This is a genomic window from Alicycliphilus sp. T452 (assembly GCF_054512775.1).
This window is the reverse complement of sequence record NZ_JBTNEH010000005.1, coordinates 1-223584: the sequence shown is the minus strand read 5'-3', so window position 1 is coordinate 223584 and position 223584 is coordinate 1. Positions and strand designations below refer to the sequence as shown.

The window sequence follows — 223584 nt, the reverse complement described above, 5'->3', positions numbered from 1 at the left end:
TGAGCAGCGGCCCCGTGCCGCGCGCCAGCGGGTAGACCACCGTGAGGTCGGCCTTGCGGTAGCCGCGCAGCAGCACCACGTAGTACAGCACGTGCAGCACGCCGCTGAGCGCCACGATGCCCCACTCGCGCGCGCCCCACAGCGGCACGGCGGACCGCCCCAGCCACCAGCCCAGCGGCGCCCACACCAGCATCATCAGCACCGCGGTGAAGAAGGCGAAGCGCGCGTCCCCGCCGGCCTTCTTGGCGGCGATGTTCCAGATGGCGTGGATGAGCCCCGCGACGATGATCAGGGCGAAGGCGTTGAGTGACATGAAGGACCCGCCACCGCAGCGCCTCGGCTGCGGCGTTCAGGGTGTGCGGTGGGGGTCAGGCCCTGCCGATGATGCTGGCGGTAGCCATCAATTCCTCGAGCAGCGCGAACGACACCTTGCCCGAGGTCATGTAAGGGTCGAACTCGGGCTTCTCGGAGTACTTGAGGACGATGGAATGGTTGAGCTTGGCCAGGTTCACGTGCCCCATGGTCCAGCCGCCGAAGCGGCGCTCGCAGATTTCCTCGAAGGCCAGCAGCTCCACGTCCTTGTGGCGCTCGTCGCGCTGGATGTGGCCGTAGAGCTCGCTCACGGCCGTGCGGCCGCCCTCTATGGCCTGCAGGAAGATGCCGCCGCCATAGCACAGCACGCCGGTGATGCCGCTGGCCGGGTTGTGCAGGCGCGATTGCGTGAGGATGGCCTCGATGGCCGCGGGCGATGTATCCACCGCGCGGCTGACGTAGAGCAGGCGAACCAGCATGGTCAGTTCCTCCCAGGGATGAGTGCCAGGAATTCGCGGCGCAGCGTGGAGTTGGTGAGGAACACGCCGCGCATCACGGAGTTGATCATCTTGCTGTCCATCTCGCGCACGCCGCGCCAGGACATGCAGAAGTGGCTGGCCTCCATGACGATGGCCAGGCCGTCGGGCTGGGTCTTCTCCATGATCAGGTCGGCGAGCTGCACCACGGCCTCCTCCTGGATCTGCGGCCGGCCCATGACCCAGTCCACCAGCCGCGCGTACTTGGACAGGCCGATGACGTTGGTGTGCTCGTTGGGCAGCACGCCGATCCAGATCTTGCCGATCACGGGGCAGAAATGGTGGCTGCAGGCGCTGCGCACGGTGATCGGGCCGACGATCATGAGCTCGTTCAGGTGCTCGGCGTTCGGAAACTCGGTGATCGTGGGCGGGTGCACGTAGCGGCCCTTGAACACCTCGTTCAGGTACATCTTGGCCACGCGGCGCGCGGTGTCCTGGGTGTTGTGGTCTCCGGCCGTGTCGATGACCATGCTGTCGAGCACGCCCTGCATCCTGGCCTCGACCTCGTCGAGCAGCAGCTCCAGCTCGCCCGGCTCTATGAACTCGGCGATGTTGTCGTTGGCATGGAAGCGCCGGCGCGCCGCGGTCAGCCGCTCGCGGATCTTGACGGAAACGGGCGTGCCCTCGTCCGGCTCGCCGGCATTGGTGGGTGCTACAGGTTCTGAAGACATGGCGGCATGGTAACAGCGAACGTCGATCCCGGCTTCATGCCTGTTTCATGGCCCTGGCGCTTATCCATCAAGCGCTGGCAGCTATGCAAACAATAGCTCAATAACGATTGCCGGTGACCCACAGCGCGGCGCGCATGACGGCGAAGGCGATGCGGTCGAGCACGCGCTCGCGCCAGGGACGCCCCGCGTATTCGTGCGGATCGAGCGGCCGCCCGCCGTTCTTCATGGCGCGCACCAGGCGCTGGCGCAGCTCCTGCGCGAAGGCGGCGTCGCGCACCACCACGTTGGCCTCGCGCGCCAGCAGCAGCGACAGCGGATCGAGGTTGCTCGACCCCACCGTAGCCCAGGCCCGCCGGCTCTGCGCGTCTATCACCGCCACCTTGGCATGCAGGAAGCTGGGCTCGTACTCGTAGATCTCCACGCCCGCGGCCAGCAGGGCGCCGTATACCGGCCGCGCGGCGTGGTATTGCATGAAGTACTCGTAGCGCCCCTGCAGCAAAAGGCGCACCCGCACCCCGCGGCGCGCCGCCAGCATGAGCGCCCGGCGCAGCTTGCCGCCGGGCACGAAATAGGCGTTGGCGATGATGATCTCGCGGCGCGCCTGGGCGATGGCGCGCAGGTAGGCGCGCTCTATGCGGGTGCGGTGGCGCAGGTTGTCGCGCAGCAGCAGGGCCGCGCGCATGCCCCGGCTGCCGGCGCCGGCCCAGCGCGCGCTCACGCGCGCGGCGCTGGCGGCGCGCAGGTCGGCCAGCGCCAGCGACAGGCGGCGGTGGCGCACGTCGCTCACGGCCCGCATGCGCCACCACAGCTGCTCCATGGTGTCGCTGGCCTGCTGCACCAGGCTGCCCACGGCCCGCACGGCGAAATCGAAGCGCGGCGCGGCCAGTTCGCCATGGTTGGGGTCATGGAAGTCGTCCAGCACGTTGATGCCGCCGCAGAACAGCACGCAGCCATCGATCACGCACAGCTTGCGGTGCAGCCGCCGCCAGCGCATGGGCAGCAGCAGCCCCAGGGGCCCCAGCGGCGAATACACGTGCAGGCGCACGCCGGACGCCATGAGGCGCGAGCGCCAGGGCTCGGGCAGGCGGCCCGTGCCCACGCCATCGACCACCAGGTGCACGCGCACGCCGCGCCCGGCCGCGCGCATCAGCGCCTCGGCCACCAGGCCGCCGGAGCCCGTGCAGTCGAAGATGTAGGTTTCGAACTGGATGTCGGACAGGGCCGCGTCCATGTCGGCGATCAGGGCCGGGAAGAACTCCTGCGTGCCCTGGAGCAGCTGGATATGGTGGTCTGTGGCTGTCCTGGTCTGGCGCGCCGGGGTTGCCATACGGGCGGTCAGAGCCTGAACTCGGCGATCAGCGGCAGGTGGTCCGACATGCGCCACCAGATGCGCCCGCGCGGCACCTGCAGGCCCAGCGGCGTGATCCCGCGCACGTACACGTGGTCCAGCTGCACCAGGGGCAGGCGCGCGGGGTAGGTGAAGGCCTGCGGCGCATCGTCGTACTCGTACAGGCCGAAGCCGGCGAGCATGCGCTTGATCTGCAGGCCCCAGTCGTTGAAGTCGCCGGCCACGACCAGCGGCGCGCCCGCGGGAACCTCGCGCGCGATGAAGCGCTGCAGCTGCTCCACCTGGCGTATGCGGCTGCCGGGAATGAGCCCCAGGTGCACGACGATGGCGTGCACGCACCGCCCCTGCACCTCCACCTCCACGTGCAGCAGGCCGCGCTGCTCGAAGCGGTGGTCGGAGATGTCCTCGTGCTGGTGGCCCACCACCGGCCAGCGCGTGAGCAGGGCGTTGCCGTGCTCGCCATGGCGCGTGTAGGCATTCGTGCGGTATACCGAGGCATAGCCCTCCGGCGCCAGGTACTCGGCCTGCGGCACGCGCGGCCAGCGCTTGAAGTACGCGGCCTCCTTGTGGTTCATCTTGCGCACTTCCTGCAGGCACACGATGTCGGCATCGAGCTGCTCCACGGCCAGGCCCAGGTTGTGGATCTCCAGCCGGCGCGCGGGCCCCAGCCCCTGCACACCCTTGTGGATGTTGTAGGTCGCAACGCGCAGGATGCCCGAATGCTCGGCGGGAAGTTCGATCTGTAAGGCAGTCATCGTCAAACGAATCGTGGCAGCCAGAGTATGGCCTCTGCATTGGAAGGTGAAAAGCAGCGGTCGGCCGCCTCGCGCCACTCCATCCAGGCATATGACGTGTGTTCGCGCGGATTCAAGGCCACAGGCGTGCCCGGCGGCACGGACAGGCCGAACACGCGCTCGGTGTTGAGGTATACACCCGGCGCGTAGCGATGTCGCCACTGGGGGTAAATGGCGTATACGTTTTCCAGCCCCCAGTCGCGCAGAACGCAGCCGGGGGCGGCGGCGTCGATGCCCGTCTCCTCGCGCACCTCGCGCGCGGCGGTGGCGGCGAAGTCTTCCGCCAGGCTGTCCTTGCTGCCGGTGACGGACTGCCAGAAATCCTCCGCCGCGTCGGCGCGGCGGATCAGCAGCACCTGCAGGTCCGGGGTGTGGATCACCACCAGCACCGACTCGGGGATCTTGTACATGCCGGAACTGTAGCCCGCCTCCCGGCAAACGAAAACGGCAGGTGCGTGGGGCCGCGCCCGCTCAGCCCGCCGTGGGCTGCAGGTTGCGCAGCCGGATGTGCAGCTCGCGCAGCTGCTTTTCGTCCACCGGCGAAGGCGCCTGGGTCAGCAGGTCCTGCGCGCGCTGGGTCTTGGGGAAGGCGATCACGTCGCGGATGGACTCGGCGCCGGTCATCAAGGTGATGAGGCGGTCCAGGCCGAAGGCCAGGCCGCCGTGCGGGGGCGCGCCGTACTGCAGGGCGTCGAGCAGGTAGCCGAACTTGGCGCGCTGGTCCTCGGGGCTGATGTGCAGGGCGGCAAACACCTTGGCCTGCACGTCGGCGCGGTGGATGCGCACCGAACCGCCGCCCAGCTCCCAGCCGTTGAGCACCATGTCGTAGGCCTTGGCGATGCACTTGCCAGGATCGGTGTCCATGAGGTCCTCGTGCCCGTCCTTCGGGGACGTGAAGGGGTGGTGCACGGCCACCCAGCGGTCCTCGTCCTCGTCGTGCTCGAACATGGGGAAGTCCACCACCCACAGCGGCGCCCAGCGGTTCTCGAACAGGCCGTTCTGCCTGCCGAACTCGCTGTGGCCGACCTTCAGGCGCAGCGCGCCGATGCTGTCGTTGACGATCTTTTCCTTGTCGGCGCCGAAGAAGACGAGGTCGCCGTCCTGCGCGCCGGTGCGCTTCAATATCTCGGCGATCGCCGCGTCGTGGATGTTCTTCACGATGGGCGACTGCAGGCCGTCGCGGCCCTTGGCGGCCTCGTTGACCTTGATCCAGGCCAGGCCCTTGGCGCCGTAGATCTTCACGAACTCGGTGTACTGGTCGATCTCGCCGCGGCTGATGGCCGCGCCGCCGGGCACGCGCAGCGCCACCACGCGGCCGCCCTTGGTGGTGGCGGGGGTGGAGAAGACCTTGAAGTCCACGTCGCGCATCACCTCGGTCAGCTCGGTGAATTCGAGCTTGACGCGCAGGTCGGGCTTGTCCGAGCCGAAGCGGTGCATGGCCTCGGCGTAGGCCATGGTGGGAAACTCGCCCAGGTCCACGCCCAGCTGGGTCTGGAACACCTCGCAGATCATGCGCTGGAAGATGGCGCGGATCTCTTCCTCGTTCAGGAACGAGGTCTCGCAGTCGATCTGCGTGAACTCGGGCTGGCGGTCGGCGCGCAGGTCCTCGTCGCGGAAGCACTTGGTGATCTGGTAGTAGCGGTCGTAGCCGGCCACCATCAGCATCTGCTTGTAGAGCTGGGGCGACTGCGGCAGCGCGAAGAACTGGCCGTCGTGCACGCGGCTGGGCACGAGGTAGTCGCGCGCGCCCTCGGGCGTGCTCTTGCCCAGCATGGGCGTCTCGATGTCGATGAAGCCTTCCTGGTCGAGGAAGTTGCGCACCTGGATCGCCGTCTTGTAGCGCAGCATCAGGTTGCGCTGCATGGCGGGGCGGCGCAGGTCCATCACGCGGTGCGTGAGGCGCGTGGTCTCCGACAGGTTGTCGTCGTCCATCTGGAACGGCGGGGTCACCGAGGGGTTGAGCACGGCGAGCTCATGGCACAGCACCTCGATCTGGCCGCTCTTGAGCTTGTCGTTGGTCGTGCCCGCGGGGCGCGCGCGCACCACGCCCTGGACGCGGACGCAGAACTCGTTGCGGATGTCCTCGGCCACCTTGAACATCTCGGGGCGGTCGGGGTCGCACACCACCTGCACGTAGCCTTCGCGGTCGCGCAGGTCGATGAAGATCACGCCGCCATGGTCGCGGCGGCGGTTCACCCAGCCGCACAGGGACACGGTTTCGCCCATCAGGGCTTCGGTCACGAGACCGCAATAGTGGGAGCGCATGGCCATTGGATCAGTCTTCCTGCGCTCCCGTGGAGCGCGACGATGAGGGTTTGTATTTTGCGTACGCCGCCGGCGACCACCAGGAGCGTGCAACGAAATGCCGGGTCATTTGCCTGGCTCGTGGGCCACGGGGTCGGGCGGCGCCACGACGCCCATGGACACAATGTACTTGAGGGCCGCGTCGATGCTCATGTCCAGCTCTATGCAGTCGCTCTTGCGCATGAGCACGAAGTACCCGCTCGTGGGGTTGGGCGTGGTGGGCACGTAGACGCTCACGAACTCGTCGCGCAGGTAGGCCGCCACCTCGCCGCTGGGCGCGCCGGTGATGAAGGCCACCGTCCACACGCCGTCGCGCGGCCACTGCACCAGCACCGCGGTGCGAAAGGCGTTGCCGCTCTCGGAGAACAGCGTGTCCGACACCTGCTTGACGCTCGAATAGATGGAGCGCACCACCGGAATGCGGCTGACCAGGGCATCGCCCCAGGACACCATCTTGCGCCCGGCGAAGTTGCTGGCGAACGCGCCGACGACGAGCAGGATGGCCAGCGTGAGCAGCACCCCGAAGCCTGGAATGTGAAAGCCGAGCAGCCTGTCCGGCTGCCAGGCCCCGGGCAGGATCTGCAGCGTCTGGTCCAGGGTGCTCACGATCCAGCTCAACACCCAGGCGGTGATGACGCCGGGCACGATGACCAGCAGGCCCGTGAACAGCCATTTGCGCAGTGCAGCCATGGAAATGATCGTTTTATGCGTCGGAACTGGATGCGGGACTTGCTGGGTCAGCGCTTGCAGCTTCTGTTTTAGGAGCATCCTGCGCCGCGGGCGCGGCCGCCGCGGTGCTGCCGGCGCCGCTTGCGCCGCCGCGGAAATCGGTCACGTACCAGCCCGAGCCCTTGAGCTGGAAGCCCGCGGCCGTCACCTGCTTGGCAAAGGCCTGCGCGCCGCAGGCCGGGCACACCGTCAAGGGCGCATCGGAAATCTTTTGCAGCACGTCTTTGGCATGGCCACAGGTGCCGCATCGGTAGGCGTAAATAGGCATTGCGAAGAAACGCGGAAAATGTGCAAAACCCGCGATTATAGGTATGCCTGCCCGCAAGAGGCGGGCGCCCTACTCGACCCCCACAACGCGGTGGTGGGGCGCGCGCGTGTTGCGCACCATCTGCGGCGCCAGCGAGCCGGCCACCATGCCGAACACGGCGGACAACAGGCCGGCGAGCTGCTGCGGAAAGGCCTCGTGCAGCGCGGGCGTGAGCATGAACACCAGCCACACACCGATGCCCAGCACCACGGCGCACACCGCGCCCTGGGTGTTGGCGCGCTTCCAGTACAGGCCGAACACCAGGGGCACGAAGGCCCCCACCAGCGGCACCTGGTAGGCGCTCGACACCAGCTCGTAGATGGGCGTGCCCTCCATCTTGATGGAGTAGAGCAGCACGCCGGCGGCGAAGACCAGCACGCTGATGCGCATGGCCAGCAGCTTTTCGCGGTCGCTGATGTACTCGGGGCGGAACTGGCGCCAGATGTTCTCGGTGAAGGTCACGCTGGGCGCCAGCAGCGTGGCCGAGGCGCAGGACTTGATGGCCGACAGCAGGGCGCCGAAGAACAGCACCTGCATGAGCAGCGGCATTCTCTCCATGACCAGCGTGGGCAGCACCTTCTGCGGATCCTCCCTGAGCAGCTGCGCCGCCTGCTCGGGCATGATGAGGAGGGCGCTCGCGACCAGGAACATGGGCACGAAGGCGAACAGGATGTAGGCCGAGCCGCCGATCACCGTGCCGTGCGTGGCCGCCCGCTCCGTGTTGGCCGACATGACGCGCTGGAACACGTCCTGCTGCGGGATCGAGCCCAGCATCATGGTGATGGCGGCGCCGAAGAAGAACAGCACCTCGTGCCAGGTCAGCTCGGGCCAGAAGCGCAGCATGTCGCGGCTGGTGACCAGGTCGATCACCTTGCCCGCGCCGCCCGCCATGTCGGCCGCGAACCAGGACAGGACCACCAGGCCCAGCACCAGGATGATCATCTGGATGAAGTCCGTGACGGCCACCGACCACATGCCGCCCCACAGCGTGTAGACCAGGATGGACAGCACGCCGATGGCCATGCCCCAGGGAATGCTCACCGTGCCGCCCGAGAGCAGGTTGAACACCAGCCCCAGCGCCGTGACCTGCGCCGACACCCAGCCCAGGTAGCTCAGCATGATGATCAGCGAGCAGATGACCTCCACGGCCCTGCCGTAGCGCTCGCGGTAGTAGTCGCTGATGGTCAGCAGCGTCATGCGGTACAGCTTGGCCGCGAAGAACAGGCCCACGAGGATCAGGCACATGCCGGCGCCGAACGGGTCCTCGACCACGGCGTTCAGCCCCCCCTGGATGAACTTGGCGGGCACGCCCAGCACGATCTCGGAGCCGAACCACGTGGCGAACGTGGTGGTGATGATCATGTACATGGGCAGGTGGCGCCCCGCGATCGCGAAATCGGCCGTGTTCTTCACCCGCTGGGCGGCCCACAGGCCTATCCCTATGGTGACGAACAGGTAGGCAATCACCATGGAGAGCAGCACGTTGGTTACTCCTGGGAGGATCGAGTGGAAGTGAGGGGGATCAGAAGACGCGGATGCGCACGAACAGCTGCATGGCCAGCAGCCCCAGCACGAAGCCCAGGCCGCCATAGATGAGGCTTTGCAGCAGGCGGTTGGTGCGCTTCTGCGCGGCGAGCAGCTCATGCAGGTCGGCCCGGCCGTCATGCGGGCGCTGGCGCAGGAAGTCGTGCAGCAGGCGCGGCAGATCGGGCAGCATCTTGGCGTAATGCGGCGCCTCGGCGCGCAGCTCGCGCCACAGGCGCTGGGGGCCGAGCTGCTCGAGCATCCATTTCTCCAGGAACGGCTTGGCCGTGCTCCACAGGTCCAGGTCGGGGTCGAGCTGGCGCCCCAGGCCCTCGATGTTGAGCAGGGTCTTCTGCAGCAGCACCAGCTGCGGCTGTATCTCCACCTGGAAGCGCCGCGAGGTCTGGAACAGCCGCAGCAGCACCATGCCCAGCGAGATTTCCTTGAGCGGGCGGTCGAAGTACGGCTCGCACACCGTGCGTATGGCCGCCTCCAGCTCGTTGACGCGCGTGCTCGCGGGCACCCAGCCGCTCTCGATGTGCAGCTCGGCCACGCGCTTGTAGTCGCGCCGGAAGAAGGCCGTGAAGTTCTGCGCCAGGTATTCCTTGTCGAACTCGGTCAGCGTGCCCACGATGCCGAAGTCCAGCGAGATGTAGCGCCCGAAGGTGGACGGGTCCAGGCTGACCTGGATGTTGCCCGGGTGCATGTCGGCGTGGAAGAAGCCGTCGCGGAACACCTGCGTGAAGAAGATCGTCACGCCATCGCGCGCGAGCTTCGGTATGTCCACGCCGGCCGCGCGCAGGCGCGCCACCTGGTTGATGGGCACGCCGTTCATGCGCTCCATCACCGCCACGTCGGCATGGCAGAAGTCCCAGAACACCTCGGGGATGAGCACCAGGTCCAGCCCCTCCATGTTGCGCCGCAGCTGCGCGGCGTTGGCGGCCTCGCGCACCAGGTCGAGCTCGTCGTGCAGGTAGTTGTCGAACTCCGCCACCACCTCGCGGGGCTTGAGGCGCTTGCCGTCGGCCGACAGGCCCTCGACCCAGCCGGCCATCATGCGCATGAGCGCCAGGTCCTTGTCGATCACGGGCAGCATGCCCGGGCGCAGCACCTTCACGGCCACGTCGCGCTCGCGCCCATCCCGGTCGCGGATCACCGCGAAATGCACCTGCGCGATGGAGGCGCTGGCCACGGGCTCGCGCTCGAACGACACGAAGATCTCGCCGATGGGGCGGCGGAACGACCGCTCTATGGTGGCGATGGCGATCCCGGGGTCGAACGGCGGCACGCGGTCCTGCAGCAGCGCCAGCTCGTCGGCGATGTCCGGCGGCATCAGGTCGCGCCGCGTGGACAGCACCTGGCCGAACTTCACGAAGATGGGGCCCAGGCGCTCGAGCGCCTCGCGCAGGCGCTGGCCGCGCGGCGCGTCCAGGTTGCGCCCTATGGTGATCACGCGCGTGAAGGCGCGCAGCCATGGCCGGTCGAAGCTCGACAGCACCAGCTCGTCGAGCCCGTAGCGCAACACCACCCAGACGATGGTCAGGCCCCGGAAGAAGCGGCTCATGGCGTCGGGCGGTCCGAAGTGCCGTCCAGGCCCGGCGGCGCCATGCGTCCGCCCGCGAAGCGGCGCAGCGCGTCCGCCACCCGCCCGGCCACAGTGGCCACGGCGCGCGCGGGCGCATCGCCGATCACGCGCGCCAGGTCTTCCTCGACGTCCCAGCGCACATGGTCCACGAGCCAGTTGATCTCGCCGGCCAGCTGCACGTCGCCCTCGATGCGGATGGCGGGCTTGTCGCCGCGCAGCGCGCCCTTGGCCAGGGACAGCGGCGAGGTCTCGGACACCTCCAGCCGCAGGTCGGGCGCCGCGCCCTGCGGCGCAAGGTCCAGCAGCCCCGCGGGCGTGACCTGCAGCGCCATGGAATAGACGCGCCACTGCACCCGGGCCACGCGGCCGCGCTGGCGTGCCAGGCGCTCCATGGCCTCCCTCTCCTGCATGAGCACATGGTTGAGGAACAGCACCAGGCGGTGCTGCAGCTCATGCACCAGCCATGCGGGCAGCTGCGGGCCGGCCGCGACGCGCTCGAAAAAACCGTCCAGGAAAGAAAAAGGGGACTGTGTTGCCATAGTCCCCGATTATCCGGTCATTCCCCGCGCCGGCCGCAGCGCGGCGGGGATTTCGGCCGCGCGCGGCCTCGCGGGCGCGCCGCCATGCCTATTGCAGGGCCTGCACGCCGGCCACCAGCCAGCCGACGGAGCCGTTCTTGGGCTTGGTCATGTTCCAGACCTCGCGGAACGGGCTCGGGCCGGCCGAGGGCTCCTCGCGGATCATGCCGGAGAACTCGACGCTGGCCATGTAGCCGTCGCCCAGGTCCTCGATGCCGAGCAGCTGCGCCTCCAGCATCACCACGTCGGTGTGGTTGGGCTGCTCGCCGCCGCGGTGCGACTCGCGCTCGCTCAGCTGGGCGCGGATCTCGTCGACCATGCCGTCGGTCATCATGGAGCGCAGCGTGGCGATGTCGGAGCGGTCCCAGGCGGCCTGCAGCGTGGTGAAGTTGCGCTTGGCGGCGGACAGGAAGCCCGCCACGTCGAAGTCAGCGGGCACGCCCCAGTTCTGCGACCCGGCCAGGGCCGATCCGATCATGGAGCCGCCGCCCTCGGCCGGCGCCTGGTAGGCCATGCCGGTGCTCTCCCAGGGGCGCGCCGAGGCATCGTTGCCCACCTTGTCGGGACTGTACTGGCGCGGCGCCTGCGCCTCGGCCGGCGTGGCGGCGCCCGCGCCCTGGAAGGCGAAGGGCGCGGCGCCCGCCTGGCCGGCCGCGGGCCTGCGCGAGCGCATGACCATGCCGACCACCACCATCACGGCCAGCGCCAGCAGCGCGATGAGCAGGAACTGGCCGAACTCGGCCCCCAGGCCCAGGGAATGGGCCAGCCACGCCAGGCCCAGGCCGGCGGCCAGGCCGCCGAGCATGGCGCCCCAGGGTTTCTTGGGCGCCGCCGCCGCGGCGTTGGGCGCTGCCGCGGGCTTGGCCGGGGCGCTGTTGGCCGCGTTCTGCACCGGAGCGGCAGGCGCGGCGGGAGGATTGCCCGCTTCGCGCTGCGTCACGTTGCTGGACTGCCTGCCCATGGATTTGCCGCCGCCCAGGCGGCGCGCATCCGCATCCAGATGCACGATCGCCAGCATGGCGACCAGGAGCACGGACCACAGTTTCATCATGTTCTCCCTGAAGTATTGATGGCGATCAACCGATTCTTTCAACACTTGATTCCAACATGCAAGGCCACGATGCCGCCAGTCATGTTGTGATAGTCCACATGCCCAAAGCCACTTTGCTGCATAAGGGATTTGAGCTCTTCCTGGCCCGGGTGCATGCGGATCGATTCGGCCAGGTAGCGGTAGCTGGAGTCGTCGCCCGCCACCATCTTGCCCAGGCGCGGCAGCACCTGGAAGGAATACCAGTCGTAGGCCTTCTCCAGGGGCCTGGCCACCTTGGAGAACTCCAGCACCAGCAGGCGCCCGCGCGGTTTGAGCACGCGGCACATCTCGCGCAGGGCGGCGTCCTTGTGCGTCATGTTGCGCAGGCCGAAGGCCACGCTGACCAGGTCGAAGTGGTTGTCGGGGAACGGCAGGTGCTCGGCGTCGCACACCAGCGTGGGCAGCATCACGCCTTTGTCGATGAGGCGGTCGCGCCCCACGCGCAGCATGGCCTCGTTGATGTCGGTGTGCACCACGCGACCCGTGGTGCCGACCTTCTTGGAGAACGCCAGCGACAGGTCGCCCGTGCCGCCCGCGATGTCCAGCACCTGGTCGCCCTCGCGCAGGTTGGCCACCATCACGGTGTAGGCCTTCCAGGCGCGGTGCAGCCCGGCCGACATCAGGTCGTTCATCAGGTCATATTTGGGCGCTACGGAATCGAACACGCCGCGCACGTGGCGCGCCTTGTCCTCCTCCTGAACCGACTGGAATCCGAAATGCGTGGTACTCATGGCCGCGATGCTACGCACCCGCCCGCCGCGCGTACAGCGGCAACCCCGTGCCGGCCTCGGGCATCTGTCGTTATTTGATCAATGGCCGCCGCAGCCGTGGCCGCCCCTGGCCTTGGGCGCCATGGGCGCATCGCGGTCCAGGCCGGCCTCGGCCAGGCGGTCGAGGTAGCCGGCCCACAGGGCCTGCGCGTCGCGGCCCAGCTCGTAGAGATAGTCCCAGGAGAAGATGCCGCTGTCGTGGCCGTCGGAGAAGCTGGGCTGGACCGCGTAGTTGCCCACCGGCGCGAGCGCCGTGAGGGTCACGTCGCGCTTGCCCGTCTGCAGCACCTGCTGGCCCGGGCCGTGGCCCTGCACCTCGGCCGAGGGCGAGTACACGCGCATCAGCTCGAAGGGGATGCGGAAATGCGCGCCGTCGGAGAACGCCACCTCCAGCACGCGCGACTGCTCGTGCACCGTGATGGATAGGGGGGTGGGCGCGCCAGCCGTCAGACCTGCCATGGATTCATCCTCATTTGTTGCCATTTCGCCAGAAAACGCCCGTCTGGCAAGCGCTGGCAGCTATCAATTCAGTAACATCATGCACCAGCCTGCGCGGCCCAGTGGTCCAGGCGCTCGCGCATCAGCCCATGCAGCGCCGGCAGGCACGCGGCCACCGCGGCCTCGTGCGTGCCGTCGCACGCGCGCTGCGGGGGGGCCCAGACGGGCGCGGGGAAGTGGCTGTCCCACTCGTAGCGCGCGATCACGTGCCAGTGCAGGTGCGGCACCACGTTGCCCAGCGTGGCGAGGTTGATCTTGGCGGGCGAGAGCTGCTCGCGCAGCGCCTGCTCGACGATCGCGACGGCCTCCATGCAGTGCCGGCGCTCGGCGGGGGTCAGGTCGGAGAACTCGGCCGCATGCGCGTTCCAGATGACGCGGTAGAAGGCGGGAAAGCCCGCCTCCTCGGCGCGGATCACGCGCAGGTGCGCGCCGCGCCAGATGAGGGCGCCGCCGTCGGCATCGCACAGGGGGCAGGCGGGCGCCGCCGTCATACCAGCACCCTCTCGATCCCGCCCGCGTTGGCGCGCTGCACGTATTCGGGCAGCCAGTTCTCGCCCAGGATCTGCCGGGCCATCTCGATGACGATGTAGTCGGCCTCGAGCAGGCCGGTCGTGAGGTCGTCCTGGTAGCGCGAGATGCCCTGCAGGCAGCTCGGGCAGCTGGTCAGGATCTTGATGTTGTCCGTCGCACCCACGGCGCCGCTTTGGCGCAGCTGGGCCTCGCCCTTGCGGATCTCCTCGGTCTTGCGGAAGCGCACCTGCGTGGACACGTCGGGGCGCGAGACGCCGAGCGTGCCCGACTCGCCGCAGCAGCGGTCGCTCTTCAGGACCTTGTCGCCCACCAGGGCGCGCACGGTCTTCATGGAGTCGCCCAGCTTCATGGGGTTGTGGCAGGGCTCGTGGTACAGGTAGCCGCCCTGGCCCGCGGGCAGGGTGATGCCTTTTTCGAGCAGGTATTCGTGGATGTCGATGATGCGGCTGCCGGGGAAGATCTTGTCGAACTCGTAGCCCTGCAGCTGGTCGTAGCAGGTGCCGCAGCTGACCACCACGGTCCTGATGTCCAGGTAGTTCAGCGTGTTGGCCACGCGGTGGAACAGCACGCGGTTGTCGGTGATCATCTTCTCGGCCTTGTCCTGCAGGCCGTTGCCGCGCTGGGGATAGCCGCAGCACAGGTAGCCGGGCGGCAGCACGGTCTGCACGCCGGCGTGCCACAGCATGGCCTGCGTGGCCAGGCCCACCTGGCTGAACAGGCGCTCGGAGCCGCAGCCGGGGAAATAGAACACCGCCTCCGAGTCCGCGCTCGTCTGCGGGTCGCGGATGATGGGCACGTAGTCCTTGTTCTCGATGTCCAGCAGCGCGCGCGCGGTCCTGGTCGGCAGGCCGCCGGGCAGCTTCTTGTTGACGAAGTGGATCACCTGCTCCTTGATGGGCGCCGTGCCCACGGTGGCGGGCGGGCGCGCGGTCTGCGGCCGGCTCACGCTGCGCAGCGCGTCGACGGCCAGGCGCTGGGCCTTGAAGCCGACGTTGACCATGCCCGCGCGCAGCAGGTTGATGGTGCGCGGGTCGGTGGCGTTGAGCATGGCCATGGCCAGCTTGTTGCCGGGGCGCCAGCTCTTCTTGTCCATCTTCACGAGCAGGCTGCGCATGGCCATGGTGACGTCGCCGAAATCGATCTTCACCGGGCAGGGGTTGTAGCAGCGGTGGCAGATGGTGCAGTGGTCGGCCACGTCCTCGAACTCCTGCCAGTGGTGGCTGGAGATGCCGCGCCGGGTCTGCTCCTCGTACAGGAAGGCCTCGGCCAGCAGCGAGGTGGCGAGGATCTTGTTGCGCGGCGAGTACAGCAGGTTGGCGCGCGGCACGTGGGTGGAGCACACGGGCTTGCACTTGCCGCAGCGCAGGCAGTCCTTGACGCTGGCGACGATCTGGCCGATGTCGCTCTGCTGCATGATGAGCGACTCGTAGCCCATCAGGCCGAAGCTCGGCGTGTAGGCGTTGGTCAGGTCGGCGAAGGGCAGCGAGCGGCGCGAGTTCTTTTGGGCCTGATTGGCCTCCAGCGCTTGCCTATCAAGCGCTTGCAGCTCCTGATTTCGCAGCAGCTTGCCCTGGTTGAAGTGCCCTTGCGGATCGACGCGGCGCTTGTAGTCGGCAAAGGGCGCGAGTTCCTCGTCGGAGAGGAATTCCAGCTTGGTGATGCCGATGCCGTGCTCGCCCGAGATCACGCCGTCCAGGCTGCGCGCCAAGGCCATGATGCGGCCCACCGCCTCGTGCGCGGTCTGCAGCATCTCGTAGTCGTCGCTGTTCACCGGAATGTTGGTGTGCACGTTGCCGTCGCCCGCGTGCATGTGCAGCGCCACCCACACGCGGCCCTTGAGCACCTGCTTGTGGATGGCGGCGGCCTCCTGCATCAGGGGCTCGAAGGCCGCGCCGACGAAGATCTCGGCCAGCGGCTGGCGCAGCTGCGTCTTCCAGCTGGCGCGCAGGGAATGGTCCTGCAGCTGCGGGAACAGGCGCGCCACGTCGTCCAGCCAGCCCTGCCACAGGGCCCGCACCTCGGCCACCAGCGCCTGCGCCTGCGCCACGCGGTCGCCCAGCAGCTCGGCGGCGGGAAGCGCATCGCCCTGTTTGCCCAGGGGCAGGTCGGGGCGCGCGAAGAAGTCCTGCAGCGCGTCGCACAGCTTGAGCTTGTTGCGCAAGCTCAGCTCGATGTTGATGCGCTCGATGCCGTCGGTGTACTCGGCCATGCGCGGCAGCGGGATCACCACGTCCTCGTTGATCTTGAAGGCGTTGGTGTGCCTGGAGATGGCTGCCGTGCGCTTGCGGTCCAGCCAGAACTGCTTGCGCGCCTCGCTGCTGACCGCGGTGAAGCCCTCGCCGCTGCGCGAATTGGCGATGCGCACCACCTCGGCCGTGGCGCGCGCCACGGCGTCGGCGTCGTCGCCCACCAGGTCGCCGATCAGCACCATCTTGGGCAGCCTGCCGCCGCCCTTCTTGCTCTTGGTCGCGTAGCCCACGGCCTTCAGGTACCGGTCGTCCAGGTGCTCCAGGCCCGCGAGCAGCACGCCGCTGCGCTTCTGCTCGGCGAACATGAAGTCTTTGATCTCGACGATGCTGGGCACGGCCTCCTTGGCCGAGCCGAAGAACTCCAGGCACACGGTGCGCGTGTGCGCGGGCATGCGGTGCACGATCCAGCGCGCGCTGGTGATGAGGCCATCCGTGCCCTCCTTCTGCACGCCGGGCAGGCCCGAGAGGAACTTGTCCGTCACGTCCTTGCCCAGGCCCTCCTTGCGGAAGGACTTGCCGGGGATGTCCAGGCGCTCGGTGCGCACCGGCGTCCTGCCGTCGGCCTCGAAGTACGCGAGCTCGAAGCTCGCCACCTCGGCGTCGTGGATCTTGCCCAGGTTGTGGCTGATGCGCGTGACCTCCAGCCACTGCGCCTGCGGCGTGACCATGCGCCAGCTCGCCAGGTTGTCGAGCGCCGTGCCCCACAGCACGGCCTTCTTGCCGCCCGCGTTCATGGCGATGTTGCCGCCGATGCACGAGGCCTCGATGGAGGTGGGATCGACGGCGAACACGAAGCCGCCGCGCTCGGCCGCGTCGGCCACGCGCTGGGTGACCACGCCGGCCTCGGTCCAGACGGTGGGCACGTCGTGCGCGAGGCCCGGCAGGCGCACCATCTCCACCTCGGTCATCGCCTCGAGCTTCTCGGTGTTGATGACGGCGCTGCGCCAGCTCAAGGGGATGGCGCCGCCGGTGTAGCCCGTGCCGCCGCCGCGCGGGATGATGGTGAGCCCGAGCTCGATGCACGCCTTGACCAGGGCGGCCATCTCGCCTTCCGTATCGGGCGTGAGCACGACGAAGGGGAACTCCACGCGCCAGTCGGTGGCGTCGGTCACGTGGCTCACGCGCGAGAGGCCGTCGAACTTGATGTTGTCCTTGGCGGTGTGGCGCGCCAGGCGCCTGGCCACCTGCTTGCGCATCCCGGCGACTTCGACCAGGGTGGCGTCGAACTCGGCGATGGCGCGGTTGGCCGCCTCGACGAGCTGGGCCACGCGGCGGTCGCGCTCGGGGTCTTCCTGCGGCGTGCGGCGCTTCTCGATCTCGCCCATGCGGTGGTGCATGGCGTCCACCAGCATCTTGCGCCGCTGCGGGTTGTGGATCAGGTCGTCCTGCAGGTAGGGGTTGCGCTGCACGGCCCAGATGTCGCCCAGCACCTCGTAGAGCATGCGCGCCGAGCGGCCCGTGCGGCGCTCGCGGCGCAGGTGGTCGAGCACGTCCCAGGCCTGGGCGCCGAGCAGGCGGATGACGATTTCCCGGTCGGAAAACGAAGTGTAGTTGTAAGGAATCTCGCGCAGGCGCACGGGCTCGCTGCCCTGCGCCTGCAGCGCAGCCAGCGCTATCGGTGCATTCATGGGGTCAACCTGGGTTGGGCGCGCTGCGCCCTGAGGCCTCGGGGGCAGAAATTCTATGCCACGGCCCCGGGACCCGCCGCACGCACGCAAGAGCCATTACGCCCCGTCGGGATCAGGGAGTCAGAACAGCACGCGGCTGCGTATGGTGCCGGGCACCTGGGCCAGCTTCTCCAGCGCCAGGTCGGAGGAGCGCGCGTCCAGGTCGATCACCACGTAGCCCACCGCCTCGTTGGTCTGCAGGTACTGGCCCGCGATGTTGATCTGGTTGTCCGACAGGATGCTGTTGATCTGCGACAGCACGCCCGGCACGTTGCGGTGGATGTGCAGCAGCCGGTGCTTGCCCGGATGGGCCGGCAGCGCCACCTCGGGGAAGTTGACCGACGAGGTGCTGGTGCCGTTGTCGCTGTAGCGGACGAGCTTTTCCGCCACCTCCAGGCCGATGTTGGCCTGCGCCTCCATCGTGGAGCCGCCGATGTGCGGCGTGAGGATCACGTTGTCCAGCCCGCGCAGGGGCGAGACGAACTCGTCCTTGTTGCTCTTGGGCTCGACCGGGAACACGTCCACGGCCGCACCCAGCAGCTTCTTGTCGCGGATCGCCCGGGCCAGCGGCTCGATCTCCACCACCGTGCCGCGCGAGGCGTTGATGAGGATGCCGCCCGGCTTCATGGCGGCGATCTGGTCCGCGCCGATCATCCACTGCGTGGAGGGCAGCTCGGGCACGTGCAGGCTCACGATGTCGCTCTGCGCCAGCAGCTCCTGCAGGCCGGGCGCCTGGCGCGCATTGCCCAGCGGCAGCTTGGCGACCACGTCGTGGAAGATCACCTGCATGCCCAGCGACTCCGCCAGCACCGACAGCTGGGTGCCGATGGAGCCGTAGCCCACGATGCCCAGCGTCTTGCCGCGGATCTCGTAGGCGTTCGTGGCGCTCTTGAGCCAGCCGCCGCGGTGCGCCGCCGCGTTCTTCTCGGGCACGCCGCGCAGCAGCAGGATGGCCTCGGCCAGCACCAGCTCGGCCACCGAGCGGGTGTTGGAGTACGGCGCGTTGAACACCGCGATGCCGCGCTCGCGCGCCGCATCCAGGTCCACCTGGTTCGTGCCGATGCAGAAGCACCCCACGGCCACGAGCTTGTGCGCATGCGCGAACACGTCGGCCGTGAGCTGGGTGCGCGAGCGTATGCCCAGGAAATGCACGTCGGCGATCTTGCGGCGCAGCTCCTCGCCCTCGAGCGCGCCGGGCAGCACCTCGACCTGCGTGTAGCCGGCGGCGCGCAGCACCTGCGCGGCGCTGGCGTGCACGCCTTCGAGCAACAGGAACTTGATCTTGCTTTTATCCAGGGACGTCTTGGGCATGGCGTGGCAATCCAGGGCAGGCGCCTGCGGCAGGGCATGACAAAAAAGAGTGCCGCAAAGGGAAACAATGGGCTCATTGTGCAGCGCACCATTGCCGGCGGCATGCCGGCGATGGCATATCCCTGTTTGCGACAGCGCCATAAATCGCGCCGAAACGCGCAGATTCGCACACAAAACGTCACAGTAATGTCACAATTTGGCCTTCCCGTCCCCTGGCGGGTTTCCCCGGTTGTTGCTGCTTTTTCAGCATGCGACAACGACACCGTGCTGTCATGAAGGGCCCGCACCATTGGAGCCTTCATGTCTTTCGTCCATCAACGAGGAGTACCCCATGCAATTGAAACAACTGGGATTGGCCGCATGCATGCTGGCAACCGGCCTGGCCGCACAGGCGCAGACCGAGATCCAGTGGTGGCATTCGATGAGCGGCCCGCTCGGCGAGTGGGTCGGCGATCTCGCCAAACAGTTCAACGAGAGCCAGAAGAGCTACAAGGTGGTCGCCACCTACAAAGGCCAGTACGACGAGTCGATGACGGCCGCGATCGCCGCCTTCCGCGCCGGCAATGCGCCGGACATCCTGCAGGTCTTCGAGGTCGGCACCGCGACCATGATGGCGTCCAAGGGCGCGATCAAGCCGGTGGGAGAGGTCATGACCGCGGGCGGGGCCAAGTTCGACCCCAGCGTCTACATCCCGGCCGTGGCTGGCTATTACACGGCACCCAGCGGCCAGATGCTGAGCTTTCCCTTCAACAGCTCGACGACCATCTTCTACTACAACAAGGACGCCTTCAAGGCAGCCGGCCTCGACCCCGAGAAGGCGCCCACCACCTGGCCCGAGGTGATGGCGGCGGCCGACAAGCTCAAGGCCAGCGGCCACAAATGCCCCTTCACCACCAGCTGGATCAGCTGGACGCAGCTGGAGAGCTTCTCGGCCTGGCACAACACGCTGTTCGCCACGCAGAACAACGGCTTCGGCGGCACCTCGGCACGCCTGGCCTTCAACTCGCCGCTGCACGTGCGGCACTTCGAGAACCTGGCCAAGATGGCCAAGGACGGCACCTTCGTCTACAAGGGCCGCAACAATACGCCCGACGCCGCCTTCCCATCGGGCGAGTGCGCCATGATGACGGGCTCCTCGGGCCTGTACGCGCGCGTGGCCAAGGACGCCAAGTTCAAGTACGGCATCTCCGCCCTGCCTTACTACCCCGACGTGAAGGGCGCGCCGCAGAACACCGTGATCGGCGGCGCTTCGCTGTGGGTGATGTCCGGCAAGTCCGCCGACCATTACAAGGGCGTGGCCAGCTTCTTCAACTTCCTGTCCGACACCAAGGTGCAGTCCGAAAGCCACAAGCGCACCGGCTACCTGCCCATCACCATGGCGGCGTACAAGCTGACCGAGGCATCGGGCTTCTATGAAAAGAACCCCGGAACCGACGTGGCCGTGACGCAGATGATCCGCAAGACCACCGACAAGTCGCGCGGCATCCGCCTGGGCAACTTCGTGCAGATCCGCACCATCGTCGACGAGGAGACCGAGCAGATCTGGAACGGCAAGAAGACCGTCAAGGAAGCCCTGGACACCGCCGTCAAGCGCGGTAACGAGCAACTGGAACGTTTCCAGAAAGCGAACAAAGGCTGACCGCCTGACCTCCCCCGCCGCAGGCGGGGGAGGGAATTCGCCGGAACAAGTGACGGCGCAATAAACTCGCTCGCCAGGCGGGTGTTTTCGTTTCCAGAGGCTTCATGGAAAAACGCGTTCTCTTCCGATCCGGCTGGCTGCCCTGGCTGCTGATCGCGCCGCAGATGGCGGTGATCCTGGTCTTCTTCTTCTGGCCGGCCAGCCAGGCGATCCTGCAGTCGGTGCAGGCCGAGGACGCCTTCGGCACCTCCACCACCTTCGTCGGCCTGGAGAATTTTGCGACCCTCTTCGAGGACCCGGCCTACGTCGACTCGTTCAAGGTCACGGCCATCTTCTCGCTGCTGGTCGCGGTGATCGGCATCGCGCTGTCGCTGGTGCTGGCCGTCTTCGCGGACCGCATCCTGCGCGGCGCCCTGGTCTACAAGACCTTCCTGATCATCCCCTACGCCGTGGCGCCGGCCATCGCGGGCGTGCTGTGGGTCTTCATGTTCTCGCCCAGCATCGGCGTGGTGAGCTACTGGCTGCACCAGGCGGGCTTCGACTGGAACCATCTGCTCAACTCCGGCCAGGCGCTCGCGCTGATCGTGGTGGCCGCCATATGGAAGCAGATTTCCTACAACTTCCTGTTCTTCCTGGCCGGCCTGCAGTCGATCCCGAAGGCGCTGATCGAAGCAGCCGCCATCGACGGTGCCGGCCCCCTGCGGCGCTTCTTCCACATCCAGTTCCCGCTGCTGTCGCCCACCACCTTCTTCCTGCTGGTGATGAACGTGGTGTACGCCTTCTTCGACACCTTCGCCATCGTGCACGCCACCACCGAGGGCGGCCCGGGCCGCGACACCGCGATCCTGGTCTACAAGGTCTGGCACGACGGATTCCGGGCGCTCGACCTCGGCGGCTCGGCGGCGCAGTCGGTGGTGCTGATGGCCATCGTCATCGCACTGACCGTCGTCCAGTTCCGCTACGTCGAGAAAAAGGTGCAGTACTGATGCCGCACACCGCCCCCACCCCTGCCCGGAGCCTGCGCCATGGTTGAACACCGCCCCGGCCTGACCTTCGTCTCGCATCTGGTGCTCATCCTGGGCATCATGCTGATCGCCTTCCCCATCTACCTGGCGTTCGTCGCCTCCACCCACACGCGCGACGCCATCCTGCAGGTGCCCATGCCTCTGGTGCCGGGCGCCCACATGGTCGAGAACTACACGGCCGCGCTGACCGGTGCCGACACCCAGGGCGCGCGCGTGGTGGTGGGCCGCATGATGTGGATCAGCTTCGTCACCGCCATGGTGATCGCCGTGGGCAAGATCGCCATCTCGCTGCTGTCGGCCTTCGCCATCGTCTACTTCCGCTTCCCGTTCAAGAAGATCGTGTTCTGGATGATCTTCGTGACGCTGATGCTGCCGGTGGAGGTGCGCATCCTGCCCACCTACAAGGTGCTGGCCGACCTGAACATGCTCAACACCTACGCGGGCCTGACGGTGCCGCTCATCGCCTCGGCCACCGCCACCTTCCTGTTCCGGCAGTTCTTCCTCTCGGTGCCCGACGAGCTGGTGGAGGCCGCGCGCATCGACGGCGCGGGCCCCATGCGCTTCTTCAAGGACGTGCTGGTGCCGCTGTCGCAGACCTCGATCGCGGCGCTGTTCGTCATCCAGTTCATCTACGGCTGGAACCAGTACCTGTGGCCGCTCCTGGCCACCACCAGCGAGGACATGTACCCGGTGGTGATCGGCATCAAGCGCATGATCGCCTCGGGCGACGCGGCGGTGGACTGGAACCTGGTGATGGCCACCGCCATCCTGGCGATGGTGCCGCCCGCGATCGTGGTGGTGCTGATGCAGCGCTGGTTCGTCAAGGGCCTGGTCGATACCGAGAAGTAAAACGAAAACGCGAGAACACCCCAACATGTCCGCCATCTCCTTTCGCAACGTCATCAAACGCTACGGCAAGGGCGCCAAGGCCAACCAGGTCATCCACGGCGTGAACGCCGAGATCAAGGACGGCGAATTCGTCGTCATCGTCGGCCCGTCGGGCTGCGGCAAATCCACGCTGCTGCGCATGGTCGCCGGGCTGGAGGAGATCAGCGGCGGCGAGATCGCCATCGGAGCGCGCGTGGTCAACGACCTGGAGCCCGCCCGGCGCGACATCGCCATGGTGTTCCAGAACTACGCGCTCTACCCGCACATGACGAACTTCGAGAACATGGCCTACGGCCTGAAGATCGCCAAGGTGCCCAAGGACGAGATCCGCCGCCGCGTGGACAAGGCCGCGAAGATCCTCGAACTCTCGCACCTGCTGGAGAGGAAGCCCCGCGAACTCTCGGGCGGCCAGCGCCAGCGCGTGGCCATGGGCCGCGCCATCGTGCGCCAGCCGCAGGTGTTCCTGTTCGACGAGCCGCTGTCCAACCTCGACGCCAAGCTGCGCGCGCAGACGCGCATCGAGATCCAGAAGCTGCACGCCGAGCTGGGCATCACCAGCCTGTTCGTCACCCACGACCAGGTCGAGGCCATGACGCTCGCGCAGCGCATGATCGTGATGAACGCGGGCAACATGGAGCAGTTCGGCACGCCCGAGGAGGTCTACCACCGGCCCGCCTCCACGTTCGTCGCGAGCTTCATCGGCTCGCCGCCCATGAACCTGCTCAAGAACGCGCCGGGCTCCCAGTCCGGCGCCATCCTCGGCATACGGCCCGAGCACCTCGACGTGACCCCCGGCAGCGGCTGGGCCATGCAGGTGGACACCGTGGAACTGCTGGGCGCCGAACGCCTGGTCTACGGCCGCGTGGGCGACGACGCGCTCATCGTGCGCATCGAGGAAGGCGCCCCGGCGCCCCGGCCGGGCGAGACCATCCACGTCACCCCGCGCGAAGGCCGCACCCACTTTTTCGACACCGCCACCGGCAAGCGCCTGCCATGACCGCCCCCTGGCCCTACCCGCGCTGGATCGCCCACCGCGGCGCCGGCAGGCTCGCGCCCGAGAACACCCTGGCGGCCTTCCGCCTGGGCGCGCAGCATGGCTACCGCATGTTCGAGTGCGACGCCAAGCTTTCCAGCGACGGCGTGGTGTTCCTGATGCACGACGCCACGCTGGAGCGCACCACCAGCGGCCACGGCGTCGCAGGCGAGCAGTCATGGCGCGACCTGGCCCAGCTCGACGCGGGCGGCTGGCATTCGCGCCAGTACGCGGGCGAGCCCCTGCCCACGCTGGCCAACGTGGCGCACTGGTGCATCGCCAACGGCTGCCACCTGAACATCGAGATCAAGCCCACGCCCGGCACCGAGCTGGAGACCGGCCGCGCCGTGGCGCAGCGCGCCGCGCGCCTGTGGCAGGGCCAGGCCGTGCCGCCGCTGCTGACCTCGTTCAAGCCCCAGGCCCTGGCCGCCGCGCGCGAGGCCGCGCCCGGTCTGCCGCGCGGCCTGCTGCTGGACCAGCTGCACCCGGGCTGGCTGGACGAGGCGCGCGCGCTGGGCTGCCTGGCCGTGGTCTGCAACCACGCGCTGTGGAGCGCCGCCACCGTGGCCGAGGTGCACGACGCCGGCCTGCGTGCCCTGAGCTACACCGTGAACGACGAATGGGCCGCCGAGCGCCTGATCGCGCTGCGCACCGACGGCATCATCACCGACCGCGTGGACCTGTTCCCGGCCGCATAAAGCGGCACCGTCCTTCAAGCGCCAGCCATGCGGCTCCCGGACAATGCGCGCATGCAACGCCACCGTTTCCTGCCCTGGCTGCTCCTGCTTTGCCTGGCCGCCAGCCTGAGCCTTTGGCCCGCCCAGGCCGAGAACCGCACGGCCGCCACGGCCGCCGCCGAGAAGTCCGCCGACGAACCGCCCCTGCCGCCCGTGGACGAGCTGCGCCGCCAGCTCGACGCCCTGCCCCAGAAGATCGGCGAACAGGACGACGGCCGCAAGCTCCTGGCCGAGGTGAACGCCATAGGCGCCGCGGCCGAGCGCCTGGCCGCGCGTCGCACGGCCGACCTGGCGGACGTGGACCTGCGCCTCTCGGGCCTGGGCCCCGCGCCCGAGAAGGGCTCGCCCGCCGACACGCCCGACGTGGCCGAGCAGCGCGCCGCGCTGAACAAGCAGCGCACGGCCATCGACGCGGAGCTCAAGCTCGCGCGCCTCGTCGCCGTCGATGCCGCGCAGCGCGGCACCGACCTGATCCGCCAGCGCCGCGCACAGTTCCAGGCGCAGCTCACCACGCGCACGGACTCGCCGCTGGGCATCTCCTTCTGGCGCAACCTTCGCAATTCCGCGCCCACCGACGGCGCGCGGCTGCGGGCGCTGGCGGGCGAGCTGCACGACGCCGCGGCCGCCGCCGCGCAGCCGCCGCACCGCGCCGCGTTCGCGGGCTACCTCGCGCTGGCGCTGCTGCTGGCGGTGGCGGGCACCTGGGCGGCCGAGCACGTCCTCATGCGCGTGCTGCCGCCGCGCCTGCCCGCCGCGCGGCTGCGGCGCTCGCTGCTCGCGGCGTCGGCCATCGCGGCCAACGTGCTCATCATCAGCGCGGCGCTGCAGTTCGTCTGGAGCGCGGTTGCGCTCGGCGGCCCGCTGCCCGAGAACCTGCGCGCGCTGCAGCAGGCCACGCTGCGCGCCGCCGCCTACGCGGCGTTCACCATCACGCTGGGGCACGCGCTGCTGTCGCCGCGGCGCAGCTCGTGGCGGCTGCTGCCGATATCCGACGGACTCGCGCGGCGCCTGGCGCGGTTCCCGTGGTGGGTGGGCCTGCTGTCGGCGCTGGGCGTGCTGGTGGCCGACGTGAACGACATCGTGGGCGCGAGCCTCGCGGCCGAGGTGCTGGTGCATGCCGCGTTCGCGCTGCTGGTGTCGGCCACCATGGCCATGGCGCTCGGGCGCATGCGCGTGGGCGAGGCGCAGCCGGACGCCCCGCCCCAGCCGCTGTGGGTGGGGCTGCTGCTGGCCGGCGCGGGCATCGCGGTGACTGCCGCCGTGCTGGCCGTGGCGCTGGGCTTCGTGGCGCTGGCGGGCACGCTCGCGCGGCAGATGGCGTGGAGCAGCGTGGTGTTCGCCAGCATCTACCTGCTGGCGCACCTGGCCGACGACCTGTGCGACGCGATCCTGTCCTCGCGCGGAGGCTTCGGCGCGCGCATCCACGCCACGCTGGGCATCGACGCGCCGCTGCTCGACCAGGCGGCGGTGCTCATATCGGGCGTGCTGCGCGTGGCGCTGTTCTTCTACATGCTCATCGCGCTCATGGCGCCGTTCGGCACCGGGCCCGACGAACTGTTCCGCCGCGGCACGAACGTGGACCACAGCCTCAGGATCGGCGACCTCGCGCTCGCGCCGCAGGCCCTGTTCACGGCGCTGGCCGTGGTCTGCGGCGGCTTCCTCGCGATCCGCATGAGCAAGCGGTGGCTGACCGAACGCTACTTCCCGCACACCACGCTGGAGCCCGGCATGCGCAGCTCCATCGTCACGTTGCTGGGCTACGTGGGCGGCGTGGTGGTGATCGCCGTGGCGCTGGCGGGCCTGGGCATCAGCGTGGAGCGCATCGCCTGGGTGGCGAGCGCCCTGTCGGTGGGCATCGGCTTCGGGCTGCAGGCCATCGTGCAGAACTTCATCTCGGGCCTGATCCTGCTGGCCGAGCGCCCGGTAAAGGTGGGCGACTGGGTGGTGCTGGGCGACACCGAGGGCGACGTGCGCCGCGTGAACGTGCGCGCCACCGAGATCCAGCTGGGCGACCGCTCCACCGTGATCGTGCCCAACTCCGAGTTCATCACCAAGACGGTGCGCAACGTGACCGCGGGCGGCGCGCAGGGCCGCGTGCTGCTGCGCCTGCCCGCGCCGCTCGATACCGACGCGCGGCGCATGCGCGCGCTGATCCTGCAGGCCTTCGAGGCGCACGAGGGCGTCCTGGACACCCCCGCCCCCTCGGTCACGCTGGAGGGCATACAAAGCGGCACGCTCACCTTTCTGGCCATCGGCTATGTGAGCAGCCCGCGCCAGATCGGCGGCGTGCGCAGCGACCTGCTGTTCGCCATCCTCGATGCGCTGCGCGAGGCGGGCCTGGCCTTGTCGCCGCCCGCCACCACGGCGGTGGCCCAACCCCTGGGCGGGCCGTTCCAGGACCTGCCGGCACCGGCGGAAAAGGCTTGATGCCTTGCCATTGATGGCCGCCGGCGCTTCCTGGACAGGCGCCTGCGGCTCTGTCCGGGGGGCTTCAACCGCGCCAGGCGCGCAGCAGCAGCCACTGGCTGGTGGCGCAGGCCAGCACCAGGGCGGCGTAGGTGAGCATCCTGCCGTCGCGGCCCAGCAGCGCCATGCCCACGACCAGCGCCGCGCAGCCGACTATGAAGTTGATAGCTATTGGCGCAATCCAGCCATGCGCTTTCGCCATTTTTCGCATAAAGACATGGCCGCACAGAACCAGCAGCACGGCCACCGCGAAGGCGGGGGCGGCGAAGTTCAGCAGGTGGTTGATGGCGGCGAGCGGGCTCATGCGTACATGATGCAAATCAAGACATTGGCGCAGCCGCCAAACCCGATTGCGCGTCCGATTTTATAATCGTGCCCCATGGCAGTCTGGGCCCTTGGCATCAATCACCACACCGCACCGCTCGATCTGCGCGGACGGTTCGCATTCGCCGTGGACCAGATCGCGCCCACGCTGCACGGCCTGCGCCAGTCGCTGGCCCAGGGTTCGGGCCGCCACCCGGACGTGGAAACGGCCATCATCTCCACCTGCAACCGCACCGAGATCTACTGCGCCGCCGAGGCCCCGGCCCTGGACCACACGCTGGACTGGCTGGCCGCCAGCGGCGGCGTGAGCCCCTCGCTGCTGCGCTCGCACTCCTACACGCTCGAAAGCGGCCTGGTCGCGCGCCACGCCTTCCGCGTGGCCAGCGGGCTCGATTCCATGGTGCTGGGCGAGGCCCAGATCCTCGGCCAGATGAAGGACGCCGTGCGCGCCGCCGAGGGCGCCGGCGTCCTGGGCACCACGCTCAACCAGTTGTTCCAGCGCAGCTTCGCCGTGGCCAAGGAGGTGCGCACCAGCACCGACATCGGCGCGCACAGCATCAGCATGGCCGCCGCGGCCGTGCGCCTGGCGGGCCAGCTGTTCGAGGACCTGTCGCAGATCCGCGTGCTGTTCGTGGGCGCGGGCGAGATGATCGAGCTGTGCGCCACGCACTTCGCGGCCCGCAATCCCAAGCAGATCGCGATCGCCAACCGCACGCTGGAGCGCGGCGAGAAGCTCGCCGCGCGCTTCGGCGGCGAGGTCATGCGCCTGGCGGACCTGCCCGACCAGTTGCACGAGTTCGACGCCATCATCAGCTGCACCGCGAGCAGCCTGCCCATCATCGGCCTGGGCGCCGTGGAGCGGGCCCTGAAGAAACGCCGCCACCGCCCCATCTTCATGGTCGACCTGGCCGTGCCGCGCGACATCGAACCCGAGGTCAAGCAGCTCGAGGACGTGTACCTCTACACCGTGGACGACCTGGCCGGCGTGGTGCAGACCGCCCAGGCGAACCGCCAGGCCGCCGTGGCCCAGGCCGAGGCCATCATCGACGCCGGCGTGCAGAGCTTCATGCACTGGATGGACCTGCGCAGCCCCGCCGGCCACGCGGGCGGCGTGGTGCCGCTGATCCGCCAGCTCAACAGCCAGGCCGACGAATGGCGCGCGCTGGAAATCGCGCGCGCCAAGCGGCTGCTGGCCAAGGGCGAGGACATCGACACGGTGCTCGAGGCCCTCTCGCGCGGCCTCACCCAGAAGATGCTGCACGGCACCATGGCCGAGCTGCGCGCCGGCGACGCCGACGCGCGCGCGCAGACGGCGCAGGCCGTCTCGCGCCTGTTCCTGCGCGCCTCCTCCAAGGGCTAGCGGCGCCAGCTGCAGCACTTCAAGCCAAATCGGCACAAAACGCTTGCCAGGCAAGCGCCAGAAGCTACTTTAAACGTAGCAAACACTGATCCCCTACCGATGAAACCCTTTCTCCGCAGCCAGTTGGAGCGCTACGCACAGCGCCTGCAAGAGCTCGATTTCCTGCTCTCGCGCGAAGACATCATGGCCGACATGCAGCAGTACCGCAGCATCTCGCGCGAGCACGCCGACGTGACCGCCGTGGCCGGGCGCTACGCCCGCTACCGCCAGCGCGAGGCCGACCTGGAAGGCGCGCGCGGGATGCTCGAAGACCCCGACATGGCCGAGATGGCGCAGGAGGAGATCGCCGCCGCCGAAGCCGAGCTCGCGCAGCTCGAGGACGAGCTGCAGCGCCTGCTGCTGCCCAAGGACCCTGACGGCGAACGCAACGCCTTCGTCGAGATCCGCGCCGGCACGGGGGGCGACGAGTCGGCCCTGTTCGCGGGCGACCTCGCGCGCATGTACACGCGCTACGCCGCCACGCAGGGCTGGAAGGTCGAGATCCTGAGCGCCAACGAGAGCGAGCTCGGCGGCTACAAGGAAGTGGTGCTGCGCATCGAGGGCGACCACGTGTACGGCGCGCTGCGCTTCGAATCCGGCGGCCACCGCGTGCAGCGCGTGCCCGCCACCGAGACGCAGGGCCGCATCCACACCAGCGCCTGCACCGTGGCCGTGATGCCCGAGCCCGATGAGGCCCAGGCCATCACGCTGAACCCCGCCGACCTGCGCATCGACACCTTCCGCGCCAGCGGCGCGGGCGGCCAGCACATCAACAAGACCGACTCCGCCGTGCGCGTGGTGCACCTCCCCACGGGCATCGTCGCCGAATGCCAGGACGGGCGCAGCCAGCACGCCAACAAGGCCAAGGCCCTGCAGGTGCTGCAGGCGCGCATCCAGGACAAGGAGCGCAGCGAGCGCGCCGCCAAGGAGGCGGCGCTGCGCAAGGGCCTGATCGGCAGCGGCGACCGCAGCGACCGCATCCGCACCTACAACTTCCCCCAGGGCCGGCTCACCGACCACCGCATCAACCTCACGCTGTACAAGCTGCTGGCCATCATGGAGGGCGACCTCGGCGAAGTGCTGCAGGCCCTGCAGCACGCGCGCGAGGCCGAGCTGCTGGCCGAGCTCGAAACCGCGGTTTGAAGAAAATCGGCCTCCAGCGCCCACCAGAAAAGCGTAAGCAGCTATGAATGAGATAGCAACCATCGCCCAGGCGCTCGCGCGGGCGCAGGCCCGCGGCCTGGCGCGCATCGACGCGCAGATGCTGCTGCTGCACGCGCTGGGCCGCCCCACCGGCGACCGCGCCTGGCTGCTCGCGCACGACACCGACCCGCTGGACGCGCCCGCCCTGGCCCGCTACCAGGCGCTGTGCGCGCGCCGCGCGGCCGGCGAGCCCGTGGCCTACCTCACAGGCAGCAAGGAGTTCTACGGCCTGCCCCTGCGGGTGGACGCCCGCGTGCTCGACCCGCGCCCCGACACCGAAACCCTCGTGGACTGGGCGCTGGAGCTGCTCGCCCCCCTGCCCGCCCCGCGCGTGGCCGACCTGGGCACCGGCAGCGGCGCCATCGCCCTGGCGCTGCAGCACGCGCGCCCCGATGCCCGGGTGCTGGCCGTGGACGCCAGCGCCGGCGCCCTGGCCGTGGCCCGCGCCAACGCCGAGCGGCTGGGCCTGCCCGTGCGGTTCGTGCAGGGCGACTGGCTCGCGGGCATCGCCGGGCCGTTCGACGCCATCGTCAGCAACCCGCCCTACATCCCCGCGCAGGACCCGCACCTGGCAGCGCTCGCGCACGAACCCCTCTCGGCCCTGGCCAGCGGCGCCGACGGGCTGGACGACATTCGCGCCATCGTCGCCCAGGCGCCGGCGCGGCTCGCGCCCGGCGGCTGGCTGCTGCTGGAGCACGGCTGGGACCAAGCCGGCGCCGTGCAGGCGCTGCTGCGCGCCGCGGGCTTCGCGCAGGTTCAGAGCCACGGCGACCTGGCCGGCATAGCCCGATGCACCGGCGGGTCAATGCCCGCGGCGGGCCGGCAGTGAAATAATCCCGGGTTACCGCCCTGCCCCAGGGCCCCTCTTCCAGGAGTACACACCCCATGAGCGACGTCCAGCAACGCATCGACCAACTGGTCAAATCCAACGACATCCTGCTGTTCATGAAAGGCAACGCCAGCTTTCCCATGTGCGGCTTCTCGGGCCGCGCCGTCCAGATCCTCAAGGCCTGCGGTGTCGATCCCAAGGACATCGCCGCCGTGAACGTGCTGGAGGACGACGAGATCCGCCAGGGCATCAAGGACTACAGCAACTGGCCCACGATCCCGCAGCTCTACGTGAAGGGCGAGTTCATCGGCGGCTCGGACATCATGATGGAGATGTACGAGTCGGGCGAGCTGCAGCAGGTGCTGGGCACCCAGCAGGCCGGCTGAACCCGCCGCCGCGCGCAGGAATCGACCGCTCTCCGGAGCGGTTTTTTCTGCCCGGCAAATGCGGGATTGTTCCGACAAACAGCCGGCGCGCGCCGTGCTTGAATCATTGCGTGTCTTGCTTCGGATCAGGAGACGTGCCATGACCGGTCACAGCCTCGTCCCCCACACCCCGGCCCTGTCGCTGCCGGTGGCGCAGATGCGCAGCGTGTTCCACCCCGGCGACGTCGAGCGCAGGCTTGCGCGCCTGCAGGAAGCGGGCAGCCAGCGCGAATACGAGAACCTGCGCGTCGTCTATGAACGCATGCTCGAACGCGGCCCCGAGCGCTTCCAGGTCAAGCCCTCGGGCGTGCCCGACATGGCGCCGCTCTACGAGCACCTGCCCAACTTCACCGAGGTGCTCGACGACGTGAAGCGCCACGTCGCCCTGGCGCAGGACAGCCGCGACGGGCTGGAGGTCACGCCCATGCTGCTGCTGGGCCCGCCCGGCATCGGCAAGACGCACTTCGCGCGCCAGCTCGCCGAGCTGCTGGGCACGGGCATGAACCTCGTGCCCATGAGCTCGATGACGGCGGGCTGGCTGCTCTCGGGCGCATCGTCGCAGTGGAAGGGCGCGCGCCCCGGCAAGGTGTTCGAGGCGCTGGTCGAGGGCGAGTACGCCAACCCCGTGATCGTCGTCGACGAGATCGACAAGGCCGCGGGCGACGCGCAGTACGACCCGCTGGGCGCTCTCTACGGCCTGCTGGAGCACGACACCGCGCAGAGCTTCACCGACGAGTTCGCCGAGGTCGCCATCGACGCGAGCCAGGTCATCTGGATCACCACGGCCAACGACGAACGCGGCATTCCCGAGCCCATCCTCAACCGCATGAACGTGTTCCAGGTGCAGGCGCCCACGCCGGGCCAGGCCCGCGCCATCGCGCTGAACCTGTACCAGGGCATACGCGCGGGCCACGACTGGGGGCGGCTGGTCGATCCCGAGCCGCAGCCGGCCGTGCTCGACCTGCTGGCGCAGATGCCGCCGCGCGAGATGCGCCGCGCGCTCATGACCGGCTTCGGCAACGCGCGGCTGGCGCGGCGCTCCACCGTCGAGGCGGACGACCTGCCGCGCGCGGCCGGCGCCAAGGGGCGCATCGGGTTCGTGCAATAGGCGCAGGGCCGGGGCTGCGCGCCGCTACACTCGGCGCCATCCCATGACCCTGACCGAAAGCCTCTTCATCATCGGCCTGCTGATCGCGGCCAGCGCGTTTTTCTCGGTGGCGGAGATCTCCCTGGCGGCCTCGCGGCGCCTGCGCCTGCGCCAGATGGCCGACGAGGGCAACGCCCGCGCCGCGCGCGTGCTGCACGTGCAGGAGCAGCCGGGCGACTACTTCACGGTGGTGCAGGTGGGGCTCAACGCCGTCGCCATCCTGGGCGGCATCGTCGGCGAGGGCACTTTGAGCCCCTACTTCGGCGCCCTCTTCGGCCTGTGGCTGCCCGAGGGCCGGGCGCAGGCGCTGGGCTTCCTGGCGTCGTTCCTGGCGGTCACGTCGCTCTTCATCCTGTTCGCCGACCTGTGCCCCAAGCGCCTGGGCATGGCCAATCCCGAGCGGCTCGCGGTGCGCGTGATCGGGCTCATGCAGCTGTGCATGGCGCTGTTCAAGCCCGTCATCTGGCTCTACAGCCGCACGGCCGACATGCTGCTGGCCCTGTCGGGCCTGCCCGTGCAGCGCGACGAGCGCGTCACCTCCGACGACATTCTGGCCATGATGGAGGCCGGCGCGCGCGCCGGCGTGCTGGCGGCGCAGGAGCAGCAGGTGATCGCCAACGTGTTCGAGCTCGACTCGCGCAGCGTGACCTCGGCCATGACGCTGCGCGAGCGCATCGCCTTCTTCCGGCGCGACGACCCCGACGAGCTGATCCGCGCGCGCATTGCCGCCGAACCCTTCTCCACCTACCCCGTGTGCGACGGCGACATCGACCACGTGGTGGGCTACGTGGACGCCAAGGACCTGTTCCAGCGCGCGCTCAAGAACCAGCCGATCTCGCTGGCCGAAGAAGGGCTGGTGCGCAAGGTGCTCATCGTGCCCGACCGCCTGTCCCTGGCCGAGGTGCTCGCGCATTTCCGCCAGGTGCACGAGGACTTCGCGGTCATCGTCAACGAATACAGCCGGGTGGTGGGCGTGGTCACCCTGAACGACGTGATGAGCACCGTGATGGGCGATCTGGTGGGCCCCGCGGACGAGGAGCAGATCGTGCGCCGCGACGAGAACTCCTGGCTCATCGACGGCACGACGCCCATCGAGGACGTGCTGCACGCGCTCGGCATCGACGAGCTGCCCCATGCCGGGGACTACGAGACGCTGGCAGGCTTCCTCATGGTGATGCTGCGCCGCGTGCCGCGCCGCACCGACAGCGTGAGCGTGGGCGGCTACCTGTTCGAGGTGCTGGACGTGGACAGCTACCGCATCGACCAGGTCATGGTCTCGCGGATCGACCGCGCTCAGCAAGCCGGCGCAGAAGTTCAGGCCTGCGCGGACCGGTCCTGAAACAGCCAGCGGCGCTGCGCCGCGAACACCGCGTTCGGATAGGGCGGCTTGCCGCGGCTGCCGTTGTAGCGGCCCAGCGCCATGTACAGGTCGCCGCGCTCGCGGTCCAGGTAGTGGCGCAGGATGACGCAGCCGAAGCGCAGGTTGGTCTGCATGTGGAACAGCTTGCCCGCGTCGCCATCGCCGATGGTGCGCGTCCAGAACGGCATCACCTGCATGTAGCCGCGCGCGCCCACGGGCGAGACGGCGAACTTGCGGAACGCGCTCTCCACCTGGATCAGGCCCAGGACCAGCGCGGCATCGAGCCCCGCGCGCTTGGACTCGTACCAGACGGTCTGCAGGAAATCGCGGCGCACCTCCCAGTCCGGCTTGCTGCGGCGCAGGCGGTCGCTCATGGTGCCCAGCCAGCGCAGGTAGACGAGCCGCGCCTCGGTGGTCGCGAACAGCGGCTCGGGCGGCGCGAGATCGGCCACGGCGGAGCTGAGGGCCGTGCGCACGGAATCGATGAGCGGCTCCTCGAGCTGCCCCCCCGCGTGCGCCGCGGCCGGCAGGCCCAGCCACGCGGCCGGGCCGCCGGCCAGGGCCGCCAGGCATGCGCGGCGCCGTACGCCGGCCGTCATGCCGCCACGCGCTCCTTCACGTAGGCCAGGATCTCCGCCACGCCCACCTTGGTGGCGCCGGCGTCGCGGCGGTGCAGATATTCCACCTGGCCTTCCTTGAGGCCCTTGTCGCCGATGGTGATGCGGTGCGGCACGCCGATCAGCTCCCAGTCGGCGAACATGGCGCCCGGGCGCTCGCCGCGGTCGTCCAGGATCACATCGACCCCGCTGGCCAGCAGCTCGCCGTGCAGCTTCTCGGCCACCGCCTTCACCTCTTCGCTGCGGTCCATGCCGATGGGGCAGATCGCCACGGTGAATGGCGCGATCGCGTCGGGCCAGATGATGCCGCGCTCGTCGTGGTTCTGCTCGATGGCCGCCGCCGGCAGGCGCGTGATGCCGATGCCGTAGCAGCCCATCTCGAAGAAGGCCGGCTTGCCGTCCTCGCCCAGGAAGGTGGCGTTCATGGCCTTGGAATACTTGGTGCCCAGGTAGAACACGTGGCCCACCTCGATGCCGCGCTCGATGGCCAGCGCGCCCTTGCCGTCGGGCGAGGGATCGCCCGCGACCACGTTGCGCAGGTCGGCCACGGCATCGGGCTCGGGCAGGTCGCGGCCCCAGTTCACGCCGGTGATGTGGAAGTCTTCCTCGTTGGCGCCGCAGATCCAGTCGGCCATCAGCGCCACCTCGCGGTCGGCGACGACCTGGACCGGCTTGCGCAGGCCGACGGGGCCGAGGTAGCCGGGCTTGGCGCCGAAATGCGCCTCGATCTCGGCCACGGTGGCGAAGCGGAAGCCCTTGTCCAGCCCCGGCACCTTGGAGACCTTGATCTCGTTCATGTCATGGTCGCCGCGCAGCAGCAGCAGCCAGACCTGGCTCTTGACGATCTCGCCGGCCTCGTTCGTCTCGTCGGTGGCCAGCACCAGCGACTTCACGGTGGTCTGGAGCGGCACGCCCAGCAGCCCGGCCACCTCGGCGCAGGTGGCCTTGCCCGGCGTCGGCGTCCTGGTCATGGGCGCGGCCGCGGCGGGGCGCGGGCCGGCGGGCGCCAGGGCCTCGGCCTTTTCCATGTTGGCCGCGTAGTCGCTCGCGGGGCAGTAGACGATGGCGTCCTCGCCCGTGGCGGCGATCACCTGGAACTCTTCGCTCAGGTCGCCGCCGATGGCGCCCGAATCGGCCGCCACTGCGCGGTAGGAGAGGCCGAAGCGGTCGAAGATGCGCCGGTAGGCCTGGGCCATCGCCTGGTAGCTGGCCTTGGCGCCCGCCTGGTCGCGGTCGAAGCTGTAGGCGTCCTTCATGATGAATTCGCGCCCGCGCATCAAGCCGAAGCGCGGACGGCGCTCGTCGCGGAACTTGGTCTGGATCTGGTAGAGGTTCTTGGGCAGCTGCTTGTAGCTGCGCAGCTCCTGGCGCGCGATGTCAGTGACCACTTCCTCACTCGTCGGCTGGACCACGAAGTCGCGGTCGTGGCGGTCCTTGATGCGCAGCAGCTCGGGGCCCATCTTCTCGAAGCGCCCCGTCTCCTGCCACAGCTCGGCGGGCTGCACCACGGGCATGGAGCATTCCACGGCGCCCGCGCGGTTCATCTCCTCGCGCACGATGGCCTCGACCTTGCGGATGACGCGAAGCCCCATGGGCATGTAGCTGTAAATGCCGGCCCCCAGCTTCTTGATGAGACCGGCCCGCATCATGAGCTTGTGGCTGACGACCTCGGCATCGGCCGGAGCCTCTTTCAGGGTGGAAATGAAGAATTGGGAAGCTTTCATCGAACTTTCATCGAACGCGCACGGCAACTGTGGGTGCTTCGCTTGCCGCGTACAGGGCAGCGTGCATAATGACCACAGTTTTAAAGAATCGGGGTTAGATTATGCTCGACCGGGACGGCTTCCGCCCAAACGTCGGCATCATCCTGCTCAACCAAAGAAACCAGGTATTCTGGGGCAAGCGCATACGCACCCACAGCTGGCAGTTCCCTCAAGGCGGCATAGACCGCGGAGAAAACCCGGAGCAGGCCATGTTCCGCGAACTGCACGAGGAGGTGGGTCTGCAGCCCAGCCAGGTACGTGTGGTTGCCCGCACCCGGGACTGGTTGCGCTACGAGGTGCCTGACCGGTACATCCGCCGCGACGCGCGCGGCCACTATCGTGGACAGAAACAGATCTGGTACCTGCTGCAGCTGCTGGGCCACGACTGGGACCTGAACCTGCGCGCCACCGACCACCCCGAGTTCGACGCCTGGCGCTGGAACGACTACTGGGTGCCGCTGGACGTGGTGGTGGAGTTCAAGCGCGGCGTCTACGAGATGGCGCTCACCGAGCTGGCGCGCTTCCTGCCGCGCTACGACCAGCGCAACCGCTACCTGCGCAGCGGCATGCGCACGCGCGACCCCGAGGGCGGGCAGGCGCCCATGCACCGCGCCGGCTCCCTGCTGGTCAAGCCCGGAATGGAGCTGCCACCCGGGGCCAGCTTCGACCCCGACCCGCAAAGCAGCATGCCGGCGCCGCTGGCGGACGCCCCGCACGGCACGCCGCGCAAGTAGCGGGCGGCAGGGCCAGGCGCGGGTCAGTTGCCGGACACCACCATGTTGTCCCGGTGCACCATCTCCGGCTCGGCCGCATAGCCCAGCAGGCGCTCGAATTCGGACGAAGGCCTGCGGCACAGCAGGCGTGCCTCGGCGCTCGCGTAATTGGCCAGGCCACGGGCGATCTCCGTGCCGCCCGCATCGCGCACGGCGATCACGTCGCCACGCACGAAATCCCCCTCGACCGCGACCATGCCGATGGGCAGCAGGCTCTTGCCTTCGTCGCGCAGCTTGGCGGCCGCGCCCGCATCCACGGTCACCGATCCGCGCAGCTGCAGGTGGTCCACCATCCACTGCTTGCGCGCCTGCTTCTTCTGCGTCTGCGCCACGAGCAGCGTGCCGATGGGCTCGCCCTGCGCCAGGCGCAGCAGCACGTCGGGCTCGCGCCCCCAGGCGATCACGGTGGAGGCGCCCGAGCCCGCCGCGCGCTTGGCCGCCACGATCTTCGTGATCATGCCTCCCTTGCCGATGCTCGAACCCGCGCCGCCGGCCATCACCTCCAGCGCCGGGTCTCCCGCCTGCGCCTCGTGCACGAACCGGGCCCCGGGGTCGCGGCGCGGGTCGGCCGTGTACAGCCCCTTCTGGTCGGTCAGGATGACGAGGGCGTCCGCCTCCACCAGGTTGGCCACCAGGGCGCCCAGGGTGTCGTTGTCGCCGAACTTGATCTCGTCCGTGACCACGGTGTCGTTTTCGTTGATCACCGGCACCACGCCCAGGCGTAGCAGGGTCAGCAGGGTGGAGCGGGCGTTGAGGTAGCGCTCGCGGTCGGCCAGGTCGGCGTGCGTGAGCAGCACCTGCGCGCTGCGCATGGCCTGCTCGCGCAGCTTGGTCTCGTACATCTGCGCCAGGCCCATCTGCCCCACGGCGGCGGCGGCCTGCAGCTCGTGGATCTCGCTGGGGCGGGCGGACCAGCCCAGCCGCTTCATGCCCTCGGCGATGGCGCCGCTGGAGACCATGATGACCTCGCGCGGCTCGCTGCCCTCGCCGCGCACCAGGGCCGCGAGCTGCCGGCTCCACTCCCCGATGGCGACCTCGTCCAGGCCCCGCCCCTCATTGGTGACGAGGCTGGACCCCACTTTGACCACGATGCGACGCGCGTCGCGCAAGACACTGGAAACCATATTTGAATGAAATTAGCCTCTAGCGCTTATGCATCAAGCGCCAGCAGCTCTTTTAACAATAGCATCAAGCTGGCGGATTGCCCTCCGCGAAGCGCGGATCCACTTCCGCTGGCGCCTGCGCCGCCTGCTGCTGGGCATGCACATGCTGGTAGATGGCCTTGACGAGCGGCTCGCAGCCCTCGCGCGTCAGCGCGGAGATCTCGAACACCGGCCCCTTCCACTTGAAGCGCTTCACGAAGTCCTTGACGCGCGCGGCCCGCTCCTCTGCGGGCACCATGTCCAGCTTGTTGAGCACCAGCCAGCGCGGCTTTTCGTACAGCTGGGCATCGTATTTCTTGAGCTCGGCCACGATGGCCTTGGCCTGCGCCACGGGATCGACGGATTCGTCGAACGGCGCCATGTCCACCACGTGCAGCAGCAGCCGCGTGCGCTGCAGGTGGCGCAGGAACTGGTGGCCCAGGCCCGCGCCCTCGGATGCACCCTCGATCAGGCCGGGGATGTCGGCCACCACGAAGCTCTGCTCCGGCCCCACGCGCACCACGCCCAGGTTGGGGTGCAGCGTGGTGAACGGATAGTCGGCAATTTTCGGGCGCGCGTTGGAGACTGCGGCGATGAAGGTGGACTTGCCGGCATTGGGCATGCCCAGCAGCCCCACGTCCGCCAGTACCTTGAGCTCCAGCTTCAGGCTCTTGCGCTCTCCGGGCCAGCCCGGCGTCTTCTGGCGCGGCGCACGGTTGATGGCGCTCTTGAAGCGCAGGTTGCCGAAGCCGCCATCCCCGCCCTTGGCGATCGTGATCACCTCGCCCGGCGTGAGCAGTTCGTACAGCAGCTCGCCGGTATCCGCGTCGCTGATGATGGTACCCACGGGCATCTTGAGCGTGATGTCGGCGCCAGCCGCGCCGAACATGTCGGAGCCCATGCCATGTTCGCCGCGCTTGGCCTCATGGCGGCGCGAATAGCGGAAGTCGACCAGGGTGTTGAGATTGGGGTCGGCCACGGCGAACACATGGCCGCCACGCCCGCCATCGCCGCCGTTGGGGCCTCCGAACTCCTTGTACTTCTCGTGCCTGAACGAGACACAGCCGTTGCCGCCGTCACCTGCGGCAACGTCGATAAAGGCTTCGTCGACAAACTTCATGGGTATCCAGTTTACAAAACCGCACTGCGGCGGATGCGGGCGCCGGGCGCAGGCCGCGCCCGTGCTGAAACAACAAAGCCCCGACGAGTCGGGGCTTTGCAGTCGCGTCAGTGATGGAGGGCCCTCAGGCCGGCGTCACGCTGACCGTATGCTTGGACAATGCGCCCTTCGTGCCGAAGGACACATGGCCATCCACCAGGGCGAACAGCGTGTGGTCCTTGCCCACGCCGACGTTCACGCCGGGGTGGATGCGCGTGCCGCGCTGGCGCACGATGATGGAGCCGGCGCTGATCAGCTCACCACCGTAAGCCTTCACGCCCAGCATCTTGGGCTTGGAATCGCGCCCGTTTCGCGTAGAGCCGCCGCCTTTTTTCTGTGCCATGATCAGCTCCCTGATTTAAGCGGCGATCGCCTGGATCTGCAGCTCGGTGAACTGCTGGCGATGGCCTTGACGTTTCTGATAATGCTTGCGACGACGCATCTTGAAGATGTGCACCTTGTCGTGCTTGCCGTGGGCCACGACCGTGGCCTTCACCGTTGCGCCGGACACCAGGGGCGTGCCGACCTTGAGTTCAGCGCCGTTGCCGACTGCCAGAACCTGGTCGATCACGATCTCCTGGCCTACTTCCGCAGCAATCTGTTCTACCTTGATTTTTTCGCCGGCGGCAACGCGATACTGCTTGCCACCGGTTTTTATGACCGCGTACATGTAAACCTCGAATCTGAAATTGGAGTTCTGCGGACGGATTTCCACAGAACCTGAGATTCTATCACAAGCACCCCAAATCCACCCAGGCAACCCAAGGCAGCGCCGGGCAGCCCTCCTGCGGCGCCGTATACACCCTGGGGCGCTTCCTATAATCGCCGTTTCACTTCACCACCATCGATCACCTTGGCCGCCAACTCCCCCAGCACCGCAGCCACCCTCGCCCTGATTGCCGACGACATGCGGGAGGTGGACAAGGTCATTGCAGCGCGGCTGCAATCGTCCGTCCCGCTTGTGGGCAGCGTGGCCCAGTACATCATCTCGGCGGGTGGCAAGCGCCTGCGCCCGGCGCTATTGCTGCTGACCTGCGGCGCGCTCGAATACAAGGGGGAGCAGCGATTCAACCTCGCTGCGGTAGTGGAATTCATCCATACGGCCACCCTGCTGCACGACGACGTGGTGGATGAATCCACCCTGCGCCGCGGCCGGCCCACCGCCAACGAAACCTTCGGCAACCCAGCGAGCGTGCTGGTGGGCGACTTCCTGCACACGCGCTCCTTCCAGATGATGGTGGAGGCAGGCAGCATGCGTATCCTGCAAGTGCTGGCCGACGCGACCAACGTGATCGCCGAGGGGGAAGTCCAGCAGCTCATGAACACCCATGACGCGTCCCTGGACGAGGCCGGATACCTCCACGTCATCCGCTCCAAGACCGCCAAGCTGTTCGAGGCCAGCGCCCGGCTCGCCGCCATCCTGGCCGGCAGCACGCCCGGCATCGAGCAGGCCTGCGCCGACTACGGCCAGGCGCTGGGCACGGCCTTCCAGGTCATCGACGACGTGCTGGACTACGATGGCGACGCGCAGGAGATGGGCAAGAACCTCGGCGACGACCTGCGCGAAGGCAAGGTCACGCTCCCCCTCATCATCGCCATGCAGCGCGGCAGCCAGGCGCAGCGCGAGCTGCTGCGCAACGTCATCGAAACGGGCAGCGCCGATGAACTCCAGCCCGTCATCACCATCATTCGCGAAACGGGCGCCCTGACCGCTACCCGTGACGCCGCCGCCACCCAGGCCCGGCTGGCGATGGATGCAGCCGCCCAGCTTCCTGCCAATCCGTACACCAAAGGTTTGCTACAATTAGCGGCTCAGCTACTTGAACGCCGGACTTGAGAGTTCCAGGCGGTTCGGGAATGCCATCGGGGTGTAGCTTAGCCTGGTAGAGCGCTACGTTCGGGACGTAGAGGCCGGAGGTTCGAATCCTCTCACCCCGACCAGGATTTCTTCAGCAAAATCAAGCACTTAGCCTAGTCTGCGCAACGCAGACCACCGCGCAAAACAGCGCAAACGGGCGAAATGCTCCAAATCTGCTCCAGAACGGTTACGTGAGTGGCTTCGCGCCGCTGCGCCAACCTGCGTCTCGATGCGCACCGCGAGGCTGGAAGCTTGCTTGCAAGCGGCCAGCACTCGGCCCTGAGCAATCAGCTGCCCGCGAACCTTAAAAGGGTCACGCAAGCGACCTAAAAAGGTCTAAAGGCAGCCCAAAAGGGCGGACTCCTACACGGGTCTCCATCAACCTTTTGGAGATTCGAAATGGCATCCATCATCAACCGTTCGCGCTACACCGTCACCGTTCCCAGCTGGAGCAGCCCGGCGGGGACGAAGCGCCCGGCAGGTTTCTCCGGCAGCCAGGCAAAAACCGTCAGTTCACGGGTCATGGCAGCCATCAGAAGTTGAGCTTCTCAAGCTCGCCCTTGCCCAGCGGCCGCACCCGCCGGGTGAGTTCGCGGGCGCTCAGTGCTTGCAGTGCCGGGTCGGTTTCCTGCAGGAGCGCCAGCAAGCTCACCCCCGGAGCAATCGCCTCGAGGTAACGCAGGATTTGCGCCTGCGTGCGGCTGAGGTCGCCTTTCTCGATAAGCACTGCCGTGGACCGCGCAAGGCCTGCACGGGCCGCCGCATCGACTTGGCGGAGATGGCGGGCCATGCGCAGCCGCGCCAGTTTTTCGCCCAGCTCGCGGGCTTCCTGCAGACGTGCGGGGGTCAACAAAGGGGATTCATCGCGCTTCATGTCCGCAATCCAAGTCTCAAAGCTTTTTAAGTCCGGTTTTACGGACATCATAGCCACTCTGACCAAACCGTCAAGTCCGCAATCACAGACGCAAACGAGCTAAAGACTGCGTTTGAGGACATGGTCGCCCACCACTGACAGCGGCGCCACAAGAACGTCGTTCACGCCAAGCCGAGACGGCGCTTGATGTCATCGCACTTGCCTTGTGAACTGGCCTCAGAGCGCACGCTGCTGGGCAGCGGCTCTGGACGGCGGGTCCCTGCCTTGCCTGACCGCACCCTGCCGGCCGGCACACCCGACGCGGCGGGGCTCGACTCGCTGCTGGATGAGGGCGCTGCGGTCGCAGCCGCAAGGTCTGCATAGAAGCGCTCTGGGTGCCAGTAGCGCCGTCCACCGATATGGACCGGCGCGGGCACAAGCCCCTGTTTTATCCACATCTCAAGGCATCGGACACTGACGCCATAGACATCACACACGTCTTGCTTGGTGAGCAGCCTGAAGCGGCCGGGGTACTCCGGTGCGGCCGGTTCCGGTAAGCCAGGGGCGAGGCTTGAGGTGGCAGCCGCCGCAGGGGTGTTGAGGGCGGCCATGGCAGCAGGGGATGGGAACTGCGGGATGGTCATGGTGTTCTCCGAGGTTGATGGAGAACCGTGTAGTCAGACGCCACCGCAACGCTAAAGTGGTAGTTTTAGTTGCCTCTCTTTTGAGAAGTAGCCCAAAGCCGACCCAAGCCTGTTTCCCAATCCACAGCAGGACAGCCAAGTTGAGCACCGTCACCGTACACGCTGAGTACACATTCGTGAGGCATAAACCGGTCGCTACACGATGTGCATGCACTACGGTTTCTGGAGCAGCTCTGCTCCAAATCTGCTCCAGAAGACCTGAGCGCATCTTCGCGAAACGGTGCGAATTCGAACGCAAACATGCGCTAAGATGTTGATTCTTCGTGAAGAAGAGGCCCGAAAAGGCGTCCAGGTGAAATTCGGGACGTAGAGGCCGGAGGTTCGAATCCTCTCACCCCGACCAGGACACGAGAGAAGAGCCAAATCAAGCATCCAGCTGGTTTGGCTCTTTTCATTGCAATGTCCCAGGCTTGGCATTCAGAGCGCAGGCCCCGCAGGCCGTTGCGCATGGCCCACAGGCGGTCAGGCCGGGCCGCAGCGGCCACTCCCGTCCTCCGCGCAACGCCCATGACAGGCAAATCTGTACACGCCCCGGGCAATCGGCGATGATCCGGGCGTTTCCTTTCTTCCCACAAGAATCGGTTGGTTACATGGCTTCCGTAGATACCGCACAGAAAGTGGCGCAACCCGTCGCGCTACCCGGTTTGGCGCGCGCACTGATGTCTGTGGGCAAGCTGGACCAGAAAACTGCCGAGGAAATCTACAAGAAGTCACAAGCAACGCGTACCAGCTTCATCGCAGAACTGACCGAATCCAACGCGATCACCTCCAGCGACCTTGCCCATACCGTGTCCTCCATCTTCGGGGCGCCGCTGGTGGACGTAGAAGCCATCGATCGCCAGCGTCTGCCGAAGGATTTGCTGGACTTCAAGCTGTGCCAAGCCTACCGGGTGGTTGCCCTGGGCAAGCGCAGCAATCGCTTGATCGTGGCAACGGCCGACCCGACCAATCAGGAGGCCGCTGAAAAAATCAAGTTCACCACGCAGATGGGCGTGGACTGGATCGTGGCCGAATACCACAAGCTGATCCAGTTGGTGGATGCGACCACGAAGAGCGGCAGCGAGACCCTTGACAGCATCGTCAACAGCGGCGACTTCGAATTCGGCGACATCTCCGTCGAAGAAGCCTCGGAGGAGGGTTCGGAGGCCGCCCCGAATGAAGTCGAGGACGCGCCCGTCGTCAGGTTTTTGCACAAGATGCTGCTGGATGCGTTCAACATGCGCGCATCCGACCTGCATTTCGAGCCATACGAGCACAACTACCGCGTGCGCTTCCGCATCGACGGCGAACTCAGGGAAATCGCGTCTCCGCCGATTGCCATCAAGGAGAAGCTGGCATCGCGCATCAAGGTGATCTCCCGCCTGGACATATCGGAAAAGCGCGTGCCGCAGGACGGCCGCATGAAGCTCAAGGTGGGGCCGGACCGCGTGATCGATTTCCGCGTGAGCACCCTGCCCACGCTCTTCGGCGAGAAGATCGTGATCCGTATCCTCGATCCGAGCAGCGCCAAAATGGGCATCGACGCGCTCGGCTACGAACCCGAGGAGAAGGAGCGCCTGCTCCAGGCCATCAGCCGGCCCTACGGCATGATCCTGGTGACGGGCCCCACGGGGTCGGGCAAGACGGTCTCGCTCTACACCTGCCTGAACCTGCTGAACAAGCCCGGAGTCAACATCGCCACGGCGGAGGACCCCTCGGAAATCAATCTGCCGGGCGTGAACCAGGTGAACGTGAACGAAAAGGCGGGGCTGACCTTCGCCACGGCCCTGAAGGCATTCCTGCGCCAGGATCCGGACATCATCATGGTGGGCGAAATCCGCGACCTGGAGACCGCCGACATCTCCATCAAGGCCGCCCAGACGGGCCACCTGGTGCTGTCCACGCTGCACACCAACGACGCGCCGACCACGCTCACGCGCATGCGCAACATGGGCATCGCGCCCTTCAACATCGCCTCCAGCGTGATCCTGATCACCGCGCAGCGGCTGGCGCGGCGCCTGTGCCCCCAATGCAAGGCGCCAGCCGACATACCGCATGAGACCCTGCTGGAGGCGGGCTACAAGGAAGAAGAGATCGATGGCTCCTGGGTCACCTACCGGCCCGTCGGCTGCTCTGCCTGCAACAACGGGTACAAGGGCCGCGTGGGCATCTACCAGGTGATGCCGGTGTCCGAGGAGATCCAGCGCATCATCCTGCGCGACGGCAGCGCCCTGGACATCGCCGAGCAGGCCCGCCGGGAGGGCGTGCGCAGCCTGCGCGCATCGGGGCTGCACAAGGCCAGGATGGGATTGACCTCCCTGGAAGAGGTCCTGGCCGTCACCAACGAATAAACATCTCAGCGAGAAGGCACCATGGCGACCATCGCATCAAGGGACATCAAGGACTTCGTCTTCGAGTGGGAGGGCAAGGACCGCAGCGGCAAGGTCGTGCGTGGCGAGGTCCGGGCCGCCGGCGAGAACCAGGTTAAGGCGACCCTGCGCCGCCAGGGCGTCCTGCCCACCAAGATCAAGAAGCGCCGGATGAGCGGGGGCAAGAAGATCAAGCCCAAGGACATCGCCCTGTTCACGCGCCAGATGGCCACGATGATGAAGGCCGGCGTGCCGCTGCTGCAGTCGTTCGACATCGTGGGGCGCGGCAATACCAACGCCAGCGTGACCAAGCTGCTCAACGACATACGCGCCGACGTGGAGACCGGCACCTCGCTCAACGCCGCGTTCCGCAAATACCCCATGTACTTCGACAGCCTGTACTGCAACCTGGTGGAGGCAGGCGAGGCGGCCGGTATCCTGGAGGCGCTGCTGGACCGCCTGGCCACCTACATGGAGAAGACCGAGGCCATCAAGTCCAAGATCCGCTCCGCCCTGATGTACCCGATTTCGGTGCTCGTCGTCGCATTCGTCGTGGTCACGGTGATCATGATCTTCGTGATCCCCGCGTTCAAGGAAGTGTTCACCTCCTTCGGCGCCGACCTGCCCGCGCCCACGCTGCTGGTGATGGCGATCAGCGAATTCTTCGTCGCCTACTGGTGGCTGATCTTCGGCGTCATCGGGGGGGGCTTTTATTTCTTCATGCAGGCCTGGAGGCGCAGCGAGAAGATGCAGCGCACCATGGACCGCTTCCTGCTGAAGATGCCCATCTTCGGCGCCCTGATCGAAAAGTCCTGCGTGGCGCGCTGGACGCGCACCCTGTCGACCATGTTCGCCGCCGGCGTGCCGCTGGTGGAGGCGCTCGACTCCGTGGGCGGCGCCTCGGGCAATTCGGTCTATGCCGTGGCCACCGACAGGATCCAGCAGGAGGTCTCCACCGGCACCAGCCTGACGGCGGCGATGGGCAATGCCAACGTGTTTCCGTCCATGGTGCTGCAGATGTGCGCCATCGGCGAGGAATCGGGCTCCATCGACCACATGCTGGGCAAGGCGGCCGACTTCTACGAGGCCGAGGTCGACGAGATGGTGGCCGGCCTGTCCAGCCTCATGGAGCCCATCATCATCGTGTTCCTGGGCACCCTCATCGGCGGCATCGTGGTGTCCATGTACCTGCCCATCTTCAAGCTGGGGCAAGTGGTCTGATGACGGGTTCCGCGTTTGCGGATGCCGTGCTCGTCGGCGTCCTGGGCCTGCTGATCGGCAGCTTTCTGAACGTGGTGATCCACCGCCTGCCCCGCATGATGGAACGGCAGTGGGCCGCGGAATGCGCGCAGTACGCCCAGGATGCCGGCCTGCCGGCACAGGGCGGCGCCGCGCCGGCGGAGCCCTTCAACCTGTTGACGCCGCGCTCGCGCTGCCCCTCCTGCGGGCACGAGGTGCGCTGGTACGAGAACATTCCCGTGCTCAGCTACCTGGCCCTGCGCGGCCGCTGCTCGGGCTGCGGCACGCGCATCGGCGTGCGCTACCCGCTGGTCGAACTGGCCACCGCCGCCCTGTTCTATGCCTGCGCCCTGCGCTGGGGCTGGTCCTTCACGACGCTGGCCTGGTGCGGCTTTTGCGCGGCCCTGGTGGCTGCAGCCCTGATCGACTGGGACACGACCCTGCTGCCCGACGACATCACCCTGCCTCTGCTGTGGGCCGGGCTGCTGGCCTCCGTGCTGCGCTGGACAGACGTGCAGCCGGTGGACGCGGTGATCGGCGCGGCCGCGGGCTATGTATCGCTGTGGCTCGTCTACTGGGGCTTCAAGCTCGCCACGGGCAAGGAGGGCATGGGCTATGGCGACTTCAAGCTGTTCGCGGCCCTGGGCGCATGGTTCGGCTGGCAGGCCCTGGTGCCCATCGTCCTCATGGCGTCGGTCATCGGTGCCCTCGTCGGCATCGCGATGAAGTTCGCCAGCAGCCTGCGCGAGGGCAAGTACGTGCCCTTCGGTCCGTTCCTGGCGGGAGGCGGCCTGGCCGCCATGCTGTGGGGGCCGGCGCGCATCATGCAGGCCATCTTCTCCACCCTGGGGCTGTAGATGGCAGGCGCACCCGGCACAGCTGCCCGCCCCCGGCCCGTACGGCTGGGCGTGACCGGCGGCATCGGCAGCGGCAAGAGCACCTTTGCCGCCATGCTGCAGGTCTGCGGCGCGGCGCTGATCGACGCGGACGGCATCGCCCGGTCGGTGACGCAGCCGGGGGGCGCGGCCATAGCCGCCATCCGCGCCCGCTTCGGCCCCGACTACATCGATGACCAGGGCGCGCTGGACCGCGCCCGCATGCGCGCGCTGGTCTTCGCGGACGCGAGCGCCAAGGAGCGGCTGGAAGCCATCGTCCATCCCCTGGTGGGCAGCGCGATCGCGCAGGCCGCGGCGGCGGCAGGCCAAGCAGGCCACCGCCTCATCGTCTTCGACATACCGCTGCTGACCGAGTCGGAGCGCTGGCCGCGCGAGCTCGATGCCGTGCTCGTGGTCGATTGCCGCGAGGGCACGCAGGTCGCCCGCGTGCAGGCGCGCAGCGGCCTGGCAGAGGATGCCGTCCGCGCCATCATGGCCACGCAAAGCAGCCGGGCCACGCGGCGCGCGGCGGCCGATTTCGTGGTCTACAACGACGGCCTGGCGCTGTCGGATCTGCAAACAATGGCACGCCGGGTCGCGGCCTCGTTCGGGCTATGATGCAGGCGCACTGGCGCGATGCGCAGCAGCCGCCCTGATACCTGACAGTGCGCACCCAGGAACCCCGTAGCGTGATCCTTTACGAATACCCCTTCAACGAGCGCCTGAGAACCTATCTGCGGCTTGAGCAGCTGTTTCAACGCCTGGGCGAGCTCATCGCGCGCACGCATCCGCTGGACCACCACTATGCGCTGGTGACGATGTTCGAGGTGATGGACGTGGCGGCGCGCGCGGACCTCAAGGCCGACGTGCTCAAGGACCTGGAGAAGCACAAGCACCAGCTCGACGCCTACCGCGGCAACCCGTCGATCTCCGAGACGGTGCTCGACGGCGTGATCGCCCAGCTCGACCAGTGCTTTGCCGCGCTCAACGCGCAAAATGGCAAGGCCGGGCATGCGCTGACCGAGAACGACTGGCTCATGAGCATACGCAGCCGCGTGGGCATTCCCGGCGGCACCTGCGGCTTCGACCTGCCCGCCTATTACGCTTGGCAGCACCACCCGCCGCAGGCGCGCCAGCACGACCTGCAGGACTGGGCCGCCACCCTGAGCCCGCTGGCGGAGTCCATCTATCTGCTGCTGCGCCTGCTGCGCGACTCGGGGTTGCCGCAGAAGGTCGCCGCCGAACGCGGCCAGTTCCAGCAGAACCTGCCCCAGGGCCGCACCTTCCAGTTGCTGCGCCTGCGCATCGACCCGGCGCTGAAACTCATCCCGGAAATCAGCGGCAACCGCCTCATCGTCTCGGTGCGGCTCATGCGCCAGGAGGAAGGAGGCAAGCTGGTGCCGAGCAACGAGGACGCGGCCTTCGAGCTGACGCTGTGCTCTTGACATGAACAGCCCGGCCCCTCAGCGCACCGTGCCCTGCCCCACCTGCGGCGGGCCCGGCCTCTACGGCCCGGCCAACCCGTTCCGGCCGTTCTGCAGCCAGCGCTGCAGGCAGATCGACCTGGGCGCCTGGGCGAACGAGGACTTCCGAGTGCCCGCCGAATCGCCGCCCGAGGATGCGGAGTACGGCGATCCCAAGCGCCTTCCGTGAATACGAACGAAATCAGCCTTCAGCGCTTATCTGTCAAGCGCTGGCAGCTATCTTTTCCATAGTCAACCGAGCGCGGACGGGTCGAACGTTTCGCCGCGCTCCTCGGCCAGCCACTGCAGCACGGGGTAGGCGCCGGGTAGCACGGGCCTGACTTGCACGGGCCACTGCTGCCAGCGCATCGTCTGGCCCTCGCGCATCTCGAACTCGCCGCTCCACTCGTGCACCTTGCACCAGTGCAGGCGCACCAGGGCGTGGGGGTAGTCGTGCTCGGTCACCTTCCAGATCTCGGCGGGGCCGATGGTCACGCCCAGTTCCTCGATGAGCTCGCGGCGCAGCGCCTGCTCCACGGTCTCGCCAGCCTCGATCTTGCCGCCCGGGAACTCCCAGTAGCCCGCGTAGGGCTTGCCCTCGGGCCGCGTGGACAGCAGCAGGGCGCCGTCCTGCCTCAGCAGGATACCGACGGCGACCTCGGTGTGCTTGCGGGTCATGCGCCCTGCCGCCCGGCGAAGTCGCGCGCGAACTGGTAGGCCACGCGGCCGCTGCGCGAGCCGCGCTCCAGCGCCCAGACCAGCGCCTGGGGACGCGCGGCCTCGATGTCCTGCGGCCCCACGCCGAACGAGGACAGCCACTGCGCGACGATGGCCAGGTATTCGTCCTGGCTGAACGGGTAGAAGCTCACCCACAGGCCGAAGCGCTCGGACAGGGAGATCTTCTCCTCGACCACCTCTCCGGGGTGGATCTCGCCGTCGGCCGCGGTGGTGTAGCTCAGGTTGTCCTTCATCTGCTCGGGCAGCAGGTGTCGGCGGTTGCTCGTGGCATAGACCAGCACGTTGGGCGTGCTTGCCGCCACCGAGCCGTCGAGGATGGACTTGAGCGCCTTGTAGCCGCCCTCGCCCTCCTCGAAGCTCAGGTCGTCGCAGTAGATGATGAATTTCTCGGGCCGGCCCGAGACCACTTCCACGATGTCGGGCAGGTCGGTCAGGTCGGCCTTGTCCACCTCGATCAGGCGCAGGCCCTGCGGCGCGTAGCTGTTCAGGCAGGCCTTGATGAGCGAGGACTTGCCCGTGCCGCGCGCGCCCGTCAGCAGCACGTTGTTGGCGGGCCTGCCATCCACGAACTGCTGCGTGTTGCGCTGGATCTTCTCCTTCTGCGCGTCGATCTCCTTGAGGTCGGACAGGCGCATGCCGGCCACGTGGCGCACGGGTTCGAGCACGCCATGGCCGCCGCTGCGGCGGCGGTAGCGCCAGGCGATGGCGGCGGACCAGTCGGGTGCCGACAGCGGCCGCGGCAGCACGGCCTCGATGCGGGAGATGAGCTGCTCGGCACGCGCGATCAGTTGGTCGAATCTATCAGTCATTTCGGGTTCTAGCGCTTATCCAGCAAGCGGTGGAAGCTATCAAAACAAAAGCAATCAGGAGCGATAGTCGGCGTTGATGGTCACGTAGTCGTGGCTCAGGTCGCAGGTCCACACGGTGTCCTGCGCGTCGCCGCGGCCCAGCACCACGCGCACGGTGATCTCCTGCTGCTTCATCACGCGCTGGCCGTCCTCCTCGCGGTACTGCGGGTTGCGCCCGCCCTGCACGGCCACGTGCACGTCGTCCAGGTACAGGTCGATCAGCGTCTGGTCCAGGTCTGCGATGCCCGCGTAGCCCACGGCGGCGAGGATGCGCCCCAGGTTCGGGTCGCTGGCGAAGAAGGCCGTCTTGACCAGCGGCGAATGGGCGATGGCGTAGGCCACCTGGCGGCATTCCCCGGCCGTCCTGCCGCCCTCCACGCGCACTGTGATGAACTTGGTCGCGCCCTCGCCGTCGCGCACGATGGCCTGGGCCAGTTGCTGCGCCACCTGCAGCAGCGCGGCCTTGAGCGCGCGGCCCTCGGGGCTATCGAGCGAGGTGATGGGCGCATGCCCTGCCTTGTGCGTGGCCATCAGCACGAACGAGTCGTTGGTGCTGGTGTCGCCGTCGATGGTGATGCGGTTGAAGGACTGTTCGGCCAGATCGCGCACCAGGTCGCGCACGAGCCCGGGCGCGATGCAGGCGTCCGTGGCCAGGAAGCCCAGCATGGTCGCCATGTTCGGGCGGATCATGCCCGCGCCCTTGGAAATGCCGGTGACGGACACCGTGGCGCCGCCGATCTGCACCTGCGTGCCGAACGCCTTGGGCACGGTGTCGGTGGTCATGATGCCCTCGGCGGCGCGCGCCCAGTGGGCGGGCTGCGCGTCGGCCAGCGCCGCGGGCAGGGCAGCAGTGATGCGCTCGACAGGCAGCGGCTCCATGATCACGCCGGTGGAAAACGGCAGCACCTGGCTGGCGGCCAGCCCCAGGTGGCCCGCCAGCGCCTCGCAGGTGGCGCGCGCGCGCGCCAGGCCGTCGGCGCCCGTGCCGGCGTTGGCGTTGCCCGTGTTGACCACCATGGCGCGGATGGCCTGTTCGCCGTCCAGGTGCTCGCGGCACACCTGCACCGGCGCGGCGCAGAAGCGGTTCTGCGTGAACACGCCGGCCACCGTCGTCCCCTCGTCGAGCAGGAACACGGTCAGGTCCTTGCGGCTGGCCTTGCGCACGCCGGCCTCGGCAACGCCGATGCGCACCCCGGCGACGGGATGCAGGTCCTGAGCGATGGGAGCTGAGAGATTCACGGGCATAGGTCGTCTTTCTTGAGAATGCAAAACACGGGTACAAGTCCATGCAACTGGCGCGACCCATGCCAGCGGACACCGCGCAAGGGCCGCCCCGCCGCGCCGGTGTCGTCCCCCTTCCCGGCGAAGCCGAGAGAAGGGGGAAGCGGCGCAGCCGCTCAGGGGGCTGTTCCTGATTCTCTCAGGCGAGCTTGCCGTGGCACTGCTTGTATTTTTTACCACTGCCGCAAGGGCAGGGGTCGTTGCGGCCCACGCGCACCCCGGGCACGGCCGCCTGCTGGGCCCTGGCGGTCTGGGCATCGACCAGGGTCTCGACCTCGCCGGTCTCGGTGGGCGAGGTGTAGGTCACGTTGCTGATGCCCTCGCCGCGCTCCTCCATGGCCTGCGTGGCCTCGTCGAGCTGGGCGTTGGACTGCACCTGCACGGTCATCATCAGGCGCGTGACCTCGTTCTTGACCTGGTCGATGAGCTGGCGGAACAGCTCGAAGGCCTCGCGCTTGTATTCCTGCTTGGGCTGCTTCTGCGCATAGCCGCGCAGGTGGATGCCCTGGCGCAGGTAGTCGAGCGCGGAGAGGTGGTCGCGCCAGTTGGTGTCGAAGCTCTGCAGCAGCACCATGCGCTCGAACTGGGTGAAGTTCTCGGTGCCCACCTGGGCCACCTTGGCCTCGAAGGCCTCGCGCGCGGCGCCCTGCACCTTCTCCAGGATCTCCTCGTCGGTGATGGCGTCCGAGCCCTGCACTTCCTGCTGCAGGGCCAGCTGGATCTGCCAGTCGCTGGCAAGGGCCTTCTCCAGGCTGGCCAGGTCCCACTGCTCCTCGACGGACTCGGCAGGCACGTACTGGCGCACCACGTCGGCCAGGCAGTCGTCGCGCATGGCGGCGATCAGGGCGGCGAGGTCGGGCGCGTCCAGGATCTCGTTGCGCTGCTGATAGATGACCTTGCGCTGGTCGTTGGCCACGTCGTCGTATTCGAGCAGCTGCTTGCGGATGTCGAAGTTGCGCGCCTCGACCTTGCGCTGGGCGCTCTCGATGCTGCGCGTGACGATGCCGGCCTCGATGGCCTCGCCGTCGGGCATCTTCAGGCGGTCCATGATGGCCTTGACGCGGTCACCCGCGAAGATGCGCATCAGCTGGTCGTCCAGGCTCAGGTAGAAGCGCGAGGAGCCCGGGTCACCCTGGCGGCCCGAGCGGCCGCGCAGCTGGTTGTCGATGCGGCGGGATTCATGGCGCTCGGTGGCGATGATGCGCAGGCCGCCCAGCGCCGTGACCTTCTCGTGGTCCTGCTTCCACTGGGCGCGCAGCTCCTCGATACGCACGGCGCGCTCGGCCTCGGAGAGCGACTCGTCGGCCTCCAGCGCGGCCACGGCCTTCTCCACGTTGCCGCCGAGCACGATGTCGGTGCCGCGGCCGGCCATGTTGGTGGCGATGGTGATCATGCCGGGGCGCCCCGCCTGGGCCACGATGTCGGCCTCACGCGCATGCTGCTTGGCGTTGAGCACCTGGTGCGGCAACCCGGCCTTGTTCAGCAGTTCGTCGATGATCTCGGAGTTCTCGATCGACGTGGTGCCCACCAGCACGGGCTGGCCGCGCTCGTGGCACTCGCGGATGTCGGCGATGGCCGCCTCGTACTTCTCGCGCGTGGTCTTGTACACGCGGTCGAGCTGGTCGTCGCGGCGGCTCGGGCGGTTGGGCGGGATCACCACGGTCTCCAGGCCGTAGATCTCCTGGAATTCATAAGCCTCGGTGTCGGCCGTGCCGGTCATGCCGGCGAGCTTGCCGTAGAGGCGGAAGTAGTTCTGGAACGTGATCGAGGCCAGCGTCTGGTTCTCGGCCTGGATCTGCACGCCCTCCTTGGCCTCCACGGCCTGGTGCAGGCCCTCGCTCCAGCGGCGGCCGGCCATCAGGCGGCCCGTGAACTCGTCCACGATCACGATCTCGCCGTTCTGCACCACGTAGTGCTGGTCGCGGTGGTACAGGTGGTTGGCGCGCAGCGCGGCGTACAGGTGGTGCACCAGCGTGATGTTGGCCGGGTCGTAGAGCGACGCGCCCTCGGGAATCAGCCCCTGGCTGGACAGGATGCGCTCGGCGTTCTCGTGGCCCTGCTCGGTCAGGAACACCTGGTGGGTCTTCTCGTCCACCGTGAAGTCGCCGGGCTTGATCACGCCCTCGCCCGTGCGCGGGTCGGCCTCGCCCTCCTGGCGCGTGAGCAGCGGCACCACCTTGTTCATCGACACGTACATGGCCGTGTGGTCCTCGGCCTGCCCGCTGATGATGAGCGGCGTGCGCGCCTCGTCGATCAGGATGGAGTCCACCTCGTCCACGATGGCGTAGTTGAGCCCGCGCTGCACGCGCTCGCGCGCGTCGTACACCATGTTGTCGCGCAGATAGTCGAAGCCGTACTCGTTGTTCGTGCCGTAGGTGATGTCGGACTGGTAGGCGGCCTGCTTTTCCTCGCGCGGCATCTGCGGCAGGTTGATGCCTACGGTGAGCCCCAGGAAGTTGTAGAGGCGCCCCATCCACTGCGCGTCGCGGCCGGCCAGGTAGTCGTTCACCGTGACCACGTGCACGCCCTGGCCCGACAGGGCGTTCAGGTACACGGGCAGCGTGGCCGTCAGCGTCTTGCCCTCGCCCGTGCGCATCTCGGCGATCTTGCCGTAGTGCAGCGCCATGCCGCCGATGAGCTGCACGTCGAAGTGGCGCATCTTCATCACGCGCTTGGAGCCCTCGCGCACCACGGCGAAGGCCTCGGGCAGGATGGCATCGAGCGATTCGCCCTTGGCGATGCGGTCCTTGAACTCCTGCGTCTTGCCGCGCAGCGCCTCGTCACTGAGCTTTTCGTACTCGGGCTCTATGGCATTGATGCGCGCAACCGTCTTGCGGTATTGCTTGAGCAGCCGGTCATTGCGGCTGCCGAACAGTTTGGTGAGGAAATTGGTGGCCATGCAAGCAGGACCGCGCTGCACGCAAGCGAGGCGGCAGAGCGACCGGAGTCCCTAAGATGAAGTGAATCCAGATGGGGCATTCGCCCAAAATTGCAAATGCTTGCAACCAGCGTGGCGAGCCCGAAAACGGGTAATTCTACCTTTGCGCCATGGCCTGCCACCATGGGCGCCACGCACCGGCCGGGCATCCGCAATAATCTCCAACCCTGCTTCCCGTCGCCGCTGGCGCTTGACCCGATTGCCATGAACCGCCGCCATTACGCCATCTCGCTGCACCAGGCCACGCAGGAATCGCCGACCCTGGCCCGGCTGACGGCATTGACGCGCGACTCCAGCGAACGCCTGAAGGCCATAGAGCCCCTGATTCCGCCCATGCTGCGCCCCGCCATCCAGGCAGGCCCGATCGAGGACGATTGCTGGTGCCTGCTGGTCAGCAGCAATGCCGCGGCGGCCAAGGTCCGGCAATTGCTGCCGGCATTTCAGGCGCATCTGCGCAGCCGGGGGTGGAAGGTAGCCTCCATACGCCTGAAGATTCAGAGATGAGCCACCGGAGGGCTGGTCGACTGGCCGAGGAAAAGCCAGGAAAGTGGTGCCGGTTGTCGGATTCGAACTGACGACCTACCGCTTACAAGGCGGGTGCTCTACCAACTGAGCTAAACCGGCGAAGGCAGCATTCTAGCCGCCCCGAATGGCGCAACTCCCCTCTTGCGCCTGTTCCGTCCCTACTTGATGCGCTTGAGCGACGGACGGCGGCCGCCCCCCGATGGCTGCGGCGGCGGATGCGGCGCATCCTTGTCCGCGCCCTCGCCTGCCGAGCCGTCGATGGACTGCAGTTGTACCGGGGCGCGCTCAGGGCCTCCAGGGGCGACGCTCACGACACCCGCGGGCCGGGGCGGTACAACGTCCGTCTTCTCGTCCCCCTCCTCTTCCAGGGGAAAGGCCATGCCCTGGCCGTTCTCGCGCGCGTAGATGGCGATGACCCTGTTCACCGGGATCAGGAGGTCGCAGGGCTTGCCGCCGAAGCGCGCCTTGAACTCGATGAAATCGTTGCCGAGCTGCAGCCCGCTGGTGGCCTCGTAGCTGACGTTGAGCACGATTTCGCCATTGTTGACGTACTCGCGCGGCACCTGTGCCGAGTCATTCACACGCACCACCAGATAGGGCGTGAAGCCGTTGTCCGTGCACCATTCGTACAGTGCACGAATCAGGTAAGGGCGCGTGGAGGGAAAGTCCTGAGCGTTCATCATGCGCGAAAGAGGATACCGCTTACTTGCGCATGACCTTTTCCGAGGGCGTCAGCGCCTCGATATAGGCCGGCCGGGAGAAGATACGCTCGGCGTACTTGAGCAGCGGTGCGGCGTTCTTGGAGAGTTCGATGCCATAGTAATCCAGGCGCCAGAGCAAGGGCGCGATGGCCACGTCGAGCATGGAGAAACCCTCTCCCAGCATGTACTTGTTCTTGAGGAACACCGGAGCGAGCTGGGTCAGGCGGTCGCGGATGTGGGCGCGGGCCTTCTCGAGCGCCTTCTCGTTGCCCTTGGTGGCGCGCGACTCCAGCGTGTTCACGTGGACGAACAGTTCCTTCTCGAAGTTGAGCAGGAACAGGCGCACGCGCGCGCGGTCCACCGGGTCGCCGGGCATCAGCTGCGGATGCGGGAAGCGTTCGTCGATGTATTCGTTGATGATGTTGGACTCATACAGGATCAGGTCGCGCTCCACGAGGATGGGGACCTGGCCATAGGGGTTCATCACGCTGATGTCTTCGGGCTTGTTGTACAGGTCCACATCGCGGATCTCGAAATCCATGCCCTTTTCGAACAGGACAAAACGGCAACGATGGGAGAAGGGGCAGGTCGTGCCCGAGTAAAGCACCATCATGGTGAGAAGCTCCTAAAAATCAAAAGAGTGGGTGCCATGGCACCCACTCTGTACAAGGCTGAGCGGAAGACGCGCTGCAAAGGCTCAAGTGCTTACTTGATGTCCTTCCAGTAGGCCGCATTCAGCCTCCAGGCGATGAAGGTGAAGCCGGCCAGGAACAGCAGCACCCACACGCCCACGCGAATACGCGTATTTTGCGCCGGCTCGCCCATCCACTGCAGGTAGTTCACGAGATCACCCACGGCCTGGTCGTATTGCAGATCGGTCATGGTGCCGGGCGAAACCTGCTCCCAGCCCTTGAACACATGCTCGGTCTGGCCATGGTTTTCGTGCTCCTCGAAGATCGCGCGGCGGTCGCCTTGCAGCTGCCACAGCACATGGGGCATGCCCACGCTCGGGAAGGCGAGGTTGTTCCAGCCCGTGGCCTTGGTGTCATCGCGGTAGAAGGTGCGCAGGAAGGTGTAGAGGTAGTCTGCACCGGTTCCGCCCGAGCCTGCACGCGAGCGCGCGATCACGGTGAGGTCGGGCGGGTTGGCGCCAAACCACGCAGAGGCCTGCTTGGGATCGATGGCCGCCTTCATGGTCTCACCGATCTTTTCGGTGGTGAACAGCAGGTTGTCCTTGATCTGCTGGTCGGTGAGGCCTATGTCCTTCAGGCGGTTGAAGCGCATGAAGGCCGCAGAGTGGCAGCTCAGGCAGTAATTGACGAACAGCTTGGCACCGTTTTGCAGCGATGCCGTGTCGGTGGTGTTCACGGGCGCCTTGTCCCAGGCCATCCCGCCTCCCGAGGCATGGGCACCCGCAACCAGACCCAGGGCTGCGACCAGCGTGAGAATGAATTTTTTCATTGTTGTCGTCTCCGGCTCAGTGGGGCTTGAAGGTCACGCGGTCAGGCACGGGCTTGGGTGTGCCAAGCCGCGTCCACCAGGGCATGAGCAAGAAGAATCCGAAATAGAACAGCGTTCCCACCTGCGACACGCGCTCGCCCACCGGCGAAGGCGCCTGCGTACCCAGGTAGGCCAGCACCACGAACCACACCACGAAAATGGCGTAGAGCCACTTGTGCCAGCCCGGACGGTAGCGGATCGAGCGCGCGGGGCTGCAGTCCAGCCAGGGCAGGAAGAACAGGATGATGACGGCGCCGCCCATCACCACCACGCCCCAGAACTTGGCGTCGATGGACAGCATGAGGGCGATGACCACGGCCGCGGCGACCGCGATGCCGCCCTTGATGATGCCGGGCAGCCTGGCCTTGAGGACCCCATAGCCGGCGCCCAGCACCACGCAGGCGATGAGTGCGTACATCATCTCGCTGGTAATGGCGCGCAGCATCGAATAGAACGGCGTGAAGTACCACACCGGGGCGATGTGGTTGGGCGTCTTCAGCGGGTCGGCGGGGATGAAGTTGTTGTACTCCAGGAAGTAGCCGCCGAACTCGGGCGCGAAGAAGATCACGGCCGAGAAGATGAACAGGAAGATGCCCACGCCGAAGATGTCGTGCACCGTGTAGTAGGGGTGGAAGGGCACGCCGTCCAGCGGATGGCCCTTGTCGTCCACCGGCTTGCCCGGGCCCTTGATCTCGATGCCGTCGGGGTTGTTCGAGCCCACGTCATGCAGCGCCAGCAGGTGCGCCACGACCAGGCCCAGCAGCACCAGCGGCACGGCGATCACGTGGAAGCTGAAGAAGCGGTTCAGCGTAGCGTCGCCCACCACGTAGTCGCCGCGGATCAGGAGCGCCAGGTCGGGGCCGACGAAGGGGATGGCGGAGAACAGGTTCACGATCACCTGCGCGCCCCAGTACGACATCTGGCCCCAGGGCAGCAGGTAGCCCATGAAGGCCTCGGCCATCAGCGCCAGGAAGATGGCGCAGCCGAAGATCCAGACCAGCTCGCGCGGCTTGCGGTACGAGCCGTACAGCAGGCCGCGGAACATGTGCAGGTAGACGACGATGAAGAAGGCCGAGGCACCCGTGGAGTGCATGTAGCGGATCAGCCAGCCCCAGGGCACGTCGCGCATGATGTACTCGACCGACTCGAACGCCTTGGCGGCGTCGGGCTTGTAGTTCATCACCAGGAAAATGCCGGTGACGATCTGGATCACCAGCACCAGCAGCGCCAGCGAGCCGAAGATGTACCAGAAGTTGAAGTTCTTCGGAGCGTAGTACTCCGACATGTGCACCTTGTAGGCGTCGAAGGCCGTCGGAAAACGGTTTTCCAGCCAGTTGGTGAGCTTGGCGCCCGCCGATGCATTGGGCGAGACTTCCTTGAATTCGCGGTAAGCAGCCATTTGTCAGTGCCCCCCTCAGGCTTTTTTATCTTCACCGATCAGGAGCTTGGTGTCCGACAGGTACATGTGCGGCGGCACCTCGAGATTGTCGGGCGCGGGCTTGTTCTTGAACACGCGGCCGGCCATGTCGAAGGTCGAGCCATGGCAGGGGCACAGGAAGCCGCCCTGCCAGTCGTTGGGCAGCGAGGGCTGCGGACCCGGCGTGAACTTGTCGGTGGGCGAGCAGCCCAGGTGGGTGCAGATGCCCACCACCACCAGGATCTCGGGCTTGATGGAGCGCCACTCGTTGCGCGCATAGGGCGGCGTGAACTCGTCCGGATGGCGCTTGGATTCGGGGTCGGCCAGCTGGCCGTCGAGCTTGGGCAGCTCGGCCAGCTGCTCCTTGGAGCGCCGGATGATCCACACGGGCTTGCCGCGCCACTCCACGGTGAGTTTTTCATCGGGCTTGAGGCCCGAGATATCCACCTCGACGGCGGCGCCTGCGGCCTTGGCCTTTTCGGAAGGCTGAAAGGCGCTCACAAAAGGAACGGCGGTTGCAACGCCGCCCACCGCGCCAGCGCAGCCGGAGGCAATCAGCCACGTCCGCTTGCTGGAGTCGACTGGAGTTTGACTCATGGGAATCCTTGGTATGCATCGCTATGGGGTCAACCACAAATTGTAGCGGAGTGAACATGGCTATTCCAAGGCCGCTCATGCGCTTAAGCTAGGAGCGTCTTTATCTACATCAAAGGAGTTTCAATATGAGCCTTGCAAAGGAATTCAGGGAATTTGCCGTCAAGGGCAACGTGATCGACCTGGCCGTGGGTGTGATCATCGGCGCCGCATTCGGCAAGATCGTCGATTCCGTCGTCGCCGATCTCATCATGCCGGTGGTCGGCCTGGTGTTCGGCAAGCTCGATTTTTCCAATCTCTTCGTCGTGCTGGGCAGCGTGCCCGAAGGCACGGCGCGCACCCTGGATGCCCTGAAGAAAGCCGGCGTGCCAGTCTTCGCCTATGGCAACTTCATCACCGTGGCGGTGAACTTCCTGATCCTCGCGTTCATCATCTTCATGATGATCAAGCAGTTCAACCGCCTCAAGCGCGAAGCGCCCGCCGAGCCGGCCCCCGAAGCCGCGACGCCCGAGGACATCGTGCTGCTGCGCGAGATCCGCGACAGCCTCAAGCGCTGATTACTGCCCCGAATCCGCACGTCCGTGGCACGGATGCCACGGACGTTTGCTTGCCTGACAGTTGTTCACCATGCCAGCCTGCGCGCCATGCGCACGGCCTCGATCAGGCTGGACGCGTCGGCCACCCCCTGCCCGGCGATGTCGAAGGCCGTGCCATGGTCCGGGCTGGTGCGCACCAGCGGCAGGCCCAGCGTGACATTCACGCCCTTGTCCACGCCCAGGTACTTCACGGGGATCAGCCCCTGGTCGTGGTACATCGCCACCACCACGTCGAACTCGCCCGCCCGCCCGGCCGTGGAGCGCGCGCGCATGAAGACGGTGTCCGGCGCGTAGGGGCCGCGCGCGTCGATGCCCTGGGCGCGCGCCTGCGCAATGGCCGGCGCGATGATCTCGCGCTCCTCGGTGCCGAACAGGCCGCCCTCGCCGGCATGGGGGTTGAGCCCCGCCACGGCGATACGCGGCGCGCGGCCCAGGCTGCGCGAGAGCGCGGCGTGCGTGATGCGCAGCGTCTGCAGCACGTTGTCCAGCGTCACGGCGGCAACGGCGTCGCGCAGGGACACATGGATGCTGACCAGCACCGTGCGCAGTTCGTCGCTGGCCAGCATCATGCGCACCGGCATCTGCGCGACGGGCACGCCGGCGTGGTGCGCGGCCTCGGCCTGCAGCAGCTCGGTGTGGCCGGGGTAGTGCACGCCCGCGGCGGCCAGCGCCTCCTTGTGCAGGGGCGCGGTCACCAGGCCCGCGATCTCGCCGCGCAGCGCCGCGCGCGCCGCCCAGACCACGCAGGCCGCGGCGGCGCGCCCGGCCTCGGCGCTCACCTGCCCCCACGGCGCAAGGCTGCCGGCCAGCCCGGGCAGCTGCCATACGGGCAGGCAGCGCGGCGGCACCTGCGCCCACGCGCCCGGGGAGTCCAGCAGCGCGACCGGCAGGCTGACCTGGCCCGGCCGTTCTATGCAGGCCGCGGCGCGGCGCAGCGTGGCCAGGTCGCCCACGACGAAGCAGCCGCGCAGGTCCTGCGGCGCATCGCGGAAGGCCTTGGCCACGATCTCGGGGCCTATGCCCGCGGGGTCGCCCTGGGTGATGGCCAGGGGAAGGGGTGCGTTCATGGGGGAATTCATGCAAAACAGGGCTCAAACGCCCGTCCTTCAAGCGCAAGTAGCTACGTTAAACATAGTACAACGCTCCATCAGGCGGGGTTGTCGATGTCGATGAACCGGTGTTCCAGCCCCAGCTGCCCGGCCACGTGGGCCGCGACGGCGGGCGCGCCGTAGCGTTCGGTGGCGTGGTGGCCGGCGGCGATGAAAGCCACGCCGGTCTCGCGCGCCAGATGGGTCTGGGGCTCGGAAATCTCGCCGGTGATGAAGGCGTCGGCCCCCGCGGCGATGGCGGATTCAAAGAAGCCCTGCGCGCCGCCCGTGCACCAGGCCACGCGCCGGATCGGGCGCTCGCCCTCGGGCGCCACCAGGGTCACGCCGCGCCCGAGCGCCGCCTGCACGTGCGCGGCCAGTTCGGCGGCGCCGGCAAAGGCCGCGGGGGCGGCGAAGCCCAGCTCCTGATCGCCAAAGCGCTGGTCCGCCCGCCAGCCGAGCACGCGGCCGAGCTGCGCGTTGTTGCCCAGCTCGGCATGTGCGTCCAGCGGCAGGTGGTAGGCGAACAGGTTGATGTCGTGCGCCAGCAGGCGCTGCAGGCGCTGTTTCATCCAGCCGGTGACGCGGCCATCCATGCCGCGCCAGAACAGGCCGTGGTGCACGAAGATCGCGTCGGCACGCGCCGCAATGGCAGCGTCGATCAGCGCGCGGCTGGCCGTGACGCCGCTGACGATGCGCGCAATCTCGCCTCTGCCCTCGACCTGCAGGCCGTTGGGGCCGTAGTCCTTGAAGCGCTCGGGCTGCAGCAGGGCGTCGAAACGGGCCAGAAGATCATGTCGCTGAATGCTCATGGCTCCGATTGTGCCAAGAGCGTGGTTACGATCTGCGCCCCGCAGACACGCGACAATGGGCACTTTCATTGCCGCGATCTTCCCACCACCATCCATCATGAAGCGCTATTGGTTGCTGTTTTCCCAGGCCGTGACGGTGCTCCTCGCCGCCTACTTCGTCGTCACCACGCTGCAGCCCGGCTGGCTGCAGCGCGGACCGGCCACGAACGGCGCGGGCATTTCGCTCATAGAGGCGCCCCCATCCACCGGCGCCCAGCCCGCGGCGGGCAGCTTCAGCGCGGCCGCGCGCAAGGCCGCGCCTGCCGTGGTGAGCATCAACACCAGCAAGGAGGTGCGCCACCCGCGCAGCAACGACCCGTGGTTCCAGTTCTTCTTCGGCGACCAGGGTCCGCAGGCGCAGACGGGCCTGGGCAGCGGCGTGATCATCAGCCCCGACGGCTACATCCTGACCAACAACCACGTGGTCGAGGGGGCCGACGAAATCGAGGTCACGCTCACCGACAGCCGGCGCGCGCGCGCCACCGTCATCGGCACGGACCCCGAGACGGACCTGGCCGTGCTCAAGGTGCAGCTGGACAAGCTGCCCGTCATCGTGCTGGGCGATTCCGACAGGCTCGCCGTGGGCGACCAGGTGCTGGCCATAGGCAACCCCTTCGGCGTGGGCCAGACGGTGACCAGCGGCATCGTCTCGGCGCTGGGGCGCACGCACCTGGGCATCAACACCTTCGAGAACTTCATCCAGACCGATGCGGCCATCAACCCGGGCAATTCCGGCGGCGCGCTGGTGGACGTGAACGGCAACCTCATGGGCGTCAATACCGCCATCTACTCGCGCTCCGGCGGCAGCATGGGCATAGGCTTTGCCATACCCGTGTCCACGGCCAGGCAGGTGCTCGAGGGCATCGTGCGCGACGGCCAGGTCACGCGCGGCTGGATCGGCGTGGAGCCCAACGAGCTGTCGCCCGAGCTGGCCCAGACCTTCGGCGTGAAGGCCACCGAGGGCGTGATCATCACCGGCGTGCTGCAGGGCGGCCCCGCCGCGCAGGCCGGCATACGCCCCGGCGACGTGATCCTGCAGGTGGCCGGCAAGCCCACCGACAACGTGTCGCAGCTGCTCACGGCCGTGGCCGCCCTGCAGCCGGGCCAGGCGGCGAGCTTCGAACTGCAGCGCGGCGATACGCAGATCAAGGTGTCGGTGGTGCCCGGAACGCGCCCGCGGGTGCAGCAGCGCCGCTAGGGATTCACTCTCAAAAAAATAGCTGCCAGCGCTTGGTACATGGGCGCTGGCAGCTGTTTTTTATCGAAAACCGTTCAGGAAGCGGATTCCTGCGTGTCCTCGGGCGCCTGGGTGTTGCGGATGAACAGCTGCGCCGCCCAGATGCCGATTTCATACAGCAGGCACATCGGGATGGCCAGCGCCAGCTGCGAGACCACATCCGGCGGCGTGACGATGGCGGCGACCACGAAGGCCGCCACGATGAAGTAGCCACGAAAGCTCTTGAGCTTGTCCACGCTCACCAGGCCCAGGCGCGCGAGCACCACCACGGCGATGGGCACCTCGAAGGCCAGGCCGAAGGCCAGGAACATGGTGAGCACGAAGCCCAGGTAGGCTTCGATGTCGGGCGCGGCCGTGATGCTCTTGGGCGCGAAGCCCTGGATGAAGCTGAACACCTGGCCGAACACGAAGAAATAGCAGAAGGCCACGCCGATGAAGAACAGCACCGTGCTGGAGATGACCAGCGGCAGCACCAGGCGCTTCTCGTGCGAATACAGGCCCGGCGCCACGAAGGCCCACACCTGCCACAGCACGAAGGGCAGCGCGATCAGGAAGGCCGTCATCAGCAGGATCTTCAACGGCACCATGAAGGGCGAGATCACCGAGGTGGCGATCATGGTCGCGCCCTGCGGCAGGTGGGCCACGAGCGGCGCGGCCAGCAGGTCGTAGAGCTGCCCCGGGCCGGGATAGAAGAACAGCACGGCCGCGACCACGCCGATCGCGATCATCGCCTTCACGAGGCGGTCGCGCAGCTCCATCAGGTGCTGCACGAAGGGCTGCTCGGTGCCGGCGAGCTCGTCTTCTTTGTTCTGCGTTTCGGACATGGTGGAAGTATCGCGGACATGGTGCCCGCTCCAGCTGCGCGCGCGGCGCAGCCAACGTCATGGGATCAATGGAATTTCTGGGGCCTGAACCGCGCCACGCGCGCCGCGCCCGACTGCGCCTTGGTGCGCACGCCGGCACGCGCCTTGTACCACTGCGGCACGGCGGCACGCTTGAGGCGCCAGTTCTTGCCCGGGTGCCTGTAGGCCGGAACCACCGTGGACAGCTCCGGCGACGAGCCGGTGGCGTCGGAAACGGTGCCGTAGCCGCCGTCCAGGCCCTGCTCCATGTCCTTCTGCAGGTCGCTGGCGCTGGTCTGGATGCTCTGCTCCACGTCGCGCGCGGCGCTTTCCACCGTGTCCTTCATCTTCTTGAGCTCGTCGAGCTCCATGGAACGGTTGACCTCCGCCTTCACGTCGGCCACATAGCGCTGCGCCTTGCCCAGCAAGGTGCCCACGGTGCGCGCCACGCGCGGCAGCTTTTCCGGGCCGACGACGATGAGTGCCACGGCGCCGATCAGCGCCATCTTGGACAGGCCGATGTCGATCATGAAGGATGCCCAGGCAAAGGGGTGTTCAGCTCTTTTGCTTGGCTTGCACGTCGATGGTGGTCTTGTCGGCGGCCTGGCCGTTGGTCACCTGACCGGCGGGTGCGCCGGCCGGCGGCTGGTCATCGCCGCTGGCGCCGTCCTTCATGCCGTCCTTGAAGCCCTTGACGGCACCGCCCAGGTCGGAGCCGATGTTCTTGAGCTTCTTGGTGCCGAACACCATGACGACGATGAGCAGCACGATGAGCCAGTGCCAAATGGAAAACGATCCCATGAAAATCTCCTAACGAATGCGGTCCATTCTAGACTCCGCCGAACCTGCCGGGCCCGGCATACCCCGCGTTAGATGCGGGGCGGCATGCCATGGTTCAACCCCTGAGCCAGGGACGCGGGCCGCCGATCACATGCATGTGCAGGTGGTGGACTTCCTGCCCGCCTTCCGTGCCGGTGTTGACCACGATGCGAAAGCCTCCGTCCGGATAAGGGTTGCAGCCCTGCTCCATGGCCAGCCTGGGGGCCAGCGCCATCATGTGGCCCAGCAGGCCCGCATGCTCGGGCGTGACGGCCGCCATGGAGTGCAGGTGCAGCCTGGGAACGATGAGAAAGTGCACGGGGGCCCAGGGGTGGATGTCGTGGAAGGCGAAGACATGTTCGTCCTCGTACACCTTCTTGGACGGAATCTGGCCGGCGATGATCTTGCAGAAGAGGCAATTGGGATCGTGCATGGAGAAAACGGGGGGAAACGGGGCTGAAGCGATCAGTCAATGATTGTCCGTCAAATGCAGGGTGTGCTGCACCCCCACGTCGCGGCGGTGGCGGTGCAGCCAGCGCTCCCCTTCGGTGCGGCCCAGCTGGAACAGCTGGCGCACGAAGCCCATGTCGGCGCGCGCCTTGCTGGCATCGCCAAACGGAGCCAGCACGCTGCCGCCGTCTATGCGGTGCATGCGCATGCTCTTGTAGTGCTGCGGGTCGAGCCGCCCTTCGGCGAGCAGGCGGCGCACGAAGTCGATGGCACGCAGTTCGCCCAGCAGGCTGGCGTTGAAGGTGACCTCGTTCATGCGCTCCATGATCTCCTGCGCGGTGTCGGGCAGGTCGCGGTGCTCTATGGGGTTGATCTGCACCAGCAGCACGTCGGCGCATTGCGTCTCGTAGATCAGAGGATACAGGGCGGGGTTGCCGGAAAAGCCCCCGTCCCAATAATGCTCGCCCCCGATCTGCACCGCCTTGAACAGCAGCGGCAGGCAGGCCGAGGCCATGACGGCGTCGGCCGACAGGCGCGCGCCCGAGAAGATTTCGCCCCTGCCCGTGCGCACGTTGGTGGCGCAGACGAAGACCTTGGGCACATGGGCATGGTGCGCATGGCACAGGGCGTCGAAGTCCACCACGCGCTCGAGCAGGCCGCGCAGCGGGTTGATGCCCAGCGGATTGGTCTGGTAGGGCGAGAGCCACTGGCTCATCATGCCCAGCAGCGGGTTGCCCTGCAGCGGCACGCCCCACAGCAGGCTGCCCATGGCGCCCACGCCCTCCCAGAGGCGCCTGAGCGACTCGCGCGCCAGCGCGCAGCCGGCCAGGTGCGCCTCGTGCGCGTCCTTGTGCTGCAGCGCCGCCTGGGCGAAGCCGTGGGCCAGGGCCACGGCGTTCATGGCGCCGGCGCTGGTGCCGCTGATGCCCTCCAGGGTAAAGCCGCCGTCTTCCAGCAGCGCATCGAGCACGCCCCAGGTGAACGCGCCGTGCGAGCCGCCGCCCTGCAGCGCCAGGTTCAGGTGCGGCGCGGGTGCTTGCTCAGCCATCGACGGCCTGTCCCTTGTTCATGGACACCATGCCGCGCACGATGCGGTACAGGAACCAGATGGAGATCAGGCCCCAGGCGATCCAGCCGGGGAAGAAGAACAGCAGCCAGAGCGGCGCCGTGACGACGTAAAGCACGCCGGCCCACAGCACGGTGCGTATGCGCCACGCGAAATGGCTGGCCTGCCAGGTGCCCTCGGCGTCGCTTTTCTTCACCAGGTCGATGACCAGCGCCACGATGAGCAGCGCCACGCCCGGCTGCGCGCCCGGCATCACGGCGCCCACGGCCACGATCAGGTGCAGGATGTAGCTGACCCAGCCGATGGCCTTGAGGCTTTCGGCACGCTCGTCGGGCTCCACGTCGATGATGTCGTTGCTCATGGCTCGCCTCCTTCCTCGCCGGCGCGGCCTGCGGCCTTGCGCAGCGCCTTTTCCTCGATGCCGCTCGTGCCCTCGCGGCGCTCCAGCTCTGCGATCACGTCGGCCGGCGCCAGGCCGTAATGGGCCAGCGCGACCATGGAATGGAACCACAGGTCGGCCACTTCGTAGACGAGCTTGGCCGCAGGGGCGCCATGGTCCACGTCCTTGGCCGCCATGACCACCTCGGTGGCCTCCTCGCCGATCTTCTTCAGGAAGGCGTCGGGCCCCTTGTGCAGCAGGCGCGCGACGTAGCTGGCCTGCGGGTCGCCGCCGTTGGCGGGCTTGCGGCTCTCGATCACGGCGGCCAGGCGCGCCAGGGAGTCGTTGCTTGGCATGGTCTTACCTGTAAATGGATTCGGGGTCTTTCAAGACCGGGTCGACGGGCTGCCACGCCCCGTCCTTGAGCACGCTGAAGAAACAGCTGTGGCGCCCCGTGTGGCAGGCGATGCCGGGCTCGTGGCCGAGCTGCGTCACTTTCAGCAGCACCACGTCGCTGTCGCAGTCGAGGCGGATCTCGTGCACGGTCTGCACGTGGCCCGACTCCTCGCCCTTGAACCAGAGCCTGGCGCGCGAGCGGCTGTAGTACACGGCGCGGCCCAGCTCGGCCGTTTTGGCCAGCGCCTCGCGGTCCATCCAGGCGAACATCAGCACGTCGCCCGTGGCGGCCTCCTGCGCGATGACGGGCACCAGGCCCTGCGCGTCCCATTTCACTTGATCGAGCCAGTTCATGGCGCCATTGTCGAATGTTTGCGGCAACGCAGCATCGCCTATTTATTTTGATAGCTGCCAGCGCTTTTCAGGCAAGCGCTGGAGCCCGATTTGACTCAAAAACCAGCTACAGCCGCACGGGAATGCCGCGTGCGCGCATGTGCTCCTTGGCCTGGCGCACGGTGAATTCGCCGTAGTGGAAGATACTGGCGGCCAGCACCGCGTCGGCGCCGCCCTGCTGCACGCCGTCGGCCAGGTGGTCCAGGTTGCCCACGCCGCCCGAGGCGATCACGGGCACGCCCACGGCGTCGCTCACGGCGCGCGTGAGCTGCAGGTCGAAGCCGCTCTTGGTGCCGTCGCGGTCCATGCTGGTGAGCAGGATCTCGCCCGCGCCGCGGCGCGCCATCTCCTCGGCCCAGCGCACGGCGTCCAGCCCCGTGTTCTTGCGCCCGCCGTGGCTGTACACGTCCCAGCCCTCGCCGCGCTCGGCCACCTCCTGGCCCTGGCGGCGCTTGGCGTCGATGGCCACCACGATGCACTGCGCGCCGTACTTGCCGGACGCCTGGTCGATCACGTCGGGGTTGGCGATGGCCGCGGAGTTGAAGCTGGTCTTGTCCGCGCCCGCGTTGAGCAGGCGGCGCACGTCGGCCACCGTGCGCACGCCGCCGCCCACGGTCAGCGGGATGAAGACCTGGCTGGCCACGGCCTCGATGATGGGCAGGATCAGGTCGCGCCCGTCGCTGGTGGCGGTGATGTCGAGGAAGGTGAGTTCGTCGGCGCCCTGCTCGTTGTAGCGCGCGGCGATCTCCACCGGGTCGCCCGCATCGCGCAGTTCGACGAAGTTGACGCCCTTGACGACGCGGCCACCGGTCACGTCCAGGCAGGGAATGATGCGTTTGGCAAGCATGGGAATCGTTCTACGGCTGGGGCGCGCAAGATACCACGGCTCACGGCTGCAGCGTGCGCGCCACGCCGTCCTGCCAGCGCCAGGCGTCCTGGCACATGGCCTGCACGTCGCGCGTGGCGCGCCAGCCCAGCAGCCGTTCGGCCAGGCCCGGGTCGGCCCAGCAGGCCGCCACGTCGCCCGGGCGGCGCTCGGCGAGCCTGTAGGGCACGGGGCGGCCGCTGGCCTGCTCGAAGCCGCGCACCATCTCCAGCACCGACACGGGCCGGCCCGTGCCCAGGTTCACCGTCAGCAGGCCCGGGTGCCCGCGCAGGTAGCGCAGCGCCGCCACGTGGCCATCGGCCAGGTCGCAGACATGGATGTAGTCGCGCAGCCCCGTGCCATCGGGCGTGGGATAGTCGCTGCCCCAGACGTTCAGGAACTCGCGCTGGCCGCAGGCCACCTGCGCCACGTAGGGCATGAGGTTGTTGGGCACGCCCTGCGGGTCCTCGCCGATCAGGCCGCTCTCGTGCGCGCCCACCGGATTGAAGTAGCGCAGCCGCGCGATGCGCCACTGGCCGGGCTCGCTCGCGTCCACGTCGGCCAGCACCTGCTCCATCATCAGCTTGCTCCAGCCGTAGGGGTTGGTGGCCGAGAGCGGGAAGTCCTCGCGTATCGGCAGGGAAGCCGGGTCGCCATACACCGTGGCGGACGACGAGAACACCAGCTGGCGCACGCCCGCCTGCCGCATGGCCTGCAGCAGCGTGACCGTGCCCGCGACGTTGTTGTCGTAGTACGCCAGGGGCTCGCGCACCGATTCACCCACGGCCTTGAGCGCGGCGAAGTGGATCACCGCCGTGAATTCGTGGCGTGCAAACAACTGCTGCAGCAGCGCCGCGTCGCGCACGTCGCCCCGCACGCATTCGGGCTCGCGCCCCGTGATGCGGCCGATGCGCTCCAGCACCGAGGGGCGGCTGTTGCCGAAGTTGTCCAGTACCAGGAACGGCTCGTTCGCCTGAGCCAGCGCCACACACATATGCGAGCCGATATAGCCCGCGCCTCCGGTCACCAAGATCACAGAGATCCCTCCTATATGCGTACAAGTCTGGTCGGGATTGTGGCAAACGCAGTGTTAACAAATGTGACAATCCGATGGATTGGGAAATCAATCGATACGATTCTGCGCCCCATACAATCCAAAGCTTAGGTGCGCAAGCCCTCCAAAATCCTATTGGCAGCCCCTTCCGGTCCCATGGCCTTCCGCTTCCTTTTGCAGCTATTGCAGTTGTGCACGCGCCTGGCATGGGGGCTGGCCTTGCTGCCGCTGGCCTGGAGCGCCCAGGCCGCCACGCCCGCGGTGGCGCTGTACTACGGCCATGAAATCCCCCTGGGCGAGTTCCGCGCCTTCGACCTGGTGGTGGTGGACCCCGACCACGCAGCGCACCAGGCCGGCGCGCTGGAGCCCGCCACCAAGGTGTACGCCTATGTCTCGGTGACCGAGGTGCAGCCCTCGCGCGGCTACCACGCGGACATCCCGGCGGACTGGAAGCTGGCGCGCAACCAGGACTGGCAGTCGGAGGTCATCGACCAGAGCGTGGCGGCATGGCCCGATTTCTTCGCCAGCCGCGTCGTCGCCCCCCTGTGGGAGCGGGGCTTTCGGGGGTTCTTCCTCGACACGCTGGACTCCTACCGCCTGGCGGGCACGTTCGACGAGCAGGCCCAGCAGCAGGGGCTTGTGCGGGTGATCGAGACGCTGCACCAGCGCTTCCCCGGCATCCGGCTCATCCTCAACCGGGGTTTTGACATCCTGCCGCGGGTGCGGGGCATGGTCGAGATGGTGGCCGCCGAATCGCTCTACCAGCGCTGGAATGCCAAGACCCGGCGCTACGAGGAAGTGCCCGAACAGGACCGGCAATGGCTCATGGACCAGTTGCGCACCGTCCGGCAACGCGACGGCCTGCCCGTGCTGGTGATCGACTACGTCTCGCCGCACGACCGGGCGCTCACGCGCGCCACCGCCCGGAGGATCCTGCAGGACGGCTTCATCCCCTGGGTCACCGACGCGCAGCTGGCGACCATCGGCATGGGCAGCATCGAGCCGGTGCCGCGGCGCGTGCTGGTGCTCTACAACGGCGGCGAATCGCCCGCGCTCAACTACGCCAACGCCCACCGCTTCCTGCAGATGCCGCTCAACCACATGGGCTACGTGACGGACTACGTGGACGTGCGCGACAGCCTGCCCGGCCTGGTGGCGCGCGACCGCTATGCCGGCGTGGTGAGCTGGTTCTCCGGCTACGTGCCTGCGGCGAAACGCGCCGGCCTGAGCCAATGGCTGCAGGCGCGCATCCACGAAGGCATGCCGCTGGCGGTGGTGGGCGACTGGGGCATGGCGCCCGACCGCGCCCTCACGCGCAGCCTGGGGCTGGCGCTTGACCGGGCCGAGCCCCAGGGCGCATTGCGCCAGGTGCAGCTCGCCCCCATGATGGGGCTGGAGAACCCGCTCCCCCTGCCCTCCCGGCAAACCGAGCTGGTGCAGCTGGCGCCCGACATGGCGCGCCAGGCCCGGCCCCTGGTGGAACTGCGCGACGGCCGCGGCCGCACCTTCGTGGGCGGCGCCATCACCCCCTGGGGCGGCTTCATCCTCGACCCCAACGTGCTGTTCGAGATCCCCGGAACGGAGGACGCGCGCTGGCTGGTCGATCCCTTCGCCTTCCTGCAGCAGGCCCTGCGCCTGCCCGCCATTCCGGTGCCCGACACGACCACGGAGAACGGCCGCCGCCTGTTGCTGGCCCATGTGGACGGCGACGGCTTCCCCTCGCTGGCGGAGTTCCCCGGCAGCCCGCTGGCCGCGCAGGTGCTGCTCAAGGAGATATTCGAGAAGTACCGCATCCCCCAGACCATGTCCGTCATCGAGGCCGAGGTGGCCCCCGACGGCCTGTACCCCGGCCTGAGCCCGCGCATGGAGGAAGTGGCGCGCACGATGTTCCGCCTGCCCCACATCGAGGTCGGCAGCCATACCTATAGCCACCCCTTCCTGTGGGACGCGAGCGTGCAGCACGGCATCTTCACGGAAAACCCGGAGGCGGCGCAGTCCCTGGTGGTTCCCGGCTACACCATGGACCTGGAGCGCGAGATCGTGGGCTCGAGCCGCTACATCAACGAACGCCTGGCGCCCAGCGGCAAGCCCGTCAAGGTCCTGCAATGGACGGGCGACACGGCGCCCAGCGCCCGTGCGCTGGAGATCACCCGCCGCGCCGGGCTGCTGAACATCAACGGCGGCGACACCTCCATCAGCCGCGCCAACCCCTCGCTCACGGCCGTGGGGGCGCTGGGCATCCGCAAGGGCGGGTTCCTGCAGGTCTACGCCCCCATCACCAACGAGAACATCTACACCAACCTGTGGACGGGGCCGTACTACGGTTTCGAGCGCGCCATAGAGACCTTCGAGATGACGGGCAGCCCCCGGCGCATCAAGCCCGTGGGCATCTACTACCACACCTACTCGGCCAGCAAGCCCGCCGCGCTCAAGGCGCTGAAGAAGGTCTACGACTGGGCCCTCGCGCAGCCCCTGCACCCCGTGCACGCCTCCGAGTTCGCCACCAAGGTGCAGGACTTCTACGACTACGCCATGGCCCGCGACGGCGATGGCTGGCGCCTGCGCAGCAGCAACGGCGCCCTGCGCACCGTGCGGCTGCCCCCGGCGCTGGGGCTGCCCCAGCCAGGCGCCAGCCAGGCCGTGGCGGGCTGGCGCCGGGACGGCGAAGGCCTGTACGTGCACCTGAGCGGACCGGCCGCCTTCCTGCAGACGGACGGCCGCGAGGCCGCCACCCCCTACCTGCACGACGCCAACGCCCGCCTGGTCGACTGGCAGGCCGAGGGCGATGGCCGGCGCGTGCAATTCACGCTTCAGGGCCATGTGCCGCTGGAGTTCGCCCTGGCCAACACCCAGGCCTGCCAGGTGCGCGCCGGCCAGCGCACCCTCACCGCCCTGCGCCCTGCCGCACAGGACCGCACCGCAGTGCAACAGTTCAAGCTGCCCGATGCCGCCGCCCAGATCCAGATCCTCTGCCCAGAGCGTTGAGCGGCCCATCCTCGCGCCCAACTGGCTCGTCGCGCTGCTCGCCGCCATGGCGTGCGGCGCGCTGTGGCTGCTGTACCCGCGCCAGGACCTGGAGCAGCGCCTGGCGACGAGCGGCGAGACCGAGCTGTCCACCGCCTACCTGAACAACCTGCTGCGCAGCGACCCCGACAACCCGCGCCTGCGCCTGCTGCTCGCGCAGCGCCAGATCGCCCATGGCGACACCGCCAGCGCGCGCACGACGCTGCAGCCCGCCCTGGACTCCGCCGACCCCGCATTGCGCAAGGAAGCGCTGTGGGCGCAATGGGACCTGCTCCACTCCGAGTACCGGCATGTCCCGGACCGCGAGCCCGACAGGCGGCTCGCGTTGCTCCATGGGCTGCGGCAGCACATACGCCAGCTGGCGCAGGAAAGCTGGCCCCCGGAGCGGCAAGAGCGGCTGGCGGCCCTGGCAAGCCAGTTCGGCGAGCAGGAGGTCGCCCAGGCACTCAACCGCCGGGAAGCCCCGCAGGACCCGCGCGAGGCCGCCCTGTATTACGAGCGCGCCGCCAGGGAGGCGCTGGCGCGCGGCGACTACGAGGGCTGCGCGCGGCTCTACCTGTCCGCGCGCGGCAGCACCCCCGACCCGGACCAGGCCAGGGCGTACTACGGCGCGGCTATTGCCGCGCTGCGCTCGGGCAACCGGACAGCGGACGCGCTGGATCTGGCCGAGCGCGAGCTGGGCCCCCTGGCCGACGACCCGCAAACCCTGTTCATGCTCACGCAGCTGGCACGCGCCGCGGGCCGCCCCGACGTGGCCGAGCACTACGTGCGCCGCCTGCTGCGCATGGCGCTCGAGCAACAGGCCACCCGATGGGCCAGCGCCGCGCCGGCAGGGCCGGTGTTCGACGATGGCGCCGGCCTGCTCGTGCACCCGGCCCTGCGCCTCGCGCTGCAGGTGGCGGACAGGACGCCCGCCCCGCCTTCGCCCGCCCTGCCCTTCGACGACAAGACCTACACCCTGGGCTACGAGGTGTTCCTGGAAAACCGCAAGCTCGAGGACGCCTGGGCCATCGCCAACGCCGCGGTGCGCCAGAGCCCCGCCGACATGCGCTGGCGCGAGCGCCTGGCACAGGTGTCGGAGTGGACGCAGCGCCCCGGCATCGCGCTGGAGAACTGGCTCGTCCTGGCGCGCCAGACGAACCAGGACGCCGCCTGGCAGGCCGTGCTGCGGCTGGCGCCGGGCCAGTTCGACGATGCCGCGCTGGTGCAGGCGCTGCGCCACCAGCTGCGCAGCCGCCCCGGCGACCCGCGCCTGATACGCGCCCTGGTCGACGCGCAGGAACGCCTGGGCGAACCCCAGCCCGCCATCGACTACCTGCGCCAGCATGCGCAGGGCCCCGAGGCCCTGGAACTGCTGGCGCAGCTGGCCGAACGCGCGGGCCAGCCCGATCTGGCCCTGCAGACCTGGCGGCAACTGCTGACCGACCCGGCGCAGATCACCCCCGAGCGCGCCATGCATGCCGCCGTGCTGGCCCTGCAGCACCGCCAGCCCGAACTGGGCCTGCAATGGCTGCAGGCCGTGCAGGACCGCCCCCCTGCGTCCGCCGAAGCGGCCGCCGAGCTGTGGCGCTTCACGGGCGACCTGGCCAGGAGCCGGGCGCGCGACCAGCTCGCCATTGCCGCCTACCGCAAGCTGGTGGACTCGCGCCATGCCGATGTCGCGGACTACGACGCACTCATCAACCTGCTGCAGCAGGACCAGCCCCTGGAGGCCGCCAGGGTGGCGCTGCTGGCCTGGCAGCAGCACGATGAGCCACGCCACCTGATCGAGGCCCTGACCCTGTATTCCAGCCGCAACCAGTGGAGCGAATTCGCGCGCGCCCTGGAACTGCTCGACCCCGCCCCCGATGCCGAGCGCCGCTCCCTGGCCCGGCTGCGCCGCTCGGGGCCATTTCTGCGCCTGGTGGGCGGCTACCACCACAACGCCGGACGGTTCGCACAGGCGCGGCAGTACTACGAGGAGGGGCTGGCCATCGACCCGGCGTCCTCCGACATGCGCCAGGCGCTGCTGTGGCTGCTCATCGACAGCAACGACGCGGCCTCCATCCGCCGGCTGCTGGCCGCGCACGAACAGGCCTGGAGCGCGGACGAGGAGCTGCACGAAGCGCTGGCGGCCGCCTACCAGGCCTTGTCGCTGCCCCAGGTGGCGCTGAACCGCTATCTCGGCCCCCACGTGGCCGAACGCGAAGGCGACTTCCTCTGGCTCATGAACTACGCCGATGCCCTGGAGCAGAACCAGGAGGCGGACCGCGCCTGGCGCCTGCGCCGCCACCTGCTGTCGCAGCAATGGCAGGCCTCGCGCCAGGGGCAGGACGGCCGGCGCCTCACACCCGCGCAGGCGCGCCAGCGCTGGCTCACCGAGGAAGGGCTGGATGCCACGCAGCGCGTGGCCCGCGCGCGCCTGATCCTGCTGCAAGGGCCCGGCGACCCGGCCCGGGAGGTATTGCGCGAGCTGCTGCGCCTGGACCGCGATGCCCAGGGCGGCTACTCCAACGCCGCGGCCGAAACCGCCATGGGCTGGCTGCAGGACGCCGGCGAATACACGGCCGAACGCGGCTTCCTGTGGCACCAGTACGCGCGCAGCCGCAGCCTGCGCACCAACCGCCCGCTGTGGGCCGAGATCACCGTGGCCCTGGCCGAGGACGACAAGGCCGCCGCGGGCCAGCTGCTGCAGGAATTCGACGAGCGCCTGCCGCGCTACGACCGCGTCAATGCCGCCGCCGCCGCGGGCGACATCCGCCTGGCGCAGAGCGCCGCCTTCGAGACGCAGGAGAGCCAGCCCGACGACGACCCGCTGCACCTGCAGCTCGCGGACAACCTGCTGGCCTTCAGCGACCACGCCGGCATGCTCTGGCGGCGCAGCGACCTGGGCGCCATCGACGAAGACCAGGCCGAGGCCCGGCTGCACCTGGCCATCAGCCCGCGCCTGTCGCTGGAGCTGGACGCGAACCGCATCCGCCGCCGCATCACGGCGCCCGACCAGCTGCGCGGCGCACCCGACGAGGACATCGCGGGCGCGCTGCTGCGCTGGGGCCATGCCGACGGCGAGACCCGGCTGCGCGCGGCCAGCCGCCGGGGGTACGCGGACACCACGCCCCTGTCCATCGAGCACGAGCAGCGCCTGGACAACCGCCTGTCCCTGCGCGGCGAACTGGGCTGGCACCTGCCCAGCGAGGAAAGCCTGGCGCTGCGCCTGGGCGGCATGAAGACGCGCGTGGCCGCCCACCTGCGCTACCAGGCCACGCGCCAGGACAGCCTGCTGCTGTCGCAGTGGAGCGAGCAATACCGCCTGCAGACGGGCGCCGAAGTGGGCCGCGGGCGCCACACCGCGATCGAATATTCGCACGCCTACCGCCAGGACGCGCCCACGTGGGAATGGGGCGCCTTCTGGTCCACCCACCGCTTCGAGCGCCGCCACCCCTTCTTCCTGGGCCAGCAGGGCCAGGACTTCCTGCAGCGCTTCGCGCCCGCGGGCCTCACGAGCCTGGGCCTGGACTACTTCCTGCCCGAGAGCTTCCAGTTCTACGGCGTGCGGCTGTCCACCAACATGCGCTTCGAGCAGGACTACACACGCGCGCTGCGGCCCTTCGCGAGCGTGAGCCTCACACGCCACAGCCAGCTGGGCGCGGGCTACGACCTGCGCCTGGGGCTGGCCGGCAACGTGCTGGGCCCGGACCATTTGCGCCTGAGCTTCGGCCTGGGCAAGTCAGGCGTGCAGTCCCTGGGGCTCACGCGCGTGCTGGAACTGTCGTACCGGCTTTATTTTTAAGAGGAGAACCCTTCATGCTCCACCGTCGCCCCTCTCTTGCACGCCAGCTGGGACTGCTGCTGGCCACGGGCGCGATCGCCCTGCTCGGCGCCTGCTCCACCCTGGACCAGGGCCATCCGCCACGGCTGGACCGCCAGGCGAGCTGGGTGGTGCTGCCCTTCGCCAACCACACCGAGACCCCGCTGGCGGGCCAGCGCGCCGAGGCCATTGCACAGGCGCTGCTGAGCGCGCAGGGCGTGGGCCAGGTGCGCCGCACTCCCGCCGCCACGCAGCAGGAGGCGCTGTTCGGCGCCGGCGACGCACAGCGCTCGGATGACGCGCTGGCCTGGGCGCGCGAGCAGAAGGTCCGCTATGCCCTCGCGGGCAGCGTGGAGGAATGGCGCTACAAGGTGGGCGTGGACGGCGAGCCCGCCGCAGGCGTCACCCTGCAGATCCTGGACGTGGCCACGGGCGACACCCTGTGGAGCGGCTCGGGCGGCCAGAGCGGCTGGAGCCGCGAGGCGCTGTCGGCGGTGGCGCAGAAGCTGATCCGCAAGCTGTTGCAATCCGGCCTGGCCGGCAGCCGCTGAACACCACATGCCAACGCCCCCCGACAGCCCCGGCGCACGCCGCCAGACGGCCGGCGAGAACGCCCGTCCACGGGCGCTCCCAGGCACGGGCCTGCCCAGGCACCTGCTGGGCAGGCTGGCCACCACGGCCACCCATCCCCTCATGGCGGTGGGCGAAACCCTGCTGCTGCCCCTGCTGGCCGCCGCCCTGGGCCTGGCCTGGGCGCCGCAGGACCCGCTGCAGACCCAGGCCGCGTTCCCATGGCCCTGGCTGGCGCCCGTGGTGCTGGCACTGCGCTACGGCCCCATGGCGGGCCTGGGCGGCGCCAGCGTGCTGCTGGCCTGCTGGCTGGGGCTCAACATAGGGCGCTGGGGCGACTTCCCCCAGCTGTACTTCCTGGGGGGCCTGATCCTGGTGATGCTGGTGGGCGAGTTCTCCAGCCTCTGGCAGGCGCGCACGCGCCGCGCCGAGACCCTGCAGCTGTACCTGGACCAGCGCCTGGAGCACCTGGTGCGCCAGCATTACCTGCTGCGCCTGTCGCACGACCGCCTGGAGCAGGAGCTCATCGCCCGCCCCATGTCCATGCGCGACGCGCTCGCGGCGCTGCGCCACGCCGGGAGCGAGGACGGCGGCGACGCCCTCGCCCCGCAGGCGCTGCTGCGGCTGCTGTCCCAGTACTGCCAGCTGGAGTGCGCGGCCATGCACGCCGTGTCCGACGGGCACATCGCTACCCAACCCAGCGCCAGCATAGGCGCCTATGACGGCCTGCACGCCGACGACCCGCTGGTGCGCCAGGCCCTGCAGACGGGCCAGCTGTGCCACGTGAGCCAGGCCGTGACGGCGCAGCAGGACACGCGCTACCTGGTCGCGGCGCCGCTGCTCGACCTGGCGGGCGAGATGTACGGCCTGCTGGTGGTGCGGGACATGCCCTTTTTCGCCCTGCAGGAGGAAAGCCTGCAGACCATGCAGCTGCTGCTGGGCTACTACACCGACGGCCTGTCCATGGGCCAGCTGGCCCGGCCCATCGTGCAGCGGTTCCCCGACTGCCCGCCGCTCTTCGCCTTCGAGCTCCAGCGCCTGGCCCATATCCACAGAAGCACCCAGGTGCCCAGCATCGTCGTGGCCCTGGAATTCCAGCAGCGCGCGCTGGAGCAGGACCTGCCCCCGCAGATCGAACGCCTCAAGCGGGAGCTCGACGAGGCCTGGCGGATCGAGGCGCCCGGACGCCAGGTGCTGGCCGTGCTCATGCCGCTGGGCAACGCCACCACGGCCGAGGGCTACATCCACCGCCTGGAAGGCTGGATGCAGCACAGGAGCCAGCAATCGCTGGCCCAGGCCGGCATCTTCCCGCACGTGGTGCAGCCCGACAGCGCGCAGCCCGTGCGCACCGTCGAGCGCCTGCACGCCATCGCCCATGCTTAACCTCAAGCTAGGCCTGTCGGCACTGGGGCTGGAGATCAGCGCCTGGAGCGGCGCATGGCTGCTGGCCGAGCGCTCGGACGCGGCCCTGGTCAGCTATCTGCTGCTGCACGCCGCAGCCAGCGTGCTGCTGTCGCTGTCGCTGCTGCCACTGCTGCCGCCGCGCCTGTCCAAGCCGCGCTGGGCGACCCTGCTGCTCATGACGGCCTGCAGCTACGCCGTGCCCGTGGCGGGGTTCCTGGGCGTGATGGCGGCCTTCGTCATCCTGCGCCTGTACCGCCGCAGGTCGCTCCCGGAAGACTTCGATGCGGTGCAGCTGCCCGAATTCGACCAGCACCAGCGCCGGCAGAGCCAGTTCCGCCACGCCGGCCTGCACTCGTTCCTGACCAACGCCCAGGTGCCGGTACAGGCGCGCATGCGCGCCATGGCCGCGCTGCAATACGCCTCGGGGCGCACGGCCTCGCCGCTCCTGCGCAGCGTGCTCGGCGATGCGAGCGAAGACCTGCGCCTGCTGGCCTACGGCATGCTCGACAACCTGGAGAAACGCATCAACCGCGCCATCGACAGCGAACTCGACGCCCTGCAGGCGGCGCTCCCGGACAGCAGCCAGCAGCTGCAAAGCGCGCATCGCCTGTCCGACCTGTACTGGGAGCTGGTGTACCAGGCGCTGGTGCAGGGCGACCTGCGCGCGCACGCCATCGAAGAGTCCCTGCGCTACTGCCAGCAGGTGCTGCAGCGGCAGGAAGGCAACGCCGCCATGCACCTGCGCCGCGGGCGCCTGCTGCATGCGCTGGGCCGCCCCCGGGAAGCGGAGCATGCCTACGACCAGGCCCGCGCCCTGGGCCTGCCCGCGACCCGGGTGCTGCCCTACCTGGCGCAGCTGGCCTTCGAGCGGCGCGACCACGCGCAGGCGCAGGCGCTGATGCGCGAGCTCAGGCAATGGGGGGCGCTGCCGCGCCTGCGCCCCGTGATCGACTACTGGAACCAGCCATGAACCTCCCCAAGGCACAGTCGGCCGACATCGCCCTGATGCTGGAGGGCACGTTCCCCTACGTGAGCGGCGGGGTATCGAGCTGGATCAACCAGATCATCCGCGCCTACCCCGAGTACCGCTTCGCCATCGTCTTCCTGGGCAGCCGGCGCGAGGACTACGGCGGCTTCAAGTACCCGCTGCCCGACAACGTGGTGCATTCCGAGGAGCATTTCCTGCACGAGCAGGCCCACTGGCACCCGCAGCCGGCCGCGCGCAGGGGCGACGCGCAGGGCCAGGCGCTGGTGCAGCGCCTGCTGGACGCCTTCGGCCAGGGCCCGGCGGATCCCCGGGCCATGGAGGCATTCCGCGAAGTGGCGCAGCAGATGCTGCCCGGCGGGTCCGTGCAGCTCGGGGATTTCCTCTACGGCAAGCGCTCCTGGGACATCATCTGCGGCATCTACCGCGCGCATTGCGCCGACCCCTCGTTCGTCGATTTCTTCTGGACCGTGCGCCTCATGCTGCAGCCGCTGTGGCTGCTGGCGCGCGTGGCGCGGCAGCTGATTCCCGTGCGCGCGGTGCACTGCGCCTCCACCGGCTACGCGGGCTTCGTGGGCGCGCTGCTGGCGCAGACGCGCGGGGTGCCGCTCATCCTGTCGGAGCACGGCATCTACACCAAGGAACGCAAGATCGACCTGTTCAAGAGCGAGTGGATACGCGACAACCGCAACATCTTCCAGCGCGACCCGACCGAGCTGTCGTACTTCCGCCAGATGTGGATCCACTTCTTCGAGTGGCTGGGGCGCTATTGCTACGCGCATGCCGACCCCATCCTGGCCCTGTACGAAGCCAACCGGCTGCGCCAGGTGCAGGACGGCGCCGCGCCCGAGCGCACCGCCAACATCCCCAACGGCATAAAGCTCGAACGCTTCGCCCCGCTGCGCGCGCAGCGGCCGCCCGAGCCGCCGCCGGTGCTGTGCCTGATAGGGCGCGTGGTGCCCATCAAGGACATCAAGACCTTCATCCGCGCCATGCGCCGCGTGGTCAACCAGCGCCCCGACGCCCAGGGCTGGATCGCCGGCCCCGCCGAGGAAGACCCGGCCTATGCCGAGGAATGCAGCAACCTGGTGCGCAGCCTGGGCCTGCAGGAGCATGTGCGCTTCCTCGGCATGCAGCGCGTGGAGGACCTGATGCCGCGCATCGGCCTGGTGGTGCTGTCCTCCATCAGCGAGGCACTGCCCCTGGTGCTGCTCGAAGGCTATGCGGCCGGCGTGCCCGCCGTCTCCACCGACGTGGGCTCGTGCCGCCAGCTCGTCGAAGGGCTCGACGAGGAAGACCGCGCGCTCGGGCCTTCGGGCGCGGTGGTGCCGATCGCCGAGCCGCAGCAGCTGGCCGACGCCGCCCTGCAGCTGCTGGGCGACACCGCCGCCTGGCAGGCCGCCAGCCGCGCGGCCATCGCCCGCGTGGAGCGCTACTACACCGACACCCTGATGTTCGACCGCTACCGCCAGGTCTACGAACGCGCCCTGGCACGCACCCCGGGAGCAGCCTGATGGCCGGCATTGGATTCGAACTGCGCCACATGCTGCGCAAGAACACCCTGCTGAGCCTGGTGCAGGCCTACGCCTACGCGGGCGTGATCGGCTCGGGGCCCTGGGTGCTGTCCATCGTCGGCATCCTGCTCGTCGGCATCTTCAGCGCCAGCGTGGTCGTGCCGGCCACTCTGGTGACGCAGTTCCAGACCTCGGTCACCTACCTGGTGGCCAGCAGCCTGATCTACACCAGCCTGGTGCAGCTCGCGTTCACCCGCTTCATCTCCGACCGCCTGTTCGAGAAGCACAAGCACCTGGTCATGCCCAACCTGCACGGCCTGATGGTGATCGTGCTGCTGGGGGCGGGGGCTCTGGCCACGCTGGCGCTGTTCATCGTGCTGCCGGGCCTGGGCCTGGCCTACCGGATGCTCATGCTGGCGGGCTTCATGCTGATGAGCGGCGTGTGGGTGCTCACGGTGCTGCTGTCGGGCATGAAGCGCTACAAGGCCATCGTCGGCCTGTTCGGCCTGGCCTACGGGCTGATCGTGGCCAGCGCCCTGCTGCTGCGCCCCTGGGGCCTGGAGGGGCTGCTGGGCGCCTTCGTGCTCGGCCACTTCGTGCTGCTGGCGGGCATGTGGCTGCTGGTGGTCAAGGAGTTCCATCCCGCGCGGCGGCTGATCTCCTTCGACTTCCTGCAGCCCGACAAGCTCTACCCGTCGCTGGTGGCGGTGGGCCTCCTCTACAACCTGGGCATCTGGGCGGACAAGTTCATGTTCTGGTTCTTCCCGCCCACCTCGCAGCCCATCATCGGCCACCTGCGCGCCTCGCTCATCTACGACCTGCCGGTGTTCCTGTCCTACCTGTCCATCATCCCCGGCATGGCGGTGTTCCTGGTGCGCATAGAGACCGACTTCGTCGAGTACTACGACAAGTTCTACGACGCGGTGCGCGGCGGCGGCTCGCTCGAATACATAGAGGCCATGCGCGACGAGATGGTCTACGCCATCCAGCAGGGCCTGGGCGAGATCGCCAAGATCCAGACCCTGGCCGTGCTCGTGACCTTCGTGGCCGGCCCCTGGCTGCTCGACACTCTGGGCATCTCGCGCCTGTACCTGCCGCTGCTGCACGTGCAGGTGGTCGGCGCCGGCCTGCAGGTGGGCCTGATGGCCGTGCTCAACGTGTTCTTCTACCTGGACCAGCGGCGCACCGTGCTGCTGCTGTGCGCCATGTTCGTGCTGCTCAACGTGGCGCTCACGGGCCTGACCCTGGCGTTCGGCGCCGCCCTGTATGGCTACGGCTTCGCCCTGGCCACCCTGCTGACCCTGGCCGCGGGCCTGCTGCTGCTGTCGCGGCGCCTGCATCGGCTGGAGTACCAGACTTTCATGCTGCAATAGAGCGATTCGGGAACCGGCGCCGTGGGCACAATCGCAGCCGCAGTCCCGCAAGTACCTCCCAGACCCCATGCATCTCCGTTCACGCCCCTCCCATCCCCTTGCCGCATCTCTGCTGACCCTGGCCGCGGCCTTGACCGGCTGCGGCGGCGGATCGGGCCAGGGAAGCGACTCCGGCTCTTCGCCCGCCGCATCCAGCACCGAGGTGGCCTTCACCGCCCCCGCCGAAGCCGACAACGTGCACACCGCCAACACTCCCGTGCCACTGCAGATGAGCGTCACGGTCGCCGGCGCGGCGGCACCCGACGGCACGGCCATCACCCTGAGCGGCCCGGCCGGCGCCAGCTTCACGCCCGTGCAGCCGCAGACCCGCGGCGGGGTGGCCGTGTCCAGCCTGACCGCCGCGCAGGCCGGCGAGCTGCAGTTGCAGGCCGTTCCGGCGGCCACGCCGGGCAAGGCCGGCGCCACGCGCACGCTCTATATCCGGCCGCAGCCCCAGCCGCTGGAGCTGCTGGTTCCGGCCTACTTCAGCCCCGGTCCAGGTTCGCATTGGGAAAAGCTGGCCAGCGGCGCGCAGAGCTATCCGGCAGTGCCCATCACGGCCATCCTGAACCCGAGCAACGGCATCTTCACGAAGGAAGACCCCCTGTTCACGGCCGCCATCGCCGCCTTCCGGCAAAGCGGCGGAAAGGTGCTGGGCTACGTCTACACCCGCTATGGCACGGGCGCGCGCCCGGTCGCCGACATCCGGCGCAACATCGACAACTACCGCAAGATCTACGGCGCGCAGGTCGATGGCTTCTTTCTCGACGAGATGGACGCGACCGGCAAGCAGCTGGGCTTCTACCGCGAGATCTACCAGTACATCAAGGGCCTGGATTCCCGGTTGCGCGTGGTAGGCAACCCCGGCACCTACCCGGTCGCCGATTCCACCAGCGTGGCCGATGCCCTGGTGAGCTTCGAAGGCCAGGCCGTCGATTACCGCAGCATCAACCCCCAGCCTGCGAACAAGTGGGTCTACGACCGGGCCAACGGCGCGCAGGCCGCGCTGGTGCATGACGCGGTGGATTGCGGCGCCATGCAGGAGGTGCTGCGGTCCGCCAACACGCCGAAGCGCAACACCGGCCTGGTCTACGCCACGGACCGGCACTACGACTACCCCACGAACACGGGCAACCCCTGGGCCACGCTTCCAACGTATTGGGAGCAGATGCTGGGCGCGGCGGACGCCATCAACAAAGGCCGCGCCCTGCCCGGCTGCTGAGCTTTCCTACGCGCCGGCCAGTTCGTCGGCGCGCGCCTGGGCCGCGGCGAAGTCCAGGTCGCCCGAGTAGATGGCGCGGCCGCAAATCACGCCCTCCACGCCCTCGCCCTCGACCTCGCACAGCTTCTCGATGTCGGCCATGCCGGCCAGGCCGCCCGAGGCGATCACGGGGATGGCGAGGGCCTGCGCGAGCTTCACCGTGGCCTCGACGTTGATGCCCGAGAGCATGCCGTCGCGGCCGATGTCGGTGTAGATGATGGACTCCACGCCCCAGTCCTCGAACTTCCTGGCCAGGTCCACCACCTCGTGGCCGGTGAGCTTGCTCCAGCCATCGGTGGCGACCTTGCCGTCCTTGGCATCGAGGCCCACGATGATGTGGCCGCCGAAGGCGCTGCAGGCGTCCTTCAGGAAGCCCGGGTTCTTCACCGCGGCGGTGCCGATGATGACGTAGGAGATGCCCGCGTCGATGTAGCGCTCGATGGTGTCCAGGTCGCGTATGCCACCGCCGAGCTGCACCGGGATGTCCGAGCCCACCTCGGCCAGGATGGCCTTTATGGCCGCCTTGTTCTTGGGCTGGCCGGCGAAGGCGCCGTTCAGGTCCACGAGGTGCAGGCGGCGCGCGCCGGCATCGACCCATTTGCGCGCCATGGCGGCGGGGTCTTCGCCGAAGGTGGTCGATTGGTCCATGTCACCTTGCTTGAGGCGTACGCAGTGGCCGTCCTTGAGGTCGATGGCGGGGATGAGCAGCATGATGGTGGGAAGGAAGTTGGGCGAGCGGGAAACGCTCGGCCCGGCCGGGTTGAAAAATCAGGGGTTCCAGTGCAAGAAATTACGGTACAGCGCCAAGCCATGCCCGGCGCTTTTCTCCGGGTGGAACTGCGTGGCGAAAATATTATCGCGTGCAATGGCCGCGGCAAAGGGCACGCCGTAGTCGGCCTCGCCCGCCACGTGCGCCGGGTCGGCCGGGCGCGCGTAGAAGCTGTGCACGAAGTAGAAGTAGCTGTCGTCGGGCACGCCGGCCCACATGGCATGGGCCACGCCGGCATGGCGCATCTGGCGCACGCGGTTCCAGCCCATCTGCGGCACCTTGTAGCGGCTGCCGTCGGGCTGGGTGCGGCCGGCCAAGTCGAACTTGAGCACCTCGCCGGGGATCAGGCCCAGGCCGGGGGTGTCGCCCTCGGCGCTGTGGTCCAGCAGCATCTGCATGCCCACGCACACGCCGAACAGCGGCTTGGAGGCCGCGGCCTCCAGCACGGGTTCGAGCAGGCCGGACTCGCGCAGCTCGCGCATGCAGTCGGGCATGGCGCCCTGGCCCGGCAGCACCACGCGCTGGGCGGCGCGCACCTGCTCGGGCCTGGCGCTGACGGCCACGCGCCAGCCGCTGCCCTCGGCCGCGGCCTGCACGGCCTGCGAGACGGAGCGCAGGTTGCCCATGCCGTAGTCCACGACGACGACGGTTTTTACTTCACTATTCATAGCTGCTTGCGCTTGTCTGGTAAGCGTTACAGGCCTTTTTTGCCTGAAATCTACAAGGACCCCTTGGTGGACGGGATCACGCCCGCCGCGCGCGGGTCGCGTTCCAGCGCCGCGCGCAACGCGCGCGCGAAGGCCTTGAACACCGTCTCGCACTGGTGGTGCGCGTTGATGCCCTTGAGGTTGTCGATGTGCAGCGTCACGCCCGCGTGGTTCACGAAGCCCTGGAAGAACTCGTAGGTGAGCTGGGTGTCGAAGCCGCCGATGCTGGCCGCCGTGAACGGGATATGCAGGTGCAGGCCCGGGCGGCCCGAGAAGTCGACCACCACGCGCGAAAGCGCCTCGTCGAGCGGCACGTAGGCATGGCCGTAGCGGCGTATGCCCTTCTTGTCGCCCACGGCGCGCGCGAAGGCCTGGCCCAGCGTGATGCCCACGTCCTCCACGGTGTGGTGGCCGTCGATGTGCAGGTCGCCGTCGCAGCGCACGTCCAGGTCGATCAGGCCGTGGCGCGCGATCTGGTCGAGCATGTGGTCGAAGAAGCCTATGCCCGTGTGCAGGCTGGCCTGGCCCGTGCCGTCGAGGTTCACGCGCACGCTGATGCGCGTCTCGGCGGTGTTGCGGCTGACCTCGGCCGTGCGGTCGGCGCAGGGGTCCGGGGAGGAAGTGACGAGTGCGGAGGAAGTCATAGGGATGCCTGGAGCGCCGCGAGCATCTGGGCGTTGTCGGCATGGCTGCCCACCGTCAGACGCAGGCAGTTGGCCAGCGATGGGTGCATTGTAGAAACGTTCTTGACGAGGACCTTGCGCGCCTTCATGCCCTCGTACGCCCTGGCGGAATCCGCCACGCGCACCAGCACCATGTTGGCCTGGCTGTCCCACACCTTCTCGACGCCCGGCATGGCGCGCAGCGCGGCCAGCAGGTCGGTGCGCGCGGCGCGCAGCTCGGCCGCCTGGGCCGCGAACACGCCGGCGTGCTCCAGCGCGAACAGCGCCGCCTCGCAATTGAGCACGCTCACGTTGTAGGGCGGGCGCAGCTTGTCAATCTCGTGCACCAGCGCGGCCGGGCCGATCATGTAGCCCAGGCGCACGCCGGCCAGGCCGAACTTGCTGAGCGTGCGCATCAGCAGCACGTGGCCGTTGCGCGCGGGCTCGGCGCGCATGCGGTCGATCCAGCTGCGGCTGGCGAAGGGCTGGTAGGCCTCGTCCATGACCACGATGCCGCCCACGGCGGCCGCGGCATCGGCGATGCGCTGCACCACAGCCTCGTCCCACAGCGTGGCCGTGGGGTTGTTGGGGTAGGCCAGGAAAGTCAGGGCCGGGCGGTGCTCGGCGATCGCATCCAGCATGGCCTGCTCGCGCAGCTGGAACTCGCCGTCCAGATCCACGCCCACGTACTGCAGGCCGTGCTGCTGCGCGCACATGGCGTACATCACGAAGCCCGGCGCGGGCGCCAGCACCTTGGCCGGGCCGCCGGCGTCGCGGCGCGCGCAGGCCAGCTGCACCAGGCCGATGAGCTCGTCCGAGCCGTTGCCCAGGATGAGCGCGCTGCCCTCGGGCGCGAGCGCATGGGCGGCCAGCGCGGCCTTCAGGTCGTTCTGGCGCGCGCCCGGGTAGCGGTTGAGCGCGAGCTGCCCCAGGCGCTGGCCCAGCGCGGCCTGCAACGCGGGCGGCAGGCCGAAGGGGTTCTCCATCGCGTCCATCTTCAGGTAGCCGGTGGCGTCGTGCACGGCATAGGCGTGCATGGCGCGCACGTCGTCCCGGATGCGCTGCAGGGCTTGGGGTTGGGGGGGGGCATCGGTCATGGGTCTTCCTTCGTTCACACCTTCTCAGGCGCTTTCTTGCGGCGCGGGGGCCGGCTGCCGCAGCGGGTGCAGCACGGTCACGCCGCCGAATTCCGCGCCGTGGGGCAGGTGCAGGCTCAGCATGTGGCTGCAGCCGCTGTGCTGGGCGCAGGCCACGGCCAGGCAGTCGCCGAAGTCGAGCTGGTGGCGCGCCTGCACGGCCCAGGCGGTCTCCAGCGTGGCGGCGTCGGTCTTCCAGGGCGCCCAGGTCTGGTAGCGGCGGATGGCGGCGCGCGCGTCGCCCTGCGGCATGGGCGTGGCCGCGGTGGTCACCTGGTCGTAGAACTCCACGAGCGCCTGGTTGCCGGTGCGGCCCGTGCGCGTGCGCCACAGCGCGTCCAGCCAGTCCAGCGTGGCGCGGTAGAGGTCGCCGCCGGCCACGTCTTCCGCCGCGATCAGCACGGAGGTGTCGACGAACACCGTCCCCATGGCGCTCATGCGGCGGCTCCGTTCCTTGGGCATTTTTGGCCTCCGGCGCGCTTCAGACTTGCGCTGCGCGCTTGCATTTCAGGAGCATCAGCCGCGGCCGGTCCCTGCCAGCCGCGCTCGTCCGTGCGCCAGGCGAGATAGGCGCGCTCGTAGGCGTCCTCGCGCTGCATCATCTCGGCCATGAAGTCGCCCACCATGCGCGAGACGCTGGTGCCGCGCCGGGCCGCCTCCACGCGCGCCCATTCGAGCACGCTGTCTTCGACGGTGATGGTGAGGTTCTTCACGGCGCCGATGGTACACGAAATTCGTGGAACACGAAATTCGTGTCGATTGCGCGGCCTTTGCGCGGGCACAAAAAAGCCATCCCGCGGGATGGCCCTTGCGCTGCGGCGGGGAAGCCCCCTACTACTTCAGCCGCATCTCCGCCGCGCGCGCATGCCCCTGCAGCCCCTCGCCGTGCGCCAGCACGCTGGCGATGCGGCCCAGCGCCTGGGCGCCCTGCTCGCTGACCTCGATGAGGCTGCTGCGCTTCTGGAAGTCGTACACGCCCAGGGGCGACGAGAAGCGCGCCGTGCCGCTCGTGGGCAGCACGTGGTTGGGGCCGGCGCAGTAGTCGCCCAGGCTTTCGCTGGTGTAGGCGCCGAGGAAGATGGCGCCCGCGTGCCTGAGCAGCGGCTCCCACTTGTGCGGGTCGCGGCTGGAGACTTCCAGGTGCTCGGGCGCGATGCGGTTGGAGATTTCGCAGGCTTCCTCCATGCTGCGCGTGTGGATCAGCGCGCCGCGGCCCGTGAGGCTCCTGGCGATGATCCCGGCGCGCGGCATCTGGGGCAGCAGGCGGTCGATCTCGCGCTGCACGGCGTCGATGTAGGCGGCGTCGGGGCACAGCAGGATGGACTGGGCGAGCTCGTCGTGCTCGGCCTGCGAGAACAGGTCCATGGCCACCCAGTCGGGCGGCGTGCTGCCGTCGGCCAGCACCAGGATCTCGCTCGGGCCCGCGATCATGTCGATGCCCACCTGGCCGAACACGCGCTTCTTGGCGCTGGCCACGTAGGCGTTGCCGGGGCCGGTGATCTTGTCCACCTTCGGCACGGTGGCCGTGCCGTGGGCCAGCGCGGCCACGGCCTGCGCGCCGCCGATGGTGAAGGCGCGCGTGACGCCGGCCACGCAGGCGGCGGCCAGCACCAGCGGGTTCTTCTCCCCTTTGGGCGTGGGCACGACCATGATGATTTCGGGCACGCCGGCCACATGGGCGGGGATGGCGTTCATGAGCACGCTGCTCGGGTAGGCCGCCTTGCCGCCGGGCACGTAGATACCCACGCGGTCCAGCGGCGTGACCTTCTGGCCCAGCAGCGTGCCGTCCTCGTCGCGGTAGCTCCAGCTCTCGCCGCAGGCCTTCTTCTGCGCCTCGTGGTAGCTGCGCACGCGCGCGGCGGCGGCGCTCAAGGCCTGGCGCTGCGCATCGGGCAGGCCGTCGTAGGCGGCCTTGAGTTCGGCCTGCGTGAGCTCCAGCGCGGCCACGCCGTCGGCCTGCAGGCCGTCGAAGCGCCGGGTGTAGTCGAGCACGGCCGCGTCGCCGCGCTGCTGCACGTCGGCCAGGATGGCGGCCACGCGTTCCTCGATGGCTGCGTCCTGGTCGGCCGACCAGTGCAGGCGGGCCGCGAAATCAGCCTCGAAAGTGGCTGAAACGGTTGACAGGCGGGCGGGAGCAGCTACGAATTGCATAGTATCAACCCTGGGGAACGGCGGAGGCGAACGCGTCGATGATGCGCTTGAGCGGCGCCTGCTTCAATTTCAGCGCCGCCTGGTTGACCACGAGGTGGGAGCTGATGTCCATGATCTGCTCCACCTCGACCAGGTTGTTGGCCTTGAGCGTGTTGCCGGTGGAGACCAGGTCCACGATGGCGTCGGCCAGGCCCGTGAGCGGCGCCAGTTCCATGCTGCCGTAGAGCTTGATCATGTCCACGTGCACGCCCTTGGCCGAGAAGAAGTCGCGCGCGATGCTGGTGTACTTGGTGGCCACCTTCAGGCGCGAGCCCTGGGTGACGGCGCCCTGATAGTCGAAGCCCGCGCGCACGGCCACGCTCACGCGGCACTTGGCGATCTTCAGGTCCAGCGGGCGGAACAGCCCCTGGCCGCCGTGCTCGATGAGCGAGTCCTTGCCCGCCACGCCCAGGTCGGCGCCGCCGTACTGCACGTAGGTGGGCACGTCGGTGGCGCGCACCAGCACCACGCGCACCTCGGGGCGGCTGGTGGGCAGGATGAGCTTGCGCGACTTCTCGGGGTCCTCCAGCACCTCGATGCCGGCGGCGGCCAGCAGCGGCAGGGTTTCCTCGAAGATGCGGCCCTTGGACAGGGCCAGGGTGATCTGCTGCGTCATTGGATTCTTTCGATGTCCGCGCCCAGGGCGCGCAGCTTGGTTTCCATGGCGTCGTAGCCGCGGTCCAGGTGGTAGATGCGGTCCACCAGGGTCTCGCCGCTGGCGATCAGGCCGGCGATCACCAGGCTGGCCGAGGCGCGCAGGTCGGTGGCCATGACGGCGGCGCCCGAGAGCCGCGCGCCGCCCGTCACCGTGGCCACGCGGCCGTCGATGGCGATCTGCGCGCCCAGGCGCGCCAGTTCGTTGACGTGCATGAAGCGGTTCTCGAAGATCGTCTCGGCCACCATGGCCGTGCCCTGCGCCACCACGTTCAGCGCCATGAACTGCGCCTGCATGTCGGTGGGAAAGCCCGGGTACTCGGTGGTGCGGAAGCTCTGCGCCTTGAGCTCGGCGCCGCCGGGGCTGGCGATGCGTATGCCGTCGCCCTCGGCCGCCACGCGCGCGCCGGCCTCCAGCAGCTTGTCGATGACCGCGTCCAGGTGGTCTGCGCGCGCATGGCGCAGGAAGGCCTCGCCGCCCGCGGCCGCCACGGCGCACAGGAAGGTGCCGGCCTCGATGCGGTCGGCCACCACCTGGTGCGTGCAGCCGGAGAGGCGCTCCACGCCCTGGATGCGGATGCGGCTCGTGCCATGGCCCTCGATGCGCGCGCCCATGGCGATGAGCATCTCGGCCAGGTCGGTCACCTCGGGCTCCTGCGCGGCGTTCTCCAGCACCGTCTCGCCCTCGGCCAGCGTGGCGGCCATGAGCAGGTTCTCGGTGCCGGTCACGGTGATCATGTCGGTGGTGATGCGCGCGCCGCGCAGGCGCCGCTGGCCTGCGGGCAGCTTGGCGATCATGTAGCCATGCTCGACCACGATGTGCGCGCCCATGGCCTGCAGGCCCTTGATGTGCTGGTCCACGGGGCGCGAGCCTATGGCGCAGCCGCCGGGCAGGGAGATCGTGGCCTCGCCGAAGCGCGCCAGCAGCGGGCCCAGGGCCAGCACCGAGGCGCGCATGGTCTTGACCAGCTCGTAGGGCGCCTCGGGGCTGAGCGCGTCGGGCGCGACGAAGCTCATGCCGCCGCGCTCGCCATGGGTCTCGGTCTTCACGCCCATGTTGTCGAGCAGGCGGCGCATGGTGCGCACGTCGTGCAGGCGCGGCACGTTGATCAGGTGCACGGGCTCGTCGGTGAGCAGGGCGGCGCACATCTCGGGCAGGGCCGCGTTCTTGGCGCCGGAGATGACGACCTCGCCGCGCAGGGTGCGGCCGCCGCGTACCAGTAGTTTGTCCATGGGCTTTTAATCAAATAGGGGCAAAACGCCCGTCCATAAAGCGCGAGCAGCTATCAAGCAAGGAGCATCAGGCCTGCTGCCGCGCCGCCGCCCACTCGGCCGGAGTGAAGGTCTTCATCGACAGCGCGTGCACCTCGTCGCGCTGCATCTTGTCGCCCAGCGTGGCGTAGACGCGCTGGTGGCGCTGTATCGGGCGCTTGCCCTCGAACTCGGCGGAGACGATGACGGCGTACCAGTGGCGGCCGTCGCCCTCGAGCGTGATGTAGTCGCAGGCCATGGCGGCGCTGATGATGTCTTTGATGTGGTCTGCAGTCATGGCGGGAAGGAATTCAGTTGCGGATCTTGTAGCCCGTGCGCAGCAGGCGCAGGGCCAGGAAGCTGACGGCAGCCCAAGCGCCGCCGACGATGGCCAGGCTGAGCCAGGGCGAGACGTCGCTCACGCCGAAGAAGCCATAGCGGAAGCCGTCGATCATGTAGAAGAACGGGTTGAAGCGGCTGGCATGCTGCCAGAAGGGGGGCAGCGAGTGGATGGAGTAGAACACGCCCGACAGGAACGTCATGGGCATGATGAGGAAGTTCTGGAACGAGGCCATCTGGTCGAACTTGTCGGCCCACAGGCCGGCGACCACGCCCAGCGTGGCCAGCAGCGCCGCACCCAGCAGGGCGAAGACGAAGACCCAGGGCAGCGCGCTGAACGCCGGCCGCGCGAAGGCCAGCGTGACGGCGAACACCCCCAGGCCGACGAGCAGCCCGCGCAGCACCGACGAGCCCACGTAGGCCGTGAACCAGGCCCAGTGCGACAGCGGGGTGAGCAGCACGAACACCAGGTTGCCCATGATCTTGCTCTGGATGAGGCTGGACGAGCTGTTGGCGAACGAGTTCTGCAGCATGCTCATCATCACCAGGCCCGGCACCAGGAAGGCGGTGTAGCTCAGCTGCCCGTAGACCTGCACGCGGTCCTCCAGCACGTGGCTGAAGATCAGCAGGTACAGCACGGCGGTGAGCACGGGCGCGGCCACGGTCTGGAAGGCCACCTTCCAGAAGCGCAGCACCTCCTTGTAGAACAGGGTCTGCCAGCCGGTCATGCCACGGCCTCCGCGGCTTCCGAACCCATCACCTTGATGAAAACGTCCTCCAGGTCGGCGCGGCGGATCTCCACGTCCTCGCTGGCCACGCCGGCCTCGCGCAGGGCCGCCAGGTGGTGCTCGATCTCGGCGGCGTCATGGGCGGGCAGCTGCACGATGCGCCCGGTCACGCGCGCGAGCCGCGCCAGCGCCGCGGGCAGCGGCGCATCGGTCTTGAACTGCAGCACGCTGGCGTTGGCGCTCTGCAGCAGCTCGGAGGTGCTGTCGAGCGCCACCACCCGGCCGTTCTTGAGCATGGCGATGCGCCCGCACAGCGCCTCGGCCTCCTCCAGGTAATGGGTGGTGAGCAGCACCGTATGGCCCTGCTTGTTGAGCCTGGCGATGAACTGCCACAGCGTCTGGCGCAGCTCCACGTCCACGCCGGCCGTGGGTTCGTCCAGCACGATGATGGGCGGCTTGTGCACCAGCGCCTGCGCCACCAGCACGCGCCGCTTCATGCCGCCCGAGAGCTGGCGCATGTTGGCCGTGGCCTTGTCGGCCAGGCCCAGGCTTTCGAGCAGTTCGTCGATCCAGGCATCGTTGTTCTTCACGCCGAAGTAGCCCGACTGCAGGCGCAGTGTCTCGCGCACGTTGAAGAACGGGTCGAACACCAGTTCCTGCGGCACCACGCCCAGGCACTGGCGTGCGCGCGCGAAGTCGGCCTGCACGTCGTGGCCCAGCACCGTCACGCGGCCCTGGGTGGCGCGCGACAGGCCGGCCAGGATGCTGATCAGTGTGGTCTTGCCCGCGCCGTTGGGCCCCAGCAGGCCGAAGAATTCGCCCTCCTCGATGTCCAGGCTGACGCCGTGCAGGGCCTGGAACGGCCCGCGGGGCGTGGGGAATGTCTTGGAAACGGATTGGAAGGATACGGCGGTCATGGGAACCGCGCATTCTAAGTCGCCGCCGCCGGACAGGCGCCTGCGGGGACATAGGCGGCGGGGGGCGGCCCACCCGGGGAGTCAACCTCCGGGCCAGGCGAAGATGCAGTCCCGGCCCTGCTGCTTGGCGCAGTAGAGCGCCCGGTCGGCGCGCGAGAACAGCGTGTCGAACGCCTGGTCGCCGCTCTCCAGGCTGGCGACGCCGAAGCTCGCGCTGATGCGCAGCTGCGGGCTCTGCCCGTCCACGCACAGGGAGCCAGCCGACACGCGGATGCGCTCGGCGATGCGCCGGGCGTCATCGAGGCCCGTGTCCGGCAGCAGGATGCAGAACTCCTCCCCGCCGGTGCGGGCGCACAGGTCTGCCTCGCGCAGCATGCTCTGGCAACAGGCTGCGAACGCGCACAGCACGCGGTCGCCCAGCGGGTGGCCGTAGCTGTCGTTGAAACGCTTGAAATGGTCGATGTCGATGGCGATCAGGGACAGCGGCGTGCCGTGCCTGCGGCTGCGCGCGAACTCGTGCCCGGCGCGTTCGCAGAAGCTGCGCCGGTTGGCCAGGCCCGTCAGGCCATCGGTGCTGGCCTGACGCCTGAGCTCCTCCTTGAGCTCGTGCAGCTCGGTGATGTCGGTGCTCAGGCCGATCACCGCCGGCGTGCCGTCGGGCGCGGGCAGGGGCACGACCACGCGCCAGTAGTGGCGCAGCCGCCCGCAGGCATCGACCACCGCCTCCTCGCTGCTCTGGCGCTGCCCCGATGCGAAGATCTTCTGGTCCATCGCCCAGAATCTGTCGGCCAGGTCGCGCGGCAGGAGGTCCGTGTCCAGGCTGCCGACGATGCGCTCGACCGGCAGGCCCAGGACGTCGGCCATATGCTGGTTGGCGTAGACGAAGCGCCGGTTGGCGTCCTTCATGTAGACCAGCGCGTCCACGTTGTCCAGGACGGTGTCGAGCAGCTCCTTCTGCTTGCGCACGCGGTCTTCCAGGCGCTTCTTCTCGGTGATGTCGTGCGAGATGCCCAGCATGCCGACGATGTTGCCCGCGGCGTCGCGCAGCGGCTTCTTCATGGACCAGTAGGTGCGCAGCTCGCCCGTGGCCTTGATGAGGTTGGTTTCCTCGCGCGCGATGGTCTCGCCACCGCGCAGCACGCGCGCATCGTTCTCACGAATGACTTGGTTGCTCTTCTCGCCGAAAAAGTGGCTGATGTCCTTGCCCAGCACGTAGTCCAGCGGATGCCCCAGCAGCTCCAGCACCAGGCGGTTGGCGTAGGTGTAGCACCCCTGCAAGTCGATGGTGTAGACGAAGGCCCCGACCTCGTCGAGCAGCTGGCGAAACGGATCGGGCGCCGGGCCGGAGGGTGCCGCACCGGGTTCGGGCTTGGACATGGTGGATTTTCGTGTTCAGCACGGCAAGTATCTCCCCGAAGGCCGGCACGCCGCCTTCGGGGTTCACCCCAACGAGGGCAGCAGCTCCTGCACGCCGTACAGGCCCGCCAGGCTGGCCAGCGCCGGCGGCAGGGCCTTGACCATGAAGCCCTTGCCCTCGGAAACGGCCACGCGGCGGCACTCCAGCAGCACGGCCAGGGCCGACGAGTCGAAGGTGGCCAGCGCCCCGGCATCGACCACCACCTGCTGCTCGCCCTGGGCCTTGAGCGCCTGCAGCAGCATGCGCAGGCTGACCGAGGCCTGGCGGTGCGTGAGTTCGGCAGGCAGTACCAGCATGCAGGCGCCCTCCGCGCTCACTTCGCGCCGGCGACGCCGGCGTTGGTGCCGGCATTGGCCTTGTTGCGCGCGGCCAGGGTCTCGATCAGGCCGTCCACGCCCTTGGCGTTGATCTCCTGGGCGAACTGGGGACGGTAGGTATCGACCAGCCACACGCCCAGCACGTTCAGGTTGTAGATCTTCCAGCCGCCGCCCTCGCCCGGGGTCTTTTCCAGGCGGTAGTCCAGCTGCACCGGATCGCCGCGGCCGCGGATCTCGGTGCGCACCAGCACGTCCGTATCCCCCGGCGCGGCGCGCAGCGGCTTGACGACGATGGTCTGGTCCGTGACCTGGCTCAGGGCGCCGGAGTAGGTGCGCACCAGCAGGGTCTTGAACTCGTCCTGCAGGCGCTTTTGCTGCTCGGGCGTGGCGCTGCGCCAGGCCGGCCCGACGGCGGCGGCCGTCATGCGGCGGAAGTTCACGTGCGGCAGGATGGCCTTGTTCACCAGCACCATGATCTTGTCCACGTCGCCGCTCTTGATGGACTTGTCATTGCGCACGGTCTCCAGCACGTCGGCCGACAGGCGCTTGATCAGCGCATCGGGCGCCTCGTCGGCGGCCAGCGCGGCCTGGTGCCAGGGCAGCCCGGCGGCCACCACCAGGGCGGCGGCCGATTGCATGAGGGTGCGACGGTTGGTCATGGGGAGATCCTTGCAGAGTTTTTGTTTTTTTGATTGTGGGGTGCGGGGCGCGCGCACATTGCGTCGCCCGCGTGCCGGGATGCAAGCAACTGCAACCATGCCCGCGGGGCGCCGCCGTCAATAGTCGTCGGGCAGCTTGCCGCCTTCCTCGTCGTCCGCGCCGGCTTTCGCCCCCCCACGCAGCTTGAGGTACACGTCGCGCGTGAAGCTGTAGGAGTCGAGCGCGGCCTCGTCGAGCACGCTGGTCGCGTGCAGCAGGCTGGCGCGCTTGTCCACGAAGCGAAGGCCAGAGAGCGAATTGCGCACCGGCACATCGTTTACATAACCCACCGGGTCGCCGACGAAGTAGTCCACGGGCAGGGCCGCCGTGTCGCGCACCGTGGACGGGCCCAGCAGCGGCAGCACCAGATAGGGGCCCGTGGGCACGCCCCAGCGCCCCAGCGTCAGGCCGAAGTCCTGCTTGTGGCGCTCTATGCCGGCCTCGCTCGCGATGTCCAGCAGCCCGCCCAGGCCGAAGACCGTGTTCGTGCTGAAGCGCACGAGGCTCTCGTAAGCCTCCAGGCCGCGCGCCTGCAGCAGGTTGTTGACGAACGACCAGGCGTCGCCCAGGTTGGCGAAGAAGTTACCCACGCCAGTGCGCACGGGCCTCGGCGTCACGTCGCGATACACGGTGGCCACGGGCTTGAGCACGGCCTTGTCCACGTTCTCGTTGAACCGGGTCATGCCGCGGTTGTAGGGCTCGAACGGGTCGGCCGGGTTGGCATTGGGGCCCGTGGCGCAGCCGGTGGCAAGGGCCGCGCCGAGCAGCAGCGCCGCCCAGCGCGCCGCCCGGGTTCTGGATCGTGAGTCAGTTGTCATTTTTTTCCACCTCCGCCCGCCGGAGCAGCGCCCTGCTCTGCCTTGCCGTAGAGGAACTGGCCGATCAGGTTTTCCAGCACCACGGCGGACTGCGTGTTCGTGACCATGCTGCCGTCGGCGAGGTTGTCCTCCTCCGCGCCGGGCTCGATTCCGATGTACTGGTCGCCCAGCAGGCCGCTGGTCAGGATCTTGAGCGAGCTGTCCTTGGGGAAAGCGTAGCGCTTTTCGATCTCCAGCGCCACGCGCGCCTGGTAGGTCTTGTCGTCGAAGCTGATCGACTGCACGCGCCCCACGACCACGCCGGCGCTGCGCACCGCCGCCTTGGGCTTGAGGCCGCCGATATTGTCGAAGCGCGCCGTGATCACGTAGCCGGAGCGGAAGTTGAGCTGGAGCAAGTTGGCCGACTGCAGGGCCAGGAAGACCAGCGCCGCGCCTCCGAGCAGGACGAACAGCCCGACCCAGATATCGTTCTTGGAATGCTGCATGGTGAATTTCCTCGGCGGCGGTGGCTGCCGCTCCTCAAATACTGAACATCAGTGCCGTGAGGACGAAGTCCAGCCCCAGCACGGTGAGCGATGCCATGACCACGGTGCGCGTGGTGGCGCGCGAAACGCCCTCGGGCGTGGGCTTGGCCATGTAGCCCTGCAGCACCGCGATGAAGGTGACGGCCACGCCGAACACGACGCTCTTGACAACGCCGTTGCCCACGTCCTTCCAGACGTCGACGCTGCTTTGCATCTGCCCCCAGAAGGCGCCGCCGTCCACGCCGATCAGCACCACGCCGACCAGCCAGCCGCCGATCACGCCCACGGCGCTGAACACCGCCGCCAGGAGCGGCATGGCGATCACGCCGCCCCAGAAGCGCGGCGCCAGGATGCGCTGCACCGGGTCCACGGCCATCATCTCCATGGCCGAGAGCTGCTCGCCCGCGCGCATGAGGCCGATCTCGGCCGTGAGCGAGGTGCCCGCGCGGCCGGCGAACAGCAGCGCCGTGACCACGGGTCCGAGCTCGCGCACCAGCCCCAGCGTGACCACCAGGCCCAGCGAGTTGGCCGAGCCGTAGAGCTGCAGCACGTTGTAGCCCTGCAGCGCCAGCACGAAGCCCACGAACAGGCCCGACATGGCGATGATGGACAGCGAATAGTTGCCCAGGAAGTGCACCTGGTCGCGCACCAGACCGAAGCGCCGCATGGCCGTGCCGAACAGGCCCACGAGGCGCACGAACAGGCGCGCGCCCATGCCGAGGTCCGCCAGCTTGCTGCGCACGGCATAGCCCACGTGCGACGGCCGCCACCAGCTCATGGCGTACCTCCGTCCTGGTGCTGCGCGCCGACGGGGCCGAAGTCCTGGGCCACGCTGGGGCCGGGGTAGTGGAACGGCACGGGCCCCGTGGGCAGCGCGTGCACGAACTGGTGCACCAGCGGGTCGGTGCTGGCGCGCACCTCCTCGGGCGTTCCCTGCGCAGCCACGGCGCCGGGGCCGAGGATGATGACGTGGTCCGCCAGGCGGAAGGTCTCCTCCAGGTCGTGCGAGACGACGATGGTGGTCAGGCCCATGGCGTCGCCCAGCTGGCGGATGAGCTGCGCGGCCGTGCCCAGCGAGATCGGGTCCAGCCCCGCGAAGGGCTCGTCGTACATGATGAGCTCGGGGTCGAGCGCGATGGCGCGCGCCAGCGCCACGCGCCGCGCCATGCCGCCGGAGATCTGGCTGGGCATCAGGTCGCGCGCGCCGCGCAGGCCCACGGCGTGCAGCTTCATAAGCACGATGTCGCGGATCAGCTCCTCGGGCAGGTCGGTGTGCTCGCGCAGCGCAAAGGCCACGTTGTCGAACACGCTCATGTCGGTGAACAGCGCGCCGAACTGGAACAGCATGCCCATGCGCCGGCGCGCGGCATAGAGCTGCTGCATGTCCATGCGGCCCACGTCCTGCCCGGCCACCAGCACCTCGCCCTGCTGCGCGCGCTGCTGCCCGCCGATCAGGCGCAGCACCGTGGTCTTGCCGCCGCCCGACGCGCCCATGAGCGCCGTGACCTTGCCGCGCGGCACGGTGAGCGACAGGTCGCGCAGGATCACGCGCTCGCCGTACCCGAAGGTGACGTTGCGCAGTTCCACGAAGGCGTCGCTGGATGCGGAGGATTGGGGTGGCATGGTGGACAACAATGGGACCGCCGGGGCCCAGGCCGCGCGGCGAACCTCGCATCATAGGGGAAACCCTTCGCCTTCCGCTGCGCACTCCATAGAACCTATGGTTTTAATGCAGTGAATAGCTATAATCATTGGTTCGAAAAAATGTCACGCCCCGGCTCCCGGCCAGGGCGGATTGCTGTCAGCGTTGCATGGGCGTATCGATGCGCACAACGGAACGAAGGCGCGGCAATGAGCCAGCGACATTCCTTTCCTTCCGTCACGCGCCTGCCGCCGCAGCAGCGTGCCGGCCGGTACCCGGCGGGGCACTTCCCCCGGCCGTGGTAGCGGTTTTTGCCACCTCCTCGCAAAAAGGGAAAAGGTTCCAGACCCATGAAAAACCTCCAGTCCGTCGTCCCCATACCTCCTGCAGCCACCCAGCGCAAGGCCTCCGGCCTGCACCTGATCGGCGACCTGTATGGCTGCCTGTGCGACAGCCGCCTGATGCTGGACGCCGCCCACCTGGAATCGTTCTGCAAGGAGCGCGTGGCCGCGGCCGGCCTGAGCACCGTGGGCACCCTGTTCCACAGCTTTGGCGAGGGCGGCGGCGTGACCGGCGTGGTGGTGCTGGCCGAGTCGCACCTGTCCATCCACACCTGGCCCGAGTCGGGCTACGTGACGCTGGACGTGTACGTGTGCAACTACACCGAGAACAACCGGCCCAAGGCCGAGCGGCTGTTCGGCGACCTGCTGGCCGCATTCAATCCGAACGATCCCCACCTGCACCGCGTCGACCGCGCCTGATGAGCGGTACTCCTGCCGCGCAGGCCACGCGCTACGTGGCCGAGCGCCTGAACGCCGATTTCGGCTTCTACCTGAGCTGCGGCCGCCTGCTTGCCGAGCGCCGGTCGGCCTGGCAGCACATCGAGGTCTTCGACAACGCCCAGTTCGGCCGCGTGATGCGCATCGACGGCTGCTTCATGACCAGCGAGCGCGACGAGTTCTTCTACCACGAGCCCATGGTGCACCTGCCCGCCATCGCCCATCCGGGCGTGCGCCGCGCGCTCGTCGTGGGCGGCGGCGACGGCGGCGCGGCCGAGGAACTGCTCAAGCTGCCGGACATGCAGCAGGTGGTGCTGGCCGAGCTCGACGCCGAGGTGGTCGCCATGGCGCGCGAGTGGCTGCCCTCCATCCACCGCGGCGCGTTCGGCGACCCGCGCCTGCAGCTGCGCCTGGGCGATGCGCGCGGCCTGCTCGCGGAGGACGGCGAGCGCTTCGACCAGATCGTGCTGGACCTGACCGACCCCTTCGGCCCCGCCGTGGAGCTGTACACCGTGGAGTTCTACGCGGCCTGCCGCCGCGCGCTGAACCCCGGCGGGGTGCTCTCGCTGCACCTGGGCTCGCCCATCCACCTGCCCGAGACCATGACGCGCATCGCCGCCTCGGTGCGCGCGGTGTTTCCCATCTTCCGCCCCTACCTGCAGTACGTGCCGCTGTACGGCACGCTGTGGTGCATGGCCATGGCGTCCAGCAGCACCGACCCGGCCCTGCTCGGCGCGGGCGAAGTGGACGCGCGCATCGCCGCGCGCGGCCTGCGGGACCTGCAGCTCTACAACGGCGCCATGCACCAGGCGCTGCTGGCCCAGCCCAACTTCGTGCGCGCGCTGCTGGCGCGGCCCGCGCGGCCGCTGCGCAGCGGGGACGTGCTGGACGAGGTGCGCGACCCGTCGGAGCTGCCGCCCGTCACGGTGACGACGGGTTGATCCTCGAAAAAGAGAGCTGCTCCCGCTTGCCCCTACTGATTTTCAGCATGGAAACATGTTGAAATCATTGAAGGACAAGCGGGAGCAGCTCTTCTTTTTGATCAATGCGCCTCGCCGAACATGCGGTGGTGCAGGCGCCGCAGCGACCACCACACGCTGGCCGCGACCAGCGGGATCGCCACGGCCGCCGTGCTCTCGGGCGAGAAGGGCCAGCCGATCTTCTGCGCGCCCTTGGCCAGGTAGCTCACCAGGCCGACGATGTAGTAGGTGATGGCCGCCACCGACAGCCCCTCCACCGTGGACTGGAGCTTGAGCTGCAGGTCGCCGCGCCGGTTCATCGCGGCCAGCAGGGCCTGGTTGTTCTGCTGCTGCTCGATCTCCACGCGCGTGCGCAGCAGGCTGCTCATGCGCGAGACGCGCTCCGACAGCGCGTTCTGCCGCCGCGCGGCCCAGGCGCAGGTGCTGCGCGCGGGGCTCAGGCGCCGCTCCATGAATTCGCCGATGGTCTGCAGGCCCGCGAGCCGCGATTCGGCGATGTCCTGGATGCGCCGGTCCACCAGTTCGAAATACGCGCTGCTGGCCGAAAAGCGCGAGTGCGTGGCCGCGTACTGCCCCTCGACCTGCCCCGCCAGCCGCGTGAGGCGGTCGAGCAGCGCGGGCTCGGCGTCGCGGCGCGAACTGCGTATGGCCTCGGCCAGCGCGGCCAGTTCGCGCTCGGCGCTGGCCAGGGCGGCGCCGGCCTCGCGCGCGGCGGGCAGGCCCAGCAGGGCCGCCATGCGGTAGGTCTCGATCTCCAGCAGCTGCTGCACCAGCCGGCCCAGGCGCTGGGGCGAGAGCGCCCCGGCCACGAGCAGCATGCGCGAGAAGCCGTCGGCATGGATGGCGAAGTCGGTGTAGACCTCGCCCTGCCCCTCGGCCACGGCCGAGGCGACGAGCGACTCCTCGCGCAGCCAGCCGCGCTGCGCCGGCGTGGCGGGCCAGCCGCTGCCCGCTGCCACCCACAGGTGCAGCGCGCACAGGCACTCGCCGGGCAGCAGCGCGAGCCAGTCGCGCGGCACGGCCTCCAGCGCCGCCGCGGGCGCGCGCCCCTCCCCGGCCTGGATGCCGCCCGCCGGCACGACCGTGAAGGTCCAGGTGACGAACTCGGTGTGCAGCTCCCAGCGGATGCGGAAGGCCCCCAGGTCCACGCGCAAATGGGTGGTGTGCGCGTCCGGCGGGGCCAGATGGTGGTTGCGCAGCAGCGCCGCCAGGTGGGCGCGGCTGGCGTCGCGGCCCGCCGCGTCGGCCAGCATCGCGATGTGCGAGATCGCCAGCGGCGCGGCCAGCGCCTCGGGGGGGCGGGCATGGACTTCGTTGTGCAGCAGCACGCGCTGTGCGTGCTGGGGAGGGAGCGGGGCGAGGTTCATGGACGTTTGAATGTCGATTCGGCCTACAGCATGTGTTCCAGGAACGCCCGCGCGCGCTCGTGCCCCGGGTCGGCGAAGAACTCCTGCGCAGGGCGCGCCGTGATCAGCTCGCCCTGGTCCATGAAGGCCACGCGGTGCGCCACCTCGCGCGCGAAGCCCATCTCGTGCGTGACCACCAGCATGGTCATGCGCTCGTCGGCCAGTTCGCGCATGGTACGCAGCACCTCGCCGGTGAGCTCTGGGTCGAGCGCCGAGGTGGGCTCGTCGAACAGCATGATGTCCGGCTGCATGGCGAGCGCCCGCGCGATGGCCACGCGCTGCTTCTGTCCGCCCGACAGGCGCGCGGGGTAGTTGCCGCGCTTGGGCAGAAGGCCCACCTTGTCCAGCAGCTTCTCGGCGCGGGCGACGGCCTCGGCGCGCGGCACGCCCTGCACGACCATGGGCGCCTCGATCAGGTTCTCCAGCACCGTGAGGTGCGGGAACAGGTTGAAGTGCTGGAACACCATGCCGGTCTTGGCGCAGATACGGCGCAGCTCGGCGTCGCTCGCGTAGGCGCAGCGGCCCTGCGCGTCGGTGGTGGCGAGCGTCTGGCCCTCGATGGCGACGTGGCCGCTGTCGATGGTCTCCAGGTGGTTCAGGCAGCGCAGGAAGGTGCTCTTGCCCGAGCCCGAGGGGCCGATGACCGCGACCACCTCGCCGCGCGCCACCCGCAGCGACACGCCGCGCAGCACCTCGTTGTGGCCGAAGCGCTTGCGCACGTCGCGCGCGTCGATCATCGGCGCCTCATTCATCGTATTTGGCATAGCGTTTCTCCAGCCGCTGGAAGCCCCAGGTCAGCACCAGCGTCATCAAGAGGTAGAAGGCCGCGGCCACGATGAAGGGCGTGGTGGTGAAGTCGCGCTGCACGATGCCGCGCGCGGCGCGCAGCAGGTCGTTGAGGGCGAGCACGTAGATGAGGGACGTGTCCTTGACCAGGGTGATGGTCTCGTTGCTCATGGGCGGCAGGATGGAGCGCACCATCTGCGGCAGCACGATGCGGCGCATGGTCTGGCCGTAGCTCATGCCCAGCACCTTGGCGGCCTCGTACTGGCCCCGGTCCACGGACTGGATGCCTGCGCGGAAGATCTCGGCGAAGTAGGCCGCGTAGTTCAGCGCAAAGGCAGTGACGGCCGCCGGAAAATCCGGCAGGCGCACGCCGACCACGGGCACGAAGGGCAGCGCGAAGTAGATGAACAGCATCTGCAGCATCAGCGGCGTGCCGCGCATGAGCCAGATGTAGCCGTTCACCGCGCCCGACAGGGGCGCGAAGCGCGACACGCGCGCCAGCGCCAGCGCCAGGCCGAGCGGCACGGCCAGCGCCAGCGTGATGACGAACAGCTTCAGGGTGACGGCGGCGCCCTGCGCCAGCGGTCCCAGAAGGGAGAAAACGTAGTCCATGCCCATCGCCCCATGAACGTAAAAACACCGGCAGGCCGATGGTTGGCACTGCCGGTGCGCTTGAACCCGAAGGCTGCGTTACTTGATGATGTTCTTGCCGAACCACTGCTCGGCGATCTTGGCCGCGGCGCCGTCGGCCTTCATGTCGGCCAGCGCCTTTTCGAGCTTGCCGTGCAGGTCGGTGTCGTCCTTGCGCAGGCCCACGCCGTATTCCTCGGTGCCGAAGTTGTCGCCCAGCACTTCGTACTGGCCGGGCTTCTTGGCCACGTAGTAGCGGCCCACCACCTCATCGACCACCACGGCCTCCAGTCGGCCGGTGGTCAGGTCCATCAGCGCGGTCACGTTGTCGCCGAAGGTCTTGAATTCCTTGAAGGACTTGAAGACCGCCTCTTCCTTCTTGATGGCATCGACGGCGCTGGAGCCTTCCTGCGCGCCGACCACCTTGCCGGCCAGGTCGGCCTTGGCCTTGATGGCGGAGCCGGCGGGCACCACGATGATCTGGTGGTTCTCCATGTAGGGCGCGGTGAACAGGATGTTCTGCTTGCGCTCCTCGGTGATGGTCAGGCCGTTCCACAGCGCATCGACGCGCTTGCCGGACAGCTCGGCCTCCTTGGCGCTCCAGTCGATGGGCTTGAACTCCACCGTGAGGCCCAGGCGCTTGGCGGCCTCCTTGGCCATGTCGATGTCGAAGCCCACCAGCTCGTTCTTCTCGTCGCGAAAGCCCATGGGCGGGAAGTTGTCGTCCAGGCCCACCACGATCTTGGTCACTGCGGCAACGGGGGCCGGTGCGGGCTCGGGCGCGGCGGCAGGGGCGCTCTCCTGCTTGGAGCAGGCGGCCAGCAGGACGCCCAGGGACAACAGGGCAACGGCGGCGATCTTCTTCATGGCGGTGCGGTTCTTGAAAAAAGTGGAGAAAGAGAACCGGGGATTTTCCCACCGATGCAGGCCATCCCCCGGTTTCAAGAAAAATTGGCCTGCAGCGCCCGCCCATGAAGCGCAAGCAGCTATGAAAAATACAGCACCACGGGATCGGCCGCTATTTCTGGCCGCAGCCCGGCAGCACGAAGCGCCCCTCGCGCAGCGCGCGCATCAGCAGGTCGGGCGTGGCGCGGATGTGCGCTTCCAGCGCCAGCGCGGCGCGCGCCTCGCGGCCCTCCATGGCGGCCTGGAAGATCTCGGCATGCTCCCCATGCACGTCGCGCACGCTGCCCGGCAAGGTCATCGCGCAGCAGCGGTAGCGTTCCATGTGGCGCGCGAGCAGGCGCAGCGTGCGCAGCGTCCAGGGCGAGGCGAAGCCCGCGAGCAGGGCTTCGTGGAAGCTCTGGTTCTGCACCTCCCACACCTGGCGCCGGTGTGCGGCCAGGGGCTGCTCCTGCGCCGCCACGGCCTCGAAGGCGGCCGCCAGCCCCTCGCGCCAGGCCGCGCCGCCCGCGCGGATGGACTGGCGCAGCGCCTCGGTCTCGATCTGCACGCGCAGCCGCGTGAGGTCCTCCAGCTCTTCGAGCGCGATGGGCGCCACGCGAAAGCCGCGCTGGCCCTCGACGGTCACCAGCGCGTCGCTGACCACCCGCGTGAGCGCCTCGCGCAGCGTGCCCGCGCTGACGCCGTAGCGCGCCTTGAGGTGTTCCACGCGCAGCTTTTCGCCGGGGACGAGCTGCCCGGTCACGATGTCGCCGCGCAGTTGCTCGTAGGCATGTTCGATCAGGGTGCGCGCCGACGGCGCGGGGGTATCGGTGGCGCACGGGGCGCTGCGTTTGGCCATTCAGGATTCCCGTATCTTGTTCAGGCGGTAGCTCAGTTGCGGCCGCGTCAGGCCCAGCAGGCGCGCCGCCGCCGCCAGGTTGCCGTGGCTGCGCTCCACGGCGGCTTCGATCAGGTCGGTCTCCAGGGCCTGCAGGTCGAGCCTGTCGGACAGCAGGCGCTCGATGAGCGTGGCGTCGCAGGCGCTGGAGTGGGCCTCGCCCAGGCGGCCCGAGGCCTGCAGGGTGTGGGCCGGCGCGGCCGGGGGGGCGCCGGCGCCGTCGGGGAACAGGTGCGCCGCGTCCACGGGCTGGCCCGGGTCGGCCAGGATCACGCCGCGCTCGATCAGGTTCTCCATCTCGCGCACGTTGCCCGGCCAGGCGTACTGGCGCAGCGCGTGCAGGGCGCGGTCGGTGAGGCCGCCGATGTGCTTGTCGTGCAGCGCGGCGAAGCGTTGCAGCAGGTGCCGGGCGAAGGGCTCGATGTCGTCCTGGCGCTCGCGCAGCGGCGGGATGCGGATGGGGTAGACGTTCAGGCGGTAGTACAGGTCCTGGCGGAAGCTCCCGGCGCGCACCGCGTCCAGCAGGTCCACATGCGTGGCGGCCACCAGGCGCACGTCCACCTGGCGCGGCTGGGTGGCGCCCAGGCGCTCCACCTGCCCGTCCTGCAGCACGCGCAGCAGCTTGGCCTGGGCGGACAGCGGCAGCTCGCCCAGCTCGTCCAGGAACAGCGTGCCGCCGTGCGCGCGCTCGAAGCGCCCGGCGCGCGCCGCATCGGCGCCGGTGTAGGCGCCCTTCTCGGTGCCGAAGAGCTCGGATTCGACCAGATTGCCCGGCAGCGCCGCGCAGTTCACCGCCACGAAAGGCTTGGCGGCGCGCGGGCTCAAAGCGTGCAGGGCGCGCGCGAAGCGCTCCTTGCCCACCCCGGTCTCGCCCGTGAGCAGCACCGTGACCTGCGTGCCCGCCGCCTTGCGCAGCAGCTGCGTGGCGGCGGTGAAGCCGGGCGAGCGCCCGATGAGCGGGCCCAGGGCATCGGCGGGCGGCTCGGGCAGGTCCTCGGCCCGTATGGCCGCGGGCCAGGCAGGCAGGGTGCGCGGCCCATCGGACGGCGCCTGCGCCTGCTCCAGGACTTCCGGGGCGTAATCGCCGGCCAGTTCCGCGCCGTCGGGCCAGTCCTGCACCGGGCGGCCCTCGATGCGGCAGTGCGCGTGGCCGCAGGCGGTGCACTGCACTTCCTTGTAGAGCACGGTGCGGCCCATGAAGCCGCTGGTGTAGCCCGAGGCATAGCCCAGCAGCGTCCAGCACACCGGGGCGCTCTGCGGGCCGAAGTCGCGCACGTGGGTCTCCACCTCCCATGAATGCTGCCAGCGGAAGATGCCGTGGAAGTGGCCGCTGGCCGCGTCCAGCTCCAGCAGCTCGGGCGTGACCTGCGCGGCCCCCTGCAGCATGTGCAGCTGCGGGCCGACGCTGAACATGGCGAACTGGTCGGCGCTGGGGCGCAGCTGCCGCGCCAGCGCCGCGTCGCGCTCGCCCGAGGCGTAGCCCACGCGCAGCAGCAGGCGGCGCGCGCCGGTGGGGCCGAGGGTATGCACCAGCTCGCGGCGCAGGGTGCCCAGCGAGGCCGCGTGCAGCAGCACCATGCGCTGGCCCGCCAGCCAGATGCGGCCGTCGGCCGCGGAGAACTGGATCTGGCGCCGCAGGTCGGCATCCGAGGGCAGTGCGGGGAGGGAGGGCATGCGCCAGATTATCGAGAAAAGTATTTCTGGCGCAAGATGGAGTTTCCTCCCGTATCTCATCAAATGGTGAATTGGGCCGGTAACGTGGTGTGCAAATCATCAAGTTGCATCGTGGCATGGGGTATTTGGCAGCCTGTGGCGCGGGTGGGCAGGGTATGTGAATCGGCTCGTTTCTTAGGGGTTTACCCGGAAATTATCGAGATTTCTGGGTTGATGCGCTCATCCTGGCACATGTCCTGCATAGACCCGGGCATGAGCACCACGCCAACCCCTTCCGACGACGCCTGGGATGTCCAGCGCCGCTTCATCCGCATCGTGCAGGAGCACGCCAGCGGCATGGTGGAGTTCGAGTTCGCCGTGGGCGAGCCGCAGCTCTACGTGGAGATGGTGATGCCGCGTCCGCAGTTCGAGGAGTTCTGCGCCATGCAGGCGGTGGTGCCCACGCGGGGCCGCCTGCCGGAGCACGGCGAGGGCAGCGCCGAGCACGAATGGGACTGGAACCTGCGCGATGCCCGCGAGCGGCATTTCCGCCAGGAGCCCTGACGTCCCGCCACCGCTTTCCATTCCGAAAACACCCTAGGAGACAAGCCCCATGCAAATCGACCTGCGCACCGTCAGCATCACGCCGCTGCGCCAGACCTACGACCACATCGCCCGGCGGCTGGGCGCGGACAAGCCGGCCTCGCGCTACATCGAGGCCACGATGGACGTGCAGCCCCAGGCCAACTTCCACTACCGCCCCACCTGGGACCCCGAGCACGAGCTGTTCGACGCCTCGCGCACCCGCATCGTGATGCAAGACTGGTACGCGCTCAAGGACCCGCGCCAGTTCTACTACGGCACCTACGCCCAGGCGCGCGCCCGCCTGCAGGAGACGGCGGAGGCGGACTTCGAGTTCGTCGAGTCGCGCGGCCTGGCCGACCGCTTCGACGACACGGCGCGCCGCACGGCGCTGGATTTCTATGTGCCGCTGCGCCACGTGGCCTGGGGCGCGAACATGAATGGCGCCTACCAGTGCGCCTATGGGCACGGCACCGCCATCACCCAGCCCTGCCTGTACGCCGGCATGGACCAGCTCGGCATCGCCCAGTACCTCACGCGCCTGGGCCTGCTGCTGGGCAACCAGGGCGAGCTGGAGGCGGGCAAGCAGGCCTGGCTGGAGGCACCCGCCTGGCAGGGCCTGCGCCGCCTGGTGGAGGACACCTGGGTGCTCAAGGACTGGTTCGAGCTGTACGTGGCGCAGAACGTGGCGCTGGACGGCATTCTGTTCGGCCTGGCCTACCGCGAGGTGGACGTCGTGCTGTCCGAGCAGGCCGGCCCCACGGTGTCCATGCTCACGCGCTTCCAGGCCGAGTGGTTCCAGGACGCGAACAAGTGGGTGGACGCCGTCATCAAGACCGCCGCCACCGAAAGCGCCGAGAACCAGGCCCTGCTGGGCCAGTGGTACGCCCACTGGCGCGCCCGCGTGCAGGAGGCGCTGGCGCCGGTGGCGCGCCTGGCGCTGGGCGACGCCGGCGATGCCGCTTTGGCGCGCGCCGTGGCCGCCGTCGATGCGCGCATGCACAAATCCGGCCTGGCCGTCTGAAGCCCCCGCAGGAGAGCACCCCATGTCCAATGTATTCATCGCCTTCCAGAAGAACGAGGAAACGCGCGCCATCGTCGACGCCATCGTCGCCGACAACCCGCAGGCCATCGTCAACCAGCAGCCCGCCATGGTGAAGATCGACGCCCCGGGCCGCCTGGTGATCCGCAAGAGCAGCATCGAGCAGGAGATCGGGCGCGAGTTCGACCTGCAGGAGATGCACGTGCACCTCATCACCCTGTCGGGAAACATCGACGAGACCGACGACGAGCTCAGCCTGACCTGGAATCAGTGAACCCGCGAACACAAGGAGACAGACCATGGATATGAAAGCCAGCAAGAAGCTGGGCCTGAAGGAGCGCTACAACCTCATGACGCGCGACCTGGCCTGGACGCCCACCTACCAGGCGTTGAAGGACGTGTTCCCGTACACGGAGTACGAGGGCATCAAGATCCACGACTGGGACAAGTTCGAGGACCCGTTCCGCATGACGATGGATTCGTACTGGAAGTACCAGGCCGAGAAGGAACGCAAGCTCTACGCCATCATCGATGCCTTCACGCAGAACAACGGCCACCTGGGCGTGACGGACGCGCGCTACATCAACGCGCTCAAGCTGTTCCTCACCGGCGTGAGCCCGCTGGAATACATGGCGCACCGGGGCTTCGCCCACGTGGGCCGCCAGTACCCCGGCGCCGGCCCGCGCGTGGCCTGCCTGATGCAGAGCCTGGACGAGATCCGCCACTCGCAGACGCAGATCCACTCGCTGTCCAACTACAACAAGCACTACAACGGCTTCGCCAACTGGCGCCACCAGCACGACCGCGTGTGGTACCTGTCGGTGCCCAAGAGCTTCTTCGACGACGCCGTGAGCGCCGGGCCGTTCGAGTTCATCGTGGCCATCGGCTTCGCGTTCGAATACGTGCTCACCAACCTGCTGTTCGTGCCCTTCATCAGCGGCGCGGCCTACAACGGCGACATGGGCGCCATGGCCTTCGGCTTCTCGGCGCAGTCCGACGAGTCGCGCCACATGACGCTGGGGCTGGAGATCATCAAGTTCATCCTGGAGCAGGACCCGGACAACCTGCCCATCGTGCAGGCCTGGCTGGACAAGTGGTTCTGGCGCGGCTACCGCGTGCTCACGCTGGTGGCCATGATGATGGACTACATGCTGCCCAAGCGCGTGATGAGCTGGAAGGAAGCCTGGGAGACCTACGCCGAGCAGAACGGCGGCGCCCTGTTCGCCGACCTGGCGCGCTACGGCATCAAGGTGCCGAAGGGCTGGGAACAGGCCTGCAAGGACAAGGACCACCTGAGCCACCAAGCCTGGAACGTGTTCTACAACTACGGCGCCGCGGCCCCTTTCCACACCTGGGCGCCGAGCGAGGCCGACATGAAGTGGCTCAGCGAGAAGTACCCCGACACCTTCGACAAGTACTACCGCCCGCTGTGGGAGCACTACGCGAAGGAGCAGGCCGAGGGCCGGCGCTTCTACAACAAGACGCTGCCCATGCTGTGCCAGACCTGCCAGATCCCGATGTTCTTCACCGAGCCGGACGACCCCACCAAGATCGCCTACCGCGAGAGCGACTGGCGTGGCCAGAAATACCACTTCTGCTCCGACGGCTGCAAGCACATCTTCGACAACGAGCCCGAGAAGTACGCCCAGAGCTGGCTGCCCGTGCACCAGATCTACCAGGGCAACTGCTTCCCCGAGGACGCCGACCCGTCCAAGCCCGATTTCGATCCGCTGATGGAGGTGCTGCGCTGGTACCGCATGGAGTTCGGGCGCGACAACCTGGACTACGCCGACTCCGAGGACAAGAAGAACTTCGAGGCCTGGCGCGCGCAATCCACCAGCAACTGATGCGCAAGGCGCAGCCCGGGCCCCGGGCTGCGCGGCGCACCCCACTACACGACACACGACAGGAGACAAGTCCATGGCCGTCACATCCGCCGCCCCCTACGACTTTCCGCAGCAGGACACCGCCGACAAGTTCCCCGCGCCGCTGCTGTACATCGGCTGGGAAGACCACAAGATGTTCTGCGCGCCGTTCTGCGTGCCCATGCCGCCCTCTACCCGGTTCGGCGACATGGTGCAGGGCGCGCTGCCCGGCATGTTCGGCGCGCACCCCGACTTCGCGCGCATCGACTGGAACCGGGCCGAATGGTTCGTCTCGGGCCAACCCTTCACGCCCGACATGGACAAGACCATGGCCGAGAACGGCCTGGGCCACAAGAGCGTGATCCGCTTGCGCACGCCCGGGCTGACCGGCCTGGGGGGGACCTGCTTCTGAGGCAAACCGGCCTCCAGCCCTCCCCTGACAAGCGCAAGCAGCTATTGAATTTGAAGTCTGTGAGTACGCCATGAGCCACCAGCTCACCATTGAACCGCTCGGCCAGGTGATCGAGGTCGAGGAAGGCCAGACCCTCCTCGACGCCGCCCTGCGCGCCGGCATCTACCTGCCCCACGCCTGCTGCCACGGGCTGTGCGGCACCTGCAAGGTCCAGGTCGCCGACGGCGACATCGAACACGGCGAGGCCAGCGGTTTCGCGCTCATGGACTACGAGCGCGACGAGGGCCTGTGCCTGGCCTGCTGCGCCACGCTGGAGTCCGACGCCGTGATCGAGGCCGAGATCGACGACGAGCCCGACGCACAGAACCTGCCCGTGCAGGACTTCGCGGGCGTGGTCTCGCGCATCGAGGATCTCACGCCCACCATCAAGGGCGTGTGGATCGAGCTGGACGCGCCCATCGTCTTCCAGGCCGGGCAGTACATCAACCTGCAGATCCCGGGCGAAAGCCAGCCGCGCGCCTTCTCCATCGCCAGCAGCCCGGCGCAGGCCAGCGAGATCGAACTCAACATCCGCCTGGTGCCCGGCGGCAAGGGCACGGGCTGGGTGCACCAGCAGCTGCGCCCGGGCGAGCGCGTGCGCCTGTCCGGCCCCTACGGGCGCTTCTTCGTGCGCGCCTCGGCGCACGGCAAGGAAGGTCTGGGCTACCTGTTCCTGGCCGGCGGCTCGGGCCTGTCGAGCCCGCGCTCCATGGTGCTGGACCTGCTGGCCGCCGGCGGCGACAAGCCCATCACCCTGGTCAACGGCGCGCGCGCGCAGGACGAGCTGTACCACCACGCCGAATTCCTGCAGCTGGCCGCCGAGCACCCGCGCTTCACCTACGTGGCGGCGCTCTCGGGCGAGCCCGAGGACAGCGGCTGGCAGGGCGCGCGCGGCTTCGTGCACGAGGCCGCCAAGGCGCACTTCGGCAACGACTTCCGCGGCCACAAGGCCTACCTGTGCGGCCCGCCCCTGATGATCGACGCCTGCATCACCACGCTGATGCAGGGCCGCCTGTTCGAGCGCGACATCTACACCGAGAAGTTCATCTCGGCCGCCGACGCGCAGCAGGTGCGCAGCCCGCTGTTCAAGAAGATCTGAGGCAGGCCATGGCGAGCTACACCGTCACCATTGCAGAGACCGGCGAAAGCTACCGCTGCCTCGACGAGCGCTCCGTGCTCGAAGGCATGGAGGCGCTGGGCCGCAAGGGCATACCCGTGGGCTGCCGCCAGGGCGGCTGCGGCGTGTGCAAGGTGCAGGTGCTCGAAGGCGCGTATTCCAAGCGCGTGATGAGCCGCGCCCACGTGAGCGCCGAGGAAGAAGCCGGCGGCTGCGTGCTCTCGTGCCGCATCAAGCCCAGCAGCGACCTGCGCGTGAGCGTGGTCGGCGCGATGAAGAAGAACGTATGCCGCCCGCAAGAGCGGGCGGCGCCCTCCCTTTCCACCCCCTGAAACAACGTAAAGGAGACACACCATGGCAATGACAGGCGTTTTGCGCCCCGGACACGCACAGCTGCGCGTGCTGGACCTGGAGGAATCGGTGAAGTGGTACACCGACGTCATGGGCCTCGTGCCCATGGGCCGCGACAAGCAGGGCCGCGCGTACTTCAAGACCCGCGCCGAGCGCGACCACAACAGCGTCATCCTGCGCCAGGCCGACCAGGCCGGGATCGACTTCTTCGCCTTCAAGGTGCTCGACAAGGCTACGCTGGAGGACTTCGACCGCAAGCTGCAGGCCTACGGCGTGAAGACCGAGCGCATCCCCGCCGGCGAACTGCTGGAGACCGGCGAGCGCGTGCGCTTCAAGATCCCCACGGGCCACACCATCGAGCTGTACGCCCGGAAGACCGCCGTGGGCAGCACCATCGGCTGCAGCGACCCCGAGGTGGACGTGGTCGACGGCCCCGGCATCCGTCCCATCCGCATGGACCACTGCCTGCTCTACGGCGGCGACATCGACGGCAACGTCAAGCTGTTCACCGAGGTGCTGGGCTTCACCCTGGTCGAGCGCGTCAAGCTGGAAGACGGCCAGACCGACCTGGCCGTGTGGCTCACCTGCAGCGCCAAGGCGCACGACATCGCCTTCGTGCGCCACGCCGAGGACGGCAAGCTGCACCACCTGTCGTTCCAGATGCCGAGCTGGGAGAGCGTGCTGCGCGCGGCCGACATCATGAGCATCAACCGCGTCTCGATCGACATCGGCCCCACGCGCCACGGCATCACGCAGGGCACGACGATCTACTTCTTCGACCCCAGCGGCAACCGCCTGGAGACCTTCTGCGGCGGCTACGACCACTACCCCGACATGCAGCACATCACCTGGAGCTGGGAGCATGTGGGGCGCGGCATCTTCTACCACGACCGCAAGCTCAACGACGCCTTCCTGAGCGTGGTGACCTGATGCGCCGCAGCGTCGAACAGCGCGCCATCACCGCCGAGGCCGCGCACGCGGCGGTGGCCGCCGCCGTGGCCAGGGCGGGCGAGTTGGGCATCCGCGTGAACGCGGCGGTGACCGACGCCTCGGGCGTGCTGGCCGCCTTCCTGCGCATGCCCGGCGCCTTCCTGCACTCGGTGGACATCGCCATCGACAAGGCCTACACGGCCGCGGGCTTCGGCTTCGCCACCGCGCAGTGGGCCTGCATCCTGCAGGGCGACGAGGCGCTGCGCCTGGGCATGCCCCAGCGCGCGCGCAACGTGGTCTTCGGCGGCGGCCTGCCGGTGCGCGAGGGCGGGGTGCTCATCGGCGGCATAGGCGTCTCGGGCGGCAGCGCCGAGCAGGACGAAATCTGCGCCCGTGCCGCGCTGGCGGCGCTGGGCCTCGAAGAAACATAAGGAACCCACAGCATGAAGACCACACACATCGCCGCAGCGGCCCTGGCCCTGCTGGCCGCCGCCGGCGCGCACGCCGACGGCCACTACGTGCCCGGCGTGGAGGGCATCCAGGCGGCCAGCGTGCCGCCCCCGGGCATGTACTACCTGGGCTACCTGGTGAACTACAGCATCGACGACTTCCGCGCGCCCGGCAGCAGCGACAACCTGCCGGGCCACAACCGGGGCACCGTCACGGCGCTGGCCAACCGCTTCGTCTGGGTCACCGGGCACAAGCTGCTCGGCGCCGACTACGGCGTGGAGGCCATCGTGCCGGTCATGCGCACCTCGCTCACCATCAACGCGGCCGGCATCTCCGACTCGCACTCGGGCGTGGGCGACGTGTACCTCGGCCCGCTGGTGCTGGGCTGGCACGGCCCGCAGTGGGACGCCGTGGCCGCCGCCGGCCTGTGGTTCGACAACGCCAGCACCAGCCACCCGGCCTCGCCCGGCAAGGGCTTCAAGAGCACCATGCTCACGGGCGGCCTGACCTACTACTTCGACGGCGCCAAGACCCTCTCGGGCGCGGCGCTCATGCGCTATGAGTTCAACGGCAGGAAAAGCGACGGCTTTCGCCCCGGCGACCAGCTGACGCTGGAATGGGGCTTGGGCAAGTCGTTCGGCGCCGTGTCGGCGGGCCTCGTGGGCTACAGCCAGTGGCAGACCACGAAAGACGGCGGCACCGGCGCCGGCAGCGACAAGGCCGCGCGCCATGCCGTGGGCGCCGAACTGGTCTACCCGGTGCCGGGCGCGGGCGTGTTCCTCAAGGGCGCGGTCTACAAGGAAGTCAGCGCCACGGCGGGCACGGGGCCGCAGGCCAAGGGGTCGCTGGTGCGGTTCACCCTGGTGAAGGCGTTCTGATCTGTATGTGCGCTGGTTTGGCTGCGTCGGTTGTTTGGATGTTGCTGACCGGGACTCGCCCCGGCCAGCGACATCCAACGCCAAACCCCACTCATAAAAAAAGAGCTTCCCACGCAGCCCCCACAAGCCATTTCACCCATTCCAACAACAGAGTGACACCATGAAAGAGTTTCTCAACTTCATCAACGGCGAGTACGTCAGGGGCACCAGCGGCAAGACGTTCGACGACATCAACCCGGTGGACGGCAGCGTCATCGGCCGCATCCACGAGGCCGGTCGGGACGAGGTGAACGCGGCGGTGGCCGCCGCCCAGGCCGCGCTCAAGGGCGACTGGGGGCGCCTGGCGGTGGTGGAGCGCTGCAAGCTGCTCGACGCCGTGGCGGGCGAGATCAACCGCCGTTTCGACGACTTCCTGCAGGCCGAGATCCTTGACACCGGCAAGCCGCACCACCTGGCCTCGCACGTCGACATTCCACGCGGCGCGGCCAACTTCCAGATCTTCATCGACACCATCAAGAGCACGGCCACCGAGTCGTTCAACATGCGCACGCCCGACGGCAAGACGGCACTCTCCTACGGCGTGCGCGTGCCGCGCGGCGTGATCGCCGTGGTCTGCCCGTGGAACCTGCCGCTCCTGCTCATGACCTGGAAGGTCGGCCCGGCGCTGGCCTGCGGCAACACCGTGGTCGTCAAGCCCAGCGAGGAGACGCCGGCCACCGCCACGCTGCTCGGCGAGGTGATGAACGCGGTGGGCATGCCCAAGGGCGTCTACAACGTGGTGCACGGCTTCGGCCCCGGCTCGGCGGGCGAATTCCTCACGCGCCACCCGGGCGTGAACGGCATCACCTTCACCGGCGAGACGCGCACCGGCAGCGCCATCATGAAGGCCGCCGCCGACGGCGTGCGCCCGGTGTCGCTGGAGATGGGCGGCAAGAACGCCGCCGTGGTGTTCGCCGACTGCGACTTCCAGGTGGCCGTGGACACGCTCACCCGCTCGTGCTTCGAGAACGCCGGCCAGGTCTGCCTGGGCACCGAGCGCGTGTATGTCGAGCGCCCGATCTTCGAGAAGCTCGTCGCCGCGCTGAAAGACCGTGCCGAGACCATGAAGCCCGGCCTGCCGTTCGACAAGGACACCAAGATCGGCCCGCTCATCAGCAAGAAGCACCAGGCCAAGGTGCTGGGCCTGTACCAGAAGGCCAGGGACGAGGGCGCGACCCTCGTCACCGGCGGCGGCATTCCCGACATGCCCGAGGCGCTGCGCGGCGGCTCGTGGGTGCAGCCCACCATCTGGACCGGTCTGCCCGAGACCGCCACCGTGGTGACGGAGGAAATCTTCGGCCCCTGCTGCCACATCAGCCCCTTCGATACCGAGGAGGAGGTGCTCGCCAAGGTGAACGCCAACCGCTACGGCCTGGCCACGGCCGTGTTCACGCAGGACATCGCGCGCGCCAACCGCCTCGCGCACCGGATCGAGGTCGGCCTGTGCTGGATCAACGCCTGGTTCCTGCGCGACCTGCGCACGCCCTTCGGCGGCTCCAAGCAGTCGGGCATCGGCCGCGAGGGCGGCGTGCACTCGCTGGAGTTCTATACCGAGCTGCGCAACGTGATGGTGAAGTTTTGAATGAAATTGGCCTCCAGCGCTTGCCCGTCAAGCGCTGGCAGCTACTTCAACGATAGCAAACATGACCGACACCGCACATAACCCGGAGCTGGCGCACACCATCGCCGCCGCGGGCATTCGCACCAACTACCACGACAGCGGCGGCAGCGGCGCGCCCGTGCTGCTCATCCACGGCTCGGGCCCGGGTGTGTCGGCCTGGGCCAACTGGCGCCTGGTGATGCCCGCGCTGGCCGAACGCGCGCGCGTCATCGCGCCGGACATGGCGGGCTTCGGCTACAGCGAGCGCCCGGCCGGTTTTGCCTACGGGCTGGACGCCTGGGTGCGCCAGGCCGTGGGGCTGCTGGACGCATTGGGCATCGCGCGCGCCGACCTCGTGGGCAATTCCTTCGGCGGCGGCCTGGCGCTGGCGCTGGCCATCCGCCACCCGCAGCGCGTGCGCCGCCTGGTGCTCATGGGCAGCGTGGGCGTGCCGTTCGCCATCACGCCGGGGCTGGATGCGGTGTGGGGCTACGAGCCGTCCTTCGAGGCCATGCGCGCGCTGCTGGACATCTTCGCCTTCGACCGCGCGCTGGTGAACGACGAACTCGCGCGCCTGCGCTACGAGGCCAGCATCCGCCCGGGCTTTCACGAATCGTTTGCCGCCATGTTCCCCGCGCCGCGCCAGCGCTGGGTGGATGCGCTGGCGAGCCGCGAGAACGACATCCGCCGCCTGCCGCACGAAACCCTCATCGTTCATGGCCGCGAGGACCGCGTGATACCGCTGGCCAATGCCTACACGCTGGCAGACTGGCTGCCGCGCGCGCAACTGCACGTCTATGGCCGCTGCGGCCACTGGACGCAGATCGAGCACGCGGCGCGCTTCGCCCGCCTGGTGGGCGACTTCCTGGCCGAAGCCGCCGCCGACGAACCCCTTCCCCTAGCCGCTTGAACCTATGAACACACCACTGCACGAACAGCTCGGCGAGGAGCTGTACCAAGCCCTGAAGCAGCGCCAGGTGCTGGAGCCCCTCTCCAACCGCCACCCCGGCCTCACCATCGAGGACGCCTACGCCATCCAGCAGCGCATGCTGGCGCGCCGCCTCGCGGCGGGCGAGAAGGTCGTCGGCAAGAAGATCGGCGTGACCAGCAAGGCCGTCATGGACATGCTCGGCGTGTACCAGCCCGACTTTGGCTGGCTCACCGACGCCATGGTCTACAACGAGGGCGAGGCCATTCCCGCGAATACGCTGATCCAGCCCAAGGCCGAGGGCGAGATCGCCTTCGTGCTCAAGAAAACGCTGCAGGGCCCGGGCGTGACGGCCGCCGACGTGCTCGCCGCCACCGAGGGCGTGATGGCCTGCTTCGAGATCGTCGATTCGCGCATCCGCGACTGGAAGATCAAGATCCAGGACACCGTGGCCGACAACGCGAGCTGCGGCGTGTTCGTGCTTGGTGACCGCCTGGTCGATCCGCGCGACGTCGATCTGGGCACCTGCGGCATGGTGCTGGAGAAGAACGGCGAGATCGTCGCCACCGGCGCGGGCGCCGCCGCGCTGGGCCACCCGGCCAACGCCGTGGCGTGGCTGGCCAACACGCTGGGCCGCCTGGGCATCGCGCTGGAGGCGGGCGAGGTCGTGCTCTCCGGCTCGCTCGCGGCCATGGTGCCCGTCAAGGCCGGCGACAACCTGCGCGTGACCATCGGCGGCATCGGCGGCTGCAGCGTTCGCTTCGTCTGAATTTGCAAGGAGATTTCCATGAGCCAGAAAATCAAATGCGCCCTGATCGGGCCGGGCAACATCGGCACCGACCTGCTCGCCAAGCTGCAGCGCAGCCCGGTGCTGGAGCCCGTCTGGATGGTGGGCATAGACCCCGAATCCGACGGCCTCAAGCGCGCCCGCGAGATGGGCATCAAGACCACCGCCGAGGGCGTGGACGGCCTGGTGCCGCACATGCAGGCTGACGGCGTGCAGATCGTCTTCGACGCCACCAGCGCCTACGTGCACGCCGAGAACTCGCGCAAGGTCAACGCGCAGGGCGCGCTGATGATCGACCTCACGCCCGCGGCCATCGGCCCGTACTGCGTGCCGCCCGTCAACCTCAAGGAGCACGTGGGCAAGGCCGAGATGAACGTCAACATGGTCACCTGCGGCGGGCAGGCCACCATCCCCATGGTGGCGGCGGTGAGCCGCGTGCAGCCCGTGGCCTACGGCGAGATCGTGGCCACCGTCTCCAGCCGCTCGGCCGGGCCGGGCACGCGCAAGAACATCGATGAATTCACGCGCACCACGGCCGGCGCCATCGAGCGCGTGGGCGGCGCCAGGAAGGGCAAGGCCATCATCGTCATCAACCCGGCCGACCCGCCGCTCATCATGCGCGACACCGTGCACTGCTTGGTCGACGGCGAGCCCGACAAAACGGCCATCACGCAAAGCATCCACGCCATGCTGGCCGAGGTGCAGAAGTACGTGCCCGGCTACAAGCTGGTCAACGGCCCGGTGTTCGACGGCAACCGCGTCTCGGTCTTCCTGGAGGTGGAAGGCCTGGGCGACTACCTGCCCAAGTACGCGGGCAACCTGGACATCATGACCGCCGCCGCCGCGCGCACCGCCGAGATGTTCGCCGAGGAAATGCTCGCCGGCCGCCTCACCCTGCAGGCCGCCTGAAGGAGAACCCCACCATGACCCAACAACACATCACCCTGCACGACATGACGCTGCGCGACGGCATGCACCCCAAGCGCCATTTGATGACGCTGGAGCAGATGAAGAGCGTGGCCCAGGGCCTGGACGCGGCCGGCGTGCCGCTGATCGAAGTCACCCACGGCGACGGCCTGGGCGGCGCCTCGGTCAACTACGGCTTCCCGGCGCACAGCGACGAGGAGTACCTGGGCACCGTGATCCCGCTCATGAAGCAGGCCAAGGTCTCGGCCCTGCTGATCCCCGGCATCGGCACCGTGGACCACCTGAAGATGGCGCACGGCCTGGGCGTGCACACCATCCGCGTGGCCACGCACTGCACCGAGGCCGACGTGAGCGAGCAGCACATCACCATGGCGCGCAAGCTCGACATGGACACCGTGGGCTTCCTGATGATGGCGCACATGAGCAGCCCCGAGGGGCTGGTGAAGCAGGCGAAGCTGATGGAAGGCTACGGCGCCAACTGCATCTACGTGACCGACTCCGCCGGCTACCTGCTGCCCGACCAGGTGAAGGAGCGCATAGCCGCCGTGCGCGCCGCGCTCAGGCCCGGGACCGAGCTGGGCTTCCACGGCCACCACAACCTGGCCATGGGCGTGGCCAACTCCATCGCCGCCATCGAGGCCGGCGCCAACCGCATCGACGCCGCGGCCGCCGGCCTGGGCGCGGGCGCGGGCAACACGCCGCTGGAGGTGCTGGTGGCCGTGCTCGACCGCATGGGCCTGCAGACCGGCGTGGACGTGTGGAAGATCCAGGACGTGGCCGAGGACCTGGTCGTGCCGCTGATGGACTTCCCCATCCGCATCGACCGCGACGCGCTCACGCTGGGCTACGCGGGCGTGTACGGCAGCTTCCTGCTGTTCGCCAAGCGCGCCGAGAAAAAGTACGGCATCCCCGCGCGCGACCTGCTCGTGGAGCTGGGCCGGCGCGGCATGGTGGGCGGCCAGGAGGACATGATCGAGGACACGGCCCTGACCATGGCGCGCGAGCGCGGCATCAAGGTCGCCGCCTGAGGCACGGGACAAAGGACTATCGCCATGGCATTGAACCAAGCCACCATCGCCCAGCTCGCCGAGCACCTGGAGAACTGCCAGCTGCAGGTGCGCGACACGCCCAAGATCACCGACGAGCACCCCGGCATGGACTGGGATGACGCCTACGCCATCCAGGACGCCATCCTCGCGCGCAAGCTGGCGCGCGGCGCGCGTGTGGTCGGCCTCAAGGCGGGGCTGACCTCGCACGCCAAGATGAAGCAGATGGGCGTGGAATCGCCGGTCTTCGGCTTCCTGGTGGACGACTACTGCGTGCCCGAGGGGGGCACCGTGCAGACCCGCGAGCTCATCCACCCCAAGGTGGAGCCCGAGATCGTGTTCGTGCTCAAGCACGCGCTCAAGGGGCCGGGCTGCCACATCGGCGCGGTGCTGGCGGCCACCGACTTCGTGCTGCCCGGCATCGAGGTCATCGACAGCCGCTACCGCGACTTCAAGTTCGACCTGAAGAGCGTGGTGGCGGACAACACCTCGGCGGCGCGCTTCGTCGTCGGCGGCCAGGCGCAGCGCCCCGGGAGCGTGGACCTGCGCACCTGCGGCATCGTGCTGGAGAAGAACGGCCAGCCCGTGGCCCTGGGCGCCGGGGCCGCGGTGCTGGGCCACCCGGCCGCGGCCATCGCCATGCTCGCCAACCACCTGGGCCGCCGAGGCCAGGAGCTGCCCGCGGGCAGCATGATCCTGTCGGGCGGCGTCACCGAGGCCGTGTCCGTGCAGGCCGGCGACAACGTCAGCCTGCGCGTGCAGGGCATGGGCAGCGTGTCGCTGCGCTTCGCCTGATTCCCGGCGCACCCCATACGACGACGCAAGGAGACAAGCAATGCAGCGAAGAGACTTCATGGCCGCCGCCGCGCTGGCGGGCCTGGCCCCGGCCTGGGCCCAGGCGGGTTACCCCGCACGGCCCGTGCGCATGATCGTGCCCTTCCCGCCCGGCGGGCCGACCGACGTGATGGGCCGCACGGCCGCCAAGGCCATGGGCGACAGGCTGGGCCAGCAGTTCGTGGTCGAGAACAAGGCCGGCGCGGGCGGCAACATCGGCACCGACGCGGTGGCCAAGGCCGCGCCCGACGGCTACACCATCGGCCTCACGGCCATCAGCAGCCTGGCCATCGCGCCGCACCTGTACGGCAGCGTGCCGTTCAACGTCGAGAAGGACTTCGTGCCCATCTCGCTCGTGGGCACGACGCCGTGCGCGCTCGTCATCAACCCGGCGGCGCCGTTTTCCGACCTCAAGGGCATGGTGGCCTATGCCAGGGCCAACCCCGGCAAGCTCAGCTATGCCACGTCCGGCATCGGCACCAGCAACCACCTTGCGGCCGAGCTGCTGCAGTCGGTGGCCGGCATCCAGCTCACCAACGTGCCGTACAAGGGGTCGAGCCAGATCGTGCCGGACCTGCTCTCGGGCACCGTCATGATGAGCATGGAAAGCTCGCTCGCCACCACCTTGCAGCACGTCCGGGCGGGCAAGCTCAAGGCCATCGCGGTCACGTCGCCGCAGCGCGCCAAGGCGCTGCCCGACGTGCCCACGGTGGCCGAGTCCGGCTACCCCGGCTTCGAGGTCGAGACCTGGTTCGGCCTGGTCGCGCCCGCGGGCACGCCGCAGGCCATCGTGAACAAACTGCACGACGCCTGGGCCGCCGGCTCGAATGCGCCCGAGGCGCAGACCGCCTTCGACAACATCTCCGGCAACCTGCGCGTGACCACGCCGCAGCAGTTCGCCGAGTTCATCCGCGCCGAGAACCGGCGCTGGGGCGGCCTGATCCGCAAGCTCGGCATCAAGGCCGATTGACCCATCCTCCAAGACTGCGAGACACCACCATGCCATTTGCACAGATTTACATGATCGAAGGCCGCACCGAGGAGCAGAAGAAGGCCGTCATCGAGAAGGTGACCCAGGCCCTCGTCGATGCCGTGGGCGCGCCGCCGGCCAACGTGCGTGTCTGGATCCACGACGTGCCCAAGGAGAACTGGGGCATCGCGGGCGTGAGCGCCAAGGAGCTGGGGCGCTGACCGCCCTGCACGCGGCCAGAGCGGCCAGAGCGCTCAGCGCGGCAGGTCGGAAGACCCCATGAGGAATTCGTCCACCGCGCGCGCGGCCTGCCGGCCCTCGCGGATGGCCCAGACCACCAGCGACTGGCCGCGGCGCATGTCGCCCGCGGCGAACACCTTGGGCACGCTGGTGGCGTAGCCGCCGATGAAGTCCGTGCTGGCGCGGGCGTTGCCGCGCGCGTCCTTGTCCACGCCGAAGGCGTCGAGCACGGCCGCGACGGGGCTCACGAAGCCCATGGCCAGCAGCACGAGGTCGGCGGGGTATTCCTTCTCGGTGCCGGGCACCTCGGAGAACCTGCCGTCCTTGAACTCGACCTGTACGGTCTTCAGGCCCGTGACCTTGCCCTTGTGCCCCATGAACTCCTTGGTGGAGATGGCGAACTCGCGCACGCAGCCCTCGTCGTGGCTGGAGCTGGTGCGCAGCTTGAGCGGCCAGTAGGGCCAGACGAGCGGCTTGTTCTCCTGCTCGGGCGGCATGGGCATGACCTCGAACTGCGTCACGCTCTTGGCGCCGTGGCGGTTGCTGGTGCCCACGCAGTCGCTGCCGGTGTCGCCGCCGCCGATGACGATGACGTGCTTGGCCGTGGCAAGGATCTGGCCCTTGAGCTTGTCGCCCGCGTTGACCTTATTCTGCTGTGGCAGGAACTCCATGGCGAAGTGGATGCCCGCGAGGTTCCGCCCCGGCACGGGCAGGTCGCGGCTCTGCTCGGCGCCGCCGGTGAGCAGCACGGCGTCGAATTCGGCCTGCAGCTGCGCGGGCGTGACGGTCTCGGTGGACCAGTTGGTGACCTTGCTGCCCTGCCCCAGGCCGTCCTTCTCGCTGCCCACGAACACGCCGGTGCGGATCTGCACGCCCTCGGCCACGAGCTGGCGCACGCGCTGGTCGATGTGGCCCTTGTCGAGCTTGAAGTCGGGGATGCCGTAGCGCAGCAGGCCGCCCACGCGGTCGTTCTTCTCGAACAGCGTCACGTCGTGCCCGGCGCGCGCGAGCTGCTGCGCCGCCGCGAGGCCCGCCGGGCCGGCACCGACGATGGCGACCTTCCTGCCCGTCTTGCGCCTGGGCAGCTGGGGCGGCAGCCAGCCCTCGGCCCAGGCGCGGTCGACGATGGCGTGCTCGATGCTCTTGATGCCCACCGCGTCGCTGTTGATGTTGAGCGTGCAGGCGGCCTCGCAGGGCGCGGGGCAGATGCGGCCGGTGAACTCGGGGAAGTTGTTGGTGCTGTGCAGCACCGTGCTCGCGCTCCTCCAGTCCTGGTGGTACACGAGGTCGTTGAAGTCCGGGATGATGTTGTTGACCGGGCAGCCGTTGTTGCAGAACGGCGTGCCGCAGTCCATGCAGCGCGCGGCCTGGACCTTGGCCTGCTCGCTGCTCAGGCCGATGACGAATTCCTTGTAGTGCTTCACGCGCTCGGCGGGCGCGGGGTAGCCCTCCTCGATACGCTCGTATTCCAGAAAGCCTGTCGTCTTTCCCATGATCGTGGTGTCCTTGTTCGTGTCGGTCTGAAAGGCGGGCTTACTTGGCGGCTACCGCTTCATTTTTGCTAGCTGCTTGCGCAGGCGTGGCCTGCTCTTCAAGCACTTTCCGCTCATACATCTCGACCAGGGCGCGCTTGTACTCGGTGGGGAAGACCTTGACGAAGCGGCTGCGCGCGGCGGCCCAGTTGTCCAGCAGGTCGCGCGCGCGGCGGCTGCCGGTGTAGCGGCTGTGGGCCTCCAGCAGCTTCTTGAGCTGCTCCTCGTCGGTCTGGCCGCGGTGCCAGTGGCCGGGGTCCACGCTGGCGACCTGCTCGTCGGCGGGCAGGATGCGCTCCAGCGCCACCATGGACAGGTTGCAGCGGCCGTCGAAGCGCCCGTCCTCGTCGTAGACGTAGGCCACGCCGCCGCTCATGCCCGCGGCGAAGTTGCGCCCCGTCCTGCCGAGCACCACCACGGTGCCGCCGGTCATGTATTCGCAGCCGTGGTCGCCCACGCCCTCGACCACCGCCGTGGCGCCCGACAGGCGCACGGCGAAGCGCTCGCCCGCCACGCCGGCGAAGAAAGCCTCGCCGCTGGTGGCGCCGAACATCACGGTGTTGCCGACGATGGTGTTGGCCGTCGATTCGCCGCGGAACTCGTGGCTCGGCCGCACGATGATGCGCCCGCCCGACAGGCCCTTGCCCGTGTAGTCGTTGGCCTCTCCGGTCAGGTTCAGCGTGATGCCCTTGCACAGGAAGGCGCCGAAGCTCTGCCCGCCCGTGCCCTCGAAGTGGATGCGGATGGTGTCGTCGGGCAGCCCCTCGGGGTGCGCCTTGGTCACCGCGCCCGAGAGCATGGCGCCGACCGAGCGGTTCACGTTGCGCGCCACCTCCATCAGGCGCACGCTCTCGCCGTGCTGTATGGCGGGCTGGCAGCGCTCGATGAGCTTCACGTCCAGCGCCCTCTCCAGGCCATGCTCCTGCGCCTCGACGTGGTGGCGCGCCACGTCGGAGGGCGCCTGCGGCTGCGCGAACAGGCGCGAGAAGTCCAGGCCCTGGGCCTTCCAGTGCGCGAGGCCCTTGCGCGTGTCGAGCAGGTCGGTGCGGCCGATGAGCTCGTCGAACGTGCGCACGCCCAGCTGCGCCATGATCTGGCGCGCCTCCTCGGCGACGAAGAAGAAGTAGTTCACCACGTGCTCCGGCTTGCCGGTGAACTTGGCGCGCAGCACCGGGTCCTGCGTGGCCACGCCCACGGGGCAGGTGTTGAGGTGGCACTTGCGCATCATGATGCAGCCCTCGACGACCAGCGGCGCGGTGGCGAAGCCGAATTCGTCGGCGCCCAGCAGCGCGCCGATGACCACGTCGCGCCCGGTCTTCATCTGGCCGTCGGCCTGCACGCGGATGCGCCCGCGCAGGCGGTTCAGGACCAGCGTCTGCTGCGTCTCGGCCAGGCCGATCTCCCACGGGCTGCCCGCGTGCTTGATGGACGACCAGGGCGAAGCGCCCGTGCCGCCGTCATGGCCTGCGATGACCACGTGGTCGCTCTTGCACTTGGCCACGCCCGCGGCGATGGTGCCCACGCCCACCTCGGACACGAGCTTGACCGAGACGCCGGCGTGCGGCGCCACGTTCTTCAGGTCGTGGATGAGCTGCGCGAGGTCCTCGATGGAGTAGATGTCGTGGTGCGGCGGCGGGCTGATCAGGCCCACGCCGGGCACGCTGTAGCGCAGCTGGCCGATGTACTCGGACACCTTGCCGCCGGGCAGCTGGCCGCCCTCGCCGGGCTTGGCGCCCTGGGCCATCTTGATCTGGATCTGGTCGGACGATGCCAGGTATTCGGCCGTGACGCCGAAGCGCCCCGAGGCCACCTGCTTGATCCGCGAGCGCAGGCTGTCGCCGTCCTGCAGCTCTATGTCGGCCGCGACCTTGTCGGCGCCGATGACGGACGCCAGCGTCTCGCCCTGCACGATGGGGATGCCCTTGAGCTCCTTGCGGTAGCGCGCCGGGTCCTCGCCGCCCTCGCCCGTGTTGCTCTTGCCGCCGATGCGGTTCATGGCCACGGCCAGCGTGGCGTGCGCCTCGGTGCTGATCGAGCCCAGCGACATGGCGCCCGTGGCGAAGCGCTTGACGATCTCCTTGGCGGACTCCACCTCGTCGATCGGGATGACCTTGGCCGGGTCGAACCTGAACTCGAACAGGCCGCGCAGCGTCATGTGGCGGCGGCTCTGGTCGTTGATGAGCTGCGCGTATTCCTTGTAGGTCGAGAAGTTGCCGCCGCGCGTGGCGTGCTGCAGCTTGGCGATGGCGTCGGGCGTCCACATGTGCTCCTCGCCGCGCGCGCGCCAGGCGTATTCGCCGCCGGTCTCCAGCATGGTCTCCAGCACCGGGTCGTCGCCGAAGGCCGCCAGGTGGGTGCGGATGGCCTCCTCGGCGATCTCGAACACGCCGATGCCCTCCACGCGGCTCGCGGTGCCGGTGAAGTACTTGGCCACGGTGTCGCTGTTCAGGCCCACGCACTCGAACAGCTGCGCGCCGCAGTAGCTCATGTAGGTGGACACGCCCATCTTGGACATGATCTTGGACAGGCCCTTGCCCACCGCCTTGATGTAGTTGTAGATGGCCTTGTCGGCGGACAGCGCGCCGGGCAGCTCCTGGTGCATGTCCGCCAGCGTCTCCAGCGCCAGGTAGGGGTGCACGGCCTCGGCGCCGTAGCCTGCGAGCACGGCGAAGTGGTGCACCTCGCGCGCCGTGCCGGTCTCCACCACCAGGCCGGTGGTGGTGCGCAGGCCGCCCCGCACCAGGTGCTGGTGGATGGCCGACAGGGCCAGCAGCGCGGGAATGGCCACCTGGCTGGCCGACAGGCCGCGGTCGCTGATGATGAGGATGTTGGCGCCGCCCCGGATTTCGTCGACGGCCTGCGCGCACAGCGAGGCCAGCTTGGCCTCCACGCCCTGCTTGCCCCAGGCCAGCGGGTAGGTGATGTCGATGGTCGCGCTCTTGAACTTGCCGTGCGTGTGCTTCTCGATGCCGCGCAATTTGGCCATGCCCTCGAAGTCCAGGATGGGCTGGTGCAGCTCCAGGCGCATGGGCGGGTTGACCTGGTTGATGTCCAGCAGGTTGGGCTTGGGGCCCACGAAGGACACCAGGCTCATCACGATGGCCTCGCGGATCGGGTCGATCGGCGGGTTGGTCACCTGCGCGAACATCTGGCGGAAATAGTTGTACAGCGGCTTGCTGCGCTCGGAGAGCACGGCCAGCGGGCTGTCGTTGCCCATGGAGCCGATGCCCTCCTCGCCGTTGGCGGCCATGGGGGCAAGCAGGAACTTGATGTCCTCCTGCGTGAAGCCGAAGGCCTGCTGGCGGTCGAGCAGCGGCAGCGCGGACGCCGCCGGGGCCTGGAAGTCGGCCGGCACCTGGACGCTGTCGAGCTTGATGCGCAGGTTCTCGATCCACTGCTTGTAGGGCTTGGTGTTGACGATGTTGGCCTTGAGCTCGTCGTCCTCGATCAGCCGGCCCTGCTCCAGGTCGATGAGCAGCATCTTGCCCGGCTGCAGGCGCCACTTGGCGCAAACGCGGCTGTCGGGCACGGGCAGCACGCCGGCCTCGGAGGCCAGAATCACGAGGTCGTCGTCCGTCACCACGTAGCGCGAGGGGCGCAGGCCGTTGCGGTCCAGCGTGGCGCCGATCTGGCGGCCGTCGGTGAACACGATGGAGGCCGGGCCGTCCCAGGGCTCGATCATCGCGGCGTGGTACTCGTAGAACGCGCGGCGGCGCTCGTCCATGGACTCGTGCTGCTCCCAGGGCTCGGGGATCATCATCATCACGGCCTGGCTGATCGGGTAGCCGGCCATGGTCAGCAGCTCCAGGCAGTTGTCGAACGTGGCGGTGTCGGACTGGCCCGCGAAGCTGATCGGGTAGAGCTTCTTCAGGTCCTCGCCCAGCACGGGCGAGGCCATCACGCCCTCGCGCGCCAGCATCCAGTTGTAGTTGCCGCGCACGGTGTTGATCTCGCCGTTGTGCGCCACGTAGCGGTAGGGGTGGGCGAGAGGCCACTCGGGGAAGGTGTTCGTCGAGAAGCGCTGGTGCACCAGGCCGATGGCCGAGACGCAGCGCTCGTCGGCCAGGTCCAGGTAGTACACGCCCACCTGGTTCGCCAGCAGCAGGCCCTTGTAGACCACGGTGCGGCTGCTCATGCTGGGCACGTAATACTCTTTGCTGTGCTTGAGCTTGAGGCTCTGGATGGCGGCGCTGGCGGTCTTGCGGATCACGTAGAGCTTGCGCTCGAGCGCGTCCTGCACGATCACGTCCGCCCCGCGGCCGATGAAGACCTGGCGCAGGATCGGCTCCTTCTCGCGCACGGTGGGCGACATGGGCATGTCGCGGTTCACCGGCACGTCGCGCCAGCCCAGCAGGCGCTGGCCCTCGGCCTTGATGGCGCGCTCGAGTTCCTGCTCGCAGGCCAGGCGCGAGGCATGCTCCTTGGGCAGGAAGACCATGCCCACGCCGTATTCGCCCGCCGGGGGCAACTCCACCCCCAGCCCGGCCATCTCCTCGCGGTAGAGCTGGTCGGGGATCTGGATCAGGATGCCCGCGCCGTCGCCCATGAGCTTGTCGGCCCCCACGGCGCCGCGGTGGTCGAGGTTCTCCAGGATCTTCAGCGCGCCGGTCACGATGTCGTGGCGCTTCACGCCCTTGATGTGGGCCACGAAGCCCAGGCCGCAGGCATCGTGTTCATTACTGGAGGCATACAGGCCATGCTGTTGCAGGTGCTGGATCTCGGCAGCCTTGGTCATCGCGCGCTTTCTCAAAATATCGCAGGGAGGCGCAGAGTAGCGCATGACTTCATGCATGGCAAGCATATTAATTAGGGTCAGATTCCAATTAATTCCTCAATCATAACTCCATTAATATATTGGGGACACATTGATTTTCATAGCTACCAATGCTTATCAGTCAACGGATAGAGCGGGCTCTGGCCCATTCCCCGGATGGCAGGCTCCGGCCTGCCAGGCCGTCCCTCGATGACGGGACGTGTGGTTTTTTGTTGCAATGCGGCAGTGAATCCGGGCGCGCCAAGCGCCCAGCCCGTGTGCACGGCGCGTCCAGGCCGGCCGAGCGCTTCGGGGGCAGGCCGGCGTTCACCCGCTCGGCATAAGTGGCCTGGCGCGCAAACGGGGGGCTGCCCAGTCCCCAGTACAAGGCAAGGCGTGCGGCGCCGGCGGGTCTTCGCACGACCCAGGTTCACGGCGACATGCGCCATGCAGGCCAGCAGATAGCGCGGTCGGCGCCAACGTTTCATCGGGGGCTGGTGCTTATTGACGTCAAAACCGGCCAAGGTAAAGTCGCGCCACAAACAACCCCGCCCACCCCCACATGCATTCCCAAGCTCACACCAGAACCCGCCCCGCTCGCCGGCTGTTGGCCGGCCTGCTGCTCGGCGCCGCCTTGGGCGCTGCCTGCGCGCAAACCCCCGCCCCCGCGGCGCCACAAGGCCAGATCAGCGGCAGTGCATGGGCGCACACCCCCGAATCGCTGGTGCAGCTGGTGCAGCAGGCCCAGGTGGCGATCCCGGCCCGCGCCACCGGCGGCGACGCGTTTTTCGGCCTGCTGAAGGACGCGCCCAGCAGCGCCAGCGGCCAGAAGGTGCCGGTGGTGGTGTTTCTGCACGGCTCGTCGGGCCTGGGCCTGGCGGCCATCGGGGACTATCAGCGCTGGCTGGCCACCCTGGGCGTGGCCAGCGTGGCGCCCAACTCGTTCGCGCTGCCCGACCATGTGACCTACAAGTCGCCGATCGCCAAGGCCGACTACGAGCGCATCCACGCGCTGCGCGAGTCCGAGGTCGCCCCCACGCTCAAGGCCGTGACCGCCCTGCCCTGGGCCGATGCCAGCCGCCTCATCCTGGCCGGCACCAGCGAAGGCTCCGTGCCCGTGGCCCGCTACGCCGGGCCTGGATTTGCCGCCCGCATGATCTACGCCTGGAGCTGCGAGCCCAACTATTTTGTCGACGCCCCGCGCAATGCCCTGCCGCAGCAGCAGCCGGTGCTCAATGTCATCAGCAGCACCGATCCGTTCTTTTCCAGGAGCAACTCCTGGCTGGGCAATGCCGAGGCCAAGGGCCATTGCGGCGCGGCGCTCAAGGGCAACCCCCAGGCCGCCGTACTGCTGGTGCCCGACGCGCCGCACACGCTGCTCACGCTGCCGGCCACCAAGGCGGCCACGGCGGGTTTCTTGCTGCCCATGCTGGGGCATTAATTGGGGTCGGATTCCCATTAAATGCGGCGCTGGGTTCCATTCCAATCAGGGGCGCATCAGATCCGACAGGGCCCTTCCCTTGTGCGGGAACAGCTTCAGGCAGGTTTGATGGTGTCTTCCGGCGCTGCGGCGGGCCGCCCGGGCCGGGCCTTGGTCGCACGGCGTGGCGATTTCTTTTGCAGTTCCGCTACAAAATCGGCGCCGCCCAGCGCCCAGCCGCGCAGCGTAGCGTCGGTCAGCGCGGCCTGCTCGGCGCTGGCAATGCCGGCCTGCACCAGCGCGGCATAGGCGGCCTCGCGCGCGAACGGCGTGTTGCCCAGCGCCCAGTACAGCGCATGCGGCGTGACCAGTTTGTCGCTGCGCTGGCCCAGGTAGTGGGCATGGCTGGACCAGGGCCAGGCCAACGGCTGCGCCACCATGCCGGCGCGCACCGGGTTGAGGTCGATGTAGACCATGCAGGCGAGCAGGTAGCGATCGGTCTCGATCAGCGTGGAGCGGTAGCGCCCCTCCCACAGCGTGCCGCTGCGGCCGTGGCGATCGTTGAAATAGCGCACGTAGCTGCGGCCCACGGCCTGCATCATCTGGGGCAGCGCCTCGGCCGTGGCGGGCGTGGCCAGCAGGTGGAAGTGGTTGTCCATGAGCACATAGGCATGGACGGCGACGCGGAATTTCTGCGCGTTCTCGGCCAGCAGCGCCAGCATGGCCTCGAAGTCCTGCCGGTCGGCAAAGATGGCCTGGCGGTTGTTGCCGCGCTGGATGACGTGATGCGGGTAACCCGCGAGGGTGAGGCGGGGCAGGCGGGCCATGGCGGTCTCCTGGGCAGGACGGGAGCGCGATTTTAATTGGAGTCTGACCCCAATTAATTCACCTGCTGCCAGCCGGGGGCATCCCCCGACAGGAAAGGCTGATTGCACTCGACGAGTTCGCGCAGGTAGTCCCACAGCGCGCGCACCCGCGCCAGTTCGCGCCGGTCCGCCGGCGCTGCGAGCCAGAAGGTGCGCAGCACATCGACCTCATGGGGGAGCACCGGCTCCAGCTCGGCGCATTGCGCGGCCATGAAGCAGGGCAGCACGGCCAGGCCACGCCCCTCGCGCACCGCGTTGTACTGGGCCACCACGCTGGTGCTGCGCAGGGACGCGGGCGCGTCGGGCATGATGGAGGTCAGGTAGCGAAGCTCCTGGCTGAACACCAGTTCCTCCACATAGCCGAAGAACCGGTGCGAGGCGAGGTCCCGCAGCCGCCGGATCGGCGGCTGGCCCCGCAGATAGCTCTTGCTGGCATACAGCCGCAGGCGGTAGTCGGTGAGCTTGCTGCACACCTGGCCGCCCCTTTGGGGACGCTCGACGTTGACCGCCAGGTCGGCCTCGCGCTGCGAGAGGTTGATGAAGCGCGGCACGATAAGCAGTTCCACCTGTATCCCCGGGTGGCGCTCGCAGAAGTGACTCAGGTGGGGCGCAAGGAAAAAGCTGCCGAAGCCCTCCGTCGCGCCCAGCCGCACATGGCCGGTGAGCATGTGGCTGTCGCCGCCTATGTCTTCCCCCGCCAGCACCATGGAGCTTTCCATGCGCTCCACATGCTCCAGCAGGCGCTGCCCCGCGGGCGTGAGCAGGTGCCCCGCCGGCGTGCGCTCGAACAACTGCGCCCCCAGTTCCTTTTCCAGGCGATGCAGGCGCCGCGTGATGGTCGAGTGGTCCACGTCCATGCGCCGGGCGGCCTCCTGCGCCGACTGCGCGCGCACCACGGCGAGGAACAGGCGCAGGTTGTCCCAGTTAATGCGGTCTATGGCCATGTCTGCAAGAGCGGTTGTGGTGCAAATTTGCAATGAGCATATGCCCAAATGCGCTACCTTCTTGCATAACTGTTGGCTTAGAGTGATCCGCGGCCTGGCACTGGACCATGGCTGAAACAGATCACCCAGGAGACACATTCATGCGACCCATACGACATTCCATCGCCCTGGCCGCCCTGGCCCTCTGCGCCAGCGCCCAGGCCCAGATCTCGGATGACGTGGTGAAGATCGGCATCCTCACCGACATGGCTGGCCCCTATTCCGGCATGGGCGGCGCGGGCTCGGTCGTGGCCGCGAAGATGGCCATCGACGATTGCCTGAAGGCCGAATGCAAGGGCATGAAGATCGAGGTGGTGAGCGCCGACCACCAGAACAAGGCCGACATCGCCGCCACCAAGGCGCGCGAATGGCTGGACCGCGACAAGGTCGATGCCCTGGCCGACCTGACCAACTCCGCCGGCGCGCTGGCGGTGCAGAAGCTGATCAAGGAAAAGGGCGGCATCGCCATGTACAGCGGCCCCGCCACCACGCGCCTGACCGACGAGGACTGCGCCGAGAACGGCTTCCACTGGATGTTCGACACCTACTCCTCCGCCTCGGGCGCGGCCGCGGCGCTGACCCGCAACGGCGACAAGAGCTGGTTCTTCGTGACCGTGGACTACGCCTTCGGCCATTCGCTGGAGAAGGACGCCTCCGACATGGTCAAGGCCAACGGCGGCACGGTGCTGGGCAGCGTGCGCCACCCGCTCAACGCGAGCGACTTCTCGTCCTTCATCCTGCAGGCGCAGAACTCCAAGGCGCAGGTGATCGGCCTGGCCAACGGCGCGCAGGACACGGTCAACGCCATCAAGGCCGCGCGCGAGTTCGGCATCGGCAGCGGCAAGGGCCAGAAGGTCGCCTCGCTGCTCATGTTCCTGACCGACGTGCACTCGCTGGGCCTCAAGCAGGCGCAGGGCCTGATGTTCTCCGAGGGCTTCTACTGGGACATGGACGACAAGACCCGCGCCTTCTCCACCCGCTTCGAGAAGCTGCACAAGGGCTTCAAGCCGACCATGGTGCAGGCGGGCGTGTACTCCAGCGTGCGGCACTACCTGAAGTCCGTGGCCGCCGCCAAGACCGACGACTGGAAGGTGGTGGCGCAGAAGATGCGCGAGCTGCCCATCGACGACCCGGTGATGCGCAACGCCAGCATCCGCCCCGACGGCCGCGTGATCCACGACATGTACCTGTTCCAGGTGAAGGCTCCCAGCGAGTCCAAGGGCCCGTGGGACTACTACAAGACCGTGAGCACCATCCCCGCGCCGATCGCCTTCAAGCCGCTGGCCCAGTCGGCCTGCCCGCTCGTGAAGAAATAAGCCCCAGGAGCCCGACATGAGCACACCGACCACCATCCACCACTTCATCGGTGGCAAGCCCTACCCGTCCAAGAGCAGCCAATGGCGCGACGTGACCAACCCCGCGACGCAGGAGGTCGTGGCGCGCGTGCCCTTCGCCACGCGCGAGGAGGTCGAGCTGGCCGTCGCCAACGCGCAGGAGGCCTTCCAGGCCTGGCGCAGCACCTCGCTGTCGGCGCGCATGCGCATCATGCTCAGGCTGCAGCACCTGATCCGCGAGCACACGGCCGAGCTGGCCCAGCTCATCACGCGCGAGCACGGCAAGACCCTGCCCGACGCCGAGGGCGAGGTCGGCCGCGGCCTGGAGGTGGTGGAGCACGCCTGCTCCATCACCACGCTGCAGCTCGGCGAGATCGCCGAGAACGCCGCCACGGGCGTGGACGTGTACAACCTGCTGCAGCCCCTGGGCGTGGGCGCGGGCATCACGGCGTTCAACTTCCCCGTGATGCTGCCGTGCTTCATGTTCCCCATGGCCATCGCCTGCGGCAACACCTTCGTGCTCAAGCCCTCCGAGCAGGACCCGAGCTCCACCATGCGCCTCGTCGAGCTGGCGCACGAGGCCGGCGTGCCGCCCGGCGTGCTCAACGTCATCCACGGCGGGCCCGAGGTGGCCGACATGCTCTGCGACCACCCGGACATCAAGGCGCTCTCGTTCATCGGCTCCACGCACGTGGGCACGCACATCTACCGCCGCGCCAGCGAGGCGGGCAAGCGCGTGCAGTCCATGATGGGCGCCAAGAACCACTGCGTGGTCATGCCCGACGCGCCCAAGGAGCACGCGCTGAACAACCTGCTGGGCTCGGCCTTCGGCGCCGCGGGCCAGCGATGCATGGCCAACTCGGTGGCCGTGTTCGTCGGCGCCGCGCGCGACTGGCTGCCCGAAGTGGTGGAAAAATCCAGGGCCATGAAGGTCGGCCCCGGCACCGACCGCGGCGCGGACCTGGGCCCGCTGGTCAACCCGCGCGCCAAGCAGCGCGTGCTGGGCCTGATCGACTCAGGCGTGGCCCAAGGCGCCAAGCTGCTGCTGGACGGCCGCGACTGCGTGGTGCCCGGCTACGAGAAGGGCAACTTCGTCGGCCCCACGGTCTTCGCGGACGTGACCGACAAGATGGACATCTACCAGCAGGAGATCTTCGGCCCCGTGCTCAACGTGGTGTGCGTGGACACGCTGGAGGATGCCATCGCCTTCATCAACCGCAACCCCAACGGCAACGGCACCTCCATCTTCACCAGCAGCGGCTGGGCCGCGCGCAAGTACCAGCACGACATCAACGTGGGCCAGGTGGGCATCAACGTGCCGATCCCGGTGCCCGTGGCCTACTTCAGCTTCACGGGCTCGCGCGCCTCCAAGCTTGGCGACCTGGGCCCGAACGGCAAGCAGGCCGTGCAGTTCTGGACGCAGACCAAGACCGTGACGGCGCGCTGGTACGAGGACCACGGCAGCAGCAGCGACGCGGTGAACACCACCATCACGATGAAGTAGGCTGCGCTACGCTTTGAATAGCTGTTCGCGCTTGCCATACCTTGATTTCAGAATGGAATCCATCTGAAATCAAGGTATGGCAAGCGCCGGCAGCTATTCTTTTCGCTCCAGCCCGAAGCGCCCCGCCAGCGCCTGCGCGAGCCCGAACTCCTCCAGGATCGCCGCCAGCCGCTCGCGCGCGCTGCGCTTGCTTTGCCCCGTGTAGCGCGCCAGGATCAGCTCGTTCTTCAGGCTGTGCTCCCAGCCCACCAGCTCCGTCACCGTGACCTGGTAGCCCGACGCCTCCAGGTGCAGGCAGCGCAGCACGTTGGTGATCTGGCTGCCCAGCTCGCGCGTGTGGATGGGGTGGCGCCACAGCTCGGCCAGCGGCGTGCGCGACAGGCTCAGGGCCTTCGTCTGGCGCAGGCAGGCCGCCACCTCGGCCTGGCAGCAGGGCACGAGGACCATGAAGCGCGCCTGCTTTTGCAGGCCGAAGGCGATCGCGTCGTCCGTGGCCGTGTCGCAGGCGTGCAGCGCGGTCACGATGTCGAAGCGCCCGGGCAGTTCCGCGGCTTCGGCGGCGTCGGCCACGGACATGTCGAGGAAGCGCATGCGCCCGAAGCCCAGCCGCGCGGCCAGTTCGCGCGAGCGCTGCACCAGCTCGGCGCGCCACTCGATGCCGTAGATCTCGCCACGCCCGAGCGGCTTGAAGAACAGGTCGTACAGGATGAAGCCCAGGTACGACTTGCCCGCGCCGTGGTCGGCCAGCAGCGGCGCGTGGCCGTCCTGCGCCAGCTCCTGCAGCAGCGGCTCGATGAACTGGTAGAGGTGGTAGACCTGCTTGAGCTTGCGCCGCGAGTCCTGGTTGAGCCGCCCCTCGCGCGTGAGGATGTGCAGTTCCTTGAGCAGTTCGACGGACTGGCTGGGGCGCAACTCGGCCAGCACGGCCGCCTGCGCCGCGTCGGCCCTGGACGGCGCGCGGCTCATGCGCCGCCCTTGCGGCCGTGGTCCACGGGGCAGCGCGGGCCCACGTCCAGCGCCTTCCAGCCCTCGGTACCCAGGCGCTCCAGCACCTCGATGTTGCGCTCGAAAATCTCCTCGGCCTCGGGGAAGGCCTCCACCGCGCGGTCGATGCTCTCCTCGCGCAGCAGGTGCAGCGTGGGGTACGGCGCGCGGTTCGTGCAGTTGCTCACGTCGTCGGCGAGCGTGCCCTCGAACTGGAAGCGCGGGTGGAACGACGCCACCTGCAGGATGCCCGCCAGGTCCATGGTCTCGACGAGTTCGTCGGCCAGCTCCAGGAAGTCGTTGAAATCCAGGAAGTCCGGCATGGCCAGCGGCGCCATGAGCAGCGTGGTGTCGCGCTTGTCGGGCGACGCCTCGGCCAGCGCCTCCAGCTCGCGCTGAAGGTCCTCCAGCAGGGCCCGCGCATCGGTCGCGTGGCTCACCACGTAGTGGATCTGGCCCTTGGTGTGCACGCTCTTGGCGAAGGGGCACAGGTTCAGGCCGATGACGGCGCGCTCCAGCCAGCGCACCGTGTCCTGCACCACCACGGCGTCGTCGCAGGCGGATGGGCTGGGCTGGTCGGGGGTGGGTGCGGTGGTCATGGTGCGGCTCGTTCCATCGAAGGGGCAGGCATTATCGTCCCAGCAGGCGCCGGCCCGTCAGCCGCTCGTGCTCGCGCAGCGCGAAGCGGTCCGTCATGCCGGCGATGAAGTCCGCCACCGTGCGGGCGCGCTGCTGCGCATCGCCCTCCAGCGCCGAGGCGGCCTGGGCGGGCGGCATCTCGCGCGGGTCGGCCTGGTAGATGGAGAACAGCTCGCGCACCACCTGGCGCGCGCGGTCGGTGGTCTGCACCACCTGGGGGTGGCGGTACAGCTCGCGGAAAAGAAAGCGCTTGAGCACCTGCGACTGCGCGCGCATGTCCGGCGAGAACGCCACCAGCGCGGGCAGGCCGCGCACGGCGTCCACGTCGGCCGGCGCATGCGCGGCCAGTGCGGCGCGCGTCGCGTCGATCACGTCGTAGACCTGGTCGCTGAGCATGCGGCGTATGGCCTCGGCCAGCAGCCGGCGCTGCCCCGCGGGCGCGGCCAGGTGCGGGTATTCGGCCTCGGCCCGGGCGCGGTAGCGGTCGAACAGCGGCACGTCGCGCAGCTGCGCCAGCGTGATCAGGCCCGAGCGCACGCCGTCGTCGATGTCGTGCGCGTTGTAGGCGATCTCATCGGCCAGGTTGCACAGCTGCGCCTCCAGGCTGGGCTGGCGCCCCAGCAGGAAGCGCCGGCCCACGCCGCCGGGCTCGCGCGCCTCCAGCAGTTCGGCGTTGCGCCGCGAGCAGTGCTTGAGGATGCCCTCGCGCGTCTCGAAGGTCAGGTTGATGCCGTCGTACTGCGGGTAGCGCTCTTCCAGCCGGTCCACCACGCGCAGACTCTGCAGGTTGTGCTCGAAGCCGCCGAAGTCTTGCATGCACTCGTTGAGCACGTCCTGCCCCGCATGGCCGAAGGGCGTGTGCCCCAGGTCGTGCGCCAGGCATACGGCCTCCACCAGGTCCTCGTTCAGCCGCAGCGAGCGCGCGATGGAGCGCCCGAGCTGCGCCACCTCCAGCGAATGCGTGAGCCGCGTGCGGAACAGGTCGCCCTCGTGGTTCAGGAACACCTGGGTCTTGTAGACCAGCCGCCGGAAGGCCGTGGAATGCACGATGCGGTCACGGTCGCGCTGGTACTCCGTGCGCGTGGGCGCGGGCGGCTCGAAGTGCCGGCGGCCGCGCGTGCGCGCCGGATCGCAGGCATAGGAGACCAGCGCCGCTTCATGCATGAAATAGGCCTCTGGCGCTTATCCAACAAGCGCAAGCAGCTATTGAATTCATATCACCCCGTGCAGCAGGCGTCGATCACCTCGCGCACCAGCGCATCGGGCGCCGCCCGCATGACGGCCTTGCCCGGGCCGTCGATCAGCACGAAGCGGATCTCGCCCGCCTCGGCCTTCTTGTCCACGCGCATCAGCTCCAGGTAGCGGCCCGCGTTGTCCCGTGCGTCCAGCACCGGCCCACGCGTAGGCAGGCCCGCGCGCGCGATCAGGCGCGCGAGGCGCTGGGTGAAGGCTTCATCGACCAGGCCCAGGCGCCGCGACAACTCCGCCGCCATCACCATGCCGGCCGCCACGCCCTCGCCATGCAGCCACACGCCGTAGCCCATGCCCGCCTCGATCGCATGGCCGAAGGTGTGGCCGAAGTTCAGGATGGCGCGCAGGCCCGCCTCGCGCTCGTCCGCGCCCACCACCGCCGCCTTGATCTCGCAGCTGCGCCGCACCGCATGCGCCAGCGCGGCACGATCGCGCGCCAGCAGCGCGTCCATGCTTTCCTCCAGCCAGCCGAACAGCTCCATGTCGGCGATCGGCCCGTACTTGATCACCTCCGCCAGCCCCGCCGCCAGCTCGCGCGCGGGCAGCGTGTCGAGCGTGGCCAGGTCGCACACCACCAGCCGCGGCTGGTAGAAGGCGCCGACCATGTTCTTGCCCAGCGGATGGTTGATGGCGGTCTTGCCGCCCACCGACGAATCCACCTGCGCCAGCAGCGTGGTCGGCACCTGCACGAACGGCACGCCGCGCATGTAGCAGGCGGCGGCAAAGCCCGTCATGTCGCCGATCACGCCGCCGCCCAGGGCGAACAGCACCACCTTGCGGTCGCAGCCCTGGCCTAGCAGTTCGTCGAAGATGCGCTGCAGGGTTTCCCAGTTCTTGTACTCCTCGCCGTCGGGCAGCACCACCGTGTGGACGGCCGGATAACGCCGCGCGAGCGTATCCGCCAAGGCTGCGCCATAGAGCGGCTGCACCGTGTCGTTGGTGACGATCAGGGCGGCCGTGCCCGAGGGCAGTGCCTTGTGAGCAGCCAGCCCGGCGAGCAGGGCAGAGCCGACGTCGATGCCATAGCTGCGGTCGCCCAGGGCGATGCGGACGCTTTCTGTTGGAGTGGACTGCTTCATCAAACCGATTTTCCGATTGGCAAAAAAAATCCCCAGACACGCTGGGGATGGCTTCTCAAGCCAGGGGCTAACCCTTGAGCGGCCCGAGGTGGCTATGGTACATCGGACCTGGGGATAGCGATCATGAGCACGACCCCGTCACCGTCAATGACACTTGACGCGTCACGTTCGTGACACCCTTCGTCGCCGTAACGAAGAAGGTGTATGTGCCGGTGTCGCCCGGATCAACAGGAGTGGCAGGGTCGGTAGGAGTGGCAGGTATGGAATTCGTGCATGCCCTGGGAGTCCCGGAGATGAAGCCGGTGACGCCCGTGGTTCCGCTCGTGAGCCAGCTTGGCAGACCAGCGAACGACCATGTCACGCCAGGAACAGAGGCCGTAAAGGCAAAGGCAAAGTTCTGCCCCCCTGGCACGCTACCCAGCGGGCAGACTTGATTCAGATTGCAATTGCCGATCGCGAAGTCCTCCGGCTTCACGGCGCCGACCAGCGTCAGCTTGATGGTGCCCGAGTCTGCGAGTTTGTTCTTGTCCCTCACCGTCACCGTCGCCTGGTATACGCGCTCAACGTCATCCGGCGTGCCACTGAGCACACCGGTGCCCGAATCGACGGACAGCCCCTTCGGCAGGCCAGTGGCCGACCAGGTGTAGGGCGGCAGGCCGCCCTGGGCCGTCAACAGGTGGGTGTAGGAGATGGTGTTGGTCACCTGGCCCAGGTCTTCATCGCTCACGGCCAGCGGGTCCGTGGTCGCTTCGATCGCCGCGATCTGGTCGATGATGGTGATCGGATCCTGGATGCCATTGCCAACGTTGTTGTCGTAACGGTCTGCCGTGAACTCGAGGAAGATGGGGCCCGTTTCTGCGCCGCTGATCAACGAGAACTGCGCCACGCCGCCAATCGAGGGCAATTGCAGCACACCACCGCTCAGGACACCCGCAACCAGCCGTGCGCCGACGGCCGCATCGGTCCCGGGGAGGATGCGCACCTGCACATTCGCACCGGAACTGCTGGACACCGGCTGGATGGCGTCGTCCTGGACGAATGCCTGCATGACAACGGTGCTGGGAATGCGGGTCGCATTTCCCTGCGTTCCAATGTAGCTCTGCTGCGATGGGACGAGCATGCTCACGCTCGCGGGTTTGCCGGTGGTGCCCCCGACCGTGATGTCCACGCTGGCAGAGTGCTCCTTCTTGTCCCGCGGGTCCGTCACCGTGCAGACGATGCGCGCGGTGCCCGCCTGATTCTTGGCATGGAAGTGGAAAGAATTGCCGCCCGAGTTGGAACCGAGCGTGATGCTGCGATAGGCATTGGGCACCTTGATCTTTCCGCCGTTGCCGTCATCGACTTCTTCCTCGTGCTCCGGGTCGCCATCGAGGTAATACAAGGAGCCGGAGTCGAGCCCTCCCGCCATGTTACAGCCGAAGATTTTCTCGCCCCCCGGAATGGGACGCCCGCCCTCCTTCGCCTCGACGTACAGCGTGGTGGAGAAAGGCGCATACACACCCTGACCTACGGGGTAGTTGCTGACGTTGAGAGGCAACTGCGTCTTGTCGGCACGCAGCGTGATGCTGTACGTGGAATGGGACTCCCCGCCGCTGCCGCCGCCGCCGCCGCAAGCGGTAAGCACTGCGGCAAACACCGCGGAAGTGATGATCGTCTTGGAAATTCTCATGGTTCTCTTACCTTCAAACATTCAACGTACGGGCCCGCGGTCGGTAATCACCTTGGGCGTGATGAAGACAAGCATTTCACGCTTGCTGGATTCCTTGGTCCGGCTCTTGAATAGATTTCCCATGATCGGCACGTCGCCCAGCAGGGGAATCTTGTTTTCCTGGTTGGTTTCTTCCATTTCGAAGATGCCGCCGATCACGACGGTACCGCCGTTTTCCACCAGCACCTGGGTCTTGATGTGCTTGGTGTCGATGGCCACGCCCTGGGTCGTGCTCTCGCCGCGGCTGTCCTTGTTAACGTCCAGGTCCAGGATGATGTTGCCTTCGGGCGTGATCTGCGGAACCACTTCAAGCTTGAGCACGGCCTTCTTGAACGCGATGGTCGTGGCGCCATTAGGCGCTGTGACGGAATAGGGGTACTCGGTACCCTGCTCGATCAGGGCCTTGGTCTGGTCGGCCGTGATCAGGCGCGGGCTGGAGACCACCTTGCCCTGGCCATCGGCCTCCATGGCGGACAGTTCCAGGGTAAGGAAGCGGTTCGCGGCGGAGTTGAAGATGGACAGGGCGAACGAGCCCACGCCCGTGACGTTGGACAGCGATGCGGGCAGGTTGACAAAATTCCCCCCCACGTTCACCGCATCGCCAAAGCCTGCGGAGTTGGTCGCGTTGCTGTAGTTGGTGCCCCAGGCAGCACGGTTGCCCCCGCCTATGCTGTAGCCACCATCGCCGCCCTTGTTGGCGCGCAAATCCCCGCCACCCAGGCGCACGCCCAGCGAGCGGCCGAAGGTGTCGCGCGCCTCGACGATGCGCGCCTCGATCATGACCTGGCGCACGGGTACGTCCAGCGTCAGCAGCAGCTTGCGCACCTCCTCCAGCTTGGCCGGGGTGTCCGTGACGAACAGCTGGTTGGTGCGCGGCTCGGCGATCGCGCTGCCGCGCTCGGACAGGAAGCGCGTGGTGTCACTGGTGCTGCTGCCCGACGAGGTATTGGTGGTCAGCTGCACCACCATGTCCGCGGCCTTGGCGTAGTTCAGCTGGTAGGCCTGCGTGCGCAGCGGTTCGAGCTTCTGGATGGCCATTGCGGCCTCGTAGTCCTTCTTCGTGCGCTCGTCGATCTCGTCCTTGGGCGCGATCCACAGCACCGTGCCGGACTTGCGCATGCCGAGGCCCTTGGCATCCATGATGATCTGCAAGGCTTGGTCCCAGGGCACGTCCTTCAGGCGCAGGGTCAGCGCGCCCGTCACCGTGTCGGAGGTGACGATGTTGAAGTTGGTGAAGTCGGCAATCACCTGCAGCAGCGACCGGACCTCGATGTTCTGAAAATTCAGCGACAGCTTCTCGCCCGTGTAGTTCGGGCCTTGCGTCAGCTTGCTCAGGTCCACCTTCTTGGGGCGTACTTCCACGACGAACTGGTTGTCGCTCTGGTAGGCGCTGTGTTCCCACTCGCCGACAGGCTCGATGGTCAGGCGCACGCGCTCGCCCTGCTGGGTTGCGGTGATGGTTTGCACCGGCGTGCCGAAGTCGGACACGTCCAGCCGCCTGCGCAGGCCCTCGGGCAGGGAGGAGCGCAGAAAGTCGACGACCAGCCCCTTGCCCTGCAACTGCAGGTCCACGCCCACCTGGTTGCTGGGCAGCCCGACGACGATGCGGCCCGCCCCGTCGGTGCCGCGGCGGAAGTCCAGATCCTTCAGGGCCAGCACGTCCGTGTTCTGGCTCTCGGCAAATGCCGTCGGCGATGCGCTGGGAATCCTGGCACCGCCGGTGACCGGATCCAGCAGCACCAGCACCGTCTTGCCGTGCAGTTCGGCGCGGTAGGAGGTGGGCTGCTTCAGGTTCAGGACGATGCGCGACCTCTCCCCCGCCTGCACGATGTTCGCCGACTTCACGTTGCCCTGATTGATTTCGACCAGCGAGCGACCGGAGGCATTGCCGGCTCCCGGGAAATCCAGAGCAATGCGTGCCGGACTCTGGATGGAAAAACCCGTTGGCAAATCGGTCTGGGGTTCGGAAAACTCGATGCGCAGGACCTCGGCCCCGCCTTGCAGAAAACCCGAAACGGATTCGATCGCTCCCCCCGCATGCGCCACGGTGGCCCCCAGTGCGGCCAGGATCGCAACGCCCGCCGCCCAGAGATGCCGCCGCAAACGCGTCTTCTGTTGCATCATTTCCTCACCTCATTTCCCTCTTGCAGGTCCAGTGTTGTCATGCGCTCCACCCAATCTCCCGTGGAGTCCTGGACGATCTCCCGTAAACGCATATTCGTCTCGGAAATACTGACGATCTTTCCGTAGTTCTGCCCCAGATAATTCCCCGCGCGCACCTGGTACAGCAGCTTGTCGACGCTGACCAGTGCCGTGGGCACCCCGGTCTTGTTCAGGCTGCCCACCATCTTCACGGCGTCCAGCGGGTAGGCCTCCAGCGGCTCCTTGCGCCTGGCCATCTCGGGCGCGATCAACGAGGCATTGGCCACCGTTTCCGACGATTCACGGCGCAATGCCTGGGTCAGCTTCGTCGGGCTGAACGGGTCCATTCCCTTGTCCCCGGCGTAATCCTGGGGCAGGAATTGCTTGGGCTCTTTCAGCGGCATCACCCGCGGCTTGGTGGTGGCGCGCAGCTCGGACATCCACTGGCGCAGTTCGTCCTCGTCACTGCCGCCGCAGCCCGAAAGAATCAACGCTCCCGCCAACACGATGAGCTGCCTGCAGCGAAAGCGCATCATTTCTGGGCTCCTTTCGCCGCCGCCTTTTGCGCCTGTATCTCCTCGGCGTCGAGATAGCGGAAGGTCCTGGCCGTCGCCTCCATGGTCAGATTGCCGCCGGCATCTTTCGTGGCCGGGTCGATCGACAGATTGTTCAAGGTCACGATGCGCGACAAATTGGCCACGTCGGAGGCAAAGGCGCCCACGTCATGGTATTTGCCCACCACGCGAATGGAGATGGGCAGCTCGGCGTAGTAATCCTTGACCACTACCTGGCCAGGCCGGAACAATTCGAATTGCAGGCTGCGCCCCAGGCCTGCCTGGTTGATGTCGGACAGCAGGGCCGACATTTCCGCCTTGCTGGGCAGCTGCTTTTCCAGCTGGATCACATATTGCTGGATTTGCTCACGCTGCTTCTTGAGCGCGTCCAGGCTGACGGCCTTGATCAGCTTCTTCTGGTAATCGTCGCGCAATGTCTGCTCGGTGCTGCGCTCGGCGGTCAGTTCGTCCTGGAATTCGCTGAGCTTGAAGAACCACAGAAAGGTCGCCACGCCTGCGGCGATCAGCAGGCACAGCAGCGTGCGCGGCAACGCCGGCCACAGCGACGGATCCTTGGGGTCCAGATTCTGGAACTGGCGCTGCAAATCGTCCAGCAGCTTGGCGGAATCCAACTTCGGCGCTTTCTTCTTTGCCATGCTCATTTCCCCACTGCCGCATCACTCGCAGCGTCCATGGCCTTTTGCGCCTCCGAGCTGCGCACCAGGCGGAAGCGCAGATTGAAGGCCGCGACGCGGCGCTGGTCCTTGGGAGTCAAGGCCACGTTGGCGGCGACGATTTCCACCAGTTCGGGCTTGGAAAACCAGGGCGTGTTGTTGGTGAGATTGCGCAACATCTCGGAGACCCGTTCATTGGACTGCGCCATGCCCTGCATGGTGACGACCTGGTCGACCTGCTTGAGGCTCGTCACGTACACGCCGTCGGGCAGTTGCTGGACCAGTTCGTTGAGCAGGTGGACCGGAAGGTTGCGGTCGGACTGCAGGTCCTCCACCGCCTTCTGGCGTGCCTGCAGCGCGGTGATCTCCTCTTCGATCGTGGCGATTTCCTTGATCTGCTGCTCCAGGACCTGGATCTCGCCGCGCAGGAAGTTGTTCCTGTCCTGCTGGTCGGTGATCATCACCTGGAACCACCAGTAAATGGCTGCCGCGATACCCAGGCCCGCCAGGGCCGAGGCCCCCATGATGGCCTGGAACGTCTCGCGCCGGCGCTTGCGGGCAGCCTCCCGGTGCGGAAGCAGGTTGATGAGAATCACTGCAGGAACCTCCGCATCGCCAGCCCACAGGACGTCAGGTACGACGGCGCCTCGCGCGCCATCTTCTTGAGGCGGACCGCCCTGCCCACATCCATCCCTTCGAAGGGATTGATGACGCTGCAGGCGAAACCGGTGTTCTGGGTAACGGTCTGGGTCAGGCCGGACAGCGGAGCGGAGCCGCCTGCCAGCATGATGTGGTCCACCCGGTTGTAGGGCGTGCTCGTGAAAAAGAACTGGAGCGCGCGCCCGATCTCCTGCGCGAGGCTGTCCACGAAGGGCTGCAGCACCGCCGATTGATAGTCTTCGGGCAGGTCGCCGTTGCGCTTCTTACCCTCCGCCTCTTCCTGCGAAAAGCCGTACTGGCGCACGATGAGCTGCGTCAGCTGCGCGCCGCCGAAGGCCTGGTCGCGCTCATAGAGCACGTCGTCGTTGCGGATGACCTGCATGCTGGTGGTGAGCGCCCCCACCTCGAACAGCGCAACCACGCTGTCCACGCCGCGATTGGGCAGGGCCTCGATGAGGCGCCCAGCAGCCAGGCGCGCAGCATGGGACTCGATGTCGACGATGACGGGCTTGAGGCCTGCCGCCTCGGCCAGGCCCTGGCGGTCCTGCACCTTTTCCTTGCGCGAGGCCGCGATCAGCACGTCCACGTCGCCGGGGGCGTTCTTGCTGGGGCCTACGACGCAGAAGTCCAGGCTCACCTCGTCGAGCGAGAACGGGATGTACTGGTTGGCCTCGGACTCCACCTGCACCTCGAGCTCCTGCTCGGTCATGCCGCCGGGCAGGGAGATGCGTTTGGTGATGACCGCCGACGGCGGCAGGGCAAGGGCCACATTCTTCGTCCTGGTGCCGCTCTTCCTGACCACGCGGCGCAGCGCCTCGGCCACTTCGTCGAACTTTTCGATGTTGCCATCGGTGATCCAGCCGCGCTCGAGCGGCTCGATCGCGCAGCATTCGAGCACCAGCGCCCCTCCCTTATCGCGCCCCAATTCGACCAGCTTGACACTGGAAGAACTGATGTCGACCCCTAGCAATGGGGCTGACTGACGACTGAACAACGACCCCATTGAGATCAAGGTGCCCCCTGTAAACCTAGCGAGACAAAGCAACAAAACTTAACACTTCACATGGATGCTATCAGCATGCTCCTACACCAGCAAAGAGTTTTACGCCCTTGATACGTCTCGGCCGTTGTCAAAAGCCGACGATTTTCCAAGGCTTCCAAGGGTATCCACCGACCCATTTCGCGCCCGGGCGCGCCCTGGTCCTCACACCTGCAAACATGGGGGGGCGCCCTGGATTTTTATAATGGCCGGTTGCTTGCCGATTGAGCCCTATGCCGCATTCACGAGACAAAGCCCCCGCACCGCCCCCGTCCCATGCGCCGCGCTGGATGCGCTGGCTTCTGCGCGGGCTTGCCTGGCTCGTCGGCCTTGGCGTGGCGGGCGCGCTGGCGGGCGTTCTCGTCGTGGGCGTGGGCCTGGCCATGGCCTACCCCAACCTGCCGGACGTCTCCGACCTGGCGGACTACCGCCCCAAGCTGCCGCTGCGCGTGTACTCCACCGAAGGCGCCCTGCTGGGCGAATTCGGCGAGGAGCGCCGCAACCTCACGCCCATAGAGGACATTCCGGCGGTGATGACCAACGCGGTCCTGGCCATCGAGGATGCCCGTTTCTTCCAGCATGGGGGCGTGGACTACAAGGGCGTGCTGCGGGCGGCGCTGGCCAACCTGGGGCGCGTGAAGAGCCAGGGCGCCTCCACCATCACCATGCAGGTGGCGCGCAACGTATATCTCTCGTCGGAAAAAACGCTGACGAGAAAGATATATGAAATATTGTTAACTTTTAAGCTCGAGCATTTGCTGACCAAAAACCAGATACTCGAGATTTACATGAACCAGATTTATCTGGGAAATCGCGCCTACGGGTTTGCCGCCGCGTCCGAGGCCTATTTTGGCAAGCCGCTGAAGTCTATTTCCATCGCCGAGGCCGCGATGCTGGCCGGCCTGCCCAAGGCACCCTCGGCCTACAACCCCATCAGCAACCCCAAGCGCGCCCGCATCCGCCAGCTCTACATCATCGACCGGATGCTGGAAAACGGCTTCATCACCGCCGAGCAGGCCGCCACCGCCAAGCAGGAAGACCTCAAGCTGCGCTCATCCACCAGCAGCACCCGCGTGCACGCCGAATATGTGGCCGAGATGGCGCGCCAGCTTGTGTTCTCCCAATATGGGGCCGAGGCCTATACGCGCGGCCTGAACGTCTACACCACCCTGAACGCAGGCGAGCAGGAAGCGGCCTACGCCGCCTTGCGCAAGGGCATCATGGATTACGAGCGGCGCCAGCACTACCGCGGCCCCGAGCGTTTCGTGAACCTGCCCGCATCCCCGGCCGAGGCCGAAGACGTGATCGATGACGCGCTCGCCAGCCACCCCGACAACGGCGACGTGCTGGCCGCCGTGGTGCTGGAGGCCGGCAGCAAGAAGATCGTGGCCGCGCGCGCCGACGGCGAGCAGATCGAAATCACCGGCGAGGGCCTCAAGCCCGCGCAGTCGGGCCTGAGCGACAAGGCCCCGCCCAATATCAAGCTGCGCCGCGGCGCCGTCATCCGCGTGGTGCAGACCCCGAAGAAGACCTGGGAGATCACCCAGCTGCCCGAGGTCGAGGGCGCCTTCGTGGCCATGGACCCCCGCACGGGCGCCATCCACGCCCTGGTCGGCGGCTTCGACTTCGACAAGAACAAGTTCAACCACGCCACCCAGGCGTGGCGGCAGCCGGGGTCGGCCTTCAAGCCCTTCATCTATTCCGCCGCCCTCGAAAAGGGCTTCACGCCGGCCACGGTCGTCAACGACGCTCCGCTGTTCTTCAGCGCCGGCGCGACGGGCGCCCAGCCCTGGGAGCCCAAGAACTACGACGGCAAGTACGACGGCCCCATGACGCTGCGCACCGGGCTGGCGCGCTCCAAGAACGTGGTCTCCATCCGCGTGCTGCAGGCCGTGGGCCCCAAGACCGCGCAGGACTGGGTGACGCGCTTCGGCTTCGACGCGGACAAGCACCCCGCCTACCTGACCATGGCGCTCGGCGCGGGCTCGGTCACGCCCATGCAGATGGCGACGGCCTATTCAGTGTTCGCCAACGGCGGCTACCGCGTCAACCCCTACCTGGTCACGCGCGTGACCGACCACAAGGGCCGCGTCCTGTCGAACGTGCAGCCGCCGGCCACCGCGGACAACCCGCGCGCCATCGATGCGCGCAACGCCTTCGTGATGGACAGCCTGCTGCAGGAGGTCACGCGCAGCGGCACGGCGGCGCGCGCGCAGGCCACGCTCAGGCGCCCCGACCTGTACGGCAAGACCGGCACCACCAACGATGCGGTGGATGCCTGGTTCGCGGGCTTCCAGCCCTCCCTGGTGGCCGTGACCTGGATTGGCTACGACACGCCGCGCAACCTGGGCAGCCGCGAGACCGGCGGCGGCCTGGCATTGCCGATCTGGATCAGCTTCATGGACAAGGCGCTCAAGGGCGTGCCCGTGGCCGAACCCACCGTGCCCCCCGGCGTGGTGAACGTGAGCGGCGAGTGGTTCTACGAGGAATACGCGCGCAACACGGGCGTGGCAAGCGTGGGTATGGACGCACCCGCCCCTGCGGCGCCCGCCGCGGCGCCGGCGCCCGAGGAGCGCAGCCGCATCCTGGACCTGTTCCGCAACTGAAGCTCAGGCCGTGAACGCCAGCGCCTGGCCTGCCTGCCGGCTGGCATCGCGGTTCAGCGCCGCGAAGAATTCACCATCTCCCTTGGTGTCCATCCAGCGCGCACCATCGAAGCGGTAGTGGTAGCCGCCGGACTGCGCGGCCATCCAGACTTCGTGCAGGGGCTTTTGCAGGTTGATGACGATCTGGCTGCGGTTGCGGAAGCTGATGGTGACCATGCCGCCCGTGCGCTGGCTGTCGAGGTCCGCGTCGGTCTCCTCGTTGATGCGGTCGCAGCCCTGCTCCACCGCCAGCAGCAGTTGCTCGGCGCGGTCCATGAATTCGAGGTCGGTCATTACAATTTGCGTATGTTGAGAGCTCGCCAAATTCTAGTCAGGACGATTGCCCTTGCTCTGAGCGCGGCAGCCCTGGGCTGCGGCCAGCGCGGCCCGCTGTACCTGCCGACCGAACCGGCGGCGGCGCAGCGCGCCACCCTGCCCGAGACGCTCAACCCTGCCGCCCCGCGCGCCACGGCGCCCGCTGCACCCTCCTCCGTCCCCGCACCATCGTCCCATCCATGATCCCTCCCGTCCTGCCCGGCCAGCCCCAGCTCCACTACCGCGACCACGCCCTCTACCTCGAAGACCGGCGCCTGTCGGACCTGGCACGCGAGCATGGCACGCCCCTGTACGTCTATTCCCAGGCCTCCATGCTGCAGGCCCTGGCGGCCTACCAGCGCGGCTTTGCCGGGCGCAGGGTGCAGATCTGCTACGCCATGAAGGCCAACTCGTCGCTGGCCGTGCTGCAGCTGTTCGCGCGGCATGGCTGCGGCTTCGACATCGTCTCGGGCGGCGAGCTCGAGCGCGTGATGGCCGCCGGCGGCGACCCGGCCAAGGTGATCTTCTCGGGCGTGGGCAAGACCCGCGCCGAGATGCGCCAGGCGCTCGAGGCCGGCATCGGCTGCTTCAACGTCGAGAGCGAGGCCGAGCTCGAGGTGCTGAGCGAGGTCGCCCAGTCGATGGGCCTGCGCGCGCCCATCAGCATCCGCGTGAACCCGAACGTGGATGCCAAGACCCACCCCTACATCTCCACGGGCCTCAAGGGCAACAAGTTCGGCATCGCCCATGAGCGTACGCTGGATACGTACCGCCGCGCCGCGCAGCTGCCCGGCCTGCGCGTGGTGGGCATCGACTGCCACATCGGCTCGCAGATCACCGAGGAGACGCCGTACCTCGACGCCATGGACCGCCTGCTGGACCTGGTGCAGGCCATCGAGGCAGCGGGCATCGCCATCCACCACATCGACTTCGGCGGCGGCCTGGGCATCGACTACAACGGCGATACGCCGCCCGCGGCCGATGCGCTGTGGTCCAGCCTGCTGGCCAAGCTGGACGCGCGCGGCTATGGCGACCGCCTGCTCATGATCGAGCCGGGCCGCTCCCTGGTGGGCAATGCCGGCGTGTGCCTGACGCAGGTGCTGTACCTGAAGCCGGGCGAGCAGAAGAACTTCTGCGTCGTCGACGCCGCGATGAACGACCTGCCGCGCCCCGCGATGTACCAGGCCTACCACGCCATCGTGCCGCTGGACGCGGCCGCGCAGGCGCCGGCGCAGGTGTACGACGTGGTCGGCCCGATCTGCGAGAGCGGCGACTGGCTGGGCAAGGACCGCAGCCTGGCCGTGGCCGCGGGCGACATGCTGGCCGTGCTCTCCACCGGGGCCTACTGCAGTTCCATGGGCAGCACCTACAACACCCGCGCGCGCCCCGCCGAGGTGCTCGTCGATGGCGCGGCGGCCCATGTGATCCGCGCGCGCGAAAGCGTCAGCGACATCTTTCGCTGCGAACGCCTGATTCCATCCAGATCTTGATGACCATCAAGCAATAACCACTTCGGCGCAACTACTATTGCGCTTTTTGCGGTGGACCTCTCTGTATGCCCCTGGAGCCCCTGGAACTTTATCGAGACCAGCACCATGCCTGCCTGATGTTTTCCGACCTCATCGAGGAGGACGGCCAGGCCGTGCAGTCCAACCAGTTCCTGATCGTGGACGGCGACACCGGCGCCATCATCGACCCGGGCGGCAACCTGGCCTTCAACGAGCTGTTCATGGGAATGTCCCGGCATTTCCCGCCGCACCGGCTGTCCTACCTGCTCGCGTCGCATGCCGACCCGGACATCATCGCCTCGCTGGACCGCTGGCTCAGCAGCACGAAGGCCACGCTGGTCATCTCGCGCGTGTGGGAGCGCTTCGCCCCGCACTTCGCCAAGCTCGGCAAGACCGAGAACCGCATCATCGGCGTGCCCGACGGCGGCGGCCGCCTGCCGCTGGGGCGCCACGAGCTGGTGCTGCTGCCCGCGCACTTCCTGCATTCCGAGGGCAACTTCCACTTCTACGACCCGGTCAGCCGCATCCTGTTCACGGGCGACCTGGGCGTGTCCATGACCTCGGGCACCGAGGCGCGCGTGCCCGTGACCGCGCTCGCGCCCCACATCGCGCGCATGGAGGCCTTCCACCGCCGCTACATGGTCTCGGGCAAGGTCCTGCGCCTGTGGACGCGCATGGCGCGCCAGCTCGACATCGCCATGCTGGTGCCCCAGCATGGCGCGCCCATCATGGGGCGGCAGGCCATCGCCGACTTCCTCGACTGGCTCGACGGCCTGGAATGCGGCACGGACCTGTTCGACGAGCGCGCCTACCAGATCCCTACGGCGCGCATCGATCCGGTGGCGCACTAGGCGCTGCAATCCATGGGAACCCAGTAATAGAATCGGGCTCTAACGCTCTCCCATGAAGCGTCAATAGCTATATAAAAAATAGCGATCATGATTCCAGGTTGCGGCCACGCCGAAGCCACGGCCGGGCCAGCAGCAGCGCCGCCAGGATGGCGGCGTAGACCGCCACCTCGGCGAAGTCGTTCTTGCCGGCGCGCATCCAGAAAAAATGCAGCAGCGCCAGGCCCGCGGCCAGGTACACGCTGCGGTGCATGCGCTGCCAGCGGCGCCCGCCGAGCCAGCGCATGGCGCGGTTGAACGAGGTGGCCGCCAGCACGAGCAGCAGCGCGAAGCCGCACATGCCCACGAGGATGAAGGGCCGCTTGGCCACGTCACGCGCGATCTCGCCGCCGTCCAGCCCCATGTCGAACCACGCGTAGCACAGCAGGTGCAGCGCGGCGTAGAAGAAGGTGTAGACGCCCAGCATGCGCCGAAAGCGCGCCAGCGCGGGCAGCCGCGCGGCCAGGCGCAGCGGGGTCACGGCCAGGGTCAGGCACAGCAGGCGCAGCGTCCAGTCGCCCATGGAGCGGATCAGCGCCTCGGCCGGGTTGGCGCCCAGGCGGTCGAACGCCGCCGCGTACACCAGCCAGGCCAGCGGCAGCAGGCACAGCGCGAACAGCAGCGGCTTGGCCGCCGGGTGCCGCAGCGCCCGGTCCGCCGCGGCCTGGCCGCCGGGGCGCGCCTGCCGCATCAATAGAACTTCTTCAGGTCCATGCCGGCGTAGAGCTGGCCCACCTGGGCCCCGTAGCCGTTGAACGGCAGGGTCTTGCGCTTCCTGGCGAACAGCCCGTCCTCGCCGATGCGCCGCTCCGTGGCCTGGCTCCAGCGCGGGTGGTCCACGTCGGGGTTCACGTTGGAGTAGAAGCCGTACTCGTTGCGCGCCGCCTTGTTCCAGGCCGTGGCGGGTTCCTTCTCGGTGAAGCGGATCCTGACGATGCTCTTGGCGCTCTTGAAGCCGTACTTCCAGGGCACGACGATGCGCACCGGCGCGCCGTTCTGGTTGGGCAGCACCTCGCCATACATGCCGAAGGCCAGCAGCGTGAGCGGGTGCATGGCTTCGTCCATGCGCAGCCCCTCGGTATAGGGCCAGTCCAGGATGCGCGAGCCCACGTAGGGCATGGTGGCCTTGTCGGCCAGGGTCACGAACTCCACGTACTTCGCGCTGCCCTGCGGCTCCACGCGGCGGATCAGCTCGGCCAGCGAGTAGCCCACCCAGGGGATCACCATGGACCAGCCCTCCACGCAGCGCAGGCGGTAGATGCGCTCCTCCATCGGCGAGAGCCTGAGCAGTTCGTCGATGTCGAAGCGCCTCGGCTTGTTGACCAAGCCGTCCACTTCCACCGTCCAGGGCCGGGTCTTGAGCGTGTGTGCGTTGCGCGCGGGGTCGGTCTTGTCGGTGCCGAACTCGTAGAAGTTGTTGTAGCCCGTGGCGTCCTTGTAGTCGGTGGGCTTTTCCATGGTCGCCGCGCCCGCCACGGCCGAGCGCGCCCCCGGCAGCGCCGCCAGCCGCCCCTGCGCCAGCGCCTGGCGCCCGGCCCAGGACGCGAGCACCGCCCCGGCCGCGCCGCCCGCCATCAGGCGCAGCAGCGCGCGGCGCTGCCCATAGGCCGCGCGCGGCGTGATCTCGCTGGCGCGGGGGTGGTCGAAACCGCTGTCGTGGGTATGGATGAGCATGGCGGGCCTCCATGGGCAGTTGCAGCGCGAGTCTGCCCCATGCCACGCGCCCCTGCACGGCGAAGGGGCTCGTCATTCCATCAAAACGATAGCTGCTTGCGCTTGCTGCCATTGGTTTTCAACATGAAAACCATCGCAAGCCCTTTCAATACGAGCGCTGGCAGCCCCTGTTTCTACAGCGTGCCGTAGCTGTGCAGCCCGGAGAGGAACATGTTCACGCCCAGGAAGGCGAAGGTGGTGACCACCAGCCCCACCAGCGCCCACCAGGCGGACATGGTGCCGCGCAGCCCCTTCATGAGGCGCATGTGCAGCCAGGCCGCGTAGTTGAGCCAGACGATCAGCGCCCAGGTTTCCTTCGGGTCCCAGCTCCAGTAGCCGCCCCAGGCCTCGGCCGCCCACAGCGCGCCCAGCACGGTGGCGATGGTGAAGAACGCGAAGCCCACGGCGATGGACTTGTACATCACGTCGTCCAGCACCTGCAGCGCCGGCAGCTGCTCGGCGATGCGCCGGCGCGCGAGCAGGATGCCGGCCACGATCAGCGCCGAGACGCCGAAGTACACCATCCAGTAGGCGCCGCCGCCCTCGGCGGCCCCCTGGCGGAACACGATGGGCTCGAAGCACAGCACCACGCCCAGCAGCCACAGAGGCGCGAGCTTGTACCAGCGCGTCTCGCTGGCCTGCTGCTTGATGAGGTAGGCGAACGCCACCATGGCCGACAGCGCGAAGGTGCCGTAGCCGATGAAGTTGGCCGGCACGTGCAGCTTCATCCACCAGCTCTTGAGCGCGGGCACCAGGGGCTGGATCTCGTGCGCCTCGCGCACCACCGTGTACCAGAGCAGGAAGCCCACGGCGGCGCTCACCACCAGCATCACGAAGCCGCCCAGCGCGCGCGTGGCGTACTGCTCCTCGTAGTACAGGTAGAACAGCGCCGTCATCCAGCAGAACATGACGAACACCTCGTAGAGGTTGCTCACCGGGATGTGGCCGATGTCGGCCCCGATCAGGTAGCTCTCGTACCAGCGCACCATGGTGCCGATGAGCGCCAGCGCCACCGCCACCCAGGCGATGCGCGAGCCGATGCGCATCAATGCCTGGCCCTGGCCGCGCGCGAACATGCCGACCCAGTAGAACGCCGTGCTCATGAAGAACAGCATGCTCATCCACAGGATGGCCGACTGGCTCGACAGGAAGTACTTGAGGCCGAACACCGTGTCGGCCCGCGCCAGGTCGCCCGCGCCGTCGTTCTGGTACAGGCCGATCGCCAGCAGCGCGCAGGCCGCCACGGCCAGCATCAGCGCGCGCAGCGGGCGCCAGAACCAGCCCAGCCAGATGGCGCCGGGCATGGAGGCGAGCAGGATGCCCTTTTCGTACACGTCCATGTAGGCCGCGTAGCGCTGCAGCGCGAACAGGCCGCCGGCCACCACGGCCAGGGCAAACAGCCAGTCCAGCCAGTTGCGGCGCGCGAAATAGCCTTCGTTCAAGGTCAGCGTCGTGGTGGCGGTGTTCATGGGGTTCCTCCGTGGGGGGGGGGTGCCGTTCCCAGCAGTTGGGTGCGCAGCTGTGCGAATTCGCGGTCCGTGTCCAGCGTCTTGCGGTTGGCCGACAGCGCCATCGTGGCGCGCGCGCCGTCGCCCTCGGGCGCCAGCCAGACCCACAGGCGGCGGTCGCGCACGTACAGCATCGCAAAAACGCCCAGGATCAGCAGCGCGCAGCCCAGATACACCACGTTCTTGCCAGGGGCACGCGCCACCTGGAACACGCTGGCCTGCACCTGCTTGAAGTCGCGCAGCTCGAACACCAGGGGCGCCGGATAGGCCTGGGCGTCGCTCAGGGACAGCACGGCCTGCGTCATGAAGGCCTGGGTCTTCTCGTCCTGCGGCAGCGGCGCCAGCCCGGCGTGCTCGCGCGTCGTCTGCGCCAGCTCGAACAGCGCGCCGTTGAGGATGCGCACCAGCACCTCGCCCGCGCGCGCGCGCTCGGCCTCGGGCACGTTGGCCTCCATGAAGTCGGAGATGGCCTGCAGGCCGCCGCGCGGGCGGCCCTTGCCGGCGCCGTCGTCGTCCGCCGCGCCACCGGTCGCGGCCGCGTCGCCGGCGAACAGCGCCAAGGCGCGTCCGGCGGACAGGGCCAGCTGCTCGGCCAGCTCGGGACGCGAGCCGTCCACCGCCGCGGCCGCATAGCGGCGCACCGCCTGCTCGCGCTGCCGCGGGTCGGCCAGCGCCAGGCGCATGCGCAGGAAACCGTCCATGCCGCCCTCGGCATCCACGGGCACGCGCAGGTAGCGCAGGGGCTCGGACGGCGTCTCGCGCACGCCCAGCAGGAACACGGGCTGGCCGTCGCCCGTGTCCACGGGCAGCATGAAGTTGTGGAATTCGCGCGCCTGGCCCGAGGCGTCGCGCAGCTTGTAGCTGATGCTCGGGCCCACGTTGCGCAGCTCGCGCTTGCCCACGGTCTTGTTGCCGGCGCCCAGGCGCGACTCTATGGACTCGCGCAGGTCCACCTTGCGCACGTCGGCGCCCGAGCCGGCGGCACCCGCATCGCCGAAATTCTCCACGTTGAGCACGCGCAGGCCGGTGAACTCCAGCGTCATGGCCTCGCCCGAGCCCGTGTGGGTCAGCCGCGTGGAGCCGCCGATCACGCCCTGCACGTCGAACGGCTGCGCGCCGGGCACCATGGGGCGCGCGTGCAGCTGCACCTCGGAGCCGCCGTCGTCGAAGCTCGACTGGTAGATCTCCACGCCCCGGTAGCTGACCGGGTGGTTCACCTCCACGCGCGCCGGCGTGGCCTGGCCCGTGGCCCGGTCGTGGATCACGATGTCGCTGGCGAACAGCTTGGGCATGCCCGTAGAGTAATGCTCCACGACGAATTTCTTGAGCTCGACGGAGAACGGCAGGTCCTGCAGCAGCACGCCGTCGGACTGCGCCAGGATGGCCGTGGCCGACTGCGTGCCCTCGGCCACCACCAGGTTGCCGCGGAACGTGGGGTTGCGCTCGGACAGGCGGTGCTCGGGCTTGACCTCGGCGATCAGGCCGCTGCCCGCATACGGCGTCTTGCCGCCGAACCACATCTGCGCGCGCACGATCAGGTCGCCGTCGAGCAGCCCTCCCAGGCACACCAGCACGATGGCGCTGTGCGCCGCGATGTAGCCCAGCTTGTTGGCCGCGCCGGCCTTGGCAGCCACCATCCAGCCATCGCCCGCGGGCGTGGGGCGCTGCTGCAGCCGCACCTTCCAGCCGCCCGAGACCAGCAGCCGGCCGATGCGCTGCGCGGCCGCCTGCGGCGCCTCGCCGGCCAGCGGGGCCATGGCCTTGTGGTGAAAGGCCTGCAGGCTCTTCTCGCGGATGTTTTCCTTGTAGTTGCGCAGGTCCGCGATGTACTTGGGCGCATGGCGGGCGATGCACAGCGAGGTGCTCACCACCAGGAACGCCAGGATCAGCAGGAACCACCAGGCGCTGTAGACCGCGTTGAGCTTGAGCGCCAGGAACAGGTCGGCCCAGAACGGCCCGAACTGGTTGACGTAGTTGGTGACCGGCTCATGCTGCTTGAGCACCGTGCCGATGACCGACGCGATGCAGATCACCGTCAGCAGCGCGATGGCAAACCGCATGGACGCCAGCAGCTCGGTCATGGAGCGCGTGGCGTGCGGGCGCCATGCATGGCCGTGGCCCAAAGAGGTGTCAGACATGAAGAATGCGGGGACCCGAATGAGAAAAGGGCGGACCATCCATTCAGATGGGCCCGCCCGTCTTGGGTGCGATTATCGGCGCAAGCTTCCTCGGGTGCATCCGAGCACCCCTATTCATTTGACGTGAATCAACGGAGGCCGGCGATGTAGTCGGCCACCGCCTTGATCTCGCGGTCGTTGAGCTTGGCCGCCACGTCGCGCATTTGCGCGTTGTTGCCGCGCTTGCCGTCACGGAAATCGGCCAGTTGCTTGATGGTGTAGTCGGAGTGCTGGCCCGACAGGCGCGGGTACTGCGCAGGTATGCCGGCGCCGTTGGGGCTGTGGCAGCCGGCGCAGGCGGCGATGCTGCGGTCCTGGATGCCACCGCGGTAGATGCGCTCGCCCATGGCCACGAGGTCCTTGTCCTTGGCGAAGCCCTCCTTGGCCTTCTGCGAGGCCAGCCATGCGGCGACGTTGCGCATGTCGTCGTCGCTCAGCATGGCCGCCATGCCCTGCATGACGGGGTCGGCGCGCTTGCCGGACTTGAATTCCTGCAGCTGCTTGACCAGGTACTCCGGGTGCTGCTGCGCCAGCGAGGGATTGACGGCGATGGTGGAGTTGCCGTCCGCCGCATGGCAGGCTGCGCACACAGCGCCGTAGCTGGCCGCACCCTTGGTCAGGTCGGGCTTGGCGGCCTTTTGCTGCGCCGGGGTTTCACCCGCTGCAAGGGTCGGAAAAGCGGGAACTGCCAGCGCGGCAGCCATGAGCAAGGAGGCGAGCAACTTCATAGTGGGTTCTTATGTCATGGGCGCAAAACTTCGTAATTCTACAATGCGCGCTGATTCGCTCCATCCCTTGAAAACCCGATCTATGTCAACCACACCGCATGTACCTGGGCCCGGCCTGCCCGACGCCAAGGTCGCCCTGGGATGGATGCACACCGCACGCTTTCTGACCACGGCCGCCCAGCTGCACCAGCTGCCCGCCATCACCGTGCCCGAAATCGCCTTCGTCGGCCGCTCCAACGCCGGCAAGTCCACCTGCATCAACACCCTCACGCAGCAGCGCCAGCTCGCCTTCGCCTCCAAGAAGCCGGGGCGCACCCAGCACATCAACCTGTTCGCCCTGGGCAAGCAGGGCGTGACCGACGCCGTCCTGGCCGACCTGCCCGGCTACGGCTACGCGGCCGTCTCGCGCTCGGACAAGCAGCGCTGGCAGCAGGTGATGGCCAACTACCTCGTCAGCCGCCAGGGGCTCACGGGCATCGTGCTGCTGTGCGACCCGCGCCTGGGCCTGACGGAGCTCGACGAGGCGCTGCTGGAGGTGGTGCGCCCGCGCGTGGAGCAGGGCCTCAAGTTCCTGGTGCTGCTCACCAAGGCCGACAAACTCACGCGCGCCGAGCAGACCAAGGCGCTGTCGATCGCGCGGCTGCAGGCCGGCGGCGGCGAGGTGCGCATGTTCTCCGCGCTCAAGCGCCAGGGCGTGGACGAGGTGGCGCAGCTGCTGTGGCAGTGGGCGCACCCCGCCGAGAACGCGCCGGCTTCAGAGAAAAATCAGCCGGAAACGCAGGCCCATCAAGCGCCGAACGCTTCTGAATAAATAGCGCCACACGGCCGCCTCCCGGGCGGCTCAATAAACGGACGCCTGCCCCTCGGGCCGCGTCTTGAAGCGCTTGTGCACCCAGTAGTACTGCGCGGGCATGGTGCGGATGGCGGCCTCCAGCTCGCGGTTCATGCGCGCCGTGTCGGCCACATGGTCGTCGGTGGGGAAGTTATCCCAGGCGGGCGTGAGCTCGGCCACGTAGCCCTCGGGCGTCATGCGGCTGTACAGCGCCACCACCTTGGCGCGGCCCAGGCGCGCGAAGCGCGAGAGCGAGGGAATGGTGGCGACGTCGGGCATGGCGAAGAAGGGCACGAAGACCGAGTCGTTCCTGCCGTAGTCCATGTCGGGCAGCAGGTACAGCAGCCCCCCCTTGCGCAGGCACGAGACGATGGGCTTGACCCCGTCGGCGCGGTTGAGCATGCGCACGTTGCCGAAGCGCTGGCGCCCGCCCATGAACCACGCGTCCAGCGCCGGGTCGGGGTTGGTGGCGAAGATCGAGGTGAATTCGCGCGCGGTGTTCAGCGGCAGCGCCAGCCCGCCCGCGTCCATGCTGTAGAAGTGCGGCGCGAAGACGATGGTGGGCGTGTCGCCTTCGAGCTCCTGCACCGCGCCGACGAGCTTCACGCGGCTGCGCACCAGCGCCTCGGAGCCCGACCAGAGCCAGCCCCGGTCGAGGAAGGTCTGGCAGAACGCCTCGAACGACTCGCGCGCCCAGGCGCGGCGCTGCTGCTCGGGCACATCGGGAAAGCACAGCTCCAGGTTGCGCAGCGCCACCTTGCGCCGCGGCGCGGCCAGCACGAACAGCAGGCGGCCGATCCACGCGCCCAGCGCGCGCAGCACGGGCAGCGGCAGGCGGCCGAGCAGGTTCAGCAGGGCAACGCCCGCACGCGACGCCAGCCGCGCCGTCACGCGACGCTCTCCGGCTGCTGCGCCTCGGCGCGCGGCTGCTTGTAGCGGGCATAGCCCCACAGGTATTGCCCGGGGCTTTGGCGAATCAGTTGTTCCATGGCTTGGTTGATCTGCAGCACGGCGGCGTCGAGTGTAGGCGCCAGCGGCTGCTCCAGCGCCTGCAGGTGCAGCACGTAGCCGCGCCCGCGTGGCAGGCGCTCGCAGCGCGCGAGGATGACGGCCGCGCCCGTCTGCTGCACCAGGCGCGCGGCCAGCGTCATGGTGTAGGCCGGCTGGCCGAAGAAGGGAGACCACAGGCCCTGCCCCTGGGGCGGCACCTGGTCCGGCAGCAGGCCCACGGCGCGGCCCGCGCGCAGCGCCTTGAGCATCTGGCGCACGCCCTGCAGCGTTGTCGGCACGGCCGCGATGCCCGGGCGGTTGCGCGCGGTCTGCATCACCCGCGCCAGCCAGGGCTGGCGCGCGGGGCGGTAGAGGATGGTGAAGGGCCCGTGCTGCGGCGACCAGCGCCGCGCCCCCTCCTGCACCGACATCTCGAAGCAGCCGATATGCGGCGTGAGGAACACGATGCCGCGCCCCTGCTCCCAGGCCCGCTGCACGCATTCGGCGTTGCGCACCTCGCAGGGGGGCGGCTCGGGCGCCAGCCACAGGCGCGGCGCCTCGGCCACCATGCGGCCCGCATGCGCCACGGCGGCGCGCACGTCGCGCAGCCGGTAGCCCGCGCGCGCCGCGTTGGCCAGGAAACGCCGGCGGTACGTGGGCGACGCGCAGAATGCCACCCACCCCAGCAGCGCGCCGACGGCATGCAACAACCACAACGGCAGCGCAGAAAAAAGGCGAAAAATCGATGGCATTACAATGGCGCGGTCGCCGAGTTAAATGAGCAACTTGCAGGGCGACGTTAAACACAACTGCTAAAGCGTTCGCCACAAGCTCCCGAGGCTATGGGCAACGCCCAAAAGTGCTGAACCACGGAGTTTATTCAAATGGCGAACGACTTCCTCTTCACGTCCGAATCGGTTTCTGAGGGCCACCCCGACAAGGTGGCGGACCAGATCTCGGACGCCATCCTGGACGCGATCTTCGAGCAGGACCCGCGCTCGCGCGTGGCCGCCGAGACGCTGACCAACACGGGCCTCGTGGTGCTGGCCGGCGAGATCACGACCAACGCGCACGTGGACTACATCCAGGTCGCGCGCGACACCATCAAGCGCATCGGCTACGACAACACCGAATACGGCATCGATCACAAGGGCTGTGCGGTGCTGGTGGCCTACGACAAGCAGAGCAACGACATCGCCCAGGGCGTGGACCACGCGAGCGACGACCACCTGAACACCGGCGCCGGCGACCAGGGCCTGATGTTCGGCTACGCCTGCAACGAAACGCCCGAACTCATGCCCGCGCCCATCTACTACGCGCACCGCCTGGTCGAGCGCCAGGCCCAGCTGAGGAAGGACGGCCGCCTGCCCTTCCTGCGCCCCGACGCCAAGAGCCAGGTGACCATGCGCTACGTGGACGGCAAGCCGCACTCGATCGACACCGTGGTGCTTTCCACCCAGCACAGCCCCGACCAGAGCGAGAGCGCCACGAAGATGAAGGCCAGCTTCACCGAGGCCATCATCGAGGAGATCATCAAGCCCGTGCTGCCCGCCGAGTGGCTCAGGGACACCAAGTACCTCATCAACCCCACGGGGCGCTTCGTCATCGGCGGCCCGCAGGGCGACTGCGGCCTCACGGGCCGCAAGATCATCGTGGACACCTACGGCGGCGCCTGCCCGCACGGCGGCGGCGCGTTCAGCGGCAAGGACCCGACCAAGGTGGACCGCAGCGCCGCCTACGCCGCGCGCTACGTCGCCAAGAACATCGTCGCCGCGGGCCTGGCGCGCCAGTGCCAGATCCAGGTGGCCTACGCCATCGGCGTGGCCCGGCCCATGAACATCACCGTGTACACCGAGGGCACGGGCGTGATCCCTGACGAACGCATCGCCCAGCTGGTGCACGAGTATTTCGACCTGCGCCCCAAGGGCATCATCCAGATGCTGGACCTGCTGCGGCCCATCTACGCCAAGACCGCCGCCTACGGCCACTTCGGCCGCGAGGAGCCCGAGTTCACCTGGGAACGCACGGACAAAGCCCAGGCGCTGCGCGCAGCGGCCGGGCTGTAAGCCCGGCGTTTGCACCAGCAAACCCTGGGCTTTGGGGCGTAGCTCATATCGCGCAGCGATGTGAGCAAAGACCACAAGGCCGCCGCACCCCCTCCGCCATTGACACGCCACCTCCCCATGTACGACGCCGCCGTCCTGATCGGACGCTTCCAGCCCGTGCACAACGGCCACTTGGCGCTGCTGCGCGAGGCCCTGGCCCGGGCGCGGCAGGCCGTCGTCGTCGTGGGCTCGGCCTTCCAGGCGCGCACGCCGAAGAACCCCTTCACCTGGCAGGAGCGCGCCCAGATGCTGCGCGCCGCCCTGCCCGAACCCGAGCGCGCGCGCCTGACCGTGCTGCCCGTGCGCGACTACTACGACGAGCCGCGCTGGGCCGAGGCCGTGCGGCAGGCCGTGGCCCAGGCCACCCCGGCCCGGGCGCGCCTGGCCCTGGTCGGCCACTTCAAGGACAGCAGCAGCGGCTACCTGCGGGCCTTTCCCGGCTGGGAGCTGATCCGCATGGAGCGCCAGGGCGCGATCGACGCGACCGCCATCCGCGACGCCTACCTCGGCGCCAGCGCCTCCACGCCGGAGGCGGCGCTGGCCCCATGGGCGCCCCACATCCCGGCGGCGACGCGCGCGTGGCTGGAGCAATTCGCGCACACGGCGCACTACCCCGCCCTGCAGGAAGAATGGCGCATGCTGCGCGCGTACCGCGACAGCTGGGCCGGCGCGCCCTACCCGCCGGTCTTCGTCACCGTGGACGCGCTGCTGCGCTGCCGGGGCCGGGTGCTGCTGATCCGCCGCGCCCACGCCCCCGGCAAGGGCCTGTGGGCCCTGCCCGGCGGCTTCGTCGAGCCGCGCGACACGCTGTGGCAGTCCTGCCTGCGCGAACTGGCCGAAGAAACCCACTGCCCCCTGCCCGAGGAACGCCTGCGCCAGGCGCTGCGCGCGGTGCGCGTGTTCGACCACCCCGAGCGCAGCCAGCGCGGGCGCGTCATCACCCACGCCTATTTCTTCGACCTGGGCGGCGACGCCCTGCCCGAGGTGCGCGGCGGCGACGATGCGGCGCATGCCCAGTGGGTGGCGCAGGAGGATCTGGCCGGCATGGAAGACCGGTTCCACGACGACCACTGGCACATCATCGGCCAGCTCCTGGCCCCGGGCCAGGCCGCATCCACGCCGGCCGCGGACGTGCGGCAGCGCCAAACCCCCTGACTTTCTGGGCCCAGGCCCTTGAAATGGGGAAAAACGGCTTTATTATTAGCACTCGTAAGTGTCGAGTGCTAACAACACCGCCCTACCCCTCAGGCAGCCCGTATGGGCTGCTGTCGTTACCACCCTTTGTTTGTGCATCGCAAGGAGATCCTATGAACCTGCGCCCTCTCGCCGATCGCGTGATCGTCAAGCGCCTGGAAAACGAAACCAAGACCGCCTCGGGCATCGTGATCCCCGACAACGCCGCCGAGAAGCCCGACCAGGGTGAGGTGGTGGCCGTCGGCCCCGGCAGGCTGGACGAGGACGGTGACCGCATTGCCATGAGCGTGAAGGTGGGCGACCGCGTGCTGTTCGGCAAGTACAGCGGCCAGACCGTGAAGATTCACGGCGACGAGCTGCTGGTCATGAAGGAAGACGATCTGTTTGCCGTGGTCGAGAAGTAATTCCCTTCCCATACCAGACCATCAATTTTCATAGCTGCTGACGCTTTATACACAAGCCTTGGCAGCCCGTTTGACCCAAAATCCGTAGGAGCCACACATGGCAGCAAAAGACGTAGTTTTCGGCGGCGAAGCCCGCGCCCGCATGGTTGAAGGCGTGAACATCCTGGCCAACGCGGTCAAGGTGACCCTGGGCCCCAAGGGCCGCAACGTGGTGCTCGAGCGCTCGTTCGGCGCCCCCACCGTGACCAAGGACGGCGTGTCCGTGGCCAAGGAGATCGAGCTCAAGGACAAGATCCAGAACATGGGCGCCCAGCTCGTGAAGGAAGTGGCCTCCAAGACCAGCGACAACGCCGGCGACGGCACCACCACCGCCACCGTGCTGGCCCAGGCCATCGTGCGCGAAGGCAGCAAGTACGTGGCCGCCGGCCTGAACCCCATGGACCTCAAGCGCGGCATCGACAAGGCCGTCACGGCCCTGGTGGAGGAGCTGAAGAAGGCCTCCAAGGCCACGACGACCTCCAAGGAAATCGCCCAGGTGGGTTCGATCTCCGCCAACTCCGACTCCAGCATCGGCGAAATCATCGCCAACGCCATGGACAAGGTGGGCAAGGAAGGCGTGATCACCGTCGAGGACGGCAAGAGCCTGAACAATGAGCTGGACGTCGTGGAAGGCATGCAGTTCGACCGCGGCTACCTCTCGCCCTACTTCATCAACAACCCCGAGAAGCAGGTCGCGCTGCTGGACAACCCCTTCGTGCTGCTGTTCGACAAGAAGATCAGCAACATCCGCGACCTCCTGCCCACGCTGGAAGCCGTGGCCAAGGCCGGCCGCCCGCTCCTGATCATCGCCGAGGAAGTCGAGGGCGAGGCCCTGGCGACCCTGGTGGTGAACACCATCCGCGGCATCCTGAAGGTCGTGGCCGTCAAGGCGCCTGGCTTCGGTGACCGCCGCAAGGCCATGCTGGAAGACATCGCCATCCTGACGGGCGGCAAGGTCATCGCCGAGGAAGTGGGCCTGTCGCTGGAGAAGGTGACGCTGGCCGATCTGGGCCAGGCCAAGACCATCGAGGTGGGCAAGGAAAACACCACCATCATCGACGGCGCCGGCAATGCCGACGACATCCAGGCCCGCGTCAAGCAGATCCGCATCCAGATCGAGGAAGCCACCAGCGACTACGACCGCGAGAAGCTCCAGGAGCGCGTGGCCAAGCTGGCCGGCGGCGTGGCCGTGATCAAGGTGGGCGCCGCCACCGAGGTCGAGATGAAGGAAAAGAAGGCCCGCGTGGAAGACGCCCTGCACGCCACGCGCGCTGCGGTGGAGGAAGGCATCGTGGCCGGTGGCGGCGTGGCCCTGCTGCGCGCACGCCAGGCCGTGGGCCAGCTCAAGGGTGACAACCCCGACCAGGACGCCGGCATCAAGCTGATCCTGAAGGCCATCGAGGCGCCCCTGCGCGAGATCGTGGCCAACGCCGGTGGCGAACCCTCGGTGGTGGTGAACGAAGTGCTGAACGGCAAGGGCAACTACGGCTTCAATGCCGCCAACGACACCTACGGCGACATGCTGGAAATGGGCATCCTGGACCCCACCAAGGTGACCCGCACGGCCCTGCAGAACGCCGCTTCCGTGGCCTCTCTGCTGCTGACGACCGAAGCCATGGTGGCCGAGGCCCCGAAGGACGACGCCCCCGCAGGCGGCATGCCCGACATGGGCGGCATGGGTGGCATGGGCGGCATGGGCATGTAATCGCCCCGGCCCGCTGGCGCCTGCCAAGGCGCCATGCGATCCCCTTCGAAAGCCCGCAGGCGCAATGCCTGCGGGCTTTTTTCATCTCGTCCCCGAAGAGGGGAAGAGCGTCCAAGATTCAGGCCATTGGCGCGAGGCGCCGCAGCAGCCCCGCGGTCGAGGCATCCAGCCCCTGGACGTCGCCCGTGGCCAGGCGCGGCTCCAGGTCCCTGGCGATCGTCTTGCCCAGCTCCACACCCCATTGGTCGAAGCTGTTGATGCCCCACAGCGCGCCGCTGGCGAACACGCGGTGCTCGTAGAGTGCGATGAGCGCGCCCAGCGACGCCGGGTCCAGGCGCTCGAGCAGCAGGAAGGTGCTGGGCCGGTTGCCCGTGAAGCGGCGGTGGCCGTCCTGCTCGTGCGGGCGGCCCATCATCAGCGCGCGCGCCTGGGCCAGGGCATTGGCCACCAGGCGCGGGTGCTGTCCCTTCAAGTCACGGCCGGGCTCGCGCAGCGCGATGAATTCCACGGGCACGGTGTCCGGCCCCTGGTGGACCATCTGGAAGAACGCGTGCTGGCCGTTGGTGCCGGGCTCGCCCCAGACCACGGGCGCCGTGGCGTAGGGCAGCGGCTCGCCCTGCGCATCCACGCCCTTGCCGTTGCTCTCCATCTCCAGCTGCTGCAGATAGGCCGGCAGGCGGCGCAGCCCGTGGCTGTAGGGCGCCATGCTGCGGCTGGCGAAGCCGTGGAAGTTGCGGTACCACAGGTCCAGCAGCGCCAGGCGCACGGGCAGGTTGGCCTCCAGGGGAGCGGTGCGGAAATGCCCGTCCATGGCGTGCGCGCCGGCCAGGAGGTCCCGGAAGCCCTGCGCGCCGATGGCGATGGCGATGGGCAGGCCGATGGCGGACCACAGCGAATAGCGCCCGCCCACCCAGTCCCAGAAGCCCATCGTGGTCGCGATGCCGAACTGCGCCGCCGCCTCCAGGTTGGTGGTGAGCGCGTAGAAATGCCGCACCAGCCCGTCCTGGCTGCCGCCCTGCGCCAGGAACCATTCGCGCGCGGCGTGGGCGTTGGTCATCGTCTCCAGCGTGGTGAAGGTCTTGGAGGCGATGAGGAACAGCGTGTTAGCGGGCCGCAGCTGGCGCAGCAGGCTGCCGAGCTCCATGCCATCGACGTTGGAGACGAAGTGCAGGCGCTTGCCCGGGTGGCGCAGGTCGTCCAGCGCCTTGACCACCATGGCCGGCCCCAGGTCCGAGCCGCCGATGCCGATGTTCACGATGTCGGTGATGGCCCCGTCGGCGCGCACGCGCTCGGCGAGCGCGAGCATGGCATCCAGCGTGGCGTGCACTTCGCGCAGGCCGTTCGCTACGGTATCCGTAGCTTCCGGCGCTTGCCTGGACTGGGCTGGAGCCGGTTTTCGCAATAACCAGTGCATCACCGCACGCTGCTCGGTGCCGTTGATGGGCGCACCCGCGAACATGGCGTCGCGGTAGGCCTCCAGGCCGCATTCGCGCGCCAGCTGCAGCAGCAGGGCCTCGGTTTGCGCGTCGATCAGGTTCTTGGACAGGTCGGCGAACACGTGCGGCGCCTGCTGGCTGAAGCGCGTAAAGCGCCGAGCGTCCCGCTCGAAGGCCGCGCGCAGGTCGAAGCCGCGGCCGGCGTCGTCGTAATGCGCGCGCAGGCGCTGCCAGGCGGGGGTGCGGTCGCAGCGGGTGCGCGGGTCGGCAAAGCTCATGCAGCGGCTTGCATCAATTGTTCGAGCCGTGCGGCATCGGCGGCGAAGGCGCGGATGCCCTCGGCCAGCTTCTCGGTGGCCATAGCGTCGGCGTTGAGCGCGTAGCGGAAGCCCTGCTCGTCGTACTGCACGGGCGCCATCTGCACGTGGCGCGCGGCCTCGGGGTCGAGCACGCGCGCGAGCGGCGCATCGCAGGCGGCCAGCTGGGCCAGCAGCTCGGGCGCGATGGTCAGCAGGTCGCAGCCCGCCAGCGCCACGATCTGGCCCGTGTTGCGGAAGCTCGCGCCCATGACCTCGGTGGCGATGCCGAAATGCTTGTAGTGGTTGTAGATGGCGCGCACCGACTGCACGCCGGGGTCGTTGGCGCCGGCCATGGCGGCCTCGTCCCAGTGGCTGCCGGCCTGTTTCTTGTACCAGTCGTAGATGCGGCCGACGAAGGGCGAGATGAGCTGCACCCGGGCCTGCCCGCAGGCCACGGCCTGGGCGAACGAGAACAGCAGCGTGAGGTTGGTGTGGATGCCGCGGCTTTCGAGCTGGCGCGCCGCCTGGATGCCCTCCCAGGTGGAAGCGATCTTGATGAGCACGCGGTCGATGTGCACGCCCTCGGCCTGGTACAGCTCCACGATGCGCTCGGCACGCGCCACGGTGGCGGCCGTGTCGAACGACAGGCGCGCATCGACCTCGGTGGACACGCGCCCGGGGATGATGGACAGGATCTCGCAGCCGAAGCGCACGATGAGCCTGTCCATGGCCTCGTCGACGCCCCGGCCATGCCAGCGCGCCACGCAGTCCTTGAGCAGCGGCGCGTACTCCGGCTTTTGCACGGCCTTGAGGATCAGCGACGGGTTGGTCGTGGCGTCGCGCGGCTGGAACTGCGCCAGCTGCTTGAAATCGCCGGTATCGGCCACCACGGTGGTGAATTGCTTGAGTGCGTCGAGTTGGTTCATGCGGGTCTTCGGTAGCAGTGCTGCGCCAGGGTCCAAGTGTATGCCGGCCGCCGCGCATGAAACCGGGTTACATTCCGCAAGCCCCCCCCCAATCGACACCCACCCCATGCTGGACCGCATCACCGCCTCCCTGCCATCGCTGGCGCCCGCCGAGCAGCGCGTCGCCCAACTCGTGCTGGATGACCCGCGCGCCTTTGCCCGCCTGCCGGTGCGCGAGCTGGCCGCGCGCGCGCAGGTCAGCAAACCCACGGTGGTGCGCTTTTGCCGCAGCATGGGCTACGACGGGCTGGCGGACTTCAAGCTCAAGCTGGCCGGCAGCGTGAGCGAGGGCGTGCCCTTCATCCACCGCAGCGTGGACACCGACGACAAGACCAGCGACGTGCTGGTGAAGGTGGTGGACAACGCCGTGGCGGCATTCCTGCAATACCGCAACGCCGCCAGCACCAATGCCCTGGAACACGCGGCCGAGGCCATTGCCGCCACCTGGAAGACGGGCCGGCGCATAGAGTTCTACGGCGCGGGCAATTCCGGCATCGTGGCGCAGGACGCGCAGCACAAGTTCTTTCGCCTGGGGGTGACCAGCCTGAGCAGCAGCGACGGCCACATCCAGGTCATGAGCGCCACGCTGCTGGGCCCGGGCGACTGCGCGGTGATCATCAGCAACTCGGGCCGCACGCGCGACCTGATGGACGCGGCCGACATCGCGCGCAAGAACGGCGCCACGACGATCGCCATCACGGCCAGCGGCTCGCCCCTGGCCCACAGCTGCCGCATCCACCTCGCGGCCGACCACCCCGAGGGCTACGACCGCTACAGCCCCATGGTCTCGCGCCTGCTGCACCTGCTCATCATCGACGTGCTGGCCACCTGCGTGGCGCTGCGCATCGGCGAGCCGCTGCAGCCCGTGCTGCAGCAGATGAAGAACAACCTGCGCGCCAAGCGGTATGCGTGAACACCCCCCTGAGCGGCTGCGCCGCTTCCCCCCTCACTCTACGCGCTGCGCGCTACGGGAGGGGGGACGCCACCAGCGCGGCGGGGCGGCCCTTGCGCGGTGGCCCTGGGTTGGGGCGCGCCAGTTTCATGGGTCGCCGATAGGGCATACGCATGAAATAAAAATGATAGCTGCTAGCGCTTGAGGTACAAGCGCTGGAGCCCGATTCGACCCTTAACGCCCGTAGGTCGCCGTGAACGAGGCCTTGGCGATCGTGTTGGCGTTGACCATGAAGCCGGTCAGGGCCGCGGGCGCGTCGTCGGGCACCTCGATGCGCTCCACCGACAGCGCGTGCACCGTGAAGATGTAGCGGTGCGGCTTGTCGCCGGGCGGGGGGCAGACGCCGCCCCAGGCGTAGATGCCATAGTCGTTGCGGATCTGGCGCGCGCCCGCGGGCAGGTTCGCGCCGCCCTTGGCACCGGTGTCGGCCGCCAGCTCGGTCACGCCGGCGGGGATGTCGATCACGTACCAGTGCCAGAAGCCCGAGCCCGTGGGCGCGTCGGGGTCGTACACGTTCACGGCGAAGCTCCTGGTGCCCTCGGGCGCGCCGCTCCAGCGCAGCACGGGCGACTGGTTCTTGCCGCTGCAGCCAAAGCCGTCGAATTCGAAAACCTGGGCAATGGTGCTGCCGGCGGCGATGTCGGGGCTGGTGAGGGTGAAGGCGGTCATGCGCGATTACTCCTTTGCGTTGTTGGACACGAAGCCTCCAGTCTACGCGCGCCCGATGCGGCCTTCCTCTACGGCATGGCAGGCCACGCGCGCGCCGCCGTCGCCCAGCAGCAGCTGCGGGCGCTCGCTGCGGCAGCGCGCGTTGGCGAAGGGGCAGCGCGGGTTGAAGGCGCAGCCTGGCGGCGGGTCGAGCGGGTTGGGCACCTCGCCCTGCACGGGCGTGCGCGCGCGGCCGGTGTCGTGCATCTTGGGGATGGCGTCGAGCAGCATGCGCGTGTATGGGTGGCGCGGCTGGCTGAAGAGCCGCTGCTTGTCGGCCAGCTCCACCAGGCGGCCCAGGTACATCACGCCCACCTGGTCGCTCACGTGGCGCACCACGGCCAGGTTGTGGCTGATGAACAGGTAGGTCAGGCCCTGCTTCTTCTGCAGGTCCTTCATGATGTTGAGCACCTGGGCCTGCACCGAGACGTCCAGCGCGCTGGTGGGCTCGTCGCACACCAGGAACTCGGGCTCGGTGGCCAGCGCGCGCGCGATGGAGATGCGCTGGCGCTGCCCGCCCGAGAACTGGTGCGGGTACTTGGCCATGTCCTGCGGCGACAGGCCCACGGAGGTGAGCAGCGCGCCCACGCGGGCCTTGAGCGCGGCGGCCTCGGTGATCAGGCCATGCTCGCGCAGCGGCTCGGCGACGATGTCCTCTACCCGCCAGCGCGGGTTCAGGCTGGCGTAGGGGTCCTGGAAGATCATCTGGATGCGCCGGCGCATGGCGCGCGCGCCCTTGCCCTTGAACGCGGCGTGCGCATCCTGCCCGTCGAAGCTGAAGCCGCCGCGCGTGGGCTCGTACAGGCCCACGAGCAGGCGCGCCACCGTGCTCTTGCCGCAGCCCGATTCGCCCACCAGGGCCAGGGTCTTGCCCTTCTCGATCTCGAAGCTCACGCCGTCCACGGCGTGCAGCAGCTGGCGCGGCTTGCGCTCGATGACGCGGTTGAGCCAGGGGGCCGACACGTCGAAGGTGCGGGCCAGGTCGTGCGCCCGCACCAGGGGTTGCGCGGCGGCGTTCATGCGGCCTCCTTCTCTACAGCATGCAGCCAGCAGGCGGCCTGCGTGGCGCCTGCCGGCATCAGGTCGGGGCGCTCCTGGCGGCAGCGGTCGAAGACCTGCGGGCAGCGCGGGTTGAAGGCGCAACCCTTCGGGATGGCGTTCAGGCGCGGCATGGCGCCGTCGATCTGGTTCAGGCGCTCGCGGTCCTGCTCCATGTCGGGGATCGAGGCCATGAGGCCGGCCGTGTAGGGGTGCGCGGGGCGGTTGATGACCTCGTGCACGGGGCCGATCTCGGCCACGCGGCCCGCGTACATCACGGCCACGCGGTCGCAAGTCTCGGCGATCACGCCCATGTCGTGGGTGATCAGCATCACGGCCGCGCCGCGCGTCTTGCAGATGCTCTTGAGCAGCTGGATGATCTGCGCCTGTATGGACACGTCCAGCGCCGTGGTGGGCTCGTCGGCCACGATGAGCTGGGGCTCGGCCGCCAGCGCCAGGGCGATCACCACGCGCTGGCGCATGCCGCCCGAGAACTGGTGCGGGTAGTGGTCTATGCGCTGCTCGGCCGCGGGAATGCCCGTGTCCTTGAGCAGGTCGACGGCCCTCTGGCGCGCCTGCGCGGCCGGCATGGGCAGGTGGGTGAGGATGGTCTCCACCAGCTGCTGGCCCACGGTGTACAGCGGGTTCAGCGAGGTCAGCGGGTCCTGGAAGATGGCGCCGATCTTGCGGCCGCGGATGTGGCGCATCCGCTCGTGCGGCAGATCGTCGATGCGCTGGCCTTCGAGCCTGATCTGGCCCGCGGCGACGCGCCCCGGCGGCTCCAAGAGGCCGATGATGGACGCGCCCGTGAGCGACTTGCCCGCGCCGGATTCTCCCACCACGCCCAGGATCTCGCCCGGCGCGATGGAGAAGGACACGTCGTCAAGCGCGCGGAGCAGGCCGCGCCGGGTGGGGAATTCGACGACGAGGTTCTGGACTTCAAGCAAGGACATGGGCGGTCACCGCAGCCGTGGGTTCAGGGCGTCGCGCAGCCAGTCGCCCAGCAGGTTCACCGACAGCGCGATCAGCACCAGCATGACGCCGGGAAAGATGGTGATCCACCACTCGCCCGAGAACAGGTAGTCGTTGCCGATGCGGATCAGCGTGCCCAGCGACGGCGAGGTGGGCGGCGCGCCCACGCCGAGGAAGGACAGCGTGGCCTCGGTGATGATGGCCGTGGCCACCTGGATGGTCGCCAGCACCATCACCGGCCCCAGCACGTTGGGCAGCACGTGCTTGCGCATGATGCGCATGGGCGCCACGCCCGTCACGCGCGCGGCCTGCACGTACTCCTTGTTGCGCTCCACCAGCGTGGAGCCGCGCACGGTGCGCGCGTACTGCACCCAGCCCGTGAGCGAGATGGCCAGGATCAGCACGCCGAAGGCCAGCGACTCGGGCGCGTCGGGGAACACCGCGCGCGCCACGCCGGCGATCAGCAGCGCGATCAGGATGGCGGGGAACGACAGCATCACGTCGCACAGGCGCATCAGCACGCCGTCGACCCAGCCGCCGCGAAAGCCCGCCACCAGCCCCAGCGCCACGCCCAGCACCACCGACAGCAGCACCGACGCCAGCCCCACGATGAGCGAGATGCGCGCACCGTAGATCAGCGCCGAGAGGATGTCGCGCCCCTGGTCGTCGGTGCCCAGCACGTACTTCCAGCTGCCCTCCGCCATCCACACGGGCGGCAGACGCGAGTCGGACAGATCCAGCGTGCTCAGGTCGAACGGGTTGTGCGGCGCCACCCAGCCGGCAAACAGCGCGCAGAACGTGCACACCAGCGCGATCAGCGCCGCCAGAATGGCCACGGGCGAAGACCGGAAGCTGTGGGCCACGTCGCTGTCATACCAGCGCAAAAGGGTTTTCTGCATGGCTAGGAACGGATCGTTGCTTTCAAATCAATAGCTACAGGCGCCTGCTGGATGGACGTCACAGGCACTTTTCTTATAAACCGCATGCACAAGCCCCTCACTGCCCGCCCGCCAGCGGCATGGCCTGCTCCACCAGCCCCGCGTGCAGGGCCGCGCCCAGGGGCAGCACGTCGTCGTTGAAGTCGTAGAGGCTGTTGTGCAGCGTGCTGTTGCCCGCGCCCATGCCCTGGCCCAGGCGCAGGTAGGCGCCGGGCCTGGCCTGCAGCATGAAGGAGAAATCCTCCGCGCCCATGCTGGGCTCCAGGTCGCGGTCCACGTTGTCCTCGCCCACCAGGGCCGCGGCCACGTCGCCGGCGAAGCGCGCCTCGCCCGCGGTGTTGATGGTCGCCGGGTAGATGCGCTCGTAGCGCACCGTGACCGTGGCGCCGAACCCCAGGGCGATGGCGTTGCACAGGTCCTTGATGCGCTGCGCCACCATGTCCTGCACGGCCGGGTCGAACGCGCGCACCGTGCCCACCAGGGTGGCCTGGCCCGGCAGCACGCTGAAGGCGCCCAGGTCGCCGGCCTGCACGGCGCACAGGCTGATCACCGCGCTGTCCAGCGCGCGCACGTTGCGCGAGACGATGCCCTGCACCGCCGTGATGATGTGCCCGGCCACCAGGACCACGTCCACCGTCTGGTAGGGATGGGCGCCATGGCCGCCCCGGCCCGTGATCTCGATGGTGATGCGGTCGGCCGCGGCCATCATCGCGCCGTCGTTGATGCCCACCGTGCCCGGCTTCATGGCCGGCCAGTTGTGCATGGCGTACACCGCCTGCACGGGAAAGCGCTCGAACAGGCCGTCCTCGATCATCACGCGCGCGCCGCCCAGCCCCTCCTCGCCGGGCTGGAAGATCAGCACCGCCGTGCCGTCGAAGCGGCGCGTGGCCGCCAGGTAGCGCGCCGCGCCCACCAGCATGGCCGTGTGGCCGTCGTGCCCGCAGCCGTGCATCAGGCCGCTCTTGCAGGACTTCCAGGCGAAGTCGTTGTGCTCGGTCATGGGCAGCGCGTCCATGTCGGCGCGCAGGCCTATCATGCTGCCGCTGCCGCGCCCCTGGCCGCGGATCACGCCGACCACGCCCGTGCGGCCTATGCCCTCGTGCACCTCGTCCACACCGGCGGCGCGCAGCGCCTCACGCACGCGGGCGCTGGTGTAGACCTCCTCGAAGCCCAGTTCGGGATGGGCATGCAGGTCGCGCCGGAAGGCGGTGAGTTCGGGATGGAACTCAGCGATCTGGGCGAACGCACGGCCGCCCACCTTGAATTTCATCGGCTGCATATCAGTGTCCCCCTGCCTTGCCACCCACGCGCAGGCGCGGATCGACGGCGAAATACAGCAGATCCACCACCAGGTTGATGACCACGAAGATCAGCGCGATCAGGCACAGGTACGCAGCCATCACGGGAATGTCGGCGAAAGTCACGGCCTGGATGAACAGCAGCCCCATGCCGGGCCACTGGAACACCGTCTCGGTGATGATGGCGAACGCGATCAGGCCGCCGAGCTGCAGCCCCGTGATGGTCATCACCGGCACCAGCGTGTTCTTGAGCGCATGACCGAAGTGGATGGCCCGGTCCGTGAGACCGCGCGCGCGCGCGAACTTGATGTAGTCGGTGCGCAGCACCTCCAGCATCTCGGCGCGCACCAGGCGCATGATCAGCGTGAGCTGGAAAATGGCCAGCGTGATGGCCGGCAGCGTGATGTGGTGCCAGCCCTTGGCCGTGAGCAGCCCCGTGCTCCACCAGCCCAACTGCACCACCTCGCCGCGCCCGAAGCTCGGGAACCAGCCCAGCGTGACCGAGAACACCAGGATCAGCAGGATGCCGATCAGGAACGTGGGCAGCGACACGCCCAGCAGTGACAGCGTCATGAACAGTTGGCTCATGAGCGTGCCGCGCCTGAGCGCCGCGTACACGCCCATGGGCACGCCCACCACCAACGCGATGAAGGCCGCCACCAGCGACAGCTCCAGCGTGGCCGGAAAGCGCTCGGCGATCAGCCGCGACACCTTGGCGCCCTGGCGCAGGCTGATGCCGAACTCGCCCTGCGCGGCATTCACCAGGAAATGCCAGAACTGGACGACGAAGGGCTTGTCCAGCCCCAGCGCGGCGCGCATCTCGGCCACCTGCTGGGGCGTGGCGTCCTGCCCCAGCAGGATGGCCACCGGGTCGCCGACGAACTGAAACAGCATGAAGGCGATGAAGGCCACTGTGATCATCACGATCAGGGCCTGTACGAGTCGGCGCAGTATGAAGGCAAGCATTGTCGGAACGGCGCGGTAGTTCGAGGCATGCTACACCAGCGCAATGGGCGCAAATGCGGCCGCCATGGACGGGATCGAGGCGCAAAGCCGCATCGGAAATCTCGGCAAAGCAGACCCAGCGACTATGTGGCCCGGACGCGATGCCCGCGCGGGGGGAAACCCTGGAGCGGCCCATCGCCCCGCCTTTGCATCGCGCCGGAATGAAAAAACCTCCCGAAGGAGGTTTTGCGCCGCGGCGAAGGCAGGCGTCAGAAGCGATGGCGCAGGCCCACGGTGAAACCGGTGCGGTTGCGGGCATTGCTGGCCGAGTCGAGCACGATCGCGTTGCCGCCGCTGATGCGCGTGTGGTCCACGCCGAAGTAGGCATCAGTGCGCTTGCTGAAGGCGTAGTCCGCGACGGCCACCAGGAAGTCGGCATTGCCGTTGGACAGGCCCGTGGTCGAGCCCGACTGCTTGCCTCGGAAGTAGTGCGCGCCCAGATTGAGCTGGGTCGTCATTTGATAGCCCACGCCCACCTTGAACAGCTGGCGCTTGTTGGCATCGCCCGGCTGGAAGCCGCCATTGGTCTGCCCGGACCAGAACTGGCCCAGGATGGCGCCGTCCACCCCATTGCGCAAGGCCACGAGCGGGCTGGTCACCGCGGCGAATTTGGCCTTGTTCAGGCCGTAGCCCGCGGTGAGGTACCAGGGCCCCGTGCGGTACGAACCGCCCAGCTTCCATGCATCGACGTCGGTGCCGCCGGGCAAGGTCGTGCGCAGATACCCGCCGCCCACGGCCGCGCCGGCCGCGGAAAAGCGCAGATAGCCACCCGCGGTCTTCCACGCGCCGCCATTGAGCGTGCCGGCCACATAGGCCGGAATCTGGGCCGCAGAGCCCGGGAAACCGGGATTGCCGGTCGCAGTGTTGTTCTCGTCGAACGAATACTGCAGCGCACCCACCCAGCGGCGGTCCGGCGTGGCGAACATGTATTTGAGCATGTTGCTGGTGCGCGCCCCCATGGCCATGCCCAGTTCGGGCTTGTAGGCCTCCATGTAGGGCGAATAGGGGAACGAGGCGTATGTGCTGGTCACCACGTCGAACAGCACATTCCACTGGCGGCCCGCCGTCAGGCGGCCATAGGGGCCTTGCAAGCCCACGTGGGCCAGTTGGAAGTACGGCGCATTGACGGCGGGAGTACCCGAATCGGCGTCGAAACGGTTTTCCAGCACCACCAGGGCCTTGCTGCCGCCGCCCAGGTCTTCCTCCACATTGATGCCCCAGCGGCTTTGCGACATGCCGCCGCCGATCATCTTCGTCAAGCCAGCCTGGGTCGGGCCCTCCTTGTTGGTATGGCGCACGGCCACATCCACGATGCCCCACAGCTGCACCTTGCTAGTGCTGGCTGCCTGGGCCATCGCTGCCCCCGCACCACACAGGGCCAGCGTGGCCAGGACGATGTTTTTCTTTGCAAACAGACGCATGGCTTCTCTCGCTCTCTCTCGGAAGTATCAGAAGGTTTCATTCTAGGAAACACCCCGCCAGAACCAGCCAGCTATCGCATCGGCTCCACAGGCGTTTACCCTAGGTTGGTGTTGCCCAGGCGACGCTCGTCGCCTTGGAGTGAAATAGGCGAAAAAAAAACCGCCACCCGAAGGTGGCGGTTTTTTTCATCTTTTATCCAACTGGCTTAAGCCAGCCCGATATTAGAAGGCGTGGCGGATACCCAGCTGCATGCCGGTCTGGTTGTTGCCAGCACCGGGGCCGCCTGCGGTCACGCCCAAAGCGTTCAGACCCAAAGCGGAAGCGTCCTTGTTCTTCATGTAAGCCACGGTACCATACAGAGCGGTGCGCTTGGACAGGTTATGCACATAGCCCAGGGACAGGTGGTGAGCCTTGGAGTCAATGGCCTTTTGGTCGTACATGGCGTACTGTGCCTTGACTTCGCCAGCGCCGACAGGTGCAGTCACACCCAAAGCGTACGCGTTGTACTTGTTGCTAACAGAACCGGTCTTCAGCTTGGTTTGCTGCACAAGGCCCACCAGCTTAGCCACCTTCAGGTCGTAGGATGCGCCGAGGGTCATCTTGTCTTGGTCGGTTGCACCGGCGGCATTCACATTGCGGCGCTCAAAGCCCAGGGCTGCACTCAGGGGGCCGTTGTCGTAGGCACCGTAAACACCTACGTAACGACCTTCCTTGCCCGTGGTCTTTTCATCAAAACCGTAGCCCAGACCACCGGTGAAACCACTCATGTTTGGCGAGTAGTAGCTGACGATGTTGCTCTGGCGAACGGCGGAAGCGTCTGCCGTGGTGGAGCCGCCCCAGTTCCGGAGCAGGGACTCATTGCGACCAATACCGACCTGGCCAAACAAGTCGTACTTGACGAAGGGACGGTAGGTGGGCGTCAGCTCACGACCCAGGCGCACTTCACCGAAGTTTCCGCTCAGGCGCACCGTGGATTCGCGCAGGAAGTTGAAGCCGGCGGGGTTGCCAGCGTCGTTGACCAGTTCGCCTTCCAGCCAGAAGCCTGCCTTCAGGCCACCGCCCAGGTCTTCCGTACCACGGAAACCCAGACGGCTGGTGGCATTACCGCTGGTACCAACGCCGTATACGCTCTTGTTGGCAGCGCCGCTGTGGTTCACATAGCCGACGTTAGCGTCAACGATACCAAACAGCGTCACGGAAGACTGAGCCATTGCGGCGCTGGAAGCGGCCAGTACTGCCAAGGCGATTAGGGATTTTTTCATTACGAGTTACTCCAAGGTTAAACAGAGGGCACCGGATCGTAAGGGTCTGGGAAGGTATTACCTACACCCGGCCACCGGCGCCCCGGGCCAACCTCCTGGTGGGGAAGTTAGTCTTATTGCAACAGAGGGCGTAAGGATGCGCAAAGGAATTCCCCCACTAATCACCGAAAAGTCAGGCAAATGCAGTTTTTCGTTGCAGTCCAGCAACACCCGCCATACGCATCCAAACCTCGGCTGAAATCGCCTCCGGCCAAGGGTCAAGCCTGGGCATTGGGGCTTCAGACCTCGACGATCTCAAACCCCGTGGTGATCTGTGCCGTCTTGGCCAGCATGATGCTGGCGGAGCAGTATTTCTCGTGGCTCATGGCGATGGCGCGCTCGACGGCGCTGGCCGGTATGCCGCGGCCGGTGACGGTGAACTGCATGTGGATTTTGGTGAAGACCTTGGGTTCGGTCTGCGCACGCTCGGACGTGAGCTTCACGCTGCAGCCGCGCACGTCGTGGCGCCCACGCTTCAAGATCAGCACCACGTCGTAGGCGGTGCAGCCGCCGGTGCCGGCGAGCACCGCCTCCATGGGGCGCGGCGCCAGGTTCTGGCCGCCGTTTTCGGGGCGGTCGGCGTCCGGCGCGCCGTCCATGGCCAGAACATGGCCGCTGCCGGTTTCGGCGATAAAGCCCATGCCGGATTTGGTGCCGGCGTTGCCAGTCCAGCTGACAGTGCATTCCATGTTGCGTTTCTCCAACAATTAGGGGGAACCCTTAATAAAATACGGATATTGCTGCATTGCAAAACTTCTCAGGCATACAATACAGCCATGCGTTACCCGCTACGCACTGCAAGCACAGCGGGATTCGCACCGATTGTCTCCTCCATCTCCTCAAAGGATGGATTCAGCCCCAGGCCTTACCGCCCGGGGCTTTTTTTTGTCTTGCGCAGGCCTGATTGGCCGGGCACCTATGATGACGCCCCGGCCGCACGCATGCGGACGCGCCGCATGATTGCACCATGACTCAGCCCCTGACCCCCTTCGATTACCTGACCAAGATCCTCACGGCGCGCGTCTACGACGTGGCCGTCGAGTCCGACCTGCAGCCCGCCCGGGCGCTGTCGCGCCGCCTGCACAACAAGGTGCTGCTCAAGCGCGAGGACCAGCAGCCGGTGTTCAGCTTCAAGCTGCGTGGCGCCTACAACAAGATGGCGCAGCTGCCCGCCGACCAGTTGGCCAAGGGGGTGATCTGCGCCTCGGCCGGCAACCACGCCCAGGGCGTGGCCATGAGCGCGGCCAAGCTGGGTACGCGCGCCGTGATCGTCATGCCGACCACCACGCCCCAAGTGAAGGTGGACGCGGTCAAGACCCTGGGCGGCGAGGTGGTGCTCGCCGGCGACAGCTATTCCGACGCCTACGAGCATTCCCTGCGGCTGCAGCAGGAGCAGGGCCTGACCTTCGTCCATCCCTTCGACGACCCCGACGTGATCGCCGGCCAGGGCACGATCGCCATGGAAATGCTGCGTCAGCTGCAGGCACTGGGCAGCCACCGGCTTGATGCCGTGTTCGTGCCCATCGGCGGCGGCGGGCTGATTGCCGGCGTGGCCAACTACCTGAAGGCGGTGAGCCCGCAGACCAAGGTCATCGGCGTGCAGATGAACGACTCGGACGCTATGGCCCAATCCGCACGCCAGCATGCGCGCGTGCAACTGAGCGACGTGGGCCTGTTCGCCGACGGCACGGCGGTGAAGCTGGTGGGCGAGGAGACCTTCCGCGTGGCGCACGACCTGGTGGACGACTACGTGATCGTGGACACCGACGCCGTCTGCGCCGCCATCAAGGACGTGTTCGTCGACACGCGCAGCATCGTCGAGCCCTCGGGCGCTTTAGGCGTGGCGGCCATGAAGCAGTACGTGGCGCGGCACAAGACCAAGGGCGAGACCTACGCCACGATTCTGAGCGGCGCGAACATGAACTTCGACCGCCTGCGCTTCGTGGCCGAGCGCGCCGACGTGGGCGAGGAACGCGAGGCGCTGTTCGCCGTCACCATCCCCGAGGAGCGCGGCAGCTTCAAGCGCTTTTGCCAGGTGGTGGGGGCGCTGCCCGGCGGGCCGCGCAACGTGACCGAGTTCAACTACCGCATCAGCCACGAGACGCGCGCCCACGTGTTCGTGGGCCTGTCCACGCACGGGCGCGGCGAGTCGGAAAAGATCGCCAAGAACTTCCTCAAGCACGGCTTCGAATCGCTGGACCTGACGCACGACGAACTCGCCAAGGAGCATCTGCGCCACTTGGTAGGCGGGCGCTCGGCCCTGGCGCGCGACGAGCGCCTGATGCGCTTCACCTTCCCCGAGCGCCCCGGGGCGCTGTTCAAGTTCCTGAGCCTGATGCAGCCCACCTGGAACATCTCGCTGTTCCACTACCGCAACCAGGGCGCGGACTATGGCCGCATCCTCGTGGGAATGCAGGTGCCCGCGGAAGATGCGGCCGCGTTCGACGCCTTCCTGCAACAGCTGGACTACCCCTACGTGGAAGAGACGCAGAACCCGGCCTACCGCCTGTTCCTGCAGGCCAACGGTTCTTGAGGGAAAAACGGCTCCAGCGCCCGCCCATGAAGCGCCAGGAGCTATTGATTAAATAGCAAACGATGCAAGCCCTGCGTCACTACCTGCTGGCCGTGCAGTTCTTCACCCGCCTGCCCGTCACGGGCCGGCTGGCCGCGTGGGTGGGCTACAGCCCCGCCATGCTGCGCGCCAGCAGCGCACATTTCCCCGGCGTGGGCTGGCTGGTGGCGGCGGTGGCCATCGCTATATATGCGGCGCTGTGGCAAGCGCTGGGTGGCCCGCAGGGCGGATCACAGGGTTTTGTGCCCCTGGTGGCGGCCGTGGGCAGCACCATCGCCACGGTGCTGGTCACCGGCGGTTTCCACGAGGACGGCCTTGCCGACGTGGCCGACGGCCTGGGCGGCGCCTACCGGCGCGAGCGCGCGCTGGAAATCATGAAGGACTCGCGCATAGGCGCCTTCGGCGCCATGGCCCTGGTGCTGGCCCTTGCCGCCAAGCTGGCGCTGCTGGCGCACCTGGGCAGCCTGGGCCTTACCTGCGTGCTGGCCGCGCTGGCGGGCGGGCATGTGCTCTCGCGCCTGTGGCCGCTCGCCGTGGTGCGCGCCCTGCCCCATGTGGGCGACACGGCCACGTCCAAGAGCAAGCCGTTGGCGGACCAGATCACGGGCGCCGCGCTGGCGGCCGCTGCCCTGTGGTGTTTTCTGCCGCTGGCGCTGGTGTGGCAAGCGCTTGGCGCTCATGTTCTGATAGCAGCAGTGCTGGCCAGCGCGCTGGGCGCGGCCTGGACGCTGTGGCGCTTCGCGCGGCGCCTGCAGGGCTTCACGGGCGACTGCCTGGGCGCCACGCAGCAGGTGGCGGAGATCGGTTTCTACCTGGGTGCGGCCATCGCCCTGGCCCGATGAGCACGCTGTGGCTGGTGCGCCATGCCCGCCCGCTGGCGGCCCCGGGCCTGTGCTATGGCCGGCTGGACGTGCCGGCCGACACCCAGGCCAGCCGCGCGGCCGCCCAGGCTCTGGCGCGGGCGCTGCCGCCCAAAGTAACCGCCGTGCGCCATTCACCGCTACAAAGATGCGAGCTGCTGGCGCTTGAACTGCGGGCGTTGCGGGCCGATTTGGCATCAAATCCCGATCCACGCATCCTGGAGATGGACTTCGGCGGCTGGGAAGGCCGCGCCTGGAACGCGCTGCCCCAGGCCGACATCGCCGCCTGGGCCGCAGACCTGGGCGGCCACGCGCCCGGCGGCGGCGAGCCGCTGGCGGCCATGCTGGCCCGCGTGGCGCAGGCCCTGCGCGATGCAGCGGCCAGCGCCCGGCCCCGGGGCGGCGACGTGGTCTGGATCACCCATGCCGGCGTGGCGCGCTGCGTGCAGTGGCTGCAGGCCCATGGCACGGCGCGCGCGCCGCAATCCCACGAATGGCCCGAGGCGGCGCCCGGCTTCGGCGCCTGGGTGCAGGTGGCTCTTTAGCTAGCCACCCTTGGGGCGCGGCATTTCCAGCGTCAGCGTGGTGGCGCCATCCACCGAGGCGCCCAGCCGCGCCTCGCGCCGCGAGAGCGACTGCAGCACCAGGCCCGGCTCCACGCTCGCGCCCACGCGGTAGGGCCTGGCCGGCTTGCCATCCACCGCGATCAGCGCGGCGCCATCGCCGCTGGCGGTGCCGGCCAGCAGGCCCAGCAACACGAAGCGGCTGGCGGCCGCCGGGGCCTCGGGGGCGCTTGCGGCCTGTGCGCCGAGCAGCCGCGCCAGGGCCTGCGCGTCGGCCGCGACCGGCTCGGGCGCGGCGGCTGCCGGTGCCGGGCCCGCCGCGCGCCCGGACAGCTGCAACCCCCAATAGACCGCGCTGGCGCCGGCCAGCGCCCAAAGCGCCAGGGTGGCAAGGCGCGGGGCCCAGCGGTGGTAGGAAGGTGTCGCCATGGCAGGATTATGATTGACGGAGTTTCCATTTCCTTCCCGAAGTCACTGCGCCGTGCCGTCTGCCTCCAACCCATCTCTCGCACAACGCGCCCGCCGCCGGATGGCCGCGGGCTTCACCCTGATCGAGCTCATGGTGGTGCTGGTGATCATCGGCGTGCTGGCCGCACTCATCGTGCCCAACGTGCTCGACCGCGCCGACGACGCGCGCGTCACCGCCGCGCGCACCGACATCGCCAACCTCTCCCAGGCGCTCAAGCTCTACCGCCTGGACAACCAGCGCTACCCCACGGCCGAGCAGGGCCTGCAGGCGCTGATCGCCAGGCCCGCGACGGCGCCGGTCCCCAACAACTGGCGGCCGTACCTGGAAAAGCTGCCCAACGACCCCTGGGGCCACCCCTACCAGTACCTGAACCCCGGCATCAAGGGCGAAGTGGACGTGATGTCCTTCGGCGCCGACGGCCAGTCCGGCGGCGAGGGCAAGAACGCCGACATTGGCAGCTGGCAGTAATTCCCACCCGACCATGAAAGCCCGTGGCTTCACCTTGCTGGAGCTGCTGGTGGTGATTGCCATCATGGCCCTGGCCACCGCCGGAGTGGGCCTGGCCCTGCGCGACAGCAGCGCCACGCAGCTGCAGCGCGAGGGCGAGCGGCTGGCGGTGCTGCTGGAGTCGGCGCGCGCGCAGTCGCGCGCCTCGGGCGCAGCCGTGCGCTGGCGCGCCGATGCCCAGGGCTTTCACTTCGAGGGCCTGCCCGCGGCAGCCAGGCTGCCCGGCCATTGGCTCGACGGCGGCACCTCCGTGCGCGGGCCGGGCGAGCTGTGGCTCGGGCCCGAGCCGCTCATCGGAGCGCAGCAGGTGGTGATCGTGAACCAGTCCCACCCGGGCCGCGCGGTGCGCGTGGCCACCGACGGGCTGCGGCCCTTTGCCGCGCAGGCGCTGTAAGAACCTGTTCATGGTCTTTTCATGGGGTACGCATGGCAGCAAACCGTCACGATCTAGGCGCCCGCCGCAGCCCATGCTGGCGGCCTGGGCAAGGGGGGCAACGACAAGCGTGGTGGTTTGCTGCCATGCCCGAAGGGTTGCCCTGCAAAAGCAGCGTCTGCGGCGTTGCAAATCCTCGCCGGGCCACCAGCCCGGCTGCGGTTTGCGCCTTGCATCCACTGCTTTTGCAGGGCAACGTACCCCATGAAAAGACCATGAACAGGTTCTAATGAACATGCGCGCAAGGCACGCGGGGTTCACACTGGTGGAGGTGCTGGTGGCGCTGGCCATCGTGGCCATCGCCCTCATGGCGGGGCTGCAGGCCACGTCGGCCCTGACGCGCAATGCCGCGCGCCAGACCGACGTGGTGCTGGCCCATATGTGCGCCGAGAACGAGCTCGTGAAGGTGCGCCTGTCGCGCCAGATGCCCTCCATCGGCAACGCCCGCGCGGCCTGCGAGCAGGCGGGGCGCAGCTACGAGGTCGCGGTGACGGTCTCGCCCACGCCCAACCCACAGTTCCGCCGCGTGGACGCGCAGGTGTTCGACGCGCAGTTGCCGGTATTGCGCCTTTCGACCATTGTGGGACGGTATTGAAGTGAGACACCCTCCCAAGCGGCTGCGCGGTTTCACCCTGGTCGAACTGCTGGTGGCCATCGCCGTGATGGCCCTGCTGGCCATCGTGAGCTGGCGCGGCCTGGACGGCATGGTGCGCTCGCAGGAGCAGACGCGCGAGCGCGCCGACGCCGTGCTGGTGCTGCAGACCGTGATGGACCAATGGGGCGCCGACCTCGACGCGCTGCAGGCCATTGACCATACCGAGCCCATCGCCTGGGACGGCCAGGTGCTGCGCCTCACGCGCCGCGGCATGCGCCAGCCCGACGAGGGCGCCGTCGTGGTCGCCTGGGCGCTGCGCGGCGTGGACGGCACGGCCCACTGGCTGCGCTGGCAGTCCGCTCCCGTACGCACGCGCGCCGAATGGTCCGACGCCTGGGACCGCGCCGCCCGGTGGGCGCGCACGCCCGCCGAGGCCGAACGCCGGCAGGAGGCCGTGCTCATGCCCCTCGCGGGCTGGCAGCTGTTCTTCTACCGCGGCGGCGCCTGGGCCAACGCCCTGTCCACCAACACGGCCGGAAGCCTGCCGCAATCCCCGGGAGGGCTGAGCAGCGCCGCCGCCAGCATCCCCGAGGGCGTGCGCCTGCAGCTCACGCTGCCGCCGGGCGGCGCACTCGCCGGCGTGATCACGCGCGACTGGGCCAACCCCCTGCTGGGCGGAGGCAAGTCATGAAATATTCATGTCAGCTGTCCAGTGCACTGCGCACCGCCCTCGGCATACGCAACTGGCGCGCGCCAGGCGAGGGCCGCCGTGCTAGGGCCGCCCCGACGCACCGGCGGCGTCCCCCTGCCCGCGAAGCGAGAGCGGGGGCTGAGGGCCGCGGCTCCAAGCCTGCCTGCGCAGGCTTGGACGGCCCCGAAGGGCTGCCGCCTCTGGCGGCTGCACGGAGGCGCGAAGCGACTCAGGGAAGTGTTCTTCATCAATCCGGCGCGGCGCTGCTGGCGGCCATGCTCACCGTCACGCTGGTGGCCACCTTCGCGGCCACGGCCCTGTGGCAGCAGTGGCGCGCCATCGAGGTGGAGACCGCCGAGCGCGCGCGCATACAGTCGGCCTGGATCCTCATCGGCGCGCTGGACTGGTCGCGCCTGATCCTGCGCGAGGACTCCCTCGCGCAGGGCGGCGACGGCACGGACAACCTGAGCGAGCCCTGGGCCGTGCCGCTGGAGGAGGCGCGCCTGTTCACCTTCCTGGCCGCCACCGACAACGTGGCCCAGGTGGAAGACGCGAGCACCGACACCGCCAACGCCTTCCTGTCGGGCCAGATCACCGACCAGCAGGGCCTGCTGAACCTGCGCAACCTGGCGGGCGACAGGCAGGTGGACGCCACGGCGCTGCGCCAGTTCGCGCGCCTGTTCGACTACCTGGGCCTGCCGCGCGGGCAGCTCGACCTGCTGGCGCGCCAGATGCTGCGGGCCCAGGCCCAGGGCGGCGACGCCGGCACCGCGCCGCTGCTGCCGCAGAGCGTGTCCCAGCTCGGCTGGTGGGGGCTGCCGCAGCAGAGCGTGGCGGCGCTCGCGCCCTACGTCACGCTGCTGCCCGCGCGCACCACGGTCAACCTGAACACCGCCAGCGCCGTGGTGCTGTGGGCCAGCGCCGACGGGCTGGACATGGCCGACGCGCAGCGCCTGGTGCAGGCGCGCGAAAGCAGCCATTTCCGCAGCGAGGCCGACGCCGCCAAGCTCGTCGGCAAGACCGGCGCCATCGGCAGCGCCACCCACACGGTGGCGTCGAGCTACTTCGAGGTGCGCGGCCGCCTGCGCCTGGATTCGACTGTGGTCGAGGAGCGCTCCCTGGTCTTCAAGCAGCGCGGCGAGGCACGCACGCTGTGGCGCGAGCGCGGCGGCCTGGCAAGTGCTGCCGCCGCCACCGCGGGGCGCTGAGCGGCCAAGCCCCTGGCACGCCATCGGCGCCGCACCCAGACCCTAAAATGGCCCGCGAGACGCCTTCATGAGCACCCTTGTCCTAACACTGCCCCCGGGCCCGCAGGCGCCCGCCGCCGAATACAGCTACACGCTCACGGCCGACGGCCACAACGCCATCCGCCAGGCCTGCACCAGCGCCGCACTGCTGCCCGACCCGGGCCGCACCGGCGAGGTCGTGGCCGTGGTGCCCGCGCGCGCGCTGTCGTGGCAGCGCGTGACGCTGCCGCAGGGCGCGCTCGCCCAGGCGTCGCGCCTGCGCGCCATCCTCGAAGGCCTGCTCGAAGAGCACCTCCTCGAAGAACCCGCACGGCTGCACTTCGCGCTGCAGCCCGGCGCGCAGTCCGGCAGCCCGGCCTGGGTGGCCGTGTGCGACCGCGCCTGGCTGCACGAAGCCCTGCAGGCGCTGGAGGCTGCGGGCCGCCCCGTGGACCGCGTGGTGCCCGAATTCGCGCCCGGCCCCACGGCCAGCGGGCAGCAGGAATGCGAGGTGATCGGCGCGCCCGAGGATGCGCAGATCGTGCTCACCGCCCATGGGCCGGAGCAGGCCGTGGCCGTGCTGCCGCTGTCGGCCGCGCCGGCGCTCGCCGCCATGGCGCCCGCCGCCGAGGACGCGCCCCCCGTGCGCGCCGAACCGGCCGTGGCGGCCCTGGCCGAGCGCCTGCTGGGCCGCCCGGTGCAGATCCACACCGCCAGCCAGCGCGCGCTGGCCGCCGCGCGCGGCGACTGGGACCTGGCCCAGTTCGACCTGGCCAGCAGCGGGCGCACGCGCGCGCTGCGCAGGCTGGGCGCCGCCGCCAACGCCTTCGCGCGCGCGCCGCAGTGGCGCGCCGCGCGCTGGGGCCTGGGCCTGGCCGTGGCCGTGCAGCTCATAGGCCTGAACCTCTGGGCCTGGCAGGACCGCCAGGCGCTCGCGGCCAAGCAGGCCGGCGTGCGGGGCATCCTGACCCAGACCTTCCCGCGCATCCAGGCCGTCGTCGATGCGCCGGTGCAGATGGAGCGCGAGCTGGCCCTGCTGCGACAGGCGGCCGGCAGCATGGCCCGGCGCGACCTGGAGCCGCTCATGGCCGCCGCGGGCGCCGCCCTGCCCGCTGCGCGCCTGCCCGGCCAGATCGAATACGCGGGCGGCGAGCTGCTGCTGCGCGGCGTGGAGCTGCCCCCCGAAGAACTGGCGGCCGCGAACCAGCGCCTGGCCGCCGACGGCTACGCGGCCCGCGGCCAGGACGGCGCCCTGCTGCTGCGCCCACAGGAGCGCCCATGAGCACATCCCGCCCCCGCGCCCTGGCCGCGGCCCTGCGCACGCACTGGGCGGGCCTGGCCGCGCGCGAGCAGACCCTGGTGCTGATCGCCGCCGCCGTGCTGGGCCTGGCCCTGCTGTGGTGGCTGCTGCTGGCGCCCGCGCTGGCGCAGCTGCGCGCCTCGCCCGCGCGCCATGCCGCGCTGGACGCCGAGCTGCAGCGCATGCAGACCCTGCAGGCCGAGGCGCTGCGCCTGCGGGACATGCCGCGCGCCCAGGGCGGCGAGGCCCTGCGCGCGCTGCAAGGCGCGCTGGCGCAGCAGCTGGGCCCGGCCGCGCAGATGCACGTGGCCGGCGACCGCGCCACCGTCACGCTCAAGGGCGTGCCGCCCGAGGCGCTGGCGCAGTGGCTGGCCCAGGTGCGCAGCACGGCCCGCGCCGTGCCGGTGGAAGCGCGCCTGGTGCGCAGCGGCGCCGATGCTCCACGCTGGGACGGCACGCTGGTGCTGGCCCTGCCGGCAAGCTGAGCAGGCCTGGACGAATCCGCCGTGCCCCGCCGCCCGCCCTCCCGCTCCCCCATGGCCACGCCGCGCGCGCCCTGGCGCTGGGCCCTGGCCGGCCTGTGCCTGGGGGCGCTGCCGGCGCTCGCGCTGTGGGCGCCCGCGCGCTGGCTGGCGGCCGGCGTGCAGCAGGCCAGCGGCGGCCAGGTCCTGCTGGAGCAGGCGCGCGGCACGGTCTGGACGGGATCGGCCCGGCTGGTGCTGACGGGCGGCGCCGGCAGCGACGACCGGGCCGCCCTGCCGGGCCGGCTGGCGTGGCGGCTGCGCCCCGCATGGGGCGGCGTCCGGGCCGGCATCATGGCCGACTGCTGCACAGCCGAGCCGCTGGCGCTGCGCGCGGCCCTGGGCCTGGGCTCGGCGCGGGTGCAGGTGGCCGACGGCCGCAGCCAGTGGCCGGCCGCCGTGCTCGGCGGCCTGGGCACGCCCTGGAACACCGTGCAGCCGCAGGGAAGGCTGCAGCTGTCCACCCAGGGCCTGGCGCTGCAATGGAGCGACGGGCGCATGCAGCTGCAGGGCCAGGCGCAGCTCGACGCGCTGGGCATGTCCACGCGCCTGTCCACGCTGCGGCCCATGGGCAGCTACCGGCTAGTGCTGCAGGGCGGCCGGCACGGCGAGGCGCCCACGCTGCAGCTGTCCACGCTGGACGGCGCGCTGCTGCTCTCAGGCAGCGGCCAATGGGTGGGGCAGCGCCTGCGCTTCACCGGCGAAGCCCGCGCCGCGCCCGAGCGCGAGGCGGCGCTGGCCAATCTTCTGAATATCATCGGACGGCGCAGCGGCGCACGTTCCATCATCACCCTGGGGTGACCCTATGCCTTTCTTTTCCCGGCGCCAGCTGCGCACCGCTCTGCATTCGATAGCTGCCAGCGCTTTGCTGGTGTGCGCCACAGCCCAAATTCATGCTCAAACCACAAACCGGACGCATGCCGGCAGCGTGCGCCCGAGCGAGCCGGTGACGCTGAACTTCGCCAATGCAGACATCGAGGCCGTGGCCCGCACCATGGCCACCATCACCGGCAGGAACGTGGTGGTGGACCCGCGCGTGAAGGGCCAGCTGACCCTGGTCACCGAGAACGCCGTCACGCCCGCGGCAGCCTTCCAGCAGTTCCTGGCCGCGCTGCGCCTGCAGGGCTTCACGGTGGTCGAATCGGGCGGGCTGTACAAGGTGGTGCCCGAGGCCGACGCCAAGCTGCAGACCGGCACGGTGAGCGTGTCGCAGGGCGGCGCGGGCGGCACGCCGGCGGGCGGGCAGATGGTCACGCAGATCTTCAAGCTCAACTTCGAGAACGCCAACAACCTGGTGCCGGTGCTGCGCCCCCTGATCAGCCCCAACAACACCATCAACGTGAACCCCGGCAACAACTCGCTGGTGATCACCGACTATGCCGACAACCTGCAGCGCCTGGCGCGCATCATCGCGGCCATGGACGTGTCCAACGCCACCGACGTGGAGGTGATACCGCTGCAGCACGCCATCGCCTCCGACCTGGCGCCGCTCGTCTCGCGCCTGATCGAGGGCGCGGGCAGCACCAGTGCAGCGCCGGCCGCGGCCCAGGGCCAGACGGACACCTCGTTCAAGACCACGCTGCTGCCCGAGCCGCGCAGCAACGCGCTCATCGTGCGCGCGGCCAACCCGGCGCGGCTGGCGCTGGTGCGCTCGCTCGTGGCCCGGCTGGACCAGCCCGCGGCGCCGGGCAGCTCGGCGGCCAGCGGCAACATCCACGTGGTGTATTTGAAGAACGCCGACGCGGTGAAGCTGGCCGCCACGCTGCGCGCCGCGCTGCAGGCCGGCAACCTGGGCGCCGGCGCGGGCGCCTCCGCCAACGGAAGCAGCGGCACGGGACAAGGCGGCGGCCTCACGCAGACGGGCATCTCGGGCAACACGGGACAGAGCGGCCTGGCGATGAGCGGCACGGGCACCAGCGCCGGCGGCCTGGGCGCCGGCGCCAGCACGGGCCTGAACCGCAGCAGTGGCGGCACCGGCAACCAGCCCTCCACGGGCGGGCAGATCCAGGCCGACCCGACGACCAACTCGCTCATCATCAGCGCGCCCGAGCCGCAGTACCGCCAGCTGCGCGCCGTGATCGACAAGCTCGACGGCAAGCGCGCGCAGGTGCTCATCGAGAGCCTGATCGTCGAAGTCAGCGCCAACAAGGTGGCCGAGTTCGGCATCCAGTGGCAGACCGCCTTCGGCAACTACGGCAACGGCGCCGTGGGGGTGATCGGCACCAACTCCGGCGTCGCGGGCGGCAACATCATCGACCTGGCGGTGGCCGCGGCCACGGGCAACTACGCATCGCTCACCAGCAGCGCCGTCGGCAACGGCATGAACGTGGCCATCGCCCCGCGCATCAACGGCAAGTACTACCTGGGCGCGCTCGCCAACTTCCTGGAGAACACGGGCGACGCCAACGTGCTGTCCACGCCCAACCTGCTGACGCTGGACAACGAGGAGGCGCAGATCATCATCGGCAACAACGTGCCCTTCCCCACCGGCTCGTACGCCAACACCGGCGGCAGCGGCGGCGCCGTCAACCCCTTCACCACGGTGGAGCGCAAGGACGTGGGCCTGATGCTGCGCGTGCGCCCCACGATCAACGAGAACGGCACCGTCAAGCTCACGCTGTACCAGGAGGTGTCGAAGGTCAACGAGAGCACGCTCACCAACGTCAACGGCCCCTCGACGAGCAAGCGCTCCATCGAATCCACCGTGCTCGTGGACGACGGCAGCGTCATCGTGCTCGGCGGCCTGCTGGAAGACAGCTATTCGCTGAACCAGGACAAGGTGCCCGTGATGGGCGACCTGCCCGTGCTGGGAGCGCTGTTCCGCAACGAGAACCGGTCGCGCAAGAAGACCAACCTGATGGTCTTCCTGCGCCCCATGGTGATCCGCGACAACGCCACCAGCGACGCCCTGGTGATGGACCGCTACGAGGCCATACGCGCGCTGCAGCAGAACACCCAGCCCGCGCCCAGCACGGTGATGCGCGCCGTCTCCGACGCGCCCGTGCTGCCGCCGCTGCAGGGCGGCGCCGCCCCCGGCGCGGGCGCGCAGCGCGCGCCGCTGGCCCCGCTCGTGCCCAACCCGCCCGCGCCCGCGCGCGCCACGCCGGCGGCCACGAGCGGCGAGCTCTACAGCCCGCAATAAGGGCACAGGTATGCGCCACCCCCTGCCCTACGCCTTTGCACGCGGCAGCCAGCTGCTGCTGGAAGACGACGGCCAGCAGCTCGTGCTCTGGCACGGCCCCCAACCCGACGCCTGCGCGCTGTCCGAGGTGCTGCGCAAGCACGCCGTGCAGCAGTTCATGCCGCTCGATGCCGCGCAGCTGGCCCAGCGCATCAGCGCGGCCTACGCACAGAGCGAATCGAGCGCGGCCACCGTGGTCAGCGAGGTGGAGGAAGGCGCCGACCTCTCGCGCATGATGCAGGAGCTGCCCGCCGTGGAGGACCTGCTGGAATCGGCGGGCGACGCGCCCATCATCCGCATGCTCAACGCCCTGCTCACGCAGGCCGTGCGCGACGGCGCGAGCGACATCCACATCGAGCCCTACGAGCGCCATTCCAGCGTGCGCTTTCGCGTGGACGGCACGCTGCGCGAGGTGGTGCAGCCCAACCGCGCGCTGCACGCCGCGCTGATCTCGCGCCTGAAGATCATGGCCGACCTGGACATCGCCGAAAAGCGCCTGCCGCAGGACGGCCGCATCAGCCTGCGGCTGGGAACGCGCGCCATCGACGTGCGCGTCTCCACCCTGCCCAACGCCCACGGCGAGCGCGCCGTGCTGCGCCTGCTGGACAAGAGCGAAAGCAAGCTCAGCCTGGAATCCGTGGGCATGCAGGGCGGCGTGCTCGCGCGCTTCGAGCAGCTCATCGCGCAGCCGCACGGCATCATCCTCGTGACCGGGCCCACGGGCTCGGGCAAGACCACCACGCTGTATGCGGCGCTCGCGCGGCTCGACGCGAGCCGCAGCAACATCATGACGGTGGAAGACCCCATCGAGTACGAGCTGCCCGGCGTGGGGCAGACCCAGGTCAACGCCAGGATCGACCTGACCTTCGCCAAGGCCCTGCGCGCCATCCTGCGCCAGGATCCGGACGTGATCATGATCGGCGAGATCCGCGACTTCGAGACCGCGCAGATCGCCATCCAGGCCAGCCTGACCGGCCACCTCGTGCTGGCCACGCTGCACACCAACGACGCGGCCAGCGCCATCACGCGCCTGACCGACATGGGCGTGGAGCCGTTCCTGCTGTCCTCGTCGCTGCTGGGCGTGCTGGCCCAGCGCCTGGTGCGCAAGTACTGCGGCCACTGCCACGGCGGCGACCACGGCGCGGGCTGCGAGCACTGCGGCCACACGGGCTACGCGGGGCGCACGGGCGTGTTCGAGCTGCTCGTCGTGGACGACGCCATCCGCGCCCGGATCCACGGCCAGGCGGCCGAGGCCGACGTGCGCGCCCAGGCCCTGGCCGGCGGCATGACGCTGATGCGCGACGACGGCGAGCGGCTGATCGCCGCGGGCATCACCAGCCGCGAGGAAGTGCTGCGCGTGACGCGCGATTGACCGACGCCGCCGGCCTTCGGAGTCAGGGGGTATTCACGCTCTTGCCGCGCGCCGCGCGGCCGGGCGGCGCGTGCGCACCAGACCGCGCTGCAGCTCCTTGAGCAGCAGCACCACCTGGCGCGATGCATGCTGGCACGCCTTGTGGGCCTGCTCGGCCTGCAGGCTCTCGCCGGCCTCGGCATGCGTGATCAGCGCCGCGGCCTGCTGGTGGAAGAAGCGGTGGCGCCGCATGAGCATGTCGAACGCCGGCAAATGCCCCAGGGCGGCCCGGCCACTGCCGTACAGCCATTGGCCGAGCTCGGAACGGGCATCGTCCACCACGGCCTCGGGACGCAGCTGCTCGTCGCGCGCACCCTTGAGCACTTCGCCCAGCCAGGGCAGCCAGCGCTGGTGCGTCACGATGGCGGCATCGATGTCGAACTGCGCCATGAGCTTGTAGGCTTCCTCGTCGAACAGCACCAGCTCGCTGGCATTGCTGTCGGGCAGGCGCGTCCAGTCCGACGGCGCCTGCAGGCCATCAGCGCGCGGCTGGAACAATCGGCTGAAAAAACCCATATGGCGCCCACCACTGAAATCCGCGCAACCCCAGGCTGGCAGCCCGTGAAAGTTGCATTAAGTTACACACAGCAATATTGTATTGCAGGTTGATTATTGAGCACTTTCGGCTGATCGCGCACGCGCAACCGTCAACAATTCATTCCCGTGGCGCGGCGAAGGTTCCGGCAAACGCCCACAATCGCCGCCATGACGACGCAACCCTTGCTTTCCATGCTCGATCTGGTAGCCGTGCGCGAAGGCGGCACGGTGGCCCAGGCGCTCGAAATCGCCGTGCGCACGGCCCGGCATGCGGAATCGCTGGGTTTCACGCGCTACTGGCTGGCCGAGCACCACAACATGCCGGGCATCGCCAGCTCCGCCACGGCCGTGCTCGTGGGCCATGTCGCGGGCGCCACCCGTTCCATACGCGTGGGCTCGGGCGGCATCATGCTGCCCAACCATGCTCCGCTGGTGGTGGCCGAGGCCTTCGGCACGCTGGCCGAACTCTACCCCGGCCGCATCGACCTCGGGCTGGGGCGCGCGCCCGGCACCGACGGCACGACCATGCGCGCCCTGCGCCGCGACCGCGTCGAGACCGAGGCCGACTTCCCGCGCGACGTGGCCGAGCTGCAGCAGCTCCTGGCGCCCGCGCGGCCGGGCCAGCGCATCGTCGCCGTGCCGGGCGCGGGCACCCAGGTGCCCATCTGGCTGCTGGGCTCCAGCCTGTTTTCCGCCCAGCTGGCCGCCCACATGGGCCTGCCCTATGCGTTCGCATCGCACTTCGCACCGCGCCTGCTGCAGGCGGCCCTCGACCTCTACCGCCAGCTGTTCCGCCCCTCGGCGGTGCTCCAGCAGCCTTACGCGATGATCGGCGTGCCGGTCATCGCGGCGCCCACGGACGAGGAGGCCGAGTACCTGGCCAGCAGCACCTACCAGCGCGTGCTGGGCATCGTCACGGGCCAGCGCGGCCGGCTGCGCCCGCCGGTCGAGAACTACCTGCCCGGCCTGCCGCCGGCCGAGCGCGCGGCCATCGCCGACTTCCTCGCCGTGGGCGTGGTGGGCGGGCCGCAGACGGTGCGCGCCGGCCTGCGCGCGCTGGCCCAGGCCACGCGGGCCGACGAGTTCATGCTGGTCAGCGACGTGTTCGATCCCGAGCTGCGCCTGCGCTCGCTGGAGATCGCGGCGCAGGCCAACGCCTGACCCGGCCAGCGGCTACCATGGCGCCCTGACCGCCTCCCCCATCGCCGCCGAAGCCGCATGCCCGCCTATTCCTTCGAAGCCCTGGACCCGCAGGGCCATCTACGCCGCGGCACCCTGGATGCCGACAGCCCCAAGGCGGCGCGCAACATGCTGCGCGCGCAGGCGCTGGTGCCGCTGGACGTGGAGGCCCTGTCCCCCGATGCCGCGGCAGGCAGCGCGCCCACGCTGGCGCAGCGCCTGTTCACGCGCCCCGTGTTCAACGCCACGGAACTGGCGATCTGGACGCGCCAGCTCGCGGGCCTGGTCGGCGCGGGCCTGCCGCTGGAGCGCGCGCTCACGGCCCTGGCCGACGAGGCCGACGACGAGCGCCAGCACCACCTGGTGGCCGCGCTGCGCGCCGAGGTCAACGCCGGCAGCACCTTCGCGCGCGCCCTGGCCCGGCATCCGCGCGAGTTCTCCGACATCTACTGCGCCGTGATCGGCGCGGGCGAGGGCAGCGGAGCCTTGGGCCAGGTGCTCGACAGCCTGGCCGACGACCTGGAGGCCCGCCAGCAGCTGCGTGCCAAGCTCGTGGGCGCGGCGCTGTACCCGGCCATCGTCACCCTCGTGGCCATCGCCATCGTGCTGTTCCTCGTGGGCTACGTGGTGCCGCAGGTGGCCAGCGTGTTCGCGGGCAGCAAGCGCGCCCTGCCGCTGCTCACCGTCATCATGCTGGCCATCAGCGACTTCGTGCGCGGCTATGGCTGGGCGATGCTGGCAGCTTTTATTTTGATGGCTATTGGCGCCCGTGCAGCGCTGTCCAGGCCCCGTTTTCGTGAAAGATTCGACGCCGCCTGGCTCAGGCTGCCGCTGGTGGGCAAGCTGGCGCGCGGCTACAACGCGGCGCGCTTTGCCGGCACGCTGGCCATGCTGACGGGCGCGGGCGTGCCCATCCTGCGCGCCCTGCAGGCGGCGGCCGAAACGCTGAACAACCGCGCCCTGCGCGCCGACGCGCAGGAAGCCCTGGTACTGGTGCGCGAGGGCGCGCCGCTGGCCTCGGCGCTGGCGCAGAAGAAACGCTTTCCCGGCCTGGTGGCCATGTTCGCGCGCCTGGGCGAGCAGACCGGCCAGCTGCCCACCATGCTGGCCCGCGCCGCCAACCAGCTGGGCACCGAGGTGCAGCGCCGCGCCATGCAGCTGGCGACCATCCTGGAGCCGCTGCTCATCGTGACCATGGGCCTGGTGGTGATGCTCATCGTGCTGGCCGTGCTGCAGCCCATCATCGAGCTCAACCAATTCGTGAAGTAAGGCCATGGCCCTGACCCTGGACGACAAGCTCGTCGTCGCCATCTCCTCGCGCGCACTGTTCGACTTCGAGGAGGAGAACCGCATCTTCGAGCACGGCGACGACCGCGCCTACGTGGCCCTGCAGCTGGCGCGCCTGGACGTGCCCGCGCCGCCGGGCGTGGCCTTCTCGCTGGTGAGGAAGCTCCTGGCCTTCAACGGCGCCGGGCACCAGCGCGTGGAGGTGGTGCTGCTGTCGCGCAACGACCCGGTGAGCGGCATGCGCGTGTTCCGTTCCTGCCAGGCCCACGGCCTGCCCAGCGTGCAGCGCGGCGTGTTCACCCAGGGACGCGATCCATTCGGCTACCTGCGGCCGCTGGGCGCGCACCTGTTCCTGTCGGCCAACGAGAAGGACGTGCGCTCGGCCCTGCACCTGGGCTACCCCGCGGCGCGCGTGCTGACCGAATCGGTGCAGGCCGGCGACGCGCATCCGCACGAGGTGCGCATCGCCTTCGACGGCGACGCGGTGCTGTTCTCGGACGAGGCCGAACGCGTCTTTCAGGCCGAAGGCCTGGCCGCCTTCCAGCGCCACGAGCTGGACAAAGCCGCCCAGCCGCTGCCCGAGGGCCCCTTCAAGCCCCTGCTGGCCGCCCTGCACCGGCTGCAGCAGGCGGGCGGCGCGGACATGCGCATACGCACGGCCCTGGTCACGGCGCGCAGCGCGCCGGCGCACGAGCGCGCCATACGCACACTGATGGACTGGAACATCGCCGTGGACGAGGCCATGTTCCTGGGCGGCCTGCCCAAGGGGGAGTTCCTGCGCGAGTTCGAGCCCGACTTCTTCTTCGACGACCAGACGGGGCACGTGGACTCGGCCGCGCGCCATGTTCCGGCCGGCCATGTGAGCAGCGGCATCGCGAATGCCGCCGCGTAAAACTCACAGCCCGCCGGTGCGCTTGATCTTGGGGTCGGAATAGGTCGGCGACTGCTGGTCGTCCTTGACCTGCTGCGCCAGGCGCTCCTGCTGCGTGGTCTTGTTGATGTCCTGCGCCACGTCCACGGCGCTGGCGCTGGCGCGCCACATGGATTGGATGAAGTCCAGCATCACCTTGTACAGCGGCGGATCGGGAGGAGCCTCCTCGGCCTCCTTGGGCCTGTCCTTTTTCTCCAGCGGCAGGGTCCAGTCCCGGTTTTGCTCATCGGGGGCACTGGGCCTGGTGGGCTCGCGCACGATGGCACCCTCGCCCAGGCGGTCCATGGACTCGACCGGGTTGGCCGCGTTCACGGGCCGCACGGGAACGGCCCCTGAGGCGCCCGTGGAATACAAGTCGGCGCCCTGGGAACGCCACTGGGCGGTCGTGCGGTCTACAGGTGACAGTTGCATGGCGTGGGCTCCTCATGAGTGCGAAAGGGCGGCAGCCGCAGCTACCACCTCGTCGTACATCCATTACGGCAAAATGAGCCGGGAATTGAGGGGTTTTTTGCCGATTGCCATGCAGCACGCGCCAGGCAAGCGCCAGGCGCTATGAAATTTGCTACAAAAACCGCTCCAGCAGCTTGCGCGAGGCGCGGTCCAGCGCGGTGCTGTCGGGCACGTGGAAATGCAGGCCGTCGCTGGCCGCGATCAGCAGCTTGGTGCGGCCGGCCAGGCGGCGTATGTCTTCCTCGCCCTTGAGCACCAGTTGCGCGGGGCCGCGGTCGGTCTCCACCTGCCAGGTGCTGGGCGTGGAAAAGCTCGACACGCTGCGGATGTGGGTGATGGTGGGCACGAACTCGCGTGCGGCCAGCTCTTCGTCGACGAGCGCGCGCACGGCGGGCGCCAGATGGTCCAGGCGCGGTATCCAGGCAACCTCCTGGCCCTCGGCCGCGACCAGGGACAGGCCCTCCAGCGGCGCGGCGATCGGAAAGGCGCGCACGGGCGTCACGCCCACATGCTCGGTGCCGTCGGCCAGGCGCAGCACCAGGCGGCCATGGGGGTTGCGCCGCAGGTCCAGGGCGGCGGGTGCGGTAGTGGTGTTCATGGCTGTGTCCTGTTATGCACTCACTTGCCCGCCGGGTGGGCGCTGTGCTGGCGCGGGCTCTCTATGCGCACGCCGGCGGCCTCGGCGTCTTCCTCGGCGCGGCGCGCCTGGGCCTCGTACAGGCGCCAGTAGGCGCCCTGCTGCGCCATCAGCTCGTCGTGCGGGCCCACTTCCACGACCTCGCCGCGGTCCATGACCACGAGGCGGTCGGCCTTGCGCAGCGTGGACAGGCGGTGGGCGATGGCGATGGTGGTGCGGCCCTGCACGAGGTTGTCGAGCGCTTTCTGGATTTCCTTCTCGGTCTCGGTGTCCACGGCGGAGGTGGCTTCGTCCAGGATCAGGATGCGCGGGTCGATGAGCAGCGCGCGCGCGATGCTGATGCGCTGGCGCTCGCCGCCCGAGAGGCCCTGGCCGCGCTCGCCCACCAGGCTGTCGTAGCCGTGCGGCAGGCGCAGGATGAATTCGTGCGCGTGCGCGGCGCGCGCGGCGGCCACGATTTCCTCGCGCGTGGCGTCGGGCTTGCCGTAGGCGATGTTCTCGGCGATGGTGCCGAAGAACAGGAAGGGCTCCTGCAGCACCAGGCCGATGTGGCGGCGGAAATCGCTCACGGCCATGCGGCGGATGTCCACGCCATCGACCAGGATGGCGCCGTCGCTCACGTCGTAGAAGCGGCTGATGAGGTTCACCAGCGTGCTCTTGCCCGAGCCGCTGTGGCCCACGAGGCCGATCATCTCGCCTGGGCGGATGTCGAGGGACAGGTTCCTGATCACCGCGCGGCTGCCGTAGCGGAAACCCACGCCGCGCATTTCTATGGCGCCCTCCACCCTGTCCACGCGCACGGGGTTGGCGGGCTCGGGCACGTTGCTCACGTGGTCCAGGATGTCGAAGATGCGCTTGGCCCCGGCCGCGGCCTTCTGCGTGACGGAGACGATGCGGCTCATGGAGTCGAGCCGCGTGTAGAAGCGCCCGATGTAGGCGATGAAGGCCGCGAGCACGCCCACGGTGATCTGGTTCCTCGCCACGAGCCAGATGCCGAAGCCCCAGACCACGAGCAGGCCCACCTCGGTCATCAGCGACACGGTGGGCGCGAACAGGCTCCAGGTCTTGTTCAGGCGGTCGTTGACCTCCAGGTTGTGCTGGTTGGCGGCGCGAAAGCGCTGGGCCTCGCGCGATTCCTGGGCGAAGGCCTTGACCACGCGGATGCCGGGGATGGTGTCGGCCAGCACGTTGGTGACCTCGCTCCAGACGCGGTCGATCTTCTCGAAGCCGGTGCGCAGGCGGTCGCGCACGTTGTGGATCAGCCAGGCGATGAAGGGCAGCGGCACCAGCGTGACCAGGGCCAGCCAGGGGTTGATGGAGAACAGGATCACCGAAGTCATGACGATCATGAGCACGTCGGTGGCGAAATCCAGCGCGTTGAGCGAGAGGAAGACGTTGATGCGGTCGGTCTCGGAGCCTATGCGCGCCATCAGGTCGCCCGTGCGCTTGCTGCCGAAGTAGTCCAGCGACAGGCGCAGCAGGTGCTCGTAGGTGGTGGTGCGCAGGTCGGCGCCGATGCGCTCGGACACCAGCGCCAGGATGTAAGTGCGCGCCCACCCCAGGCCCCAGGCCAGCAGCGCCGCGCCCAGCAGGCCGCCCAGGTACATCAGCACCAGGTCGACGGGGATTTCCTTGCCGCTCTGGTAGGGGATCAGGATGTCGTCCATGAGCGGAATCGTCATGTACGGCGGCACCAGCGACGCGGCGGTGGAGGCCAGCGTGAGCCCGAAGCCCGCTGCCAGCTGCTTGCGGTAGGGCCGGGCGAAGCGCCACAGGCGCAGCAGCACCCAGGTCGAGGTGGCTGCGGGCTGCTGGCGCGCGCAGGCCGGGCATTCGTCGCTGTCGGGGGGCAGCGGCGTGCCGCACACGGCGCAGCGCGGCATGTCCTCCTCCTGGGGCGCGGCCACGGCCTGGGGGCTGCCCAGCAGTTCGGCCTGGCGCTCCAGGCGCTGCTGCAGGTGCAGCGCCTGGGGGTGGCGCCCCAGCGTGAAGCGCCACAGCGCCAGGCGCCGTTCGGCGTCGTGCAGTTCCAGCGTGCCCACGCCGCCATGGTCCAGCATGCGCAGCGCCATGCCCGGCACCAGCGGCCATTCCTGGGCCGCCACGCCGGTACCCCGCGCCAGCAGGCGCCGGTCGGTCAGCACCAGCAGGCCGGGCGCGAAGCGCAGCCCGGGCGTCAGGTCAACCTCGAAGGCGGCCTGCACGTTTTCGTCGGAAGCGAGCGCCGCTCGCAGGTCGGCTCCGAAGGGGCCGGGCAAGACACCCGAGGCGTCCACAGAATGATGATGTTGCATTTTGTTTTGTATGTCCGTCCCCACCGGGGCGGGGAGTTCGCGCGCGGGCCCGTGCCGGTGGCCGGCATTGTCGGCCGGCAAGGCCCCAGCCACGGCGGCGCGGCGGTATTCCCCAGTAACGCACGGCACCCGCCGGCGGCTGACACTGCCCGGGGCTGACGCCCCTGTTCCCGGCGCACAATCCATTCCCGAGCGCATCGCCCCACCCGCCCGACCGCGCGGGCACCCGAATCCTCCACGCTGCATTTCATGGCCACATTCAAAGATATCCAACTGCTGCGCACCACCTACCTGCGCGGCCCCAGTGTCTGGACCTACCGCCCCATCCTCGAGGTCTGGCTGGACCTGGGGGAGCTGGAGGACTATCCGTCCAACAAGCTGCCAGGCTTCAACGAGCGCCTGACGGCCTGGCTGCCCGACCTGGAGGAGCACACCTGCGGCGTGGGCGAGCGCGGCGGCTTCATCCAGCGCCTGACGGGCGGCACCTGGATGGGCCATGTGCTGGAGCACATCGTCATCGAGCTGCTGAACCTCTCGGGCATGCCGGCCGAGTTCGGCCAGACGCGCGAGATCTCCAGGCGCGGCGTGTACCGCATGGTGTTCCGCTGCCCCGAGGAGGCCGTGGCGCGCGTGGCCCTGGAGCACGGCCACCGGCTGCTCATGGCCGCCATCAACGACCAGCCGTTCGACCTGAAGGCCGCCATCCGGGCCATCAAGACGGCCATCAACGACCGCTACCTGGGCCCCAGCACCGGCTGCATCGTGGATGCGGCGAGCGAGCGCCGCATCCCCCACATCCGCCTGAACGACGGCAACCTGGTGCAGCTGGGCTACGGCGCGGCGCAGCGGCGCATCTGGACGGCAGAGAGCGACCAGACCAGCGCCATCGCCGAGGGCATCGCCCAGGACAAGGATTTCACCAAGCGCCTGCTGGCCGCCTGCGGCGTGCCCGTGCCCGAGGGCCGCATCGCCAAGAGCGCCGAGGAGGCCTGGGAAGTGGCCCAGGAGATCGGCTTTCCCGTCACCGTGAAGCCCTCGGACGGCAACCACGCGCGCGGCGTGACCCTGGAGCTCTCGCGCGAGGCCGACATCAAGGCCGCGTTCGCGCTGGCCGAACCCGAGGGCTCCGACGTCATCGTCGAGAAGTTCATCGACGGCGTGGAGCACCGCCTGCTGGTCGTGGGCGGCAAGCTGGTGGCCGCCACCAAGGGCGAGACCGTGAGCGTGCACGGCAACGGCCAGGCCACGCTGCGCGAGCTGGTCGCCGTGCTCAACCAGGACCCGCGCCGCGGCCCCGAGCAGGAGTACCCGCTGGACTGGATCAACCTGGAGGCGGGCGCCGTGCAGCTGGAGCTCAAGCGCCAGAACGTCACGCCTGACAGCGTGATCCCCCAGGGCCAGAGCGTGCTGTTGCAGCGCAACGGCAACATGGCCATCGACTGCACCGACGACGTGCACCCCGACGTGGCGTACTACGCCCAGCTCGCGGCAAAAATAGTGGGCCTGGACATCGCCGGCATGGACATGATCCTGAAGGACGTGTCCCAACCCATGCAGGGCCAGGGCGCCATCCTCGAGGTCAACGCCGGCCCCGGCCTGCTCATGCACCTCAAGCCCACCAGCGGCGCCCCGCGCCCCGTGGGCATGGCCATCGCCGACCACCTGTTCCCGCGCGAGGACGGCCCCGGCGCGGGCCGCATCCCGCTGGTAGGCATCGCGGGCACGCGCAACAATGCCTTCATCGCGCGCCTGGTCGGCTGGCTGCTGCAGCTGTCGGGCAGGCTCACGGGCGTGGCCAGCAGCGAGGGCATGTTCCTGGCCAACCGCCGCACGCAGAAGAGCGACACCGCCAACTGGGCCGGCGCCCACCGCCTGCTGACCAACCGCCTGGCCCAGGCCGCCGTGATCCAGACCACGGCCCGCTCCATCCTGGAGGAGGGCCTGGCCTACGACCGCTGCCTCGTCGGCGTGGTGACGGACATGGACGGCTACGAGAGCCTGGCCGACCACGACGTGCTGGAGCAGGCCAAGATGACGCGCGTGCTGCGCACCCAGATCGACGTGGTGCTCGACGAGGGCGCGGGCGTGCTCAATGCCGACATCGCCCAGGTCGCGGAGCTCAGCGCCCTGTGCGATGGCGAGGTGCTGCTGTACTCCACCGCAGCGGACAACCCGGCCATCGCGGCCCACCGCGCGAATACGGAAAACGGTGGCGAAGGCCGCGCCGTGTTCGTGCGCGGCGAGCAGGTCATCCTGGCCACGGGCGCCGGCGAGCGCGCGCTGGGCACGCTCGCGGCGCTGAGCCTGGCGGGCGGCCAGCGGCCCGACACGCCGGCGCTGCTCGCGGCCATCGCCGCAGCCTGGTCCATGGACATTGCCCCCGATCTGATCGCCGCAGGCATCAAGACCTTCGAATACCCGGGCGCCTGATTCGAAAACGATAGCTGTTACCGCTTACCCCACAAGCGCTATAGGCCTATTTGGCTCAATAAGAGAACACCATGCAGATCACCCGCATCCGCGCCCTGCGCGGCCCCAACCTCTGGACCCGCAGCACCGCCATGGAGGCCGTCGTGCACTGCGAGCCCCATGAGGGCGACTACTGCGCCCTGCCCGGCTTCGAGGATCGCCTGCGCGCGCGCTTCCCCAAGATCGGTGCGCTGCAGCCCCACGGCGCCGACCAGCGCCTGTCGCTGGCCCATGTGCTGGAGGTGGCGGCCCTGTCGCTGCAGGCGCAGGCCGGCTGCCCCGTCACCTTCAGCCGCACGCACGAGACCGTGGAGCCGGACACCTACCAGGTCGTGGTCGAATACACCGAGGAGGCCGTGGGCCGCTTGAGCCTGGAGCAGGCCGAGGCGCTGGTGCAGGCCGCGCTGGCCGACACCCCGTTCGACGCCAGCGCCGTGGTCGCCCAGTTGCGCGAGCTCGACGAGGACGAGCGCATCGGCCCCTCCACCGGCTCCATCGTCGATGCGGCCGTGGCGCGCGGCATTCCGTTCAGGCGCCTGACCAGCGGCTCGCTGGTGCAGCTCGGCTGGGGCTCCAAGGCACGCCGCATCCAGGCCGCCGAGCTGGATGTGACCAGCGCCGTGGCCGAATCCATCGCGCAGGACAAGGACCTGACCAAGCGCCTGCTGCACGCCGCCGGCGTGCCCGTGCCGCTGGGCCGCCCCGTGGCCGACGTGGAGGACGCCTGGAAAGTGGCCCAGGAAGTGGGCCTGCCCGTGGTGGTCAAGCCCCAGGACGGCAACCAGGGCAAGGGCGTGACCGTGAACATCACCACGCGCGTGCAGCTGGAGGCCGCCTACGCCACGGCGCAGGAGTTCGGCGACGAGGTGATGGTCGAGCGCTTCCTGCCCGGCCACGACTTCCGCCTGCTGGTGGTGGGCAACCATCTCGTGGCCGCCGCGCGCCGCGAGCCGCCCCAGGTGCTGGGCGACGGCGTGCACACTATTTCGCAGCTGGTGGACATCGTCAACCAGGACCCGCGCCGCGGCAGCGGCCACGGCACGGCGCTCACCAAGATCCGCCTCGACGACATCGCCATCGCGCGCATCGCCGCCGAGGGCCTGACGCCCGAGTCCGTGCCCGCCCAGGGCCAGCGCGTGGTGCTGCGCAACAACGCCAACCTGTCCACCGGCGGCAGCGCCACCGACGTGACGGACGACGTGCATCCCGAGATCGCCGCGCGCGCCGTGGAGGCCGCGCAGACCATCGGCCTGCACATCTGCGGCGTGGACGTGGTGTGCGAGACCATGCTCAAACCCCTGGAGGAGCAAAGCGGCGGCATCGTCGAGGTGAACGCCGCGCCCGGCCTGCGCATGCACCTGGCTCCCTCGTTCGGCCGCCCGCGCAACGTGGGCGTGCCCATGGTGGACGCGCTGTTCCCGCCGGGGCAGGACGGGCGCATCCCGCTCGTGGCCGTCACCGGCACCAACGGCAAGACCACCACCACGCGCCTGATCGCGCACCTGTTCACCGCGCACGGCTGGCGCACCGCCATGACCAACACCGACGGCGTGTACGTGGGCGGCCGCCAGATCGACAGCGGCGACTGCTCCGGCCCCAGGAGCGCGCGCAACGCCCTGGCCCACCCCGAGACCGACGCGGCCGTGCTCGAATGCGCGCGCGGCGGCCTGCTGCGCGAGGGCCTGGGCTTCGACCGCTGCCAGGTGGCCGTGGTCACCAACGTGGGCGAGGGCGACCACCTGGGCCTGAACTTCATCCACACGGTGGAGGACGTGGCCGTGCTCAAGCGCGTCATCGTGCAGAACGTGGCGCAGGACGGCTACGCCGTGCTCAACGCGGCCGACCCGCACGTGGCCGCCATGGCGACGAGCTGCCCCGGCAAGGTGATCTTCTTCGCCGCCGACCGCCACCACCCCGTCATGGCCACGCACCGCGCGCAGGGCAACCGCGTGGTCTACGTGGACGAGGGGCACATCGTCGCCGCCGAGGGCTCGTGGCGCGAAAGCGTCCCGCTGCGCGAGATCCCGATCACGCGCGGCGGCGCCATCGGCTTCCAGGTCGAGAACGCCATGGCCGCCATCGCCGCCGCCTGGGGCGTGGGCCTGCCGTGGCAGACCATACGCCGGGGCCTGGCCGGCTTCGTGAACGACAGCGACAACGCGCCCGGCCGCTTCAACGTCATGGACTACCGCGGCGCCACGCTGATCGCCGACTACGGCCACAACCCCGACGCCATCCGCGCGCTGGTGCAGGCCGTGGACGCCATGCCGGCCAGGCAGCGCAGCGTGGTCATCAGCGGCGCGGGCGACCGGCGCGACCAGGACATCATCGAGCAGACCCGGACCCTGGGCGCCGCGTTCGACGACGTGGTCCTGTACCAGGACGCCTGCCAGCGCGGCCGCGCCGACGGCGAGGTGCTGGCCCTGCTCCAGCAGGGCCTGGAGGACGCGCCGCGCACCCGCTACGTGACCGAGATCCACGGCGAGTTCGCCGCCATCGACCATGCGCTCGAACGCCTGCGGCCGGGCGACCTGTGCCTGGTGCTGGTGGACCAGGTGGAAGAGGCCCTGGCCCACCTGCAGCGCCGTTGCAACGAGGCCGCCGGCGCCGCGGCGGGGGCCTCCGCATGAGGACGCTGCGCGCCGCCTGCATGGCCGCCGCGGCCCTGCTCGCGGCCGGCACGTGCGCGGCGCAGTCCGACAAGATCGGCACGGTGGACACGGCCTTCCAGTGGATCGGCCGCGACCACGACATCATCGTCGAGGCCTATGACGACCCGCTCGTCGCGGGCGTGACCTGCTACGTCTCGCGCGCGCGCACCGGCGGCATCAAGGGCACGCTGGGCCTGGCCGAGGACCGCGCCGAGGCCTCGATCGCCTGCCGCCAGGTGGGCCCCATCGCGTTCGCCCTGCCGCTGAAAGCCCAGCAGGAAGTGTTCAGCGAGCGCATGTCCCTGCTGTTCAAGCGCCTGCGCGTGGTGCGCATGGTGGACGCCAAGCGCAACACCCTGGTCTACCTGAGCTATTCCGACAAGCTCATCGACGGCTCGCCGCAGAACAGCGTCACGGCCGTGCCCGTGGACCGGGCCACGCCGATTCCGCTGAAATAGGCCGCTTCAAGCCAAAACGGCCTGCAGCGCTTGTCCACCAAGCGCCGGCAGCTATCGATACGAGAGCGGACTCACACCTCCTGCGCCGCGATCCGGCGCAGCGCCTGCTCGAACACCTCGACCGGCTGGCCGCCCTGGATCAGGTGGCGCCCATCGACGATCACGGCCGGCACCGAGTGGATGCCGCGCTCCTGGTAGAAGGCCTCGCGCCCGCGCACGGCGCCGGCGTATTCGCCCGACTCCAGCACCGCGCGGGCGCGCGCCTCGTCCAGCCCCGCCTCGCGCACCAGGCGCAGCAGCACGGCGGGGTCGGAGGGATCCTCGGCATCGGTGAAGTAGCTCTTGAACAGCGCCTGCTTGAACGCCAGCTGCTGGCCGGCGGCGCCCTGCTCGCCCAGCCAGTGCAGCAGGCGGTGCGCGTCGAAGGTGTTGTGGATGCGCGTGCGCCGCGGGCTGAACACCACGCCCAGCGCGGCGCCGCGCGCGGCGATCTGCTGCTGCGTCTGGCGCAGCTGCTCGGGCGCGGCGCCGTACTTGGCGGCCAGGTGCTCCAACAGGTCCTCGCCCCCGGGCCCCATGCCGGGGTTGAGCTCGAAGGGCTGGAAATGCCAGTCGAGCAGCACCTGGCCCGACAGCCGCGCGGCCGCCTGCGTGAGCGCGGCCAGGCCGATGGCGCACCAGGGGCAGGCCACGTCGGAGACGAAGTCGATCTTCAGGGTGATGGGGGCGGCGGGGGTCGTCATGCGTGCTCCGGCGGCAAGCCGGCCTGGGTCAATCCGCGCCATTGTCGTGCAGCGGAGCGCCAACCGCTTGACACGGCATCCCGTCGGTACTCTGATAGGGCCCTGCATGCCACAGGCTGCATTCCCAGGAGCACACCATGCGCATCGAAGAGATGATTGCCGCCGTCCAGGCCCGTCTGGGCATCGAGGTCGACGGGAAGGCGGGCCCCCAGACCTGGGGCGCCATCTACGAGCGCCTGGTCGGCAAGAAGATCGATGGTCAGGCCCCTGAACAGGCCATCGCGCCGGTGGACCCGCGCAGCGAGAAGGTCATCGCCACGCTGCTGCCGCAGGTGCAGCCCATGGCCCGGGCGCTGGTGCAGAAGGCGGCTGCCTCGGGCATCGCCATCCGCGTCATCAGCGGCCTGCGGACCTACGAGGAGCAGGACGCGCTCTACGCCCAGGGCCGCACCGCCCCGGGCAGCGTGGTCACCAACGCCAGGGGTGGCTACTCCAACCACAACTTCGGCATCGCGTTCGACATCGGCGTGTTCGAGGGCAACCGCTACCTGGGCGACTCGCCGAAGTACAAGGCCGTCGGCGTGCTGGGCATGGACCTGGGCCTGGAGTGGGGCGGCAACTGGAAGACCATCGTCGACCAGCCCCACTACCAGCTGCGCCCCGCCTGGGCCGCGGACCTGAGCGAGCGGCAGATGCTGGCCGAGATGCGCGCGCGGCACGCATCGGGCAGCCCCGTCTTCGCGTAGTCCACCAGCCCCAGGAGCACCGCCATGGCCAGCCCGAATGCCCCCTTCTTCCCCATCATCTACGTGCGCGGCTACGCCATGACCGAGCGGGAGCAGGACGAGACCACGGCCGACCCCTTCTGCGGCTTCAACCTCGGCTCCACCGTGTACCGCGCCACGCCGGACAAGACCAAGCCCGCCAAGAAGTTCGTCTTCGAATCCCCCGTGCTGCGGCTGATGTCCGACTTCGGCTATGCCGACGTCTACGACAACGGCCTGGACATCATGGACGGCGAGTGGGAGGGCAGCGTCTCCTGCCGGTCCATCGTCATCTACCGCTACTACGAGCAGGCGTCGGCGCTGCTCGGAACCGGCAAGACGCCGGACATCTCCCAGTTCGCCCGGGGCCTGAGCGACCTGATCCTGCGCGTGCGCGACCTGGCCTGCGCCAACCCGGACAACCGGCTCGCGCCCGAGGACTTCCGCTGCCACCTCGTCGCGCACTCCATGGGCGGCCTGGTCTGCCGGGCGTTCCTGCAGAACCCCGACCTGGGCGACGACCAGGCCCGCGCCAGCGTGGACAAGGTCTTCACCTACGCCACGCCGCACAACGGCATCGACGTCGCCGGCATCAACGTGCCCGAGTGGCTCGGCGCCGCGGACATGAACAACTTCAACCGCGAGAACATGGCCAGGTACCTGAAGCTGGAGGCGCTGTACAAGAAGACCCAGCGCGTGGACTGGCTGCCCGAGGAGGCCTTCCCGTCCGAGCGCTTCTTCTGCATGATCGGCACCAACCGCGCGGACTACGGCGCGGCCCTGGGCCTGTCGCGGACCTTCGCCGGGCACGGCAGCGACGGGCTGGTGCGCATAGAGAACGCCTCGGTCTGGGGCGTGAACGCCAGGGGCAAGCTCTCCACCCCCTGCGCCACCGCCTACACCTACCGCTCGCACTCGGGCTACTTCGGCATCGTCAACAGCGAGGAGGCCTACCAGAACCTCACGCGCTTCCTGTTCGGCGACGTGCGCGTGGACATCTGGGTGGACATCGATTCGGTGCAGCTGCCGCCCGAGATCCAGGGCAAGGCCGTCAACGCGCTCTACCAGTTCGAACTGCTGGCCTCGCCCCGGGGCAAGCGCTGGTACCTGACGCGCAGGATGGCCGAGGAGGACTCCGTGGCCTGCCGCAGCCACCAGGACCTGATCGACCCGGCGAAGAAGGATGCCAGGAGCATCTACCTCTCCACCGTCTTCCTGGCCAACCGCGCCCGCGTGAACCCCGCGCGGCCCTCGCTGGCCTATGGCATGACGCTGGGTGTGCGCGTGCCCGACTACGAGGTGGAGCGCAAATTCTGGGCCGACACGCACTACGAGGGCGGCTACCTGTTCCGCGACACCGTGATCGTCGAGATGGTGCCGCCCCAGACGCCCGGAGACGCGTGGACGACCCGCTTCGGCTGGCAGAGCGACAACGTGGGCCACGCCACCGAGTCCCTGGCGTACAGGACGCTCAAGACCGGCAAGCAGGTGATGGCGATCGCCTTCGGCAACGGCGGCGCGCCCGGCATCTCCGGCCGGGTGCGTTTCGTGGTCTCGGCGTGGAACGCCGATCAATAGCCATAGAACTCCTCGCTGCGCACGTCGTCCTCGTCCACGCCCGCGTCGTCGACCAGGGTGCCGCGCATGGCCTCGACCAGGGCGGGCGGGCCCGACACGTAGAGGATGGGCGCGGGCAGCCCCTCGATGGCGCGCCGCACGAAGGCGCCGTCGATATGGCCCGTGGCGCCGTCCCACGCCTGCTGCGAACGCGCCATGCCGGTCATGGTGGCCACGAGGCGGAACTTCGGGTGGCGCTGCGCCAGCGCCTGCAGCTCGGCGAGGAAGGCCGCGTCCTCGGGGCGGCGGTTGGAGTACAGCAGCACCAGGCTCTGCCCGGAATGCTGCTCGGCGGCGTTGCGCAGCATGCTCATGAACGGCGTGATGCCGATGCCGCCGGCAACCAGCACGCCCGCGCGCTCGGCCTTCTTGTGCAGGATGAGCGAACCGAACGGGCCGTCGATGTCCAGGCTGGCGCCCAGCGGCAATGCGGCCAGGGCGCGCTTGAAGGCGCTGTCCCGCATGCGCGTGGCGAACACCAGCTCGGCCTCGTGCGGCGCGCTGACGATGGAGAACGCGTGGCGCCCATCCTCACCCTCCGCGCCGCCGGGCAGGATCACCTCCATCGCCTGGCCGGGGCGGAACTCGAACCCGGCGGGCTTCTCCAGGTGGAAGGCCATGGTGCCCTCTGCCACGGGCTGCCTGGCCTGGAGTTTGACGGTGTGGGTGGCCATGGTGCGTCCTCTCATCGGTGCCGTAGATGGCCGCCATGTTCCCGCATCGGCCCGGAACATGCCATGTACCCGCCTGCATGCACATGGCAGCGCCGTGGTTACAGCCAGGCGCGCAGCTCGGAACGGTCGCCGTGGACCAGGGCGCTGCGCTGCGGCAGTCATGCGATGCTCACGGGTGCCTTCGTATCGTTCAGCTATCACAAAAATAGCTGCTAGCGCTTGATGGGTAAGCGCTGGCATCCGTTTTTGCTCAAACTCTCGCCATGCCCGACCACCCCATCGACGATCTGTTCGGCGACGCGCCCGCGGTGCTGCCCCTGGGCGCGCAGGCGGTGCTGCTGCGCGGCTTTGCGCTGGCGCAGGCAGAGGCGCTGGTGCAGGGCGTGCGGCAAGTCGCCCTGCGCGCGCCGTGGCGCCGCATGCAGACGCCCGGCGGCAAGGCCATGTCGGTGGCCATGACGGGCTGCGGGCCGCTGTCGTGGGTCAGCGACCGGCGGGGCTACCGCTATGCCGGCCACGACCCGCTCACCGGCCGGCCCTGGCCCGCCATGCCCGCGGCCTTCGCGCGGCTGGCGCGGGCGGCGGCGCAGCAGGCGGGGTTTGCGCACTTCGCGCCAGACGCCTGCCTGGTCAACCGCTACGAGCCCGGCGCGCGCATGTCGCTGCACCAGGACCGCGATGAGCGCGACCTCGCCGCGCCCATCGTCTCGGTATCGCTGGGCCTGCCGGCCGTCTTCCTGTGGGGCGGCGCCACGCGCGGCGAGCGCGCGCTGCGCGTGCCGCTGCGCCACGGCGACGTGGTGGTCTGGGGCGGCGTGGACCGGCTGCGCTTTCACGGCGTACTGCCGGTGGCGCCGGGCGAGCACCCGGCCACGGGCAGCTGCCGCATCAACCTGACGCTGCGCAAGGCGCTTTGACGCGGCCCCATGCCGCACCGCGCAACAGGGCCAATGGCGCGGCGCCCGGCACACGAACCGGATACGCACTAAACTCCCTTGTTTGCTGCCGCGCAGGCGCGTGGCGGCATCACCCCAGCGCCGCACAGGGCATCGCTCCCTGCCCGCAGCCCAGGACACCATCCCCGGCAGCAGCGGCCCATTCCATCAGACGCTGGCGTTGCATGCCGGCGCCTTTCACGGGCGGTGTCCCATCGCCCATCCTGCGCCGGGGCTGCCGGCGCATCCGTTGTGTGCATTGCACACAGATCCCGAGCGAACACGGGCAGCAGCCGGCCGCCGGCCGCGCCTGCCATCACTCGCCCTTGACGAAAAGGAGTCCCATGTCCAACAAAGAAGAACTGATCGAGATGCAAGGCAAGGTGGATGAGGTGCTGCCCGACGCGCGCTTTCGCGTCACCCTCGACAACGGCCACCAGCTCGTCGCCTACTCGGGCGGCAAGATGCGCAAGCACCGTATCCGCGTGCTGGCGGGCGACACGGTGTCGCTGGAGATGTCGCCCTACGACCTGAGCAAGGGCCGCATCACCTTCCGCCACCTGCCCCCACGCGCGGGCGGCGCTCCGCGCGCTCCGGCGCGTCCGCGCCGCTGAAAGGCCCCGCCCTGCAATGGGCGGCACGTATCCGTCAAAGCGCCGACGGATGCCGCGCCAGCAGCTCCAGCACATAGCGGCTCGGAATCGCGTATGAAATGCCCGAGGGCTGGCTCATGGCCGCTTCGCGCGTGCTTTTGAGGTGCACCATGCTCATGACGCCCAGCACCGCGCCGCTGCGCGGGTCGAACAAGGGGCCGCCGCTGTTGCCGGGATAGGCCGTTGCATCGAGCTGGAAGACCTGCACGGGCCCGGCCCGCAGGCTGAGTATGGCGCGCTCACTCAGTTGCTGACCCGTCGGGCTGGGCAAGGCCATGGTGGTGATGGACGCTATGCCGGCCCGGTGCGTGACGGAGGCGAAGCCCAGTACCCCGCCGATCGGGAAGCCCATGAACGCGAGGTCTTCCCCTTCGCGCACATGGTCGGACGAAGCGACCTTGAGCGCCGCGACCGGCGGGCCCTCGATTTGCAGCAGCGCCAAGTCCTGCTCCAGGTTCACCTCCATCACCCTGGCCTTGCGCATGATCCACGCAACGGCGCCCGAGCGCACCTGCACGGCCAGTGCCTGCCCGTCGGGGCTCAGCATGTTCATGCGGGTCACCACATGCGCGCTCGTCACCACACGCAGGCCGTCGCCCACCACGAAGCCCGCACCCACGTACCGGAAGCGCGGGTTGTCGGTTGCGGCATAGGTGCCGACCAGCACCACCGACGGCTTGACCCTCTCGATCGTATCGGGCAGCTGGGCCATCGCACCGCCGGCCCACAGGCACTGGAGCAGCCATGCAAGCGCCCATAGCGCAACCCTGCGCGGCATTCGTCCGTTCACGCTGGCAGCCCTCACGCCAAGCCGCGGCTGGTCGAGTTCATAGCGCCTTTCTCAGCTCTTCGACCTCTGCCTGGGCAGGAAAGCGCGTCCCCGCCGCAGCGAGTTCATCGAGCACGGCTTTGGCCGCATCCTTTTGCCCTGCCTTGATGTAAATCTTGGCCAGGTTCAATTTGAACTCCAATTGCTGCGGCCGCAATTGCACCACCCGCTTTTGCAGATCCACGGCACGCGTGTGCTGGTTGGCGGCGGACAGGAGCATGGCCCACGTGTCCATGAACGCAGGTTGATTGGGCGCCAGCGCATTGGCGCGCTCCGCATCGGCCAGCGCACCGTCGCGACCCAGCTGGCCCTTGATCCAGGCCATGTTGTTCAAGGCAACGGCATTGTTGGGCTGCAGCGCCACCGCACGCTCATACTGGCGCAGGCTCTCCGGCAGCTCCTTGGCGGCCAGCGCCCGGGTTCCCAGGTACAGGGGGAAGGTCGGGTCCTTGGCGTGGCTGCGCTGCCATTCAGTGGCCAGGCGGTCGGCCTCGGGCTTTTTTCCGGCCGTCACCAGCACTTCGTGCAGCCGCACCGCGAGCTCCCCGCTGGCGGGCGCTTGCTTGAGCCCCGCACGGAACACGTCTATCGCCTTGTCCCAGGCCTTTTCCGCCACGTGAATCTCGCCCTCGAGTGCGTAGCCCGCGGCCTCCTTGGGCCTTTGCTTTTGCACGGTGCGGCTCATGGCCAGGGCATCGTCGCTCTTGCGCTCCGCCATTGCCAAGCGGACCAGCCCCTGCTGGGCTTCTAGCGCACTGGAGTCGATTTCCAACGCTTTGCGCCAGCTTTGGCCCGCGGCGGCGCGATCGCCGGCGATCAGGTTGGCGCCGGCCATGCGCAGATAGGGCACGGGCGACTGCGGCTGCAATGCCGCCATGCGGTTGAAGCTGGCCAGTGCCTGGTTGTGCTCGCCGTTGGCCGATTGCGCGCGGCCCAGGGCATCGAACAGCTGCGCATTGTCCGGCAGCGCGGCCACCGCCTGTTGCGCCACCGCCAGCGCTTCCTTGGTTTCGCCGCCGCGCAGGTAATGGTCCACCAGCAGTTGGCGCGGGATGGGGTTGCTCGGCGCCCCATCCACCGCCTTGCGCAGGATGCCGGCCAGTTCCGCCCTGTCCGCGCCGTTGGCGGCCCGCAGCTCCATCAGCACCATGTACGCCTGCACATTGCCAGGGTCGCGCTTGATGGCAGCCTCGATGCGCGCACGCGCATCGTCCGGACGCTTTTCGGCGTTGTCGAGCACCGCCAGGGTGCCCACTGCGGGAAAGTAGCCGGGGTCGATCTCGAGCGCCCTCTCCATGGCCTTGCGCGCACCGGCGGTATCCTGCTTGAGCAGCAGGGCACGGCCGCGCAGGAAAACAGGCAATACGTCAGCGGGACGCTTTTTCTCCAGCAGGTCGATGGCCTTCAAGGCCTGGTCGACCTTGCGCTCCTGCAACAGCGCGTTGATCAGGGCCATGTCGGCCGCAACGCCTTCGTCGGATGCGGCAATGCTTTGCAGTTCACCCAGGGCAGCATCGCCCTTGCCCGCAGCGAGGCGGCTCACGGCCAGCGACGTGCGCATGACGGCATCGTTCGGAACCAGGCTGGACGCCCGGGCGAAGTAGCGCTGCGCACGATCCACATCGCCCTGCAACATGTACGCCTGCCCCGCCAACCCCAGCATGCCGGGGTCGCGGTCGTTGCCGTCGATGTCGGACGGCAGTGTGGCGATGGCCTTGTCGAGCCGGCCCAGGCGTATGTAGGTAGTCACCAGGCCGCGTCGTGCCATGACCAGCCCGGGGTTCAGTTGCAGGGCCTTCGCCAGCGACGCCTCGGCCTGGGCGCTGGCACCCAGCTGCAGGTCCGTCATGCCTGCCAGTTCGAGTGCACGGGGACTCTCGGGCACCATGCGCACGAGCTTCTGCACGCTTTCCTGCGCCGCTTTGAAGTCCCCCTTGGTGTACGCCAGCATCGCCTGCAGATACAGGGTCTGCGGCTTGCCGGGCGCGGCCTTCTCCAGGGCCTGCAAGGATTCGGCGGCGGCGGTGGTCTTGCCCTGGTGTATCAGCAGTTCAACGATGGCTGCCTGCCCTTCCACGTAGGAGGGATTGACTTCGAGCGCGTCCCGGTACGCCGCCATGGCGGCATCGGCGTCGCGCTTGCTGTGAAGCAGTATGTCGCCGCGCAGTTTGAGTGCCTCGGCCCCCACGGGCGATTGCTTCGGGATCTTGCCCAAACCGGCCAAAGCGCCATCCACATCGCCACCACGGACCTTGCTCCGTGCCTGCTCGATCAGCGCGGGCGCGTAGTCGGCCTTGGCCTTGAGCGCTTCATCCAGGCTGCCCCGGGCCTTCCCCTCGTCACCCTGGCGCTGCCAGGCAATGGCCAGGGTGGTCTGCAGGTTGGCCTGCGCCTGCGCATCGGCAAGCTGTTGGCCCGCATAGTCGGTGGTGATCTTGCCGTACTGCCGGCTCCGGAGCAGGGCCAGCGCCAGCTGCGGCACGACTTCCGCGGGGGGAGCGCCCAGATCCTGCGCCTTTCTGAACTCGGCCTCGGCGCCCTGCGCATCGCCCGTGTCCAGCAAGGCCTGGCCCAGCAGCAGGCGCGCCTTCGCGGAATCCGGCCGGCTTTGCAGTGCGTTCTTGAGCTGGATGATGGCCGCTGGCGCGTCATTGCGGCTCAGGTAATCCTGCGCCGACGCCACGAGTGCGTCGGGATCGTCGCGGCCGCATGCCGACACCAGCAATGCCACCGTCAAGGCGGCGGCAGGAACGAGAGTGCGGGAAGTGAAAGCCGTCATGGTCATCCTCTACAAGTAATCGTCAGGTCTTGAGGCCCAGGCGGTGCATCAAGTCATAGAGCGTGGGGCGGCTGACGCCAAGCAGGTCGGCAGCCTTTGCAATCGTGCCGTCGGCCCGGGCCAATGCCGCAAGCACGGCCCGCTGCTCGGCGGCCTCGCGCGTCAGGCGCAGATCCAGCGATCGGTCGTTCTCGGTGCCGTCGGCGCCGGCAAGCCCGACATCGTCCACGGTGATCTGGCTGCCATCGGCCATGATGGTTGCGCGCTTGATGCGATTTTCAAGCTCGCGGATATTGCCCGGCCAAGGATGGGTTTCGATCGCACGCAGCGCGTCATCGGCCAGGGTCAGGCTGCGACCGTGTTCGCCACCGAACCGGCGCACGAAGGAATGAGCGAGCAGCGCCGCATCCCCCACCCGCGCACGCAAGGGCGGTATCTCGACCACGATCTCGGCCAGGCGGTAATACAAGTCTTCCCGGAACCGGCCCTCTTTGATGCACTGCGCCAGGTTCTGGTGCGTGGCGCACACGACGCGCACGTCCACGGGAATGCCCTGGCGCCCCCCCACGCGCTCGACGACGCGCTCCTGCAGGAACCGCAGCAGCTTGGCCTGCAGGGGCATGGGCATGTCGCCGATCTCGTCGAGCATGAGGGTGCCCCCGTGCGCCGTCTCGATCTTGCCCGGCGTGGTCTTCGCCGCGCCTGTGAAGGCCCCTTTCTCGTAGCCGAAGAGCTCGCTTTCCAAGAGGTTCTCAGGAATGGCGGCACAGTTGATGGCCACGAAATTGCCGTTCTTGCGATTGGATTGCTGGTGCAGCCCCCGCGCCAGCACCTCCTTGCCCGTGCCGCTTTCGCCCAGCAGCATGACGGAGGCATTGGTGCTGGCAACCTTTTCGATGGTGCGGCAGATGCGCAGCATCTGCGGGTCGCGCGTCACCAGGCCCGAGAGGGCGTCGGGCATCTGCATGGCCCTCAGGCGCTTGTTTTCCGCTTGCAGGTGGTGCAGCCTGAACGCGCGCTCCACGCACAGGTTGAGCACCTCGGGCTCGAAGGGCTTGGCCAGAAAATCGTAAGCGCCCATGCCCACGGCCTTGACTGCGTTGGACTGGTCGTTCTGGCCCGTCAACACGATCACCTTGGTGTCGGGATCGGCTGCCAGAATCTGCTCCAGCAGCTTGAACCCCTCGGACACCGAGTCGGCATCCGGCGGCAGGCCCAGATCCATGGTCACGACGGCAGGCGAGTACCGGCGCACTTGCGTCATGGCGCTTTCGCGGTCATGGGCGGTGACGGACTCGAAACGATCGAGCGACCACTTGATCTGCTTTTGCAGTGCCAGATCATCTTCGACCACCAGCAGGGGCTGCAATTTATCCGTACTCATGCATCATCCTATAGGTGCAAATCGGAATCACGGCTAATCTCGATCAAGGGAAGCAAAAGGCTCACCACCGTGCCCCTGCCGACCTTGCTGTCCACGGAGATCTTGCCCCCGAGCTCCTGCACGTACTGGAAGCTTTCATACGTGCCGATCCCCATGCCGGCCTCCTTGGTCGTCTGGAACGGTTTGAACAAGCGCGTCTGGACAAATTCTTCGGTCATCCCCTGGCCTTCGTCCCCCACCTCGATGCGGGCATGGCTGCCAAAACGATCGACCTTCACCCAGACCCGGCCATCGGCATCGGTGGCGTCGAAAGCGTTGTGCAGCAGATGGCCGATGATGCGCTCCAACCGGTCGGCCTGTCCACGGGTGAAAACTTGTGCCGAGGCCTCCAGCTGCACGGTGCGCCCACGGCGCAGGGCCTCGGCGGCCAGCCCTTCGGCGATCTTGCCCAGATCCACGCCTGCGGACGCGGCGCCGGAGGCGGCTCCCTGGCGCAATTGCTGCATGAGCTGGCGCATGCGCTCCAGCGAGTTTTCCACCGTCATCAGCATGTCGGCCTGGAACTCCGGGTTGTTTTGCAGCCGCTTGGCGTTTTTTACCATGAGCGACAACTGGGCGACGATATTCTTCAAGTCGTGCACCACGAAGGCCGACATGCGGTTGAACGCCTCGAACTTGCGCGACTCGAGCAAGGCTTCGGTGGCCTGCATTTGCGCCAGGATGCTCGCCGCCTGGTGCCCTGCGGTCTTCAGCAGATCGATCACCTCCCAGTTCACTTCCACCTGCGTGCGCGGACTGGCCAGCAGCACGAACCCGAGCAGGTCCTTGCCCTGCCACAGCGGAACCAGCAGCCAGGCCTGCGGATACTCCGCCAGCCATTCGGGCAGGCGCAGATCGTTGTAGCGCGCGGGCTCGGCGCGAAGCTCCTCGAGATCGATGACCCAGCCGGTGGCGCACATGAACGCCAGCAATCCGGCATGCCGGTCCACCGTCTGCGTGGCCGGAGCAAGGTTCCACCGCGCCACCTGCCGATATTGATCGTCATCCGGGCGCCGCAGCCACAATGCGCCTGCGGGGCTCTCCAGCATGTCGGCCAGGCCGCGGATCACGTTGCGGCCGGCTTCCTGGGGCTGGTCCTGGATCGACAGCGTGGCGGTGAACTTCAGCCATTCTTCGCGGTAGTCGAAGCGGTAGCGGAAAAAATGCTTGCCCAGGAAAACCCGCAGCTTGGCACGCAACGAACCAGACAGCACGAATGCAATCGCCAGCACCATGGCCACGAAAACCAGGCCCAGTTGCAGGGCGCCGCCCCATTCGCCGCCAAAGTAACGCACGTAGTAGCCCACCCCCGCCATGAAAAGCAGGTACAGCCCCACCAGCACCAGCGTCGCCGAGTGAAAGATCACCTTGCGCGATACGCGTATCTTGGCGATCCAGTTGCGATGCCGCGTCGTGGCCAGCAGCAGCAGCGGCACCATCAGCGCATGCACGAAGGGGCGCACATTCAGGGCCTCAGGGTCCAGACCCTGCAGCAGCAGCCCTTGGGAAAACAGGTACAGATCGAACAGGAAGGTGCCCGCCAATCCGAGGCACACGGGCTTGGCGCTCCACAGCGCATCCTCGGGAAGATTGCGGAACAACTGCTCCACCAGCACCAGCCCGGCAACCGCCAGCAGGACCATGGCGAACACATGCCCCGCCGGCCCCGCCAGGGCATGCATGCCCATGACGAGCGGCGGCACGCCCAGCACGGCCAGCGCCGCGAGCCCCGGCCACCAACGGTACCAGGGGCTGGAAATGCCGCCCGTATTGCGGTTGAAAAACAGGAAGACGAAAACGCCCCAGGCAAGGTAGCGCAATATGTCTGCCGACTGCGCACCCAGCCACCATGCGGCATTCACCGTCAATGCCAGAAAACTGAATCCACTCCAGGCCACGGAGAGAAGCGCTCCCGCCAGCATGGCCATGGCAATGCGATTGACGGGTTTTTTCAGGTATTCCTGCCGCACCAGGCGCAGGGACAACAGGGCGTAGGCAACCGCGGCCCAGGCCCAGCCTGAATAAATCACCGCGCTTTCACCGCTTTTCATACTCAGACCAGCACTTCGGCGCAAGGCGGATGCCCCAGAAACGCCTGCGGGCTGGCCGTGGCCCCATAGGCGCCGGACTGCAATACCACCACCAGATCACCGGGCTGCGCCACGGCGAGTTCCATCCGCTCGGCCAGCACATCCAGGGGCGTGCACAGCGGCCCCACCACGGTGGCCGATTCGCGTTCGGCCGCCTGCAGCCGGTTGCCGATCACCACGGGATAGTTGCGCCGGATCACCTGGCCGAAATTCCCCGAGGCGGCCAGGTGCTGGTGCATTCCACCGTCGGTCACCAGGAAAACCTGGCCGCGCGATACCTTCCGGTCGATCACGCGGGCCACGTAAATACCCGCCTCGCCCACCAGATACCGCCCGAGCTCCAGGACCATCCGCGCCTCGGGCAATGCGCGCCCGAGCGCCGCCTGCACCTGCGCCAAGGCGTCGGCCACAGGAGCCAGGTCCAGGCGCCGCTCGCCCGCCACGTACGGGATACCCCAGCCCCCTCCCAGGTTCACGTAGCGCACCGGTGCAGGCGCGTCGTGCGCCAGGCGCTGCACCAGTTCCACCGAACGGTGCAGGCTTTCCGCAATCACGTTCCCACGCAGGTTCTGCGAGCCCGGGTAAATATGAAAGCCCTCGAATGCCAGGCCGTCGCGCGCCATGGCGCGCAGCATGGCCGGCACCTGCTCGGCGTCGATCCCGAAGGGCTTGGGCCCGCCGCCCATGTGCATGCCGGCGCCGCGCAGCTCGAAATCCGGATTGATGCGCAATGCCACGCGCGCCGGCCGCCCCAGCGCCTGGGCGGAGGCCGCCAGCACCGCGAGTTCGCGCGCCGACTCGACATGCAGCAGCACGCCGGCGGCAACCGCCTGGCGCAACTCGGCATCACGCTTGCCAGGCCCGGCAAATCCGATGGTTTGGGGATCGGCGCCGGCATCCAGCGCCAGCTTGAGCTCGCCAGCCGATGCCACGTCCATGCCGTCGACCAGCGGGCGCATGAAGCCCATCAGCGCCGGCATGGGGTTGGCCTTGACGGCGTAGTGCAGGTGCACGCCGTGCGGCAGCACCTGCCGCACGGCAGCCACGCGCGCCGCGATCAGGGAACGGTCGTACGCATAGAAAGGCGTCTGGCCCACCCGCTCGGCAAGCAGGGACAGCGGCAGCCCGCCTACCTGCAGTTCATCGTGGGTCGTGTCGAATTGATCCATGCTCCAGCATCCAGCGTTGACGGTCGAGCTTGCCATTGGGACTGCGCGGAAGCGGCTGTTCCACCCATTGCAGCACCTTGGGCAGCATGAAGGCCGGCAGGTGCTTGCTGCAGTGGGCCATGAGAGCCGCGTTGTCATCGCCCGCATGGCCGCTGGCCCGCGGCGAAGCCAGCAGGGCCGCGCAGATCACGCTGCCCAGGGCATCGTCGGGCCTTGCATACACCAGCGCCTCGGCCACCAGGCCGCTGGCATACAACACCTCCTCCACTTCGGTCGGGCTGACACGGTAGCCCGACGTCTTGATCATCTCGTCGCGCCTGCCCACGAAGTACAGGAACCCATCCGCGTCGCGGCGCACGGTATCGCCCGAATACACGGCCAGCTCCGGCGCGGCCCAGCCGCCCCCGGCAGCCAGCAAGGCGGGCGGCCAGGGCCTGAAGCGGAGTGCCGTCTCTTCGGGCCTGCGCCAATAGCCCAAGGCCACCAGGGCGCCGCGGTGCACCAGCTCGCCGGGCTCGTCGACCGCGCACTCCGTGCCATCGTCCCGCAGCACGCATACCTGGGCGTTCGGTATCGCCCGCCCGATCGAGTCCGGCCGGCGGTCCACTTCCTCGGGCGGCAGATAGGTGGAGCGGAAGGCCTCGGTCAACCCATACATCAGGTAGGGCGCCGCCGTCGGCGCCAGGCTGCGCAGGCGCTGCAGCGTGGCCCGCGGCATGTGCCCGCCAGTATTGGCAAAGTAGCGCAAATGCTGCGCCGCTGCGGCCGGCCAGTCCTGCGCGGCCAGTTGCATGTACAGCGGCGGCACGGCCGTCAGGCCCGTCACCCGTTCGCGCACCATGGCCTGGAGCACGTCCCGCGGCAACAGGTAGTTGAGCAGCACCACGCGCGCGCCCACCAGAAAGGCCGTCGTGAGCTGGCTGAACCCGGCGTCGAACGACAGCGGCAGCACAGCCAGCAGGGTATCGTCGGCATGGTTGTGCAGGTAGCTCGCCACGCTGACGGCCCCGCTCACCACGTTGCGGTGCGACAACACCACGCCCTTCGGCCGGCCCGTGCTGCCGGACGTGTAGAAGATCACCGCCACGTCCATGTCCAGCGCCTGGGGCAAGCCGGCCGGCCGGCCAGCCAGCACCTCGGGCCAGCCGTGCAGGGCGACACCGCCCGCCAGGGGGGCAGACGCACCCGGCGCCCCCTCATCGCACAGCACCACGTGCCGCAGCCCGGGGCAATCGGCCAGCGCCGGCGCCAGAACCGCCAGCCGCGCCGCAGATGTCACCAGCACCTGCGCCTCGGCGTCCTGCAGGATGTGCGCCACCTGCCCGGCCTTGAGCAGCGGATTCACCGGCACCAGCACCCCGCCCGCAGCCGGCGCGGCAAAGCTGGCCACCACGGCTTCCACCCGCTTTTCCAGGTACACCGCAACGCGCGCGCCCCGTTCCAGCCCCAAGGCCAAAAGGCCTGCGGCGCAGCATTCGATCTGCGACTGCAGGCCGGCATAGGACAGGTGCGCCCCATCGACCGTCAGCGCCGTGCGATCGGGCCAGCAGGCGGCGGCCCGGGCTGGCAGCTCGTGCAACAGAACAGGGGGAATTCCCCTTTGGAAGTCCGACTCTTGGGGCATGCGGCGCATGTTAAGCCATTGCCAGGCCCCCAACGGCCGCCTGTCAAGTGTCTAGAATCAAACGCAGTCCTGTCTCCTCTCCCTCCCCCGCCATGAACCTGACCGAACAAGTCCTGCACGTGCTCGACAACGCCCTCAGCCTGCAAGGCCGCGCCACGGCCTTCGATCGCGACACCCCACTGCTCGGATCCCTCCCCGAACTCGACTCCATGGCCGTGCTGGCCGTCATCACCGGGCTGGAGAACCATTTCGCCATCACCTTCAGCGACGATGAACTCCATGGCGCAGTCTTCGCCACCGTGGGCAGCCTGTGCGACCTGGTGGAGCAGTCATTGGCCCGACAAGACTCATGAGATGAGCCTCCCCGCGCGTACCGCCCTGCCGCAGGCTTTCTTCCTTGCGACCGGCACCGGTCAGCGCTTTTGCCTTTTCCACCCCCCGCAAGGCGCCACGCCGCTGGGGCGCGTGCTCTACCTGCACCCCTTCGCCGAAGAGCTCAACAGCACCCGCCGCGTGGTGGCCGGGCAGGCACGCGTCCTCGCGCAGGCCGGCTATGGCGTGCTGCAGATCGACCTGCTGGGCTGCGGCGACAGCGCCGGCGACTTTGCCGACGCCACCTGGGCCGCCTGGCTGCACGACGCGCAGCAGGCCCATCGCTGGCTGGACGATCACGCCAGCGGCCCCCTGTGGCTCTGGGGCATGCGCTCTGGCGCCTTGCTTGCGGCGCAGCTGGCCGCCCTCTTGCAGGCACCCGGGGCTGCACCCACCCACCTGCTGCTTTGGCAGCCCGTGGCCAGCGGCCAGCAAATGCTGCAGCAGTTCCTGCGCCTGCGCGCCGCCAGCCAGTGGCTGGGCGCCGGCAGCACGGGTGAGCCGCCCCCCTCACAGGTGCTCGCACAAGGGCTGGCCATCGACATTGCCGGCTACACATTGAGCCCCCGGCTGGCCCAAGGGCTGGCCGAGGCGCACATGCCCGCCCCCGGCTCGCTGCAGCCGGGGCGGCTGGTATGGCTGGAAACGTCATCCGCGCAAACACCCTCGCTCAGCCCCGCCACTGGCAAACAGCTCCCGGCCTGGCATGCCGCGGGCTGGCAGGTACAGGCACAAGCCGTGGAAGGCCCGCCCTTCTGGCAAACCGTGGGCACCGACGAAGCCCCCGCCCTGGTCCACGCCACCCTGGCCGCCCTTGCCCGCCCGCCCCAGATATGAGCGCCCAGGAACAGCCCATTCACATAGCCGGCGACGGCTTCGACATGCTGGGCATCCTGACCCTGCCCGCGCCGGACGCCCCCGTGCGGCGCATCGGCGTGGTGGTAGTGGTGGGCGGCGCCCAGTACCGCGTGGGCAGCCACCGGCAGTTCGTGCGGCTGGCCCGCCGCCTGGCAGCCGCCGGCCACCCCGTGCTGCGCTTCGACCTGCCAGGCATGGGGGACAGCCCCGGCGAGCCCGTGCCATTCCAAAACACCGCCCCCCACATTGCAGCCGCCGTGGGGGCGATGCTGCACGCCGCCCCTGTTCAGCACGCCGTGCTCTGGGGTCTGTGCGACGGGGCCTCGGCCAGCCTGCTGTACATGCAGGCAACACAAGACCCGCGCGTGACCGGCCTGGCTCTGCTCAACCCCTGGGTGCGGTCCGAAGCCGGCCTGGCCCGCGCGCGGGTCAAGCACTACTACCGCCAGCGCGTCCTGGAGCCAGACTTCTGGCGCAAGCTGGCAAGCGGCGGCATAGGCTGGGCGGCGCTGCGTGGCGCATGGAACAACCTGCGCGCCATGCGGCGTGCAGCAGCGCCTTCACTCTCATTTCAAGAGCGTATGGCGCATGCCTGGCAAGCGTTCGAGGGCAAAATCCTTCTCATACTGAGCGAGCGCGACCTGGCGGCGCAGGAATTTGTCGAGTACACAGCCACGCAACCGGCCTGGAGCCATGCCCTGCAGCGCCCTGGCGTGAGCAGGCACGACATCGCCGGCGCCGACCACACCTTCTCGCAACCGGCCTGGCAATTGCAAGTGGAAGACCTGACGCTGGCGTGGCTCGGCGCCATGGCATAGGCACGACAGCCAACGGCAGAAAGAGCAGCTTTCAGCTGCGGGCGGCGCCCCTCTTCAGCAGGGCCAGAACCGTCAGATTTTTTTACACCCCACAGATAACGCACATGTAAGTCATTGATTTTATTACCTGGCATGCAACATGCTTATGGCAGTACATCCCGCATCCGGTGGAATGTCACTCAAAGGAGTTCATCATGAAAGCACTCAAAACCCTGGTAGCCTCTGCAGTCCTTGCCATGTCTACCGGCGCGTTCGCTGCTACGGTTTTGCCCGGTTCCGAAACATCGCTGCAAACCATCATCAACAACGCATACGGCGGCCCAGGCGCTTCGCCCGTGTCTGCCGCGCCTAACGTCAACACCGATCAAGCTGGCGCAGAACTGTTCCAAATCGAGGCGTCTGGCGGTTCCATTGCCACTATGATCCTTGAGATCGCAGGGAATGCCAACGTCAATACGTTTGGTATTTATGACCCCTACAACACAGCTACCCAGCTGCAATTGTTTTCTGGCAGCGCCAGCAGCGGTGCTCAAGTGGCCATCACCGTCGATGCCTCCAATCAATTCAAGGCAGTGGATCTCACCAACGGCGGCATACTCGGAAGCATGTTGTTTACCTCCAGCACGTTCGGCTATTACCTGAGCGGCCCCGGAGGTACATTCTTCTCGCAGGCCAGCCAGAATGGCGGAAATGAGCAAATGGTGAGCTACCGGGGCGATGGAGACTCGGTCCAGTTCCCGGGACGTGCAGTTGGCGTATGGGGACCTTCCAGCATTCTCCTGGGATGGGAAGACACCTCTCTGACTGGCGGCTCGGACAAGGACTACAACGACTTGGTCGTCTACGTCGAGTCTGTGACCAAGGTTCCGGAGCCCGGTTCGCTGGCCCTCCTGGGTCTGGGCTTGTCCGGCTTGGCCTTTGTGTCGCGCCGCAAGCAAAAGAACGCGAAGTAAGCCGAGCCTGAGGCTTACGCGCATAAAAAGGTGGCTCCGGCCACCTTTTTTTTGGCTCGCAGATTCGGGGAGCCATCCCAGAATTGCCAAGATACCAACCCGATCAGCGCCGCCGCAGCATCCTCCCCGCAAAATGCCGCCCCGCCGCCAGCAGGCCAGGGAAGCGACGCGGATCAAACGCCACCAAGCCCACTCGCTCGCGTCGCATCGCCATCCAGTCGCGCTTATAGGCATCGTCGCCACTCAGATAGTCCACTTCCAGCACCCGGTCCACGTCCATGGCGTACTGCATGAGGGCTGCCGTCAGCACCGAGCCAGCAGACAACCTCTCCTGGCCCTTCACATAAGCCAGCTTGTAGATACTGGCCTTCCCACCACATACCAGCCAGACCTGCGCAGCCAGGGGCTGCTGCCCCAACCACAACACCCCCAGGCGCAGCCACCCTTCACGCGCCGCCATGCGCACCAGGGCCGGCATGAAGTCCGGGCAAGGCTCGGGCGACTTCCAGCTTTGGGCATACACCGCCAGGTACGCTGCCAAACATGCATCCAGCCCAGGCGACGCATCGGCGAGGATGTCGATGCGCCAGGCCCCCGCACGGTCCAGCCGGCGCCGCCCGCGCTCCACGCTGTGCCGCAGTGCCGATGGGCGTTGCCGCCAATAATCGGCAAAGCCACCGCCGGACACCGGCTGGTACCAGTTTCCGAAGCAGAAAAACTGATCCGTCCAATAGCCGACGGCGCGCAGCCCCCCTTCCAGCCCCGCCAGCCACGCGCTACCCGCATCCAGCGGCTGCAGGCGCAGCACACTGCTGCCCGGAAGCTGCCGCAATGCCTGTGCCGCCGCCTGCCACTGGGAAGTGGAAACGCGTTGGATCGCCCCGGCCGAGCCTACCGGGCCATAAAGACAGCTGTAATAGTTGCTTAAAGCACACAAAGGGCTACCCGAAGACTCCTGCATCAGGTGCAAGTGAACAGGTTCATCGGAGCGCGAGGGCAGCGGCCAAGCCCAGTGCCGATGCGGAGGCCGCTCAAAGCCATGGGCCAACAGGTTGGCAAACCAGGCCTCAGACTGAAAAACGTCGCCAGGCACGCAGCCTCCTTCCACACTCCATGCACACCAACACCGGCATACCAGCTGCCATGCTCGCGCTGAATGGCCGCTTGCACGACAACCACGGCGCGCATTGCACAGCTGTCACCGACCGCCGTAATGGAGCCACCGATGTTCGGCGTAATGGAGCCAGCAACAGGTGGGTAAAACGACGCCCCGAGGGGGTTAAGACTGGGTCGATTTTGCAGCCTTTTGCGGGCTGGCTTTGACAGGGTTGTCGAGCTGCTTGGGCGCCCGGTAGGACTGCCCGTCCAGCACCAGGCAGTACGCGTTGTGACGCAGCCGGTCCAGGCTGGCGCTGGCCAGCAGACGGTTGGCCGGGAAGGCCTGGTCCCATTCGGGGAAGTCCAGGTTGCTGGTCACGATGGTTGAGGCCTGCTCATAGCGTTCTGCGATCAGGTCATGCAGGTCTTCGTCGGCCGGTGAGCGCAGCGGCTTGAGCCCGAAGTCGTCAATGATGAGCAGCGGCACCCGCGCCAGCGTCGCCAGCTTGCGCTCGTAGCTGCCGGTCGCCCTTGCCGCGTTCAGGCTCTGCGTGAGGCTGGCGCAAGTCGTGAAGACCACGTCCACGCCCTGGCGCACCGCGCAGTGTCCCAGCGCCTGCGCCAGGTGGCTCTTGCCCGTGCCGCAGGGCCCGACGATCAAGACCGGTGCCTTCTCATTGAGATAGCGCCCGGTGGCCAGGTCATGCACCAGGGAGCGGTTCAGGTGCGGCAAGCGCTCGAAGTCGAACTGGTCCAGCGTCTTGGTGGTGCGGAACTGCGCACGCCGCAAGCGCGAAGTGAACTTCTTCTGCTCCCGCCGTGCCACCTCGTCTCCGATCAGCAAGGCCAGGAAGTCGGTGTAGGCCAGCTTGCTGTGGATGGCCTCTCGGTTGCGGGCTTCGAGCGAGTCCAGGATGCCGGACAGGCGCAGCTGCTTGAGCTGGGGCCCAAGTTCAGGGGCGGGATTCATGGCGTTCTCCTTCGGGGTCAATGCAGCAGTTCTTGCTGCGGGTGGGGGAAGAGTTCAGCCGCTGCGCGCGTGAAGCGGGTGCGGCCATAACCAGCGGGCGTGGCCGGCGGTGTGTCAGCGCGCAGGTCGGCGCCCGTGGACAAGATGGTCTTGACGGTGCGGTAGTGGGGCGAGTCATGCGCCAGCGCGCGGGCGCAAGCCGCTTCCAGGCGGTCCCGGCCATAGGGCTTGAGCAGGGCCAGCACGCCCTGCGCCGCGCGCAGCCGCTCCAGGATGTGGTCGCTCAGCAGTTGCTCGATCAAGACTTTGCAGTTCTGCCCGATGCGTTCGGCCTGGGTGGAGCACCAGGTGCGGTCGCGCCCGAAGAAGGCTTGGGCTTCCGGCGGCAGGTGTTCGCGCACGCTCACGCGCTGACCCGGCTTCAATCCTCTGGGGTGCGTGGCGACATGGCGGTAGTCCTCGAACAGCGCCACCGCTGCGTCGGTGGCTCGCAGCCACAAGGTTTTACCCACCAACGTGAACGGCGCCGAGTACAGCACCCGCTCGAACTGCACATGGCAATCCCGGTGCACGCTCACCCGGTGCCAGGAGCCCAGGTCGGGCGCGACGGCTGGCAGGCCTTGAAGCAGAGGCTGTTCCAGGGCGAAGAGTTCCAGCGGGCTGCGCCGGGTCGTGCCATGGCAGCGCACGCCAGCCTCTTGCATGACCCAGGCCTGGGCCTGTGCGTTGAGGTCGGCCAGGTCGCGGAACTCGCGCAGCGGCAGGAAGTTGCCCTTGAGGTATTTGACGCCGGCCTCGACGATGCCCTTCTTCTGCGGATCGTGCGGCGGACAGGCGTCGATCTTGAAGCCGTAGCCCTCGGCGCATTCGGCATAGGCGCGCTGCACGGTCGGATCCTGGGCGCAGGCCCGGGTGATAGCGCACTTGGCGTTGTCGATGATGACGCGCACCGGTACACCGGCGAACCACTCGAAGGCGCGGCGATGGCAGCCCAGCCAGGTGGCCACGGTCTGGTCCCAGACGAACTCGACATACTGATGGCGCGAATGGCATAGCGTCATCACGAAGGCCCAAGTGCGCCGGGGCAGGCCATCCGGGTGGATGAGCGTCGGGCCGGCACCGAAGTCCACCTGCGCGGCCTCGCCAGGCTCGAAGTCCAGCCGGCAGGTCGTCTCGGGCGGCAAGTGGGCGCGGATGTCGGCCAGCAGTCGCCGCACGGCGGAGTAGCTGCCGGCCCAGGCGTGTTGGCGCTTCAGGGCGGCGTGGATGGCAGCGCCCGAGACGCCTTGCTCGACCCAGGCGCTGAGCAGGGCCCGGTGCGGCTCCAGGGTGGAGATGGTGGTGCTGGCGCGCCG

214 protein-coding genes and 2 tRNA genes (1 of these 216 only partly in view) are annotated in these 223584 nt (G+C 68.4%); 93 read left to right on the top strand and 123 right to left on the bottom strand.

What is annotated here, in order from left to right; all coding sequences use genetic code 11:
• The 18 genes from ACX12L_RS06720 to serA form a co-directional block, all read right to left on the bottom strand.
• On the bottom strand, positions 1-313 hold the beginning of the coding sequence (locus ACX12L_RS06720) for a DMT family transporter (RefSeq protein WP_459261901.1). 569 nt of this gene lie to the left of the window's left edge; 313 of the gene's 882 nt are visible here — the first part of the coding sequence; it begins with the start codon at positions 311-313; its stop codon lies beyond the left edge, outside the window.
• 55 nt (positions 314-368) lie between these two features.
• Positions 369-791: a BLUF domain-containing protein gene (locus tag ACX12L_RS06715; RefSeq protein WP_013517852.1), complete on the bottom strand. Its 423-nt coding sequence runs from the start codon at positions 789-791 to the stop codon at positions 369-371.
• A 2-nt stretch (positions 792-793) separates the two neighbouring features.
• Positions 794-1519, bottom strand: coding sequence for a GTP cyclohydrolase I (folE, locus tag ACX12L_RS06710; protein ID WP_459261900.1), 726 nt, complete (start codon positions 1517-1519; stop codon positions 794-796).
• A gap of 97 nt (positions 1520-1616) precedes the next feature.
• Positions 1617-2846 (bottom strand): cardiolipin synthase ClsB, encoded by a 1230-nt coding sequence (gene clsB / locus ACX12L_RS06705; RefSeq protein ID WP_459261899.1) that lies wholly within the window; start codon positions 2844-2846, stop codon positions 1617-1619.
• Positions 2847-2854: 8 nt separating this feature from the next.
• Positions 2855-3622 (bottom strand): endonuclease/exonuclease/phosphatase family protein, encoded by a 768-nt coding sequence (locus ACX12L_RS06700; RefSeq protein ID WP_459261898.1) that lies wholly within the window; start codon positions 3620-3622, stop codon positions 2855-2857.
• 2 nt (positions 3623-3624) lie between these two features.
• The gene (nudB, locus tag ACX12L_RS06695; protein WP_459261897.1) at positions 3625-4071 is read right to left on the bottom strand and encodes a dihydroneopterin triphosphate diphosphatase; all 447 of its coding nucleotides are present in this window, start codon (positions 4069-4071) and stop codon (positions 3625-3627) included.
• A gap of 61 nt (positions 4072-4132) precedes the next feature.
• Positions 4133-5932 (bottom strand): aspartate--tRNA ligase, encoded by a 1800-nt coding sequence (gene aspS / locus ACX12L_RS06690; RefSeq protein WP_459261896.1) that lies wholly within the window; start codon positions 5930-5932, stop codon positions 4133-4135.
• A gap of 99 nt (positions 5933-6031) precedes the next feature.
• Positions 6032-6655, bottom strand: a complete 624-nt coding sequence (locus ACX12L_RS06685) for a DUF502 domain-containing protein (protein WP_459261895.1) — start codon at positions 6653-6655, stop codon at positions 6032-6034.
• A gap of 13 nt (positions 6656-6668) precedes the next feature.
• Positions 6669-6962, bottom strand: a complete 294-nt coding sequence (locus ACX12L_RS06680; protein WP_459261940.1) for an FmdB family zinc ribbon protein — start codon at positions 6960-6962, stop codon at positions 6669-6671.
• 69 nt (positions 6963-7031) lie between these two features.
• Complete coding sequence (locus ACX12L_RS06675; RefSeq protein WP_459261894.1) at positions 7032-8483, bottom strand: high affinity choline transporter 1; 1452 nt, start codon at positions 8481-8483, stop codon at positions 7032-7034.
• Between the two features lie 40 nt (positions 8484-8523).
• Positions 8524-10089 (bottom strand): ubiquinone biosynthesis regulatory protein kinase UbiB, encoded by a 1566-nt coding sequence (gene ubiB, locus ACX12L_RS06670; protein WP_459261893.1) that lies wholly within the window; start codon positions 10087-10089, stop codon positions 8524-8526.
• Positions 10086-10649, bottom strand: coding sequence for a hypothetical protein (locus ACX12L_RS06665; RefSeq protein ID WP_459261892.1), 564 nt, complete (start codon positions 10647-10649; stop codon positions 10086-10088). The genes ubiB and ACX12L_RS06665 overlap by 4 nt, the downstream gene beginning before the upstream one ends.
• A gap of 88 nt (positions 10650-10737) precedes the next feature.
• Entirely contained in the window at positions 10738-11739 is a 1002-nt protein-coding gene (locus tag ACX12L_RS06660) for a Tim44 domain-containing protein (protein ID WP_459261891.1), read from the bottom strand.
• Between the two features lie 38 nt (positions 11740-11777).
• Positions 11778-12509, bottom strand: coding sequence for a bifunctional demethylmenaquinone methyltransferase/2-methoxy-6-polyprenyl-1,4-benzoquinol methylase UbiE (ubiE, locus tag ACX12L_RS06655; RefSeq protein ID WP_459261890.1), 732 nt, complete (start codon positions 12507-12509; stop codon positions 11778-11780).
• Positions 12510-12587: 78 nt separating this feature from the next.
• Positions 12588-13007, bottom strand: a complete 420-nt coding sequence (locus tag ACX12L_RS06650; protein ID WP_459261889.1) for a gamma-butyrobetaine hydroxylase family protein — start codon at positions 13005-13007, stop codon at positions 12588-12590.
• 77 nt (positions 13008-13084) lie between these two features.
• On the bottom strand, positions 13085-13537 hold the full coding sequence (locus tag ACX12L_RS06645) for an HIT family protein (protein ID WP_459261888.1): 453 nt from the start codon (positions 13535-13537) through the stop codon (positions 13085-13087).
• Positions 13534-17454 (bottom strand): DUF3683 domain-containing protein, encoded by a 3921-nt coding sequence (locus ACX12L_RS06640; protein ID WP_459261887.1) that lies wholly within the window; start codon positions 17452-17454, stop codon positions 13534-13536. Before ACX12L_RS06640 ends, ACX12L_RS06645 begins: the two co-directional genes overlap by 4 nt.
• 120 nt (positions 17455-17574) lie before the next feature.
• Positions 17575-18804, bottom strand: a complete 1230-nt coding sequence (gene serA, locus ACX12L_RS06635) for a phosphoglycerate dehydrogenase (protein ID WP_459261886.1) — start codon at positions 18802-18804, stop codon at positions 17575-17577.
• Positions 18805-19135: 331 nt separating this feature from the next.
• Here serA and ugpB point away from each other — a divergent pair, with 331 nt between their 5' ends.
• The 6 genes from ugpB to ACX12L_RS06605 all read left to right on the top strand — a co-directional run bounded on the left by ugpB (position 19136) and on the right by ACX12L_RS06605 (position 26553).
• The gene (gene ugpB, locus ACX12L_RS06630) at positions 19136-20443 is read left to right on the top strand and encodes a sn-glycerol-3-phosphate ABC transporter substrate-binding protein UgpB (RefSeq protein WP_459261885.1); all 1308 of its coding nucleotides are present in this window, start codon (positions 19136-19138) and stop codon (positions 20441-20443) included.
• A 104-nt stretch (positions 20444-20547) separates the two neighbouring features.
• Complete coding sequence (gene ugpA, locus ACX12L_RS06625; protein ID WP_459261884.1) at positions 20548-21429, top strand: sn-glycerol-3-phosphate ABC transporter permease UgpA; 882 nt, start codon at positions 20548-20550, stop codon at positions 21427-21429.
• Between the two features lie 39 nt (positions 21430-21468).
• The gene (ugpE, locus tag ACX12L_RS06620; protein ID WP_459261883.1) at positions 21469-22317 is read left to right on the top strand and encodes a sn-glycerol-3-phosphate ABC transporter permease UgpE; all 849 of its coding nucleotides are present in this window, start codon (positions 21469-21471) and stop codon (positions 22315-22317) included.
• A 25-nt stretch (positions 22318-22342) separates the two neighbouring features.
• Positions 22343-23353, top strand: coding sequence for a sn-glycerol-3-phosphate ABC transporter ATP-binding protein UgpC (gene ugpC, locus ACX12L_RS06615; protein WP_459261882.1), 1011 nt, complete (start codon positions 22343-22345; stop codon positions 23351-23353).
• Positions 23350-24087 (top strand): glycerophosphodiester phosphodiesterase, encoded by a 738-nt coding sequence (gene ugpQ, locus ACX12L_RS06610; RefSeq protein ID WP_459261881.1) that lies wholly within the window; start codon positions 23350-23352, stop codon positions 24085-24087. Before ugpC ends, ugpQ begins: the two co-directional genes overlap by 4 nt.
• 27 nt (positions 24088-24114) lie before the next feature.
• Positions 24115-26553 (top strand): DUF3772 domain-containing protein, encoded by a 2439-nt coding sequence (locus tag ACX12L_RS06605; protein ID WP_459261880.1) that lies wholly within the window; start codon positions 24115-24117, stop codon positions 26551-26553.
• Positions 26554-26617: 64 nt separating this feature from the next.
• Here ACX12L_RS06605 and ACX12L_RS06600 read toward each other — a convergent pair whose 3' ends face one another.
• Positions 26618-26896: a hypothetical protein gene (locus ACX12L_RS06600; RefSeq protein WP_459261879.1), complete on the bottom strand. Its 279-nt coding sequence runs from the start codon at positions 26894-26896 to the stop codon at positions 26618-26620.
• Positions 26897-26971: 75 nt separating this feature from the next.
• Between ACX12L_RS06600 and hemA the strand changes: the two genes are divergently transcribed.
• The 6 genes from hemA to paeA all read left to right on the top strand — a co-directional run bounded on the left by hemA (position 26972) and on the right by paeA (position 33258).
• A complete protein-coding gene (gene hemA, locus ACX12L_RS06595; RefSeq protein WP_459261878.1) occupies positions 26972-28276 on the top strand; it encodes a glutamyl-tRNA reductase in 1305 nt (434 codons plus the stop codon).
• A gap of 99 nt (positions 28277-28375) precedes the next feature.
• A complete protein-coding gene (gene prfA, locus ACX12L_RS06590) occupies positions 28376-29458 on the top strand; it encodes a peptide chain release factor 1 (protein ID WP_459261877.1) in 1083 nt (360 codons plus the stop codon).
• 43 nt (positions 29459-29501) lie between these two features.
• A complete protein-coding gene (prmC, locus tag ACX12L_RS06585; protein ID WP_459261876.1) occupies positions 29502-30347 on the top strand; it encodes a peptide chain release factor N(5)-glutamine methyltransferase in 846 nt (281 codons plus the stop codon).
• Positions 30348-30403: 56 nt separating this feature from the next.
• Positions 30404-30733, top strand: a complete 330-nt coding sequence (gene grxD, locus ACX12L_RS06580) for a Grx4 family monothiol glutaredoxin (RefSeq protein ID WP_459261875.1) — start codon at positions 30404-30406, stop codon at positions 30731-30733.
• Positions 30734-30872: 139 nt separating this feature from the next.
• Positions 30873-31880, top strand: a complete 1008-nt coding sequence (locus ACX12L_RS06575; RefSeq protein ID WP_459261874.1) for an AAA family ATPase — start codon at positions 30873-30875, stop codon at positions 31878-31880.
• 43 nt (positions 31881-31923) lie between these two features.
• Entirely contained in the window at positions 31924-33258 is a 1335-nt protein-coding gene (gene paeA, locus ACX12L_RS06570; RefSeq protein WP_459261873.1) for a polyamine export protein PaeA, read from the top strand.
• Here paeA and ACX12L_RS06565 read toward each other — a convergent pair.
• Both ACX12L_RS06565 and ACX12L_RS06560 read right to left on the bottom strand, forming a co-directional pair.
• The gene (locus ACX12L_RS06565) at positions 33234-33878 is read right to left on the bottom strand and encodes a lytic transglycosylase domain-containing protein (protein ID WP_459261872.1); all 645 of its coding nucleotides are present in this window, start codon (positions 33876-33878) and stop codon (positions 33234-33236) included. The genes paeA and ACX12L_RS06565 overlap by 25 nt on opposite strands.
• Positions 33875-35620, bottom strand: coding sequence for a proline--tRNA ligase (locus tag ACX12L_RS06560; RefSeq protein ID WP_459261871.1), 1746 nt, complete (start codon positions 35618-35620; stop codon positions 33875-33877). The genes ACX12L_RS06565 and ACX12L_RS06560 overlap by 4 nt, the downstream gene beginning before the upstream one ends.
• A gap of 101 nt (positions 35621-35721) precedes the next feature.
• Here ACX12L_RS06560 and ACX12L_RS06555 point away from each other — a divergent pair, with 101 nt between their 5' ends.
• On the top strand, positions 35722-36393 hold the full coding sequence (locus tag ACX12L_RS06555) for an RNA pyrophosphohydrolase (RefSeq protein ID WP_459261870.1): 672 nt from the start codon (positions 35722-35724) through the stop codon (positions 36391-36393).
• 23 nt (positions 36394-36416) lie between these two features.
• On the opposite strand, the gene proB is transcribed toward ACX12L_RS06555, so the two are convergent.
• The 4 genes from proB to rplU form a co-directional block, all read right to left on the bottom strand.
• Positions 36417-37556, bottom strand: a complete 1140-nt coding sequence (gene proB, locus ACX12L_RS06550) for a glutamate 5-kinase (protein ID WP_459261869.1) — start codon at positions 37554-37556, stop codon at positions 36417-36419.
• 64 nt (positions 37557-37620) lie between these two features.
• Positions 37621-38694 carry an Obg family GTPase CgtA gene (gene cgtA / locus ACX12L_RS06545; RefSeq protein ID WP_459261868.1) on the bottom strand — a complete coding sequence of 358 codons (1074 nt, stop codon included), beginning with the start codon at positions 38692-38694 and terminating at the stop codon, positions 37621-37623.
• Between the two features lie 124 nt (positions 38695-38818).
• Entirely contained in the window at positions 38819-39076 is a 258-nt protein-coding gene (gene rpmA, locus ACX12L_RS06540; RefSeq protein WP_011804286.1) for a 50S ribosomal protein L27, read from the bottom strand.
• Between the two features lie 15 nt (positions 39077-39091).
• The gene (gene rplU, locus ACX12L_RS06535; protein WP_459261867.1) at positions 39092-39403 is read right to left on the bottom strand and encodes a 50S ribosomal protein L21; all 312 of its coding nucleotides are present in this window, start codon (positions 39401-39403) and stop codon (positions 39092-39094) included.
• Between the two features lie 183 nt (positions 39404-39586).
• On the opposite strand from rplU, the gene ACX12L_RS06530 reads away from it, so the two are divergent.
• The 3 genes from ACX12L_RS06530 to ACX12L_RS06520 all read left to right on the top strand — a co-directional run bounded on the left by ACX12L_RS06530 (position 39587) and on the right by ACX12L_RS06520 (position 41134).
• Positions 39587-40570, top strand: a complete 984-nt coding sequence (locus tag ACX12L_RS06530; protein WP_459261866.1) for a polyprenyl synthetase family protein — start codon at positions 39587-39589, stop codon at positions 40568-40570.
• A 27-nt stretch (positions 40571-40597) separates the two neighbouring features.
• Positions 40598-40674, top strand: a tRNA-Pro gene (locus tag ACX12L_RS06525).
• A 316-nt stretch (positions 40675-40990) separates the two neighbouring features.
• Positions 40991-41134, top strand: coding sequence for a hypothetical protein (locus tag ACX12L_RS06520; RefSeq protein WP_459261865.1), 144 nt, complete (start codon positions 40991-40993; stop codon positions 41132-41134).
• On the opposite strand, the gene ACX12L_RS06515 is transcribed toward ACX12L_RS06520, so the two are convergent.
• Together ACX12L_RS06515 and ACX12L_RS06510 are read right to left on the bottom strand one after the other, a co-directional pair.
• Entirely contained in the window at positions 41124-41465 is a 342-nt protein-coding gene (locus ACX12L_RS06515) for a helix-turn-helix domain-containing protein (RefSeq protein ID WP_459261864.1), read from the bottom strand. The two genes, ACX12L_RS06520 and ACX12L_RS06515, sit on opposite strands and share 11 nt — an antisense overlap.
• A 161-nt stretch (positions 41466-41626) precedes the next feature.
• A complete protein-coding gene (locus ACX12L_RS06510) occupies positions 41627-42088 on the bottom strand; it encodes a helix-turn-helix transcriptional regulator (RefSeq protein WP_459261863.1) in 462 nt (153 codons plus the stop codon).
• A gap of 650 nt (positions 42089-42738) precedes the next feature.
• Between ACX12L_RS06510 and pilB the strand changes: the two genes are divergently transcribed.
• From pilB to ACX12L_RS06480, 6 genes are all read left to right on the top strand, one after another.
• Positions 42739-44478, top strand: a complete 1740-nt coding sequence (gene pilB, locus ACX12L_RS06505; protein WP_459261862.1) for a type IV-A pilus assembly ATPase PilB — start codon at positions 42739-42741, stop codon at positions 44476-44478.
• Positions 44479-44499: 21 nt separating this feature from the next.
• Positions 44500-45717: a type II secretion system F family protein gene (locus ACX12L_RS06500; RefSeq protein WP_459261861.1), complete on the top strand. Its 1218-nt coding sequence runs from the start codon at positions 44500-44502 to the stop codon at positions 45715-45717.
• Positions 45717-46592, top strand: a complete 876-nt coding sequence (locus ACX12L_RS06495) for a prepilin peptidase (protein ID WP_459261860.1) — start codon at positions 45717-45719, stop codon at positions 46590-46592. Before ACX12L_RS06500 ends, ACX12L_RS06495 begins: the two co-directional genes overlap by 1 nt.
• On the top strand, positions 46593-47228 hold the full coding sequence (gene coaE, locus ACX12L_RS06490; RefSeq protein WP_459261859.1) for a dephospho-CoA kinase: 636 nt from the start codon (positions 46593-46595) through the stop codon (positions 47226-47228).
• 71 nt (positions 47229-47299) lie between these two features.
• Entirely contained in the window at positions 47300-48055 is a 756-nt protein-coding gene (zapD, locus tag ACX12L_RS06485) for a cell division protein ZapD (RefSeq protein ID WP_459261858.1), read from the top strand.
• Position 48056: 1 nt separating this feature from the next.
• On the top strand, positions 48057-48263 hold the full coding sequence (locus ACX12L_RS06480; RefSeq protein ID WP_459261857.1) for a DNA gyrase inhibitor YacG: 207 nt from the start codon (positions 48057-48059) through the stop codon (positions 48261-48263).
• Between the two features lie 62 nt (positions 48264-48325).
• On the opposite strand, the gene ACX12L_RS06475 is transcribed toward ACX12L_RS06480, so the two are convergent.
• From ACX12L_RS06475 to secA, 4 genes are all read right to left on the bottom strand, one after another.
• Complete coding sequence (locus tag ACX12L_RS06475; RefSeq protein WP_459261856.1) at positions 48326-48751, bottom strand: NUDIX domain-containing protein; 426 nt, start codon at positions 48749-48751, stop codon at positions 48326-48328.
• The gene (locus ACX12L_RS06470; RefSeq protein ID WP_459261855.1) at positions 48748-49620 is read right to left on the bottom strand and encodes an ATP-binding protein; all 873 of its coding nucleotides are present in this window, start codon (positions 49618-49620) and stop codon (positions 48748-48750) included. Before ACX12L_RS06470 ends, ACX12L_RS06475 begins: the two co-directional genes overlap by 4 nt.
• A gap of 54 nt (positions 49621-49674) precedes the next feature.
• Positions 49675-50904: a bifunctional glutamate N-acetyltransferase/amino-acid acetyltransferase ArgJ gene (gene argJ / locus ACX12L_RS06465; RefSeq protein ID WP_459261854.1), complete on the bottom strand. Its 1230-nt coding sequence runs from the start codon at positions 50902-50904 to the stop codon at positions 49675-49677.
• A gap of 175 nt (positions 50905-51079) precedes the next feature.
• Positions 51080-53839, bottom strand: coding sequence for a preprotein translocase subunit SecA (gene secA, locus ACX12L_RS06460; protein WP_459261853.1), 2760 nt, complete (start codon positions 53837-53839; stop codon positions 51080-51082).
• 243 nt (positions 53840-54082) lie between these two features.
• Here secA and ACX12L_RS06455 point away from each other — a divergent pair, with 243 nt between their 5' ends.
• Positions 54083-54382 carry a hypothetical protein gene (locus tag ACX12L_RS06455; RefSeq protein ID WP_459261939.1) on the top strand — a complete coding sequence of 100 codons (300 nt, stop codon included), beginning with the start codon at positions 54083-54085 and terminating at the stop codon, positions 54380-54382.
• A gap of 44 nt (positions 54383-54426) precedes the next feature.
• On the opposite strand, the gene ACX12L_RS06450 is transcribed toward ACX12L_RS06455, so the two are convergent.
• The 6 genes from ACX12L_RS06450 to petA form a co-directional block, all read right to left on the bottom strand.
• A tRNA-Thr gene (locus ACX12L_RS06450) sits at positions 54427-54502 on the bottom strand.
• Positions 54503-54561: 59 nt separating this feature from the next.
• Entirely contained in the window at positions 54562-55083 is a 522-nt protein-coding gene (locus tag ACX12L_RS06445) for a ClpXP protease specificity-enhancing factor (RefSeq protein ID WP_459261938.1), read from the bottom strand.
• Positions 55084-55105: 22 nt separating this feature from the next.
• The gene (locus ACX12L_RS06440) at positions 55106-55717 is read right to left on the bottom strand and encodes a glutathione S-transferase N-terminal domain-containing protein (RefSeq protein WP_013517797.1); all 612 of its coding nucleotides are present in this window, start codon (positions 55715-55717) and stop codon (positions 55106-55108) included.
• 92 nt (positions 55718-55809) lie between these two features.
• Positions 55810-56565 carry a cytochrome c1 gene (locus ACX12L_RS06435; RefSeq protein WP_459261852.1) on the bottom strand — a complete coding sequence of 252 codons (756 nt, stop codon included), beginning with the start codon at positions 56563-56565 and terminating at the stop codon, positions 55810-55812.
• A gap of 16 nt (positions 56566-56581) precedes the next feature.
• Positions 56582-58003, bottom strand: a complete 1422-nt coding sequence (locus tag ACX12L_RS06430) for a cytochrome b (protein ID WP_459261851.1) — start codon at positions 58001-58003, stop codon at positions 56582-56584.
• A 15-nt stretch (positions 58004-58018) separates the two neighbouring features.
• Positions 58019-58618 carry a ubiquinol-cytochrome c reductase iron-sulfur subunit gene (gene petA / locus ACX12L_RS06425; RefSeq protein ID WP_459261850.1) on the bottom strand — a complete coding sequence of 200 codons (600 nt, stop codon included), beginning with the start codon at positions 58616-58618 and terminating at the stop codon, positions 58019-58021.
• 125 nt (positions 58619-58743) lie between these two features.
• Here petA and mscL point away from each other — a divergent pair, with 125 nt between their 5' ends.
• Positions 58744-59172, top strand: coding sequence for a large conductance mechanosensitive channel protein MscL (mscL, locus tag ACX12L_RS06420; RefSeq protein WP_459261849.1), 429 nt, complete (start codon positions 58744-58746; stop codon positions 59170-59172).
• A 65-nt stretch (positions 59173-59237) separates the two neighbouring features.
• On the opposite strand, the gene pdxA is transcribed toward mscL, so the two are convergent.
• Positions 59238-60278 carry a 4-hydroxythreonine-4-phosphate dehydrogenase PdxA gene (gene pdxA, locus ACX12L_RS06415; RefSeq protein WP_459261848.1) on the bottom strand — a complete coding sequence of 347 codons (1041 nt, stop codon included), beginning with the start codon at positions 60276-60278 and terminating at the stop codon, positions 59238-59240.
• Between the two features lie 80 nt (positions 60279-60358).
• A complete protein-coding gene (locus ACX12L_RS06410; RefSeq protein ID WP_459261847.1) occupies positions 60359-61111 on the bottom strand; it encodes a Nif3-like dinuclear metal center hexameric protein in 753 nt (250 codons plus the stop codon).
• Between the two features lie 97 nt (positions 61112-61208).
• On the opposite strand from ACX12L_RS06410, the gene ACX12L_RS06405 reads away from it, so the two are divergent.
• On the top strand, positions 61209-62348 hold the full coding sequence (locus tag ACX12L_RS06405; RefSeq protein ID WP_459261846.1) for a S1C family serine protease: 1140 nt from the start codon (positions 61209-61211) through the stop codon (positions 62346-62348).
• 74 nt (positions 62349-62422) lie between these two features.
• Here the strand turns inward: ACX12L_RS06405 and tatC are convergent, their stop codons facing one another.
• The 10 genes from tatC to galE form a co-directional block, all read right to left on the bottom strand.
• Positions 62423-63211 carry a twin-arginine translocase subunit TatC gene (tatC, locus tag ACX12L_RS06400; RefSeq protein WP_459261845.1) on the bottom strand — a complete coding sequence of 263 codons (789 nt, stop codon included), beginning with the start codon at positions 63209-63211 and terminating at the stop codon, positions 62423-62425.
• A 65-nt stretch (positions 63212-63276) separates the two neighbouring features.
• Entirely contained in the window at positions 63277-63759 is a 483-nt protein-coding gene (tatB, locus tag ACX12L_RS06395; protein WP_459261844.1) for a Sec-independent protein translocase protein TatB, read from the bottom strand.
• Positions 63760-63784: 25 nt separating this feature from the next.
• Positions 63785-64030, bottom strand: coding sequence for a Sec-independent protein translocase subunit TatA (gene tatA / locus ACX12L_RS06390; protein ID WP_459261843.1), 246 nt, complete (start codon positions 64028-64030; stop codon positions 63785-63787).
• Between the two features lie 94 nt (positions 64031-64124).
• Positions 64125-64481, bottom strand: coding sequence for a histidine triad nucleotide-binding protein (locus ACX12L_RS06385; RefSeq protein ID WP_459261842.1), 357 nt, complete (start codon positions 64479-64481; stop codon positions 64125-64127).
• Between the two features lie 36 nt (positions 64482-64517).
• A complete protein-coding gene (locus ACX12L_RS06380; protein ID WP_459261841.1) occupies positions 64518-65546 on the bottom strand; it encodes a patatin-like phospholipase family protein in 1029 nt (342 codons plus the stop codon).
• Positions 65539-65925 (bottom strand): DUF4870 family protein, encoded by a 387-nt coding sequence (locus tag ACX12L_RS06375; protein ID WP_459261840.1) that lies wholly within the window; start codon positions 65923-65925, stop codon positions 65539-65541. Before ACX12L_RS06375 ends, ACX12L_RS06380 begins: the two co-directional genes overlap by 8 nt.
• Positions 65922-66299 (bottom strand): phosphoribosyl-ATP diphosphatase, encoded by a 378-nt coding sequence (locus ACX12L_RS06370; protein ID WP_459261839.1) that lies wholly within the window; start codon positions 66297-66299, stop codon positions 65922-65924. Before ACX12L_RS06370 ends, ACX12L_RS06375 begins: the two co-directional genes overlap by 4 nt.
• A gap of 4 nt (positions 66300-66303) precedes the next feature.
• A complete protein-coding gene (gene hisI, locus ACX12L_RS06365) occupies positions 66304-66693 on the bottom strand; it encodes a phosphoribosyl-AMP cyclohydrolase (RefSeq protein WP_459261838.1) in 390 nt (129 codons plus the stop codon).
• Between the two features lie 106 nt (positions 66694-66799).
• Positions 66800-67579, bottom strand: a complete 780-nt coding sequence (gene hisF, locus ACX12L_RS06360; RefSeq protein ID WP_013517781.1) for an imidazole glycerol phosphate synthase subunit HisF — start codon at positions 67577-67579, stop codon at positions 66800-66802.
• A gap of 40 nt (positions 67580-67619) precedes the next feature.
• Entirely contained in the window at positions 67620-68633 is a 1014-nt protein-coding gene (galE, locus tag ACX12L_RS06355) for a UDP-glucose 4-epimerase GalE (protein ID WP_459261837.1), read from the bottom strand.
• A gap of 174 nt (positions 68634-68807) precedes the next feature.
• On the opposite strand from galE, the gene ACX12L_RS06350 reads away from it, so the two are divergent.
• From ACX12L_RS06350 to ACX12L_RS06315, 8 genes are all read left to right on the top strand, one after another.
• On the top strand, positions 68808-71636 hold the full coding sequence (locus tag ACX12L_RS06350; RefSeq protein ID WP_459261836.1) for a bifunctional glycoside hydrolase 114/ polysaccharide deacetylase family protein: 2829 nt from the start codon (positions 68808-68810) through the stop codon (positions 71634-71636).
• Positions 71596-75444, top strand: coding sequence for a tetratricopeptide repeat protein (locus ACX12L_RS06345; protein WP_459261835.1), 3849 nt, complete (start codon positions 71596-71598; stop codon positions 75442-75444). Before ACX12L_RS06350 ends, ACX12L_RS06345 begins: the two co-directional genes overlap by 41 nt.
• Positions 75445-75458: 14 nt before the next feature.
• Complete coding sequence (locus ACX12L_RS06340; RefSeq protein ID WP_459261834.1) at positions 75459-76013, top strand: penicillin-binding protein activator LpoB; 555 nt, start codon at positions 75459-75461, stop codon at positions 76011-76013.
• Positions 76014-76020: 7 nt separating this feature from the next.
• On the top strand, positions 76021-77415 hold the full coding sequence (locus ACX12L_RS06335) for a PelD GGDEF domain-containing protein (RefSeq protein WP_459261833.1): 1395 nt from the start codon (positions 76021-76023) through the stop codon (positions 77413-77415).
• The gene (locus ACX12L_RS06330) at positions 77408-78406 is read left to right on the top strand and encodes a hypothetical protein (RefSeq protein ID WP_459261832.1); all 999 of its coding nucleotides are present in this window, start codon (positions 77408-77410) and stop codon (positions 78404-78406) included. Before ACX12L_RS06335 ends, ACX12L_RS06330 begins: the two co-directional genes overlap by 8 nt.
• A complete protein-coding gene (pelF, locus tag ACX12L_RS06325) occupies positions 78403-79935 on the top strand; it encodes a GT4 family glycosyltransferase PelF (protein ID WP_459261831.1) in 1533 nt (510 codons plus the stop codon). The genes ACX12L_RS06330 and pelF overlap by 4 nt, the downstream gene beginning before the upstream one ends.
• A complete protein-coding gene (pelG, locus tag ACX12L_RS06320) occupies positions 79935-81308 on the top strand; it encodes an exopolysaccharide Pel transporter PelG (RefSeq protein WP_459261830.1) in 1374 nt (457 codons plus the stop codon). Before pelF ends, pelG begins: the two co-directional genes overlap by 1 nt.
• 67 nt (positions 81309-81375) lie before the next feature.
• Complete coding sequence (locus tag ACX12L_RS06315) at positions 81376-82569, top strand: spherulation-specific family 4 protein (protein ID WP_459261829.1); 1194 nt, start codon at positions 81376-81378, stop codon at positions 82567-82569.
• Positions 82570-82575: 6 nt separating this feature from the next.
• Here ACX12L_RS06315 and hisA read toward each other — a convergent pair whose 3' ends face one another.
• From hisA to ACX12L_RS06220, 19 genes are all read right to left on the bottom strand, one after another.
• On the bottom strand, positions 82576-83319 hold the full coding sequence (gene hisA, locus ACX12L_RS06310) for a 1-(5-phosphoribosyl)-5-[(5-phosphoribosylamino)methylideneamino]imidazole-4-carboxamide isomerase (protein WP_459261828.1): 744 nt from the start codon (positions 83317-83319) through the stop codon (positions 82576-82578).
• 57 nt (positions 83320-83376) lie between these two features.
• Positions 83377-84045, bottom strand: a complete 669-nt coding sequence (gene hisH, locus ACX12L_RS06305) for an imidazole glycerol phosphate synthase subunit HisH (protein ID WP_459261827.1) — start codon at positions 84043-84045, stop codon at positions 83377-83379.
• Between the two features lie 50 nt (positions 84046-84095).
• Positions 84096-84728, bottom strand: a complete 633-nt coding sequence (hisB, locus tag ACX12L_RS06300) for an imidazoleglycerol-phosphate dehydratase HisB (protein WP_013517771.1) — start codon at positions 84726-84728, stop codon at positions 84096-84098.
• The gene (locus ACX12L_RS06295) at positions 84725-85843 is read right to left on the bottom strand and encodes a pyridoxal phosphate-dependent aminotransferase (RefSeq protein ID WP_459261826.1); all 1119 of its coding nucleotides are present in this window, start codon (positions 85841-85843) and stop codon (positions 84725-84727) included. Before ACX12L_RS06295 ends, hisB begins: the two co-directional genes overlap by 4 nt.
• A gap of 24 nt (positions 85844-85867) precedes the next feature.
• Positions 85868-86320 carry a PIN domain-containing protein gene (locus tag ACX12L_RS06290; RefSeq protein ID WP_459261825.1) on the bottom strand — a complete coding sequence of 151 codons (453 nt, stop codon included), beginning with the start codon at positions 86318-86320 and terminating at the stop codon, positions 85868-85870.
• Entirely contained in the window at positions 86317-86595 is a 279-nt protein-coding gene (locus ACX12L_RS06285) for a DUF6364 family protein (protein WP_459261824.1), read from the bottom strand. The genes ACX12L_RS06290 and ACX12L_RS06285 overlap by 4 nt, the downstream gene beginning before the upstream one ends.
• A 121-nt stretch (positions 86596-86716) precedes the next feature.
• Complete coding sequence (hisD, locus tag ACX12L_RS06280; RefSeq protein WP_459261823.1) at positions 86717-88033, bottom strand: histidinol dehydrogenase; 1317 nt, start codon at positions 88031-88033, stop codon at positions 86717-86719.
• A gap of 4 nt (positions 88034-88037) precedes the next feature.
• Positions 88038-88688: an ATP phosphoribosyltransferase gene (hisG, locus tag ACX12L_RS06275; RefSeq protein WP_094434676.1), complete on the bottom strand. Its 651-nt coding sequence runs from the start codon at positions 88686-88688 to the stop codon at positions 88038-88040.
• Positions 88685-89959 (bottom strand): UDP-N-acetylglucosamine 1-carboxyvinyltransferase, encoded by a 1275-nt coding sequence (gene murA, locus ACX12L_RS06270; protein WP_459261822.1) that lies wholly within the window; start codon positions 89957-89959, stop codon positions 88685-88687. The genes hisG and murA overlap by 4 nt, the downstream gene beginning before the upstream one ends.
• A 67-nt stretch (positions 89960-90026) precedes the next feature.
• Complete coding sequence (locus ACX12L_RS06265; RefSeq protein ID WP_459261821.1) at positions 90027-90275, bottom strand: BolA family protein; 249 nt, start codon at positions 90273-90275, stop codon at positions 90027-90029.
• A gap of 13 nt (positions 90276-90288) precedes the next feature.
• Positions 90289-91044, bottom strand: a complete 756-nt coding sequence (locus ACX12L_RS06260) for an ABC transporter permease (RefSeq protein ID WP_459261820.1) — start codon at positions 91042-91044, stop codon at positions 90289-90291.
• Positions 91041-91961, bottom strand: a complete 921-nt coding sequence (locus ACX12L_RS06255; protein ID WP_013517762.1) for an ABC transporter ATP-binding protein — start codon at positions 91959-91961, stop codon at positions 91041-91043. The genes ACX12L_RS06260 and ACX12L_RS06255 overlap by 4 nt, the downstream gene beginning before the upstream one ends.
• 81 nt (positions 91962-92042) lie before the next feature.
• Positions 92043-93338 carry a sensor domain-containing diguanylate cyclase gene (locus ACX12L_RS06250; RefSeq protein WP_013517761.1) on the bottom strand — a complete coding sequence of 432 codons (1296 nt, stop codon included), beginning with the start codon at positions 93336-93338 and terminating at the stop codon, positions 92043-92045.
• Positions 93339-93401: 63 nt separating this feature from the next.
• Positions 93402-93674 (bottom strand): STAS domain-containing protein, encoded by a 273-nt coding sequence (locus ACX12L_RS06245; RefSeq protein ID WP_013517760.1) that lies wholly within the window; start codon positions 93672-93674, stop codon positions 93402-93404.
• Between the two features lie 17 nt (positions 93675-93691).
• The gene (locus tag ACX12L_RS06240; RefSeq protein WP_013517759.1) at positions 93692-94354 is read right to left on the bottom strand and encodes an MlaC/ttg2D family ABC transporter substrate-binding protein; all 663 of its coding nucleotides are present in this window, start codon (positions 94352-94354) and stop codon (positions 93692-93694) included.
• Positions 94355-94471: 117 nt separating this feature from the next.
• Positions 94472-95212 carry an MlaA family lipoprotein gene (locus ACX12L_RS06235; protein ID WP_459261819.1) on the bottom strand — a complete coding sequence of 247 codons (741 nt, stop codon included), beginning with the start codon at positions 95210-95212 and terminating at the stop codon, positions 94472-94474.
• Complete coding sequence (mlaD, locus tag ACX12L_RS06230; RefSeq protein WP_013517757.1) at positions 95209-95697, bottom strand: outer membrane lipid asymmetry maintenance protein MlaD; 489 nt, start codon at positions 95695-95697, stop codon at positions 95209-95211. The genes ACX12L_RS06235 and mlaD overlap by 4 nt, the downstream gene beginning before the upstream one ends.
• A 34-nt stretch (positions 95698-95731) precedes the next feature.
• The gene (gene mlaE / locus ACX12L_RS06225; protein WP_013517756.1) at positions 95732-96514 is read right to left on the bottom strand and encodes a lipid asymmetry maintenance ABC transporter permease subunit MlaE; all 783 of its coding nucleotides are present in this window, start codon (positions 96512-96514) and stop codon (positions 95732-95734) included.
• The gene (locus ACX12L_RS06220) at positions 96511-97359 is read right to left on the bottom strand and encodes an ABC transporter ATP-binding protein (protein WP_459261818.1); all 849 of its coding nucleotides are present in this window, start codon (positions 97357-97359) and stop codon (positions 96511-96513) included. The genes mlaE and ACX12L_RS06220 overlap by 4 nt, the downstream gene beginning before the upstream one ends.
• 369 nt (positions 97360-97728) lie before the next feature.
• On the opposite strand from ACX12L_RS06220, the gene speD reads away from it, so the two are divergent.
• Together speD and speE are read left to right on the top strand one after the other, a co-directional pair.
• Positions 97729-98139, top strand: a complete 411-nt coding sequence (gene speD / locus ACX12L_RS06215; RefSeq protein WP_459261817.1) for an adenosylmethionine decarboxylase — start codon at positions 97729-97731, stop codon at positions 98137-98139.
• Positions 98139-99098: a polyamine aminopropyltransferase gene (gene speE, locus ACX12L_RS06210; RefSeq protein ID WP_459261816.1), complete on the top strand. Its 960-nt coding sequence runs from the start codon at positions 98139-98141 to the stop codon at positions 99096-99098. The genes speD and speE overlap by 1 nt, the downstream gene beginning before the upstream one ends.
• Positions 99099-99199: 101 nt before the next feature.
• On the opposite strand, the gene ACX12L_RS06205 is transcribed toward speE, so the two are convergent.
• From ACX12L_RS06205 to ACX12L_RS06180, 6 genes are all read right to left on the bottom strand, one after another.
• On the bottom strand, positions 99200-100504 hold the full coding sequence (locus ACX12L_RS06205; RefSeq protein ID WP_459261815.1) for a DUF3422 family protein: 1305 nt from the start codon (positions 100502-100504) through the stop codon (positions 99200-99202).
• Between the two features lie 23 nt (positions 100505-100527).
• On the bottom strand, positions 100528-101307 hold the full coding sequence (locus ACX12L_RS06200) for an amino acid ABC transporter ATP-binding protein (RefSeq protein ID WP_459261814.1): 780 nt from the start codon (positions 101305-101307) through the stop codon (positions 100528-100530).
• Positions 101288-101941 carry an amino acid ABC transporter permease gene (locus ACX12L_RS06195; protein WP_459261813.1) on the bottom strand — a complete coding sequence of 218 codons (654 nt, stop codon included), beginning with the start codon at positions 101939-101941 and terminating at the stop codon, positions 101288-101290. Before ACX12L_RS06195 ends, ACX12L_RS06200 begins: the two co-directional genes overlap by 20 nt.
• A gap of 78 nt (positions 101942-102019) precedes the next feature.
• Entirely contained in the window at positions 102020-102826 is an 807-nt protein-coding gene (locus ACX12L_RS06190) for an amino acid ABC transporter substrate-binding protein (RefSeq protein ID WP_459261812.1), read from the bottom strand.
• 151 nt (positions 102827-102977) lie between these two features.
• A complete protein-coding gene (locus ACX12L_RS06185) occupies positions 102978-103703 on the bottom strand; it encodes a GntR family transcriptional regulator (RefSeq protein ID WP_459261811.1) in 726 nt (241 codons plus the stop codon).
• Positions 103704-105416 carry a sigma 54-interacting transcriptional regulator gene (locus tag ACX12L_RS06180; protein WP_459261810.1) on the bottom strand — a complete coding sequence of 571 codons (1713 nt, stop codon included), beginning with the start codon at positions 105414-105416 and terminating at the stop codon, positions 103704-103706.
• Between the two features lie 252 nt (positions 105417-105668).
• On the opposite strand from ACX12L_RS06180, the gene ACX12L_RS06175 reads away from it, so the two are divergent.
• From ACX12L_RS06175 to ACX12L_RS06090, 18 genes are all read left to right on the top strand, one after another.
• Complete coding sequence (locus tag ACX12L_RS06175; protein WP_459261809.1) at positions 105669-105959, top strand: phenol hydroxylase subunit; 291 nt, start codon at positions 105669-105671, stop codon at positions 105957-105959.
• A gap of 49 nt (positions 105960-106008) precedes the next feature.
• Positions 106009-107001, top strand: a complete 993-nt coding sequence (locus ACX12L_RS06170) for an aromatic/alkene monooxygenase hydroxylase subunit beta (protein ID WP_459261808.1) — start codon at positions 106009-106011, stop codon at positions 106999-107001.
• 22 nt (positions 107002-107023) lie between these two features.
• The gene (locus ACX12L_RS06165; RefSeq protein WP_013517239.1) at positions 107024-107293 is read left to right on the top strand and encodes an MmoB/DmpM family protein; all 270 of its coding nucleotides are present in this window, start codon (positions 107024-107026) and stop codon (positions 107291-107293) included.
• A 25-nt stretch (positions 107294-107318) separates the two neighbouring features.
• Positions 107319-108866: an aromatic/alkene/methane monooxygenase hydroxylase/oxygenase subunit alpha gene (locus ACX12L_RS06160; protein ID WP_459261807.1), complete on the top strand. Its 1548-nt coding sequence runs from the start codon at positions 107319-107321 to the stop codon at positions 108864-108866.
• A 73-nt stretch (positions 108867-108939) separates the two neighbouring features.
• Positions 108940-109296, top strand: coding sequence for a phenol hydroxylase subunit P4 (locus ACX12L_RS06155; RefSeq protein ID WP_459261806.1), 357 nt, complete (start codon positions 108940-108942; stop codon positions 109294-109296).
• A 70-nt stretch (positions 109297-109366) separates the two neighbouring features.
• Positions 109367-110434, top strand: a complete 1068-nt coding sequence (locus ACX12L_RS06150) for a 2Fe-2S iron-sulfur cluster-binding protein (protein ID WP_459261805.1) — start codon at positions 109367-109369, stop codon at positions 110432-110434.
• Between the two features lie 8 nt (positions 110435-110442).
• Positions 110443-110784: a 2Fe-2S iron-sulfur cluster binding domain-containing protein gene (locus ACX12L_RS06145; RefSeq protein WP_459261804.1), complete on the top strand. Its 342-nt coding sequence runs from the start codon at positions 110443-110445 to the stop codon at positions 110782-110784.
• A gap of 22 nt (positions 110785-110806) precedes the next feature.
• Positions 110807-111733, top strand: a complete 927-nt coding sequence (locus ACX12L_RS06140; protein ID WP_459261803.1) for a catechol 2,3-dioxygenase — start codon at positions 110807-110809, stop codon at positions 111731-111733.
• Positions 111733-112164 carry a GlcG/HbpS family heme-binding protein gene (locus ACX12L_RS06135; RefSeq protein WP_459261802.1) on the top strand — a complete coding sequence of 144 codons (432 nt, stop codon included), beginning with the start codon at positions 111733-111735 and terminating at the stop codon, positions 112162-112164. The genes ACX12L_RS06140 and ACX12L_RS06135 overlap by 1 nt, the downstream gene beginning before the upstream one ends.
• Positions 112165-112176: 12 nt before the next feature.
• Positions 112177-113061 carry a SphA family protein gene (locus tag ACX12L_RS06130; RefSeq protein ID WP_459261801.1) on the top strand — a complete coding sequence of 295 codons (885 nt, stop codon included), beginning with the start codon at positions 112177-112179 and terminating at the stop codon, positions 113059-113061.
• A gap of 160 nt (positions 113062-113221) precedes the next feature.
• A complete protein-coding gene (locus ACX12L_RS06125; protein ID WP_459261800.1) occupies positions 113222-114682 on the top strand; it encodes a 2-hydroxymuconic semialdehyde dehydrogenase in 1461 nt (486 codons plus the stop codon).
• A 61-nt stretch (positions 114683-114743) separates the two neighbouring features.
• The gene (locus ACX12L_RS06120; protein WP_459261799.1) at positions 114744-115610 is read left to right on the top strand and encodes an alpha/beta fold hydrolase; all 867 of its coding nucleotides are present in this window, start codon (positions 114744-114746) and stop codon (positions 115608-115610) included.
• A 4-nt stretch (positions 115611-115614) separates the two neighbouring features.
• Positions 115615-116397, top strand: a complete 783-nt coding sequence (dmpE, locus tag ACX12L_RS06115) for a 2-oxopent-4-enoate hydratase (protein WP_459261798.1) — start codon at positions 115615-115617, stop codon at positions 116395-116397.
• An 18-nt stretch (positions 116398-116415) separates the two neighbouring features.
• Positions 116416-117324 carry an acetaldehyde dehydrogenase (acetylating) gene (locus ACX12L_RS06110; protein WP_459261797.1) on the top strand — a complete coding sequence of 303 codons (909 nt, stop codon included), beginning with the start codon at positions 116416-116418 and terminating at the stop codon, positions 117322-117324.
• A 14-nt stretch (positions 117325-117338) separates the two neighbouring features.
• Complete coding sequence (gene dmpG, locus ACX12L_RS06105) at positions 117339-118370, top strand: 4-hydroxy-2-oxovalerate aldolase (protein WP_459261796.1); 1032 nt, start codon at positions 117339-117341, stop codon at positions 118368-118370.
• A gap of 24 nt (positions 118371-118394) precedes the next feature.
• Positions 118395-119183 carry a 2-oxo-3-hexenedioate decarboxylase gene (gene dmpH, locus ACX12L_RS06100; RefSeq protein ID WP_459261795.1) on the top strand — a complete coding sequence of 263 codons (789 nt, stop codon included), beginning with the start codon at positions 118395-118397 and terminating at the stop codon, positions 119181-119183.
• A 40-nt stretch (positions 119184-119223) separates the two neighbouring features.
• A complete protein-coding gene (locus ACX12L_RS06095; protein ID WP_459261794.1) occupies positions 119224-120192 on the top strand; it encodes a Bug family tripartite tricarboxylate transporter substrate binding protein in 969 nt (322 codons plus the stop codon).
• 29 nt (positions 120193-120221) lie between these two features.
• Positions 120222-120413 (top strand): 2-hydroxymuconate tautomerase, encoded by a 192-nt coding sequence (locus tag ACX12L_RS06090; RefSeq protein ID WP_013517254.1) that lies wholly within the window; start codon positions 120222-120224, stop codon positions 120411-120413.
• Positions 120414-120446: 33 nt separating this feature from the next.
• Here ACX12L_RS06090 and ACX12L_RS06085 read toward each other — a convergent pair whose 3' ends face one another.
• The gene (locus ACX12L_RS06085) at positions 120447-121925 is read right to left on the bottom strand and encodes a glutamate synthase subunit beta (protein WP_459261793.1); all 1479 of its coding nucleotides are present in this window, start codon (positions 121923-121925) and stop codon (positions 120447-120449) included.
• Between the two features lie 40 nt (positions 121926-121965).
• Positions 121966-126699, bottom strand: coding sequence for a glutamate synthase-related protein (locus ACX12L_RS06080; protein WP_459261792.1), 4734 nt, complete (start codon positions 126697-126699; stop codon positions 121966-121968).
• A gap of 580 nt (positions 126700-127279) precedes the next feature.
• Here ACX12L_RS06080 and ACX12L_RS06075 point away from each other — a divergent pair.
• Positions 127280-128158 carry a dienelactone hydrolase family protein gene (locus ACX12L_RS06075; protein ID WP_459261791.1) on the top strand — a complete coding sequence of 293 codons (879 nt, stop codon included), beginning with the start codon at positions 127280-127282 and terminating at the stop codon, positions 128156-128158.
• A gap of 95 nt (positions 128159-128253) precedes the next feature.
• Here the strand turns inward: ACX12L_RS06075 and ACX12L_RS06070 are convergent, their stop codons facing one another.
• Positions 128254-128964, bottom strand: a complete 711-nt coding sequence (locus ACX12L_RS06070; RefSeq protein WP_459261790.1) for a transposase — start codon at positions 128962-128964, stop codon at positions 128254-128256.
• A 53-nt stretch (positions 128965-129017) separates the two neighbouring features.
• Positions 129018-129947 (bottom strand): LysR family transcriptional regulator, encoded by a 930-nt coding sequence (locus ACX12L_RS06065; protein ID WP_459261789.1) that lies wholly within the window; start codon positions 129945-129947, stop codon positions 129018-129020.
• Positions 129948-130087: 140 nt separating this feature from the next.
• Between ACX12L_RS06065 and ACX12L_RS06060 the strand changes: the two genes are divergently transcribed.
• Both ACX12L_RS06060 and ACX12L_RS06055 read left to right on the top strand, forming a co-directional pair.
• Positions 130088-131302 (top strand): ABC transporter substrate-binding protein, encoded by a 1215-nt coding sequence (locus ACX12L_RS06060; RefSeq protein WP_459261788.1) that lies wholly within the window; start codon positions 130088-130090, stop codon positions 131300-131302.
• A 16-nt stretch (positions 131303-131318) separates the two neighbouring features.
• Positions 131319-132824 carry a CoA-acylating methylmalonate-semialdehyde dehydrogenase gene (locus ACX12L_RS06055; protein WP_459261787.1) on the top strand — a complete coding sequence of 502 codons (1506 nt, stop codon included), beginning with the start codon at positions 131319-131321 and terminating at the stop codon, positions 132822-132824.
• A 93-nt stretch (positions 132825-132917) separates the two neighbouring features.
• On the opposite strand, the gene ACX12L_RS06050 is transcribed toward ACX12L_RS06055, so the two are convergent.
• The 10 genes from ACX12L_RS06050 to ACX12L_RS06005 form a co-directional block, all read right to left on the bottom strand.
• A complete protein-coding gene (locus ACX12L_RS06050; RefSeq protein ID WP_459261786.1) occupies positions 132918-133790 on the bottom strand; it encodes a class I SAM-dependent methyltransferase in 873 nt (290 codons plus the stop codon).
• The gene (locus tag ACX12L_RS06045; protein ID WP_459261785.1) at positions 133787-134407 is read right to left on the bottom strand and encodes a DUF1415 domain-containing protein; all 621 of its coding nucleotides are present in this window, start codon (positions 134405-134407) and stop codon (positions 133787-133789) included. Before ACX12L_RS06045 ends, ACX12L_RS06050 begins: the two co-directional genes overlap by 4 nt.
• Before the next feature lie 31 nt (positions 134408-134438).
• Positions 134439-135611, bottom strand: a complete 1173-nt coding sequence (locus ACX12L_RS06040; protein WP_459261784.1) for a deoxyguanosinetriphosphate triphosphohydrolase — start codon at positions 135609-135611, stop codon at positions 134439-134441.
• Between the two features lie 53 nt (positions 135612-135664).
• The gene (gene aroB / locus ACX12L_RS06035) at positions 135665-136777 is read right to left on the bottom strand and encodes a 3-dehydroquinate synthase (RefSeq protein WP_459261783.1); all 1113 of its coding nucleotides are present in this window, start codon (positions 136775-136777) and stop codon (positions 135665-135667) included.
• Between the two features lie 121 nt (positions 136778-136898).
• Complete coding sequence (locus ACX12L_RS06030; RefSeq protein ID WP_459261782.1) at positions 136899-138446, bottom strand: Ig domain-containing protein; 1548 nt, start codon at positions 138444-138446, stop codon at positions 136899-136901.
• A gap of 21 nt (positions 138447-138467) precedes the next feature.
• On the bottom strand, positions 138468-140609 hold the full coding sequence (gene pilQ / locus ACX12L_RS06025; RefSeq protein ID WP_459261781.1) for a type IV pilus secretin PilQ: 2142 nt from the start codon (positions 140607-140609) through the stop codon (positions 138468-138470).
• Entirely contained in the window at positions 140606-141163 is a 558-nt protein-coding gene (locus ACX12L_RS06020) for a pilus assembly protein PilP (RefSeq protein ID WP_459261780.1), read from the bottom strand. Before ACX12L_RS06020 ends, pilQ begins: the two co-directional genes overlap by 4 nt.
• Positions 141160-141843, bottom strand: a complete 684-nt coding sequence (locus ACX12L_RS06015) for a type IV pilus inner membrane component PilO (protein WP_459261779.1) — start codon at positions 141841-141843, stop codon at positions 141160-141162. Before ACX12L_RS06015 ends, ACX12L_RS06020 begins: the two co-directional genes overlap by 4 nt.
• Positions 141840-142451: a PilN domain-containing protein gene (locus ACX12L_RS06010; RefSeq protein ID WP_459261778.1), complete on the bottom strand. Its 612-nt coding sequence runs from the start codon at positions 142449-142451 to the stop codon at positions 141840-141842. The genes ACX12L_RS06015 and ACX12L_RS06010 overlap by 4 nt, the downstream gene beginning before the upstream one ends.
• On the bottom strand, positions 142448-143527 hold the full coding sequence (locus ACX12L_RS06005) for a pilus assembly protein PilM (protein ID WP_459261777.1): 1080 nt from the start codon (positions 143525-143527) through the stop codon (positions 142448-142450). Before ACX12L_RS06005 ends, ACX12L_RS06010 begins: the two co-directional genes overlap by 4 nt.
• A 317-nt stretch (positions 143528-143844) precedes the next feature.
• On the opposite strand from ACX12L_RS06005, the gene ACX12L_RS06000 reads away from it, so the two are divergent.
• On the top strand, positions 143845-146160 hold the full coding sequence (locus ACX12L_RS06000; protein WP_459261776.1) for a penicillin-binding protein 1A: 2316 nt from the start codon (positions 143845-143847) through the stop codon (positions 146158-146160).
• Between the two features lie 3 nt (positions 146161-146163).
• On the opposite strand, the gene cyaY is transcribed toward ACX12L_RS06000, so the two are convergent.
• Positions 146164-146493: an iron donor protein CyaY gene (cyaY, locus tag ACX12L_RS05995; RefSeq protein WP_459261775.1), complete on the bottom strand. Its 330-nt coding sequence runs from the start codon at positions 146491-146493 to the stop codon at positions 146164-146166.
• 12 nt (positions 146494-146505) lie between these two features.
• Here cyaY and lptM point away from each other — a divergent pair, with 12 nt between their 5' ends.
• From lptM to ACX12L_RS05980, 3 genes are all read left to right on the top strand, one after another.
• The gene (gene lptM / locus ACX12L_RS05990; RefSeq protein ID WP_459261774.1) at positions 146506-146718 is read left to right on the top strand and encodes an LPS translocon maturation chaperone LptM; all 213 of its coding nucleotides are present in this window, start codon (positions 146506-146508) and stop codon (positions 146716-146718) included.
• Positions 146715-148004, top strand: coding sequence for a diaminopimelate decarboxylase (gene lysA, locus ACX12L_RS05985; RefSeq protein WP_459261773.1), 1290 nt, complete (start codon positions 146715-146717; stop codon positions 148002-148004). The genes lptM and lysA overlap by 4 nt, the downstream gene beginning before the upstream one ends.
• Positions 148005-148069: 65 nt before the next feature.
• Positions 148070-148873 carry an oxygen-binding di-iron domain-containing protein gene (locus ACX12L_RS05980; RefSeq protein WP_459261772.1) on the top strand — a complete coding sequence of 268 codons (804 nt, stop codon included), beginning with the start codon at positions 148070-148072 and terminating at the stop codon, positions 148871-148873.
• 85 nt (positions 148874-148958) lie between these two features.
• Here the strand turns inward: ACX12L_RS05980 and ACX12L_RS05975 are convergent, their stop codons facing one another.
• The 5 genes from ACX12L_RS05975 to ACX12L_RS05955 form a co-directional block, all read right to left on the bottom strand.
• Positions 148959-149600 carry a protein-methionine-sulfoxide reductase heme-binding subunit MsrQ gene (locus ACX12L_RS05975; RefSeq protein WP_459261771.1) on the bottom strand — a complete coding sequence of 214 codons (642 nt, stop codon included), beginning with the start codon at positions 149598-149600 and terminating at the stop codon, positions 148959-148961.
• A complete protein-coding gene (msrP, locus tag ACX12L_RS05970) occupies positions 149600-150583 on the bottom strand; it encodes a protein-methionine-sulfoxide reductase catalytic subunit MsrP (protein WP_459261770.1) in 984 nt (327 codons plus the stop codon). The genes ACX12L_RS05975 and msrP overlap by 1 nt, the downstream gene beginning before the upstream one ends.
• 173 nt (positions 150584-150756) lie before the next feature.
• A complete protein-coding gene (ccsB, locus tag ACX12L_RS05965; protein WP_459261769.1) occupies positions 150757-152091 on the bottom strand; it encodes a c-type cytochrome biogenesis protein CcsB in 1335 nt (444 codons plus the stop codon).
• Positions 152088-154268, bottom strand: a complete 2181-nt coding sequence (locus tag ACX12L_RS05960; protein WP_459261768.1) for a cytochrome c biogenesis protein ResB — start codon at positions 154266-154268, stop codon at positions 152088-152090. The genes ccsB and ACX12L_RS05960 overlap by 4 nt, the downstream gene beginning before the upstream one ends.
• Before the next feature lie 128 nt (positions 154269-154396).
• Positions 154397-155035 carry a c-type cytochrome gene (locus ACX12L_RS05955; protein ID WP_459261767.1) on the bottom strand — a complete coding sequence of 213 codons (639 nt, stop codon included), beginning with the start codon at positions 155033-155035 and terminating at the stop codon, positions 154397-154399.
• 82 nt (positions 155036-155117) lie between these two features.
• Here ACX12L_RS05955 and yihA point away from each other — a divergent pair, with 82 nt between their 5' ends.
• Positions 155118-155846, top strand: a complete 729-nt coding sequence (gene yihA, locus ACX12L_RS05950) for a ribosome biogenesis GTP-binding protein YihA/YsxC (RefSeq protein WP_459261766.1) — start codon at positions 155118-155120, stop codon at positions 155844-155846.
• Positions 155847-155876: 30 nt separating this feature from the next.
• Here yihA and ACX12L_RS05945 read toward each other — a convergent pair whose 3' ends face one another.
• A complete protein-coding gene (locus ACX12L_RS05945; RefSeq protein ID WP_459261937.1) occupies positions 155877-156746 on the bottom strand; it encodes a lysophospholipid acyltransferase family protein in 870 nt (289 codons plus the stop codon).
• Positions 156747-156754: 8 nt separating this feature from the next.
• Complete coding sequence (locus tag ACX12L_RS05940; protein WP_459261765.1) at positions 156755-157609, bottom strand: lysophospholipid acyltransferase family protein; 855 nt, start codon at positions 157607-157609, stop codon at positions 156755-156757.
• Between the two features lie 132 nt (positions 157610-157741).
• Here ACX12L_RS05940 and metK point away from each other — a divergent pair, with 132 nt between their 5' ends.
• The 4 genes from metK to groL all read left to right on the top strand — a co-directional run bounded on the left by metK (position 157742) and on the right by groL (position 162304).
• Positions 157742-158923, top strand: coding sequence for a methionine adenosyltransferase (gene metK / locus ACX12L_RS05935; protein WP_459261764.1), 1182 nt, complete (start codon positions 157742-157744; stop codon positions 158921-158923).
• Between the two features lie 117 nt (positions 158924-159040).
• Positions 159041-160117: a bifunctional nicotinamide-nucleotide adenylyltransferase/Nudix hydroxylase gene (locus ACX12L_RS05930; RefSeq protein WP_459261763.1), complete on the top strand. Its 1077-nt coding sequence runs from the start codon at positions 159041-159043 to the stop codon at positions 160115-160117.
• Between the two features lie 152 nt (positions 160118-160269).
• Positions 160270-160560: a co-chaperone GroES gene (groES, locus tag ACX12L_RS05925; protein WP_459261762.1), complete on the top strand. Its 291-nt coding sequence runs from the start codon at positions 160270-160272 to the stop codon at positions 160558-160560.
• Between the two features lie 97 nt (positions 160561-160657).
• The gene (groL, locus tag ACX12L_RS05920) at positions 160658-162304 is read left to right on the top strand and encodes a chaperonin GroEL (RefSeq protein ID WP_459261761.1); all 1647 of its coding nucleotides are present in this window, start codon (positions 160658-160660) and stop codon (positions 162302-162304) included.
• A 118-nt stretch (positions 162305-162422) separates the two neighbouring features.
• On the opposite strand, the gene pgi is transcribed toward groL, so the two are convergent.
• Positions 162423-164018, bottom strand: a complete 1596-nt coding sequence (gene pgi / locus ACX12L_RS05915; RefSeq protein WP_459261760.1) for a glucose-6-phosphate isomerase — start codon at positions 164016-164018, stop codon at positions 162423-162425.
• A complete protein-coding gene (tal, locus tag ACX12L_RS05910) occupies positions 164015-164965 on the bottom strand; it encodes a transaldolase (protein ID WP_459261759.1) in 951 nt (316 codons plus the stop codon). Before tal ends, pgi begins: the two co-directional genes overlap by 4 nt.
• Positions 164966-165071: 106 nt before the next feature.
• On the opposite strand from tal, the gene ACX12L_RS05905 reads away from it, so the two are divergent.
• Positions 165072-165917, top strand: a complete 846-nt coding sequence (locus ACX12L_RS05905) for a MurR/RpiR family transcriptional regulator (RefSeq protein ID WP_459261758.1) — start codon at positions 165072-165074, stop codon at positions 165915-165917.
• A 213-nt stretch (positions 165918-166130) separates the two neighbouring features.
• Here the strand turns inward: ACX12L_RS05905 and ACX12L_RS05900 are convergent, their stop codons facing one another.
• From ACX12L_RS05900 to ACX12L_RS05860, 9 genes are all read right to left on the bottom strand, one after another.
• Positions 166131-166625: a YbhB/YbcL family Raf kinase inhibitor-like protein gene (locus ACX12L_RS05900; RefSeq protein WP_459261757.1), complete on the bottom strand. Its 495-nt coding sequence runs from the start codon at positions 166623-166625 to the stop codon at positions 166131-166133.
• 42 nt (positions 166626-166667) lie between these two features.
• Entirely contained in the window at positions 166668-167684 is a 1017-nt protein-coding gene (locus ACX12L_RS05895) for an ABC transporter ATP-binding protein (RefSeq protein ID WP_459261756.1), read from the bottom strand.
• A complete protein-coding gene (locus ACX12L_RS05890) occupies positions 167681-168655 on the bottom strand; it encodes an ABC transporter ATP-binding protein (protein ID WP_459261755.1) in 975 nt (324 codons plus the stop codon). The genes ACX12L_RS05895 and ACX12L_RS05890 overlap by 4 nt, the downstream gene beginning before the upstream one ends.
• A gap of 6 nt (positions 168656-168661) precedes the next feature.
• Positions 168662-169573, bottom strand: a complete 912-nt coding sequence (locus tag ACX12L_RS05885) for an ABC transporter permease (RefSeq protein WP_459261754.1) — start codon at positions 169571-169573, stop codon at positions 168662-168664.
• 97 nt (positions 169574-169670) lie between these two features.
• On the bottom strand, positions 169671-170891 hold the full coding sequence (locus ACX12L_RS05880) for a M20 aminoacylase family protein (RefSeq protein ID WP_459261753.1): 1221 nt from the start codon (positions 170889-170891) through the stop codon (positions 169671-169673).
• Between the two features lies 1 nt (position 170892).
• A complete protein-coding gene (locus ACX12L_RS05875) occupies positions 170893-171876 on the bottom strand; it encodes an ABC transporter permease (protein ID WP_459261752.1) in 984 nt (327 codons plus the stop codon).
• A 248-nt stretch (positions 171877-172124) separates the two neighbouring features.
• Positions 172125-173336, bottom strand: coding sequence for a porin (locus ACX12L_RS05870; RefSeq protein ID WP_459261751.1), 1212 nt, complete (start codon positions 173334-173336; stop codon positions 172125-172127).
• A gap of 222 nt (positions 173337-173558) precedes the next feature.
• Complete coding sequence (locus ACX12L_RS05865; RefSeq protein ID WP_459261750.1) at positions 173559-174599, bottom strand: porin; 1041 nt, start codon at positions 174597-174599, stop codon at positions 173559-173561.
• Positions 174600-174877: 278 nt separating this feature from the next.
• Positions 174878-175327: an OsmC family protein gene (locus ACX12L_RS05860; protein ID WP_459261749.1), complete on the bottom strand. Its 450-nt coding sequence runs from the start codon at positions 175325-175327 to the stop codon at positions 174878-174880.
• Between the two features lie 278 nt (positions 175328-175605).
• Here ACX12L_RS05860 and ilvA point away from each other — a divergent pair, with 278 nt between their 5' ends.
• The 3 genes from ilvA (at position 175606) to ACX12L_RS05845 (ending at position 178615) form a co-directional block, all read left to right on the top strand.
• Positions 175606-177171: a threonine ammonia-lyase, biosynthetic gene (gene ilvA, locus ACX12L_RS05855; RefSeq protein WP_459261748.1), complete on the top strand. Its 1566-nt coding sequence runs from the start codon at positions 175606-175608 to the stop codon at positions 177169-177171.
• Between the two features lie 62 nt (positions 177172-177233).
• A complete protein-coding gene (locus tag ACX12L_RS05850) occupies positions 177234-178052 on the top strand; it encodes an adenosylcobinamide-GDP ribazoletransferase (RefSeq protein WP_459261747.1) in 819 nt (272 codons plus the stop codon).
• Complete coding sequence (locus ACX12L_RS05845) at positions 178049-178615, top strand: histidine phosphatase family protein (protein ID WP_459261746.1); 567 nt, start codon at positions 178049-178051, stop codon at positions 178613-178615. The genes ACX12L_RS05850 and ACX12L_RS05845 overlap by 4 nt, the downstream gene beginning before the upstream one ends.
• On the opposite strand, the gene ACX12L_RS05840 is transcribed toward ACX12L_RS05845, so the two are convergent.
• On the bottom strand, positions 178616-179062 hold the full coding sequence (locus tag ACX12L_RS05840) for a type II secretion system protein N (protein WP_459261745.1): 447 nt from the start codon (positions 179060-179062) through the stop codon (positions 178616-178618).
• Positions 179063-179162: 100 nt separating this feature from the next.
• Between ACX12L_RS05840 and gspG the strand changes: the two genes are divergently transcribed.
• From gspG to ACX12L_RS05790, 10 genes are all read left to right on the top strand, one after another.
• Positions 179163-179570, top strand: coding sequence for a type II secretion system major pseudopilin GspG (gene gspG / locus ACX12L_RS05835; protein WP_013517693.1), 408 nt, complete (start codon positions 179163-179165; stop codon positions 179568-179570).
• Positions 179571-179583: 13 nt separating this feature from the next.
• Positions 179584-180003: a prepilin-type N-terminal cleavage/methylation domain-containing protein gene (locus ACX12L_RS05830; protein WP_459261744.1), complete on the top strand. Its 420-nt coding sequence runs from the start codon at positions 179584-179586 to the stop codon at positions 180001-180003.
• 268 nt (positions 180004-180271) lie between these two features.
• Positions 180272-180637: a type II secretion system minor pseudopilin GspI gene (gspI, locus tag ACX12L_RS05825; RefSeq protein WP_459261743.1), complete on the top strand. Its 366-nt coding sequence runs from the start codon at positions 180272-180274 to the stop codon at positions 180635-180637.
• Between the two features lies 1 nt (position 180638).
• Positions 180639-181328, top strand: coding sequence for a PulJ/GspJ family protein (locus tag ACX12L_RS05820; protein ID WP_459261742.1), 690 nt, complete (start codon positions 180639-180641; stop codon positions 181326-181328).
• A gap of 200 nt (positions 181329-181528) precedes the next feature.
• A complete protein-coding gene (gene gspK / locus ACX12L_RS05815; RefSeq protein ID WP_459261936.1) occupies positions 181529-182536 on the top strand; it encodes a type II secretion system minor pseudopilin GspK in 1008 nt (335 codons plus the stop codon).
• 67 nt (positions 182537-182603) lie between these two features.
• Positions 182604-183836, top strand: coding sequence for a type II secretion system protein GspL (gene gspL / locus ACX12L_RS05810; RefSeq protein WP_459261741.1), 1233 nt, complete (start codon positions 182604-182606; stop codon positions 183834-183836).
• Complete coding sequence (gene gspM, locus ACX12L_RS05805) at positions 183833-184339, top strand: type II secretion system protein GspM (protein WP_459261740.1); 507 nt, start codon at positions 183833-183835, stop codon at positions 184337-184339. Before gspL ends, gspM begins: the two co-directional genes overlap by 4 nt.
• Positions 184340-184390: 51 nt before the next feature.
• Entirely contained in the window at positions 184391-185176 is a 786-nt protein-coding gene (gspN, locus tag ACX12L_RS05800) for a type II secretion system protein N (protein ID WP_459261935.1), read from the top strand.
• A 4-nt stretch (positions 185177-185180) separates the two neighbouring features.
• Positions 185181-187517 carry a type II secretion system secretin GspD gene (gene gspD / locus ACX12L_RS05795; protein ID WP_459261739.1) on the top strand — a complete coding sequence of 779 codons (2337 nt, stop codon included), beginning with the start codon at positions 185181-185183 and terminating at the stop codon, positions 187515-187517.
• Between the two features lie 10 nt (positions 187518-187527).
• Complete coding sequence (locus tag ACX12L_RS05790; RefSeq protein ID WP_459261738.1) at positions 187528-188928, top strand: GspE/PulE family protein; 1401 nt, start codon at positions 187528-187530, stop codon at positions 188926-188928.
• Positions 188929-188961: 33 nt separating this feature from the next.
• Here the strand turns inward: ACX12L_RS05790 and ACX12L_RS05785 are convergent, their stop codons facing one another.
• Positions 188962-189483 carry a CZB domain-containing protein gene (locus ACX12L_RS05785; RefSeq protein WP_459261737.1) on the bottom strand — a complete coding sequence of 174 codons (522 nt, stop codon included), beginning with the start codon at positions 189481-189483 and terminating at the stop codon, positions 188962-188964.
• Positions 189484-189672: 189 nt separating this feature from the next.
• On the opposite strand from ACX12L_RS05785, the gene ACX12L_RS05780 reads away from it, so the two are divergent.
• From ACX12L_RS05780 to ACX12L_RS05770, 3 genes are read left to right on the top strand one after another with little or no spacing between them, the layout of a single operon-like run.
• Positions 189673-190665, top strand: a complete 993-nt coding sequence (locus tag ACX12L_RS05780; protein ID WP_459261736.1) for an LLM class flavin-dependent oxidoreductase — start codon at positions 189673-189675, stop codon at positions 190663-190665.
• Between the two features lie 57 nt (positions 190666-190722).
• The gene (gspF, locus tag ACX12L_RS05775; RefSeq protein WP_459261735.1) at positions 190723-191952 is read left to right on the top strand and encodes a type II secretion system inner membrane protein GspF; all 1230 of its coding nucleotides are present in this window, start codon (positions 190723-190725) and stop codon (positions 191950-191952) included.
• A gap of 4 nt (positions 191953-191956) precedes the next feature.
• Positions 191957-192862, top strand: coding sequence for a 5'-nucleotidase (locus ACX12L_RS05770; protein WP_459261734.1), 906 nt, complete (start codon positions 191957-191959; stop codon positions 192860-192862).
• A gap of 3 nt (positions 192863-192865) precedes the next feature.
• Here the strand turns inward: ACX12L_RS05770 and ACX12L_RS05765 are convergent, their stop codons facing one another.
• The 3 genes from ACX12L_RS05765 to ACX12L_RS05755 all read right to left on the bottom strand — a co-directional run bounded on the left by ACX12L_RS05765 (position 192866) and on the right by ACX12L_RS05755 (position 196282).
• Positions 192866-193312 (bottom strand): hypothetical protein, encoded by a 447-nt coding sequence (locus tag ACX12L_RS05765; RefSeq protein WP_459261733.1) that lies wholly within the window; start codon positions 193310-193312, stop codon positions 192866-192868.
• Positions 193313-193463: 151 nt separating this feature from the next.
• Positions 193464-193949 carry a cyanophycin metabolism-associated DUF1854 family protein gene (locus tag ACX12L_RS05760; protein ID WP_459261732.1) on the bottom strand — a complete coding sequence of 162 codons (486 nt, stop codon included), beginning with the start codon at positions 193947-193949 and terminating at the stop codon, positions 193464-193466.
• Positions 193950-193969: 20 nt separating this feature from the next.
• Positions 193970-196282: a cyanophycin metabolism-associated ABC transporter gene (locus ACX12L_RS05755; RefSeq protein WP_459261731.1), complete on the bottom strand. Its 2313-nt coding sequence runs from the start codon at positions 196280-196282 to the stop codon at positions 193970-193972.
• Between the two features lie 249 nt (positions 196283-196531).
• Here ACX12L_RS05755 and ACX12L_RS05750 point away from each other — a divergent pair, with 249 nt between their 5' ends.
• From ACX12L_RS05750 to ACX12L_RS05740, 3 genes are all read left to right on the top strand, one after another.
• On the top strand, positions 196532-198712 hold the full coding sequence (locus ACX12L_RS05750) for a cyanophycin synthetase (protein ID WP_459261730.1): 2181 nt from the start codon (positions 196532-196534) through the stop codon (positions 198710-198712).
• 71 nt (positions 198713-198783) lie between these two features.
• Positions 198784-201381 (top strand): cyanophycin synthetase, encoded by a 2598-nt coding sequence (gene cphA / locus ACX12L_RS05745; protein WP_459261729.1) that lies wholly within the window; start codon positions 198784-198786, stop codon positions 201379-201381.
• Entirely contained in the window at positions 201378-201860 is a 483-nt protein-coding gene (locus tag ACX12L_RS05740) for a CreA family protein (RefSeq protein WP_459261728.1), read from the top strand. The genes cphA and ACX12L_RS05740 overlap by 4 nt, the downstream gene beginning before the upstream one ends.
• Positions 201861-201931: 71 nt before the next feature.
• Here the strand turns inward: ACX12L_RS05740 and ACX12L_RS05735 are convergent, their stop codons facing one another.
• Positions 201932-202603: a DsbA family oxidoreductase gene (locus tag ACX12L_RS05735; RefSeq protein ID WP_459261727.1), complete on the bottom strand. Its 672-nt coding sequence runs from the start codon at positions 202601-202603 to the stop codon at positions 201932-201934.
• A gap of 137 nt (positions 202604-202740) precedes the next feature.
• Here ACX12L_RS05735 and ACX12L_RS05730 point away from each other — a divergent pair, with 137 nt between their 5' ends.
• Together ACX12L_RS05730 and ACX12L_RS05725 are read left to right on the top strand one after the other, a co-directional pair.
• Entirely contained in the window at positions 202741-203349 is a 609-nt protein-coding gene (locus ACX12L_RS05730) for a M15 family metallopeptidase (RefSeq protein ID WP_013517671.1), read from the top strand.
• Positions 203350-203373: 24 nt separating this feature from the next.
• Positions 203374-204945, top strand: coding sequence for an esterase/lipase family protein (locus tag ACX12L_RS05725; protein ID WP_459261726.1), 1572 nt, complete (start codon positions 203374-203376; stop codon positions 204943-204945).
• On the opposite strand, the gene ACX12L_RS05720 is transcribed toward ACX12L_RS05725, so the two are convergent.
• Positions 204939-205658 (bottom strand): ferredoxin--NADP reductase, encoded by a 720-nt coding sequence (locus ACX12L_RS05720; protein ID WP_459261725.1) that lies wholly within the window; start codon positions 205656-205658, stop codon positions 204939-204941. The two genes, ACX12L_RS05725 and ACX12L_RS05720, sit on opposite strands and share 7 nt — an antisense overlap.
• 263 nt (positions 205659-205921) lie before the next feature.
• On the opposite strand from ACX12L_RS05720, the gene alkB reads away from it, so the two are divergent.
• Both alkB and infA read left to right on the top strand, forming a co-directional pair.
• Positions 205922-206575 carry a DNA oxidative demethylase AlkB gene (gene alkB, locus ACX12L_RS05715; RefSeq protein ID WP_459261724.1) on the top strand — a complete coding sequence of 218 codons (654 nt, stop codon included), beginning with the start codon at positions 205922-205924 and terminating at the stop codon, positions 206573-206575.
• 362 nt (positions 206576-206937) lie between these two features.
• Positions 206938-207207: a translation initiation factor IF-1 gene (infA, locus tag ACX12L_RS05710; protein WP_459261723.1), complete on the top strand. Its 270-nt coding sequence runs from the start codon at positions 206938-206940 to the stop codon at positions 207205-207207.
• 34 nt (positions 207208-207241) lie between these two features.
• Here infA and ACX12L_RS05705 read toward each other — a convergent pair whose 3' ends face one another.
• Genes ACX12L_RS05705 through ACX12L_RS05680 form a run of 6 tightly spaced genes read right to left on the bottom strand, consistent with a single transcriptional unit; the run spans position 207242 to position 217169 of the window.
• Positions 207242-208024 carry a trypsin-like peptidase domain-containing protein gene (locus tag ACX12L_RS05705; RefSeq protein ID WP_459261722.1) on the bottom strand — a complete coding sequence of 261 codons (783 nt, stop codon included), beginning with the start codon at positions 208022-208024 and terminating at the stop codon, positions 207242-207244.
• 49 nt (positions 208025-208073) lie between these two features.
• Entirely contained in the window at positions 208074-210854 is a 2781-nt protein-coding gene (gene prsT, locus ACX12L_RS05700) for an XrtA/PEP-CTERM system TPR-repeat protein PrsT (protein WP_459261721.1), read from the bottom strand.
• Between the two features lie 22 nt (positions 210855-210876).
• Positions 210877-212238, bottom strand: a complete 1362-nt coding sequence (gene prsR / locus ACX12L_RS05695; RefSeq protein ID WP_459261720.1) for a PEP-CTERM-box response regulator transcription factor — start codon at positions 212236-212238, stop codon at positions 210877-210879.
• 8 nt (positions 212239-212246) lie between these two features.
• Positions 212247-214352 carry an XrtA/PEP-CTERM system histidine kinase PrsK gene (gene prsK / locus ACX12L_RS05690; protein ID WP_459261719.1) on the bottom strand — a complete coding sequence of 702 codons (2106 nt, stop codon included), beginning with the start codon at positions 214350-214352 and terminating at the stop codon, positions 212247-212249.
• Complete coding sequence (locus tag ACX12L_RS05685) at positions 214331-215536, bottom strand: pyridoxal-dependent decarboxylase, exosortase A system-associated (RefSeq protein ID WP_459261718.1); 1206 nt, start codon at positions 215534-215536, stop codon at positions 214331-214333. The genes prsK and ACX12L_RS05685 overlap by 22 nt, the downstream gene beginning before the upstream one ends.
• Positions 215508-217169, bottom strand: a complete 1662-nt coding sequence (locus ACX12L_RS05680; protein WP_459261717.1) for an acyl-CoA ligase (AMP-forming), exosortase A system-associated — start codon at positions 217167-217169, stop codon at positions 215508-215510. Before ACX12L_RS05680 ends, ACX12L_RS05685 begins: the two co-directional genes overlap by 29 nt.
• Positions 217170-217252: 83 nt before the next feature.
• Here ACX12L_RS05680 and ACX12L_RS05675 point away from each other — a divergent pair, with 83 nt between their 5' ends.
• From ACX12L_RS05675 to ACX12L_RS05660, 4 genes are all read left to right on the top strand, one after another.
• Positions 217253-217513, top strand: a complete 261-nt coding sequence (locus ACX12L_RS05675; RefSeq protein ID WP_459261716.1) for an acyl carrier protein — start codon at positions 217253-217255, stop codon at positions 217511-217513.
• Position 217514: 1 nt separating this feature from the next.
• Complete coding sequence (locus tag ACX12L_RS05670; protein ID WP_459261715.1) at positions 217515-218369, top strand: hydrolase 2, exosortase A system-associated; 855 nt, start codon at positions 217515-217517, stop codon at positions 218367-218369.
• Complete coding sequence (locus ACX12L_RS05665) at positions 218366-219208, top strand: hydrolase 1, exosortase A system-associated (RefSeq protein WP_459261714.1); 843 nt, start codon at positions 218366-218368, stop codon at positions 219206-219208. The genes ACX12L_RS05670 and ACX12L_RS05665 overlap by 4 nt, the downstream gene beginning before the upstream one ends.
• Before the next feature lie 194 nt (positions 219209-219402).
• Positions 219403-220161: a DUF4114 domain-containing protein gene (locus tag ACX12L_RS05660; protein ID WP_459261713.1), complete on the top strand. Its 759-nt coding sequence runs from the start codon at positions 219403-219405 to the stop codon at positions 220159-220161.
• 103 nt (positions 220162-220264) lie between these two features.
• On the opposite strand, the gene ACX12L_RS05655 is transcribed toward ACX12L_RS05660, so the two are convergent.
• The 3 genes from ACX12L_RS05655 to istA form a co-directional block, all read right to left on the bottom strand.
• Positions 220265-221254: a GNAT family N-acetyltransferase gene (locus tag ACX12L_RS05655; RefSeq protein WP_459261712.1), complete on the bottom strand. Its 990-nt coding sequence runs from the start codon at positions 221252-221254 to the stop codon at positions 220265-220267.
• 186 nt (positions 221255-221440) lie between these two features.
• Positions 221441-222229 carry an IS21-like element helper ATPase IstB gene (gene istB / locus ACX12L_RS05650; RefSeq protein ID WP_168727617.1) on the bottom strand — a complete coding sequence of 263 codons (789 nt, stop codon included), beginning with the start codon at positions 222227-222229 and terminating at the stop codon, positions 221441-221443.
• Positions 222230-222246: 17 nt separating this feature from the next.
• Positions 222247-223584: IS21 family transposase (gene istA, locus ACX12L_RS05645; protein WP_459261711.1), on the bottom strand; the 1338-nt coding region annotated here is incomplete at its 5' end.

Bases quoted from the DNA above. Each gene is read 5' to 3' on its own strand.
- ACX12L_RS05760 (WP_459261732.1), bottom strand. From the start codon at position 193,949: ATGAACACCACTACCGCACCCGCCGCCCTGGACCTGCGGCGCAACCCC.
- ACX12L_RS06700 (WP_459261898.1), bottom strand. From the start codon at position 3,622: ATGACTGCCTTACAGATCGAACTTCCCGCCGAGCATTCGGGCATCCTG.
- ubiB (WP_459261893.1), bottom strand. From the start codon at position 10,089: ATGAGCCGCTTCTTCCGGGGCCTGACCATCGTCTGGGTGGTGTTGCGC.
- ACX12L_RS05725 (WP_459261726.1), top strand. From the start codon at position 203,374: ATGGCCAGCCCGAATGCCCCCTTCTTCCCCATCATCTACGTGCGCGGC.
- proB (WP_459261869.1), bottom strand. From the start codon at position 37,556: ATGGTTTCCAGTGTCTTGCGCGACGCGCGTCGCATCGTGGTCAAAGTG.
- hisF (WP_013517781.1), bottom strand. From the start codon at position 67,579: ATGCTTGCCAAACGCATCATTCCCTGCCTGGACGTGACCGGTGGCCGC.
- ACX12L_RS05840 (WP_459261745.1), bottom strand. From the start codon at position 179,062: ATGGCGACACCTTCCTACCACCGCTGGGCCCCGCGCCTTGCCACCCTG.
- paeA (WP_459261873.1), top strand. From the start codon at position 31,924: ATGACCCTGACCGAAAGCCTCTTCATCATCGGCCTGCTGATCGCGGCC.
- ACX12L_RS06130 (WP_459261801.1), top strand. From the start codon at position 112,177: ATGAAGACCACACACATCGCCGCAGCGGCCCTGGCCCTGCTGGCCGCC.
- ACX12L_RS05865 (WP_459261750.1), bottom strand. From the start codon at position 174,599: ATGAAAAAATCCCTAATCGCCTTGGCAGTACTGGCCGCTTCCAGCGCC.
- ACX12L_RS06195 (WP_459261813.1), bottom strand. From the start codon at position 101,941: ATGGACTACGTTTTCTCCCTTCTGGGACCGCTGGCGCAGGGCGCCGCC.
- ACX12L_RS06640 (WP_459261887.1), bottom strand. From the start codon at position 17,454: ATGAATGCACCGATAGCGCTGGCTGCGCTGCAGGCGCAGGGCAGCGAG.
- aroB (WP_459261783.1), bottom strand. From the start codon at position 136,777: ATGAAGCAGTCCACTCCAACAGAAAGCGTCCGCATCGCCCTGGGCGAC.
- ACX12L_RS06165 (WP_013517239.1), top strand. From the start codon at position 107,024: ATGTCCAATGTATTCATCGCCTTCCAGAAGAACGAGGAAACGCGCGCC.
- argJ (WP_459261854.1), bottom strand. From the start codon at position 50,904: ATGCCCGTGAATCTCTCAGCTCCCATCGCTCAGGACCTGCATCCCGTC.
- ACX12L_RS06090 (WP_013517254.1), top strand. From the start codon at position 120,222: ATGCCATTTGCACAGATTTACATGATCGAAGGCCGCACCGAGGAGCAG.
- ACX12L_RS05735 (WP_459261727.1), bottom strand. From the start codon at position 202,603: ATGACGACCCCCGCCGCCCCCATCACCCTGAAGATCGACTTCGTCTCC.
- ACX12L_RS06060 (WP_459261788.1), top strand. From the start codon at position 130,088: ATGCGACCCATACGACATTCCATCGCCCTGGCCGCCCTGGCCCTCTGC.
- ACX12L_RS06480 (WP_459261857.1), top strand. From the start codon at position 48,057: ATGAACAGCCCGGCCCCTCAGCGCACCGTGCCCTGCCCCACCTGCGGC.
- ACX12L_RS06110 (WP_459261797.1), top strand. From the start codon at position 116,416: ATGAGCCAGAAAATCAAATGCGCCCTGATCGGGCCGGGCAACATCGGC.
- pdxA (WP_459261848.1), bottom strand. From the start codon at position 60,278: ATGAACGCACCCCTTCCCCTGGCCATCACCCAGGGCGACCCCGCGGGC.
- ACX12L_RS06335 (WP_459261833.1), top strand. From the start codon at position 76,021: ATGCCAACGCCCCCCGACAGCCCCGGCGCACGCCGCCAGACGGCCGGC.
- tatB (WP_459261844.1), bottom strand. From the start codon at position 63,759: ATGATCGACATCGGCCTGTCCAAGATGGCGCTGATCGGCGCCGTGGCA.
- ACX12L_RS06370 (WP_459261839.1), bottom strand. From the start codon at position 66,299: ATGCCAAGCAACGACTCCCTGGCGCGCCTGGCCGCCGTGATCGAGAGC.
- ACX12L_RS05905 (WP_459261758.1), top strand. From the start codon at position 165,072: ATGCTGGACCGCATCACCGCCTCCCTGCCATCGCTGGCGCCCGCCGAG.
- tal (WP_459261759.1), bottom strand. From the start codon at position 164,965: ATGAACCAACTCGACGCACTCAAGCAATTCACCACCGTGGTGGCCGAT.
- ACX12L_RS05890 (WP_459261755.1), bottom strand. From the start codon at position 168,655: ATGTCCTTGCTTGAAGTCCAGAACCTCGTCGTCGAATTCCCCACCCGG.
- ACX12L_RS06190 (WP_459261812.1), bottom strand. From the start codon at position 102,826: ATGAAGAAGATCGCCGCCGTTGCCCTGTTGTCCCTGGGCGTCCTGCTG.
- cphA (WP_459261729.1), top strand. From the start codon at position 198,784: ATGCAGATCACCCGCATCCGCGCCCTGCGCGGCCCCAACCTCTGGACC.
- ACX12L_RS05675 (WP_459261716.1), top strand. From the start codon at position 217,253: ATGAACCTGACCGAACAAGTCCTGCACGTGCTCGACAACGCCCTCAGC.
- hisA (WP_459261828.1), bottom strand. From the start codon at position 83,319: ATGCTGCTCATCCCCGCCATCGACCTCAAGGACGGCCACTGCGTACGC.
- ACX12L_RS06290 (WP_459261825.1), bottom strand. From the start codon at position 86,320: ATGAGCGCCATGGGGACGGTGTTCGTCGACACCTCCGTGCTGATCGCG.
- ACX12L_RS06380 (WP_459261841.1), bottom strand. From the start codon at position 65,546: ATGGCTGAGCAAGCACCCGCGCCGCACCTGAACCTGGCGCTGCAGGGC.
- ACX12L_RS06095 (WP_459261794.1), top strand. From the start codon at position 119,224: ATGCAGCGAAGAGACTTCATGGCCGCCGCCGCGCTGGCGGGCCTGGCC.
- ACX12L_RS05940 (WP_459261765.1), bottom strand. From the start codon at position 157,609: ATGCCATCGATTTTTCGCCTTTTTTCTGCGCTGCCGTTGTGGTTGTTG.
- ACX12L_RS05955 (WP_459261767.1), bottom strand. From the start codon at position 155,035: ATGAAGTTGCTCGCCTCCTTGCTCATGGCTGCCGCGCTGGCAGTTCCC.
- ACX12L_RS06495 (WP_459261860.1), top strand. From the start codon at position 45,717: ATGACGGGTTCCGCGTTTGCGGATGCCGTGCTCGTCGGCGTCCTGGGC.
- ACX12L_RS06050 (WP_459261786.1), bottom strand. From the start codon at position 133,790: ATGAGCCGCGCGCCGTCCAGGGCCGACGCGGCGCAGGCGGCCGTGCTG.
- ACX12L_RS06155 (WP_459261806.1), top strand. From the start codon at position 108,940: ATGGCCGTCACATCCGCCGCCCCCTACGACTTTCCGCAGCAGGACACC.
- gspI (WP_459261743.1), top strand. From the start codon at position 180,272: ATGAACATGCGCGCAAGGCACGCGGGGTTCACACTGGTGGAGGTGCTG.
- ugpQ (WP_459261881.1), top strand. From the start codon at position 23,350: ATGACCGCCCCCTGGCCCTACCCGCGCTGGATCGCCCACCGCGGCGCC.
- prsR (WP_459261720.1), bottom strand. From the start codon at position 212,238: ATGAGTACGGATAAATTGCAGCCCCTGCTGGTGGTCGAAGATGATCTG.
- ACX12L_RS06220 (WP_459261818.1), bottom strand. From the start codon at position 97,359: ATGCCACCCCAATCCTCCGCATCCAGCGACGCCTTCGTGGAACTGCGC.
- ACX12L_RS06120 (WP_459261799.1), top strand. From the start codon at position 114,744: ATGACCGACACCGCACATAACCCGGAGCTGGCGCACACCATCGCCGCC.
- ACX12L_RS06265 (WP_459261821.1), bottom strand. From the start codon at position 90,275: ATGACTGCAGACCACATCAAAGACATCATCAGCGCCGCCATGGCCTGC.
- clsB (WP_459261899.1), bottom strand. From the start codon at position 2,846: ATGGCAACCCCGGCGCGCCAGACCAGGACAGCCACAGACCACCATATC.
- ACX12L_RS05900 (WP_459261757.1), bottom strand. From the start codon at position 166,625: ATGACCGCCTTCACCCTCACCAGCCCCGACATCGCCGCCGGCAGCACC.
- ACX12L_RS06430 (WP_459261851.1), bottom strand. From the start codon at position 58,003: ATGGCTGCTTACCGCGAATTCAAGGAAGTCTCGCCCAATGCATCGGCG.
- ACX12L_RS05875 (WP_459261752.1), bottom strand. From the start codon at position 171,876: ATGCTTGCCTTCATACTGCGCCGACTCGTACAGGCCCTGATCGTGATG.
- mlaD (WP_013517757.1), bottom strand. From the start codon at position 95,697: ATGCAGCATTCCAAGAACGATATCTGGGTCGGGCTGTTCGTCCTGCTC.
- ACX12L_RS06455 (WP_459261939.1), top strand. From the start codon at position 54,083: ATGAACCGCCGCCATTACGCCATCTCGCTGCACCAGGCCACGCAGGAA.
- ACX12L_RS05770 (WP_459261734.1), top strand. From the start codon at position 191,957: ATGGCCCTGACCCTGGACGACAAGCTCGTCGTCGCCATCTCCTCGCGC.
- hisD (WP_459261823.1), bottom strand. From the start codon at position 88,033: ATGCAATTCGTAGCTGCTCCCGCCCGCCTGTCAACCGTTTCAGCCACT.
- ACX12L_RS06375 (WP_459261840.1), bottom strand. From the start codon at position 65,925: ATGAGCAACGACATCATCGACGTGGAGCCCGACGAGCGTGCCGAAAGC.
- rplU (WP_459261867.1), bottom strand. From the start codon at position 39,403: ATGTACGCGGTCATAAAAACCGGTGGCAAGCAGTATCGCGTTGCCGCC.
- ACX12L_RS05850 (WP_459261747.1), top strand. From the start codon at position 177,234: ATGCAAGCCCTGCGTCACTACCTGCTGGCCGTGCAGTTCTTCACCCGC.
- ACX12L_RS06295 (WP_459261826.1), bottom strand. From the start codon at position 85,843: ATGACCGATGCCCCCCCCCAACCCCAAGCCCTGCAGCGCATCCGGGAC.
- ACX12L_RS06250 (WP_013517761.1), bottom strand. From the start codon at position 93,338: ATGTCCAAGCCCGAACCCGGTGCGGCACCCTCCGGCCCGGCGCCCGAT.
- prfA (WP_459261877.1), top strand. From the start codon at position 28,376: ATGAAACCCTTTCTCCGCAGCCAGTTGGAGCGCTACGCACAGCGCCTG.
- pelF (WP_459261831.1), top strand. From the start codon at position 78,403: ATGAACCTCCCCAAGGCACAGTCGGCCGACATCGCCCTGATGCTGGAG.
- ACX12L_RS06020 (WP_459261780.1), bottom strand. From the start codon at position 141,163: ATGATGCGCTTTCGCTGCAGGCAGCTCATCGTGTTGGCGGGAGCGTTG.
- cyaY (WP_459261775.1), bottom strand. From the start codon at position 146,493: ATGACCGACCTCGAATTCATGGACCGCGCCGAGCAACTGCTGCTGGCG.
- ACX12L_RS05685 (WP_459261718.1), bottom strand. From the start codon at position 215,536: ATGGATCAATTCGACACGACCCACGATGAACTGCAGGTAGGCGGGCTG.
- ACX12L_RS06245 (WP_013517760.1), bottom strand. From the start codon at position 93,674: ATGCTGGTACTGCCTGCCGAACTCACGCACCGCCAGGCCTCGGTCAGC.
- ACX12L_RS06000 (WP_459261776.1), top strand. From the start codon at position 143,845: ATGCGCTGGCTTCTGCGCGGGCTTGCCTGGCTCGTCGGCCTTGGCGTG.
- ACX12L_RS05780 (WP_459261736.1), top strand. From the start codon at position 189,673: ATGACGACGCAACCCTTGCTTTCCATGCTCGATCTGGTAGCCGTGCGC.
- ACX12L_RS05785 (WP_459261737.1), bottom strand. From the start codon at position 189,483: ATGGGTTTTTTCAGCCGATTGTTCCAGCCGCGCGCTGATGGCCTGCAG.
- ACX12L_RS06235 (WP_459261819.1), bottom strand. From the start codon at position 95,212: ATGACAACTGACTCACGATCCAGAACCCGGGCGGCGCGCTGGGCGGCG.
- mlaE (WP_013517756.1), bottom strand. From the start codon at position 96,514: ATGAGCTGGTGGCGGCCGTCGCACGTGGGCTATGCCGTGCGCAGCAAG.
- ACX12L_RS06565 (WP_459261872.1), bottom strand. From the start codon at position 33,878: ATGACGGCCGGCGTACGGCGCCGCGCATGCCTGGCGGCCCTGGCCGGC.
- ACX12L_RS06080 (WP_459261792.1), bottom strand. From the start codon at position 126,699: ATGACCAAGGCTGCCGAGATCCAGCACCTGCAACAGCATGGCCTGTAT.
- petA (WP_459261850.1), bottom strand. From the start codon at position 58,618: ATGAGTCAAACTCCAGTCGACTCCAGCAAGCGGACGTGGCTGATTGCC.
- ACX12L_RS06205 (WP_459261815.1), bottom strand. From the start codon at position 100,504: ATGAACCTCGCCCCGCTCCCTCCCCAGCACGCACAGCGCGTGCTGCTG.
- istB (WP_168727617.1), bottom strand. From the start codon at position 222,229: ATGAATCCCGCCCCTGAACTTGGGCCCCAGCTCAAGCAGCTGCGCCTG.
- ACX12L_RS05790 (WP_459261738.1), top strand. From the start codon at position 187,528: ATGCGCCACCCCCTGCCCTACGCCTTTGCACGCGGCAGCCAGCTGCTG.
- metK (WP_459261764.1), top strand. From the start codon at position 157,742: ATGGCGAACGACTTCCTCTTCACGTCCGAATCGGTTTCTGAGGGCCAC.
- ugpE (WP_459261883.1), top strand. From the start codon at position 21,469: ATGGTTGAACACCGCCCCGGCCTGACCTTCGTCTCGCATCTGGTGCTC.
- ACX12L_RS06175 (WP_459261809.1), top strand. From the start codon at position 105,669: ATGAGCACCACGCCAACCCCTTCCGACGACGCCTGGGATGTCCAGCGC.
- yihA (WP_459261766.1), top strand. From the start codon at position 155,118: ATGTCAACCACACCGCATGTACCTGGGCCCGGCCTGCCCGACGCCAAG.
- grxD (WP_459261875.1), top strand. From the start codon at position 30,404: ATGAGCGACGTCCAGCAACGCATCGACCAACTGGTCAAATCCAACGAC.
- coaE (WP_459261859.1), top strand. From the start codon at position 46,593: ATGGCAGGCGCACCCGGCACAGCTGCCCGCCCCCGGCCCGTACGGCTG.
- ACX12L_RS06340 (WP_459261834.1), top strand. From the start codon at position 75,459: ATGCTCCACCGTCGCCCCTCTCTTGCACGCCAGCTGGGACTGCTGCTG.
- ACX12L_RS06145 (WP_459261804.1), top strand. From the start codon at position 110,443: ATGGCGAGCTACACCGTCACCATTGCAGAGACCGGCGAAAGCTACCGC.
- gspG (WP_013517693.1), top strand. From the start codon at position 179,163: ATGGCCGCGGGCTTCACCCTGATCGAGCTCATGGTGGTGCTGGTGATC.
- infA (WP_459261723.1), top strand. From the start codon at position 206,938: ATGTCCAACAAAGAAGAACTGATCGAGATGCAAGGCAAGGTGGATGAG.
- ACX12L_RS06015 (WP_459261779.1), bottom strand. From the start codon at position 141,843: ATGAGCATGGCAAAGAAGAAAGCGCCGAAGTTGGATTCCGCCAAGCTG.
- ACX12L_RS05880 (WP_459261753.1), bottom strand. From the start codon at position 170,891: ATGCAGCCGATGAAATTCAAGGTGGGCGGCCGTGCGTTCGCCCAGATC.
- ACX12L_RS06055 (WP_459261787.1), top strand. From the start codon at position 131,319: ATGAGCACACCGACCACCATCCACCACTTCATCGGTGGCAAGCCCTAC.
- ACX12L_RS05730 (WP_013517671.1), top strand. From the start codon at position 202,741: ATGCGCATCGAAGAGATGATTGCCGCCGTCCAGGCCCGTCTGGGCATC.
- dmpE (WP_459261798.1), top strand. From the start codon at position 115,615: ATGAACACACCACTGCACGAACAGCTCGGCGAGGAGCTGTACCAAGCC.
- hisG (WP_094434676.1), bottom strand. From the start codon at position 88,688: ATGACGCAGCAGATCACCCTGGCCCTGTCCAAGGGCCGCATCTTCGAG.
- prsT (WP_459261721.1), bottom strand. From the start codon at position 210,854: ATGACGGCTTTCACTTCCCGCACTCTCGTTCCTGCCGCCGCCTTGACG.
- ACX12L_RS05680 (WP_459261717.1), bottom strand. From the start codon at position 217,169: ATGCGCCGCATGCCCCAAGAGTCGGACTTCCAAAGGGGAATTCCCCCT.
- ACX12L_RS06180 (WP_459261810.1), bottom strand. From the start codon at position 105,416: ATGCCCTCCCTCCCCGCACTGCCCTCGGATGCCGACCTGCGGCGCCAG.
- speE (WP_459261816.1), top strand. From the start codon at position 98,139: ATGAGCGGTACTCCTGCCGCGCAGGCCACGCGCTACGTGGCCGAGCGC.
- ACX12L_RS05750 (WP_459261730.1), top strand. From the start codon at position 196,532: ATGGCCACATTCAAAGATATCCAACTGCTGCGCACCACCTACCTGCGC.
- ACX12L_RS05845 (WP_459261746.1), top strand. From the start codon at position 178,049: ATGAGCACGCTGTGGCTGGTGCGCCATGCCCGCCCGCTGGCGGCCCCG.
- ACX12L_RS06385 (WP_459261842.1), bottom strand. From the start codon at position 64,481: ATGCACGATCCCAATTGCCTCTTCTGCAAGATCATCGCCGGCCAGATT.
- ACX12L_RS05960 (WP_459261768.1), bottom strand. From the start codon at position 154,268: ATGTCTGACACCTCTTTGGGCCACGGCCATGCATGGCGCCCGCACGCC.
- ACX12L_RS06685 (WP_459261895.1), bottom strand. From the start codon at position 6,655: ATGGCTGCACTGCGCAAATGGCTGTTCACGGGCCTGCTGGTCATCGTG.
- aspS (WP_459261896.1), bottom strand. From the start codon at position 5,932: ATGGCCATGCGCTCCCACTATTGCGGTCTCGTGACCGAAGCCCTGATG.
- ACX12L_RS06520 (WP_459261865.1), top strand. From the start codon at position 40,991: ATGGCATCCATCATCAACCGTTCGCGCTACACCGTCACCGTTCCCAGC.
- ACX12L_RS06330 (WP_459261832.1), top strand. From the start codon at position 77,408: ATGCTTAACCTCAAGCTAGGCCTGTCGGCACTGGGGCTGGAGATCAGC.
- ACX12L_RS06170 (WP_459261808.1), top strand. From the start codon at position 106,009: ATGCAAATCGACCTGCGCACCGTCAGCATCACGCCGCTGCGCCAGACC.
- ACX12L_RS06135 (WP_459261802.1), top strand. From the start codon at position 111,733: ATGCGCCGCAGCGTCGAACAGCGCGCCATCACCGCCGAGGCCGCGCAC.
- murA (WP_459261822.1), bottom strand. From the start codon at position 89,959: ATGGACAAACTACTGGTACGCGGCGGCCGCACCCTGCGCGGCGAGGTC.
- prmC (WP_459261876.1), top strand. From the start codon at position 29,502: ATGAATGAGATAGCAACCATCGCCCAGGCGCTCGCGCGGGCGCAGGCC.
- ACX12L_RS05930 (WP_459261763.1), top strand. From the start codon at position 159,041: ATGTACGACGCCGCCGTCCTGATCGGACGCTTCCAGCCCGTGCACAAC.
- ACX12L_RS05980 (WP_459261772.1), top strand. From the start codon at position 148,070: ATGCCCCTGGAGCCCCTGGAACTTTATCGAGACCAGCACCATGCCTGC.
- folE (WP_459261900.1), bottom strand. From the start codon at position 1,519: ATGTCTTCAGAACCTGTAGCACCCACCAATGCCGGCGAGCCGGACGAG.
- ACX12L_RS06140 (WP_459261803.1), top strand. From the start codon at position 110,807: ATGGCAATGACAGGCGTTTTGCGCCCCGGACACGCACAGCTGCGCGTG.
- ACX12L_RS06605 (WP_459261880.1), top strand. From the start codon at position 24,115: ATGCGGCTCCCGGACAATGCGCGCATGCAACGCCACCGTTTCCTGCCC.
- ACX12L_RS05660 (WP_459261713.1), top strand. From the start codon at position 219,403: ATGAAAGCACTCAAAACCCTGGTAGCCTCTGCAGTCCTTGCCATGTCT.
- lptM (WP_459261774.1), top strand. From the start codon at position 146,506: ATGTTGAGAGCTCGCCAAATTCTAGTCAGGACGATTGCCCTTGCTCTG.
- rpmA (WP_011804286.1), bottom strand. From the start codon at position 39,076: ATGGCACAGAAAAAAGGCGGCGGCTCTACGCGAAACGGGCGCGATTCC.
- ugpB (WP_459261885.1), top strand. From the start codon at position 19,136: ATGCAATTGAAACAACTGGGATTGGCCGCATGCATGCTGGCAACCGGC.
- hisI (WP_459261838.1), bottom strand. From the start codon at position 66,693: ATGAACTGGCTCGATCAAGTGAAATGGGACGCGCAGGGCCTGGTGCCC.
- secA (WP_459261853.1), bottom strand. From the start codon at position 53,839: ATGGCCACCAATTTCCTCACCAAACTGTTCGGCAGCCGCAATGACCGG.
- ACX12L_RS05870 (WP_459261751.1), bottom strand. From the start codon at position 173,336: ATGCGTCTGTTTGCAAAGAAAAACATCGTCCTGGCCACGCTGGCCCTG.
- ACX12L_RS06600 (WP_459261879.1), bottom strand. From the start codon at position 26,896: ATGAGCCCGCTCGCCGCCATCAACCACCTGCTGAACTTCGCCGCCCCC.
- ACX12L_RS05765 (WP_459261733.1), bottom strand. From the start codon at position 193,312: ATGCAACTGTCACCTGTAGACCGCACGACCGCCCAGTGGCGTTCCCAG.
- speD (WP_459261817.1), top strand. From the start codon at position 97,729: ATGAAAAACCTCCAGTCCGTCGTCCCCATACCTCCTGCAGCCACCCAG.
- ACX12L_RS06665 (WP_459261892.1), bottom strand. From the start codon at position 10,649: ATGGCAACACAGTCCCCTTTTTCTTTCCTGGACGGTTTTTTCGAGCGC.
- ACX12L_RS06435 (WP_459261852.1), bottom strand. From the start codon at position 56,565: ATGAAAAAATTCATTCTCACGCTGGTCGCAGCCCTGGGTCTGGTTGCG.
- ACX12L_RS06445 (WP_459261938.1), bottom strand. From the start codon at position 55,083: ATGAACGCTCAGGACTTTCCCTCCACGCGCCCTTACCTGATTCGTGCA.
- ACX12L_RS06660 (WP_459261891.1), bottom strand. From the start codon at position 11,739: ATGATGAAACTGTGGTCCGTGCTCCTGGTCGCCATGCTGGCGATCGTG.
- ACX12L_RS06680 (WP_459261940.1), bottom strand. From the start codon at position 6,962: ATGCCTATTTACGCCTACCGATGCGGCACCTGTGGCCATGCCAAAGAC.
- ACX12L_RS06475 (WP_459261856.1), bottom strand. From the start codon at position 48,751: ATGACCCGCAAGCACACCGAGGTCGCCGTCGGTATCCTGCTGAGGCAG.
- cgtA (WP_459261868.1), bottom strand. From the start codon at position 38,694: ATGAAGTTTGTCGACGAAGCCTTTATCGACGTTGCCGCAGGTGACGGC.
- ACX12L_RS06470 (WP_459261855.1), bottom strand. From the start codon at position 49,620: ATGACTGATAGATTCGACCAACTGATCGCGCGTGCCGAGCAGCTCATC.
- ACX12L_RS06045 (WP_459261785.1), bottom strand. From the start codon at position 134,407: ATGACCACCGCACCCACCCCCGACCAGCCCAGCCCATCCGCCTGCGAC.
- ACX12L_RS06560 (WP_459261871.1), bottom strand. From the start codon at position 35,620: ATGAAAGCTTCCCAATTCTTCATTTCCACCCTGAAAGAGGCTCCGGCC.
- ilvA (WP_459261748.1), top strand. From the start codon at position 175,606: ATGACTCAGCCCCTGACCCCCTTCGATTACCTGACCAAGATCCTCACG.
- tatA (WP_459261843.1), bottom strand. From the start codon at position 64,030: ATGGGATCGTTTTCCATTTGGCACTGGCTCATCGTGCTGCTCATCGTC.
- ACX12L_RS06070 (WP_459261790.1), bottom strand. From the start codon at position 128,964: ATGGCCCGCCTGCCCCGCCTCACCCTCGCGGGTTACCCGCATCACGTC.
- ACX12L_RS06240 (WP_013517759.1), bottom strand. From the start codon at position 94,354: ATGACCAACCGTCGCACCCTCATGCAATCGGCCGCCGCCCTGGTGGTG.
- ACX12L_RS06160 (WP_459261807.1), top strand. From the start codon at position 107,319: ATGGATATGAAAGCCAGCAAGAAGCTGGGCCTGAAGGAGCGCTACAAC.
- ACX12L_RS06065 (WP_459261789.1), bottom strand. From the start codon at position 129,947: ATGGCCATAGACCGCATTAACTGGGACAACCTGCGCCTGTTCCTCGCC.
- ACX12L_RS05895 (WP_459261756.1), bottom strand. From the start codon at position 167,684: ATGAACGCCGCCGCGCAACCCCTGGTGCGGGCGCACGACCTGGCCCGC.
- alkB (WP_459261724.1), top strand. From the start codon at position 205,922: ATGCCCGACCACCCCATCGACGATCTGTTCGGCGACGCGCCCGCGGTG.
- hemA (WP_459261878.1), top strand. From the start codon at position 26,972: ATGGCAGTCTGGGCCCTTGGCATCAATCACCACACCGCACCGCTCGAT.
- ACX12L_RS06150 (WP_459261805.1), top strand. From the start codon at position 109,367: ATGAGCCACCAGCTCACCATTGAACCGCTCGGCCAGGTGATCGAGGTC.
- mscL (WP_459261849.1), top strand. From the start codon at position 58,744: ATGAGCCTTGCAAAGGAATTCAGGGAATTTGCCGTCAAGGGCAACGTG.
- ACX12L_RS06500 (WP_459261861.1), top strand. From the start codon at position 44,500: ATGGCGACCATCGCATCAAGGGACATCAAGGACTTCGTCTTCGAGTGG.
- pilQ (WP_459261781.1), bottom strand. From the start codon at position 140,609: ATGATGCAACAGAAGACGCGTTTGCGGCGGCATCTCTGGGCGGCGGGC.
- gspD (WP_459261739.1), top strand. From the start codon at position 185,181: ATGCCTTTCTTTTCCCGGCGCCAGCTGCGCACCGCTCTGCATTCGATA.
- dmpH (WP_459261795.1), top strand. From the start codon at position 118,395: ATGGCATTGAACCAAGCCACCATCGCCCAGCTCGCCGAGCACCTGGAG.
- ACX12L_RS06555 (WP_459261870.1), top strand. From the start codon at position 35,722: ATGCTCGACCGGGACGGCTTCCGCCCAAACGTCGGCATCATCCTGCTC.
- ACX12L_RS06260 (WP_459261820.1), bottom strand. From the start codon at position 91,044: ATGACCGGCTGGCAGACCCTGTTCTACAAGGAGGTGCTGCGCTTCTGG.
- dmpG (WP_459261796.1), top strand. From the start codon at position 117,339: ATGACCCAACAACACATCACCCTGCACGACATGACGCTGCGCGACGGC.
- ACX12L_RS05705 (WP_459261722.1), bottom strand. From the start codon at position 208,024: ATGCCGCGCAGGGTTGCGCTATGGGCGCTTGCATGGCTGCTCCAGTGC.
- ACX12L_RS06200 (WP_459261814.1), bottom strand. From the start codon at position 101,307: ATGCCAAATACGATGAATGAGGCGCCGATGATCGACGCGCGCGACGTG.
- groES (WP_459261762.1), top strand. From the start codon at position 160,270: ATGAACCTGCGCCCTCTCGCCGATCGCGTGATCGTCAAGCGCCTGGAA.
- ACX12L_RS06650 (WP_459261889.1), bottom strand. From the start codon at position 13,007: ATGGCAGGTCTGACGGCTGGCGCGCCCACCCCCCTATCCATCACGGTG.
- pilB (WP_459261862.1), top strand. From the start codon at position 42,739: ATGGCTTCCGTAGATACCGCACAGAAAGTGGCGCAACCCGTCGCGCTA.
- gspM (WP_459261740.1), top strand. From the start codon at position 183,833: ATGAGCACATCCCGCCCCCGCGCCCTGGCCGCGGCCCTGCGCACGCAC.
- ACX12L_RS05755 (WP_459261731.1), bottom strand. From the start codon at position 196,282: ATGCAACATCATCATTCTGTGGACGCCTCGGGTGTCTTGCCCGGCCCC.
- tatC (WP_459261845.1), bottom strand. From the start codon at position 63,211: ATGTCCGAAACGCAGAACAAAGAAGACGAGCTCGCCGGCACCGAGCAG.
- gspF (WP_459261735.1), top strand. From the start codon at position 190,723: ATGCCCGCCTATTCCTTCGAAGCCCTGGACCCGCAGGGCCATCTACGC.
- ACX12L_RS06645 (WP_459261888.1), bottom strand. From the start codon at position 13,537: ATGACGGCGGCGCCCGCCTGCCCCCTGTGCGATGCCGACGGCGGCGCC.
- ACX12L_RS06315 (WP_459261829.1), top strand. From the start codon at position 81,376: ATGCATCTCCGTTCACGCCCCTCCCATCCCCTTGCCGCATCTCTGCTG.
- ACX12L_RS06515 (WP_459261864.1), bottom strand. From the start codon at position 41,465: ATGAAGCGCGATGAATCCCCTTTGTTGACCCCCGCACGTCTGCAGGAA.
- lysA (WP_459261773.1), top strand. From the start codon at position 146,715: ATGATCCCTCCCGTCCTGCCCGGCCAGCCCCAGCTCCACTACCGCGAC.
- gspN (WP_459261935.1), top strand. From the start codon at position 184,391: ATGGCCACGCCGCGCGCGCCCTGGCGCTGGGCCCTGGCCGGCCTGTGC.
- ACX12L_RS06510 (WP_459261863.1), bottom strand. From the start codon at position 42,088: ATGACCATCCCGCAGTTCCCATCCCCTGCTGCCATGGCCGCCCTCAAC.
- ACX12L_RS06185 (WP_459261811.1), bottom strand. From the start codon at position 103,703: ATGGCCAAACGCAGCGCCCCGTGCGCCACCGATACCCCCGCGCCGTCG.
- ACX12L_RS06575 (WP_459261874.1), top strand. From the start codon at position 30,873: ATGACCGGTCACAGCCTCGTCCCCCACACCCCGGCCCTGTCGCTGCCG.
- ACX12L_RS06040 (WP_459261784.1), bottom strand. From the start codon at position 135,611: ATGCATGAAGCGGCGCTGGTCTCCTATGCCTGCGATCCGGCGCGCACG.
- ccsB (WP_459261769.1), bottom strand. From the start codon at position 152,091: ATGAACACCGCCACCACGACGCTGACCTTGAACGAAGGCTATTTCGCG.
- ACX12L_RS05975 (WP_459261771.1), bottom strand. From the start codon at position 149,600: ATGCGGCAGGCGCGCCCCGGCGGCCAGGCCGCGGCGGACCGGGCGCTG.
- ACX12L_RS06405 (WP_459261846.1), top strand. From the start codon at position 61,209: ATGAAGCGCTATTGGTTGCTGTTTTCCCAGGCCGTGACGGTGCTCCTC.
- ACX12L_RS06030 (WP_459261782.1), bottom strand. From the start codon at position 138,446: ATGAGAATTTCCAAGACGATCATCACTTCCGCGGTGTTTGCCGCAGTG.
- msrP (WP_459261770.1), bottom strand. From the start codon at position 150,583: ATGCTCATCCATACCCACGACAGCGGTTTCGACCACCCCCGCGCCAGC.
- ACX12L_RS06715 (WP_013517852.1), bottom strand. From the start codon at position 791: ATGCTGGTTCGCCTGCTCTACGTCAGCCGCGCGGTGGATACATCGCCC.
- hisH (WP_459261827.1), bottom strand. From the start codon at position 84,045: ATGAATAGTGAAGTAAAAACCGTCGTCGTCGTGGACTACGGCATGGGC.
- ACX12L_RS06440 (WP_013517797.1), bottom strand. From the start codon at position 55,717: ATGATGGTGCTTTACTCGGGCACGACCTGCCCCTTCTCCCATCGTTGC.
- ACX12L_RS06255 (WP_013517762.1), bottom strand. From the start codon at position 91,961: ATGACCGCCGTATCCTTCCAATCCGTTTCCAAGACATTCCCCACGCCC.
- ACX12L_RS06125 (WP_459261800.1), top strand. From the start codon at position 113,222: ATGAAAGAGTTTCTCAACTTCATCAACGGCGAGTACGTCAGGGGCACC.
- ACX12L_RS05740 (WP_459261728.1), top strand. From the start codon at position 201,378: ATGAGGACGCTGCGCGCCGCCTGCATGGCCGCCGCGGCCCTGCTCGCG.
- ACX12L_RS06350 (WP_459261836.1), top strand. From the start codon at position 68,808: ATGGCCTTCCGCTTCCTTTTGCAGCTATTGCAGTTGTGCACGCGCCTG.
- ugpC (WP_459261882.1), top strand. From the start codon at position 22,343: ATGTCCGCCATCTCCTTTCGCAACGTCATCAAACGCTACGGCAAGGGC.
- ACX12L_RS06085 (WP_459261793.1), bottom strand. From the start codon at position 121,925: ATGGGAAAGACGACAGGCTTTCTGGAATACGAGCGTATCGAGGAGGGC.
- ACX12L_RS05885 (WP_459261754.1), bottom strand. From the start codon at position 169,573: ATGCAGAAAACCCTTTTGCGCTGGTATGACAGCGACGTGGCCCACAGC.
- ACX12L_RS05860 (WP_459261749.1), bottom strand. From the start codon at position 175,327: ATGGAATGCACTGTCAGCTGGACTGGCAACGCCGGCACCAAATCCGGC.
- groL (WP_459261761.1), top strand. From the start codon at position 160,658: ATGGCAGCAAAAGACGTAGTTTTCGGCGGCGAAGCCCGCGCCCGCATG.
- ACX12L_RS05665 (WP_459261714.1), top strand. From the start codon at position 218,366: ATGAGCGCCCAGGAACAGCCCATTCACATAGCCGGCGACGGCTTCGAC.
- nudB (WP_459261897.1), bottom strand. From the start codon at position 4,071: ATGTACAAGATCCCCGAGTCGGTGCTGGTGGTGATCCACACCCCGGAC.
- ugpA (WP_459261884.1), top strand. From the start codon at position 20,548: ATGGAAAAACGCGTTCTCTTCCGATCCGGCTGGCTGCCCTGGCTGCTG.
- hisB (WP_013517771.1), bottom strand. From the start codon at position 84,728: ATGACTTCCTCCGCACTCGTCACTTCCTCCCCGGACCCCTGCGCCGAC.
- ubiE (WP_459261890.1), bottom strand. From the start codon at position 12,509: ATGAGTACCACGCATTTCGGATTCCAGTCGGTTCAGGAGGAGGACAAG.
- ACX12L_RS06345 (WP_459261835.1), top strand. From the start codon at position 71,596: ATGCCGCCGCCCAGATCCAGATCCTCTGCCCAGAGCGTTGAGCGGCCC.
- pgi (WP_459261760.1), bottom strand. From the start codon at position 164,018: ATGAGCTTTGCCGACCCGCGCACCCGCTGCGACCGCACCCCCGCCTGG.
- ACX12L_RS05720 (WP_459261725.1), bottom strand. From the start codon at position 205,658: ATGGCCACCCACACCGTCAAACTCCAGGCCAGGCAGCCCGTGGCAGAG.
- ACX12L_RS06075 (WP_459261791.1), top strand. From the start codon at position 127,280: ATGCATTCCCAAGCTCACACCAGAACCCGCCCCGCTCGCCGGCTGTTG.
- pelG (WP_459261830.1), top strand. From the start codon at position 79,935: ATGGCCGGCATTGGATTCGAACTGCGCCACATGCTGCGCAAGAACACC.
- gspL (WP_459261741.1), top strand. From the start codon at position 182,604: ATGAGCACCCTTGTCCTAACACTGCCCCCGGGCCCGCAGGCGCCCGCC.
- ACX12L_RS05830 (WP_459261744.1), top strand. From the start codon at position 179,584: ATGAAAGCCCGTGGCTTCACCTTGCTGGAGCTGCTGGTGGTGATTGCC.
- ACX12L_RS06410 (WP_459261847.1), bottom strand. From the start codon at position 61,111: ATGAGCATTCAGCGACATGATCTTCTGGCCCGTTTCGACGCCCTGCTG.
- ACX12L_RS05670 (WP_459261715.1), top strand. From the start codon at position 217,515: ATGAGCCTCCCCGCGCGTACCGCCCTGCCGCAGGCTTTCTTCCTTGCG.
- serA (WP_459261886.1), bottom strand. From the start codon at position 18,804: ATGCCCAAGACGTCCCTGGATAAAAGCAAGATCAAGTTCCTGTTGCTC.